At 51.8% G+C, this 187,171-nt stretch carries 161 protein-coding genes, 3 tRNA genes and 1 pseudogene (1 of these 165 only partly in view); 73 read left to right on the top strand and 92 right to left on the bottom strand.

Going from position 1 to position 187,171, the window contains the following annotated elements:
* Positions 1 to 180 precede the first annotated feature (180 nt).
* Positions 181 to 570, top strand: coding sequence for a hypothetical protein (locus EHT87_RS13880; RefSeq protein ID WP_124907203.1), 390 nt, complete (start codon positions 181 to 183; stop codon positions 568 to 570).
* Positions 571 to 747: 177 nt separating this feature from the next.
* Here EHT87_RS13880 and EHT87_RS13875 read toward each other — a convergent pair whose 3' ends face one another.
* From EHT87_RS13875 to EHT87_RS13835, 9 genes are all read right to left on the bottom strand, one after another.
* Positions 748 to 1,341 (bottom strand): toll/interleukin-1 receptor domain-containing protein, encoded by a 594-nt coding sequence (locus EHT87_RS13875; RefSeq protein WP_124907202.1) that lies wholly within the window; start codon positions 1,339 to 1,341, stop codon positions 748 to 750.
* Positions 1,341 to 1,772 carry a hypothetical protein gene (locus tag EHT87_RS13870; RefSeq protein ID WP_124907201.1) on the bottom strand — a complete coding sequence of 144 codons (432 nt, stop codon included), beginning with the start codon at positions 1,770 to 1,772 and terminating at the stop codon, positions 1,341 to 1,343. Before EHT87_RS13870 ends, EHT87_RS13875 begins: the two co-directional genes overlap by 1 nt.
* An 873-nt stretch (positions 1,773 to 2,645) precedes the next feature.
* The gene (locus tag EHT87_RS13865) at positions 2,646 to 3,341 is read right to left on the bottom strand and encodes a hypothetical protein (RefSeq protein WP_124907200.1); all 696 of its coding nucleotides are present in this window, start codon (positions 3,339 to 3,341) and stop codon (positions 2,646 to 2,648) included.
* Positions 3,342 to 4,111: 770 nt separating this feature from the next.
* The gene (locus EHT87_RS13860; protein WP_124907199.1) at positions 4,112 to 4,837 is read right to left on the bottom strand and encodes a tyrosine-type recombinase/integrase; all 726 of its coding nucleotides are present in this window, start codon (positions 4,835 to 4,837) and stop codon (positions 4,112 to 4,114) included.
* A 24-nt stretch (positions 4,838 to 4,861) separates the two neighbouring features.
* Positions 4,862 to 5,383: an Arm DNA-binding domain-containing protein gene (locus EHT87_RS13855; protein WP_124907198.1), complete on the bottom strand. Its 522-nt coding sequence runs from the start codon at positions 5,381 to 5,383 to the stop codon at positions 4,862 to 4,864.
* A 303-nt stretch (positions 5,384 to 5,686) separates the two neighbouring features.
* A tRNA-Asn gene (locus EHT87_RS13850) sits at positions 5,687 to 5,760 on the bottom strand.
* Positions 5,761 to 5,839: 79 nt separating this feature from the next.
* On the bottom strand, positions 5,840 to 6,139 hold the full coding sequence (locus EHT87_RS13845) for a hypothetical protein (RefSeq protein ID WP_124907197.1): 300 nt from the start codon (positions 6,137 to 6,139) through the stop codon (positions 5,840 to 5,842).
* Positions 6,140 to 6,174: 35 nt separating this feature from the next.
* Positions 6,175 to 6,801: a 16S rRNA (guanine(527)-N(7))-methyltransferase RsmG gene (gene rsmG, locus EHT87_RS13840; protein ID WP_185716219.1), complete on the bottom strand. Its 627-nt coding sequence runs from the start codon at positions 6,799 to 6,801 to the stop codon at positions 6,175 to 6,177.
* A 74-nt stretch (positions 6,802 to 6,875) separates the two neighbouring features.
* Positions 6,876 to 8,012, bottom strand: a complete 1,137-nt coding sequence (locus tag EHT87_RS13835) for a glycosyltransferase (protein WP_229321062.1) — start codon at positions 8,010 to 8,012, stop codon at positions 6,876 to 6,878.
* 197 nt (positions 8,013 to 8,209) lie between these two features.
* On the opposite strand from EHT87_RS13835, the gene tgt reads away from it, so the two are divergent.
* The 4 genes from tgt to EHT87_RS13815 all read left to right on the top strand — a co-directional run bounded on the left by tgt (position 8,210) and on the right by EHT87_RS13815 (position 13,451).
* A complete protein-coding gene (gene tgt / locus EHT87_RS13830; RefSeq protein ID WP_124907194.1) occupies positions 8,210 to 9,340 on the top strand; it encodes a tRNA guanosine(34) transglycosylase Tgt in 1,131 nt (376 codons plus the stop codon).
* A 232-nt stretch (positions 9,341 to 9,572) separates the two neighbouring features.
* Positions 9,573 to 11,033: an OmpA family protein gene (locus tag EHT87_RS13825; protein ID WP_185716212.1), complete on the top strand. Its 1,461-nt coding sequence runs from the start codon at positions 9,573 to 9,575 to the stop codon at positions 11,031 to 11,033.
* Between the two features lie 329 nt (positions 11,034 to 11,362).
* Positions 11,363 to 12,667, top strand: coding sequence for a nucleotide sugar dehydrogenase (locus tag EHT87_RS13820; protein ID WP_185716211.1), 1,305 nt, complete (start codon positions 11,363 to 11,365; stop codon positions 12,665 to 12,667).
* Between the two features lie 154 nt (positions 12,668 to 12,821).
* Complete coding sequence (locus EHT87_RS13815) at positions 12,822 to 13,451, top strand: response regulator (RefSeq protein WP_124907193.1); 630 nt, start codon at positions 12,822 to 12,824, stop codon at positions 13,449 to 13,451.
* 71 nt (positions 13,452 to 13,522) lie between these two features.
* Here EHT87_RS13815 and EHT87_RS13810 read toward each other — a convergent pair whose 3' ends face one another.
* Entirely contained in the window at positions 13,523 to 14,020 is a 498-nt protein-coding gene (locus EHT87_RS13810) for a thioredoxin family protein (RefSeq protein ID WP_124907192.1), read from the bottom strand.
* A gap of 222 nt (positions 14,021 to 14,242) precedes the next feature.
* Between EHT87_RS13810 and yihA the strand changes: the two genes are divergently transcribed.
* Complete coding sequence (yihA, locus tag EHT87_RS13805; RefSeq protein ID WP_124907191.1) at positions 14,243 to 14,863, top strand: ribosome biogenesis GTP-binding protein YihA/YsxC; 621 nt, start codon at positions 14,243 to 14,245, stop codon at positions 14,861 to 14,863.
* Between the two features lie 165 nt (positions 14,864 to 15,028).
* Positions 15,029 to 15,511 (top strand): DUF5606 family protein, encoded by a 483-nt coding sequence (locus tag EHT87_RS13800; RefSeq protein WP_124907190.1) that lies wholly within the window; start codon positions 15,029 to 15,031, stop codon positions 15,509 to 15,511.
* Between the two features lie 119 nt (positions 15,512 to 15,630).
* Here EHT87_RS13800 and EHT87_RS13795 read toward each other — a convergent pair whose 3' ends face one another.
* Both EHT87_RS13795 and EHT87_RS13790 read right to left on the bottom strand, forming a co-directional pair.
* Complete coding sequence (locus tag EHT87_RS13795; protein WP_124907189.1) at positions 15,631 to 16,776, bottom strand: TIGR03364 family FAD-dependent oxidoreductase; 1,146 nt, start codon at positions 16,774 to 16,776, stop codon at positions 15,631 to 15,633.
* Between the two features lie 17 nt (positions 16,777 to 16,793).
* Positions 16,794 to 17,549: an HAD family hydrolase gene (locus EHT87_RS13790; RefSeq protein ID WP_124907188.1), complete on the bottom strand. Its 756-nt coding sequence runs from the start codon at positions 17,547 to 17,549 to the stop codon at positions 16,794 to 16,796.
* A 184-nt stretch (positions 17,550 to 17,733) separates the two neighbouring features.
* Here EHT87_RS13790 and EHT87_RS13785 point away from each other — a divergent pair, with 184 nt between their 5' ends.
* Together EHT87_RS13785 and eutC are read left to right on the top strand one after the other, a co-directional pair.
* Positions 17,734 to 19,113, top strand: coding sequence for an ethanolamine ammonia-lyase subunit EutB (locus tag EHT87_RS13785; RefSeq protein WP_124907187.1), 1,380 nt, complete (start codon positions 17,734 to 17,736; stop codon positions 19,111 to 19,113).
* Complete coding sequence (eutC, locus tag EHT87_RS13780) at positions 19,110 to 19,874, top strand: ethanolamine ammonia-lyase subunit EutC (protein WP_124907186.1); 765 nt, start codon at positions 19,110 to 19,112, stop codon at positions 19,872 to 19,874. Before EHT87_RS13785 ends, eutC begins: the two co-directional genes overlap by 4 nt.
* Here the strand turns inward: eutC and EHT87_RS13775 are convergent.
* A complete protein-coding gene (locus EHT87_RS13775) occupies positions 19,871 to 20,488 on the bottom strand; it encodes a DUF4230 domain-containing protein (RefSeq protein WP_124907185.1) in 618 nt (205 codons plus the stop codon). The genes eutC and EHT87_RS13775 overlap by 4 nt on opposite strands.
* Positions 20,489 to 20,657: 169 nt before the next feature.
* Positions 20,658 to 21,971: a glutamyl-tRNA reductase gene (gene hemA, locus EHT87_RS13770; protein WP_124907184.1), complete on the bottom strand. Its 1,314-nt coding sequence runs from the start codon at positions 21,969 to 21,971 to the stop codon at positions 20,658 to 20,660.
* Between the two features lie 324 nt (positions 21,972 to 22,295).
* Between hemA and EHT87_RS13765 the strand changes: the two genes are divergently transcribed.
* The gene (locus EHT87_RS13765) at positions 22,296 to 23,534 is read left to right on the top strand and encodes a sensor histidine kinase (protein ID WP_124907183.1); all 1,239 of its coding nucleotides are present in this window, start codon (positions 22,296 to 22,298) and stop codon (positions 23,532 to 23,534) included.
* 38 nt (positions 23,535 to 23,572) lie between these two features.
* Here the strand turns inward: EHT87_RS13765 and EHT87_RS13760 are convergent, their stop codons facing one another.
* Positions 23,573 to 24,097 carry a hypothetical protein gene (locus EHT87_RS13760; RefSeq protein ID WP_124907182.1) on the bottom strand — a complete coding sequence of 175 codons (525 nt, stop codon included), beginning with the start codon at positions 24,095 to 24,097 and terminating at the stop codon, positions 23,573 to 23,575.
* A gap of 50 nt (positions 24,098 to 24,147) precedes the next feature.
* On the opposite strand from EHT87_RS13760, the gene EHT87_RS13755 reads away from it, so the two are divergent.
* Entirely contained in the window at positions 24,148 to 25,263 is a 1,116-nt protein-coding gene (locus tag EHT87_RS13755) for an acyl transferase (RefSeq protein WP_124907181.1), read from the top strand.
* 58 nt (positions 25,264 to 25,321) lie between these two features.
* On the opposite strand, the gene EHT87_RS13750 is transcribed toward EHT87_RS13755, so the two are convergent.
* Positions 25,322 to 26,473 (bottom strand): sigma-54-dependent transcriptional regulator, encoded by a 1,152-nt coding sequence (locus tag EHT87_RS13750; protein WP_124907180.1) that lies wholly within the window; start codon positions 26,471 to 26,473, stop codon positions 25,322 to 25,324.
* A 386-nt stretch (positions 26,474 to 26,859) separates the two neighbouring features.
* Between EHT87_RS13750 and EHT87_RS13745 the strand changes: the two genes are divergently transcribed.
* Positions 26,860 to 30,039: a SusC/RagA family TonB-linked outer membrane protein gene (locus EHT87_RS13745; RefSeq protein ID WP_124907179.1), complete on the top strand. Its 3,180-nt coding sequence runs from the start codon at positions 26,860 to 26,862 to the stop codon at positions 30,037 to 30,039.
* 102 nt (positions 30,040 to 30,141) lie between these two features.
* Positions 30,142 to 31,674 (top strand): SusD/RagB family nutrient-binding outer membrane lipoprotein, encoded by a 1,533-nt coding sequence (locus tag EHT87_RS13740; protein WP_124907178.1) that lies wholly within the window; start codon positions 30,142 to 30,144, stop codon positions 31,672 to 31,674.
* A 66-nt stretch (positions 31,675 to 31,740) separates the two neighbouring features.
* Here EHT87_RS13740 and EHT87_RS13735 read toward each other — a convergent pair whose 3' ends face one another.
* Positions 31,741 to 32,739, bottom strand: a complete 999-nt coding sequence (locus tag EHT87_RS13735) for a pyruvate dehydrogenase complex E1 component subunit beta (protein ID WP_262707751.1) — start codon at positions 32,737 to 32,739, stop codon at positions 31,741 to 31,743.
* Between the two features lie 59 nt (positions 32,740 to 32,798).
* Positions 32,799 to 34,196, bottom strand: coding sequence for a cytochrome P450 (locus EHT87_RS13730; protein WP_124907176.1), 1,398 nt, complete (start codon positions 34,194 to 34,196; stop codon positions 32,799 to 32,801).
* 207 nt (positions 34,197 to 34,403) lie between these two features.
* On the opposite strand from EHT87_RS13730, the gene purH reads away from it, so the two are divergent.
* The 4 genes from purH (at position 34,404) to EHT87_RS13710 (ending at position 37,589) form a co-directional block, all read left to right on the top strand.
* On the top strand, positions 34,404 to 35,930 hold the full coding sequence (gene purH, locus EHT87_RS13725) for a bifunctional phosphoribosylaminoimidazolecarboxamide formyltransferase/IMP cyclohydrolase (protein WP_124907175.1): 1,527 nt from the start codon (positions 34,404 to 34,406) through the stop codon (positions 35,928 to 35,930).
* Position 35,931: 1 nt separating this feature from the next.
* Positions 35,932 to 36,678: a lysophospholipid acyltransferase family protein gene (locus EHT87_RS13720; protein WP_124907174.1), complete on the top strand. Its 747-nt coding sequence runs from the start codon at positions 35,932 to 35,934 to the stop codon at positions 36,676 to 36,678.
* Positions 36,675 to 36,962, top strand: a complete 288-nt coding sequence (gene gatC / locus EHT87_RS13715) for an Asp-tRNA(Asn)/Glu-tRNA(Gln) amidotransferase subunit GatC (protein ID WP_124907173.1) — start codon at positions 36,675 to 36,677, stop codon at positions 36,960 to 36,962. The genes EHT87_RS13720 and gatC overlap by 4 nt, the downstream gene beginning before the upstream one ends.
* Positions 36,963 to 37,061: 99 nt before the next feature.
* Positions 37,062 to 37,589 (top strand): SRPBCC family protein, encoded by a 528-nt coding sequence (locus EHT87_RS13710; RefSeq protein ID WP_124907172.1) that lies wholly within the window; start codon positions 37,062 to 37,064, stop codon positions 37,587 to 37,589.
* A 49-nt stretch (positions 37,590 to 37,638) separates the two neighbouring features.
* Here EHT87_RS13710 and folK read toward each other — a convergent pair whose 3' ends face one another.
* The 4 genes from folK to EHT87_RS13690 form a co-directional block, all read right to left on the bottom strand.
* Complete coding sequence (gene folK / locus EHT87_RS13705; protein ID WP_124907171.1) at positions 37,639 to 38,127, bottom strand: 2-amino-4-hydroxy-6-hydroxymethyldihydropteridine diphosphokinase; 489 nt, start codon at positions 38,125 to 38,127, stop codon at positions 37,639 to 37,641.
* Between the two features lie 3 nt (positions 38,128 to 38,130).
* Positions 38,131 to 39,177, bottom strand: coding sequence for an AAA family ATPase (locus tag EHT87_RS13700; protein WP_185716210.1), 1,047 nt, complete (start codon positions 39,175 to 39,177; stop codon positions 38,131 to 38,133).
* A 221-nt stretch (positions 39,178 to 39,398) separates the two neighbouring features.
* Entirely contained in the window at positions 39,399 to 40,181 is a 783-nt protein-coding gene (locus tag EHT87_RS13695; protein WP_124907169.1) for a TspO-related membrane protein, read from the bottom strand.
* A gap of 144 nt (positions 40,182 to 40,325) precedes the next feature.
* Positions 40,326 to 42,314: a CHU_0125 family OmpA-like outer membrane integrity protein gene (locus EHT87_RS13690; RefSeq protein WP_185716209.1), complete on the bottom strand. Its 1,989-nt coding sequence runs from the start codon at positions 42,312 to 42,314 to the stop codon at positions 40,326 to 40,328.
* Positions 42,315 to 42,703: 389 nt separating this feature from the next.
* Here EHT87_RS13690 and EHT87_RS13685 point away from each other — a divergent pair, with 389 nt between their 5' ends.
* Positions 42,704 to 44,257, top strand: a complete 1,554-nt coding sequence (locus EHT87_RS13685) for a polysaccharide biosynthesis C-terminal domain-containing protein (protein WP_124907168.1) — start codon at positions 42,704 to 42,706, stop codon at positions 44,255 to 44,257.
* Positions 44,258 to 44,278: 21 nt separating this feature from the next.
* Here the strand turns inward: EHT87_RS13685 and EHT87_RS13680 are convergent, their stop codons facing one another.
* From EHT87_RS13680 to EHT87_RS13670, 3 genes are all read right to left on the bottom strand, one after another.
* Entirely contained in the window at positions 44,279 to 46,471 is a 2,193-nt protein-coding gene (locus EHT87_RS13680; RefSeq protein ID WP_229321058.1) for a sensor histidine kinase, read from the bottom strand.
* 59 nt (positions 46,472 to 46,530) lie between these two features.
* Complete coding sequence (locus EHT87_RS13675; protein ID WP_124907167.1) at positions 46,531 to 47,277, bottom strand: ABC transporter ATP-binding protein; 747 nt, start codon at positions 47,275 to 47,277, stop codon at positions 46,531 to 46,533.
* Positions 47,278 to 47,389: 112 nt separating this feature from the next.
* Complete coding sequence (locus EHT87_RS13670; protein WP_124907166.1) at positions 47,390 to 48,118, bottom strand: MlaE family ABC transporter permease; 729 nt, start codon at positions 48,116 to 48,118, stop codon at positions 47,390 to 47,392.
* Positions 48,119 to 48,265: 147 nt separating this feature from the next.
* Here EHT87_RS13670 and EHT87_RS13665 point away from each other — a divergent pair, with 147 nt between their 5' ends.
* Together EHT87_RS13665 and EHT87_RS13660 are read left to right on the top strand one after the other, a co-directional pair.
* Positions 48,266 to 49,006 (top strand): SDR family oxidoreductase, encoded by a 741-nt coding sequence (locus EHT87_RS13665; RefSeq protein ID WP_124907165.1) that lies wholly within the window; start codon positions 48,266 to 48,268, stop codon positions 49,004 to 49,006.
* A gap of 189 nt (positions 49,007 to 49,195) precedes the next feature.
* A complete protein-coding gene (locus EHT87_RS13660) occupies positions 49,196 to 50,110 on the top strand; it encodes an ROK family protein (RefSeq protein WP_124907164.1) in 915 nt (304 codons plus the stop codon).
* Between the two features lie 85 nt (positions 50,111 to 50,195).
* Here the strand turns inward: EHT87_RS13660 and murB are convergent, their stop codons facing one another.
* Positions 50,196 to 51,221, bottom strand: a complete 1,026-nt coding sequence (gene murB / locus EHT87_RS13655) for a UDP-N-acetylmuramate dehydrogenase (protein ID WP_124907163.1) — start codon at positions 51,219 to 51,221, stop codon at positions 50,196 to 50,198.
* A gap of 144 nt (positions 51,222 to 51,365) precedes the next feature.
* On the opposite strand from murB, the gene EHT87_RS13650 reads away from it, so the two are divergent.
* Together EHT87_RS13650 and gmd are read left to right on the top strand one after the other, a co-directional pair.
* Positions 51,366 to 51,950: an SPOR domain-containing protein gene (locus tag EHT87_RS13650; RefSeq protein ID WP_124907162.1), complete on the top strand. Its 585-nt coding sequence runs from the start codon at positions 51,366 to 51,368 to the stop codon at positions 51,948 to 51,950.
* Between the two features lie 45 nt (positions 51,951 to 51,995).
* Positions 51,996 to 53,108: a GDP-mannose 4,6-dehydratase gene (gmd, locus tag EHT87_RS13645; RefSeq protein WP_124907161.1), complete on the top strand. Its 1,113-nt coding sequence runs from the start codon at positions 51,996 to 51,998 to the stop codon at positions 53,106 to 53,108.
* 97 nt (positions 53,109 to 53,205) lie between these two features.
* On the opposite strand, the gene EHT87_RS13640 is transcribed toward gmd, so the two are convergent.
* The 4 genes from EHT87_RS13640 to EHT87_RS13625 form a co-directional block, all read right to left on the bottom strand.
* Positions 53,206 to 54,738 (bottom strand): Do family serine endopeptidase, encoded by a 1,533-nt coding sequence (locus tag EHT87_RS13640; protein ID WP_124907160.1) that lies wholly within the window; start codon positions 54,736 to 54,738, stop codon positions 53,206 to 53,208.
* Positions 54,739 to 55,241: 503 nt separating this feature from the next.
* A complete protein-coding gene (rnc, locus tag EHT87_RS13635; RefSeq protein ID WP_124907159.1) occupies positions 55,242 to 56,024 on the bottom strand; it encodes a ribonuclease III in 783 nt (260 codons plus the stop codon).
* Positions 56,025 to 56,032: 8 nt separating this feature from the next.
* Positions 56,033 to 57,286, bottom strand: a complete 1,254-nt coding sequence (gene fabF, locus EHT87_RS13630; RefSeq protein WP_124907158.1) for a beta-ketoacyl-ACP synthase II — start codon at positions 57,284 to 57,286, stop codon at positions 56,033 to 56,035.
* Positions 57,287 to 57,310: 24 nt separating this feature from the next.
* Positions 57,311 to 57,547: an acyl carrier protein gene (locus tag EHT87_RS13625; protein ID WP_038121612.1), complete on the bottom strand. Its 237-nt coding sequence runs from the start codon at positions 57,545 to 57,547 to the stop codon at positions 57,311 to 57,313.
* Between the two features lie 401 nt (positions 57,548 to 57,948).
* On the opposite strand from EHT87_RS13625, the gene kdsA reads away from it, so the two are divergent.
* The 3 genes from kdsA (at position 57,949) to EHT87_RS13610 (ending at position 60,884) form a co-directional block, all read left to right on the top strand.
* The gene (kdsA, locus tag EHT87_RS13620) at positions 57,949 to 58,758 is read left to right on the top strand and encodes a 3-deoxy-8-phosphooctulonate synthase (RefSeq protein WP_124907157.1); all 810 of its coding nucleotides are present in this window, start codon (positions 57,949 to 57,951) and stop codon (positions 58,756 to 58,758) included.
* 59 nt (positions 58,759 to 58,817) lie between these two features.
* Entirely contained in the window at positions 58,818 to 59,648 is an 831-nt protein-coding gene (gene kduI, locus EHT87_RS13615) for a 5-dehydro-4-deoxy-D-glucuronate isomerase (protein WP_124907156.1), read from the top strand.
* 216 nt (positions 59,649 to 59,864) lie between these two features.
* Positions 59,865 to 60,884 (top strand): phytanoyl-CoA dioxygenase family protein, encoded by a 1,020-nt coding sequence (locus tag EHT87_RS13610; protein WP_124907155.1) that lies wholly within the window; start codon positions 59,865 to 59,867, stop codon positions 60,882 to 60,884.
* A 91-nt stretch (positions 60,885 to 60,975) separates the two neighbouring features.
* Here EHT87_RS13610 and EHT87_RS13605 read toward each other — a convergent pair whose 3' ends face one another.
* The 3 genes from EHT87_RS13605 to EHT87_RS13595 form a co-directional block, all read right to left on the bottom strand.
* Positions 60,976 to 61,734, bottom strand: coding sequence for a head GIN domain-containing protein (locus EHT87_RS13605; RefSeq protein WP_124907154.1), 759 nt, complete (start codon positions 61,732 to 61,734; stop codon positions 60,976 to 60,978).
* Between the two features lie 70 nt (positions 61,735 to 61,804).
* Positions 61,805 to 64,366 (bottom strand): PspC domain-containing protein, encoded by a 2,562-nt coding sequence (locus tag EHT87_RS13600; protein ID WP_124907153.1) that lies wholly within the window; start codon positions 64,364 to 64,366, stop codon positions 61,805 to 61,807.
* A gap of 39 nt (positions 64,367 to 64,405) precedes the next feature.
* On the bottom strand, positions 64,406 to 64,828 hold the full coding sequence (locus EHT87_RS13595; RefSeq protein ID WP_124907152.1) for a PadR family transcriptional regulator: 423 nt from the start codon (positions 64,826 to 64,828) through the stop codon (positions 64,406 to 64,408).
* A 293-nt stretch (positions 64,829 to 65,121) separates the two neighbouring features.
* Between EHT87_RS13595 and porU2 the strand changes: the two genes are divergently transcribed.
* Entirely contained in the window at positions 65,122 to 68,505 is a 3,384-nt protein-coding gene (gene porU2 / locus EHT87_RS13590; protein WP_124907151.1) for a putative type IX secretion system sortase PorU2, read from the top strand.
* Between the two features lie 5 nt (positions 68,506 to 68,510).
* Here the strand turns inward: porU2 and EHT87_RS13585 are convergent, their stop codons facing one another.
* The 5 genes and pseudogenes from EHT87_RS13585 to EHT87_RS13570 form a co-directional block, all read right to left on the bottom strand.
* On the bottom strand, positions 68,511 to 69,173 hold the full coding sequence (locus EHT87_RS13585; RefSeq protein WP_124907150.1) for a thiamine diphosphokinase: 663 nt from the start codon (positions 69,171 to 69,173) through the stop codon (positions 68,511 to 68,513).
* A 74-nt stretch (positions 69,174 to 69,247) separates the two neighbouring features.
* Entirely contained in the window at positions 69,248 to 69,787 is a 540-nt protein-coding gene (locus EHT87_RS31585) for a nucleoside deaminase (protein ID WP_229321080.1), read from the bottom strand.
* Positions 69,788 to 69,853: 66 nt separating this feature from the next.
* Positions 69,854 to 70,324: pseudogene (locus EHT87_RS31580) on the bottom strand (NTP transferase domain-containing protein); the annotation flags it as partial.
* The gene (moaC, locus tag EHT87_RS13575) at positions 70,302 to 70,772 is read right to left on the bottom strand and encodes a cyclic pyranopterin monophosphate synthase MoaC (protein WP_124907148.1); all 471 of its coding nucleotides are present in this window, start codon (positions 70,770 to 70,772) and stop codon (positions 70,302 to 70,304) included. The gene moaC and the pseudogene EHT87_RS31580, both read right to left, overlap by 23 nt.
* A gap of 35 nt (positions 70,773 to 70,807) precedes the next feature.
* Positions 70,808 to 71,392 (bottom strand): Maf family protein, encoded by a 585-nt coding sequence (locus EHT87_RS13570; protein WP_124907147.1) that lies wholly within the window; start codon positions 71,390 to 71,392, stop codon positions 70,808 to 70,810.
* Between the two features lie 86 nt (positions 71,393 to 71,478).
* Between EHT87_RS13570 and EHT87_RS13565 the strand changes: the two genes are divergently transcribed.
* From EHT87_RS13565 to EHT87_RS13550, 4 genes are all read left to right on the top strand, one after another.
* Positions 71,479 to 72,009 (top strand): GNAT family N-acetyltransferase, encoded by a 531-nt coding sequence (locus EHT87_RS13565; protein ID WP_229321056.1) that lies wholly within the window; start codon positions 71,479 to 71,481, stop codon positions 72,007 to 72,009.
* Position 72,010: 1 nt separating this feature from the next.
* Positions 72,011 to 73,969, top strand: a complete 1,959-nt coding sequence (locus EHT87_RS13560) for a BamA/TamA family outer membrane protein (RefSeq protein WP_229321054.1) — start codon at positions 72,011 to 72,013, stop codon at positions 73,967 to 73,969.
* Between the two features lie 141 nt (positions 73,970 to 74,110).
* Positions 74,111 to 74,572, top strand: coding sequence for a MarR family winged helix-turn-helix transcriptional regulator (locus tag EHT87_RS13555; protein WP_124907146.1), 462 nt, complete (start codon positions 74,111 to 74,113; stop codon positions 74,570 to 74,572).
* A gap of 62 nt (positions 74,573 to 74,634) precedes the next feature.
* Entirely contained in the window at positions 74,635 to 75,300 is a 666-nt protein-coding gene (locus EHT87_RS13550; protein ID WP_124907145.1) for a YceI family protein, read from the top strand.
* 63 nt (positions 75,301 to 75,363) lie between these two features.
* Here the strand turns inward: EHT87_RS13550 and EHT87_RS13545 are convergent, their stop codons facing one another.
* The gene (locus tag EHT87_RS13545; protein WP_124907144.1) at positions 75,364 to 75,837 is read right to left on the bottom strand and encodes a type I restriction enzyme HsdR N-terminal domain-containing protein; all 474 of its coding nucleotides are present in this window, start codon (positions 75,835 to 75,837) and stop codon (positions 75,364 to 75,366) included.
* Positions 75,838 to 75,910: 73 nt separating this feature from the next.
* On the opposite strand from EHT87_RS13545, the gene EHT87_RS13540 reads away from it, so the two are divergent.
* Positions 75,911 to 76,681 (top strand): AMP nucleosidase, encoded by a 771-nt coding sequence (locus tag EHT87_RS13540; protein WP_124907143.1) that lies wholly within the window; start codon positions 75,911 to 75,913, stop codon positions 76,679 to 76,681.
* A gap of 92 nt (positions 76,682 to 76,773) precedes the next feature.
* Here the strand turns inward: EHT87_RS13540 and EHT87_RS13535 are convergent, their stop codons facing one another.
* Positions 76,774 to 78,114 (bottom strand): tetratricopeptide repeat protein, encoded by a 1,341-nt coding sequence (locus EHT87_RS13535; protein WP_124907142.1) that lies wholly within the window; start codon positions 78,112 to 78,114, stop codon positions 76,774 to 76,776.
* Positions 78,115 to 78,516: 402 nt separating this feature from the next.
* Here EHT87_RS13535 and EHT87_RS13530 point away from each other — a divergent pair, with 402 nt between their 5' ends.
* Entirely contained in the window at positions 78,517 to 78,954 is a 438-nt protein-coding gene (locus tag EHT87_RS13530) for an Hsp20/alpha crystallin family protein (RefSeq protein WP_124907141.1), read from the top strand.
* A 69-nt stretch (positions 78,955 to 79,023) separates the two neighbouring features.
* Here the strand turns inward: EHT87_RS13530 and EHT87_RS13525 are convergent, their stop codons facing one another.
* Complete coding sequence (locus tag EHT87_RS13525) at positions 79,024 to 79,686, bottom strand: phosphoribosylanthranilate isomerase (RefSeq protein ID WP_124907140.1); 663 nt, start codon at positions 79,684 to 79,686, stop codon at positions 79,024 to 79,026.
* A gap of 115 nt (positions 79,687 to 79,801) precedes the next feature.
* Here EHT87_RS13525 and EHT87_RS13520 point away from each other — a divergent pair, with 115 nt between their 5' ends.
* Positions 79,802 to 81,046, top strand: coding sequence for an MFS transporter (locus EHT87_RS13520; RefSeq protein WP_124907139.1), 1,245 nt, complete (start codon positions 79,802 to 79,804; stop codon positions 81,044 to 81,046).
* Between the two features lie 94 nt (positions 81,047 to 81,140).
* Positions 81,141 to 82,001 carry an SMP-30/gluconolactonase/LRE family protein gene (locus tag EHT87_RS13515; RefSeq protein WP_124907138.1) on the top strand — a complete coding sequence of 287 codons (861 nt, stop codon included), beginning with the start codon at positions 81,141 to 81,143 and terminating at the stop codon, positions 81,999 to 82,001.
* A 20-nt stretch (positions 82,002 to 82,021) separates the two neighbouring features.
* Here EHT87_RS13515 and argH read toward each other — a convergent pair whose 3' ends face one another.
* The gene (gene argH, locus EHT87_RS13510) at positions 82,022 to 83,392 is read right to left on the bottom strand and encodes an argininosuccinate lyase (protein ID WP_124907137.1); all 1,371 of its coding nucleotides are present in this window, start codon (positions 83,390 to 83,392) and stop codon (positions 82,022 to 82,024) included.
* Positions 83,393 to 83,478: 86 nt separating this feature from the next.
* Here argH and EHT87_RS13505 point away from each other — a divergent pair, with 86 nt between their 5' ends.
* The gene (locus EHT87_RS13505) at positions 83,479 to 83,910 is read left to right on the top strand and encodes a Uma2 family endonuclease (protein ID WP_185716207.1); all 432 of its coding nucleotides are present in this window, start codon (positions 83,479 to 83,481) and stop codon (positions 83,908 to 83,910) included.
* Positions 83,911 to 83,986: 76 nt separating this feature from the next.
* Here EHT87_RS13505 and EHT87_RS13500 read toward each other — a convergent pair whose 3' ends face one another.
* The 8 genes from EHT87_RS13500 to EHT87_RS13465 form a co-directional block, all read right to left on the bottom strand.
* A complete protein-coding gene (locus EHT87_RS13500) occupies positions 83,987 to 85,216 on the bottom strand; it encodes an MFS transporter (RefSeq protein ID WP_124907135.1) in 1,230 nt (409 codons plus the stop codon).
* Between the two features lie 67 nt (positions 85,217 to 85,283).
* A complete protein-coding gene (locus EHT87_RS13495) occupies positions 85,284 to 85,925 on the bottom strand; it encodes a 3-keto-disaccharide hydrolase (protein ID WP_124907134.1) in 642 nt (213 codons plus the stop codon).
* Between the two features lie 119 nt (positions 85,926 to 86,044).
* Positions 86,045 to 86,623: a PD-(D/E)XK nuclease family protein gene (locus EHT87_RS13490; protein WP_124907133.1), complete on the bottom strand. Its 579-nt coding sequence runs from the start codon at positions 86,621 to 86,623 to the stop codon at positions 86,045 to 86,047.
* A gap of 42 nt (positions 86,624 to 86,665) precedes the next feature.
* Complete coding sequence (locus EHT87_RS13485; protein ID WP_124907132.1) at positions 86,666 to 87,109, bottom strand: DMT family transporter; 444 nt, start codon at positions 87,107 to 87,109, stop codon at positions 86,666 to 86,668.
* Positions 87,110 to 87,202: 93 nt separating this feature from the next.
* On the bottom strand, positions 87,203 to 88,180 hold the full coding sequence (locus tag EHT87_RS13480; protein ID WP_124907131.1) for a type I phosphomannose isomerase catalytic subunit: 978 nt from the start codon (positions 88,178 to 88,180) through the stop codon (positions 87,203 to 87,205).
* Positions 88,181 to 88,183: 3 nt separating this feature from the next.
* Entirely contained in the window at positions 88,184 to 89,266 is a 1,083-nt protein-coding gene (locus EHT87_RS13475) for a M20 family metallo-hydrolase (protein WP_124907130.1), read from the bottom strand.
* Positions 89,267 to 89,322: 56 nt separating this feature from the next.
* Entirely contained in the window at positions 89,323 to 90,207 is an 885-nt protein-coding gene (locus EHT87_RS13470; protein ID WP_124907129.1) for a trypsin-like peptidase domain-containing protein, read from the bottom strand.
* 47 nt (positions 90,208 to 90,254) lie between these two features.
* Entirely contained in the window at positions 90,255 to 90,965 is a 711-nt protein-coding gene (locus EHT87_RS13465; protein ID WP_124907128.1) for a LytR/AlgR family response regulator transcription factor, read from the bottom strand.
* A 491-nt stretch (positions 90,966 to 91,456) separates the two neighbouring features.
* Here EHT87_RS13465 and EHT87_RS13460 point away from each other — a divergent pair, with 491 nt between their 5' ends.
* Entirely contained in the window at positions 91,457 to 92,011 is a 555-nt protein-coding gene (locus EHT87_RS13460; protein ID WP_124907127.1) for an RNA polymerase sigma factor, read from the top strand.
* Here the strand turns inward: EHT87_RS13460 and EHT87_RS13455 are convergent.
* Positions 91,952 to 92,266 (bottom strand): RtcB family protein, encoded by a 315-nt coding sequence (locus EHT87_RS13455; protein WP_229321052.1) that lies wholly within the window; start codon positions 92,264 to 92,266, stop codon positions 91,952 to 91,954. The genes EHT87_RS13460 and EHT87_RS13455 overlap by 60 nt on opposite strands.
* Positions 92,267 to 92,300: 34 nt before the next feature.
* Complete coding sequence (locus EHT87_RS13450; RefSeq protein WP_229321050.1) at positions 92,301 to 93,782, bottom strand: gluconokinase; 1,482 nt, start codon at positions 93,780 to 93,782, stop codon at positions 92,301 to 92,303.
* A gap of 134 nt (positions 93,783 to 93,916) precedes the next feature.
* Between EHT87_RS13450 and EHT87_RS13445 the strand changes: the two genes are divergently transcribed.
* Positions 93,917 to 95,488, top strand: coding sequence for an FG-GAP repeat domain-containing protein (locus EHT87_RS13445; RefSeq protein WP_124907125.1), 1,572 nt, complete (start codon positions 93,917 to 93,919; stop codon positions 95,486 to 95,488).
* A 198-nt stretch (positions 95,489 to 95,686) separates the two neighbouring features.
* Positions 95,687 to 96,100, top strand: a complete 414-nt coding sequence (locus EHT87_RS13440; protein WP_124907124.1) for a globin domain-containing protein — start codon at positions 95,687 to 95,689, stop codon at positions 96,098 to 96,100.
* A gap of 263 nt (positions 96,101 to 96,363) precedes the next feature.
* Here the strand turns inward: EHT87_RS13440 and EHT87_RS13435 are convergent.
* From EHT87_RS13435 to EHT87_RS13425, 3 genes are all read right to left on the bottom strand, one after another.
* Positions 96,364 to 96,449: transfer RNA gene (locus EHT87_RS13435), tRNA-Leu, on the bottom strand.
* A 48-nt stretch (positions 96,450 to 96,497) separates the two neighbouring features.
* Positions 96,498 to 96,570: transfer RNA gene (locus tag EHT87_RS13430), tRNA-Gly, on the bottom strand.
* A 118-nt stretch (positions 96,571 to 96,688) separates the two neighbouring features.
* Positions 96,689 to 97,567 carry a UbiA family prenyltransferase gene (locus tag EHT87_RS13425; protein ID WP_124907123.1) on the bottom strand — a complete coding sequence of 293 codons (879 nt, stop codon included), beginning with the start codon at positions 97,565 to 97,567 and terminating at the stop codon, positions 96,689 to 96,691.
* Between the two features lie 124 nt (positions 97,568 to 97,691).
* Between EHT87_RS13425 and EHT87_RS13420 the strand changes: the two genes are divergently transcribed.
* Positions 97,692 to 98,861 (top strand): type III polyketide synthase, encoded by a 1,170-nt coding sequence (locus EHT87_RS13420; protein WP_124907122.1) that lies wholly within the window; start codon positions 97,692 to 97,694, stop codon positions 98,859 to 98,861.
* Here the strand turns inward: EHT87_RS13420 and EHT87_RS13415 are convergent.
* Entirely contained in the window at positions 98,836 to 99,576 is a 741-nt protein-coding gene (locus tag EHT87_RS13415; RefSeq protein WP_124907121.1) for a glycosyltransferase family 2 protein, read from the bottom strand. The two genes, EHT87_RS13420 and EHT87_RS13415, sit on opposite strands and share 26 nt — an antisense overlap.
* 190 nt (positions 99,577 to 99,766) lie before the next feature.
* Between EHT87_RS13415 and EHT87_RS13410 the strand changes: the two genes are divergently transcribed.
* Together EHT87_RS13410 and EHT87_RS13405 are read left to right on the top strand one after the other, a co-directional pair.
* Entirely contained in the window at positions 99,767 to 100,840 is a 1,074-nt protein-coding gene (locus EHT87_RS13410; protein ID WP_124907120.1) for a TerC/Alx family metal homeostasis membrane protein, read from the top strand.
* 77 nt (positions 100,841 to 100,917) lie between these two features.
* Positions 100,918 to 104,967: an AAA domain-containing protein gene (locus EHT87_RS13405; RefSeq protein ID WP_124907119.1), complete on the top strand. Its 4,050-nt coding sequence runs from the start codon at positions 100,918 to 100,920 to the stop codon at positions 104,965 to 104,967.
* Between the two features lie 9 nt (positions 104,968 to 104,976).
* Here EHT87_RS13405 and EHT87_RS13400 read toward each other — a convergent pair whose 3' ends face one another.
* A complete protein-coding gene (locus EHT87_RS13400) occupies positions 104,977 to 105,747 on the bottom strand; it encodes a type 1 glutamine amidotransferase domain-containing protein (RefSeq protein WP_124907118.1) in 771 nt (256 codons plus the stop codon).
* Positions 105,748 to 105,883: 136 nt separating this feature from the next.
* Here EHT87_RS13400 and EHT87_RS13395 point away from each other — a divergent pair, with 136 nt between their 5' ends.
* A complete protein-coding gene (locus EHT87_RS13395) occupies positions 105,884 to 106,252 on the top strand; it encodes a winged helix-turn-helix transcriptional regulator (RefSeq protein ID WP_124907117.1) in 369 nt (122 codons plus the stop codon).
* Positions 106,253 to 106,259: 7 nt separating this feature from the next.
* Here the strand turns inward: EHT87_RS13395 and EHT87_RS13390 are convergent, their stop codons facing one another.
* On the bottom strand, positions 106,260 to 107,645 hold the full coding sequence (locus tag EHT87_RS13390; protein ID WP_310587550.1) for an APC family permease: 1,386 nt from the start codon (positions 107,643 to 107,645) through the stop codon (positions 106,260 to 106,262).
* 67 nt (positions 107,646 to 107,712) lie between these two features.
* On the bottom strand, positions 107,713 to 108,621 hold the full coding sequence (locus tag EHT87_RS13385; protein ID WP_124907116.1) for a LysR family transcriptional regulator: 909 nt from the start codon (positions 108,619 to 108,621) through the stop codon (positions 107,713 to 107,715).
* 95 nt (positions 108,622 to 108,716) lie between these two features.
* On the opposite strand from EHT87_RS13385, the gene EHT87_RS13380 reads away from it, so the two are divergent.
* Both EHT87_RS13380 and EHT87_RS13375 read left to right on the top strand, forming a co-directional pair.
* Positions 108,717 to 109,118, top strand: a complete 402-nt coding sequence (locus EHT87_RS13380; RefSeq protein WP_124907115.1) for a T9SS type A sorting domain-containing protein — start codon at positions 108,717 to 108,719, stop codon at positions 109,116 to 109,118.
* Positions 109,119 to 109,408: 290 nt separating this feature from the next.
* A complete protein-coding gene (locus EHT87_RS13375) occupies positions 109,409 to 110,008 on the top strand; it encodes a hypothetical protein (RefSeq protein WP_124907114.1) in 600 nt (199 codons plus the stop codon).
* A 156-nt stretch (positions 110,009 to 110,164) separates the two neighbouring features.
* On the opposite strand, the gene EHT87_RS13370 is transcribed toward EHT87_RS13375, so the two are convergent.
* The 4 genes from EHT87_RS13370 to EHT87_RS13355 all read right to left on the bottom strand — a co-directional run bounded on the left by EHT87_RS13370 (position 110,165) and on the right by EHT87_RS13355 (position 113,082).
* Positions 110,165 to 110,755 (bottom strand): hypothetical protein, encoded by a 591-nt coding sequence (locus tag EHT87_RS13370; protein WP_124907113.1) that lies wholly within the window; start codon positions 110,753 to 110,755, stop codon positions 110,165 to 110,167.
* 17 nt (positions 110,756 to 110,772) lie between these two features.
* Entirely contained in the window at positions 110,773 to 111,174 is a 402-nt protein-coding gene (locus EHT87_RS13365; RefSeq protein WP_124907112.1) for a hypothetical protein, read from the bottom strand.
* A gap of 213 nt (positions 111,175 to 111,387) precedes the next feature.
* Positions 111,388 to 112,269 carry a hydroxypyruvate isomerase family protein gene (locus tag EHT87_RS13360; RefSeq protein WP_124907111.1) on the bottom strand — a complete coding sequence of 294 codons (882 nt, stop codon included), beginning with the start codon at positions 112,267 to 112,269 and terminating at the stop codon, positions 111,388 to 111,390.
* A 99-nt stretch (positions 112,270 to 112,368) separates the two neighbouring features.
* On the bottom strand, positions 112,369 to 113,082 hold the full coding sequence (locus EHT87_RS13355; protein WP_124907110.1) for a 3-keto-disaccharide hydrolase: 714 nt from the start codon (positions 113,080 to 113,082) through the stop codon (positions 112,369 to 112,371).
* A 174-nt stretch (positions 113,083 to 113,256) separates the two neighbouring features.
* On the opposite strand from EHT87_RS13355, the gene EHT87_RS13350 reads away from it, so the two are divergent.
* Genes EHT87_RS13350 through EHT87_RS13340 form a run of 3 tightly spaced genes read left to right on the top strand, consistent with a single transcriptional unit; the run spans position 113,257 to position 115,558 of the window.
* On the top strand, positions 113,257 to 113,811 hold the full coding sequence (locus EHT87_RS13350; protein ID WP_124907109.1) for a GNAT family N-acetyltransferase: 555 nt from the start codon (positions 113,257 to 113,259) through the stop codon (positions 113,809 to 113,811).
* Positions 113,808 to 114,746: a hypothetical protein gene (locus EHT87_RS13345; protein WP_124907108.1), complete on the top strand. Its 939-nt coding sequence runs from the start codon at positions 113,808 to 113,810 to the stop codon at positions 114,744 to 114,746. Before EHT87_RS13350 ends, EHT87_RS13345 begins: the two co-directional genes overlap by 4 nt.
* Positions 114,743 to 115,558 carry an AraC family transcriptional regulator gene (locus EHT87_RS13340; RefSeq protein WP_124907107.1) on the top strand — a complete coding sequence of 272 codons (816 nt, stop codon included), beginning with the start codon at positions 114,743 to 114,745 and terminating at the stop codon, positions 115,556 to 115,558. The genes EHT87_RS13345 and EHT87_RS13340 overlap by 4 nt, the downstream gene beginning before the upstream one ends.
* Positions 115,559 to 115,608: 50 nt before the next feature.
* Here the strand turns inward: EHT87_RS13340 and EHT87_RS13335 are convergent, their stop codons facing one another.
* The 8 genes from EHT87_RS13335 to EHT87_RS13300 all read right to left on the bottom strand — a co-directional run bounded on the left by EHT87_RS13335 (position 115,609) and on the right by EHT87_RS13300 (position 127,793).
* Positions 115,609 to 116,127, bottom strand: a complete 519-nt coding sequence (locus EHT87_RS13335) for a hypothetical protein (RefSeq protein WP_124907106.1) — start codon at positions 116,125 to 116,127, stop codon at positions 115,609 to 115,611.
* 107 nt (positions 116,128 to 116,234) lie between these two features.
* Positions 116,235 to 117,008 carry an SDR family oxidoreductase gene (locus EHT87_RS13330; protein WP_124907105.1) on the bottom strand — a complete coding sequence of 258 codons (774 nt, stop codon included), beginning with the start codon at positions 117,006 to 117,008 and terminating at the stop codon, positions 116,235 to 116,237.
* Between the two features lie 114 nt (positions 117,009 to 117,122).
* Positions 117,123 to 119,120 (bottom strand): FAD-dependent oxidoreductase, encoded by a 1,998-nt coding sequence (locus EHT87_RS13325; protein WP_124907104.1) that lies wholly within the window; start codon positions 119,118 to 119,120, stop codon positions 117,123 to 117,125.
* Between the two features lie 124 nt (positions 119,121 to 119,244).
* The gene (locus EHT87_RS13320) at positions 119,245 to 121,005 is read right to left on the bottom strand and encodes an FAD-dependent oxidoreductase (protein ID WP_124907103.1); all 1,761 of its coding nucleotides are present in this window, start codon (positions 121,003 to 121,005) and stop codon (positions 119,245 to 119,247) included.
* 30 nt (positions 121,006 to 121,035) lie between these two features.
* Positions 121,036 to 122,694 (bottom strand): RagB/SusD family nutrient uptake outer membrane protein, encoded by a 1,659-nt coding sequence (locus tag EHT87_RS13315; protein WP_185716205.1) that lies wholly within the window; start codon positions 122,692 to 122,694, stop codon positions 121,036 to 121,038.
* Positions 122,695 to 122,734: 40 nt separating this feature from the next.
* A complete protein-coding gene (locus EHT87_RS13310) occupies positions 122,735 to 126,127 on the bottom strand; it encodes a SusC/RagA family TonB-linked outer membrane protein (RefSeq protein ID WP_124907101.1) in 3,393 nt (1,130 codons plus the stop codon).
* Between the two features lie 29 nt (positions 126,128 to 126,156).
* On the bottom strand, positions 126,157 to 127,152 hold the full coding sequence (locus tag EHT87_RS13305; protein WP_124907100.1) for a FecR family protein: 996 nt from the start codon (positions 127,150 to 127,152) through the stop codon (positions 126,157 to 126,159).
* 50 nt (positions 127,153 to 127,202) lie between these two features.
* Positions 127,203 to 127,793 carry an RNA polymerase sigma-70 factor gene (locus EHT87_RS13300; protein WP_229321048.1) on the bottom strand — a complete coding sequence of 197 codons (591 nt, stop codon included), beginning with the start codon at positions 127,791 to 127,793 and terminating at the stop codon, positions 127,203 to 127,205.
* A 149-nt stretch (positions 127,794 to 127,942) separates the two neighbouring features.
* Between EHT87_RS13300 and EHT87_RS13295 the strand changes: the two genes are divergently transcribed.
* Positions 127,943 to 128,272: a hypothetical protein gene (locus EHT87_RS13295; protein ID WP_124907098.1), complete on the top strand. Its 330-nt coding sequence runs from the start codon at positions 127,943 to 127,945 to the stop codon at positions 128,270 to 128,272.
* Positions 128,273 to 128,415: 143 nt separating this feature from the next.
* Entirely contained in the window at positions 128,416 to 128,754 is a 339-nt protein-coding gene (locus EHT87_RS13290; protein WP_124907097.1) for a hypothetical protein, read from the top strand.
* A gap of 97 nt (positions 128,755 to 128,851) precedes the next feature.
* Here EHT87_RS13290 and EHT87_RS13285 read toward each other — a convergent pair whose 3' ends face one another.
* Positions 128,852 to 129,199 carry a hypothetical protein gene (locus EHT87_RS13285; RefSeq protein ID WP_124907096.1) on the bottom strand — a complete coding sequence of 116 codons (348 nt, stop codon included), beginning with the start codon at positions 129,197 to 129,199 and terminating at the stop codon, positions 128,852 to 128,854.
* 162 nt (positions 129,200 to 129,361) lie between these two features.
* Positions 129,362 to 130,360, bottom strand: a complete 999-nt coding sequence (gene fbp, locus EHT87_RS13280; RefSeq protein WP_124907095.1) for a class 1 fructose-bisphosphatase — start codon at positions 130,358 to 130,360, stop codon at positions 129,362 to 129,364.
* 323 nt (positions 130,361 to 130,683) lie between these two features.
* Between fbp and EHT87_RS13275 the strand changes: the two genes are divergently transcribed.
* The 10 genes from EHT87_RS13275 (at position 130,684) to EHT87_RS13230 (ending at position 147,865) form a co-directional block, all read left to right on the top strand.
* Complete coding sequence (locus EHT87_RS13275; protein WP_124907094.1) at positions 130,684 to 131,310, top strand: RNA polymerase sigma factor; 627 nt, start codon at positions 130,684 to 130,686, stop codon at positions 131,308 to 131,310.
* A gap of 87 nt (positions 131,311 to 131,397) precedes the next feature.
* Complete coding sequence (locus EHT87_RS13270) at positions 131,398 to 132,501, top strand: FecR family protein (RefSeq protein ID WP_124907093.1); 1,104 nt, start codon at positions 131,398 to 131,400, stop codon at positions 132,499 to 132,501.
* 126 nt (positions 132,502 to 132,627) lie between these two features.
* Positions 132,628 to 136,134: a SusC/RagA family TonB-linked outer membrane protein gene (locus tag EHT87_RS13265; protein WP_124907092.1), complete on the top strand. Its 3,507-nt coding sequence runs from the start codon at positions 132,628 to 132,630 to the stop codon at positions 136,132 to 136,134.
* Between the two features lie 116 nt (positions 136,135 to 136,250).
* Positions 136,251 to 137,768, top strand: a complete 1,518-nt coding sequence (locus EHT87_RS13260; RefSeq protein ID WP_124907091.1) for a SusD/RagB family nutrient-binding outer membrane lipoprotein — start codon at positions 136,251 to 136,253, stop codon at positions 137,766 to 137,768.
* 28 nt (positions 137,769 to 137,796) lie between these two features.
* Positions 137,797 to 138,585 carry an HpcH/HpaI aldolase family protein gene (locus EHT87_RS13255; RefSeq protein ID WP_124907090.1) on the top strand — a complete coding sequence of 263 codons (789 nt, stop codon included), beginning with the start codon at positions 137,797 to 137,799 and terminating at the stop codon, positions 138,583 to 138,585.
* Positions 138,586 to 138,696: 111 nt separating this feature from the next.
* Positions 138,697 to 140,142 (top strand): GntP family permease, encoded by a 1,446-nt coding sequence (locus EHT87_RS13250; RefSeq protein ID WP_124907089.1) that lies wholly within the window; start codon positions 138,697 to 138,699, stop codon positions 140,140 to 140,142.
* A 114-nt stretch (positions 140,143 to 140,256) separates the two neighbouring features.
* Positions 140,257 to 141,135, top strand: a complete 879-nt coding sequence (locus EHT87_RS13245) for a 2-hydroxy-3-oxopropionate reductase (protein WP_124907088.1) — start codon at positions 140,257 to 140,259, stop codon at positions 141,133 to 141,135.
* A 33-nt stretch (positions 141,136 to 141,168) separates the two neighbouring features.
* Positions 141,169 to 142,287 (top strand): mannonate dehydratase, encoded by a 1,119-nt coding sequence (locus EHT87_RS13240; RefSeq protein ID WP_124907087.1) that lies wholly within the window; start codon positions 141,169 to 141,171, stop codon positions 142,285 to 142,287.
* A 27-nt stretch (positions 142,288 to 142,314) separates the two neighbouring features.
* Positions 142,315 to 143,637, top strand: coding sequence for an enolase C-terminal domain-like protein (locus tag EHT87_RS13235; protein ID WP_124907086.1), 1,323 nt, complete (start codon positions 142,315 to 142,317; stop codon positions 143,635 to 143,637).
* An 88-nt stretch (positions 143,638 to 143,725) separates the two neighbouring features.
* On the top strand, positions 143,726 to 147,865 hold the full coding sequence (locus EHT87_RS13230) for a hybrid sensor histidine kinase/response regulator transcription factor (protein ID WP_124907085.1): 4,140 nt from the start codon (positions 143,726 to 143,728) through the stop codon (positions 147,863 to 147,865).
* Between the two features lie 93 nt (positions 147,866 to 147,958).
* Here EHT87_RS13230 and EHT87_RS13225 read toward each other — a convergent pair whose 3' ends face one another.
* Entirely contained in the window at positions 147,959 to 149,161 is a 1,203-nt protein-coding gene (locus EHT87_RS13225; RefSeq protein ID WP_124907084.1) for a glycoside hydrolase family 88 protein, read from the bottom strand.
* Positions 149,162 to 149,256: 95 nt separating this feature from the next.
* Positions 149,257 to 150,438, bottom strand: coding sequence for an alginate lyase family protein (locus tag EHT87_RS13220; protein ID WP_124907083.1), 1,182 nt, complete (start codon positions 150,436 to 150,438; stop codon positions 149,257 to 149,259).
* Between the two features lie 420 nt (positions 150,439 to 150,858).
* Between EHT87_RS13220 and EHT87_RS13215 the strand changes: the two genes are divergently transcribed.
* The 3 genes from EHT87_RS13215 (at position 150,859) to EHT87_RS13205 (ending at position 156,420) form a co-directional block, all read left to right on the top strand.
* The gene (locus tag EHT87_RS13215) at positions 150,859 to 153,903 is read left to right on the top strand and encodes a SusC/RagA family TonB-linked outer membrane protein (RefSeq protein WP_229321046.1); all 3,045 of its coding nucleotides are present in this window, start codon (positions 150,859 to 150,861) and stop codon (positions 153,901 to 153,903) included.
* 26 nt (positions 153,904 to 153,929) lie between these two features.
* Positions 153,930 to 155,369, top strand: coding sequence for a RagB/SusD family nutrient uptake outer membrane protein (locus tag EHT87_RS13210; RefSeq protein WP_124907081.1), 1,440 nt, complete (start codon positions 153,930 to 153,932; stop codon positions 155,367 to 155,369).
* Positions 155,370 to 155,550: 181 nt separating this feature from the next.
* Positions 155,551 to 156,420: an NmrA family NAD(P)-binding protein gene (locus tag EHT87_RS13205; protein ID WP_124907080.1), complete on the top strand. Its 870-nt coding sequence runs from the start codon at positions 155,551 to 155,553 to the stop codon at positions 156,418 to 156,420.
* A 143-nt stretch (positions 156,421 to 156,563) separates the two neighbouring features.
* Here the strand turns inward: EHT87_RS13205 and EHT87_RS13200 are convergent, their stop codons facing one another.
* The 6 genes from EHT87_RS13200 to EHT87_RS13175 form a co-directional block, all read right to left on the bottom strand.
* Positions 156,564 to 156,761 carry a hypothetical protein gene (locus EHT87_RS13200; RefSeq protein ID WP_124907079.1) on the bottom strand — a complete coding sequence of 66 codons (198 nt, stop codon included), beginning with the start codon at positions 156,759 to 156,761 and terminating at the stop codon, positions 156,564 to 156,566.
* A gap of 68 nt (positions 156,762 to 156,829) precedes the next feature.
* Entirely contained in the window at positions 156,830 to 157,732 is a 903-nt protein-coding gene (locus EHT87_RS13195; RefSeq protein WP_124907078.1) for a magnesium transporter CorA family protein, read from the bottom strand.
* Positions 157,733 to 157,891: 159 nt separating this feature from the next.
* Positions 157,892 to 158,956, bottom strand: coding sequence for an alpha/beta hydrolase (locus EHT87_RS13190; RefSeq protein ID WP_124907077.1), 1,065 nt, complete (start codon positions 158,954 to 158,956; stop codon positions 157,892 to 157,894).
* Positions 158,957 to 159,005: 49 nt separating this feature from the next.
* The gene (locus EHT87_RS13185) at positions 159,006 to 159,902 is read right to left on the bottom strand and encodes a DUF4407 domain-containing protein (RefSeq protein ID WP_124907076.1); all 897 of its coding nucleotides are present in this window, start codon (positions 159,900 to 159,902) and stop codon (positions 159,006 to 159,008) included.
* A 12-nt stretch (positions 159,903 to 159,914) separates the two neighbouring features.
* Complete coding sequence (locus EHT87_RS13180; RefSeq protein WP_124907075.1) at positions 159,915 to 160,436, bottom strand: hypothetical protein; 522 nt, start codon at positions 160,434 to 160,436, stop codon at positions 159,915 to 159,917.
* 99 nt (positions 160,437 to 160,535) lie between these two features.
* Positions 160,536 to 160,886, bottom strand: a complete 351-nt coding sequence (locus EHT87_RS13175) for a hypothetical protein (protein ID WP_124907074.1) — start codon at positions 160,884 to 160,886, stop codon at positions 160,536 to 160,538.
* A 214-nt stretch (positions 160,887 to 161,100) separates the two neighbouring features.
* On the opposite strand from EHT87_RS13175, the gene EHT87_RS13170 reads away from it, so the two are divergent.
* The 6 genes from EHT87_RS13170 to EHT87_RS13145 all read left to right on the top strand — a co-directional run bounded on the left by EHT87_RS13170 (position 161,101) and on the right by EHT87_RS13145 (position 165,212).
* A complete protein-coding gene (locus EHT87_RS13170; RefSeq protein ID WP_124907073.1) occupies positions 161,101 to 162,168 on the top strand; it encodes a hypothetical protein in 1,068 nt (355 codons plus the stop codon).
* A 125-nt stretch (positions 162,169 to 162,293) separates the two neighbouring features.
* Positions 162,294 to 162,620: an ArsR/SmtB family transcription factor gene (locus tag EHT87_RS13165; RefSeq protein WP_124907072.1), complete on the top strand. Its 327-nt coding sequence runs from the start codon at positions 162,294 to 162,296 to the stop codon at positions 162,618 to 162,620.
* A gap of 56 nt (positions 162,621 to 162,676) precedes the next feature.
* Positions 162,677 to 163,213 carry a DUF6428 family protein gene (locus EHT87_RS13160; protein WP_124907071.1) on the top strand — a complete coding sequence of 179 codons (537 nt, stop codon included), beginning with the start codon at positions 162,677 to 162,679 and terminating at the stop codon, positions 163,211 to 163,213.
* 18 nt (positions 163,214 to 163,231) lie between these two features.
* On the top strand, positions 163,232 to 163,648 hold the full coding sequence (locus EHT87_RS13155; RefSeq protein WP_124907070.1) for an arsenate reductase ArsC: 417 nt from the start codon (positions 163,232 to 163,234) through the stop codon (positions 163,646 to 163,648).
* Positions 163,649 to 163,668: 20 nt separating this feature from the next.
* Complete coding sequence (gene arsN2 / locus EHT87_RS13150) at positions 163,669 to 164,118, top strand: arsenic resistance N-acetyltransferase ArsN2 (RefSeq protein WP_124907069.1); 450 nt, start codon at positions 163,669 to 163,671, stop codon at positions 164,116 to 164,118.
* Positions 164,115 to 165,212, top strand: a complete 1,098-nt coding sequence (locus EHT87_RS13145; protein WP_229321044.1) for an ArsO family NAD(P)H-dependent flavin-containing monooxygenase — start codon at positions 164,115 to 164,117, stop codon at positions 165,210 to 165,212. The genes arsN2 and EHT87_RS13145 overlap by 4 nt, the downstream gene beginning before the upstream one ends.
* Positions 165,213 to 165,264: 52 nt before the next feature.
* On the opposite strand, the gene EHT87_RS13140 is transcribed toward EHT87_RS13145, so the two are convergent.
* The 3 genes from EHT87_RS13140 to EHT87_RS13130 all read right to left on the bottom strand — a co-directional run bounded on the left by EHT87_RS13140 (position 165,265) and on the right by EHT87_RS13130 (position 170,843).
* Complete coding sequence (locus EHT87_RS13140) at positions 165,265 to 167,037, bottom strand: ABC transporter ATP-binding protein (protein ID WP_124907068.1); 1,773 nt, start codon at positions 167,035 to 167,037, stop codon at positions 165,265 to 165,267.
* Between the two features lie 238 nt (positions 167,038 to 167,275).
* Entirely contained in the window at positions 167,276 to 169,522 is a 2,247-nt protein-coding gene (locus EHT87_RS13135) for a monovalent cation:proton antiporter family protein (protein ID WP_124907067.1), read from the bottom strand.
* Between the two features lie 433 nt (positions 169,523 to 169,955).
* Entirely contained in the window at positions 169,956 to 170,843 is an 888-nt protein-coding gene (locus EHT87_RS13130; RefSeq protein ID WP_124907066.1) for an NmrA family NAD(P)-binding protein, read from the bottom strand.
* A gap of 275 nt (positions 170,844 to 171,118) precedes the next feature.
* Between EHT87_RS13130 and EHT87_RS13125 the strand changes: the two genes are divergently transcribed.
* The gene (locus EHT87_RS13125) at positions 171,119 to 171,451 is read left to right on the top strand and encodes a hypothetical protein (RefSeq protein WP_124907065.1); all 333 of its coding nucleotides are present in this window, start codon (positions 171,119 to 171,121) and stop codon (positions 171,449 to 171,451) included.
* 92 nt (positions 171,452 to 171,543) lie between these two features.
* Here the strand turns inward: EHT87_RS13125 and EHT87_RS13120 are convergent, their stop codons facing one another.
* From EHT87_RS13120 to EHT87_RS13105, 4 genes are all read right to left on the bottom strand, one after another.
* Positions 171,544 to 173,379, bottom strand: a complete 1,836-nt coding sequence (locus EHT87_RS13120) for a cytochrome c peroxidase (RefSeq protein WP_124907064.1) — start codon at positions 173,377 to 173,379, stop codon at positions 171,544 to 171,546.
* Positions 173,380 to 173,446: 67 nt separating this feature from the next.
* Positions 173,447 to 174,910, bottom strand: a complete 1,464-nt coding sequence (locus tag EHT87_RS13115; protein WP_124907063.1) for an alkaline phosphatase PhoX — start codon at positions 174,908 to 174,910, stop codon at positions 173,447 to 173,449.
* A 124-nt stretch (positions 174,911 to 175,034) separates the two neighbouring features.
* Positions 175,035 to 175,766 carry a LytR/AlgR family response regulator transcription factor gene (locus EHT87_RS13110; protein WP_124907062.1) on the bottom strand — a complete coding sequence of 244 codons (732 nt, stop codon included), beginning with the start codon at positions 175,764 to 175,766 and terminating at the stop codon, positions 175,035 to 175,037.
* On the bottom strand, positions 175,741 to 176,985 hold the full coding sequence (locus EHT87_RS13105) for a sensor histidine kinase (protein ID WP_124907061.1): 1,245 nt from the start codon (positions 176,983 to 176,985) through the stop codon (positions 175,741 to 175,743). Before EHT87_RS13105 ends, EHT87_RS13110 begins: the two co-directional genes overlap by 26 nt.
* Positions 176,986 to 177,209: 224 nt before the next feature.
* On the opposite strand from EHT87_RS13105, the gene EHT87_RS13100 reads away from it, so the two are divergent.
* Positions 177,210 to 178,007 carry a DoxX family protein gene (locus EHT87_RS13100; RefSeq protein WP_124907060.1) on the top strand — a complete coding sequence of 266 codons (798 nt, stop codon included), beginning with the start codon at positions 177,210 to 177,212 and terminating at the stop codon, positions 178,005 to 178,007.
* A 6-nt stretch (positions 178,008 to 178,013) separates the two neighbouring features.
* Here EHT87_RS13100 and EHT87_RS13095 read toward each other — a convergent pair whose 3' ends face one another.
* On the bottom strand, positions 178,014 to 179,417 hold the full coding sequence (locus EHT87_RS13095) for a four-carbon acid sugar kinase family protein (protein ID WP_124907059.1): 1,404 nt from the start codon (positions 179,415 to 179,417) through the stop codon (positions 178,014 to 178,016).
* Between the two features lie 121 nt (positions 179,418 to 179,538).
* On the opposite strand from EHT87_RS13095, the gene denD reads away from it, so the two are divergent.
* Entirely contained in the window at positions 179,539 to 180,486 is a 948-nt protein-coding gene (denD, locus tag EHT87_RS13090; protein WP_124907058.1) for a D-erythronate dehydrogenase, read from the top strand.
* A 3-nt stretch (positions 180,487 to 180,489) separates the two neighbouring features.
* Complete coding sequence (locus EHT87_RS13085; RefSeq protein WP_124907057.1) at positions 180,490 to 181,950, top strand: GntP family permease; 1,461 nt, start codon at positions 180,490 to 180,492, stop codon at positions 181,948 to 181,950.
* 176 nt (positions 181,951 to 182,126) lie between these two features.
* On the opposite strand, the gene EHT87_RS13080 is transcribed toward EHT87_RS13085, so the two are convergent.
* From EHT87_RS13080 to EHT87_RS13070, 3 genes are all read right to left on the bottom strand, one after another.
* Positions 182,127 to 183,671, bottom strand: a complete 1,545-nt coding sequence (locus tag EHT87_RS13080; protein ID WP_124907056.1) for a family 43 glycosylhydrolase — start codon at positions 183,669 to 183,671, stop codon at positions 182,127 to 182,129.
* 13 nt (positions 183,672 to 183,684) lie between these two features.
* Positions 183,685 to 183,864, bottom strand: a complete 180-nt coding sequence (locus tag EHT87_RS13075; RefSeq protein ID WP_124907055.1) for a hypothetical protein — start codon at positions 183,862 to 183,864, stop codon at positions 183,685 to 183,687.
* Between the two features lie 182 nt (positions 183,865 to 184,046).
* Positions 184,047 to 186,548 carry an alkaline phosphatase family protein gene (locus EHT87_RS13070; RefSeq protein WP_124907054.1) on the bottom strand — a complete coding sequence of 834 codons (2,502 nt, stop codon included), beginning with the start codon at positions 186,546 to 186,548 and terminating at the stop codon, positions 184,047 to 184,049.
* 446 nt (positions 186,549 to 186,994) lie between these two features.
* On the opposite strand from EHT87_RS13070, the gene EHT87_RS13065 reads away from it, so the two are divergent.
* On the top strand, positions 186,995 to 187,171 hold the start of the coding sequence (locus EHT87_RS13065; RefSeq protein ID WP_124907053.1) for an FHA domain-containing protein. 834 nt of this gene lie beyond the right edge of the window; only the first 177 of its 1,011 coding nucleotides appear in the window; its start codon is at positions 186,995 to 186,997; the stop codon falls past the right edge of the window.

Here is a 187,171-nt window from a genome sequence, read left to right as displayed (position 1 = left end):
GCCGCCCGTGCGGTAGTTGAACGAACTTTTGCCTGGTTAAACCACTTTCGACGGGTTACCAAAGATTATGAGCAGACCACCAGTAGTGCAGAATCATGGCTTTTGTGGGCTAACTGTGCATTGATGCTGAACCGATTGGCAAAATAACCAAATAATATTTCCCAACATGTTCTTATTAACATGAATGTATTAGACTTAGCTATGTTTAACCCTAATGGAATAGTTGAAATAGATTTAAGAGCTTCTACACCCGAAGCTTTGCATACTGGCTTAAGTAAGCATTTTACGGAATTATTAACAATGCATTCTAATTTACAGAATAAGCTTTATGATTGCGGGGAAGCGATGAAACATGTGAAAGGCCTCTGGCTTAATCAACTAATTAATGGTATGTTGCCTAAGCTCTCACTTAATAATAAATTAGGGCAAGCTGAGATTGTAAAAAATAAATTTACATACGGAATTAAGCGTGTTACATCGTTAAGAGATCCATATGCTAAAAACTTACTTGACAAGTATACTCAGTTTTTATCACGCACAGGTAATTCACACGATTTTGCTGATTATTGAGCTTGTGTATTGAAGTTACTTTGCGAGGGTGACTAATGGAGGATGTAGCTAGGGACAATATATTATATAAATATTTTATGTATTTATACAATATTGCATTATTTATAATATCTCAATCTAAGTAGTAGAATAAATAAAAATAAGATTATACTAAAAGAAGTCGAAAATGACAAAGTTTTAGCTATACGCATGAACAGGGACTAAGAGTTCATGTGTAAGATCTTCCTTTGCACGCTTAGATTCTTTGCTAGAATCAATATATTTGATTTTATATAAGCTTTGAGGAAGTTTTGAATTATCAATAATAAAAGGAATAATTCTTTTGTTCTGGCTTTTACTGACTGATATAATATATTCAAGATTTCCAGATTTGTAAAAATCTTTAGAAATAATTACGACAACATCGTCAACCTCTTTAAGTGCTACTTTTATAGATTCTGAAAAATCAATTCCAACTTCAATCCCTTTTTCTTGATCAAAAACTTTAATTGAACTTTTTAGTAAATCTTCTTCTAAGAGTTGCGCAAAAGTTTTATCATTATATGAATATGCAAGAAAAATTTTTCTTTTAGTTTTTTTAATAAAAACTTGAGCAAATATATACCAAACAATACCTCCAGAAAATGCTCCTAATAAGCCAACAAAAAGCTCTGAAATACTATTTCCTTTATCTGCCATCAAGTATAATATCATAATTGCAGACATTGATAATAGCAATACAGCTGTTGATAAATATAGTTCAATACGTGTATATGTTTTGTTGCTTTTCATCACTCTATGTATCTAACAGTAGCTAATAACAAAATAATTCCAATAATTGTTGGAATCCAAACTCCCCAAGTTCGGTGGATACGATTAGAGGGTGAACTTTCCCAGCCTTTGATTCTCACGATAGTTGATAATGCCCACAGCCCAAGGATATAGAAAATCAACAACCATGGTAACATTTCTAGCCTCTCTCTACATTTGAAAAGGTCAACGGCTGGGTTACTCCGTCTAACATCATTTGCTATCCTTGAGGCATAAGTAGTAAGTAATACTAATGATGTAACGACCAAATCAATTCCAATAGCATAATCTTCCCTTGTGATACCAAATTGCCCATCTCTTCTGGATACAACTTTTACTGCGCCGGTTAGGAAAACAGATAGCATTGGAATAAAAAATTCTTTGAAAAAGCTGCTGGCAATGAAATCATTCATATACTAGGCTAAGCGTTCGGGATTTTAAGGCATTTTGCTGGAGATCCACAAATTTAATAGTATTAATGATTTAGGTATAACCGCTAAGTAAAAATACAAAAAAATAATTTTAATCAGACAAAGGGAGTTATATTTTTCCTGACTGTTTAATGCCTCGGATTCTAATATAAATATAAAGAATGATCTTTGTTTTGTTTTAAACTCCTGTATATTAGATAGTTGGCTTATTTTTTTGTATTTTATTATGGTTGTTTTCCTATTGTTTTGGTTTCATTTTATTGCGCTGTATCATTTGTAGGTTATAATTAATAGACATTGTTCATTTTCGAATCTTTAGCTCGCAGGGTGAAATAAAGGAATCACTTGGTGACAATGGAAAACGAATAGAATAAGAGAATAACCTGTTAAGGTTATTTAAAAAGCATATTTGATGATTGTGGAAAAAAAGCATGAAATAACAATCATTGATTGATAAGTGATTGTTCACTTAAAAAATCTGAATACTTTTCAATATCTGCACTCTTTTTGAATATTTTTTATTCGTTAATTGCTGTAAATCAGATGGTTATATCTAATTAAATCAATATTTACCCGTTTTTTTCTATTCCGACCCCGCCCTTTATCATTTTGGCGATCGCCAAAAATAAAAACTGGCGAATAGCTGCAGGGTGGAGAGTCCCCGTCTTTTTTCAGGGTAGGAGAGATGTGGTCGGTGCATCAGGTTGTCGATTCACCGACTGATCAGTAGAATTCAATTTCGAAGTCTTCATTCGCCCGGGTCAGGCCAGTTTTCAATCGCCGGATGATGTAGTAATCCACCGTATCCGACAAGTGGGTGGCCCGTTCCTGTTCACCATCCCCGCTCTCGGATGATTAGTCTTTTGAGTAATCGGTTTGGATCGGGCTGTTCTCGATACTGATCACGGTGGCTTTGGCCCGCACCCCATCGATGCGCACCTTGAACTGGTCATCGTCCTTTTCATTAAGTACCCGATTGATGTCATTGTGCTTATCCTTATGCAAGGGGTTATAGCTGATGGGTGCCGCTATGACATCCCATCCTGCCTCACTGAGTACACTATCTACCTGCTCATACATGGTCCGGTTGCTGCCTGCACTCTTGTTCTTCCCATTGCGGTCCCCGGTCAGGATGATGCGCTTCTTGGTGTGGCCCGGAAAGCGCTCGGTTATAGAAAAGGCCAGGGCTTCTGCCATCGTCCTTCCTTCCTGGGCCTCCTTAACAAACACGTTGTCCACTAAACGCCCAAATTCATAGTCTTCCTGCCAAATCGTGGCGCTGGTAAAATGGGCGTTAAAATCACAACTGGCCACCAGGTACTGTTTGGGATTATAGAACAGCGCCCCGTCAAGCTGCAACTGGTCGTCTTCGTCGTGGTCTTCCAGCACGTGCTTCTCCCGGTTGAACGAAGGGTAAAAGGTTTTAGGCAGCTTGGAGATCCGGCGTCCCAATACTTCGACCTCAAAAACCATCTTCATTAAAATCCGCTTCAAATCCGCGATGTAATCGACGGGCAAAAACGCCTGATTATCCACGGTCTTGACTTCCATGAAGTAGTAATTTTGCGGCTCCTTTTTCGATAACTCCTCAATTTCGTATATCCACTGGCCATCGGGCGTCCAGGGTGGGGACGAAAAGACGAAAAAGAAAGATGAAAATTTTCCGAGGTTGGCCCGTAACGTGGTCGAATGGCGATTTTCTCTTCGATCGAGTAGCCTTCCTCAGACATTAGGTTGAAAATCTGCTGGGCGGCTTCTTCGGCGGGGGCCTTGGTTGCAATTGGATTGTCCATGAATACTTCGGTTTGGTTGAAATGAAAGCCGAAGTTCAAAGGATCACAGGGGGTAGGAAAGGACGAAAAAGTAGAGCAGATTCACTTAGTACCAGGAATTGTAGGAATGTAGAAGATTGAAAAAGTGGTTTCGAATTTTGGGATGTGGAATCTGATAACGACAGCTAACATCGAGACGGATTTTGCTAAAAACTTCTTGATTGCTATTACAGGTTTCGCTTACTTAGCTTACTATATATTTCACTTAGATGCAAATCTTTAAAAAATAACAATGAGAACAATACTTAATTTATCAGATAATTCAAATTGTAAGCTAATAATTGGATGCCGTACTCAGCAGGAGCATGAGACGTTCCTTAGTACTATAAGAGCACTAAATGGATACTCAAAACTATTTAGTGGCTACCCATATAATTACGCCGTTTGGGTTGTGGTGTTTCCTGATAAACAAAGCGCAGTCAATTCTAAGATTGTTGTTGATAATGCATTTGAATCAAAAATTGCCTGGTCATATTGACCAGGCATTGATTATTTATCTATTGATATAGATTTTGCAAATTCGACCCCAACTCGATCCATTTCCCGATCGACTCGTTTATCCCGAATTTTAGCATAATGACGTTCAGTCGTCGAAATGCTGGTATGTCCTAAGATTTTCTGAACTACTTCAAGTGTATATCCTTCGTTCAAAAAAAGTGAACCGGCCGTTTTGCGAAGAATTTTGACCGTAACCCTGCCATCCTTAAATCCAATTTGACTTTCGAATACCTGCCAGAACCTATTGACTGTGTGATCATCTAATCGTGGAACCTTCCACTTATACTTATTTAATATAATAGTAATCGGTTGTAGATAAGGAATCTGGCATTCGCCAAAAGGAGGCTTACTTCGGTTGATAATAATCTTCTGCTTACCGGTCGATGTGGAAGCCAGATAGGAGTGAGGGTTGTCCAGGAATTTCTCTAGGTCAGGGTAATCCATACCAGTATAACAGACCAGAAGTGAAAGATCACGTGCCAGATCAGCAGTGGTTTCCAGTTTCAAATTCCACAACTTTTTAAGGTGCTTATCCTCCAGAAAATAGACCGTCTTCGGCTTACTGCGCGAAAATCTCAATTTTTCTAAGGGATTGATTTCGAGCAACTCTGATTCAATACCATAATCGAGAGCTGCTTTCAGGAAAGATATGTATTTCGTTGCAGTATCTTTATTCTGAGTCTTTTTGCCCTTTTTGCCTGGTTCTGAATATTTCATTAACCATTTATGGTATTGCCGTCCCTAGGTAACATTCAACTCACTGATTTCGATGTCCTTCCTGCCTATCTCTTTCTGGATGTAATTTTGGAGGTGCTGTTTTCCAAAATACCACTTCTCCATCGTGCGTACAGCCTTGCCTTTTTCCGTGCCATCGAGTTCATCCAGAAAATCCAGATATTTCTGGTAGAGTTCGACAACAAAAGGCAGGGGCGTGTTGCCATGCAGCCATTCGCGTTTTATGCTCTCAGGAGTGGGGATTTTGGCCAGACTGATCTGACGGTTCAAGATTTCTTTGTGTTCGGCCTCAATGGCTTTTAAGCGATCATTAACAACTTGGGCCATTTTTGAGCGCCCATGTGCTTCCTGTTGTTCCTGATTCCAGAGAGCAGGGTCTAGTCGAACACCAGATGAATAATCACATCGCGCCTGAACACCATTAACTGTAAGGCACATGTACACCGTTCTTTTCCCCTTGGGTGACTGGTGGGTGCCATCCTTCTTTTTCTTTGGGGTTCGAATCCGAAAACGAACAGAGATTTGCATTCTTTTTTGTCGTCATGACATGTAACCGATAATAGGATTTAATAAATATAAACCTCTAATTAAATAAGGCTACATGATATTTAATTGTGTATTTAAAAGAATGTTTGCATAAACAAGTGTAACTTATTTCATTTCAATGACATACGGAAAATGGTTGTACCCATAATTATTGAAGTTGTACCCGTAGTTGTACCCAAAAATTAACTGATTGGAGAATAGAGGAGGAAATGCATGCAGAAGTGCTTAAAAAAGCGAAAACCGCCCCTTTTGAAGGCGGTTAATCACACTGAAGTACAGTTGTTGCTCCCGAAGCTGGGCTCGAACCAGCGACCCTCTGATTAACAGTCAGATGCTCTAACCGACTGAGCTATTCGGGAGTGTTTTGTGGGTGCAAAAGTAATGGCTCGGAAGAACTCTTGCAAGCATTTTCTGCAAAAATCCGTGAGAACGCTTTATTTATAATGGATGAGAGCCCAGGGTTGGCACCCGCGCCAGGATTAACTCCTTGATCTGCCGGGCGTCACCCCGGGTGAAATTCTTGATAATAATTTCGGGCCGCGCCCGCGGAATGATGCGGATGGTCGAAAAAAACAGACCATTGTCGATCTCTACGCCGGAAATGTCCCCGTAGAATACAAAATTGTCGGTGCCGCCAATGAGCTTGTTCACACGGAACGTGACTCCCTTGTCGTTAAATTCGACGACGTCGCGGTTGATCGGGTCTTTAAAGCCGCTGGATTTGAAAACTTCTGCCATAGTATGTAGAGTAGGGAAATCCCTGACTAGTAAAGTTATTTTGGAATATAAATCACCTTTTTGGTTTCGAAAAACGGTTCGTCAAAATAAGCGGATAATTCGTAAATCCGGTGCTTCTCCTGAATTTCCGCCAGCTCGTCACTCACATCTCCACCTTTCAGGTACAAAACCCCATTTCGGAGTTTATTGTTACCGGTTTTTAGAATCTTGTAGCGCACCCAGCCCAGAAAAGGGTGCAGACGCGTAACCGCCCGGCTAACCACAAAATCGTACGTTGAGTCCAGGTGCTCGACACGGGCCTGTTCGGCCTTTACATTGGTGAGCCCCAGCGCCGAACTGATCTCGGTAACCACTTTAATTTTTTTGCCAATGCTGTCCACCAGATGAAAATCGGCCAGCGGAAACAGAATCGCCAGCGGAATGCCCGGAAAACCACCGCCCGTGCCGACATCCAGAATTTCGGTACCCGGTACAAACTGAATGACCCTGGCAATGCCGAGCGAATGCAAGACGTGTTTCTCGTACAGCGAGTCGATGTCCTGCCGTGAAATAACGTTGATTTGCGCATTCCAGTGACGATACAATTCGTCCAGAGCCGCAAACTGCTCCAGCTGCCGACTGGTTAAGTCAGGAAAATATTTTTTAATCAGGTCCAAAAGAATGATGAATTATGAATCGTGCACGCCGGCCGATGAAGATGGCAGCGTTAGCCATTCATCGTTCAGCAGGCATCCTTCTATTTCCACTTCATGATACGGTTTTTATTCCGCGGTCGCAGGGTGACAACGCCCATAATACCGTAATAAATTCCCATCGTCAAATCCAAAACCGGCATGGCCATCCAATCGACGGTATGCCCCAGCCGGTAGCTAATACGGCCCACGATTAGCCAGAAGGCCAGTACTCTGAACAAAAATAAACCGGTAGCCGCCACGAAAAGCAGGCCCTCGGATTGATTTAATAAAGCCAGTAGACCAACGTTTATCAATCGTAGCGAAGTAATCAGAACAACTACCGGTCCCACCAGCCAACTCAGCACGTGGGAGAGCGACAAAAGTCCCAGCCAGATTTTATTGCGGGTTTTGTAATGCTCACCTACGGATAAATGCCGTTGTTTCTGGTGCCACCATTCGGCAAACGTCTCTTTGGGTTTTGAATAGGTAAAGGTAGCCGGATGCACACTAATGGCCACGTTTCGGGCCGTCGCCACTTCGTTGATGAATAAATCGTCGTCGCCACCCAAAACGCGAATGTGCGAATAAAATCCTTTGTTATCCAGAAATAATTTCCGCCGGTACATCAGATTTCGCCCGACACCCATATACGGTAGCCCGGCCAGCGCCATCGAAAAATACTGAACGGCCGTAAACAGGGTTTCGTAGCGGATCAGCCGGTTGATCCAGCCGTGTTTTTTCCGGCGTTTGTAAGGGCCAAAACCCAGCACAATAGCTTTTTCGGGCCGATCAAGCCGCCCAACCATGCCCGCCAGCCAAAAATCACCGGCGGGTTGGCAGTCGGCGTCGGTCAGCAGAATAATATCGTGGGCCGCATTCCGGATGCCGGTGGTGAGGGCGTATTTTTTGGGGGTAACATGATCGTGTTCCCGATCGATGCGAATATACCGGACGTGCTCGAAGCGGTCGGCCGATTTTTCCAGAAACTCCCGGGTGCCGTCGCTCGAACGGTCGTCCATCACCAGAATTTCAAAAACCGGGTACACCTGATCGTCGAGCAGGGGCAACAGGGTGCGCAGATTGTCCAGTTCATTCCAGGCACAGACGACGATGCTAACCGGCGGATTGGCTGCCGGCTGCTGAAACGAATCGGCACGACCCGGCGACCAACTTTTGTCCGGATCGGAATAAAAAGCCATTCTCGAAAAAATACCCAGAATATAAAAAAGCTGTATGCCTACGGATAAAAAACACACAGCCAGAACGATAGAGACCACAAAATGACGGGAATAATTGACTGACAGGTGAACGGAAACGCGGTGGCAAATATACATATTTTGATTTTCGCCGTTGGACTTTCCACCTTTGTACGTAAAAGATAGTAAAGCAACCAGCAATGCAATTTACCATACAGTCTGCCGACCCCCACTCCAAGGCACGAACGGGACTCCTTACAACGGACCACGGTTTGATCGAAACGCCCATTTTTATGCCCGTTGGCACGGCCGGGACGGTGAAAGCGGTTCACCAGCGCGAATTAGTAGCGGATGTCAAAGCGGAAATCATTCTGGGAAATACCTACCATCTGTATTTGCGGCCCGGTCTCGACGTTCTGGAGAAAGCGGGCGGGCTGCACCGATTTAATGGGTGGGAAAGGCCCATTCTGACCGACAGCGGAGGTTATCAGGTGTATTCGTTATCAAACACCCGGAAAATAAAAGAAGAGGGCGTTACTTTTAAGTCGCATATCGACGGATCAAAACACATCTTTACTCCGGAGGGTGTTATGGACATCCAGCGTAGTATCGGAGCCGACATCATGATGGCTTTTGATGAATGCACGCCGTATCCCTGCGAATACGGTTACGCGCGGGATTCGATGGAAATGACCCACCGCTGGCTGATCCGTTGCCTCAACCGTTTCGACACGACAGAAAATAAATACGGATACCGGCAAACGCTGTTTCCTATTGTTCAGGGCAGTACGTACAAGGACCTCCGGCAGCAGTCGGCCGAATTTGTGGCGGAGCAACAGCGTGAGGGGAACGCGATTGGAGGGCTTGCCGTGGGCGAACCAGCCGACGAAATGTACGGAATGATCGAGCATGTCAATGCCATTTTGCCGTCTGATAAACCCCGCTACCTGATGGGAGTTGGAACGCCCGAAAATATTCTGGAAGCCATTGCGTTGGGCATCGATATGTTCGATTGTGTCATGCCAACCCGAAACGCCCGGCACGGTTTCGTCTTTACGTCGCAGGGGATTATCAATATTAAAAACGAGAAGTGGAAAGACGATTTTAGTCCGATCGATGAAGAACTGGGCGGGTATGCCGGTACATGTTACTCAAAGGCTTATTTAAGACACTTAATCAAATCGGAAGAAATTTTAGGAGCCCAAATTGCCAGTCTTCAAAACCTTACCTTTTATTTATGGTTAGTGAAACAGGCCCGGCAACAGATTAACTTGGGAAATTTTATGAAATGGAAGAGTAGTATGTCAAAAAAACTGATGCAACGCCTTTGATGGTAGCCAAATCCTGTTTTTCTTGTGTCGGTAAAACTAAAAGGTATGGATTAAACAAAGCTGCCGGTAACTTGTTTGTAAACTACCAGTGTCTTGTTTGTAAACTAAGCGAAAATCTATAGTTTTGCGGCAAAGCGTTGAAAGTTGCATAAAACGACCGGCTAAGTAACCGACAATTGTTGTTTCACCACACTCAATGGTTTATTAACTGTCAAACAATAACCTGATAAGTATGAAAAAAGTATCCCTGTTCGTAAGGGCAATGGGACTGGCTCTTTTGGCAGCGACAGGTGCCAGTGCCCAGTATAACCCGAAAGCCTCGTATGAAGGTCCAGCTAAACTGAACACCTGGTCAGTTTCTGTCATGGGCGGCCCCACTCAATTCTTCGGAGACCTGAGGGAATATGACTTCTACCCGGTCTCAAAGACCGGATTTGACAGCTACAGCGAGCGCAAGTCGGCGTTTTTTGGCGTAGCCGTCGGGAAGCAGTTGTCTCACCTGTTTGGCCTCCAGTTAGACGGGCAATTCGGTAATTTAGTCGGTATGAAACGCCGGTTGTATTACTCTTATTTTCGATCAAACTACATCCAGACCGATTTGACGGGTAGCGTCAACCTGAAAAGTCTGTTGTTTGGTATCAATAAAATGAAGCGCTGGAAGATCGATGCCTACACCGGACTTGGTGTGGTATTCTTCAAATCAACCGCTTATGAATTAGGAACAGGCCGGGTGCGCCGTTGGACAAAAACCAACAATGGCGACGGCATCCTGCGCGAAGCTAAATACGAAAAAGACTGGGCTATTCCCGTCGGCCTGGCGGTCAACTACGAAGTTAGCTCCCGTTTCGACGTAGGTCTAGACTTCCGGTTTACGAATGTCAACACCGACCGGCTCGATGCCACCATCGGTGGAAACAGTTCCAGCTATTTCGACGGCTTCGGAACCCGCGGCCAGTTCGATAATGCGTACGAACGCAAAGGCGAGTCTAACCTGGATAAAATGGGGTATGTTGCCGTAGCGGTTACGTACAAATTAGGTAAAAACGCGATCAAGGTTCAGAAAGTGAACGGTAAATACGATTACGATACGACCAAAGGAACGTATCACCTCCGTTGGACCGATCCCCGTAACCTGATCAAACCGCCGGTCATCCTGACATTGGAACAAATCGATTCCGTTGCGAAAGCCAATCGGCCGAAAGACATCGATCCGAAACTGTTGATGGATACGGATAATGACGGGGTTTCTGATTACTTCGACCGTCAACCCAACACACCAGCTGGAAGCATTGTCTCCGGTGCGGGTGAAGCCATCGACTTCGATAAGTACGTGAGTGCCGCATTGCCGGGTATTGCCTGTGCTGAAATCCTGACGAATGTTGCGTTCGATACCGACAAAAACATCATCAAGCCGCAGTACTACGACATGCTGAACAAAGTAGTTGAGTTGCTGAACAAAACGCAGTGCCGTCTGCAACTGTCGGGTCACGCTGACCGTCGTGCTTCTGACCGCTACAACATCGCACTGTCACGTCGTCGGGTTGAAGCCGTTAAGAACTACCTGGTTAAACAGGGTCTGAATGACGCCAACCGGATCATTATCGACTACTTCGGTTCGTTCAAACCAATCGGTGACAACTCCCGTGCCGGCTTGACGAAAAACCGCCGGGTTGAATTGCGCCTGGTTCCGTAAGGAAATCGTTGACGACCAGAAATAAAAAAAGCCCCGGCAGGTGTAACTTGCCGGGGCTTTTTGCGTCTCAATGATAGTCGTAGAAAAAGCGTAGAAATAAGAAAAAATGATCTTACGCAAGACTGACTAATTTTAGAAAGCACTGAAACTGACTGTAAACTGTCAAGGCGGTTTTAACCGGGAAGAACAATCATGGTATTATTTTAGGCAATGGTTGTATTTGTAATTGGTAGTTTATATTTGCTGACAGAAGGTCTGCTGCGTTGACCCATTCACCGAAAATTCACGCACCGGAACTGACAGTACCATAGGCTTATCAGTTGGTTATAATGCATCAAATTGTGTACAAGGAATTAAAACAAAAACAGGGACAGATTGCCGTTATTGGTCTGGGGTACGTTGGATTGCCGATTGCACTGGAATTTGCCCGGCAGTTTAAGGTGATTGGCTTCGATATTAATTCTGAACGGATCGCGATGATGCGCCGGGGTGAAGATCCGTCGCATGAAATTGCACCGGAAGAGTTTGAAGGCCGGGACATTGCGTTTACCAATGACCCGGAGGTCCTTCGGCAAGCCACTTTTTTTGTGGTGGCGGTTCCGACGCCGGTTGATGATTATAAAGTCCCGGACTTGAAACCCCTTCAGCGGGCTTCCGAAACCGTTGGGAACGTGTTAAAACCGGGTGACTATGTCGTTTATGAATCGACGGTGTATCCCGGTTGCACAGAGGAAGACTGTCTGCCGATTCTGGAACAGCATTCCGGTTTAAAACTGGGAGTCGATTTCAAAATTGGGTATTCACCGGAGCGCATTAATCCCGGTGACAAGGAACGGACCCTGACCACCATTCTGAAAATCGTGTCGGGCAGCGATGCTGAAGCGCTGGATGAGATTGCCGCTGTTTATGAAAGCATAATCCGGGCGGGGGTGTATAAAGCGCCGACCATCAAAGTGGCAGAAGCCGCTAAAGTCATTGAAAATACCCAGCGCGATCTGAATATCTCGTTAATGAACGAACTGTCGATTATTTTCGACAAAATGGATATTGATACCCAGGAGGTTATCAAAGCCGCTGGCACAAAATGGAATTTTTTGAAATTTACACCCGGTTTGGTGGGCGGCCACTGCATCGGGGTCGATCCGTATTATTTGCTTTATAAATCGCGGCAATTGGGCTACGATCCACAGGTGATTCACAGTGGCCGGCGAATCAATGACGGCATGCCGGCGTATATCGCTACGAAACTAGTGCAGATGCTCATCAAGAAAGGCCGGGCTCCGCAGCAGACGAAAGTGCTGGTGATGGGCATTACTTTTAAGGAGAACGTGTCCGATATCCGGAATTCCAAAGTGGCCGACCTGGTGCGTGAGTTAATGAAATACTCGGTTAACGTGCACATTGTCGATTCACACGCATCGCCGAACGAAGTGGCGCATGAATACAACCTGACGTTGATGGACGCGCCCTCGAGCCAGTATGACGCAGTAGTGATGGCCGTCGGGCACGATGAGTACCGGAAACTGGATATTGCCTACTTCCGGTCCATCATGACCGCACAACCGGTTTTGCTCGACTTGAAAGGATTGTACGCCAAGGAAGAAACCCAGGGAATCGAATACTGGCGAATGTGAGAATTCAGTAATCCGGTGTTCGAGTCGGTCGAACACCCGTGTAGTATTGGTACGAATAGTTTCAAAAATTGCTTGTACATAATATAAAAAGAGCAAATGCGGCAGTATTTTCTACTGTCTTTAAGAATAAGTCGAGCCAAAATCAGGAAATAGTATGTATAAGGTTTTACTAGTAGACGATCATTCCATTGTGCGTTCGGGCATCCGGTTGCTGTTGCGGGAACAATACGGAGCCATTCAGATCGATGAAGCCAAAAACGGCAGTACGGCTTTCAGTAAAATTATGGATACCGGCTATAATTTGATGGTTATGGACATCAACATGCCCAATACCGACACCTTTAGTCTGCTTCAGAATATCCGCACCATCGCGCCCGACCTGCCCATCATGATATTTACCATCATGACCGAATATGCGTTCGCCAAGCGGTATTTGCAATTGGGCGTGAAGGGCTACATCAGCAAGCAGGCTGAGGACTTGGAAATCCTGAAGGCAGTCCATTCCATTTTATACGGAAAACTCTACGTTTGTGCTGAGCTACTGGATCAGATGGCGGAGGACACTCACTTCAAGAAAGAGCTTGACCCATTCGGATTATTGTCGAACCGGGAGCTGGAAATTGCCTACCATTTGGTGAAAGGCAAATCCGTCAGTCATATTGCTGATACACTGAACATTCACACTTCTACGGTGGGAACCCACAAGGCCCGGATTTTTGATAAATTAAAGGTAGACAATGTGTTAGTCATGAAAGATCTGGCTGCTTATTACCGGCTAATCTAGCCGATATGGAACGAAAAAGCCGCAAACGGAAGCTCCGCTGCGGCTTTTTCGGCATTTTAATACGCTCTAATTTATAAAGCCGTTCCGTTTTTGAGGCCTTTGCCAATGGCGAGTAGTTTTTCGGGCTCCTGGTAACCCAGTACTTTCTTCACGACTTTGCCGTCGCCGTCAATAAAAAGTAAGGTCGGATAGCCTTCCAGTGGATATTGCAAAGCCAGTTCCGGGCCTTCGCCTTTTTCCATGTCGACTTTCACATTGATAAATTCCTTGTTGAAAAAGTCTCCCACTTCTTTCTTCGTGAACACATTTTTTTGCAGCATTTTGCAGGGGCCGCACCAACTGGTATAAGCATCCAGGAAGACCAGTTTATTCTCGGCTTTGGCCTTGGCCAGATGGGTTTTCCAGCTAGCTTCCGAGAACTGAATCCCCGGTTCCGTACTGGCCGTACTCACCACCGGAGTGGACGTTTCGGCCGGTTTGTCGCCTTCTGATTTCGTACTGGTGGTGTTGCAGGCGTTCAAAACCAACGCCAGAACAACGAACAATGATAGCAAACTTAAATTCTTCATAACCTTATAGGCGGTTCGTTCTGATAAAAGAGTAACGACTTACTGATGCTAATTCGTTTCGTGGCACCGATAAAAGACCGGATTTATCGTACAATTTTAAGCAAAAATATCGATTTGTAAGCGGTTGTGGTCTTTCCATTTTCGATAGTTAATAGTACTCTTCTCAATTCTTTACGAACTTTGCAGGTGGAGAGCGGTTTTCTAAATCGATTTCTGAACACTATGGAAGTAAAACAAGCTGAGTTCGTCATAAGTAATTCCGATCCGACCCGCTGTCCGAAGCCGGATAAACCGGAATACGCGTTCATTGGTCGATCAAACGTCGGAAAATCGTCGCTCATTAATATGCTGACGACCCGGCATAAGCTGGCCAAAACGTCACAAACGCCGGGAAAGACCCAGTTGATCAACCATTTTCTCATCAATACCGACTGGTATCTGGTGGATTTGCCGGGCTACGGTTTTGCGAAAGCACCCCAGCGGGAGCGGGAGAAATGGGAAAAGATGATCGATACGTATCTGTCGGAGCGCCCGAATCTGATTTGCACCTTCATTCTGGTGGATAGCCGAATTGAGCCGCAGCGCATCGATCTGGAGTTTATGGAACGAATGGGGCAGCGCGGGCTGCCATTTGTCATTATCTTCACAAAAGCCGAAAAAGTGAGTTCCAATGCCATTCAGCAAATGGTGAAAAAATACGGGCAAACGCTGCTCAAAACCTGGACCGAATTGCCACCCATGTTTGTCTCGTCGGCGGTGAGCAGCCGGGGCAAAGAGGAGATTCTGGCCTATATCGACCAGCTGAACAAGGATTTTTACCAGGAGATGAAGGCCACTAAATAAGCGTAGCCGGTTCACCAGCGAAAGCGGTTTCGGGCGAATTAAAATCGGCTAAATCCGACCTATTCGTATCATCGGCCCGCGATTAACCCTATCTTTGCCCCTCAGTTTTTAAGAAAAATTGGCAATAACCAAACCAAATCGACCGTTACCAATTAAACAAGCAGCATGGAAGCGCTGAAAGAAATTGCAAATATTGCCGGAAAAAGCGGCTTATACCGAATCATGAAACCCAGCCGGACTGGCGTGATTGTGGAGTCGCTTGATGAGAAAAAAGAAAAATCGATGATCGGGCCAACAGCTCGCGTATCGGTGTTGAAAGACATTTCGATTTATACGGATGACGACGAACAATCAAAGCCCCTGGGCGATGTTTTTCTGGCCATTTATGAAAAATACGAAGACAATTTGCCCATAACGCCAAAATCAGCGTCGAACACCGAACTGGCCGATTTTATTGCTGAAGTGGTGCCGGAATACGACCGCGATCGGGTGCATATGTCCGATGTGAAAAAAATGCTCGGCTGGTATGCCATTCTGCGGAAAAGCCTCCCGGAAGCGTTCGAGAAAAAAACAGAAACCGCTACCAGCGAATCTGCCGGGGAAGAAACGCCATCGGCAACCGCCGAAACGGAGGAGCAAAAAGCCTAAAGAGTTTCATTTTCAGTAATCTAAAAAGCAGGAACTGGCCTTTGGCTTCCTGCTTTTTTTAGTTTTGAGAAGAACGAGATGAGACAATGGTCTGTACGCTCTGGTCTGGCCTCTTTCTTCTAATTAAACAACCGCCGGATGGTTTCTTCGACAAAACCGGCGCTGGAAGTCATGCCTTTCCCGCCAATACCGGTAATGATGTGAATAGTATCCAGATCAGCTTCGAAAATTTCCTGCGTAGTCTGGGCGTAGAAACCGGCCCACGTCCGCTGAATCTGGTCGACCGGAAACTTGACGATGCGGCTGGCTTCCTGAATAATGAGGTGATTCACATAATCTTTCGTATCGAAACCCAAATCATCGGTTTGGGTGGCTGCTGCGTACTCGTGCGAATCACCGATGATAATGGAACCGTCGAGAGCCTGCTTGAAGAGCACGTGAATACCCCATTTCCTGAGCTCGACCAGGTGGTCGGGCGTTTGCAGGCTGGCATACGACGGACATTCGGCAAATGACTCGTAACGCCGGATGGTCAGGCCCGTCAGAATGTTTCCGGGAAGCATAATTTCCGGCATCGGAATTGTCTGCATCATCTGTAATTTACTCACCACCAGGCCACTTTGGGCGAACAGGTCCGGATACAACAACCGGAATTCGCTGCCATTACAGATCAGTACTTTTTGGGCCTGCAATCGCTCGCCGTTGGCCAGCCGAACCGTTGCGCCCCCCGCCGTCGATTCGCACCCGATGACCGCAGCGTTGTTGCGGTACGTTACGTTGGCGTATTTGGTCGTCAGGTAGCTGATTAGCCGGTAAATCATTCGATCGGGTTCCACACTGATTTCATCCGGGAAAACTAGCGCGCCCTGCACGTACTCGGGCCGTAAGGCCGGATAGTTCGCCAGCGTCCGGGCTTTCGACCACAACACGCAGGGGTAATCGTCGGCCCGGCGCAGATCGTATAACTCGTTGGCCAACTGCCATTCATCGGCATCGGAAGCTACGTAAACCGACCCATTCTGCCGAACCGTGATGTCGTATTCCTGTTGAATTTGCCGGTAAAGTTCCAGACTCCGCCGTCCGTATTCATACCATCGTCCACTCAAACCGGACGGGACTACCTGCCCAAAATTCCGGACGGTGGCGCTGACGGGCCGGTTGTCTTTTTCAAGAAGCAGAACCCGTTTTCCGGCGCGGGCCGCATGAAGGGCATGAAACGTTCCCAACGCGCCCGAGCCGACAATGATAAAATCGAAAGAAGCCAAGAGAAGTATAATTACGATTACAGAGTAAAACCGTTTGCCAGGGACTGAAACGCCGATGCCGACAGGATACCCGGCAAATCGCCGAGCGATTCCAGGAACCGGTCGTGCGGGTAGGTTTCGAGCTGACTGCGCGTGTGGGTGCCATTGACAACGCCCAGATTCAAACCAACCTGAGCCGCCTGTCCCGACAACAAATCCGAAGGCGTATCGCCAATGTTTACCACCCGCTTTGGATCGGTAACGTTCAATAACCGCATCGCTTTTTGAATCATGAGTGGTTGCGGCCGGCCGTGTTCTACCTCATCGCTGGCGATCGAAACCTGAATAATGGTTTGGCTAGTGCCCACATACTGCTCGTCCAGACCGGTCAGCCAGCCTAATTTTTCGAGAATAATATCGGTTACTTTACGATAAAAACCGGTCGTCAGGGCAATGGAAATGCCGTTTTTCCGCAGATAAGCGAAGGTTTCCAGGCAGCCCTCGGTTGGAACGACGGGTTGAGTCCGGTAATGATTTTCCAGGATTTCGGTAAAGAGCAGATACGAGTGGTCGACCCTGGTTTTCAATTCCGATGCGGTGGGTTCACCGAGTTGTTCTTTCCACAACGTTTCAAAAACAAACCGCTTGGAAAGGCCCTGCATGGCCAGAATGCGTTCGTCGCTGACGATCAGCTTGGTTTGGGAAGCGGCCTGGGCAAAACAATGTTCCACCTCGTGCTGGTCCCGAACCGTCGTGCCAGCCATATCAAATACCACCAGTTGGAATGATTTCATTTTTGCAAAAAGGGATAAACTACCAATCGCCAAACATACAAAAGACCGGGCTATAAACGGTTATGGGTTTATTAAATTCCTGTAATACTTGGGGTTATCCGTGCTTGTTAGTAGATTCCATTTTTGATCCCTGTGGGCTTTATTCACTGATTTTCGTACCATTCTTTTCGAATTTGTTACCACTATGGCCTATCGTTCTGCTGTTCGAAACCTGACCTACCGCTTCGACGACCTGAAAACGTTGCTGGCAAAAGCTACGCCGTTGCGGTCGGGCGACCAACTGGCGGGCGTTGCGGCCGAAACCGCCGAGGAACGCGTTGCCGCCCAGATGGCGCTGGCGGATGTGCCGCTGACGACGTTCCTGAACGAAGCGGTTATCCCTTACGAAACCGATGAAATAACCCGGTTGATTCAGGATACGCACAATACCGCGGCTTTTGCGCCCATCAGCCACCTGACGGTCGGCGATTTGCGGAATTACCTGCTGTCGGACGAAGTCGATACCCCAACCCTTACCCGGCTACAACCGGGCTTTACGCCGGAAATGGTAGCGGCCGTCAGCAAACTGATGCGGAACCAGGATTTGATCACGGTTTCGGCAAAGTGTGAAGTCGTTACCCGGTTTCGGAATACCATCGGATTGAAAGGCCGGTTTTCGACCCGTTTGCAACCCAATCACCCAACCGACGACTTCCGGGGCGTGGCGGCCAGCATGGTCGATGGGCTATTTTACGGCAGTGGCGATGCGGTTATTGGCATCAATCCGGCTACTGACCATGTTCGGACGGTCGTTCGGCTGCTGGACATGATGGACCAGATCCGGCAGCGGTTCGAGATTCCGACGCAAACGTGTGTCCTGAGTCACATCACTACCACACTTCAGGCCATTGAACAGGGCGCGCCGGTCGATCTGATGTTTCAATCCATCGGCGGTACCGAAGCTGTCAATGCTTCTTTTGGGATCGATATCGCCCTCCTTCGGGAAGGATTTGACGCTACCCGCGCCCTGCAACGGGGCACGGTTGGCCAGAATGTGATGTATTTTGAAACCGGACAGGGGAGTGCTTTGTCGGCCAATGCCCACCACGGCGTCGATCAACAAACCTGCGAGGTTCGGGCCTATGCCGTCGCCCGCCTTTTTGAGCCGTTGTTAGTCAATACGGTAGTCGGTTTTATCGGGCCGGAGTATTTATACAATGGAAAACAGATTATCCGCGCCGGCCTGGAAGACCATTGTTGCGGGAAGTTGCTCGGACTGCCGATGGGTGTTGACATCTGTTATACGAACCACGCCGAAGCCGATCAGGATGACATGGACACGCTGCTGACCTTGCTCGGTGTGGCGGGTGTCAATTTTATCATGGGCATTCCGGGAGCCGACGACGTGATGTTGCATTACCAGAGTACGTCGTTTCACGATGCGCTGTATCTGCGTGATCTGTGCCGACTGCGCCCCGCGCCGGAGTTTGAAGCGTGGCTTCTCCGGATGGAACTGATGAGTGCCGACGGAAAGCTCATGCCGGTTACAACAACGCATCGTTTACTGCAAGCTGCCGGTTTATGACTCCTTTGCCCGACCAACCCGATCCGTGGATTTTCCTGCAAAACCACACCTCCGCCCGCATCGCCCGCGGACGGACGGGCCACAGCCTGCCCACCCGCGCGCTCCTGGATTTTCAGCTCGACCACGCCCGCGCCCGGGATGCGGTTTATTCGGAGCTGGAACGGGATGAGTTGCTGGAGCGATTGCAGGCTGTTCATCAACCGGTTTTGTTACTTCACAGCCGGGCCGAAAACCGCCAGCAGTACCTTCAACGGCCGGATTACGGTCGAAAACTGGCTGAAAAAAGCCGAGAGAGTCTGACCGGTTTCGAAGACCTGACCGGTTTCGATCTCTGCATTGTTATAGCCGATGGCTTGTCGGCAACGGCCATCAATCGGCATGCGGTGACGGTGGTTTCACGGTTGGGCGAAGAAGTTTCGAAACTGGGCTGGTCACTGGCGCCGTTGTGTCTGGTGGAACAGGGCCGCGTGGCCATTGGCGATGAAATCGCGCACGCGCTGAAAGCCGACATGGTGGTGGTGCTGATTGGTGAACGGCCCGGCCTGACGTCGCCCGACAGCCTGGGGGCCTACCTGACGTTCCGCCCGCAACCCGGTTTGACCGACGAATCGCGCAATTGCATTTCCAACATCCGGCCCGAAGGCTTTCCGTACGAAGCCGCCGTACAGAAGTTGCTCTATCTGCTCACCGAAATGAAAGCACGGCGGTTGTCGGGTGTTCAGTTGAAGGACGAATTTGACGATAATCTATTGACGCCCTAGCGGAGTGGTTGCAGGGTGGCCTTCATCCGGGTCGTCAGAAATACTTTTTTGCCGGAAATGCGTTCCAGCATCGGTTTAAGGATTTTGTCGGCGTTCTGGCGGGTTTGCGCCAGAATACCGCTGTTCAGCGCCGATTGCCGGATTTGGATTTCGGCCCGTTGGTAGGCTTCATTGACCAGTTGGGCTTCCTCAAAAAAAGCGTATTCCGTATTAAAAACCCGCGAGCGATCGTGGTTGATTTTATACGAGCAGAGTTCCGGATCGGGCAAGTGAACAATCAGGCTATCGCCCTGGGACGTAATGTCTTCTGCGGTTATTTTGGTCAAATCCAGACAACCGATGGCTTCTCCTTCCACAATCAGTACCGCTTTTGGATTGGGTAACCATTGCCGCACGGACTGATGTTCAACGATGTCTTTAAAGCGGTATTGAACCAACTCCAGTTTTCCCAATTCGGTTACTTCCTGTAAAACAACGGTTTGGATGGTAGTTTCCTTTTTTGTCAACCCACTGAAAACCGACCAGCCGCGTAGTTGCTCCCAGAAAACAATCAGGCCAACAACCAGCAGGACGATGAGAAACAGACGGAGCAGCGAATTGATAAAACGAGTCATGGAAAGAAGGGTTTACGGTTTTCAGTTTACGGTTTACAGTGGCTGACGCATGTGGGCTAACGCGTCAGCCACTGTAAACCGTAAACTGAAAACCGTAAACCGATATTTTATAAACGAAAAATCCCAAACCAATTGCTTAGTTTGGGATTTCAGGCAACTTCATCATAGGTTAGTGAAAATTCTGGGATGAATCAGCCGGTTGCTTTTCCAAATCGAATAAATCCGTTAAGACATCGATCAGCGTATCGGCTTCTCCACGCTTGCAGGCGGCTTTGAGTTGTAATACCGGTGCTTTCATGATTTTTTGCATGATGCTGCGGGTAATCTTATCCACTTTTTCGGATTCTTCAGCCGTCATATTTTTCAAATGACGGGCAATTTCTTCTTTCCGAATCTGTTCCAGTGCATTTTTGAATTTGTTGATCGTGGGCGACACGATCATTTCCCGCGACCAGTCGTTAAAATCGGCAATGGACTGATCGATGATGGATTCAACGTGTGGAATGGACGCCATCCGGCGGCTCAGTGCCTCATCGGCCCGGTTTCGGATGTGGTCGATGTTATAAAGAAGGATGCCCGGAATTTGCTCAATGTTCGTATCGATGCTCCGGGGAACGGATAAATCAATGAAATATTTGAACGTCAGGGAGTTCAAACCTGACAGTAACTCAGGCGTGATGAGCGGTTTTTCAACCAGAACGGATGCGATGATCACATCGGCTTTGGCAATTTCTTCGGTCAGATTGGCAAAGTCGGCAACCCGGAAGGCGTGTTTCTGCGCCAGCGCATCGGCTTTTGAGCGGGTGCGGTTGCAGAGCGTAATCCGGTTTAGTTTTCGGGCGGCTAAATTTTCGCAAATATCAGCGCCAATTTCACCCAAACCAATTACCAGCACTGAAGGCGAAGTCGGGCCCTGTCCGGCGCTGTAAGGGCATCCGTTGGCCCCAACCAGTTCTTCGATCAGTTCAACGGCGGCATAGGAAACGGAAGCGGCTCCGTCGCGGAAACTGGTTTCCTGCGCAACGCGTTTGTTGGTGAAGAAAATGGTGTGCATGAGCCGGTGTAGGAAAGGCCCCGCCATGTCGAGGTCCGCCGACCACTGATACGCTTGCTTGACCTGATTCGGAATCTGCATATCACCCACCACCTGCGAGTGCAAACCGGTACAGACCTCGAACAAATGCCGAACGGCAGCTGCCTGGGTATCAAAGAACTGGAAATAGGGCAGGTACTCATCCGTGGAGGTGATTCCTTTTTCGGTGAGCAGCAAACGGGCAATTTCCCGGTTCAGGTTCTGTGGTGAGGAATAATAAACCTCCGTCCGGTTGCAGGTAGAAATAACGAGCGATTCTGAGGCCCCGAAAAACTCGCGGAGTTTAATCAGAAACTGCCTGGATTCGTCTTCATTTAATGCAATTAGCTCCCGAACAGCCAGGGGGGCGGTTTTATGCGAAAGGCTAATTGATTGAAAGAAATCGTGCATTGCTACTTTTCAAAATATACCCAAAAATACGATACAATTCTCTTACAGAAAACACTGTTCATCGAGATTCAGTTTACTAGCTACTTATTTAGAACCTCTATAAACTATTGCAAAGTTCTCTTCTTTATATCCTATTTGCAATATTATTCGGGTGAGACGGGAAATAAGGACATTGAATTGCAGAAATTAAGCGTTATGACGTAAATCAGCTGCTAAGTTACTATTGTGCCCGGTTCGGGTTTGATGATGATGATCAGCCAATAAAATGATACTTTTCAGTCGATACGCGGAAAACCGGGGTTGGGTTGCTTCAAATCGAAGTTTATGCTGAAGTCTTTGGATATTTATGGTCAGCGGAATACGCTGAAGATTGTCGTTGCCCTGAATTTGCTGCTGGTTGGTACGGCTTCATTGCTGTATACCAATCGGTTAGTCGAGCGGTTGGAAGAGCGGGAGGAGAATTATGTCCGTTTGTATGCAAAGGCACTGATTCATGTCTACGATGAAAAGTCCAATGAAGACATGACTTTCATTACGAATGAGATTATTTTCATAAATGCAAAAAATCAGGTCCCTACCATTTACGTGGACGAGACCAACAAGATTTCCGTTCACAACTTTACTTTCCCGCCGGGAACCTCCGACGAGGAAATAAATAGTAGTCTGGAGGAAGAGTTGGCGGAAATGAAAAAAGAACACCAGGCCATTGTGGTGGAGATGGCTAACAAGCAGCGGGGCTATATTTATTATCACAACTCAACCTTGCTCATGCAACTGCGTTTTTTTCCGTACGTCCAGCTGGCGGTCATGATTGCACTCGGTTTTCTGGCTTATCTGGCTTTCAGTTCGGCGCGACGGGCAGAGCAAAACCGGGTTTGGGTGGGTTTGGCGAAAGAAACCGCTCACCAGTTGGGCACGCCCCTGTCGTCGTTGATGGCGTGGGTAGAATATTTCCGTTCCGACCCGGCAATCGACCAATCCATTGCCGATGAGATTGAGAAGGATGTCAACCGGCTGGAAACCATTGCCTCCCGGTTTTCCAGCATTGGCTCCATTCCGACGCTGAAAAACGAAGACCTGGCCGAAACCGTCCAGCACTTTGTGGCCTATCTGGAAAAACGGATTTCCACAAAAGTTACAATGAAAGTTGAAAGCCTGATTCCGGAAGGCAAGCAGGTGATGATCAATAAGTTGCTCTTTGAATGGGTGATCGAAAATATCTGTAAAAATGCCGTCGATGCCATGAAAGGCGTCGGTAAGCTAACCATCCGGATCCTGCCGCTTCCCCGCAACGAAATCGCCATTGATATCACCGATACGGGCAAGGGCATTGGCAAATCGAATTTACAGCAAGTGTTTAACCCCGGCTATAGCACAAAAAAACGGGGCTGGGGGCTGGGCCTAACCCTGGCGAAACGGATTATTGAAGAGTATCACAACGGAAGGTTGTTTGTTAAAAGCTCTGAAGTGGGCAAAGGAACTACGTTCCGGATTTTGCTGAGAGAAAGTGTGGTGAGTCAGGAACCGGTACCGGAAGGAGAGAAAACAATAAAAAGTGCGTAAAGGCCGCCTTTACGCACTTTTTGTGAAGGTTTTTACAATCAGTTCAAGGGAACGGAGATGGTATCCGTTTCCACAACATTGCTCACTTTGAGACTACGATCACGGATGCGAATGGCAAATTTAACCGGCGTCATCTTGGTGTTGCGCGAACGCAGAAAGCTTTGGGAAAAATCCAGCTTGCCTTCCAGCGGGCTGTTCTTGTCATCCGGTTTCAGGCGCGGAAAGAACAGTTTGTTAAGAATGGCCAGATTGACGAATTCAAATTTGCCATTGACAAACCGGTACGTTTTTAACTCATAATTTCCCCACTCACGGTAGCTTGCCGAATCTTTGGTCCGATCTTCCACCGATAAACCCAGATTGCCGTCGCCATCCTGAAACCGAACCGAAATAACGACCGAATCTTTTGGGATCTGCGAGAAATCGTCGAATGCCGGGTAAGAGGTGACCGTTGGAGAACTGATTTGGGGCGTATTATCAAAATCAGGAGCCTCAATGCACCCAATGACCAGGGCTGAAAATCCGAAAAAAAACAGGCCCTGTCGAATAAATCGCGTAGACATCGTGTTAATAAACTAGTGTTACCAATTTGTATGTATCAGGCTTACTTTACATGAATAAGCCTATTTTTTCAGTCAGTTTGTCACCTTCAAGCACTCGTCAGGAACTCCGGAACCGCATCATCCGCCTACAATCGACCGACCGTTCGGAGTTTGAGCCGGTCGCCCTGGCCGTATTTCGGTACCAGGCCCAGTTCAATCCCATTTACAGTACGTATCTGAAACACCTGAGAATCCAGCCTGAAAAGATACGAACCATCGAGCAAATTCCGTTTCTCCCGATCGCTTTTTTCAAGCACCATTCGATTCTGACGCCAACGGCTGATGACGAAAAACCGCCTGCCGAAGGGCTATTGACTTTCGAGAGTAGCGGTACGACGGGGGCCGTAGCCAGTCGTCATTCTGTTCCGGATCCGGATTTGTACGACACCATCAGCCAGCAAACGTTTGAACAGATCTACGGACCGCTCGATCGCTTCCATATTCTGGCCTTGCTGCCTTCCTATCTTGAACGAAATAACTCTTCGTTAGTGTATATGGTTCAGCGGTTTATTCAGAAATCGAACTCGGATTTATCGGGTTTTTTTCTGCACAATACCGCCGAACTAACCGCCCGGCTCCGCGACCTGGCTGCTAATCCGGACCCAAACCGCAAACTACTGCTTATTGGCGTCACCTTTGCGCTGCTCGACTGGGCGGAATCCGGTATTGACCTGGCTTTTCTGGGCAAAGTGCCGCAACTGATTCTTATGGAAACCGGGGGCATGAAAGGACGGCGGCAGGAGCTGCTCCGTGAAGAAGTACATGAGCTGCTGATGAGCCGGTTAGGCGTTCCGGCTGTTCATTCCGAATACGGGATGACCGAGTTGCTGTCGCAGGCTTATTCGACCGGCGACGGCGTTTTCCGAATGTCACCAACTTTGCGTATTCTGCTCCGTGATGTGAACGATCCATTTTATATCTACCCATTTTCCGGGAACGAGCCCTCGGCTCAGCCAGCGCGTTTGACGGGTGGAATCAATGTCATCGATCTGGCCAATCTGGATTCCTGCAGCTTTATCGAGACGCAGGACTTGGGGCAATACGAAAAAGAAACGCCCGACGGGTTTCGGGTCATCGGGCGTTTCGATAATTCGGATATTCGGGGGTGTAATCTGATGGTCGTTTAATGGCGGTAATCCGATTCTGATACCGGAAAAGAAGCGGAATTGAAATCCCGACCAGCCATCAGGCGTACATTTCTACATCGTTCCGGTTAATTTCGTCGCCACACAGGATCACCAGCCGTTCGACCACGTTGCGGAGTTCACGCACATTACCGGTCCAGGCCAGGGATTGTAGGTAGGTCATCGCATCCGGCGTAATTTCTTTGGGCTGCGCACCGTACTCTTCCGCAATGTCGTGCAGAAATTTATCGGCGAGCAGGGAGATATCTTCACGTCGGTCGGCCAGGGGGGGAACGTGAATGCGAATAACGCTCAACCGATGGAACAAGTCTTCGCGAAACATTCCTTCCTGAATTTCCCGGCGCAGATCCTTGTTGGTTGCCGCAATGACCCGGACATTTATTTTTATTTCCTTGTCACCGCCAACGCGGGTAATTTTGCTTTCCTGCAAAGCCCTTAGCACTTTTGCCTGAGCAGACAGGCTCATATCGCCAATTTCATCCAGAAAAAGGGTTCCGCCATCCGCTTGCTCAAACTTGCCGACGCGTTTGCTGGAAGCACCGGTAAAGGCACCTTTTTCGTGGCCAAACAATTCACTTTCAATCAATTCACTCGGAATTGCCGCGCAATTTACTTCAACCAGTGGCATGGAGGCCCGGCTTCCTTTTTCATGAATTTGCTTGGCAACCATCTCTTTCCCGGACCCATTGGCACCCGTAATCAGAACGCGGGCTTCGGTGGGAGCAACGCGATCGATGGTGTCTTTTACCCGCCGGATGGCGTCGGAATCACCGACGATCTCGTTGAGTTTGTAAATCCGTCTTTTGAGAGTTTTGGTTTCGATCACCAGTTTGGCCTTTTCGATGGCGTTGCGCACCGTCACCAGCAGGCGATTCAAATCGGGAGGTTTAATGATAAAGTCGAAGGCTCCCCGTTTGGTCGCTTCCACGGCGTTTTCGACATTGCCGTAGGCTGAAATCATAATGAATTGGGTTCCTTTCCCAACGTCTGCCGCTTTCAGAAGTAGCTCAAGACCATCCATCTTAGGCATTTTAATGTCGCAAAGCGCTACATCATAGCTATTCTGTTTGATCAATTCCAGCCCTTCTTCTCCATCCTTCGCTTCATCGACTTCATAACCTTCGTATTCCAGAATGTCGCGTAGCGCATCCCGGATGCTTTTTTCATCATCAATGATGATTAATCTCGCCATAAATCAATGTTACTTAAAAAACTAACCTGGTCACTTGTCCGGGAAATAATGCCTACTCCTCTGAACTTTAATGGAAAGTAATAGAAAGAGATTTCAATAAGCAAGGTTATGGGTTTTTTTTTAAGCGAACCGGGCAACATTTCTAAAAACGGATTTTGATCCGGATGTTACGCTGAACGATCCCTGAATTACCGAACATAATATTGAATTATGGGAATAAATAAAATTAAATTTTAAATTTTAAGGTAGAAAATATCTAAAAAATGCCTTGCAATATCCTAAAAGATACTGCAATTTAGGACAAGCGATAATTTGGCTCTTTTTTCAGTGTATTCTTTAAAGTGACCAGTTTATTCTTTTTACCATCTTTATTAAAACGAATTTCTATGCATTACTCTACCTTCCTACGTAGCGTGCTAACGCTATGGTTCGGCACCTTGCTGTTTGCGGGCGTTCAGGCACAAGACCGACGGGTTTCCGGAACCGTGCTTTCCGGTAAAGACCAACAACCCATTGCCGGGGTCTCTGTTTTAATCAAAAATTCAACCCTGGGAACCACCACCGATGCCAGTGGCAAGTTTGCCCTCAATGCGCCCGCCAACGCGACGCTGGTTTTCAGTTCCATCGGTTTTCAGGGGCGGGAAGTAGCGATCGGCAACCAGACCGCCCTGAACGTCACGCTCGAAGAAGGGTCGCAAAGCCTCAATGAAGTAGTGGTAACGGCCCTTGGCATCAAAAAAGAAGCCAAACGCCTGGGTTACGCAACGGCCAGCGTCTCGTCTGAGCAAATTACAACCAACCGTACGGTTAATTTCGTGAACGCTTTGCAGGGGAAAATCGCCGGCGTGAACATTACGAGTCTAGGCACCGGAGCCGCCGGGACGAGCAAGATCCGGATTCGGGGCCAGTCGTCATTTTCCGGACAGAATAACCCCCTCATCGTTGTCAACGGGGTGCCTATCGACAATACCAATTTTGGCCAGAATAACGGAAATACCGGTAGCGATGGCGCCATTGCCAACCGCGGCTCCAATTATTCCGATGGCGGGGATGGTTTGTCATCCATCAATCCGGACGACATCGAAGGCATGACGGTATTGAAAGGCGGAACGGCTGCGGCTCTCTACGGATCGCGGGCGAAAGACGGCGTTATCATGATCACCACCAAAACCAAAGGCAGCGGCCAGGGCATCGGCGTGGTGTATAATACCAACTTCACATCCGATTCGCCCTTAGACTTTACCGACTATCAATACGAATATGGCCAGGGCGAATATGGCGTTCGGCCAACGGCTCCCAATCCGACTTCGGGCGTCTGGAGTTTTGGTGAGAAATTTCAGCCGGGTATGACGCAGGTGCTTTTCGGTGGTGTAACGGTGCCCTACCAGCCCGTTCGCAACCGGATCAAGGGATTCTACCGCACCGGCTCGACCTGGACCAACTCCGTTTCCTTGTCTTCAGGCAGTGACAAGGGCGGTTTTAACCTGTCGGTTTCCAACACGGATAATAAAGGCATTACGCCCAACAACAGCTTTAACCGCAAAACCATTAATCTGGGTTTTAGCTACAACCTCTCGCCCAAACTGACGGTAACCGGAACCATCAATTACTCCAACGAGCTCAATAAAAACCCGCCCCAGATTGCCCAACAGGATAATAGCACCCCGACGGTCATCTACACTCTGGCGAATTCCATGCCGCTCGACGTGCTGGAAGCCAACCAGATCAATCCGGCTACGGGCAACGAATTTCTCTGGTCGCGGTTTCAAAACCGGACCAATCCGTATTTTGTCATGAGTCAGAAGTTCGAAAACATTCGTCGGGATCGTCTGTTTGGCAACTTGACGGCCCGCTACAATTTTACCGACTGGCTGTATGCACAGGTTCGGGTCGGGCAGGATTTCTGGGCGCGCGATCAGGACTACAACTTCCCCACGGGCCAGGCTTCGCTGGCAGCCGCACCGGCGGGATTTGTCAACGGTAATTACGTGCAGGAAGCCCGCCGTTTCCGCGAGCTGAATACGGATTTTTTGATTGGCGCCAACCGCACGTTTGGTAAATTCGGGATTGACATAACCGCGGGTGGTAATCAACTGTACCGCCGGAGCGATCTGAACAGTGTTCTGGTGACGGACTTCATCGTTCGGGGGTTGTACATTCCCCAAAATGGGCGCGTGAAAGATCCGACGTATAGTTTGACCGAACGGAAAGTGAACTCGCTGTATGGGGCCGCCGAATTTTCGTTCAACAATTTTCTGTATCTGAACGTAACGGCACGCAATGACTGGTTCTCGACGCTGGCTCCGGGCAACCGCAGTGTTTTGTATCCGTCCATTACGGGTAGCTTCGTCTTTTCGCAGGCCTTCGATAACCTGCCCGGCTGGTTGAATTTTGGTAAACTTCGGGCCGCTTATGCCGAAGTGGGCAGCGATGGCGACGTGGCACCGTATTCCAATAACCTGTTTTACAGCGTTGCCGCGAACCTGTTTCCGAATCCGGCCGGACTTGGTCAGCCGGTTGGGAACATCACCTCGAATACCGTGCCGAGTGCGACGCTGAAACCCAGCCGGACGGCCGAAACCGAGGTGGGTCTGGAACTGAAACTGTTTAATAACCGGGTGGGGCTGGATGTGGCCGTTTACAACAAAATCACCTCTGACCAGATCGTAGCGGCTCAGTCTTCGGATGCGTCGGGTTATACCAACACGCTGATCAACAGCGGCCAGAGCCGGAATCGGGGCTTCGAAGTTCTGCTCAATTTATCGCCGTTCCGTGCGAAAAATTTCTCCTGGGATATCACTCTGAACGGTTCGTATAACCAGACCAAACTGCTCCGGTTGCTCACCGACGTTCCCGGTGAGCAGATTGTGGTTGGAAACGGAATCTACGTCGGTGACCTCCGTCATGTGGTGGGGCAACCGCTGGCTCAATTGTATACGTTTGGGTATCAGCGGGATGCGCAGGGCCGGATCGTTCACGGTGGTGATGGACTTCCGGTCCGGACGCCCTCGCCGATTTCTTTTGGGTCGGCACTACCCAAATACATGGGCGGTATTACGAACTCGTTTACCTACAGAGGCCTGAATCTGTCTTTCCTGATCGACTTCAAGCTGGGCGGCAAGATGATTTCGGGTACCAACCTCAATGCATTCCGGCACGGTTTGCAAAAAGAAACCCTGGTGGGTCGGGGCGAAGCCGACAACAAGATGGTGGGCGTGGGCGTCAACGAAAAAGGCGAGGCCAATACCGTCCGGGCGTTCGTGCAGGACTACTACTCGGTTGGTCGTTCCAAAAGCCTGGGTGAGCAGGTCATTTATGATGCCGGTTTCTGGAAACTACGCCAGGTCTCGATTGGCTATGATTTTACGAAATTCCTGCCTTCGCGGCTGTTTATCAAGGGAATTCGTTTGAATGCCGTAGCCAATAACGTTCTCATGCTGAAAACGTGGGTGCCCAATATCGATCCTGAACAATTTGGTTTCAGCTCCGACAACCTGGTCGGTCTGGAGTCGACGGGATTGCCCACCACCCGCAGTGTTGGCTTTAATTTAAATGTCAGATTCTAAAATTGTTTATGGTTTTCGGTTTTCAGTTTACGGTGGCTACCGCACGCTTTGAACGCGTCAGCCACCGTAAACTGAAAACCGAAAACCGAAAACCAAAAAATCATGAAAAAATTAGTCATTTATATACCGCTCATTTTGATGTTGCTCACCGTGAGCGGTTGCGAGAAGGGATTCGATGAAATTAACATCAACCCCACCGCTGCCACCGCGCTCAATCCGCTTTTCACGTTCAATAATGCGATGATCAACACCACCTTCCCCGGATCGACGATGGTATTTGAGCATCCCATCGTGCAGCAGATTTTTTCGCCCAACTCCGGGGTTCTGGCGGGTGGGAACTTCAACGTCGACAACCGGGGGCCCACGGGTCCGAACACGGGAATCTGGCAGCGGTATTACCGGGATGTCATCCGGTATCTGGTGGATGTGATTGCCAAAACCAAAGATGACCCCAACCGGACGAATCTCTACCACATGGCCCGCATCTGGAAAGCCTACGCCTTCATGGTACTGACCGATACGTACGGCGATATTCCGTATAAAGAAGCGGGTCTGGGTTTTCTGGGGGCCAACGTGACGCCTAAATACGACACCCAGCAAAGTATTTATGATGACATTATCAAGGAATTGACGGAAGCAACGGCGGCTCTGGATGCCGCCAAGCCCACTGAAGCCGGCGACATCGTTTACGGGGGAAATATTCCAAAATGGAAAAAATTCGGTTATTCCGTGCTGCTGCGGGCTGGAATGCGGCTCACGAAAGTGAATCCGACGCTGGCGCAGGCCACGGCGGTAAAAGCGGTTGCGGGCGGTGTTATCACGACCAATGCCGACAACGGACTCATCCGGAACAATGCCAATTACCAGAACCCGGTGGGAACCATGCTCAATTCGACGGAGGCCGCCAATCTCTACCTCACCCGGTATTTTGTGAACTACCTCACGACCAACGAAGATCCCCGGCTGGCGTCGATTGCCGTCCGGTATGTGGGAGCCAAAAGCGGTGCCGAGCAAACGGCCGCCAAAGCCAACCGCGACCCGGCCGTACAAATCGGTATGCCGATGGGTTTCGACAACGGTACGATTCCGGCGCAGGCTCTGGCCGACAAACTGGCGAGTTTCTACGATTATTCCCAGTTGGATCGTACGCGCCTGGGCAAGCTGGACGCGCCTACTTTTATGGTGACGGCTGCCCAGACCAATTTGTTGCTGGCTGAAGCCGCCCAACGTGGCTGGATTACGGGCAGTGCCGCTGATTTCTATGCGGCCGGAATAACAGCTCACATGCAACAGTTAGGCGATGCGGATGCCAATTCGGCGGTTCCGGCAGCTGCCATTACCACTTATCTGCAGAAACACCCGTATACAGCTGCCAATGGTCTGGAATTGATTAATACCCAATACTGGGTGGCGTCGTTGCTGAACGGCCCGGAGGCATTCGCTAATTTCCGGCGGAGCGGTTTTCCGAAGCTGACGCCCAATCCGTATCCCGGAAAGGAAATCAAGGGGAGCTTCATCAACCGCATCACCTATCCGGATTCCGAACTATCGGTTAATAAAATCAACCAGGCAGAGGCACTTTCCCGGCAAGGACCTGATAATCAGGATAGCCGGGTTTGGTGGGATAAGCAGTAGAAATAGACAGTCAACAAAAAAACCGGAAGGGAACTTCCGGTTTTTTTGTGTCCAGATGGGGTAAAATTATTTCTTATACATTACCGCATCGACCGCATCCAGCGTGCGTTTGACGTTCGGCAGAATCACCTCGATCAGCGTGGGCGCATACGGCAGCGGCAAATCCAGGCTATTCACCCGAATCACCGGCGCATCCAGGTAATCGAACGCGTTGCGCTGAATGTTGTACGTCAGTTCCGACGAAATAGCGGCCAGCGGCCAGGCTTCTTCGACCACCACGCAGCGGTTGGTTTTCTTGACGGAATTGATGATCGTGGCGTAGTCGATCGGACGAACGGAACGCAGGTCGATCACCTCGGCCGAAATGCCTTTTTCGGCCAGTTCGTCCGCAGCTTGCAGCGCCACTTTCATGAATTTTCCGAACGACACGATCGTTACGTCGTTGCCTTCGCGCTTGATGTCGGCTTTGCCAATCGGAATCAGATATTCTTCTTCCGGCACCTGGCCTTTGTCGCCGTACATCAGTTCCGATTCCATGAAAATAACCGGGTCGTTGTCGCGAATTGCCGATTTCAGTAATCCCTTGGCATCATACGGATTGGAAGGAACCACCACTTTCAAACCCGACGTATTGGCAAACCAGTTTTCGAAGTTTTGGGAGTGCTGCGACGATAGCATCCCGGCATTTCCCGTGGGGCCGCGAAACACGATCGGGTTGGAATATTGACCACCCGACATCGACATGATTTTGGCCGAACCGTTGATGATCTGGTCAATGGCAACCAGGGAAAAGTTAAACGTCATGAATTCGATAATGGGCCGCAAACCGTTCATGGCCGCGCCGACCCCAATACCGGCAAAACCCAATTCAGCAATGGGCGTATCGATGACGCGCTCCGGGCCAAACTCGTCGAGCATACCCTGACTCACTTTATAAGCACCATTGTATTCAGCCACTTCTTCGCCCATCAGGAAGACCTTCTCGTCCCGGCGCATTTCTTCTACCATGGCTTCGCGAAGGGCTTCGCGGAATTGTATTTCTCTCATCGTGTGTGAGTTAGTTATTGTCTGCCTGTATTAAACGGTCAAAAATAGGGAAAACGGGCTAAAACTACAATTCGATCTCACGACGCAGCCCATTCCGCCTTCGGACGGACCTGAACCTGCAACCGTAAACCGCCTTTGGGGCGCAGCGTGATGCCCGGTTCCGGCTCAATTATTTTTTGGTCAATCGTCCGAAAATCAAATTCACGAATCAGTAACGTCAGCACGATCTGCATTTCCATCATCGCAAAATTATTCCCGATGCAGAGTCTTGGTCCACCGCCAAACGGCAAATAGGCGTAAGTGGGCCGGAGTTTAACCTGCTCAGGGCTAAAATGTTCCGGATGGAATGCTGCCGGTTTTTCCCAATACCGCGGATCCCGGTGGAGCAGATACGGGCAAATCAACAGACCGTCGGCCCCCGGAACCTCAACCCGGTAGTCGCCAAACTGGTCGGAATGCAGCGGCTGGCGGCCGATAATCCACGCGGGTGGATACAAACGCAGGGTTTCCTGAATCACCTGCGTGGTGTAAGTCAACTCGCGCAGGGTTGCGATGGTCGGCAGATTCGTCGGCCCCAAAACCCGGTTTATTTCTTCCCGGACGTTCTCCGTTATTTCCGGATGCTTCGCCAGCAGATAAAACGCCCACGACAGGGCATTGGCGGTCGTTTCGTGGCCCGCCATGAAAATGGTCGTCACTTCGTCGCGCAACTGCTGGTTGGTCATCTGCTCACCGGTGTCCTCGTCGCGGGTTTCCATGAGCATGCCCAGCAGGTCGTCGTGCCGGGTTTCGGGTGGCTCGCGCCGACGCTGTTCGATGATTTCGTAGATAATCGCTTCCGTTTTCCGGACCGCCCGGCGGTATCGGATCGTGCGGGGCGTGGGCCAGTTTCGGGTAAAGGGAAAGAAATTGAAAATCTCTTTATACGCGGTTTGAATGATGGTGGTAATGGATTCCGAAACGTTTTCGAAGTGGTTTTTTACGTCCGAACTGAACAGCGAACGGGTCACGACGGCCAGCGCCAGTTGCATCATTTCTTCCGAAACCAGCAGCGGTTCGGCCGGATTCCGGTTTTTCCACCGGTCGATCAATTCGGCGGTTTCCCGGTTCATGCCGTCCACCAGCAAAGCCAGTCGCTGTTTATGAAAAGCCGGTTGAGCCAGCCGCCGTTGCCGTCGCCAGAAATCGCCTTCACTATTGAGCAAACCGTTGCCCAGAAACATCTTCAGCACGTCGTAAGCCGCACTTTTGACGTAATTTTTATTATTTTCCTGCAAAACATACTTGGCATCTTCGGGCGTCAGCGTGAGCGTAATGAGCCGACCGACGGCATTGAACTGAACAAGCCGGTCGTGTTGCTGCTGCAAACGCGTCAAAAATGCCAGCGGATCGCGGGCGAAATCGAGCGTACTTCCCAGAAACGGAAGGGAATTCCGTTTCGGAATGGGTTTGGTAGCTTTTTCATCGGTAACCATACCTGATTTTTCTAAAGAATTGTATAAAGTTACAAACTCCTTTCCAATCGAAAGTCTCCGTTCCGAACCTTTCGGTTATCTTTGCGGACATTTAACACTCTGATTACCTCTGATTTTCTTTGATCAACTCTGTGGAATAACTTCGGTAACTGTTTCACAGAGTTGATCAAAGAAAATCAGAGGCAATCAGAGAAACAGTTCTCTTTTATGTCGAAGACGATTCAATCTGCGCTTATTTCAGTTTATTACAAAGACGGGCTGGAGCCGCTGGTCCGGCTGCTGCACCAAAACGGTGTTCTGCTGTATTCAACGGGTGGTACCCAGACATTCATCGAACAACTGGGCATTCCGGTCACCGCCGTGGAAGACATCACCGGGTATCCTTCCATCTTTGGTGGTCGCGTCAAAACCCTGCATCCGGTGGTTTTTGGCGGTATTCTTTATCGCCGGAATCTGGCCGAGGATGTTGCCCAGGCCAGCCGCCACGACATCAACCCAATCGATCTGGTGGTCGTTGATCTCTACCCATTCGAGGAAACCGTTGCATCGGGCGCGTCGGACGAAGACATCATCGAGAAAATCGACATCGGCGGTATTTCGCTGATTCGGGCCGCGGCCAAAAATTATGAAGACGTCGTAATCGTTTCGTCCCGCAGCCAATACGGCGATGTCGTCAATCTGCTGACGGAGAAAGAAGGCGCTACGGATCTGGAAGACCGTCGCCGGTTTGCCAAAGAAGCCTTCGCCATGACGTCCTCGTACGACACGGCGATTCACAACTACTTTGCGGGTTCTGCCGCCGATGGAGCCACTGGCGATGATTTCCGGCAACTTCCGGCGCAGTCGCTCCGGTATGGCGAAAATCCGCACCAGCAGGCGACTTTCTACGGTGATCTGAACGCCATGTTCGATCAGCTGAACGGCAAGGAATTATCGTATAATAACCTGGTCGATGTGGATGCCTGCGTCAGCCTGATCGATGAGTTTACGGATACGACGTTCGCCATCATCAAACACACCAACGCCTGCGGAGTGGCGACGGCCCCGACGGCGAAGGAAGCGTATTTGAACGCGCTGGCCTGCGACCCGGTTTCGGCTTTTGGCGGGGTGATTATTACCAACGCCAAAGTGGATCTGGAAACGGCGGAGGAACTGAATAAATTGTTCATGGAAATCCTGATTGCGCCGGATTTTGATGAAGATGCGCTGAAAGTACTTGGATCGAAGAAAAACCGCATCCTGCTGAAACGCAAACCGGTGGAATTCAGTCCGAAAATGTTCAAGACGCTGCTGAACGGCGTTCTGGAACAGGACAAAGACAGGCAGACCGAAACTGCCAGTCAGTTTAAAACGGTGACGGAAAAGGCACCCACTGAAGAACAACAACGGGCGCTGGAATTTGCTTTGAAGATCTGCAAGCACACCAAATCGAACACAATTGTGCTGGCCAACGACGGACAACTGCTGGCGAGCGGTGTCGGCCAGACCAGCCGCGTCGATGCGCTCCGGCAAGCCATTGAAAAAGCCCGGACGTTCGGGTTTGAGCTGAAAGGGGCGGTAATGGCATCCGATGCATTTTTTCCGTTCTCCGACTGCGTTGAAATCGCCGGTGACGCCGGAATTTCGGCGGTGGTGCAACCCGGCGGTTCGATCCGCGATAAAGACAGTATCGATGCCTGCAACCAGCGGGGCATGGCTATGGTGACCACGGGCGTCCGGCATTTCAAACATTAATATGCTATACACAATCTGGTGCGGGTTCTGGTTTCTGACCCTGTTCATTTTGCTGTTTCCGTTCATGTTCATTTTCCTGCAACGGGAAGAGTGGAAACCGTATGCTCACAAAGTCAACTACGTTTGGGGGCGGTTATTTTTCTGGATCATCGGCATGCCGATCCGGGTCGACTATCGCTATAAGCCCGATCCGAAGCAGACGTACGTGTTTTGCGCCAACCACTTCTCGTACCTGGACATTGCCGTCATGGGCGTTATTATCCGGAATTTCTATGCCTTCATCGGGAAAAGTGAGGTGAAACGCGTGCCGTTATTCGGGTATATGTTCGCCAAACTGCACATCCAGGTGGATCGGAGCCAGGCCAACAGCCGGGCCTATTCACTCTCGAAGGGCATCCGGACGTTGAAAAGCGGGCGGAGTATCATGATTTTTCCGGAAGGGGGAATTAAAGCCAAAGAACCGCCTAAAATGCACCATCCCTTCAAAGATGGTGCATTTACGATGGCCATTCAGCAGCAGGTGCCGATTGTGCCGATTTCCCTGCTGAATAATCACGAAATTTTTCCGGAAAAGAAAAAGCTCCGCATGTACTGGCATCCCATCCGTGCGGTGGTCCATCCGCCCATCGAAACGAAAGGCCTGACCCAAACCGACATTGAACGATTGAAGGAAGAAACGTACCGGATTATTGACGAATCGTTGATGAACCAGCCGGTTCGGGTTTCTCTAATTAAAAATGACCTATGAAAGTCGATCACGAAACCCTGCATAAAATCGCGCACCTGGCCCGGCTCGACGTGCGGCCCGAAGAGGAGCAACCCCTGATTGAGAGTTTGAACGAGGTGCTGACGTGGATGGAGCAACTCAACGAAATCGATACGACCGGCGTTGAGCCGCTGACGCACATTTCGACCGAATTGAACGTGTTGCGTGAAGATGTGGTCGGTCATCAGCTTCCGCGCGATCAGGCACTGGAAAATGCGCCGGACAAGACCGATTCGTATTTTCAGGTTCCCAAAGTGATCGAGTAAAGCTGGAAATTTTTGCAGAGAATTTGGCGGTATTATGGGTTTTCCTGTAGTCTAATTTCTTACATTAGGCAACGAAACTTACCTTCCTCTTCTGCAACTATGAAAATCCTGAAAATTATCGGTATCGGGCTGATTGCACTGATACTGATTGTGTTAGGCCTGGGGCTGGTTATACCAAAAGCCTACACGGTTGCACGCTCCGTCGTCATCGACAAGCCCCGCAGCGAAGTCTTTACCATGGTCAGTACGCTCCGTAATCAGGAGAAATGGTCGCCCTGGATCGACTACGACCCCCAGGTGAAAGTAACGTATACCGGTGCCGATGGAGCCGTCGGTTCGACCTATACCTGGGCGGGAAATGACGATATTGGGAAGGGTGAACAGGAGATTAAGGCCATTACACCCAACGAAATGGTGCACAACGAAGTCCGGTTTCAGGAACCGTTTGCTTCCGTCGGCCAGGTTTATTTTATATTGGCTGATGAAGGAAAAGCCACGAAAGTGACCTGGAAAATGGAAGGGGAACAAGTCTATCCGATGAATGTCATGGCCCCTTTTATGGATGGAATGCTCGGTAAGGAGTTTGCAAAGGGATTGATAAAGTTGAAAACCCTGACTGAAAAGTAGCCCAAAACCGGCGGGCAGCATGGGGTAATTCATCAGGCTGTCCGGTGGATTAACCCCATTTTTCTACCTCACCTTCATCCATACATTCCGCCAGCAATTGGCGGTTGGTTTTTTGAAAAACCGGGTGGACAAACTCCGGTTCAATTTCGGCCAGCGGAACCAGCGTAAACCGTCTTTCGTGGAGAAAAGGGTGCGGTATTGTCAGCGTTTCATTTTTCAGGATCAGGTCATCAACGTACAGCAGATCGATGTCGATGACGCGGCTGCCCCATTTCTCGCGCCGAACCCGCCCCAGGCGGTTTTCGATGGCCTGGGTTTTTTCCAGAATTTCTTCCGCCGGAAAAACGCTCAGCACTTTCAGCACCTGGTTCAAAAAAGCCGGTTGATCGGTGACGCCCCAGGCCGCGGTTTCGTAGAGCGCCGATTGCTTTAAAACCGGACCCAGGTCGGTCTGAATATTTTCAGTGGCCCGTTCTAACGTGGCTGCCCGGTCGCCCAGGTTGGCTCCCAGCAGCAGAAAAACCGTGTAGGTGGTCATGGGTTAAAAGCCAATCGCCCGGTTCGTTTTTTTGGCAAAGTGAACTTCTTCTTCCAGATGGTAGATATCGGCCAGGGTCATGGGCTGCTTCGTGCGGAATTCGAGGGCGCGTTCTTCCAGCAACCGGTTGGCTTTGTCGACGGCCAGTTCCCCAAATTCGTAGCGGGCAATGAGTCGCCCTTTCCGCAACAGCGCCGGATCGAGCCGCTTGATGTCGGTGTTGAACGTACAGATGATCTGAATCGCCAGGCAGTCGGCCAGCAAGCCATCGGTCAGGTTCAGCAGGTTGGAGACGGCGGCATTCCGAACATCGTTTTCCCGGTCCATCAGCACCTGTTCCGCTTCTTCGATGACCAGAATCGAGTTGCGTTGTTCGAGCAAAAACGGTATGAAACCCGGCTGCGTCATCACTTCGACCAGTTGGGGCGGCAACACCAGTACCTGCTTGGTGAGCTGCGTCGTCAGGTGGCGGATGAGGTTGGTTTTACCCGTTCCCGGTTTTCCGTGCAGAATGATCAACCCTTTTTCGCCGTTGGTATTCAGTCGCTGAATCAATTTGTCGTAAACCGGCTGCAAGTCGTCATTGTAGTGCTTTTCCAGATCGAGCGGCAGGAGTTTCAACTGGGTTTCCTCCACAATCAGTTCGTTATACTGCTGCGTAATCAACCCCACCTTGCCGAGCGAATTGTCCGGATCCGGAATCTTGTAGGCATCCAGACCGGTTAAAACCCGGTCGAGAACTTCGCGGCTGCTGTAACTGCCCAGCATCGAATAGGCTTTCATGGCGGGCAAATAATGCAGCCGCAGCAAAACACCTTCGGGATGGGCCCAAAACGAATGTTCTTCCTGCCTGGTAAACAAATCCGTCCGTTCATGCACCTTGACAAATCGCTGTTGCGTCAGAAAGTCGGGTAAGGTTATTTCAAATTGATGGCGGCAGATGAGTTGATTCGGAAAGGTACCAAACTGCTGAACGAAATAATACACATTGGGAAAATCGTCGTCGTCTGGCGAAAATTTATACTGGTCGGCAGTTAGTTTCCATGACATTCTGTAAAATTCGTTGAATGACTGCAAACGTGCAAAAAAACCTGAATAAATCGGATTCCCGGTTATCGCTCGCGTGTCGCGAGTGACTCGTATCATCAGGGCCTCCGGCCCGTCTCGTCCTGGTCTAAATGTTACGCCAAAAGCCGGCTTCGGGCTGGAAGCCCTTTTTCTATTTCTCACTCGCGACACGCGAGCGACAACGGGAATCCCGTCCGGCCGAATCACCTAAACGAAGGGGCCGGATGGGATGGCGACTTGGGGCGTTGAAAATAACTGAAAAGCCACACGATGGCGGCAATACTAGCGCCCGCAGCAGCCACCAGCGATACCGAACCGTTTCCCTGTTGCCCGACGGCAATGGCCGAAAACGCCCAGACAAAAACCAGTAAATACGAAAAAATCCGCATCCGGTTAAAGACGAATAAGCCGATAGCCAGGCCGACAACGATCAATATCTGAGCCCATACCGGACCGCTGATGCCCCAGCCATTCCAGTTTGTCGATTTAAGCCAGACACAGACATTGGCAATGGTGGCAACCGTTACCCAACCGAAATAAAGGCCATAGGGAACCCGGGCGAGCCATTTTTCAACTGCGGGCACTTCCGGTGCCTTTAGACGCAGGCCGACGTTGATGCCGTAAAGAGTGTATAAAATACCGGCAATGAACAGGACGGAAACAAAAAGCCACTCGTTCTGAAAAATGGGCAGCCATAAACTATTGAAAACACCATTCAGCATAACCAGTAAGCCCGTGGCACGAAAGCGCGGATTGGTTCGCTGCGATGGCAGCGCCTGGTAAATGGCAAAGCCAAGCAACCCCAAATAGATAACGCCCCAAATTGAAAAGGCAAAACCGGCCGGGGTAAACGCAGTAAAATACTTATTCGATACCTGGCCGTTGGTCTGTCCGCCGAACGGCAAAGCGTTCGACAGGTAATTCATGATGATGGTTGACAGGATGACAAAGACAACGAGGAATTGCCGGAGTTTATCGTTTTTCATATTAAAAAAGTTTACGGTTTACGGTTTTTGGTTTACGGTGGCTGACGCAAGCTAAGAATGAATGCGTCAGCCACCGTAAACCGTAAACCAAAAACCGTAAACCGTAAACTTAAAATTTATCCCGTTGTTTGAAACCGCTGATTCTTAAAAACTTAGAATTTTGAACTCCGTTCGGCGGTTGCGCTGGTGTTCGTCCTCCGTTTTGGCGTTTTTAACAATCAGTTGCGTTTCGCCGTAGCCTTTGGCAATCAGGCGGTCGGCTTCGATGCCTTTCGAAACGATGTAATCGACGGCGGCTTTGGCCCGGTTTTGCGACAGACGGATGTTGTAGGCGTCGGCAGCCCGAACGTCTGTGTGGGAACTCAACTCAATTTTGAGCGTCGGGTTGTCTTTTAAAATAGTGACCAACTTATCCAGTTCTTCGGCCGCGTCGGGGCGGATGGCGTATTTATCCAGATCGTAATAAATATTTTCCAGCACAAACGTCTTGCCCAGCGACACTTTGTCGAGCAGAATCGGCACTTCGAAGGTAGTGTCGGTTTCGGCTTTTTTCAGGAAGATTGGCGGAATGCTCCGGCCCTGCATCGTAAACTGTTCCCGTTTGGTCAGATAACCGGGCCGTTCGACCAAGATGGTGTAGTCTTTGCCTTCTTTCAACGGGTATTTTCCGAATGTGCCCGGATTGCTCGTCAACGCTTCCGCAATTGGCGTTTCGACGCCATCCTCGATAATGCGCACTTTTGCCGAGTCCAACGGCGCCTGTGGCGACGCATTTTCCGAAACCGTACCTGCAATAAAATACCGGACTCGTTTTGGAGCTTCGGACGGCGTATTGGAGGCTAGTGGCGGTTTTTCCGTTGTCGATTCGGAGTCGTCGAAATAATAAATATCATCGTCGCCTTTCCCGCCTTCGCGGTTCGACGCAAAATAGCCTTTGTCTTTTTCGACCAGGAACAAGCCAAAATCATCCGCCGGGGAATTGACCGGAACGCCCAGATTTTCAACTGAAATGATGCCTTGTGAGCGCGTAGCGACAAAAATATCGAGTTTGCCCAAACCCGGATGCCCGTCAGAAGCAAAATACAGTTTGCCGTCTTCGGCAACATACGGGAACATTTCGTCACCCGGCGTATTGATGTCACGGCCCATATTGACCGGGCGGCTGAAGCGCCCCGACGCGTCCATATTGGTACGGTACAGGTCAATACCGCCTACGGTTCCGGCCCGGTTCGACGCAAAATACAGGGTTTTGCCATCCGCCGAAAAGGCCGGGCTACCGTCCCAGGCCGTCGAGTCGCTGATGGGAAGCCGCAAGGGATCGCTCCACGTGTTGTCTGTTAACCGGCTGATATACAGGTCAACGTCCAGACCGCCTTTGCGTTTTCCGTTATTGCCCCGCGCAAAAATCATGATTTTTCCGTCTTTCGAAAACGCGGGTGTGCCCTCGTTGGCGTCGTCCTTAAAGATGTTGGCGCTGAACTGCTGGGGATTGTTTCCGGTTTCGTCGGGTTTCTGGGCCAGTTTGATTTTATAAATACCGGTCATTGGCAGACCGTTGTTCTTATAGACTTTCTCCTTCCGCGACGACGTAAAAATCAGTTCATCTCCGCGCACTACCGGGCCGTATTCGGAACCCGGCGAATTCAATGCCCCGATGTTTTTGGGCTGAAAAGCGATTTTCTTCTGACTGATCAGGTCGATAGCCCGCAGGGTTTCCGCTTCGCGCCGGGCTTTTTCCAGGTTGACTTTGCTGGACGGTTTGGTGGCAACGTATTGATCGAGTTGGGTTAATGCTTCGGGATAACGGCCCTGCGCCTTGAGCGCGTAAGCGTAATACATTTTGGCGTTAGGTTCCGCGATGCCAGCCTCGATGGCTTTCTGGTAAAAAGGGGCCGCCTGCGGGAAGCGGTTCGACAAACGGTAGGATTCGGCCAGCAGGTAGTTGAGCCGGGCGACATCGCTAACTCCTTTGCCATTGGCGGCTTTCTGTAAATTATCAATAGCCAGGTTGTATTCCCCTTGTTCGAATTGTCGAACGCCTTTTTTATACACCTGCATGGCCGAGTTGCATCCAGCCAGCCCTACGGCCAACCCCAGCGCCACCAGCAGGGAATAGGAGGTACTGATTTTCATATTAGTACTGTAACGATATGCTGTGTTTGTCGCCAAGTTAACGATTTATCGATTGGCTATACATTTTAACGAATAGAAGTTGAAATTATTGGCGGAAAATCGGGGCAGAAAACGGGATCGGCAGAAATGAAAAATCCCGCCGGAGATCAGCAGGAATTTGTTGAATGACGCAATTGAATAGAAAACGCCGAAGCCTGGCAAATAGTTTACGCTATGAAAAATTATGGTGCTATTTTTCAAAATAATGAGCGACTTCATTTTTTCTCGGGAAAACCCGGGAAAAAGCCGGTTTTTTCCGAGAAATTCCGTTTTTAGCCTGAACCGGAAGGGCACGACAAAAACACAAAAGAGTATGGCCGGAACGCCTATCTTTGCGGGAACGAAATCGTATGAGTGCATTTAAAAAATTGGCGAGCGATACCGCCCTGTATGGGGTCAGCACCATTCTGGGACGGATGCTGTATTGGTTGATGGTGTTTTTACACACCCGGGTGTTTCCGCGTCCCGGTGAACTGTCCTCGAATGTCGAACTGTTTTCCTATGTGCCGGTTTTGCTGTTGATTTATACGTTAAGTATGGAGACGGCTTTTTTTCGGTATGCCACCCGTCAGAAAGAAGATAAACAGCGGGTATTTAACGAAACGCTCAGTATTGTTCTGACTGTCAGCATTATAGCAACAATTCTGATTGCCGTTTTATCACCTCAGATCGCCGTTTGGCTGGATTATCCCGGCCAGCAGAAGTTCATTACCTGGGTCGCCATGATTGTGGCAACGGATGCCATCGTATCGATTCCGTTTGCCCGGCTGCGGGTCGAGAACAAAGCCCGGCAGTTTGTAAAAGCCAAACTGATCAGTATTGTCGTCAATATTTTTTTGAATGTTTTTTTTCTGGTGATTTGCCCGCAGATTTACAACGGCGAATATCTGACTTTTCTGCAACCCTTCGTGGATCTGTTCTACGATCCGACCATCGGACCCGGTTACATTTTTCTGGCAAATCTGATCGCTAATCTGGTGTATTTTCCGTTGTTGCTCAAAACGTTTACGGGATTCCGGTTTCAACTCGATAAGCAACAGGTACGGATTTTGCTGGCGTATTCCTTTCCGCTCATGCTGACCACATTGGCCGGCAACGTCAATATGCTGACGGATCGCTGGTTTTTGCGTCCCCTGTTGCCGGACGGTTTTTATCCGGGGCTGACGTCGGAAGATGCCCTCGGCATTTACGGAAACTGCTATAAACTCTCCGTTTTTATGGCGCTGGCGATTCAGTCGTTCAAATTTGCGGCCGATCCGTTCTTTTTCTCCCGTGCCGAAGACAAAAACGCACCCGGTTTGCTGGCTGATGTTAATAAATGGTTCATTATAATCTGCGTCATGATCTGGGTCGGTATCAGCCTGAACCTGGATTGGATTGGCTTGTTTATTGGTAAAACGTATCGGCAGGGGCTGGGCATTGTGCCCATTTTGCTGCTCGCCAATTTGGTGTTAGGCGTTTATTATAACATTTCTTTCTGGTTCAAGCTGAGTGATAAAACTGCCTATGGGACAGTTATTACCGCTCTCGGAGCAGCCGTTACGGTGGCTCTGAACTTGTTACTAATCCCCATTATGGGCTATATGGGGTGCGCTGTAGCCTTCCTGACGTCAAGCGTGGTGATGTGTGTCACCTGTTATGTGCTTGGTGAAAAGCATTATCCTGTACCGTATGACGTTTCGTCCGCACTGATCTACGTGTTTAGTGGCGGCTTATTAATTTATATGACCTCCCAGATTGAGATTTCCAACCTCTGGATCGCCGTGCCCTACCACCTTTTGCTTTTTGGCTTATACATTGGAGCGATGGTGGTGATTGAGCGGAAAACTTTTGCGCCTTTGCTGGCAAAGTGGCGAAACCGGGGGACTTCGAAGAATGAACCTCGAATTGTGAAGAACGACTAGCGAAACATCGATTTTGGCGAATCAGGTAACGGGTAGAACGATGGTAAACTCCGATCCTTTCCCCAGTTCACTTTCCACCGTTAGCCTGCCACCGTGGCCTTTGGTGATGATATCGTAACTCAGCGAAAGGCCCAAACCGGTGCCTTCGCCGGTGGGTTTCGTCGTGAAAAAAGGCTGAAACAGTTTCTCCTTCACTTCCGCAGTCATCCCCAATCCGTTATCAATAATCCGGATTTCGATCGTATTGTTGATGGATTTTGTCTGCACTCTGACCGTGGGCTGGTAGGAAGCCGAAGCCGCTTTCTGCTTTTCGTGAACGGTATAAAAAGCATTATTGAACAGATTCAGGAATACGCGTCCAATTTCCTGCGGCACGAGTTTCACCAATCCGATGGTCGGATCAAAATCCGTTTTTAATTCGCAATTGAACGTATTGTCTTTCGCCCGCAGCCCGTGGTAGGCCAGCCGCAGGTATTCATCACAAAGGGCGTTGAGGTTGGTGGGCTGGCGTTCGCCGGCGGTTGTGCGGGAATGGGCCAGCATATTCCGGACGATCTGGCTGGCGCGACCGCCGTGGTGACTGATTTTCTGGAGATTCTGCTTTAAATCCCCCAGCAATTCCTTCTCTAATTCGGGGTCGCGATCCGGTTTCTGTTGTTCCTCATCAAGCTCGTTTACCAGTTCGGTGCTCACTTCCGAGAAATTGTTGACAAAGTTCAGCGGATTCTGAATTTCATGCGCAATACCGGCCGTCAATTCGCCCAACGAAGCCAGTTTCTCCTTTTGGATGAGTTGATTCTGCGTTGTTTTCAGATTTTCGAGTGAAGTTTGTAATTCGGCAGTACGCTCTTTCACCTGCTGCTCCAGCAACTCGTTCTGGTTGGCAATGATGCGGTTTCGTTCAATTTCGCGCTCTTTTTCGAGCTGCTCTTTCTCAATGGCCTGTTGGGCCACCCGCTCGCGAACCAGATTATACCGGTTGAGAAGGGCTCCGGAAAAGAAAATAATCAGCCAGGCAAAGCAGAACTGTTCTGCATATTCAACCCAGTTCCAGACGGAATTCGGAACGTTGACGTTAAAGAACCGGCCCAACAGTTGCGTCATCAATGTGGCGAGCCAGAACGTGAAAAGAGGAGTCGTAGCCAGCAAAGCAAACCGGGCTTCGGGCGATCCGCGTCGGATCATTTTCAGAATACCGATGCTACACAGAACGTACACGATTCGGATTAATATCTCAATCAGGAGAAGAAGATCATCGATTGGAAAACCGGGAATCGTATACATAAAAAACTGAATCACGTTCGCCAGTGCCGTCAGTCCCAGAAAAAAAGTAATGGCCCGGTTCAATCGGGCCAAAGCCGGTGCAGACTGGATAAAATTCCGGAGCGACTGGATGAAAAAGATGTAAAAAATGATAAAGAAAAAAACGTTCAACATCTTGAACTCATACGGCTGCTCTTCAAAAAAAGCCAGCTGGATACGGAACGCGTTTCGGTCTAACGTGAAGAATAACAGGCAAATACTAAAATAAAGATAAACCTTGTCTCGGATCGTAATAAAAATAAAGAGGTTATAACACACCGCCAGCAGAAGAATCCCGATCATGATTCCATCAAAAAAGAAGTCTTCCCAGCCGTTTTTAACCCGGATCGATTGATAAACGGATTGAATGCGGTTTTCCTCTGATTGCAACTCGGGTGAAATATACACCAGCGGCATTCGCCAGAATGGATTTTCGGAACGCTGGTAGAGCGTGGTTTGCTCGCCGGAACGCAGATGAAAAAAGAGCCGGTTTCGTTCCTTATTTCCGTTTCGGTCCGGAAGCTGGCTTTCCGGAATCAGCTCGCCGGTGCGCTGGTGCTGCCAACGCCCGGTGGAATCCTGGTGATACATTTCCAGGAAACTGGCATTGAAATCACAGAGGTACAGATTCAGGTTGCGCGGCATCGCATTTTTGATCCGCATCCGCTTCCAGTACACGTGAGAACTTCGATTTTGGTTGTAGTAGGAATCAAATCGGAAGGCCGAACTACGCTGTACGTCTTCGAGCGTATACTTACCCGCGCGGTCTTCCAGAACCTGAAAATGGGCGGTGTCGAGACGCAGGAGTGTAGAGTCCGACTTGATCTCATAAACCAGCGGCCAGGTTTGCTGCGCGAAACCAACGGAAAGCGAGGCCAGCATGGATAAAACAAACCCGTAGCAATGAACCATGAACCTTGGATAGACACGGTGTTCTGTCGTCATTGCCCGGTGTTCATTCGTCATTGGTTTCATGCTTTTGTATCCCGCAGAAGTTTATTCGCGTATATGAATTCATTTAATTCGGGCACATTGGACTGCGTAATGGTGGAACTGCTGCCTTCCCACAATTTTTTCCCCTGGTAGAGAAACATGATTTTTTCACCGATTTCCATCATCGAGTTCATGTCGTGGGTAATTACAACGGTCGTAATCTGAAATTCGTCGGTGATTTCCCGGATCAACTCGTCGATTTTGATGGATGTCAGCGGATCAAGGCCGGAGTTGGGTTCGTCGCAAAAGAGGTATTTCGGGTTCATGACGATGGCCCGGGCAATACCGACGCGCTTTTTCATGCCCCCACTGATTTCCGACGGCATCCGGTTGGCAGCCGCTTCGAGTCCTACGCGTTGCAGGCAAAATTTGGCGCGGTCAATTTTTTCCGCCGTACCCAGGTCGGTCAGCATGTCGAGCGGAAAACCCACATTTTCCAGCACGGTTTTCGAGTCGAATAACGCACCACCCTGAAATAAAACGCCCATTTCGCGCCGGATGGCTTTTTGCGTATCATCGTCACCGGTCAGAAAATCGCGTCCGTCGTAAAGTACCTGGCCTTCTTCGGGTTTGACGAGGCCAATCATGCACTTCAACAGAACGCTTTTTCCGGTACCGCTGCCACCAATAATCAAGCTTGTGTCGCCGGGCTTAAATTTGCCCGAAACGCCCGCCAATATCGTCCGGTCACCAAACGTTTTCTGTATGTTTTTTATCTCAATCATGATGCTGGTATTTAGCTATTACACAGAGTTGATCAGAGAAAATCAGAGTTAATCAAAGAAACCTCTGTGTAACTCTGATTTTCTCTGATCAACTCTGTGTAATAGCCTCTTTTCACAACAACAACTGCGCTAGTAAAAAATCCGCAGCCAAAACGGCGATGCAACTGTTGGTTACGGCCGCTGTCGATGCCTGACCCACTTCCAGCGCCCCACCCGATGTATAATAGCCTTTAAATGACGAAATGGTCGAAATCAGAAAGGCGAACACCACCGACTTGATCAGGGCGAAGGTGATGCTGAACGGTTTGAAGTCGGAGCGCAGGCCACTGATATAATCCTCGGGCGTAATGATGTCGGCAGCTGTTCCGGCGATGTAGCCGCCGTAGATCGACAGAAAACCCGCCAGAATAACCAGCATCGGAAACATAATCATGGAGGCCAGGACTTTGGGCAGTACGAGATACGAACTCGAATTGATGCCCATCACTTCCAGCGCGTCGATTTGTTCGGTGATGCGCATCGTTCCCAAACCGCCCGCAATGTTGGAGCCGACTTTGCCTGACAGAACGACACAGGTGATGGTGGGAGCCAGTTCCAGAATCGTGCTGTCGCGCACAATTACGGCAATAATAGACAATGGAACGAGCGGGCTGACCAGGTTATAAGCGGTTTGGACGCAGGTTACGGCCCCAATGAAGGTCGAGACAATCGAAACAATGAAGACGGAGTTGATGCCGATTTGGATGCATTCGTCCAGAACCAGTTTGGAGTAAACCCCGATTTTTTCGCGGTTCCGGAATAAGGAGCCTAAGAAGATAAAATAACGTCCAAGATGATGCATGAGCACAAATAACAACAAAACTACGGTAAAGATAGAACGGTTTTGTGCGTATCTTGCCAAAAAACATTAAAGAGTCGATAGTCATTAACGAACAATCCTTCGTATTTAGTAGGATTGGATGGGGACTAGTGACCATTGGCTGATTCTATGAACCCATTATTGGTAGTTACCGGCGGTACGAAGGGCATTGGCCGGGCCGTGGTTGAACGTTTTGCGGAAGGCGGTTTTGATGTGGTCGTGTGCGCCCGCAATGAAGACGATTTAAGGCAGCTAAAGCACGAAATCGAAGAGTCGGTTGCGGAAGTTCTGGAAGGATTCGACGATGCGGTTGTTCCAACCATTTTTCCGTTCGCGGCCGATCTGGCTCAACGTGAGGCTATTACCCAGCTTATTGATTTCATTCAGTCGCTGGCTCGCCCGGTTAACGCACTGGTCAATAACGTGGGTGTTTTTCTGCCGGGGCAAATTCATAACGAAGCTGAAGGAACGTTTGAGCTGACCATGAACCTTAATGTGGCCAGCATCTATCACCTCACCCGCGGGCTCATTGGCGACATGATGAAAAACCGGAATGGTCACATTTTTATGATGGGATCTACGGCCAGCGTAACGGCTTATCCGAACGGAGGTTCCTATTGCATTTCCAAATTTGCTTTGCTGGGAATGGCCAAAGAACTGCGGGAAGAAATGAAACCGTATGGCGTTAAAGTTACCACGCTGTTGCCCGGTGCCACCTATACGGACAGTTGGGCCGCTTCCGGCTTGCCTGAAGCACGGTTTATGCAAGCCGCCGACGTTGCCGAGGTGATCTGGTCGGCGTATAATTTATCGGCGGGAGCCGTTGTTGAAGAGATTTTGCTGAGACCACAATTGGGAGATATTAAATAAATGGCCTTAAAATAGCCAATAGTGAAGCGCGAATAATGCCTGTTGAAGGGGCTGGTGAAGCTTCGGAAGGGTGTATTCAAGATTCACAATTCATTATTCGCTATTCAATACATTCTTCCTTTGTATCTTGCGCCCTCATCGGCAAACATCCAGGCAAGAAAATACTATTTTAAACATAAAACTCCAGTAATGGAATCAGTTCAATATTTGGGTATCGACGTCGGTGGTACGAATGTCAAAATGGGTATTGTTGACGCACAAAGTGGCAATATTTCCAACTTCTACAGCCATGATACGGCCAGCTGGCGCGAATCAGGGCATTTTGTCGAACGATTTGCCGACGCCATTGCGCTCCAATTGTATGAACACAAGGGCATCAAGAAAGTAGGAATTGGATTGCCCGGTATGATTAACCGGGAACGAACGGTCCCCCTCGAAATTACGGCTATTCCCGAATTAAACGGTGTGCCGATGGTCGAAACGCTCAACAAGCGGTTTCCTGACGTCCAGTTTTTTCTGGAAAACGACGCCAATGCCGCAGCACTTGGTGAATTTTATTTTGCCGATGATACCATCAACGAAAACTACATTTTCATTACGTTGGGAACGGGCGTGGGCGGTGCGGCCATTATCAACAAAAAAGTTTTTGTTGGGGGCGACGGAAATGCCATGGAACCCGGCCATCTGCCGTCGCGCAATAACCGGGTGCTCGAGCGGAACATTGGCAAAAAAGAACTTCTGGATTTAGCCAACGACATGCGGCAGGACTTTAAGGGAACCACCCAACTGCCGGCCGACGGAAGCATTTCCACAACCAGCCTGGTGGCTGCTGCTGCCGTTGGCGACGAACTGGCGCTGCAAATCTGGACGGAAGTGGGAGAGATGCTCGGCGACGGGCTCGTTTCGCTCATCCGGGTGCTGGACATCAAGCAGATCCTGATCGGTGGCGGTTTGTCAGCTTCCTACGACTACATTTTACCCGCCGTTCAAAAACAGCTGGACTTTTGGCTAACGCCCTATTACCAAAACGGGCTGTCGCTCAAACGCGCTTCCCTCGGCAATGATGCGGGCTTGCTGGGCGCGGCATCACTGTGTTTTGAATAAAAATAGATTCAATGGCTAGAGGGTTAAAAATGGCCGAATGATTCTCGTAAATCAGCCATTTTTAGCCCTCTAGCCATTAAATCCATCAAATAATATTCACTTCCGGATTCAGCTTAATTCCAAATTTGTCTTCCACGGATTGCTGCACTTTGTAGGCAACGTTGAGGATTTCGGCACCTGTGGCTCCGCCAAGGTTGACCAGCACGAGCGCCTGTTTGGCATGAACGCCCGCATTTCCGATGTGCTTGCCCTTCCAGCCGCATTGCTCGATGAGCCAGCCCGCCGGAACCTTCATGGTCAGGTCGCCGGTTGGGTAGCCCGGCATGGTGGGATAATCGGCTTTTAGCCGGGCAAAGTCGTCTTTCGAGATTTCCGGGTTTTTAAAAAAACTTCCTGCATTGCCAATTTCGGCGGGATTGGGCAGTTTGCTCCGTCGAATCCGGATCACGGCGTCGCTGATGGCCTTGATCGTCAGCTGATCTTCCGAAATGCCCATGGCCTCCAGCGTCTCCCGAATGGCCCCGTACGCGGTGTGAAAAACCGGTTGTTTGTTCAGACGAAACGTCACACTGCTGATGATGTATTTTCCTTTGGCTTCGTGCTTGAAAATACTTTCGCGGTAACCAAACCGGCATTCGGCATGATTGAAAATCCGGGTTTCGCCCGTCAGGATATCAACCGCTTCCAGATGATCGAAAATCTGCTCGATTTCTACACCGTAAGCACCAATATTCTGCATGGGCGCTGCGCCGGTCGTTCCGGGAATCAGCGACAGATTTTCCATACCGGCATACCCGTTCTGGACGCAAAACAGCACGAGCTGATGCCAGTTGACGCCCGCACCGGCTTTCACGTATACGTGTGCCGCATCTTCCCGGGTCACTTTTATGCCCTGAATGGACATTTTAACGACCAGCCCTTCGAAATCGTGCGTAAACAGCAGGTTGCTTCCTCCACCCAGAATCAGCTTTGGAGCCGCCAAAAACTCGGATACTTGAAAAAGCGTCCTTAGTTGTTCTTCGGTATCAATTTCGACCCAATAACGGGCTTTCGCATCGATTCCGAACGTGTTATAGGATTTCAGTGATACGTGGCTCTGAATATCTAGCATGGGTTAGCGTAATAATGCTACCTCAAAGTAAGTAAAAAGAAGGGAAAACGTTGGTATGTCGGCGGTATCAGTCAACAAGATAGCGTACGCATTGTTGCATAACCAGATAGTTGCTAAATTTGCACACAAGGGATCAAAGCGCACATGTATAAAATTCAGTCGGATAGCACGCTTGTTTTGGTAGTTTTGGTTGGGCTGTCGGGCTGGATAAGTTCGTGTGCCTCATCGAAAAAGACGGCTTCAGGCACTTCATCGGTGGATTATAATTCGTATAGTTACGATTTGTCGGCCACCCGCCCGAAATACAGTACGTCGCCACCCGCAACCGCTAAACCCGCACCCGCCACACCGCCAACACGTCCCGCTTCGGAACCCCGCCGTGTGTTGCCAATGGCCGAACCTTTGCACATCAATAAGAAGCTCGATGCTTTATTGGATACCATTTCGGTCAAAAACCGGTCGATTCGGTACGCACAAGGGTATCGCATTCAGGTTTATGTTGGAAACGAACGGGCTGAAGTGGATCGTGCAAAGCGTTTTAGCTATCAGAATTTTCCAGAATTGAACCCGTATACGACCTATCGCCAACCGACCTATCGGTTAAAAGTCGGCGATTTTATGCGCCGACTCGACGCTGAACGGTATTTGGTGCAATTGCGGCAACAATTTTTATCGGCCACGCTCTTACCCGACCGGATTGAAATCCGGCGCAGTCTTTCCATTAAATAAGTAAAATAGATCTATTTTTTGTGAGCTGTATTTTATCAATAATTTATGAAAAAAGCACTTATTACCGGAATTACCGGCCAGGACGGCGCTTACTTAGCCGAATTACTTCTGTCGAAAGGGTATGAGGTTCATGGCATCAAACGCCGGAGTTCGCTCTTCAACACCCAACGAATTGATAATTTATACGAGGATCCGCACGAAAAAAATGTGCGGTTTAAACTCCATTTTGGCGACCTTTCCGATTCGACTAATATCATTCGCATTATTCAGGAAATCCAGCCGGACGAAATCTATAATCTGGGTGCGATGTCACACGTTCGGGTGAGTTTTGAAGAACCCGAGTATACCGCTCATGTCGATGGTATCGGCACCCTGCGGATTCTGGAAGCCGTTCGTTTGCTGGGTTTGAGTGATAAAACCCGCATCTATCAGGCATCGACTTCCGAATTATACGGTGGTGTGCAAGGCCATGCCCAGTCCGAAACGACCCCATTTTATCCCCGTTCACCCTACGCGGTCGCTAAACTCTACGGTTACTGGATTACGGTCAATTACCGGGAAGCGTACGGCATGTATGCCTGCAACGGTATTTTATTCAACCATGAATCACCCTTGCGCGGGGAGACGTTCGTTACCCGGAAAATTACGCGTGCCGTGGCCCGAATTGCCCTCGGATTGCAGGATAAAGTATTCATGGGTAACCTGGATGCCCAACGCGACTGGGGCCACGCCAAGGATTATGTTGAAGCGATGTGGCTGATGTTGCAGCAGGAAACACCGGAAGACTTCGTGATTGCCACCGGTAAAACGACGCACATCCGTGATTTTATCCGGATGGCATTTGCCGAAGTGGGCATTGAACTGGAGTTCCGGGGCGAGGGCGTAAATGAAACCGCCGTCGTTGCCAAATCGACCAACCCCGACTATCAGCTGGAAGTAGGCCGGGAAGTTGTATGCATTGATGAACGTTATTTCCGGCCGACGGAAGTGGATTTGCTCCTGGGCGACCCCACCAAAGCCATGACTAAACTGGGCTGGAAACCTAAATATGACCTGGCGGCTTTGGTGAAGGAAATGGTTGCCGCCGATATCGAGCTCTTTCAGCGCGACCAGTTGCTGGAGAAAAGCGGTCACCGGGTTATGAATTACTTTGAGTAGATGATGCCGCTAATCGCCCGAAAAACATACACTAAAAAAGCCGCCTGTTCTCAGAACAGGCGGCTTTTTTATGATAAACACGAAAACACACTTAAATTTAAACCGGTACGGCGTAATAATACATCCGTGAACTATTCGGATACATACCAATCAGCATCAGGCCTTCGCCTTCTTTCGTAGTGTTCAGGGCGGTTTGCAGATCTTTGACCGAACGGACCACCTTGCCATTGGCTTTCACAATGATGAAGCCTTCTTCGATGTCGGTTTCGGCCATTTTACCTTCCCGAATCCGTTTCACCCGAACACCGCCATCAACACCCAGGCGTTTGGCATCGGTAGCCGTCAACTCTTCGAAGTCGGCACCCAGTGAACCCAGGCTAGCCGATGAATTCGATGCCGAAATGGTTTCACTTTTCTTGATGATATCGCGGCCACCGTTGCGGTTGCGCAACTCGACGCGGAAATCACGCATGTCACCATTCCGGTTAACCGTCATCGCAATGACGTCACCTGGGCGACGACGGCCGATGATTTCACGCATTTGAGCGTCCGAATCAACATTCTGGCCTTCCATTTTCACGATAACGTCACCTTTCTTCAAACCGGCAGCTGCGGAGGCACCGCCTTCTACAACTTCGCTGATGTAAATACCACGTCCGATTTTAGAACCTAATTCCTGCGCTCTCAGGCTGTTCAGCTCAACCGGCATGATGCCTAGATAACCGCGTTGTACGTTGCCGTATTTAACAAGGTCAGCGGATACTTTTTTCACCAGCGAAACCGGTACGGCAAACCCGTAACCGCTGTAGTATCCCGTTGCCGAAGCAATGGCCGAGTTGATACCGACCAGTTCACCGCGCAGGTTCACCAGCGCACCACCGGAGTTGCCCGGGTTGATGGCCGCATCGGTTTGGATGAAGGCTTCAACCGGAGAATCGGGTTTCGAATCGTTTTTGTCGATATTCTGATCCAGAATACCAATCCGGCGGCTTTTTGCACTAACAATACCGGCCGTTACCGTCGATTCCAGATCAAGCGGATAGCCGACGGCCAACACCCACTCACCCAGCTTCAGCGCATCAGAATCGCCCAGCGTGATGGATGGTAAGTTTTTAGCATTTACCTGAATTACCGCCAGATCGGTCAGTGGATCCGTACCAATTACTTTGGCCTTGAAACTACGCTTGTCCGTCAGAATAACTTCCACTTCGTCGGCACCTTGTACCACGTGGTTGTTCGTGACAATATAGCCGTCCTGGCTGATAATTACGCCCGAACCCGATGCCTGACCACGTTGCCGTTGCGGAGCACCTCCGTTACCACCCCGGCCAAATTCGTCACCGAAAAAGTCGCGGAAAATATCCGGAATCTGTTGTTGACGGACCGTACGGGTAATGGTGGTTTTAATGTGGACTACCGCCGGCGTGGTGGCTTCGGCAGCATAAGTGAAGTCGCCCGGAGCCCCTTGAGGCCCCGTCAGAGCCGCCAGCCGCCCGGTAACACTGGGCGTTGGTGACGATTCGTTAAAAATTACATCCTGCTTATTAAATCCTAAGAAGTTATAAGCGGCCAATGTGACAAAGCTCGACAGCAGCGCGATGATCGCTAAAGATTTCCAGTTGCTTTTCATGACTTGATTCTAAAATGGGTCGTTTACTGTTTTCGTATCAGTTCCCCATGATAACGAAATCTGCTTTTCCAAAAATTCGCTTTTTTAACGCAATTAACAAATTTTAACAGGCGAATGTTAACGGGCACTTCATTCATTAACTGAATTTTAAGCCAGGGAAAATACCGGGTTTCGCTTATCGGGATTTTGATCAGAAATCACGGAATTAGCCTCGTATGGACAACATCCATACCAGACCTACTGTTTAACAAAATTTGTGTCATTTTGGCGGGAAGGTTTGTCCTTTTTTGAATAATATCAAGTCAGTTTGACACAGTTCCTTCAGGAATACCGGGCTAATGGCTTAAAAATGACAGCGATGGCCTTTTAGCCTTCAGGTGAAATTTTGTCACGCAGAGCTTATAGTGCGGTTTTTCGGGTCTGGAATAGCCGTTTTCAGGACTACGTATCAGTACGAATGAACAGCCTGAAAGTAAGGAAACGGATGGACAACAAGCGGGGAATTAATTGGAAACCGGCTTCATTTGCAGTTGCTCGCAGGCTTTTTCGGCGGCCGACTGTTCGGCTTTTTTCTTGCTGTAGCCGCTGCCCTGCGCAAAGGGTTCGTCGTTGACGGTCACCTGCGAAATGAACTCCCGGAAGTGGTTGTTTCCGCGTTCTGAAATAATAATAAATTCTACTTTTTTTCCTTCACGCTGGGCCCATTCGATCAGCCGGCTCTTGTAGTTGGCGTTATTACTGATCAGCGCTTCGAGGTCATAATGGCCCAGCAACTCCTTGAGAATGAATCCACGGGTAAACCGAAAGCCTTTGTCGAGGTAAATAGCGCCCACCAAGGCTTCCAGGGCGTCGCCGTACATGGACGTACGGGAGGGCACGATACCCCGGTTGCGGCTGCCGTCGTATTCGATCAGATTTTCCAGACCAATTTTACGCGCAATGATGTTCAATGTTTCGCGGTTGACGATTCGGGAGCGGATTTCGGTCAGGAAGCCTTCGTCTTTATAGGGGAATTTTTTAAAAAGAAACTCGGCAATCACCATCCCTAAAACCGCATCGCCCAGGTATTCCAGCCGTTCGTTGGATTCTTTGAAACCTTTGATGGCGGTTTCCTTCGATGCCGACGTGTGCCGGAAGGCGAGTTGATACAAACCGATGTTGGAAGGGGCTTCACCAATGATGTGTTCGACGGAGCGCCTGAATTTTTTGCGCTCACTGTTTCCCAGCCGTAACCGGAAGAAACTGAGAATAGGTTCGAAGACAGTGTTGGTAGAAGCGGCTTGCACGCGGCTGTTTATGACTCAAGTTTACGAAATATAACAGAAAAATTATGACCACCAAAACCAAACGTGTTACTCAAGGCGACGTCGATGGTACGTTTCTGCGCTTCGTTGAACGTAAAGTTCATTTTCGGGCTAAATTGTTCGTCGTCGGTAAAGTGATTAATGGTCGGTGGAACGAGGCCATATTTCATCGCCATCAGGCAGGCAATCGCTTCAATTGCGCCGGCTGCACCCAGCAGGTGACCCGTCATGGACTTGGTCGAACTGATGTTCAGGTTGTAAGCATGGTCGCCAAATACCTTCTCAATGGCCGTTGCCTCACTAACATCGCCGAGGGGGGTCGAGGTTCCGTGAACATTGATATAATCAATGGCTTCCGGGCTAATCTGGGCGTCGTCGAGCGCATCTTTCATCACATTTAACGCGCCTAAGCCTTCAGGATGGGGAGCTGTAATGTGGTAGGCATCGGACGACATACCCCCGCCAATCAGTTCAGCGTAGATTTTGGCACCCCGGGCTTTGGCATGTTCGTATTCTTCGAGAATGAGTGCGCCCGCACCCTCACCCAGTACAAAGCCGTCGCGGTCTTTATCAAACGGTCTTGAAGCCGTTTCCGGCGAGTCATTGCGTTCAGACAGGGCACGGAGGGCATTGAATCCGCCGACACCGGCTTCGGTTATGGCGGCTTCCGAACCGCCGGAAATGGCAATGTTCAGACGGCCCAACCGAATGAAGTTGAAGGCGTCGATCATGGCGTTGGTGGCCGACGCACAGGCCGAAACCGTCACGTAGTTGACACCGTGGAACCCGTAGCGAATCGAGAGCATACCCGATGCACTGTCGGCAATCATTTTGGGGATGAAGAACGGGTTGTAGCGGGGAGTACCATCGCCGGTGGCGTAATTTTTGACTTCATCTTCGAAGGTTTTGAGACCTCCAATTCCTGAACCCCAGATCACACCGGCTTTATTCAAATCGAGTTGGGCCAGGTCGAGCCCGGCATCCTTCACCGCTTCGTCGGCCACAACCAGGGCATATTGGGCGAAGGGGTCCATTTTACGAGCATCCTGACGAGGGATAAACTGGCTGATATCCAGATTCTTAACTTCGCAGGCAAATTTTGTCCGAAATTTTTCGGCATTAAATTTAGTAATCGGACCGGCGCCACTTACACCGGCAGATAAGCCGTTCCAGAACTCTTGTACTGTGTTACCAATCGGCGTAAGAGCGCCCAGGCCGGTGATTACTACTCGTTTAAAAGGCATAGAATGAACTACAAAAAGAAAAGCTTATTTCACATTCTCTTCCAGGTAGGTGATGGCCTGGCCAACCGTACCGATATTTTCCGCCTGATCGTCGGGAATAGAGATGTTAAACTCTTTTTCAAATTCCATAATCAGTTCAACTGTGTCGAGCGAATCAGCGCCCAGATCGTTGGTGAAGCTGGCTTCCGGCGTTACCTCCGATTCCTCAACACCCAGTTTTTCAACAATGATTGCTTTTACTTTGTCTGCAATTTCTGACATTTTTGTATGCGTTTGGGGTTCTAAAAACTGTGCAAAGAAAGAGATTAAAAACAGTATTGTCAAATAATTTTTTCTATCGAAAATCGTTTAAAAGTGCTTGGTTTTTTTTGTAAAAAGACAGATTAACAGCTTATTACAAAATAAAATTGTATTTATCAACCAAACCGCCCTATCCATTGCAGATCATTCGATAAGCTGCCAAATTAAGAAGATCACGTCGGGCAGAATAAAACGATCCTGCGTTCAATGAACTCCAATTGGCTAAAATTTCAAGGTAAACAGACGGGATCGCATGGATTACCCGATAAAAGATATAAAAATCATTTAGATACCATTTCTGCCGATTCAAACCGTTCAAAATGGGGTATTTGTGTAATTTTGTCCAAAAATGAACCTGTACTGTGAAGATTCCCAAATTAAGCCATACTGATTCCGGTAATTTTTTCCTGATTGCCGGGCCCTGTGCCATTGAAAGCCGCGAAATGGCCCTGGAAATTGCTGAAAAATTAGTCGCTATTACCGGGCGGCTCAGGATTCCATTCATTTTTAAAGGCTCCTATCGCAAAGCAAACCGTACGAAATTAAACTCCTTTACCGGTATTGGCGACCTGTTGGCGCTGGAGATTCTGAAAGAAGTGGGGGAGACGTTCAGCGTTCCAACCCTGACCGACTTCCATGAGTCGCACGAGGCTGCTATGGCGGCTCGGTATGTGGATGTTCTGCAAATTCCGGCGTTCCTGTGCCGGCAAACCGATATGCTAACCGCTGCCGCCCAAACCGGTAAAGTCGTCAATATCAAAAAAGGACAGTTCATGTTGGGCGACTCGATGGCTTTTGCCGTTGAAAAAGTGAAATCGGTCCATCCTGATGCCGAAATCTTTTTGACCGATCGGGGCAATTCTTTTGGGTATGGCGATCTCATTGTCGATTACCGCAATCTGCCGATGATGCAGGCCCACGGCGTTCCGGTGGTGATGGATTGTACGCACTCGCTGCAACAGCCTAATCAAGCGTCGGGTGTAACGGGAGGAAAACCGGCTCTGATTGCAACCATTGCCAAAGCCGCCATTGCCGTGGGCGCCGACGGCCTGTTTATCGAAACGCATCCCAATCCATCGGTAGCCAAATCCGATGGTGCTAACATGCTGCCGTTGAACGAGTTGGAAGGGCTGTTAGAGAAATTGGTGCGAATTCGGAAAGCGATTTTTTAAGGTCAATCAGTAGAAACGCAGCGCCCGGCTCTCTATCAGCTAACCAGATTTTATCGCTCATGCAAACCCGTTATACAACCAATCCGACCGATTTTAAGCAATACGATACCGACCGGATCCGTCGCGATTTCCTCATCGAAAGCTTGTTTCAACCCGATTCATTTGAGCTGGTTTATTCACACTATGACCGGATGATTGTGGGCGGAATCATGCCTGTTGGGGGGCCACAAATCCTGCCAACGTATGATGAGTTGAAAGCCGAATTCTTTTTGCAACGGCGTGAGCTGGGAATCATCAACCTGGGCGGTAACGGTACGGTAACGGTTGATGGACAGGCGATTGAGTTAGCGAAAAAGGATTGTTTATACGTTGGTTTGGGAGGCCGGGAGGTGGTTTTTAGCAGCACCCGAGCGGATGAACCCGCCCGGTTTGCGCTCATCTCGACGCCCGCACACCGGACGTGTCCGACAGCGAAACTGACATCGGCGGAAGCTTCACCCGCCGAAATGGGCGCGCAGGAAACCGCTAACCAACGAACCATTTATAAGTACATTCATGCCGACGGACTGCAAAGTTGTCAGTTGGTGATGGGGCTGACAACGCTAAAATCCGGCAGCATCTGGAATACCATGCCGCCCCACGTACACGACCGGCGCATGGAAGCGTATATTTATTTCGATATTCCTGAGAATCAGCGCGTTTTTCATTTTATGGGCCATCCTCAGGAAACCCGCCACCTGCTGGTTGCCAGCAACCAGGCCATTCTTTCCCCGCCGTGGTCCATCCACGCGGGTGCCGGAACGTCCAGTTACTCGTTCATCTGGGCCATGGCGGGTGAAAATTATACGTTTACCGATATGGATTTCGTGCCGGTAAACGACATCCGGTAATTAAATTGAGCCCATTCGTTTGGCGCGTTCGGAATTCGAAAGCCGGGCGCGAACCCCGTTTTACTCTTCATTTAATTTAAAGTCGACCCTACAGTACTGGCTGATAATCAGTGTCTGTAGGGAGTTTTTTGGCACAAGTAGACGGATTGCCTGGGTCGGCACTAAGAATGTAAGCAGATAAGAGTAACTTTGAGCGCAATTTCGTCACCTGAAACTATGTCCTTCGTAAACAAAGCCAGGCAGGCTTACAACAAATTGTTTCCTGCCCCTGTCCTAACTGATTTTCCGGCTGAAAATTTGCCGTGGATTGACAAGAAGAATCCGGATATCGAAGGATTCGTCAGACAATTTCCCAAAGCGACCCAGTTGCCCTACGATTTAACCGAAAAACTTCATTTCTGGAAGGAAAACGGGTACGTCATTCTTGAAAAAGTCATTTCTGACGAGCTTATCGATGCGTACCTGGCTGATGTGCAGGAATTGATCGACGATCACAAAAAGTATGACATCAACATTCGCATCGACCGGCCCGAATACAGCAAGCATCCGGTAATGAAAGTCCGGGATGTGCCGCGCGAAATCATTGAAGGACAGTACATTAAAATAATGGACTTCCATAATGCTTCTGTAGCCGGCAAGAAATTGATGCTGCACAAAGCCATTGTATCCTTTCTGGAAGCGATTTTTAACGAAAAGGTGGTGGCTATGCAAAGTCTAACCTTTTTGTATGGTTCGCAGCAGGAAACACACCAGGATTTTCCATATGTGGTGCCACAGGTTCCGAGCCACCTGGCGGCTTCCTGGATCGCGCTGGAAGATGTTAAAGCTGGATCGGGCGAATTACACTATTTTGTCGGTTCGCACAAAATTCCGAAGTTCGACTGGGGCAATGGTATTTTCTTCACGGGTGAATCAAGTAAGAATCCAACGGATTTTGGCCGTTACCTGAGTGCTAAATGCGAAGGTTTCGAACGGAAAACGCTGTTGCTCAAGAAAGGCGACGTGTTGATCTGGCATGCCGCTCTGGCCCACGGTGGAGAACCGATTCTGGACGATAGCCTCACCCGGAAATCGTATGTATGCCACTATTCATCGGCTCAGGGTTATTTCCGCCACCGCCATGACCTCGTCAACGAACCGGTCCGCTATAATTTGAACGGCGCCGATGTTTTTGCCGATCCAAAACTCAAAGAGTACGAAAATTCTTTCAAACGCGGTGAGAGTCTCAATCAATAGACTAATGGCGTGTTGTTCTATAAAAAAATCGCCTTCCGAAGCCGGAAGGCGATTTTTGATTCTACCAATCTCTAGTATAACTTCATGAAGTTCATCGGTCGACACTCTTTATTGAACTGGCACCGGAGGTATTGGAGCGGATCGAGGCTGAGCCGCGGTAGGTCAGGCTACTTGCTCCGCTGGCTTCGGCATCGAGCCGATCGGTGACGTGCATCCGGGCACTGCTGGCTCCCGAAAGATCGATGGAGGCATTGGCAACTTTCAGATCATAGGCCTTCAGTGTGGTTGCCCCCGAAACGTCTCCTTCAACCCGTTTGGCCTGACCAGTCAAGGTAACATTGGATGCGCCGGAAAGGTCAATCATCACCCGTTCGGCGTCTACTTCGATGTTCGAAGTGGACGCGCCCGAAATGTCCACACCCAGTTCTTTGAGGTTGTGGAAGCCCGTTACATCGGAGCGGGATGCGCCCGAAAAGGAAACACTTCTCAGGTTCGGCATGGTCACATTGACCGTAACCCGCTGCCGGTTGCGGCCCCAGCCAAGCTTGTCTTTATACCGTACCTGCAATTTATTGCCGTTCACTTTGGCTTCCAGGTCATCCAGATCATCACTCCGGCCGGAAGCCGTAACCTTGTACCCAATGCCACGGGTTACGTGAATGGTGAAGGCACTGCCGAGGTCGAGCTGGTCGAAATTGCTGACATTGAACGTGCGGGTTTCATCCTGGACGGGCAGGTTGCTCATGATTTCCACTAACTGGCTTCCCGAAGGACTGATGGCGGCTACCGATAAAACGGTGGTTGCCAGGAGCAACAGCGTACTTAAATGGGGGGCAAATGACCTTTTCATACCTAAAAGTTATTTGAAGAATTTAGGTAAGGATGCAGGTCGATCGTAAAACGTTGCACCCTTACTAACCTTATTCCTGATTTTTTGGACCATTTACGCTGCTGGCCCCGGTAGTTTTGGAGTTCAGATCTTTTACCGTACCGAATTCTGCGTTGCTGGCCCCAACCGCATTGACGTCGGCCCGGCCCACGTTCATGGCCGTAGCATCCAGTTTGCAGGCCCCGGAGAGTTGCGCATCCAGACTGTTGGCACGACCGCGCAGGGTGGCTTTCGAAGCGCCGGTCAGATCGATGTCCAACTTGTTGGCTTTCACATCCAGCAGCGTTTTACAGGCTCCGGTCAACTTCAAATCCAGGTTGTCGAGCGTGTCAAAACCGGTAATGATCGATTGGGTTGCCCCCGAGAAGTGAACGGATTTTACATCCGGCATCGTGATGGTAATCCCGATGCGACGGCGATTGCGCCATTGGAACATGCCTTCGTTGCGGAAATCGACGTGCAGTTCGCCATTTTCAACCCGAACCCGCAGCTCATCGATGTCTTCTTCACGTCCGTCGGCAATTACCTTAAAGGTTTCACCCCGTTTCACCCGCACCGCAAAAGCACCACCCAGGTCGATTTTTGAGAAGTTGGTCGCTTCAAACTGGCGGGTATAGTCACCTTTGTTTTGAAAATCATCGCCCAGTTCGTTGCGCAGTACTTCGTCAATGGCGTCGTTGGTATCAAAATCTTCTTCATAGCGGTTTTCATTGAGCTCACGCGGATGAGTCAGGGAAACCAGTCCATCGGTTTTGCTGAATTTCCAGATGCTGCTTTTCATGCGTTCCAGTTCCTGACCACCAAACTCGTTGCGGATGTGACGGGCAAAGGCTTCGGTCATCCGGAATGGACGCTCGTAAGGAATATAGATGGTGAGATCGATATCCTGGGCCCGGAATCGCGCACCAGGTTTGATCTCGTAACTATCGTCAAAACGGATTAGTGAATCTTTGACCGACCAGTTATAGACCACCGTGCGGGCATTCCGCTGGGCTTCCTGGCGGGTTGGTCCCTGGGCTTCCTGGCGTTTTAACAGGCTCCAGGCTGTGCCATCGACCCCTTCCAGCTCAATGGACGTATGAAAATCACCATCATTATCATCGACATCGTTGATGTCCAAAGTCGGAATAGCCGCCGGAATGGGCAACGGAACCGTTTCTTCAACCACACCACTGCGGCTGAATTCATTAGCGATCTGCGGAACCGTAGCGGCCAGGCCAATCAGGCCTAAAAACCAGACACTCAGCAGGGTTAGCGATATGGCCGTGGTGACCAGCGCCCGTTGCGAAATAATCGTAATTCCCAGAATCGCGATGGCCAGACCCGGAAGAAAAACCGCAATGAAAGCCGATAGAATCATCGGGGGCGTAATTTCGCGCTGAATCATGTAAGGAATGTCGCTGTTGCCGAAGTGAATTCCCTTCAGGCCAAAAACCGTACCCAATACCCCCAGCGCGCCGACCATGATCCCAAATCCAATGACCACCAGTAAAACCCCGGCCAAAACCCGTACAATGGATACCGTACCGCGTGCCAGCGGCCCCAGGATACTGGCCAGCCCGTTGAAGATGGTGGCAATCAATCGGAACGGAAACAGAAGAACCTTGGCTAACGTACTTTCTTCGGCGGTTTCGTTGATATCAAGGCTGCGCTTGATATTGCTCTCGATGTTCGAGAGCGTAATGGGCTCCCCCTGCATTTCCATTTTTTCGGTTAATGTATTGGCCGGCGGGGAGATGATCCAAAGTACTATATACGCTAGAAAACCGGTCCCGAACAGAAAAATTGCCAGTACGAAGAGCAGACGAACTACACCGGCATCAATCCCAAAGTAAGCAGCGATACCCGAAGCAACGCCACCCATCACCTTGTCGTCCGGATTCCGGTAAAATTTCTTGACGCTTTTGTCATCTTCCAGCGTCGTTGAGCCGGGGAAGGCCACCCACATGGCGATGTAGAGGATCACGGTAAAGCCCGAAAGGCCACCAAAAAATTCGCCACCTCCACCCAGAATGCCGCTGAACGGGGGCAGAGCCAGAATGAGTGTTACAAAAACGAGCCGCACCCAAACCGGGTCGATGTTGAAATAATTCGCAATACCGGAAGCGACGCCACCGGCAATTTTCCGGCGTAAATCGCGGTACAGCTTGCGCGGGGGCAAACCGCCTGGACGCGGAGGAGGAACGGCGCCCGTTCCGGTGGCGGGGCCGGTTTTCGGTTCGGGGCCTGCTCCGGTGGCGGAGGCCGACTGGTAGGCCGTCTGCGAGCGACTGCTGGCGGCTGTGCTGGCCCCAATGCTGTCTTCTTCCTCGATGGCTTCGAAATCGGCGACGGTTCCCATCGACAGAATCAGTTCGTTGACATCCTCCAGGGTAACGACCTGGCGCGGACTGGCTTGTTTCTCGGCGGCTTTGAGCTTGTTGAGCAGCTTTTCGGCAATCCGGTTTTCGATGTCGGTAATGATTTCCTGGCTATCTTCGTAGGTCGAAAAATAGTGTTGAATCGACGTAAGATACCCCTTTAATTTATCGTAGCCATCTTCCTCAATGTGGAAGATCACTCCGCTTATATTTATACTAATGGTCTTTTTCATGGCAAAAAAAGCGTGTGAAAGAGTCGAAATGTGTTTAGGTCAGATGTCCGTGTTGGGTGCTCCGGGCTTTTTCTCAATGGACGAAGCCGACAATTCTGCGGGGGTCAATCCATTGATGGCCGCCTTGTGTTTTTCGGTTTTACTGACAATCGAGTTAACCGAGTCGGATAATTCCTGCCACGTATCGTTCATCCCTTTCAGAGACGCCTGGCCGGTTTCGGTCAGCAGGTAATATTTCCGCGGGGGGCCAGAGGTTGATTCCACCCATTTATAATCGAGCAACCCGGCATTTTTGAGCCGGGTCAGTAGCGGATAGAGCGTGCCTTCAACGACCATAATGCGGGCGGACGTGAGTTCCTCCAGCATGTCGGAAGCGTATACTTCGCCCCGCGAGATGATGTGCAGGATGCAGAATTCCAGAATTCCCTTCCGCATTTGCACTTGTGCATTTTCAATATTCATATCACTGCATGACGTTTAACTAGTTGACGGTGGTGGGAGCTGGCCGGTTTGTTCATGGTCTAATCGGTTGTTCATCAGTTGTTGTTCACGTAGTAAAAGGCGTCCAACCAGCTCCTGACCTTTCCAATTTTGATGAATCAAAGGTACACAAAGGTACTATGCAATGCAAGGTACTTTAGAAATTAGTATTTGCTGAAATGATGAGCGGAAGAAATGGGAAGATGAATGGCAGATTTGGCGTGATGTCATATTAATTCGTAAGTTTATCCAACCGTACTTTGTCCACTTTTGCCATGCGAGTCACTGCGTTCTGTTTTTTGCTTTTCTTCCTGTCTCAAAAATTGATTGCGCAAGCAATTATAACAGGAAATGAATGGATCGATTATTCCCAAACGTATTACCGTATTCCCATCACCCAGGCCGGTGTTTACCGATTGACAGCAGCCGACTTGCAAAAAGCCGGTATTCCGGTCAATTCCATCAATCCCACCCAGTTGCAGATGTTTCGGCGGGGGATCGAGTTGAGCATTTACGTCGCCGGTGAGTCGGATGCCAAACTGGATGCGGATGATTATGTGGAGTTTATCGGTGAACGCAACGACGGTCGTCAGGATTCGCTGCTCTACCGGCCTTCGGGTGCGCAGCCGCATGCGTATTATAGCATGTATTCGGATACGGCCGCTTATTTTCTGACCTGGCGGCTCGATGGAAAAAAGGGCAAACGGATGGCCGTGGTGGCCGAAACCGACCCGAAGGACCTGCAACCGGAACCGTATCACCTCGCTGAACAACTGACCGTATTGACCAATGAGATTTCCATCAATCAATCGAACGGCGGACCGTCGCCGTTTCCATCGGCCTACGAACTGTTTTTTGAGGAAGGCGAAGGCTATACCGGACCGATGTTGAAAAAAGACAGCCTCATTGGTCGAACTTTTCTGCTCGATGGCTGGATCCGGACCGCACCCGTAAAACCGTCCATGGAACTCTTGCTGAACGGTCGCGACAATACCTCGCACCGGGTCGATGTGTTTACGGGAAAAACCGCCCCCGTCCAAACTCCGCTGGCAACGGCCCGGTTCGAATGGTTCAATACCGCCCGTCTGTCGTTTGAAATACCGCCGGCTGACGTGTCCTCTTCCAATGAGCTGATCCTGTCTACCGAATCGCGGGGTTCGTTTGAAACCGATCGCTATTCGGTGAGCTACTACCGGCTTCGCTACCCGCAATCGTTCAGCCTCAAAAACCGCTCCCAGCATACGATCCATTTAGTGCCAAATCCGAAAGGACGGTCGTATCTGGAACTGACGGACGCACCGGCAAATCCGATGATCTATGACCTGACCGATCCGCAGTATCCGCGCCGTCTGTCGGCCGTTCGCGAGAATACGCTTCTGAAACTGGTGGTGACGGACACCGAAATTCCGCGCCAGTTGCTGATTGTCGCCGGAACGCTGACGCCCTCCCGACTGGAACGCACGGTTTTCCGGAAGATCGATCCCCGCAAACATACTTATCTAATCGTCAGCCACGAATCGTTGATGAAGCCGGTTGGCTCGGTACTGAATCCTGTTAAAGAATACGCGGCTTATCGGGCGTCGGCAGCGGGTGGCCGTCACGATACGCTGGTGGTCACGATGAAACAACTGCTCAACCAGTTTAGCTACGGCGAACGGACGCCACTGGCCATCCGCCGGTTTGCCAATTACATGCTGAGCGGCAAAACCGCATCCGCCGATACGACGAAATACATGCTGCTGATCGGACGCGGCAACGCCTATTATCCCATGCGGACCAGTCCGGATCAATACTACCGCGATCTGGTGCTTACGATCGGTAATGTGCCGGGCTCGGATCTGTTGCTGACGGCCGGACTGGCGGGTTTTCCGGAAAATGTTCCGGCCATTCCAACCGGGCGGATCAATACGCTGAATCCGCAGGAGGTTTTAAATTACCTCGAAAAAGTGAAGGAATTTGAACGCACACCGGCCAACGAGCCCTGGCGAAAAGAGGTGTTGCACCTGAGTGGCGGGCATTCCGTCGCTGAACTGACGACGTTCCGGCGCATTCTGGATCAGGTCAGCCTAACCGCACGCAGGCAGTATGTGGGGGCAAACATTACCGTCAAGGCAAAACAAACCGACGAGCCGGTGGAGCGCGTCGACGTCAGCGGTATGGTCAACTCCGGCGTTTCACTGATGACGTTTTTCGGCCATTCGTCACCCATTGTCACCGATCTGGACTTTGGGTATGCTTCAAAACCGGCTTACGGGTACCGCAACAAGGGGCGGTATCCGCTGATGTTTTTCAACGGATGCGGGGTTGGGAATATCTTTTTTGGGTCTACCGGCAACCTGTCGACCGACTGGTTGCTGACGCCCGATAAAGGAGCCATTGCGATTCTGGCGCACAGCGGTTCGGGCTATTCCGGTCCCCTGGAAACCTACACCCAGCAATTTTACCAGACGTTATTTGCCGACAGTTCTTTTCTCACGAAATCGATCGGCCTGGTTCAGCAGGAAACCACCCGGCGCGTACTGGCGGCTTATAGCGGCACCTACGACATTTCCAATGCCCACCAGATGGTGTTGCAGGGCGACCCGGTTCTGCGCATGTTTCCGATTCAAAAGCCGGATTTCAGTGTCAATTCCTCCGGCGTGTTTCAGCAGGGTTCGCGAAGAGATTCCGTACGGCTGGGCGTGGTCGTGACCAATGCCGGTCGTTTCGATGCCCGCCAGCGCGTGGGTCTGGCGGTTCGGCAGCGGCTGGCCAACGGGCCGCTGCGATCCTACGGCACGACGCTGCACGCGGCCATTGCCTACCGCGATACGCTTTTCTATACGTTTAAACCGGATTCATTGCCAAATGCCGCGACGACAAACCAGTATGAAATAAGGGTTGATCCGGACAACCAGATCGATGAATTGGACGAGAACAACAATGTACTGGTTTTTGGTCTGAAAGCAGAAACGACCGGTTACAGCGTGATGTTGCCGGATTCTGGCCAGCGTTTTCCCGCCGACCGGTTCAATCCGTTGCTGGAGGTAACGTTTGACGGTGTTCAACTAAAAAACGAAGCCCTGGTGGCTGCGAATCCACTGATTCGTGTGGTTTTACAGGACGAAGATCCGTATCGAATCCGGCAGGATACCGTCGGCATTGAGGTGTTTCTGAAAAAACCGTGTGCAAACTGCGATTTCGGGCGGGTAACGCTGTCAGGTCCGGCGGTTAGCTGGAAACCCGCCGGTCCCGACAACCGGTTTGTGCTTGATTATCAACCCCGAAACCTGACGGATGGCCTGTATACCCTGCAGGTTTTTGCGACCGATGTCAGTGGCAACCGGGCTGGGCCGGGGCCGTACGAGATCCAGTTTCGGGTGCAGAATTCCGATAGTTTGTCGGTTGTTCAGGCCACGCCCAACCCGGTTTCGGCGCAGACCCGGTTTCGATTTACGGTTTCGGGAACCGAATCGCCGGGCGAGGGCCAGATTCTGATTCGGAACCTGAACGGACAACTGGTTCGGACGCTTCACCAACCGGTTCGGGTGGGCGAAAATCTCTTTCTGTGGGATGGCAGCGACCAGGGCGGGGTGCAACTGCCCAACGGTTTGTACCTGTTCCGGTTGTTGCTGACCGACGGACGACAGAAAAGCGGCAAAGTGGTGTTGAATCGCTAAGCCACTCAGTCCCAGCATTCCATCAGCAACAAATCCCCGGTCCGGTATTGAATTTTGACAAACCCGTCCTGAGCGGCTTCGTTGCTGCTGCCGGTTCGGTAGCCGAGGGTCAGGGTTTCATCGGCGAGATTATACGTCAGTCCTTCGGTGACAATCCCGCCCACCGTGCCAACGGGAATAAGCGAAATGGGTGTTCCTTTGGCGTACCATTTTTCGAAAGAACCGGTCAGGGGTGTGATTTTCGAGTGATCATCGACCATGACGAGCTTGATCCGGTCTTTGTACCGAATAATATTTGTCATATTCGTGATCGTGTGATCGGCCCGTCGGCCCGTGGCCCACACGATATTGACGGCCGGAAAACCGCGTTCGATCAGGAATTCGATGCCTTTGTCGAGGTCGGTTTTGTTCTGGTCAGGCGTGTGAATAATCTCGATGGGATATTGCCGTTCGCGAATCAACTCAAAATCAGGCTGGTAATCAAAATCGCCGAGCAGGGCGTCGACTTTAATTTCCAGGTCCAGCACGCGCCAGATGGCATTGTCCAGCACCACCACGAACGGATTCCATTCGAGCAGTTGGCCCAGCAGTTCGGGGTCGCAGCTTTCGCCGTTGGCAATGAGCAAAGCCGGTTCCTGTTTATCGCGTACAATGTGGTGAGAAGACATAGGTTGAACGAATGATGAACGATGGATGATGAACGATGACGGGGCGTTCCGCATAGTTAAAAGCGTCAGCCAATCTATCGTTCATCATCCATCATTCGTTTAGTCGAATTTCCCACCCATTCATCAAAAACCGTCTGGGCTTCGTGGCGGAGGAGTTGAGTCATCGGGATGGTGCGATTTTCGCGCGGCTTTTCCAGTTCCCGATAAATAAACTGGTCGTCAAAACCGGCTTTGGCCGCGTCGCTGTGGAAACTGCCGAACACAACGCGCTCGGGCTGAGCCCAGTAAATGGCACCGAGGCACATTGGGCAAGGCTCGCAGGAGGCATATAAGGTGCAACCCGTTAATTGAGCGGTAGTTAAATTCCGGCAGGCGTCGCGGATGGCTACCAGTTCGGCGTGGGCCGTGGGGTCGTTGGTGGCGGTGACCTGGTTGCAGCCGCGACCCACAATCCGGCCGTCTCTCACCACAACCGCCCCAAACGGACCGCCCTGGCCGGTATGGATTCCTTCTTTGGCGAGCCGGATGGCTTCCCGCAGAAAAAGCTCGTCCCGCTGGCCTGGCGTCAACAGGTCCGGCGAGTTCACATTGGTCAATTCGTTCACATCATCCATTTCCAGCAATTCAATATCGTTATTCATCAGAATGGTTCGCGGGTAGGGCGCGCCTTCGGCGATAGCCCGCAGCAGGGCCGGATACGCGGACGGTTCCCAAATACAGACGGACGGGTCCGGGAAACGGTGGTCGCTGTCCCAGAACGCCGTTGCCATGGTATCCGGCCTCCGGTTTACTACCAATTTCCGGATTGATTGTTCGGATAAAAACGGCAAATCGCAGACCACCACCAGCCAGGCGTGGTGTTCGGACTGTTTGCGGAACGCCGTCAGAATACCGGCCAGTGGACCCAAAACCGTCGCATCGTCTTCAATGAGCTTAAACCGGCTGTCGGCCAATTGACTGACCTGCTCCGCATTGACCGACAAAAAAACGTCTTCGCAATGGGTAGCCAGCAACTCGTACAAGTATTCAAACTGCGGTTTTCCGTGGTAGTTGATGGTACTTTTGTCGACGCCCATGCGGGTGCTGCGTCCACCCGCGAGCACCAGTCCCAATAGGGGAGAAACCGGTTCAGCTGGTTTGGTGAAAGTCATTTTTTCCGCCGGTTTTGTCCAGCAACCGGGTTTCTTTGATCACAATATCGTGCGAAAATGCTTTGCACATGTCATAAACCGTCAGGGCCGCTACCGAAGCGCCCACCAGCGCTTCCATTTCGACGCCGGTTTTGGCTTCGAGGGCAGTCGTGCATTCAATGATCACCTCGTTTCCCTGAGCGGTAATGGTCAGTTTGCAACTGTCCAGACCGAGCGGATGGCAAAGCGGAATCAGGTCGGAGGTGCGTTTGGCCGCCATGGTTCCGGCGATGATGGCGGTTTGGAAAACCGGCCCTTTTTTTGTCTGAATATCCTGGCCTTGCAGGTGCTGCATGATCGCGTCGTTCAACACCACAATGCTCCGGGCGCGAGCCACGCGCCGGGTTATGGCTTTGTCGCTAACGTCGACCATCGACGGATTGCCCTGGGAATCGATATGGGAAAACATACGGGAGTTATGAGTTAGGAATTAAGAGTTAAGAGTTAAGAGTTGGCTCTTAATTCATACTTCTTTAGGGTTTGATAAACGCGGTGGACGGGGAGGCCCATGACGGTGTAAAAGGAGCCTTCGATGCGCTGGATGCCAATCATGCCGATGGGCTCCTGAACACCGTAGGCCCCGGCTTTGTCGAAGGGGCGGTATTGCTCGACGTATGCGTTGATTTCGTAATCGTCCAGCGTATTGAAAACCACCGTGACCTGATCGGTAAACGAAACGGTTTCTTCGGCGGAGAGCAGACAAACGCCCGTCATCACCTGATGCGCACGGCCCGAAAGCCGCCGGAGCATGGACACGGCTTCGTCGGCATCGGCGGGTTTGTTCAGAATAGCGGTATCGACCACCACAATCGTGTCGGCGCATAAAACCAGCTGGTCGCCCAGATCAGAGCGAAACCGGTCGGCTTTCTGACGGGCCAGAAACGCCGGAACCTCCGGAATGGGCATATCCGCCGGGAACGTTTCGTCGGTCGGTCGAACATCGACACGGAACGTACACCCCATTTCACGCATCAGTTGTTGTCGGCGGGGCGAATTGGATGCCAGCACCAGGGGGCGGGTCAATTGCATGGATTTTTAAAATATTATTCGTATACTTTAAACTAATAAGGGGGCAAGAGCATCTTTACTACTGCAAACATAACAACTAAACCGTCTTGAAAACATCCTTTCAGATTCGAACCGCCACACCGGATGATGTTATTGAGCTGACCGATGTGGCGATCCGTACGATGCAGGAAGCCTTCGGACCACCACACAATCCGGCGGAGCTGGTTGAAGCGTATATAACGAACACGTTTTCAGTTGAAAACACCCGGCGCGAGTTGATTGATTCTAAAAATACTTTTTTGCTGGTAATCAGCCCGGATCAGGAAGTGGTTGGCTATGCCAAACTGCGCCGGGATCGGCCTCCGCGTCAGCTAAAGGGCCAGCATGCCATCGAAATTCAGCGTCTCTATGTGTCAGCCCGTCAGATTGGACAAGGGTTGGGAAGGCAGCTCATGCAAAATTGCTTGACCAGGGCTCGTCAGGAAGGGTACAAAGCCGTTTGGCTGGGGGTGTGGGAGCGGAACGAACGGGCCATCGCCTTTTATAAACGGATGGGGTTTGAGACGTGTGGCTGGCATTATTTTCAGTTTGGCAACGAACGGCAGCGGGATTATTGGATGAAAATAGAAGTACAGTAGCGTGAAACTAGTTATACGTCGTCGGATCGATACCCATACCGCTTCGCTCATCCGCCTGGGGTGGCTGGCTGGATTGTGGCTACTGATGACGGTTTCGGTGGCGGTGGCGCAGGAAATCAAAATTCCCGTTCCCGATACGAAGCGGGATACGCTCACGCTGACCGATTCGATTTCGAAGGGGATACGGGATGCCAAACAAATTGTGCGCGACAGTGTGTTTTACGTAAATTTGAAAAACCGGATGTTTAAACGGCGCGTTACGCGGGAACTGCACAAGTTGCTGTTTCACGATATGTATAACAGCCGCATCAAAACCGGGGATGTCAACGAAATTGAGGTAAATCCTTTCCTGCCGTACCAGGGCCGGGTTATCAATAAAATCTACATCCGGCGGCTGGGTGTTTTTGGCCCCAGCGTTTACGATACGCTGCGCCGACCGCGAAGCTGGCTGGAGCGGACGGCGAATCAACTTCATGCCGATACGCGGGAAGGCGTTATCCGTCGGTCGTTTTTGCTGTTTGAAGAGGGCGACCGCGTGAGTCCGGACACTTTGCGCGACAACGAGCGGCTGCTGCGGAATTCCAATGTTTTTCACGATGCCCGGATCATTGTCGTGCCGCACGAGGGCAGTCGGGGGTTTGTCGATGTCTACGTCATCACGCAGGATGTCTGGTCGCTGTTGCCGTCGGGGAGCGTCGGCGGTCTGAACCGGTTTGACCTCCGGCTGGAACAACGGAATTTTCGCGGACTGGCGCATACGTTCACCAATCAGGTTTCCTACAATGCCGTCGATCCGTTCCAGAAACTCGAATACCGGGGTCGGTATATTATTCCCTACATCGGGAAAACCTTTTTTACGGGGCAGGCTGACCTGGTCCAGACCCGGGATTTGAAACAGTATGCCGTCCGCTTTTACCGGCCCTTTCTGACGCCGGACACCAAGTGGGCGGGTTCGATTGAGTTGAGTCACAACCGGTTTCCGCGCTACGTGGTCTTTTCGGAAGACACCGCCCGGTTGACCAAACTGAATTACAATTACAACGACATCTGGGCGGGGTATGCCTTTAAACCGTTTTTTAGCTTTCTGGGCGAAGGCGACGACCGGACGCGTCTGGTCGTGGCGGCCCGGTTTACACGGCTGGCCTTTACGACGCGACCGGAAGTGCGGGCCGATACCAATCAGTTGTTTCAGAACACGAATGCCACGCTGTTCAGCATCGGTCTGTCGCGTCGGCGCTACGTACGGGACGTGTTGATCTACGGTTTTGGACGGACGGAAGACGTTCCTTACGGGAGTCTGGCGGCCCTTGTGGCGGGGTATGACAATGCCGAATTGGGCCAGCGGAAATACCTGGGTTTCAAATATTCCAAGGCCCATTACCTGGAATCGTTCGGGTATTTGTACGGTGCGGTGAGCATCGGCAGTTTTTTGCGCAGTAAAACCACGGTCGAGCAGGGTATATTATCGCTGGAGTCGAGCTACTTTACCCCGCTCCGAACCACGAACTGGGGAAACTGGCGGCATTTTGTCAATTTCCGGTATACGATGGGAGCCGAGCGGTTTGCGAATGAATACCTGACGCTGAGTGGGCGCGACCGGCTGGGAATCAACAACGATAATCTGCGGGGAACCAAGCTGTTGCTGACCAATTTCGAAAACATCCTGTTCTCCCGCCTGAACATTGTCGGCTTCCGCGTGGCCTTCGTTACGTTTGTTAATCTGGGGCTGGTTAGTTACCAAACTAAACGGCTGTTTCAGGGACCTCTGTATCAAGGCTACGGGCTTGCCTTCCGGCTGCGGAATGAGAACCTTACGTTCAATAGTTTTCAGATTCGGATTTCCTGGTATCCCAACATTCCTCAGAATTCACAACCCTTCCGCCCGGCCTTTGAAGGCGTTCCTACGGCCCGTTTCCGGGACTTCGATATTTCGGCTCCTGAAATAATTCCTTTTCGCTGAAACTTTTTTTGAATATAATGTTGTTACATTAAATGTATAGACAGTATATTTGTAGCGTTAACTGGAAATGGTAATTAGTGGTTAAATAGTTATTTTGCAACTGACACTGAAAAAGCGGTTTCCCATTTAGCAAAGATGACAATGCCAATCGAGAATGACATAAAACAGACAACATCGTTCAGGTCGCCCTATCATCGGATGACAGTAAACCTGATGTATACGAACGGGTGGATATGCGATGAACAGATGCATTTATTAAAACCATACGGATTAACCATTCAGCAGTATAATGTCCTGCGAATTTTGCGCGGACAGTATCCTAATCCGGTTAAAGTAGCGGATATTACGGAACGCATGCTGGATAAAATGTCCAATGCCTCCCGTTTGGTCGATAAATTGCTGGCAAAAGAATTAGCGCATCGTACCGAATGCCCCAACGACCGCCGGGCTGTCGATGTCGTGATCACTGAAAAAGGGCTGGATTTATTAAAAATAATGGATCAGCACCAAAACCAGTGGGAAAAACGGTTTCACAACCTGACTGAAGACGAAGCCAATGAGCTGAACCGCCTTTTGGACAAACTTCGGGGTTCGTCCGAATAATCAATTCCTTTTTAAATTAATCAATTACAACCAACCAATTTCCCTAAATTAAATTTAATCTCATGTACAAGCAAATTTTAGTAGGATTCGTGGCCCTGAGTGTGGCAATCAGCAATCCCGCAGCAGCCCGCGATGGTGTTTCAGACAATGCCAAAAAAAGTGTAGCCAAAACGACGACTTACAACATCGACACCGATAAAAGTGTGTTGACCTGGAATGGTAAAAAAGTAACGGGCGAGCACGGTGGTCCCGTAAAGGCTGAAAAAGGCTATTTAACCCTCAGCGGCAACCAGTTAAAAGGCGGTGTGGTGTCGATCGACCTCCGGACCATCACCAGCACCGACCTGAAAGACAACAAGGAATACCACGATAAGCTGATCAACCACCTGAAGTCGGATGATTTCTTTTCGGTTGCCAAACATCCGGTTGCTACGTTTAAAATTACGAAAGTGAAAGCCACCGCAGGCAATGTAGCGGATGTAACGGGCGATTTGACGATCAAAGGAATCACCAACCCCATAACGTTCCCCGTAACGTATTCGGTTGCTGGTAATACGTTGACGGCTAGCGGAAAAGCGACCATTAACCGGGCAAAATTCGATATTAAATACGGCTCGAAGTCGTTCTTCGACAACCTGGGCGACAAAGTGATTTATGACGACTTTACGGTTGACATGAACATTGTCGCAACGGCAGATAACGCGGCATCAGGCGTGAAGACAAAATAAGTTTTTAAGATTACCCCCGTAACGAACCGCGTTCCTGATGATCAGGACGCGGTTTTTTTGTACCTACGGCCCGCCCGGCAGTCCGTGGGTACCTCCGTCAAACCGGGGCAGATCGTCCAGAAAATCAACGGTATTGAGCTGGTAATCGACGCAGCAGCAGAAATGCGTCAGGCCGTTGGTGACTACCATGTAGGGTGCCTGGTGAACGTGGTTGTAACGGCCAATCTGATCGAACACCTGCTGGGTTACGGTAACCTGGGGCGCTTTGCATTCGACCAGCAAAAACGGTTTTCCGTTGCGGTCGAACACCAGAAGATCCGTCCGCTTCTGGAGCTGGTTCAACTTTAGTCCGCCTTCACTTCGAATCAACGATTTTGGATAACCATACTGATTCAGAAGCAGATGAACGACGTGCTGGCGCACCCATTCTTCCGGCGTAATGAGCACATACTTCTTCCGCAGCACATCGAAAATATACGGTTTGCCGCCGATCTGCTTCGTATTGTAATCAAAAACCGGTAGGTTTAGCGATTCCATTCTTCAAAAATACGGAATCTGACGGATTAACAGGATGCTGATTCGTCTGTCGACCTATTCTACACTTCAAACGATGAAAACTAAAGATGAAATTGTCCGGAACTGGCTGCCCCGCTATACCGGAACGCCCATTGAGCAGTTCGGCGAATATATTTTACTGACGAATTTTATCAATTACGTCGAGTTATTTGCTCAGAAATTCGACACCGAAATCCACGGGCTGGGCCGGGCCATGCAAACCGCCACGGCCGATAACATCACGATCATCAACTTCGGGATGGGGAGCGCCATGGCGGCAACGGTCATGGATTTGCTGACGGCCGTGAGTCCCAAGGCGGTATTGTTTCTGGGAAAATGTGGCGGTTTGAAAAAGACCCTGGTCGGCGATCTGATTCTGCCCATTGCGGCCATTCGGGGCGACGGCACGAGCAATGATTACCTGCGGCCCGAAATTCCGGCCCTGCCGTCGTTCCGGTTGCAGCGGGCGGTTTCGTCCATGATCAAGAAAAACGAGATGGATTACTGGACCGGAACCGTTTATACGACCAACCGGCGCATCTGGGAACACGACGAAGCATTCAAGAATTACCTGGTCGAAATCCGGGCAATGGCGATCGATATGGAAACGGCCACCATTTTTACCGTCGGTTTTGCCAACTCCATTCCGCACGGTGCTTTGCTGCTGGTGTCCGACAATCCGATGGTTCCGGAGGGCGTCAAAACCGAAGAAAGCGACAAACGCGTGACCGGCATGTTTGTCGAAAAACACCTCCAGATCGGCATCGACTCCCTCCGCGAATTAGCCACATCGGGCGAGTCCGTCAAACACCTGCGGTTTGAGTAAGCGTTAGATAGTGGAATGATGAGTTATGAATGATGAACGATGAATGGGCTTCGCCGATAAACATTCATCGTTCATCATTCATAACTCATCATTCAATTACAATAGTCGCTAATCGCCTTGTACGACGGCGTGTAGCCCAATTCGCCGGATTTGCTGAGGTCGAGGCAACCGCCGTTTTCGTCGCCGAGACTGTGGCGAATAATGCCGCGGACGTAATAAACTTCGGCGTATTTCGGATCGAGTTGGAGCGCACTGTTGCAATCCAGAATGGCTCCTTTCTGGTCACCCTGCTGCGAACGGATGAGTCCGCGGGTGAAATAGGCTTCGGAATACGTCGGGTTTAGTTCGATGGCCTTGTTCAGATCGGCAGTGGCACCCTTGACGTCGTTGGTTTTGCTTTTGCTGATAGCCCGGTTAAAATAAGCTTCCGAGCGCTCGGTCGACAAGGCATCGATGATGTTTTTTTGCTGCACCGCATTCCGCAAACCGTCCAGTATGGGTCGTGAAATCTTGCCGTTATACACCACTTTGGTTTCCACATTGGCATTATCGAGTTCAATGGCCGTACTGAAATCCTGAATCGCTCCGCGCTGATCGCCCAGTTTTCCGCGGCAAAAGCCCCGGCCGTAGAAAGCGCGGTAGTTGGTTCCTGAAAGAGCGATCGCCCGGTCGTAATCGTTCATCGCACTTTTGTAATCTTCCAGCTTACTTTTGGCAAAGCCCCGGTTATAAAAAGATTCCCCGTCTTCCGGAGCCAGTTCAATCGCTTTGTTCAGATCTTCGGCTGCTTTCTGATATTGTTTTAACTGCACCAGCGAGGCTCCCCGGCCCGCATACGCCTGGGCGCGTTTGGGATTCAGTTCGATCACTTTCGAAAAGTCGGCCAGACTGCCCGCATAGTCGTCCAGTTTCTGTTTGGTAATGCCACGGGCGTATAACGTCTGGACATTGTTCGGATCCAGTTCGATGGTTTTCGAAAAATCCTGCAACGCCCCCCGGTATTGTTCCAGACGGCTGCGGCTGACACCCCGGTAATAATACGCCTGCGCATCGTCGGGTGCCAGTTCAATCGCCCGGCTAAAGTCCATCAGGGCCGCGCGGTGGTCGTCCTGCTTGCTCTTGCTGACTCCCCGGCTGAGATACGCCAGGGCATCTTTTCCGTTCAGTTCAATGGCCCGATCGTAATCCAGAATGGCTCCGCGGTGATCTTTCAGATTCGCTTTGGCAAGCCCCCGGTTGTAATAGCTGGGTGCATTTTCGGGATTTGCTCCGATGGCCATGCTAAATGCCTGAAGAGCACCCATGAAATCGCCTGATTTGCTTTTTGTGATACCCGATTCAAAAAAATTAGCTCCCGTCTGTTGCGCTTGTGAGACAGTGATAGTGAGTAGGAGACAGACCAGGAAGGACAGAGGACGGTAAAGTTGGAACATAAGTAAAATTACGGTTGAGAGGAAGGCATTGGAAGGCTAAAAATAAGGTTTGATTGTCGATGCATCAACAATCGGTTACATTAAATTTTAGTGATTACCTAAATGAAAAATCCTGCTAACCGTTTTATGCCCGTATTTCTGCCAGGTACCCACAGACTTGAGTCCGTGATATTCTGGTGTGAATGACCAGTAGTAGGAAAAATGCGGACTCGAGCCCGTGTGGGTACGTGTCTGCTCGAACTGACAAAAAAATCAATTATAACGACAAAATGGCAGTAAACTTGAGCAAAAATTTATAAAAACTGACAAAATGGCTGTAAATAATGCGTTTTTCGAATTGGTACACAAGTTGAATAAGAGGAGATGTAGTTAAGAAATTAAAAAAATAACCAACATAAAGCCATGAGAACCTTAGTTCAATACAACCAGTTACCAACGTTTTTTGACAATCTGGTAAGCCGTGAATTCAACCGTCATTTCAGTACGCCAGCGGTTGCTAAATCCGTCAACTCGGTGGTTCCTGCCGTGAATGTGAAAGAAGACGAAACCGCCTATCACATTGAACTGGCCGCCCCCGGTTTGAAGAAAGAAGATTTTGCGATCAACCTGAACAACAACCAGTTGACCATCTCAGCCAAACTGGAAGAAGCGAAGGAAGAAAAAGCCGAAAATTATACCCGGAAAGAATTCAGCTACAACTCCTTCGAGCGGAGCTTCCGGTTACCGAAAAACGTGAACAACGAGCAAATCCAAGCCGCCTATACCGACGGTATTTTGAAAATCGATCTGCCGAAAGTTGAAAAACCGGTGATCGAACCCAAACAAATTGCAGTAGCGTAAGGTTAGTCGACGCATAGAAAGAAAACCCCGGCCAGTTTGGTCGGGGTTTTTTATGTTCGTATCCACGGACTAAACGGGGGCGCTCGCCGGTCCGTGGATACGTTGAAAAAAGTGCTCCAGTTTCTTTAAATCCAACTTTCCGCCCGTCCGGACTCCGCTGCAAATATCCAGACCGAAGGGTTGCACGGTATCGATAGCTTGCCGGACGTTCTCCGGATTCAGGCCACCGGCCAGAAAAACCGGTACCCGGCTTTGCTCCACAATCCGCCGGCTCAGCGTCCAGTCGTGCCGGCGACCCGTACCGCCCAACTCCTTCACCGCCAGTTTCGGATTGCCCGAATCCAGCAGCAACGCGTCCACTTCGTCGGCCGACGCCAGGGCTTCGTCGATGCTGACCTCGTCCAGCACGTGAATGACCTGCACCAGTTTGATCCCCGGCAAGGCCGCCCGCAGCGTCCGGTAACTGCCCGGCGGCAGGGCATCGACCAACTGAACGGTATTGGTAAAAACCCGGCGGTGGTGTTCGATCACGGCTTCGGCGGTTGGCTCACTCGTCAGTAGAAACGTAGCCACGGGTGGCGGAACGCCCTGCGCAATCGTTCGGATCAGTTCATCACCGATGATGCCCGGTCCGCTGGGCATCCGCCCAACCAGGCCCACCGCCGATGCTCCGGCACCGACGGCCATTCGGGCCTCTTCTACACTGCTGATGCAACAGATTTTGACGTGCATATCTGAAAAGAAAAGTAGTCTGATGGGGTGTTTTTAATGACAAAATAATGAACAAAGAAATCACAGTTCAGCTTTATAATCAGCAAAATCAGTATTGAACCCTTATTTTTGCGGTATGAATACGACGAACGATCCATACGCTGCCCTTCGTTACCCCGAATTTCGCTTTTTTGCCGCCAATAGTTTTCTGATCACAGCCACGCTCCTGATTCAGGAAGTCATTTTAGGGTATGAATTATACAAAATGACGCACGACCCGCTGGCGCTGGGGTTGGTTGGACTGGCCGAAGCGCTGCCGTTCATCGCGATGTCACTTTTTGGCGGTCACCTGGCCGACCGGCGTGAAAAACGGTCTATTCTCCAAATCAGTTTGTCAATCATCATTCTGGGTTCGGTCGTTCTGTACCTGGTTTTCCAGCCATCGGTTGTCGGAAATTTATCGAAAACCACGCAGCTGGTGGTAATTTACAGCGTGTTCGTGCTGATTGGTACCGCCAAAGGATTCTATTCGCCCACCAGTTCGTCTTTAAAACCGTTTCTGGTGCCGCGGGAATTGTACGCCAATTCGTCGACCTGGAGCGGGTCGTTCTGGCAGGCCGGGGCCATTGCCGGGCCGGGCATTGCGGGTTTCCTCTACGTCTGGCTGGGCCTGGACAATTCCCTGCTGGTCGTTATCGGGCTGTTGCTGGTGTGTCTGGTTCTGCTTTCATTCATTAAGAAAAAACCGGTTCCGGTGCGCGAAGGCCCGCAGGACAGCCTGTGGAACAGCCTGCGCGAAGGCATCCGGTTTGTGTTTAAAACCAAGATTATTCTGTATTCCATTTCGCTCGATCTGTTTTCGGTCTTATTCGGTGGCGTGGTGGCTATGTTGCCCATTTTTGCCGAAGATATTCTGAAAGTGGGGGCCGAAGGGCTGGGCATTCTGCGGGCGGCTCCGGCCATCGGTGCCATCGGAACCATGCTGCTGCTGACCCGGTTTCCGCCCACACACAATGCCTGGCGCAACATGCTCATTGCGGTTCTGGGCTTCGGGATTTTCACGCTGGTGTTCGCTTTTTCAACCCATTTCTGGCTGTCGGTATTTGCCCTGTTTGTGACCGGTGCGTTCGATAGCGTCAGCGTGGTGATTCGGAATACAGTTCTGCAAATTTTTCCGCCCGATCACATGCGGGGCCGGGTGGCGTCCGTAAACGGTATTTTTGTCAGTTCTTCCAACGAAATCGGGGCTTTCGAATCCGGTGTGGCCGCCCGGCTGCTGGGCGTGGTACCCTCCGTGGCGCTGGGTGGGGTTGTGACGCTGCTGGTGGTAGCGTATGTGTACTACAATTCCAAAGAGCTATTTGCGGTTCGGTTAAGTTAGCATCACTACAGTAACAAACCACCCGAACGGTTGGAATACCGGCCTGCGTGTCGTTACTTACAGGGTAAAACTGAAATCCATCTGCTATCGAACCATGCGTCTACTAAACCTGATTTTAAGCGGCAGTGTGTTGCTAACCCTTGCCTTGTCGGCATTTGAGCCGCCGAAAAAAGAAAAGAAATTGGTGAAAGTCTGGGAAACCGATTCTACCCTGAGCGTTCCGGAGTCGGTGCTCTACGACTCGAAAGGAAATGTGTTGTACGTGGCCAATATTGCCGGAAAATCCGATTCGCTGGACGGCGACGGTTTTATTTCGAAAGTATCGCTCGACGGGAAAATTGAAAGCATCAAGTGGACAACTGGTCTGAATGCGCCGAAGGGGATGGGAATCTATAAAAACCGCCTTTACGTCACGGATGTCTATCGGCTGGTGGCCATCAATCTGTCGAACGGCCAGGCCGAACAGACATGGGATGCAACGGACAAAAAGGCGTTTCTGAACGATGTGACAATCGATAAAGACGGAACCGTGTATGTATCGGACAGCCGGAACAGCAAGATTTACCGCCTGAAAGACAGCAAGTGGGAAATCTGGATCGATGGTGGAGAACTAAACAATCCGAATGGTTTGCTGGCGGTCGGCACGAAAAAAATGATGATCGGCAGCACTAAAATCGGGGCGTTGCAATCCATCGATGTCGAAACCAAAGCCATTACCAAAGTGGCCGACGGCATGGGCAATACCGACGGGATTGTGGCTGTTGGGAAGGATTTCATTGTTTCCGACTGGAGTGGACGACTGTTCTACATCACCGCCGATGGACAGAAGCAGCAAATGCTCGATTCCCGGCCCGAGAAGATGAATACCGCTGATATTGAGTACGTTTCGAGTAAAAAAATGATCGTTGTCCCGACGTTTTTCAGGAATAAACTGGTGGCCTACCGGGTGGAGTAAGTTTTAATCGGAACGCGGGATCAGGCTCGCGTTCCGATTAAATTTTCCACGGCTTTTTCCACATTTTCCGCATCAAATCCCTGCATGGCCTTTTCCATGTGTTTCACAATCTGATCGTTACCTAAATTCCCGATACTCCCTTCGTGCGTGTGGTGCAGGTCACGCGAAGCCTGGTAGGTGCCTTCTTCCACTTCGGTTTTTACCATCAGATACGCTTCCCGAAACGGAACGCCTTCCAGCACCAGCGCATTGACCCGCTCGACGCTGAACATCAGATCGTATTTCGGATCGTCCATCAGGTTGGGTTTCACCTGGATGTTTTCCAGCATAAAATCCGTGATTTCCAGACAGTCGAGTATCTCTTCAAAAGCCGGCATCAGAATTTCCTTCAGAATCTGCATATCGCGGTGGTAGCCCGACGGCAGGTTGCTCATTACGAGCGTCACCTCCATCGGCAGGGCTTTCAGGCGGTTGGTTTTGGCGCGGAGCAGTTCGGCCACATCGGGATTTTTCTTGTGCGGCATAATGCTCGAACCGGTCGTCAGGGCGTCGGGCAGCGTCAGAAAACCAAAGTTCTGGCTGTTATACAGGCAAATGTCCATCGCCATCCGCGAGAGGGTGGCGGCCACGGCGGCCAAAGCCGTCAGGGCTGTTTGCTCGGTTTTTCCCCGGCTCATTTGCGCGTATACCACGTTGACGTGCATGCCTTCGAAGCCCAGCAACTCGGTCGTCAGTGTCCGGTTGAGCGGAAACGACGAACCGTAGCCCGCCCCCGAACCGAGCGGATTCCGGTTGGCAAAGCGATAGGCGGTTTGTACCAGTAGCATGTCGTCGGCCAAAGCTTCGGCATAAGCGCCAAACCACAGCCCGAACGACGACGGCATGGCGATTTGCAGGTGCGTATACCCCGGCAGCAAATCGGCCTTATGCTGCTCCGAACGGGCAATCAGCCGGTCGAATACCTGGCGAACCGCTTCGGCCACTTTCCAGAGCCGGTCGCGGGTGAACAGTTTCAGGTCCACCAGCACCTGGTCGTTCCGCGAGCGTCCGCTGTGAATTTTCTTTCCAACGTCGCCCAGTTTCCGGGTCAGCATCAGTTCCACCTGCGAGTGAACGTCTTCCACGCCCTCCTCGATCACAAATTCACCCGCTTTAATCTGACCGTATATTTTTTTTAATTCATCGGTCATCATTCCTAATTCATCATTCGAAATCAGGCCGATGGTTTCGAGCATGGTGGCGTGGGCGAGGTTGCCCAGAACGTCGAAAGGAGCGAGGTACAAATCCATTTCGCGGTCGCGCCCGACGGTAAACCGCTCGATTTTTTCGGCCGCCGTGGAATCGGCCGCTTTGGAATTAGGGTCGGTAGTTGCTTTTTGCCAGAGTTTCAAGCGTGTGAGGGAGTATGTGGGAAAGCCGCAAAATTAAACGGTTCTTCCCGGACTATTTAGTAAATTTGTTAAAAAACAGGCGAGTTATGGAAGCGGTAAGCACACAGCCGGAGCAACTACGTCCGGATTACGAAACAGAACGCGGGAAAGCTATGCCCAGTAAGAATCATGCGTTAATTCAAAGCCGCCTACTTGTAGCCTTGTCAATTCGATACGGAAATCAGTACGATTTTTTATCGGAGGTTAGTCTGGCAATGGCTGAGAAATGGATCGTTCCCGATATTGCCATTTATCCGCAACTCACCTTTGACTCCCTGCATGATGAAACCCGGATGGCTCAAATGCCGCTGGGGGTTATCGAAATTATGTCGTCCCAGACGCAGGAAGAATTAGTCGAAAAATCAAATCTCTTTTTGCGGCTGGTATTCAATCCTATTGGTTGGTCAATCCCTTGTTTAAGATTATTCACGTCATTCATAATACAGAAACGTACCGGAATTTTATTGGCGGAACGCTGACGGATGAAAAGCTCGGTTTAGCGCTGGAACTGGAAGAGGTGTTTCGGTAAACGTAGCAGGAATCCGTTCGGATGGTTTATCTACCAGCCAGAGCGGTTTTTCGCACCTGCGAGGCTACCCACCAGAATACACAGGCCGCTGCCAGGCAAAGCCCCATGACCACAATCCAGAGCGTTGGGAAACCGGCCCGGGCCACGAGATGGGACCCAAAAGCCGGGGCCGTGATTTGGGCGACGGCATAAGCCATTGAATACAGAGCCAGGTACTGCCCCCGGTTTTGGCTGGTGGCCCGTTCCACCGTAAACGATTGCATGAACGGCATGGCCAGCATTTCGCCAATCGTGTTGATAAATACCGCTACAATCGCCAGAACGGGCCATATGCCGGTATTCAAAATCAGATAGGACAGTCCAACCAGCAAGGCACCGAAACCAATAATGACGCCTTTCCGGTGGGCATACCGCTTTTCGACGGCGTAGACCAGCGCCATTTCGGTAAACACGATCATCAGGCCGTTCATCGTCATCAGCAAGCCGATCTGGGTTTCTTTCAGGTGCAATACCTGTTTGAAATACAGCGGAATCAGGCTGAACAACTGCCAGAATCCAATTGCAAAGAGGATGGTGGCGCCCACAAAAACCAGAAACAACCGGTCCCGATAGGGCGACCGGCTACCGTCCGCTGGCACGTCGGTCTCCGAATTTACCGATACCGGACGATCCGGAACCGGCAAATACGCCCGCAAAACGACTGCCGCCACGATGCAGGTGAGACCATCGACCCAGAACAGAAGCCGGTAATCGATTCCGGCCAGATACCCGCCCAAACCGCCCCCGAGCGACCAGCCGAGGTTGATCGCCAGCCGGTTCAGTGAATAGGCGCGGGTGCGGTTTTCGGGAACGCTGTAATAGGCCACCGCCGACGAAACCGCCGGACGAAAGGCGTCTCCCAGCATGGTGTAGACGAAAACGACGCCACACATGGTGTATAACTCCTGGGCGAATTGCAGGAAAATCAGGAAAAAGCCCGAAGTCAGCAGGCTTAAAAACTGCACTTGGTAGAAGCCAAACCGGTCGGAGAGCCGACCGCCGAGAAACGTCCCGACCAGCGCCCCCGCCCCATAAACGGCCATTACCGTACCGGCTTCCGTCACACTGTAGTGCAGGTGTTGCGTCAGATACAGGGTCAGGTAGGGGAGCACCATCGTTCCGCTGCGGTTGATGAGCATCACCCCGCCCAACAGCCAAACCGGTGCGGGCAAACCCCGGTACGCATCCCGATACAGACGTAAACTGCGGCCAATCATAGCCGCAAAGGTCACCGGTTAAGGGGGAATAAAAAAGAAGGATTTCGTGTATGGACGCGGTTTGCCGTTATTTCTTGGCCAGTTCCTGCAACCGGATGTTCCGCCAGCGGACTTCCATCGGGCGCTGCACCTTGGTGCCGTGAACCTGCAGGGCGATAAAACCGCTGGTGGCCAGGGTGTCGGTGTAATCGGTGGTCTGAACGCCATTCAGAAAAATCCTGACGGTTTTGCCGACGGCTTCGATGCGGTATTTGTTCCAGTCGAATTTGTTGAACGCTTTCTGACCCGCCGGATTGTTCTTCAGATCGACCAGCCAGCCGCGCCGGGCCTCGTCGTACAAACCGCCACTCCAGGCCCGGGCTGCCGGGTCGATTTCCGCCTGATAGCCGTGAACGCGGCCGTTTTTGAAATCCGGGCGACTTTCGCTGCGAAACTGAATACCGGAATTCATGCCGGTGTCGACTTTCACTTCCAGTTCGAGAATGAAATCGTCGTAATTTTTAGTGGTACACAGGAACGTGTTCTGGGAATTGGGTTTGGAAACGCCAACGATTTCGCCGTTTTCGATGCGATACTCATTCTTGACCTGTTCCCCGCGAATGGTCCAGCCGGTGAGGTCTTTGCCGTTGAAAAGATTGATCCATTTGTCTTTCTGGAACGAGAAGAAAAGGAAGGCGGAAAGGAGGGTAAGAAAAGTTGCTTTTTTCATGAGTTTCAAAAGTTGTTTCGCAGAGTTAAGCGGAGTAAAAAAGAGTTTATCAGAGTTTTCTCCGCTTAACTCCTTTTTCTCCGATAAACTCTGCGAAACAACTTTTTTACTCCTTTTCCTCACTCCGGCGTCACAAAAATCTTCGGATCGGAGATCAGCTGCCGGTGTTCTTCCAGAAACTGCTTGAAAAGCCGGATTTCTTCCAGCTGTTTATCAATTGGATGCGTCAGCGAATAACTTTCGACATACACTTCTTTGAAATCCGTAATGAGGTATTCCATCAGCCGGATGCCGCGTTTTTTGAGCGCGTGGAGGTACAGGTTCTGGTGGTTGAACGTAAAGCGCGGATGTTGGTAGGATGCGGTGGTTTTGATATCGACGGCTTTGTATTTTCCGATCAAATCGACATAGCCGTAAAACAGCACGTCGTCGATCTCGTATTGGCAATAGACCTGGGTTTCGATGATGGGGCGGGGCAAATGCCGGCGGAATTTTTCCAGAATATCCGCATTGAACCGCTCCTCGTCTTCGCCCTTGATCACGGCGTCTTCAAACCGGCTGCCGCGCTCCTGCGCTACCGTCGCCGGGGCCGGAACCCGGTTGATGGTGTCGAGAAGCTGTTGCATGGTAAAATTTCCTCCGGACAGATACCGGGAAAACGTGTTCAATAGCGTGGGGTAGAAGCGGTATTTAATCATGACTACTGAACACGGTTTCGAGCCTGAATTGTTCGCTGCCCTCTAATTCTTAACCACCAGCACAACGCCCAGAACGATCAGCAGCACCCCGACGAGCCGCCAGACGGTCAATCCGTGTTCCTTGAATCCGAGCAACCCGTAATGATCCAGCACAACCGCAGCCAGCAACTGACCGGCAACGCTCAGGCTGAGCAGGTTGCCCGCGCCGATTCGCGGCACGGTAATGATAACCGTGGTCACATAAATGGCGCCCAGCAACCCGCCCGTCCATTTCCACCAGCTGATCTCCCGCAAGGTTTCGAGAGCCGGTATGGGCGTCCGGAAAGCCAGACACATCACTGCCAGGACCACAAAACCGGAGCCAAACGAGATGAGGGCCGCCAGAACCGGGTGGGCAATGGTCTGCCGCAACTGGGAATTCACGCCCGACTGGATGCTCGTTGCCGTACCAACCAGGAAGGCAAAAATGAAATAGAGTAAGTTCATAAGAAAATGATGAATGATGAATGATGGACGATGAATGATCAGGCCGCAGGAAACGAGCGAATTCATCATTCATCGTCCATCATTCATCATTTTTTAGGGAACGTATGACTCCAAGACCGTCATGTCGCCATCCGGCACCAGCGTTACGGAGGTGGTGGAAGCGGGAAGCAGGGCACATTGGCCCATTTTCAGCGGGATGCGGTACCCGTCGCCGGTTTCGACGGTCAGGGAGCCGCCAACGCAGACCAGAATCACGAACGAATCCAGGTGGGTGTAATCGTGCAGGACCTCCTGATCGAAGTGCAGCACGTTGGTGACAAAATAATCGCTGGTAACGGCATTGACGCTCGCATTCGGCTGCGGATCGTACTGCGTTTTGTAGTGATCGTAGTGTTTATAATCGATCGCATCGACGGCCAGTTCGGTATGCAGTTCGCGTTTCTGCCCTTTGTCGTCGGTACGGTCGAAGTCGTAAATGCGGTAGGTAATGTCGGACGTTTGCTGGATTTCGGCCAGTAAAATTCCTTTCCCGATGTAATGAACCCGGCCGGCGGGCAGAAAAAATACATCTCCGGCACTGACCGGTTCGATGTTCAGAATGTCCATCAGCGTGTTGTCCGCAACCGCTTTCACGTATTCGTCTTTGGTTACTTCCCGGTTAAAACCGGAGTTCAGCGTGGCGCCTTCGTCGGCTTCGAGGATGTACCACATCTCGGTTTTACCAAAACTGTTGTGGCGTTTTTTGGCCAGTTCGTCGTTCGGATGCACCTGAATCGAGAGGTCGTCGTTGGCGTCGATGAATTTGACCAGCAGCGGAAATTCGTTGCCAAACCGCTCGTAGACGTGTTTTCCAACCAGCTCGTCCTTGTATTTTTCCAGCAATTCCTTCAAACTAGTCCCTTTCAGCGGACCCTCGGCCACCACGGAGATGTTGCCCTCGACGCCGGATACTTCCCAGGTTTCACCACAGTTGGGCAGCGGTGCAAATTCTTTGCCCAGCACGGTTTTGATCTTTTGACCGCCCCAGATTTTATCTTTAAAAATGGTTTCAAACGTGAGTGGATACAGCATGGTTTACAGGATTTGTTCTAACATTCGGATATATAACTCGATTCCCTGTTCAATTTCCCGCAAATAAATAAATTCGTCGGCGGTGTGCGACCGTTCTGAGTGGCCGGGGCCGCATTTCAGCGACGGACAATCCAGCAGGGCCTGGTCGGAGGTGGTGGGTGAACCGTACGTTTCGCGTTTGAGGGCAATACCCGCCTGCACAATCGGATGATCGATCGGAATGCTCGACGGCTTCAACCGGATCGACCGTGGCTGAACGGTCGAGCGGATGTTTTGACGAATGGTCTCGATGATTTCTTCCAGTGTATATTGTTCCGTAGCGCGGACATCGACCGTGAACGTGCAGGTGTCGGGCACCACATTGTGCTGCGAGCCGGCGTTGATGATGGTAACCGACAATTTTACCGGCCCCAGCGTAGGCGAAATTTTTGGAAACGGATTACTCTTCAGCCATTCAATGTCTTTAATGGCGTAATAAATGGCATTATCGCCCTCGTCGCGGGCCGCATGACCGGATTTGCCCCGGGCCGTGCAGTCCAGCACCAGCAGTCCTTTTTCGGCAATGGCCAGCTGCATTTGCGTGGGTTCGCCGACGATGGCAAAATCGATGGGGGGCAGTTCCGGCAGAATCATTTCCAGGCCTTCGCGACCGGATATTTCCTCTTCGGCGGTGGCCGCCATCACGATGTTGTATGCCAGCTCTTTTTTGTCATAAAAGTGACAAAAAGTAGCGATGAGTGACACCAGACAGCCTCCGGCATCGTTGCTGCCCAAGCCATAGAGTTTGCCTTCGCGTTCAAGGGGTTGAAACGGATCGAAGGTCCACGACGCGTTGGGTTTGACCGTATCATGGTGCGAATTAAGCAGCAGCGTCGGTTTTGCGGGGTCAAAAAAGCGGTTATGCGTCCAGACATTGTTTTTCGTACGCCGGTAGGGAATGCCGCGTTTCCGAAAAAACTGTTCGATCACCAGCGCCGTACCGGCTTCTTCCCGGCTGAGCGAAGGTGTTGCGATGAGTCGCTTTAAAAGGTCGATGGCCGATTCAGTTTGTGTCTCCAACGAATACGCCGTTAGTTGTGAAATCATGTACGTCTCCTTAGTTCAGTTACGGTATAGGCACTAGAATAGAAACCGGATGATCGCTATCCTTCATAAAATTTCAGATTCAGATCCCGCAGAAATTTCTTGATAATATCAACGTGGACGCATTGCCCAACGTTCAGAAACGGGTAATTGGACACCCGGGTTTGGCGGCCGTTGACAATCACATCCCGGTCTTCAATGTCGAAACCCAGGTGGAGGTGGCGCGTCGAACTTTGCATACCATAGATAATACCGCTGGTATCAAAAAGCGGACCACCACTTTGGCCCCGTAAACCGGGCGTACTCATTTCAATGCCAACAACTTCGCCGTTCTCGGCCCGCAACCGCGTTACGATGCCGTCGATGGGAAAGCGCGGGGTGTTGCTCCGGCCTTCGGCGGTCCACTCAATATCGTCATGCTCGGGATTAAAGCGGTAATTGGTAAATTCCGGAAACGGGTAGCCCAACCGGCATAAGCTCCGGCCCTGCTTGATTTTACTGCTGTCCCGCAGGAAAACCGCACAGGCATTGTACTTAATCTGCTGATACCCTTTGAATTGAATAACGGCCAGATCCTGCGTCGGGTGAAAATGATAGGTGATTTCCGAAAACTGATCGACCGAATTAACAAACTGGTTTTTGATCCGGATAATGCTTTCCTGGCGCAGGTTATATTTTTTTTCCAGATCCTCCAGTCGGCGGGTCTGGTTTTTGTCGCGCGGAATCGACCGTCGTTCTCCCTGAAACCGGATGTAATTTTGGTGGATCGTGTCCGAATTGATGAGTTGTTCTGCAACGTGTTTGCAGGTAACGGCGCAGGCCTGCTCATTCACAAAAAACATGGTTGAACAGGCCGGAATCACTTCGCTGCTGCCATACCGCCGGACAATCGATAAAATAGGACGTACAAAAGGGTCGACCCGCTCAATGGCTTCAACAAACATAAATCTCGGTGGTAAAACGGTCGCGCAAGTTAGCAAATCCGTTGATTTTACTTTTCCGATTTTTTATCGAGCAGGTTCAGAAAACCTTCGAACTTGTCCCGGTAAGAAGCCCCAAGTGGAATTTTTGCCGAACCGACAAAAATGGTACGGTAATTATAACTGCTGATTTTGGATAAATTCAGTAAGTACGATTTATGAATCCGGAGAAATCGATGCTTCGGCAGCAGAGTCTCCATTTGGGAAATTATTTCGTTGACAACGATCATTTTCTGATTGATAAACACCTTGCAATAGGTGCCAAACGCCTGTACATACTCAATATCATTGTAGTCGAACCGTTGCATGGCGTGCCCTACCTTTAAAAAAATGAATTGCTCTTCGGTTAAGCTATTTTGACCGACCTGAACCCCCAGCGCGCGATTGACGGCCCGGGTAAACCGGCTAAAGGTGAATGGCTTGAGCAGGTAATCGGCCACATCGAGATCGTAGCTGTCGACGGCAAATTCGATGGCAGAAGTGGTGATAATGACCGGTAGCGTTCTTGGAAAGGAGTGAAGCAAATCGAGCCCCATCTGATCCGGTAGGTTAACATCCAGCAGGATAAGGTCAAACTGCTGCTGTTGCAGGAGAGTGGTTGCCTCTCTAACCGTTCCGCACACCTGCGGTGGCATAAAAAAAGGTAACCGCGCCAGGTATTCCTGCAGTATGGTTACGGCCGAATCACAATCTTCCACAATCAGGCACTGACGATATTTCATAAGATCAAATTTCGTAGGAAAGAGATAAGGTAGTTACTATGCAACGGTAATATAGTAAATAAAAGTAAACCTCTTCCTTGAGCAAACAAGTTGTTGAGAAACTTCTATTCAGCCTGCTATTTGGTACGTTGATGAACCAAAACTTCTGTTTTATGTCTTTTGAGGGATATTTATACTTATAAACGGGGCTTTTATTTACTTATTTACTAGTTGAATTACCCAAAGATAGGTATTTATACTCTATGTGCGTTAGTTTGTAGCGTTAATCTGTACGTTGGTGTTGTTATCGTTGAACAATGGGCTATGTGGCGGGATAATTGTATTTAACAATCATGTAAAATCAGTAACATCGCTGCTGATTTTAGACTGAAGAAACTAGTTCAGTTCTTTTCCGAAGGGCTCCGGCTCGTGGAAAACCGGTATGAAACCGGGAATGCTGGTTTCTGCATAGCCAACATAATTCATTAAAGTCTATCATTTTTCTCTGTCTTATGAAACGTGCCTTAAAAGACGAAGAACTCATTGGTTCGTATTTGAAGACCCGTCGTGCGGATTGTCTGGATGCCTTGTATAAACGCTATGTGCACAAAGTGTACGGTAGCTGCCTGACGTTTACCCGGGATCCCATCAAGGCGGAAGATTATACGCACGACATTTTTCTTCAGGTATTCATCAAGATCGACCAGTTTCAGGGCCGTTCCGCCTTTTCGACCTGGTTGTTTTCCATATCGCAAAACTACTGCCGGCAGAAAAGCCGGGTGGCAAACCGGATGGTGGTGGTGGCCATGGACGAGGTTGATATCGACAATTTTCCCGATTCGGAAGGAAGTGATACGACGCACGCGATGCTGAGTCAGATGGCGGTGGTTATGGAGGGAATGGCACCGGACAAAATGGCCATGCTCCATCTTAAATACGTGGACAATATTGATGTTACCGAAATAGCCCGGCAATTCAATATCAACCATAGCGCGGTCAAGATGCGGTTAAAGCGCACGCGTGAGCAGGTGGTCGATGCGTATCAAAAGCAATTTATGATGGACTGAATAACCGGCTCGTACGCATCCATCCGGACAGTCTTTGGGCTGAAACCGCCCGACGACATCGACCATGTCGCGCTGAAAACGCATGACCTGGTCGATGTCTTTGTAAGCCATCGGCGCTTCGTCGAACCCTTCACCGATCAGAGTAATGCCCTTCTGGTTCAGCACATCCTGAACCTGCGACCAGGTCAGACTATTTTTAGCGGCTGTTCGTGCCATTTTCCGCCCGGCCCGAACAATAAAACCAGGTTGGGGCATCGAACCCGGAATTATGCCCAGCCGGTAACGGCGATTAGGGTAAGGCCTTTTCAAACCGTTCATAGACAAGCCGATACTGCCGGTGTCGGTCGGCGTCCGGTTCAAAAGTCTGGCCAAATCCAACCTGTCGGGTGGCTTCAACCAAGGATGAAACTCGTCCCATAGCCTTCATGGTTAATAAAATTGCGCCAATGGCCCCGCTTTCGTTGCTTTCATTGAGCCGAACCGGTACGCCAAAAATATCGGCCATCATCTGCACCCAAAACGCGGACTGGGCAAAACCGCCGTTGGCGTGAATCACTTTCGTTGGGCCGGTATATCGCGACAAAATGCGCTCGATGCGAAGCAGATTGAACAGAACGCCTTCCAGTGCGGCCCGAGCAAAATGCGCCCGCCCGTGCTGCCAGTCGACGTTCAGATAAGAGCCGCGCACCCCGGCATCCCAAAGTGGCGCGCGCTCGCCCTGCAAATAGGGCAAAAATAAGAGATGATCCGACCCGGCGGCCACCGTAGCAGCTTCGGCCAAAACAGCCTCGGTTTCGGCTTGCATCAGTTTTTCCGATACCCATTGCAGGACATTGGCCCCGTTGTTGGTGGGTCCGCCCACCACGTAATAATTTCTATCGACGGGATCATTCACATTCAGGATGTAGCTGAACAAACGGCCTTTTTCTTCCCGTAAAGGCCGCTGCACCGTCCGGCGGATGGCGCCACTCGTGCCAATGGTAATGGTGGTAATGCCCGCTTCGATGGCCCCGGCGCCCAGATTTGCCAGACAACCATCCGACGCGCCAATGTATAAACCGGCGTTCGCCAAACCGGCGCTGATGGAGCCGGGCAGACTCGGGTTGTTCAATTTGCCAGCGTACGTCGTGGGAACCGGTTCCGACAATTGTTCGATCCGAATACCGGCAAATTCGAGTGCGGGCGGATACCATTCCTTCCGCTGGCTGTCGAACAAACCGGTGGCGGTGGCAATCGAATAGTCAATCTGATAGTTGCCGGTCAGTTTGTGCCAGATGTATTCCTTGATCGAAATCCAGCCCGTGGCCCGGCGCAACAGCCGGAGGTTGTTCTCGCGAAACCAGGCCAGTTTGCAAAGCGGAATCATCGGATGCAGGGGCGTACCGGTTTGCTGATAAATGTCTTTGCCGAGAGTCGCCTGTTCACCACGCAGGGAATCGGCCTGCTTTTCGGCCCGGTTGTCCGACCACAGAATGGCGTTGGTCAGCGGTTTTCCGGTGTCATCGACGGCCATACAGCTGTGCATGGCCGCGCTAAACCCAACGGCTTCGATGCGGCCCTGTTGCTGGTCAACCTCCCGGCAAACTTCGTCCAGCACGCCGATCAAATGGGTCCAGACTTCATCCGGGTCCTGCTCCGCAAAGCCGGGCTGGGGGTTGAGCGTGGCCAGCGGAGCCGACGCGTGGGCGATAATCTGACCGGTTTCCGGTTGGAAAGCGAGTGCTTTAACGTTTGTTGTGCCGATGTCGACGCCAAGGATGCAGTTGATCATATTGAAGGGCGGGCTAGTGCCGTGCAAAGAAATGGGAAAAAGTAATAGCGATTTCGGAAAAGGCCAAACGACCTTGCGGCAATCTTTGATAAACAGCCCGTTTTGTGATAAGTTTGTTGTGTTTTAATTATACGATGTCTTTCCATAGATCAATTTCTTCTTTCGTCCTTTTGTTGTTTGCTGGCTGGATTCTGGCCTGTAATCGCAGCCAGCAATGGACTGCTATACCAGAACCGTCCGGGTTGAGTGGCCAGGAACTCGCCCAAACCTATTGCAAAAGCTGCCACGCCTTTCCGGCTCCGGACTTGCTGGAAAAAGACATCTGGAAACGGAAGGTTTTGCCCCAAATGGCGCTGCGAATGGGTTTTTCGGCCGATTCCCTGTCGCCTTTCCGGCAGTTGAGCGACCCCGACGAAATCCAGCGGGTGTTGCAGTCGGGCGTATTTGCCGGAACTCCGATGGTGCATCCCGACGATTGGGCGAAAATTTCGGCGTATTACCTGAAAAACGCCCCCGAAAAATCACGGCCCCAAGCCCCCAAACCGTCGATTGATTACCAGCTACCGCTTTTCAAAATCCGCAAACCGACCCAGTCGGTCGATAATCTGGTTACGCTACTGAAATACGAACCGGTAAGCCAGCGAATCGCGGTGGGCAGTCGGCGTGGAAAGCTTTACTTTTTGAACAGTGGCTTGCAAAAAGTCGATTCCCTGATCACGTTTTCGCCCCCTTCCAGCCTGCGGGCCCGGACCGACGGAAGCCTCGATGTGTTGACGATGGGGACGATGGATCCCAACGATCTTTTGAACGGCGAACTGCTGCACATCAACCAACAGCCGGCAACGCGAAAGATCGAGCGGGCGGTTTTGTTGAAACGGCTGCAACGACCGGTCGACGCCACCTATGCCGACCTGAACGGCGATGGGAGAGAAGATATTCTGGTTTGTCAATTTGGATTTTATGTAGGCCAGCTCACCTGGTTTGAAAATGCCGGATCGACTTACCTTGAACACGTTCTGGAACCCGTACCGGGCGCGGTGCGAACCGTCGTGACCGATATGAACGGCGACGGCAAGTCTGATATTGTGGTTCTGCTCTCGCAGAGTGACGAGCAGGTGGCGGTTTTCAACAACGAAGGCGGGGGGCGGTTCTGGAAAAAAAACGTGCTGCGGTTTCCGCCGGTATTCGGCTCCAGCTACCTGGATGTTGTTGATTTTGACCACGATGGCGACATGGATTTGTTGTATACCAACGGCGATAATGCCGATTATTCCAACTCACTGAAGCGGTATCACGGTGTCCGCCTGTTCCGGAATGAGGGCAATTTCAAGTTCCGGCAGTTGTGGTTTTATCCGATGCACGGAGCGACCAAAGCCCTGGCCCGCGACTTCGACGGCGATGGCGATCTGGACGTGGCGGCCATTGCTTTCTTTCCGGATGTGACGCGCAAACGACTGGAGAATTTTGTGTATCTGGAAAACCGGGGCAACAACCGGTTTCGTCCCAAGTCGTTTCCCGAGGCTGATCTGGGGGCCTGGCTGACGATGGATGCCGCCGACGTTGATCGGGATGGCGACGAGGATATTCTGCTGGGTTCGTTTGCCTTCCGGGTGACGCCCACGCCGAAGGAATTGCTGAACCGCTGGCGTCAATCGAAAGCCGGGGTTATCCTGCTGGAGAATCAATTGAAAAAGAAACCGCTATAGATCGGTAGGTTGCCGTTTGTTAAAAAGCGCTTTTGAAGCCCGCCATCGTTGGCGACCCGCGGCTGGTACGGATAAAAGCCGCTTTCCTACGGCTGATTGACTAAAATAGATGATTCATGTCAGAAAACTTGGTGATGGGCGCATTTATTCGGTCATTTAACCGGTATAGACTGTAAAGATTCCCCTGGGAATACCCGCATGACGAATCAACAACTTAGTCTCGTTAAACAAACCTGGAAATTGCTGCGCGACGTTGATCCGGTGGTGCTGGGGGATGTTTTCTACGGGCGGTTATTCAAAAAATACCCCATGCTTCGGGCTTTATTCAAAGGCTCGATGGAAAGTCAGTATGAAAAATTCATTTCCATGCTCAGCATCATTGTGGCCCGGCTCGATCGACCGGATACCGTTGCGCAGGAAATCAATCAACTGGCCGAGCGGCACGAAGGCTACGGCGTCAAGCCCGAGCACTATGAAGCGGTGAAAGAAGCCCTGTTGTGGACGCTGGAGAAAGGCCTGGGCATCGACTGGAACGATTCGGTGGAAGAGGCCTGGGAAGCCTGTTACGACTCACTGACCGAAGCGATGATAAAAGATTCGATCCGGAAATAAACGGGTGTTGCACCGCTCGTATACGGTTTTCCTTTTCTGGAATAAAGCAGAGCCGACGGGAGCCATTCGGGAGGCAAGTTATGGATAAAGAGTAAGTTACGTTTTCTGAGTTGCTTAACAGCGCCCGTTTTGCTGGACACTCTATTTCTTGACGCCAGAGGTTGGTAGGAACAGGGTGGAGGGGTGAAATTAAGAACCGGTTGGAACCTGCTTTCAGCTAGCAAAAAAAAATACCTTATAAGTAGCTCATAAGGTATTCCAGGTACCGGGAGCGGGAATCGAACCCGCACGAACATTACTGCTCACAGGATTTTAAGTCCTGCGCGTCTACCTATTCCGCCATCCCGGCTTGATAGAGACCAGATTTTACAAAAAAAGCACCGCGGTGGGTGCTTTGAGCGAAAGACGGGGTTCGAACCCGCGACCTCGACCTTGGCAAGGTCGCGCTCTACCAGCTGAGCTACTTTCGCGTTCTATGCCAGAACGTTGGCGTTTTGTGGATGCAAATATAAGGGCTCTGCGACGTTTGGCAAGCACTTCCCTGAAAAAAATTTAGGATAATCGCCATTACCGCCACTTGTCTTCTGATTATGAATCGGTTAAAATCAGCAGAAGAACAAAGAAAATATTCAAACCCGTGCCCGAAAGCAGCGTCATCGTCATCGCCGACCGGAAATCCGCCTGCCGACTGTCACCAAATACCCGGATTGTCCAGAATACAAAATAGACGACGCCCGGCAACAGACAGACGGGTAGTAACCAAAATACCGGCTCCCCGCCAAAATACCAGTAAAAACCGCCCAACGACAGGGCAAACCAGATGACGGTATTCAGAAAGGTTCCGCGAATGCCCAGCAGACGGCTCATCGTCAGGTCGCCCCGGCGGCCATCTTCCTCGTGCTGATACACCTGCGTAATCGGGTAGATCGCCAGCAGGTTCAGGGTGCAAAGCAGCGCCCCCAGCAGGAGCCGGGGATTTGTCAGTTCCATGATCGGCAAATCGTCGATGGCCTGCAACGTCATCAGGTACGTAAAACCACCCTGGAACAAACCGATTACGAGCCAGCTGGCAATCGGGTATTTTTTTAATCGAATGATCGGGTGACTATACGCTTTGGAAATCAATCCGTAAATGAGTAAATAGCCCACAAATGGCCAGCCGATCCAGACGCCAATCACCAACGCCAGCAGATCCAGCGCCCAGGCGACGGTATACAGGGTTTTGTCGACCGGCGGAGGGGTTTCCAGAATGCCGATACTGCCTTCGTCTTTGTCAAAATAGCTGTTATAGGCGTTGCTGGCCGGATAAAGCAACAGGTGAATAACCGCCCAGATCGCCACAACCCGTCCCCAATCCAGCGTCCCCTGACGAAGCTCGGTCGACTGACTCAGCGCAAACAGAAAGACCGGCAGTAGAAAAAACGAGAACGGCACCCGCAAATGCAGCCAGACAGTTCGGAAAGTCATACGGTGGGGCCGGGCAAGGATGAACGAGATTTCATAGTCGAAAGTCTAACATTAAAGTGAACGTTTGGTTATAGGAAAGATTGAGACGGATTCGGATGACTCCGGTAACAATGAATTGCACTAAATGGATAGCTACATTACCGCCATCGGTACGGCCGTACCGCAATACGGCTTTTCGCAGTTGCAAATCGCGTCGTTCATGGCGGAGGCTCTCCAACTTGACGAGCCAAACCGGCGTAAATTGCAGGCCCTGTATCGCCTGACCCGAATTGACCGGCGGCATTCCGTTTTGCCCGACTACGGTGCTTCGCCGGGTGAATATACATTTTTTCCGAACACCCCGGATTTGGAACCTTTTCCAACGGTCGGAACCCGGATGGAACTGTACCGGAAGGAGGCCCTGCCGCTGGCCGTAGCCGCCATTCAGGATTTGTACCGGGATGGCCGAAAAACGGTTATTCCGACGCATTTGATCACCGTAAGCTGCACGGGCATGTATGCGCCGGGGCTGGACATCGACCTGATTGAAGCCCTGAATCTGCCGACCACCATCCAGCGTACGGCCATCAATTTCATGGGTTGCTACGGAGCTTTCAACGCACTGAAAACCGCCGATGCCTTCGTTCGCGCCGATGCGTCGGCCCGCGTTCTGGTCGTTTGCCTGGAATTATGCACGATCCATTTTCAGAAAAAAACCGACGAAGATCACCTGCTTTCCAACGCCCTTTTCGCCGACGGAGCCGCAGCTGTTTTGATTGAAGCTCAGCCGGGCCGGGAAAAACCGACGCCCTCTTTCCGGATGCGGACGTTCTTTTGTGACTTGTTGCCGGACGGGAAAAATGACATGGGCTGGATCATCAACGACCACGGTTTTGAAATGACGCTGACCTCCGACGTGCCGACGGTGATTCGCCAGGGCATCGGAAAAGCTCTTTCCCGGCTGCTGGAACACAGCGGACTGGCCATCGAAGACATCACCTATTACGCCATACACCCCGGCGGACGCAAAATTCTGGAGGTCATCGAGCAGCAATTGGGCATCGAAGCCACCGAAAACCGCTTTGCTTACGAGGTCCTGCGGAAATTCGGTAACATGTCGTCGGCGACGGTATTGTTCGTGCTGAAAGAAATCCGGAACCACCTGCTCACGGAATCCGGAGCGGGCAACATTCTGAGTTGTGCCTTCGGGCCGGGTCTGACGCTGGAATCGATGATTCTGGAGATTGTTCCGACGGTTTTACCCGTCCACGACTCATCGGCTCCCGAAGCTATTGCAATACCTTCCAACGCATGATTCCCCAGCGGTGCAGCCGGTAGCGCAGCGACACCGCCAGAACGCCCAAACCGTAGATGCTACTGCGCCGAAAATTGATGGACGACGCTTCCTTAAAATATTTCGTCGGGCAGGTCACCTCGGCGATTTCGAAACCTTTGTGAAAAATCTGCGCGATCATTTCATTGTCGAAAATAAAATCATCGGAGTTGTGCGTGAAATCCAGACTGCGGATCACCTCGCCCGAAAACGCCCGGTAGCCGGTATGGTATTCCGACAGTTTCTGGTTCATCAGCACATTCTGCGTTAGCGTCAGAAACCGGTTGGCCACGTACTTGTACAGCGGCATTCCCCCTTTCAAGGCGCCTTTTCCCAAAATCCGGGAACCAAAAACCACCGGGTACAAATCATTCCCGATCAGGCTGACCATGGCCACAATTAATTTCGGAGTATATTGATAATCAGGGTGTAACATCACCACAATGTCCGCCTTCAGTTCCATGGCCTTGCGGTAACAGGATTTTTGATTTCCGCCGTAGCCTTTATTTTTTTCGTGTCGGATAACATGCCGGATACCCAGGCGGTTAGCTTCATCAACCGTATTGTCTGGACTGGCATCATCGACCAGAATGACCTCATCGACAATATCGAACGGTATTTCGCGGTAGGTACGTTCCAGGGTTAAGGCGGCCCGGTAGGCCGGTAATACAACTACGACTTTCTTATCATGATACATATTTGCAAAAATAAGGAATCAACCGAAATCATAACCTGTTACTGAATAGAGCTATATTGCGATTAGTTTTCCAAAACGATTTGTTTGGTTCTACAACTCAACGGTTTCATGGCTAATTCTGTGCCAGTTTTGAGTTCGTTGGCCCTGATGAAGCAATCCTATCACACTTAATACTACGAATGTTCAACTTATGAGTTACGAAACCATATTTTTTGTCTGCTTTGCACTCTTTGTTTTGTTGGTCATGGCCTTCGATTTGGGCGCCTTTACGAAGCAGAAAAGCCATATTGTTAGTTTTAAGGAAGCCGGTACGTGGAGTGCGGTCTGGGTGGCGCTGTCGATCGGGTTTTATTTTTTCATTAAAAACTTCGGCTACCTCGTCCACGGCATTACCGACATGGCGCGGCTGGAAGAAATTCGCAGCCGGTATGCCGACCACCTGAAGCTGATTCCGGGCAATTTTGAACAGAGTCTGGCCATTTTCCAGAACAACATGGCGCTGGAATACATCACCGGTTATCTGGTAGAGTATTCATTATCAGCCGATAATATCTTTGTCTTCATCATGATCTTTGCGTCGTTCGGCGTACGGCAGAAGTTCTACAAAAAAATTCTGGTCTGGGGAATTCTGGGGGCCATCATCCTGCGGTTTATCTTCATTTTCGTCGGCTCCGCTCTGCTGCAGCGTTTCGACTGGATCATTTATATTTTCGGGGCCTTTCTGGTGTATACCGGTGTTAAACTCTTCTTCGAGAAAGACGAAGATCAGCACATGGAACCGAAAAATCACCCGGTGGTGAAGCTGACGGCCAAATACATGAACGTTTATCGCCGGAACGTTATCGACCACTTTTTTGTCCGCCGGAAATCCGACCGCAAGCTGTTCGTAACGCCCCTGTTCATTGTCGTGATCGTTGTCGCGTTCACCGATCTGGTGTTCGCCGTCGACTCGATTCCGGCCATTTTCTCGATCACCAAAGATCCGTACATCGTCTTTTTCTCGAACGTTTTCGCCATTATGGGTTTGCGGTCGATGTTCTTTTTCCTGTCGAGCATCATGAATCAATTCCGCTTCCTGAAAACCGGTCTGGCGGCTTTGCTGACCTTTATCGGGTTGAAAATGATCTTCCACAGCTGGCTGGAAGAGCACGGTTTTGAGACGGTTTACTCGCTCTATGTCATTCTGGCCATTCTCGGCGTTAGTATTCTGGCCTCCTGGCTGATTCCGGAAAAGAAAAAGGAACCCGAAGAAGTACAGGTCTAAGTACCCACGGACTAAGTCCGTGTTCGACCGTTACGATATCTGGAAAAAACACGGACTTTAGTTCGTGGGTACATACTATGTTATCACCGACTGTTCTCAAAGCTTACCTCAAACGCCTGACCAACCTCAGCAGCCGCAACCGTTCGCTGCTGCTGACCAACCTGCCCGTCGAGCAGTTTCTGGACCTGCACGAAATTGATTTTCTGGACCATAAACCGTCTTTCGATCTCGTTCGCCAGCTGATCGCCCGGCGTCCGGCCATTCCGCTTTGCGACGTGCTGGACAGTCGGCTGGAAAAGGTCAACGAGGTCAGTAAAAAGCTCCGCAAGATTGCCCGAACCGACCGGTTTATTGAAGAAGAACGCGGTTCTGAAGATTTGTACGTGGGCTATCCGTTCGTGCGCGGCAAGCTGGCCGACGGCACGGTTATTCACGGCCCGCTGGTGTTTTTTCCGGTTCATCTCCAACAGCAGGGGAACAAATGGATGTTGGTTCGGCGGGCGGATGAGTCCATTACGCTCAACCGCAGTTTTCTGCTGGCGTATGCCTATTACAACCAGTACATTCTGCCCGATGCGGTATTGGAACACACGCTGGATGAATTCGACAAAGACGCAACGGTTTTTCGTACCCAGCTTTATGAATGGTTGAAAACCAGTCCCTTAGAAATTAATTTCAATCAGGAGCTTTTCACCGATCAGCTCCAGTGGTTCAATTCCGTTAAAAAAACCGATCTGGATAAACTCGAACGCAACGGCGAACTGAAGCTTTATCCCGAAGCCGTGCTGGGCATTTTTCCGCAAGCCGGTTCGTATCTGGTGCCGGATTATGAGGTGTTGCTGGGGGCAGAAAACCTGGAGCCGCGGGTTGACGGGACCGATCTGGAGGAAAACGACGAACCGGGCTTCTTTCCTGTTGCGCTTCCCGTTTTGCCTTCTACCTCAGGTTCGTTGCACACCATTCGCGAAGAAAATATCCACACGCCCCTGGCCCTCGATGCTTCGCAGGAGCAAGCCATCCGGCGCATCAAAGCCGGGGAATCGATGGTAGTGCAGGGCCCACCCGGAACCGGGAAGTCGCAGCTGATTGGCAACCTGATGGCCGATTTTGCGGCTCAGGGGAAGCGGGTTTTGCTGGTTTGCCAGAAACGCGCGGCTTTGGATGTGGTTTATGAACGACTACGCCAGGTCGGAATGCAGCCGTTTTCGGCCCTGATTCATGATTTCAAGAACGACCGGAAAGCCCTTTACGATCAGCTGGCCAGTCAGATCGAGCGGGTAGAGGAATACCGCAAACAGAATTATGGCCTGGATGCGATTCTGCTGGAACGTAATTTCGATCAGGAAAGCCGCCGGATCGACCAGACGCTGGCCGAACTACAAGCCTTTAAAGACGCGCTGTTCGACGAATCGGAAGCGGGCATTTCGGTCAAACAATTGTATCTGAGCAGCGATCCAACGGCCGAAACCATTCCGTTAGCCGATCTGTACACGCAATTCCGGCCGGATTCGGTGACCGGTTTTGTGGAAAAAATCCGGGAATACGGCGCTTATCTGGAGCGACTCGGACCCGATCATCCGTGGGCCGACCGGCTTTCGTTCGCTTCGTTTTCGTTCGGTCAGGTACCGACTCTCAAAAAGTTGCTGAGCGAATTACCGGTTTTCGTCCAGACCGTAACCGAACAGGCGCAAACGTTGACCAATCGCGTTTTTTCACTCGCCGACTGGCAAACTGTGCAGGAAGATGAATGGGAGACGACCGCTTTGCTGACCCTCTTGCGAGCCGAGCCGTCGGAACAGCGCTGGCAGTGGATTCGCCGGTTGCAGCGACAGCCGAATCACCCGCTTTTCCAATCCGAACCGGATGATTTAGAGCGGATTGAAGTCGAATTAAGTGATTGTCTGAGTGGGAACGGCATCGAAAAAAGCCTGCCGATCACCGATCTGCCCAACACGGCGCACCGGTTGCAGGAAGCGATTGAGAGCCGATCTTCGTTCGTCGGTCGAACGGTTTGGGGCTGGTTCAGCAAGGACAAAACCGGGTTGCAGCAACTCGCAGCCGCCAACGGGTTGGCGCTTTTGGACGAAACTTTGCCGGTTTTGCTGGAAAAAGTCCAGCGCCGAATTCGTTTCGAAGTGATCCGTCAGCAAATTGAACACAAAGTAAATCAGGAAGTTACGCCGGAAACCGCGTTTCTGACCGTTCGGCTGGCCCGGCAGTCGCTCGAAATCGTCCGCCGACTGAATGCCATTTCGTGGTTAAACCACTTACCGGAATCGCGGTTGGAAACCGTCAGCGTTTTTACACAAACCGCCCGGCAATTGCTGGAAACCGGTCGTTCCGTAACCGCCCAGCGCAGTCATTGGCAGTCGTTTTTGAGCGAATCGCAAATTCAGCGGCTGTGGCAGGAACCGACCCAAACCGGTCTGCTGATCCGGACGCTCGAACGCGACATCGACTTGCTGATTGAAGCCGACCGGTTGAAGGAAAATTTTACGATTGCGGAACGGGAAGTTGTGCTTCGGCTGGGCGAAAAGTTGTCGGTCGCTCTTTTTCTGAACAGTCTGCATCTAGCCTGGATTGAACACCTGGAAAGTCAAAACCCGGTTTTGCGGGGTGTTTCGTCTTTAAAAATCAACCAGTTAGAGGCTATTTTACAGGAGAGTGTCCGGAAAAAGCAGACGCTGAGCCGCCAGATTCTGTTGGTCAAATTGCGCGAAAAAGCGTACCAGAATCTGGCTTTCAACCGCCTGAACAACCTCGTTACCTACCGGGAGCTAAACCACCAGGTTACCAAAAAACGCAGCATCTGGCCGGTTCGCAAACTGATGGAACAGCATTCGGAGGAGGTTTTTCAGTTGGTTCCCTGCTGGATGGCGTCGCCGGAATCGGTTTCGGCCATTTTTCCGATGGAGCCCGGCTTGTTCGATCTGGTGATTTTCGATGAAGCGTCGCAGTGTTTTGCGGAAAACGGTATTCCGGCGATGTACCGCGCCAAACAGGTGGTTATTACCGGCGACAGCAAGCAACTGCAACCCAGCGATTTGTACCGCATCCGGTTTGAAACCGGGTCTACGGAAGAAACGCCCGTTGAACTGGAAGTAGAATCGCTGCTCGATCTGGCGAGTCACTCGCTCCCGCAAACCCAGTTGCGCGGCCACTACCGCAGTCGCTCGATTGATTTAATTGATTTCTCGAACCGGCTTTTTTACAAAAACTCGCTGCATCTACTCCCTGATTTCCACCAGCTTAACCGCCGGGAGCCCGCCATTCGGTATTTGAATGTCAAAGGAGTCTGGGAAAACAATACCAACGAAACCGAAGCCCGCGCCGTGGTCGAACTGATCGATCAGCTGGCCGACGAGTTGCCGGGTCGTTCCATCGGCGTCGTCACGTTCAACTTTCAGCAGCAACAGCTGATTCAGGAACTGCTGGAGGAGCACGTGCTGGCGGTTTTGGACGTAAAACCGGAAAACGGTACGGAAACGGATCAAAAAACCGCATCTGCCACCAGCGAAACAACCTTTGTCAAAAACATCGAAAACGTGCAGGGTGACGAGCGGGATGTGATCATTTTTTCCATTGGCTATGCTCCCGACAGTCGCGGAAAATTATCGGCACAATTTGGTAGTTTGAACGCCAAAGGGGGCGAAAACCGGCTGAATGTGGCCGTAACGCGGGCGCGGGAACGGGTTTACGTGGTCACGAGCATTTATCCGCAGCAGCTTTCCGTTGAAAATACCGCCAACGAAGGGCCGAAAATATTGAAGCAATACCTCGAGTATGCGCTTTCGGTGGCGGAGGGTGCGTATCGCCCACAACCCCGCCGAACCGACCGCATTCCGGGCGCGCGCCTGTTGAAAGATAAACTCAAAGACGCTCAAACCGGCCTGTTTGAAGAATTACCCTTCGCCGACCTGACCCGCAAAGCCGCCGACTACTACGAAGGGCTGGTGTTGACGGACGATGATCTGTACTACGAAAGCAGCCTGAAAGACGCCCATGCCTACACGCCGTTTGCCTTGCAAATGAAAAACTGGCCTTTCCAGCGGGTGTATAGCCGGGAGTTCTGGAGGGGACGTCTGGAAGGACGCATCCCAATTCCCACGGATTCATCAACGGAGTAGGAACGTCCTTTATTCGCCCAGTGCTTCGATGATCACCTTCGCCGTTTCAGCACCCGAGAAATTTTGCTGACCGGTAATCAGATTGCCGTCGCGGATGGCAAAACCGCGCCATAAACCCGCCTGAACGTAATTGGCCCCCAGTTTCTTGAGTTCGTCTTCAATGCGCCAGGGCATCAAATGCTTGCCGCGTTCGAGCAGGCCGTAGTCCCAGACGGCGTTGTCGGCAAAGTCCTCCTCGACGTTGGCGAAGCCGGTAACGGTTTTTCCTTTGACCAAAAATTCGCCGGTGGAAAGCCGGGCGTAGCGCAAAATGGCGGTTCCGTGGCAAAGCGCCGAGGTAATTTTTCCGGTTTCATAGAATTCGACAAACTTCTGTTGCAGATCGGTAGCATTCTCAAACGAGAACATCGGTGCCTGACCACCAGCCACCACAATGGCGTCAAAATCCCCGACGTTGAGGTCGGCAATGGGGCGGGTGGCATCAATCCGTTTTCGTAGTTTTTCAGTATGAATGAAGCCCTGCGAAATCAGATCCGTTGACGAATACCCGCTGGGATCGTTCGGATCGCTCATCGCATCCGGTTCACAGGGGCCGCCGTTGGGGCTAAATAGGTCGATTTCGTAGCCCTTTTCGGTAAATTCGTAATACGGATGAGCCAATTCGCTCCACCAGAAACCAACCGGCCAACCCGTCGTGGTAGACAGAGCGGGATTGGAAATGACAATTGCAATGCGTTTAGGGTGCTTGGGACTGACAACGTTGGGATTTTTCAGGCTCATGATCGGGTGATTTAGTTTGATTTGTGCCGAAGCGTAGTGCAAAGTTTATCCCTCGTACTACTTTTACCAACAAATACACTTTTTAGTGTAATACTCTCCTTTTAGAGAGTGTTTGACTATCAAGCGCTTGTGATCTATGCCTGACTTTAAAGACAACGGCCGAACGTATTACAACCCGGTTGAATACGCTATGCACCAGATTGGCGGCACCTGGAAAATGCCCATATTATGGCGGCTTAACAAGCAAACGATGCGGTACAGTGAACTGAAGAAATACCTGCCGCACATCTCGCACAAGATGCTAACGACACAACTTCGTGAACTGGAGCATAACGGCTTTGTAACCCGCACGGTTTTCCCGGTGGTGCCGCCGAAAGTAGAATACACGTTGACGGATAAGGGCCGTCGTGCCATTCCAGTCATCGCAACCATCCGCCAATACGGTATGGATCTGATGCGCGAAGCGGGCATTGACCCGGATGAAGTTTTTAAGCGGAAGACGTAGAACTCGTTTATTTCGTGGGGGCCACCAAAGGCGTAGCGGGTTGATCGGCAGCTCCGAAGGGCCACTGTTTCCGGATTTTAGCCGTAATCAGAAAGACCACAACGCCGAGAACAATGACGGTTAAACCGGACAACATGAAGGTCCAGCCGGTTGAAATGAAAATGAACGTCCAGATGACGAGGGCCAGTAAAACCGGCAGCGGATAGAGTGGCATTCTGAACGGAAAGGCGCTTGTCTGTTTGCGTTTATGCAACAGCAACAGCCCCACAGCCTGTCCGATAAATTGCACCACGATGCGCATCGCCAGAATGGCCGTGATGACGTCGGACAGGCGAAACAGCAAACTGAAGCCGAAGCCCAGTGCGCCCAGAAACAACAGCGAAACGTACGGAAAATGCCGGGTGGGGTGGAGTTTGGCGAAGATGCGGAAAAACTGGCCGTCGGCCGCAGCCGCGTAGGGGACCCGCGAATAGCCCAGCAAAACCGCAAATAAGGACGAAAACGCGACAATCAGCACCATAAATGTGGCAATGGCTCCCGCTCTTGAACCGTACAGCCGCTCGATTACCGCGCTGATGATGAACTCGCTGTGTTGGGCTTCCTGCCAGGGAATGACGCTGACGACGCTCCAGTTCATGGACAGATACAAAACCGCAATACCGACCACGGAAATCAGCATACTCAGCGGAATGTTGCGCGACGGGTTGCGAATTTCTCCGCCCAGATGGCATACATTGTAGTAGCCGAGGTAGCAATAAATGGTTTTTACCGAAGCAATTCCCAGACCCGCGCCAAACAGTCCGGACAGCGATTCGCCCGACGGCAGAGCCAGCGAAACCGTCTGTTGTCCGCCCGTCAGACCACCCCAGATAATCCAGCCTAAAGTGGCCAGGACACAAGCCCACAGCAAAATGCTAATGCGGCCAATGGACTCGATCTTGCGGTATAAAAGCATCGTAATCAGAATGACCACGCCCCCGGAAACGGCTTTGCGTTCCCAGCCTTCGAGCGGAATCAGGTAGGAAGCATATTGGGCAAATCCGATGGCTCCCGAGGCCACCACCAGCGGGGCCTGGATCATGGTTTGCCAGACATACAGAAACGACAGCATTTTGCCCCAGCGCTTCTCGCCGTAGGCAATTTTGAGAAAGTTATAACTTCCACCAGCCTGCGGATAAGCTGCGCCCAATTCGGACCACACCAGCGCATCGATCAGGGAAATTACCGCGCCCAGGATCCACGCCCACAGAAAATGTGGGCCACCAATGATGTGAATGACCAGCGGCAGGACTACAAAGGGGCCAATGCCGACCATATCGATCATGTTTAAGGCCGTAGCTTGCCACAATCCCAGCCGTCGGGGCAATGGAGTAGAATCAGAAGAAGAAGACACAATCCGGTTGATTAAGAAAGCAATTGTCTGATAAATAAAGATACGCCGGGCAAAAAACCGTTGGGTATCAGGCCACACAGGCGACGGCGTATCCGTCGAGTTCTTTCATATACGACGCCAGTTTTTCGATGAACGCATCGGTATACGGAGCATGCTGTTTGTTTTTCAGCGTAGCCGCATACCAGGTTCGCAGAAGTCGTTTCCGGGTTAGCGAAACCGCGGCCAGTTCCCCGGATTTGAGGTAAGGTTTTACAATCCAGTTGGGCAAAAGGGCCACACCCATACCGGCTTTTACCATCTCCAGAATACCTTCCGTCAACGTCATTTTATAGAGACGCTGGGGGCGGCAATTCTTGAAAATCATCTGAAAATTGGAGCTTTCCTCTTCCGGGATGTTGTACATGACGTAGTTGTGACCGGCAAATTCGTTAATTTCTACCCAATCGCGCCCCGCCCATTCATGGTCAGGTGCCACGATCACCACAAATTCATCCTGGAAAAGGGGCGTATAACTCAGTTTCGGATTGGTGGAATCTTCCAGGATGGCGACGTCGATCTTGTTTTCGAGCAGGTGTTGTTCGGCATAATGGGTTGCTTCGATGTCGATTTTTACGTCCACTTTCGGATAAACGTCCCGGTAGGCCCGCAGAAATCCCGACAGCCAGTGGTACGACGTGTAGCATTCCGTGCAGAGCCGCACTTCGCCGGAATCCTTGTCGGTCAGACACTTGACTTTGGCTTTGGTTTCGGCCACTTCCTGCAGAATTTTCTCGGCGGCCTGTAATACTACCGTTCCGGCATCCGTCAGCAGCATGTGTTTTTTGTCGCGGATGAATAACTGGGTATTGAAAAAAGCTTCAATTTCTTTCAGCTGATGGCTTAAGGCCGACTGGGTCAGATACAGCCGATCGGCGGCTTTGGTGAGGTTACCGCAGCTTGCGACCTCTTTCACCATTTGAAGATGCCGGATTTCCATGATGAATAATTTTCATGATTTCGACAAAAATAATTCGTTTTGCTAATATTCCAAAACTCCGCACCTTTGTCACAGAAACTAAACAACACAGACTCATGAAAACGATTGTACACCAGGTACTAATGACACTTTTTTTAGGCTTAATCGTGCCGGTATCGAACGCGCAGGTAACCGGGATTCGTGATCCAAACGCCGAAAACAATGCCTTTGAGGTGAATATGTTTCTGGGCACCCAGGAGAAGATCAATTTAATGCTGGCCGTTCGGCAACCCCGGAAGGCGACCATTCGGTTGAAAGATGCCAACAACGAAGTTCTTTACCAGGAATCGCTGAGTAAAGTGCCGGCTAACCACTGGCGCAAATTTGATTTTGAAGGCATGAAAACCGGTGTTTACTACCTGGAAATCAGCAACGGTAAGCAAAAAACGGTTCGCCAGATTGAGGTAGGTATGCTGCCCGCGGTGCAGTCGCAGCGGTTTATTACGTATGCGAAGTAAACGGCACACAACTGCTTTTATAAAACCGGCTCCCTCACGGGGGGAGCCGGTTTTATGCTTACATACCACGCAAAGAGATTGGCCGTAACGCGACCAAAAGACTTTGAATCCAAACGTAAGCCAGGCGTCCACGACGATGCATACGTAATGACGCCCGAAGCCAACGGAATGTTTACTGTCATGCCTTTTTCTTTGTATCGGTGACTGGTTTCGTTAGCAGTACGGGTAAATAGTACATATTTCCCTGAATAAATTACCCAACTTTTTTACTCATTGAAGGTTCTAAAGGCATGGCTACTGAAACCAAACCAAATACCGAGCTGTCGTTGACCGATTCGGGTGGGCGAGAACTGCTTCAGAGATCCCTGACCGACTATGTGACCTTTCTACGTCGGCAACCTGCCGTCTGTGGTACGCCCGAACAACAGGAAACCCTGATTAAACATGTAGCGCAAGGACATGAACTTATCAAGATGGTGGCGGCTGAGCGACTCAAAATTACCCGGCAACTCGACAAGGAAAAACATGACTGGATGGAAGTCGAAAAACAAATGACATCGCCCATTCTGGAGGCCATGCAACCCCTCAAGGATGCCGTTGAGCATTACAACAAGGAACTGATGCGGGTGCGTGAACATCAACTGGCGGAAGCCACTGAAGAAGCTGCCCGCAACCATTCCGGAGACACCACCTGGCTGACCCCCGAAGTTACTTCGCTACCAAAAGGAGTACAGTTAAAGTGGAACTTCGAGATTGTCGACCCCAACCAGGTTCCGAATGGGTATTGGGTCATCGATGAAGCGGCCATCAAAGCCGCCATCGCCAGTGGTGTTCGCGACATACCCGGTGTGCACATTTTTGAAGAGGCTATCACCACCTTTCGTAAATAATTTTTGCCGTTGCTCCCGACGGACTTTTTTACCGTTATGGTGAGCGGTTATCGTAGCTCGGCCAATATAATGGGAACGCCGATTAAACAGATGTTCAGCCGATAAAAATCCGTTTTGATCCGTTCAATCGGCTCCATCCGCTTTCCCTTTTGAAAATTAAAAACGATAACTGATTCCTGTGCCAAGCATGGAACTGATCCCGGCCTGGTTCAAATTGGCCAGGCGCAGCCGAACATCGACGCCCCATCTTGGATCGAATAGCCATTCGTATTCAACGGCGACATGCCCACCGGTATTCAGCTCATGACGCTCTTCCCGGTCAATCGCAATACCTTGCAGACCCGTCGGGGCCAACAAGGCGGCTGCTCCCCGGTAAGTATCGTCACGTCGGTACCAGGCCGACAAGCCCGCTCCCAGTCGCAGCGCGTGGCGGGGATGTGGGAGAAAATCAAAGAATACCGTGGCATCTGCTGTAAAGCGCTCCCGGTGATTAGGACCCGGATCAACCTCGTTAAAAGGCTGATTCAGAGTTGTTTTAGTGATATAGCCACCTTCGGCCGCCACCAGGAAGCGGTCATTCCGGAACTGATGGGCGAGCCTGCCCACGTAGCGCAGACCAACGGCATCGGGGGCATCAAGCGAAGTTAGGTCGACACCCAGCCGAATTGAGTTCCGGTTCTGAAGAACCTGGGCCTGGAGTGAAGCCGTCATCAGCAGGCCGACGAGCAAAAAATAACATCGGGTCATGGGCGTAATGGGTCAGGTTAGTGGCGGTACCATTCAACAGTAAGGTTCCCGGTGGTACCGGCAGTCCCGGTGATGACCAGTTCGGTCAATTGATTCGAGTAGTAATCTCCACTGAACCGATTATTGGTATAGGTGCCCGCCAGCAGCGTATCCCGGCGAACGGTATATCGCTTTTGGTCGCCAGCTACCTGGTCGACCGCGAAAAAAACCGGTTGGCTAATCGTGCCGCTGATTCGGAGCGTGAGCGTATTGGGCGTCCCATCATACGGTGGCAATACCGTACGGAGTGGTCCCGAAAAATCGTTGATCAGCAGGCGTTGGTAGGGCCGGTCAACTACCGTAAGATCGCGGCAACCCGTTAGTGTGAAAAGCAGGGCTACCATCACTACCAGGGTGTATTCGTAAGAAACTTTTTTCATGCGTTGAATAGACGACTGATCATTAAGGTGTTTGGGCCAGGGAAAGCTCTTCCTGTTTTACAATGCGTACTAGAAGGCTTTCATCTCCGCATTGGTATAAGCCTACCGGACCTGTTATTAACCCGGCACAACCGTTCAAAGGCGTCTAATAAATTTGATACCAGTCAAAAAAGCCTTTCCTGCATGCAGGAAAGGCTTTTTTGTGCCTGTGGACTACACGTCGCAAATCGCGATGCTTTCCCGCAACGACGTCAGCGGGTCGCGCTTCGGAATGAACTCCTGGGCCACGAAGCCTTTATAACCCGTGTCGACGATGGCCTGCATAATCGCCGGGTAATACAGTTCCTGGCCGTTATCGATCTCGTTGCGCCCCGGATTGCCGCCGGTGTGGTAATGGGCGAAATACTGGTGGTCGCGCCGGATCGTGCGAATGATGTCGCCCTCCATAATCTGCATGTGGTAAATATCATACAGCAGTTTGAAGTTTTCGGAACCGACCATTTTGCACAGTTCAACACCCCAGGCCGACTTATCACACATGTAATCCTTGTGATCGACCCGGCTGTTGAGCAATTCCATCACCATCACCACGCCGTGCTTCTCGGCGCTGCTCATGAGTCGTTTCAGACCCACGGCGCAGTTTTCCATGCCTTTCTGATCGTCCATGCCGTGCCGGTTTCCCGAAAAACAGATGACGTTTTTCAAGCCGGCTTCCTTCAATTTTGGAAAAATAGCTTCATAACTGGCAACCAGTTCGTCGTGCAGTTTAGGATCATTGAAACCGTCGTTGATGCCTTTTCCGGCACCCTGCGCCATCGAGCAGGTCAAACCGTATTTTTTAACGACCGGCCACTCATTCGGTCCCAGCAGATCGATGCCGGTCAGGCCTATTTCCTTAGCGGCTTTGGCAAAATCTTCCAGCGGTATTTTGCCGTAGCACCACTTGCAGGCCGAGTGGTTGATCCGGCCTTTCAACGCCGGCAAAGCATTTTTCTCGGTAACTTCCATGTGAGCAGCGAATGAGTCGATAACTGAAAAGGTCAGGGCGGTTCCGGCCAGCGTTTTGATGGCCGAACGGCGGGAAGGTGTTTTCATAAGGTTTCAATGAGTGATTGAGTGAATGAACGATTGAGTGAATAAGAAACAGGAGTGCTCAATGTGTATTCACTCAATCGCTCATTCACTCAATCACAATTAGAGTTCTCTGATTCGGATGTTCCGATACCACACTTTATTGCCATGATCCTGGAGAGCGATATGGCCTTTGCTGAACTGATTGAAACCCTCCCAGCCTTTGAACTTGCTTTCACTCACCATTTTGTCCCATTCCGGGCCACTGGTGCGGTATTCGACCACTTTCTTGCCGTTCAGATAATGCTCGACTTTCCCGTTGTTAACCACCAGTTTAACCTGGTTCCATTCGCCAGCTACTTTCTGAGCCGAAAAGTCCGAAGGAGGCAGCATATCGTAAAGTGATCCGGACGTACGGTTTCCGTTTTTACCCGCCTTGGCATCTTTATGGCGCTCATTGTCAAGCACCTGCATCTCCGGCCCGGAATTATATGTACTCTTGTATTTCGGATCTTCGTGAACCCGGTAGATGATTCCGCTGTTGCCGCCTTCCGAAATTTTCCATTCCAGTTCCAGTTCGTAATTCTCGTATTCCTTGTCCGTTACGAGATCACCTCCACCTCCGCCGGTCAGCACAATGGCACCATCTTCCACCTTCCATTTATCAGACGCTTCCTTTTTCAGGTAGCTATGCCACCCTGTCAAGGTTTTTCCGTCGAAAAGTTTGACCCATTTCCCTTTTTTGGGGCCAGATGCGTCGCTGGAAGTCCAATTCACCACGTTGAGAACCAAAGCCAGCAAGACCACGCGGGCCAGCATACTGAGCATAATTTTCATAAAATAGTATTTTGAGTATACGATTGGTTTGAAGTAACTCTACAACGGAACAATATTAGAAAACCGGGACCGATGCGGCAACTTTTTTGGTAAAAAGCTTCCATAAAATGCGTTTTTTACAAGATGATAGAATTTTACACCTGAATTCGCCGGATTTACCGGCAACTTGCGACTATGAACACGCGAACCAGAATCAACTGCGGAAACGGCATCACGCTGGCGGAGTTAACGCTCGATGACGCCGGAACCCTCGCCCAACTGGCCAATAACCGGTCGCTCTGGCTGAACCTGCGGGACCGCATGCCGCAACCGTATACGCTGGCCGACGCCGTCTGGTTTATCGAAAGCGCCCTGAAAGGCGATTTAGGGCTGGTTTTTGGTATTTACGAAGAAGAAAAATTCGCCGGGGTGGCTGGAGTGGTCCTGCAAACCGACATCCACCGGCTCTCGGGCGAAATTGGCTACTGGCTCGGCGAACCCTATTGGGGCCGGGGCATTGCCACCGCGGCCATCCGGCAATTGGTTCAGTACACCTTTGCCACGACCGATCTGGTCCGGCTCTTTGCGGGCATTTTTGCGTATAACAAAGCGTCGATGCGGGTTCTGGAAAAGAACGGTTTTGGGCTTGATGCGATTCTGAAAGCCGCGGTCTACAAAGACGGGAAGGTGGTGGAGGAGTATTTGTACAGTCTTGTTAACGACGAAAAAATAGCCGCACTGTCCTCATGACGATCGTTGAAAAAATACTGCAACGGATCAATCGACCGGAATTGCTGCCGATTTTGTCGGAAGAGCTGACCCCGTCGGAGCTGAATTCCCTGTTGCTGGAGGTGTTCAGGCGGCAAACCGGGCGGCTTTCTCCGGCAGAACTGCTGCAACAGTACCAGAAAAACCGCTTTGTAAAACCGGCGGACACGGATTTTATGGCCTTGCATGCCCTGGAAACCAGGCTCTTACAAATCTTTGAAACCTTTCGGTTTAAAGCCGTCGAGTTGTCGCCGGTCGCTCCGCTGGGTTGTTGCTCGGTGGTGGCAACGGCCGACCAGCAGAAAATTCTGTCGGCTTTGCGCGGCACCGAAGTGCTGGCCGACGCCACCAACGCCCTGGCTCTGCACGTCGCCGATTTGAAAAAGAGCGGGCAATGGAAACCGGTTTCTGCTACCGACCAGCTTCGTTTTTCCGCCATTCAGCGGCACGTTCGAACGCCCAAAGTGGCAATTCCGGGTCATACGCAGCATTTCAAGATTGGCTGTCTGGTATCGTCGGGGCGCGATACGGGCAGTTTTGAGTTTGAGCGGGAAAGTATGGCCGAACACCTGGCGGTTATGACCGCCCTTCTGCGCGACGCCCTGCAGGTCGATGCTTTGCGGTTCAAATTCATTCGACGAAGCGGAAACGCGGACGGGCGATTGCTGGAACAGGTGAAAAACCATATTTTGCAGCTCCGGAACGACCTTGTCATTGAAACCGAAACCACTCCCAGCCGCGAAAATCAGTATTATAAAGGCTTGCAGTACAAGATCCTGATCACGGTTCGCGGGCAGGAGTATGAAATTGGTGACGGCGGTTTTGTCGACTGGACGCAGCAATTGTTACAAAATAAAAAAGAGCGGTTTTTGATCACCGGCCTGGGGGTCGAAATGCTGTTCCGATTGATGGCATGAACAGAGGGCGGGTTATTTACGAAGACGAAGCAGAACCGAATTTCCGGCTGGCGTATCCGAGTGCGGCCCTGGCGGCTTTTGTGGCGTATTATTTTGAAGTAAATCAATCGGCCACGTTAGCGAACCCGTTGTATTTAAATGCCTTACCCAACCTGTCCAACCTGCTCTGCATCAGCTTGAATCCGCAAAGCTGGCTGTCCATCAACCAGAAAACCGGCACCGTCAATGCGGTAAAAGGTTCGCGGCTTCTGGGCAACCTGACCGACTTGCATACGTCCATTTATCCCGCCGGTGTGCATGAATTTTACGTCAAATTCAGGCCGGGGATGTTGGGCCAACTGGTTGGTTTCCGGACTGGTGAGGTCGAAAATGCGAATGTGGATTTGGCAGCATTTATCCGATTAACCGAACTGGAAGAGCGGATGCAAGCCGCTGCGGTGTTCTCCGAGCGGGTACGGTTGATGGAGGCCATCCTGGTAAAACCGGTGCTGGAAATACCGATTGATTACCGGCAGAAAGTCGTGCAGATCGCCTTGCAGAAATTTGACCGAAACGCCTTCAACCCGAATCAGCCGTTGCGTGCAATCTGCCGCGAACTGGGCGTTTCGTATCCGTCATTACACCGCTATTTCAACGAAACACTCGGGTATTCACCCAAATATTGCCAGAAAATCATTCGATTTAAAAACGCTCTTCAGCTCTATAAACGACACGGAAGCCGGTATCCATTTGAAGACATCGGGTATACCGATTTCTCCCATTTTGTGAAAGACGCCCGCCAATTGACGCAGCGTCTGCCTTCGGAGTTATAAAAAAAAACGGCCTGCTAAGAAAAGCAGGCCGTTTTCAGAAAGATTCAACTTTACGACTTCTCTTTTTTATCATCATCACCGTTGCCATATCCCATGTGGTGCGGGTCATAGTTTTCGGCGGGTTTATCGTCCTGTTCCAGATAGGTTGCTCCCTTGCGGTTAAACAGCGCTTCGTCCGATGGATTGTCGGGCAGGCCCTCGATACTGCTGGGCAAACCGCTTTCAACGTGACCCGGCGCACTGGCGGCATCCTGCCGGTTTTTTGCAATGACGGTCGGATCAACGTCCCATTCCTGGGTCGAGCCATGCGTGTCCGGGCGGGTTTCTTCCTGGTGGCTTCCCCGGTAGTTATCCTCGCGATCCGCACTAATGTCGTGCGCAATTTCACCCCGCTCGTCCGATGACACCACCATTTCGCCGGTGCCTACCCCTTCACTCGGTTTTCCGTAATCGGAAGTCCCGTGCTGGTAGGGATTTTTGGAGTAATATTGATCATCCCGTGCCTGCGGGTCGAATGTTTCCTGGTTATCGCTCTCGTTCGTATTCATGATGGTGAGGGTTGTTTCCATTCATAACTTCGAAATGAGTGCGAATGTTTACAGGTTTCGGTATACGGTTTACGGTGGCTGACGCATTCACGCTCGCGTCAGCCACCGTAAACCGTATACCGATTAACCTACCGCCCCATCCAGCCGCCATCGACGGTCAGAATGGTTCCCTGCACGTAGTTGGAAGCTTGCGACGCCAGATAAACGACGGCACCCTGCAAGTCGGCGGCCTCGCCCCAGCGTCCGGCGGGAATTCGGGCCAGAATCGCGGGATTACGGTCGGCATCGGCGCGCAAGGCTGCCGTGTTGTCGGTGGCGATGTAGCCCGGCGCAATGGCATTCACATTGATGCCTTTCGACGCCCATTCGTTTGCTAAAGCCTTGGTCAATGAGCCAATACCGCCCTTGCTGGCGGCATAGCCCGGCACGGTCAAACCGCCCTGAAATGTTAATAACGACGCAGTAAAAATGATTTTCCGGTTATAATCCACGTCCCGCGCCAGCATCTCCCGGCCAATTTCCCGGCTGATGATAAATTGGGAATTGAGGTTGATATCGATGATTTCGTCCCAGTATTCATCCGGATGTTCGGCCGCCGGTTTCCGGCGAATATTCCCCGCGTTATTGACCAGAATATCGACCGGCGGACATTCGTCGCGGATGGTTTCCAGAAACATATACAAAGCCGCCCGGTCGGTAAAATCGACGGGAAACGGGTAAAATTTGCGGCCCAGTGCGGTCACCGCCGTTTCCACTTCACTGCCCGGTTCGAGCGTGGCCGAAACACCGATAATGTCGGCTCCGGCCTCCGCCAGCGCCAGTGCCATGGCTTTTCCAATACCGCGTTTGGCGCCGGTTACAAGCGCCGTTTTGCCCTGAAGGGAGAAAAGATCAAGAATCATGAAGAAGTGAATGAAGATAGCTAATCGTGTAAAGATACGATCAGACTTTCCTATACTGTGATGAAGCCGCCAAATTAACGTACCCACGGACCGCCGGGAGGCCCCGTGGGTACGTTAGAACGCCGGAACGAACAAAACCGCATCGGCCACCACCGGGCCGTCAGCCTGCTTCACCGCAATTTCAACGGATGCGGTTTTCCCGGTTGGCAGGTCATATTCACCCAGCGAAACCCACTCGCCGGAAGTCTGTCCAACGACCACAATATCAGCGGGTTTGATGGGAATCGACTTCTGGTTTTTTCCGTCCGAAACCGTAATTCCCAACTCGGAAGCACTTTTGGCCAGGCGCGGAAAATAGGTGTAGATCCGGTATTTTCCGGCTTTCACAATGGTTGGCGTAAACCGTACCGATGCGGCCTCGGTGCCCTGCCCTTCGTGAATCAGGTAGGACGGACCGTAGCCGCCCTTGCTCTTGGTTTCCAGCCGCCACGGCCCCGTGGCGGTCGTCAGGGTTTTATCATCGTTATCCACCAGAATTTCGGGCGTGCTGCCGTCGGCCAGCGGATTAGTTTTTAGCGTCTGCTGCAATTTGGCAATATCTACTTTCTGCACACTGGTTTTGGCATCGATCGCCATCACCGCAGCCAGTGCCGTCGATTGGCCCAGCACCATAAAAACGGGCTCCATCCGGATCGACCCGTAGGCAATGTGCGACGCTGACAGGCAAACCGGCACCAGCAAATTCCGGCATTCGGTTTCCTTCGGAATCAGGGCGCGGTAGGCAATCGGATACGGCCCAAAACCGCCGACCTCGACGTTGCCTTCGTTCTTGGCCATTTTTTTGCCGTCTTTCTCGATTACAATCCGCTGAATGTTGTGCGAATCCATCGTGTAAGCCGCCATGCCAACGCCGTCGGTCACCACTTCTTTTCCCTGGCAATTCGCCTGCGTCATCACGTAGGCTCCCACCATCCGGCGCGCTTCCCGGACGTAGAGTTGCGGGGACCAGTTGCCGGTATCGGTGTATTCATCTTTCGGATAACCCCACTTCAGCATTTGCTCCCGAAGCTCCTGCGGCACCCGCGAATCGTGACCAAAGAAATACAGTAAGCCCTTGGTATACAACTCATGATCGCGGATGATCTGCGCCCGTTTTGCATAACTTCCGTCCGGATAGTCGTAATTCATCCCGATCATATCGGTTGAAAAACCGTTCCGGTTGTTGATGTCGGTTTTTTTGTTGGGCATTCCGCTCCAGATAAAATAGTCGTTGAGCGACCGTTTCTGCGGCTGCGCATTGATCAGCCGAACGAGCAATTCATACCGCGTGGAATCGTACCCCGCCGGGCGCGTAATGGCCACCTGGTTGGCCGGGTCGGACGACAGACAGATGCGGTAATTATACGCCTGAACCTTGGTGTCGCCGGTTCCGTTGGGCTCCAGTTTCGCCGGGCTAATGCCCCAGACCAGACCGGATTCGGGCTGTCCGGGCGTTTTGTAGGGATCGATGCCGTCGGGCAACTGGTGGCCCGTCATCAATTGCACCCCGCTGATCGTTTCGTTGTATTTCGAATTATCTTCCCGACCGACGGTGTAGGAAACGCCCGCTTTGGCCATCAGATCCCCTTCATACGAGCAGTCGATGAACATTTTCGCCCGGATGGTGCGTTTGGCCGCGGGTTTTCCCGAATCCTCCAGCACAATCTCCTGAATGGTTCCATTCGTTTTCTTTACACTCGAAAGCCGGTGCGACAACAGCACATCGACCTTGCCGCGTTTGACGTAGTCGTTGAAAAGATCTTCGGCCACGTGCGGTTCAAAAATCCACTGTTCGAACTTGCCGTAATGCTGGCCGATGCGCCGGTAATAGTCGCGGGAAATACCGGTAATGGCGTACTTATTGCCAATGTCGGTAAGGCCCAAACCGCCGGAGGTCATGCCGCCGAGGTGTTTGCCGGGTTCGATCAGCAGCACGGTTTTACCGAGTTTTTTAGCGGTATAAGCCGCCATGACGCCCCCGGACGTGCCGCCGTAGACGCAGACATCCACCTGCTGCTGGGCCATGGCGGAGGTGAGTAAGAGTAGATTGAGGCAAAGTAATAGGTATCGCATGTTGTTTGGATTATTAGTTCGCGGAGTTAAGCGGAGTTAAAAAGAGTTTAGCAGAGGTTTTTAAAAATACTCTGCTAAACTCTCTTTTCCTCCGCTCAACTCCGCGATACAACTCTTTTTAAACTCATTTTCCCTGCAAAGCTGCCAACTGGTTGGCTTCGAAATTCGGGTCGGATGCTGAAAGTCCCTTCTCATACACCAGAATCGCTTTTTGCTGAAGCAGTGACTTCTGCAAGTCCGGTACCGACAATGCATGCACCGACTGCGATTTCTGCACACACAGAGCCGCAGCGGTTCCGGCGGCTTGCCCGAGGGCCATCCAGCAGGGTTCCATCCGGAGCGTCGAAAAACCGATGTGCGTGGCCGACGCCGGAACCGGAGCCAGCAGGTTTTCCAGGGGCGAATCCGGAACAATCACCCGGAAAGGAACCGTGTAAACCGCTGACGGATAGCTGATAAAGCCGTCCAGATGGATCTTGCCCGCTTCCCGTTTCCGAACGGCGTGCGAGTCGAGGGCGTAGTGGCTGGCCGTAATGCTGTCGGCGTGGAGCGGAGGGCGTCCGCCCGGTTTGACCGGCTGCGCATCCTGCGCTTTGAAGACATATTTGCCCTTCATCCGGCGACCTTCCCGGACGTACAACTGCCGGGGAAAATTCCCGTTGTCGGTGTATTCGTCTTTGGCCCAGCCCCATTCCGCGCATTCTTTCCGAAACCAGTCGGGTAGCGCGGGGTCGTTCTGGGCGAAGTAAAACAAGCCTTCAGTATATTCCCGCAGCCGTTGGGCAAAGCGGTCGCGCCATTCCCAGCCGGAGGTTGGGTAGGGCCAGTTTTCTTCCGGCAAATCGGTGGAAATGAAAGCGTGGTGCTGGTTATTGCCGTCGTTTTTGCCGTTCGGCAATTTCACCATATTCGTCAGCCAGGCAATGCCTTTCGGCATACCGGGAACATCGGGCGACACGCCAGCTTTCGTTTTGCGCTGAATTTCAGCCTTTTGGTCATCAGTCAATTTCGTCATGGCGACGCCCGTATACGTGCCGGTTTTGACATCATTAATCAGCGAGACGTATTCCTCCCGGTTATACCGGGCCGGTTTCTGGATTTTAACCCGGATTTTGGAATCATTCGTGACGCATAACCGGTAATTGTAGGATTGAACGGCGTTGTCGCCCTGAAACGTCGATCCTTCACTTTCCGGACCCGCCCAGTATTTATAAACCCGGCCAGCCCCGACTTCGTTATACTCCGATTTGCCTTCCCGTCCGAGAAAAAACGGGACGCCCGCAGCGGCAATCAGGTCGCCTTCGTAGGTGGCGTCGATGAAAAACCGGCCCTGATAGGTTTCCGTTTTTTTCGTGTTTCGGTTCATCACCCGAATTCCCCGAATGCGGTTTTTCTCAATCGTCAGGTTTTCGGGTTCAAAATCGAATTGGCGCATGGTCAGCACCGTGGCGTTGGGACTGTCTTTCAGGAACGAGTCGAAAATTTTAGCGGCCACCGACGGCTCAAAATGGTAGCCATTGGCGCAGTCGGTCACCTGTTGCGAATCCGCTCCGTATTTTTCGACGTAATAGGCTTTGATGCGCTGCACAAACTCCAGAAACAAACCGCCCGTAGCGCCCCGGGTGGCGATGTCGGTGGCCCCCAGACCGTTGGCCGGCAAACCGCCGATGTAGGCAGTCCGCTCCAGAATCAGCGATTTTTTACCCAGACGGGAAGCTGAAACCGCGGCCATAATTCCGCCGGGTGTGGCTCCAACAATAATCAGATCATAGTCCGTTTCGGCCAGCGGACCAGTTGCCTGGGCGTAAAGTTCGGGTAGTCCGGTCGTGAGCGCAATACCGCTCAGGCCGGAAACTTTCAGAAAATGTCGACGGGTTGTAGGCATTGGATATACCTTCAGGCGGGGTTTAACATGTTAATAACCAGCATTCTGCGTAAGTACTTTGTTGGTGACGGTTTCAATGTACGGAATCGGCCAGAGGTAATCGCGGTTGGGATTAAAAATCCGGACCTCGACCACCCGCATGTCGGCCTTGTTGGGCACATTGCTGTAATCGGGAGTTCCGTTGGCATCGATCACCGGCGCGGCCGCCAGCAATCCTTTCGGAATCCGGCCCAGGAAATTGCCGTTCAGCAGTTTATCGGCGATTTTCCAGCGACGGATGTCAAACAAACGAAAGCCTTCATTCGCCAATTCATACTTCCGCTCCTTGCGAATAATCGAACGAAGTTCCGCCTGCGTTTTGCCCGACTTGATGGCGGGCATGTTGACCCGTTGGCGCACCGCATTGATGGCATCGTATACCGACTGATCAATCTGGTTGGCTTCAATTTTAGCTTCGGCGTAGATCAGTAACACTTCGGCATACCGGATCAGGATAATATTGATTTCCGAATTGCTCCGGTCGTCTTTGTCCGTCAGGTCGGTGTATTTCCGCCAGCAATACCCGGTATAAGTCGCAAAGGCGTGAATGGCATCCTGGTTGTCAACCCGCGCGCCCGTGGTATAATTGATCGTTTTGACGCTGTCCTTGTGGGTTTCAAACTTGAAATTGAAGTAGTTGGAACCCGGAACGGCCACCGTAAAATCCAGACGCGGGTCCCGGTTTTTGAATGGATCTTTCGGATTGTACAACGGCGACTTGTCAATCGATAACCCATCCGTACACTCATACGAATCGATCAGCGTTTGGCCCGGCACCTTGTTGGAAGCTCCCTGGGCGTTGCGCGACAAAAAATTCTGCGGAGTGCTGTGCGTCAGGGTTCCTTTCAGATACTGCAGCGCGAAAATAATTTCGCTGGACGTTTGCCCTTTGTAGGAAAACAACTCGCCAAAATTCGGGTGTAATTTATTGATATTCAAATCCATGACGGCTTTGGCTGCGCTGGCCGCAACCTCCCATTTCTCATTGTACAAGGCCGTCCGGGCTTTGGTCGCTAAAGCCGCTCCTTTGGTGGCGCGACCGGTATTTTTAGCATCGTAGCTGTTGGGCAATGACTTGGCGGCTTCGTCCAGTTCCTTCATCACGAAGGTGGCGCATTCTTCCTTGGTGCTTTTGGGAACCTGCGCATCGGCCAGACCCAACGTCTTGGTTACCAGCGGAACCCCGCCGAATAATTCAATCAGATAGCCGTACATGTAAGCGCGCACAAACCGGGCTTCGGCCTGAAACCGGGCATACAGAACCGGGTCCATTTTGCCATCCAGCTTGTTCATGTTGTCCAGAATAAAATTGCAGCGGCCAATAATTTTATAGGCTTCCGTCCAGACCGATCGGACAAAACCGTTGTTGCTGTCGTGGCTTCCTTTGCCGATTTGCTGCATGGCACTGTTGTTCCGATCCCAGTTGATGTCGGTGCAAACGTCCAGTAAAAGCTGGGTTGGCATCCCGTCGCTGGGGTGAAAATTCATGCCTTTGTAGCAGCCATTGACGGCCAGTTCCAGTTCGCTGGCGTTGGCAAAATACGATTGATCGGCGGGGCCTTCCAGCGGAAACCGCTCCAGATAGTCCTCGCAGGACGTTGTACTGAGGAGCAGGCAGGCCGACAAAAACCAGTAATATATCTTTTTCATTTTTGATTCAGTTGAAAAGTGAAAGGAAAACCGGCGGTTTCTAGAAGCTGACATCGATGCCGACGCTGACCATTTTGACCTGCGGGTAACTGCGACCGGTTCCAACCGGCGATTCGACATCGTAGCCATCCCAGAACTTATCCCAGGTCAGCAGGTTCTGGCCGTTGGCAAAAATCCGGGCGTTGTTGATGCCCGCGCGCTGGGTCAGCGTCGTCGGAAGGGTGTAGCCAATCTGAATGTTTTTCAGACGCAGGTAGGCGGCATTTCGCATCCAGAAACTGGAATTCTTTTCGTTATTGGATTCGCTGAACGCCAGCCGCGGAAAGGTCGCGTTCGGCGTTTCCGGGGTCCAGTGGTCTTTGTGCTGTTCCTGCACCGTCCCGCCCAGAAAGAACGGCATGATGCCTTGTTCGTTCAGATAGCCATCGGCTTTGCCAACGCCCTGAAGAACAATATTCAGGCTAAATCCTTTGTAATAGCCGTTCAGCGTCGTTCCGTAGGTGAAGCGGGGAATCGTGGATCCAAACACGACGTTGTCGTCGTTGTTGATGATTCCGTCGCCGTTCTGGTCTTTGTATTTAATGTCACCGGGCTTGATAACGCCAAATTGCTGGGCGTGAGCGGCCACTTCGTCAGCCGTCTGGAAAAATCCTTCCGACTCCAGGCCGTAAAGGGAATTGAACGCATAACCTTCCCGATTTGCCACCAGGCCGGTCAGGTTCACACCCTTCAAATCGACAACGGTATTTTTGACATCCGAAATATTAAAACCGACGTCATAGCGAAAACTCCGGACGGCTCCTTTGTAATTGATCCCGAGTTCCCACCCTTTGTTGTCAACAACACCAGCGTTCTGCGATGGAGCACCCAGGCCGATAATGGCCGGAATATCCAGCGTCAGCAAAATATCTTTCGTACGTTTTGAAAAATAATCGGCGGTAATGGACAGGTTTGAAAACAGCGTCATATCCAGACCAATATCTGTCATCTCCGTGGTTTCCCAGGAAATATCCGCGTTCGCCAGCGTATTGAGGGCCACCACGTTGACAATCTGCTTGTTCAGTGCGTACGAACCGAATTGCAGTGATGACATAAACGGGTAATTACCAATGAGTTGATTGCCCAGGCGTCCCCACGATCCCCGCAGTTTCAATTCATTGACAACGTTGGTCAGCGGCAGCATGAACGACTCCTGGGAGATCCGCCAGCCAGCCGAAACCGAAGGGAAAAAGCCGTATTTCCGTCCTTTGGCAAACCGGGAAGAACCGTCGTAGCGGGCATTGGCTTCAAGTAAATATTTCTGTTTGTAATCGTAGTTGATCCGTCCGAATGCCGACTGCAAGGCCCATTCCGATGCGCCACCGGTGGTCCGCTGAATGTCCGCTGCTCCCGCGTTCAGGACCTGATAGTCAGGCAATAAAAAACCTTCGCGGTAGGCGGATGTATTGTCATTGCGAAAATCTTCCCGCGAAAAACCGGCTAATACTTTCAACCCGTGATCGCCGTAAGCCTTATCAAAAGTCAGCGTTCCGCGCAACGTGGTATACAGCGATCGGCTGTCCGCTTCGGTCAGCGTACTTTTGGCGGGTGCCAGAAAACTGAGCGCCCCGTTGGGCTTGTAGGCCTGAATCGCCTTGTTGAAGTTCTTATCGATTGAAAGGGCATATTTCGGCGCATAGGCCACTTCCGCCGTCAGATACGACGTTGGTTTATACACCAGTGCGGCATTCAGAAAAGCATAGGGGCTGTTGTTTTTCTTTGTCCCACCATCGCGTGACATCGCAATCGGGTTGTCGCCGTTCCAGCCGTCGCCCCAGGTTCCGTTGGAATTAATCCCGATCTGGTTGGCCGGAATCCGGTTCATCCAGTGGAACACTTCCTCCGCGCCCCGGCCCGGTTCAACGGTTGTAGCCGCGACGAGCTGTAGATCGATCCGGGCGCTGAATTTCTTCGAAAGCTGAATGTCGGCGTTGTTGCGGAGGGTGTAACGTCGGAACGTCGAATTCTCAATAATTCCTTTCTGATCAAAATAACCCACCGAGGTCAGAAAACGGATTTTTTCACTGCCGCCGTTGATGCTCACAAAGTGGCTCTGCTGAAGCCCCGAACCCGTTAGCACTTCTTTTTGCCAGTCCGTGTCGGGGTATAAATCGCGGTTGGAAGCCCCTTCCGTACGGTATTTCTGAATTAAATCGTCGGAATACAAGGGCGAGCGTCCCACGTTCACATACGCTTCGTTGGTAAGCAGCATGTGGTCGATGGCGTTGGCCATTTTGGGCAAATTCGTCGGGGTTTGCCAGCCGATGTAGTTGTTGTAATTTACCGAAATCCGGCCTCCTTTGGCGCGTTTGGTCGTAATCAGAATAACGCCATTGGCCGCCCGCGAGCCATAAATGGATGACGAAGCCGCGTCTTTCAGGACCGAAACCGACTCAATCAGGTTGGGATCGATGCTGTTCATGGAGCCTTCAATGCCATCGATGAGTATCAAAGGGTCCGAGTTACCCAGTGTTCCGACCCCACGAATCCGGATGGAACCGCCATCGGCACCCGGGCGGCCGGAGCGCTGCGTGACCGTGACCCCCGGCATCATGCCCTGCAAAGCGGCCGACGTCTGGCCCACCGGACGACGCACCAGTTCCTCACTCGATACGGACGAAACCGCCCCCGTCAGGTTTACTTTTTTCTGCGTTCCGTAGCCTACCACCACCACTTCCGAGAGCGACTTGGTGTCGTTTTCGAGTTTGACGCTTACGTTGTTGCGGTTTCCAACGGTCACTTCCTGGGGGATGTAGCCGACAAAGCTGAAGACCAGAACCGCCTTTTCGTCGGGAACGCCCAACTGGTAGAATCCTTTGCCGTCGGTGGTCGTTCCGCGCGTTGTCCCTTTCAGCACCACGCTCACCCCCGGTAGCCCACCCCCGGATTCGTCGGTAACCGTGCCGCTGATGATCACATCGGCGATAACGGGCTGGTGAACGGCGATGGCTGATTCGGGTGTGGTTGTGTTGCCCCGCTCGTCAACCGGATTCGAAACGGGCTGGACACCATCCGATTTGGGTTCGGTTTCGCGGTTCGACAGGTCGTTGGTTACTTTCCGTTCTTCGGTAATGACAAACGTATCTTTCCGGAGTTTTTTCACCCGTAAGCCGGTATTCTTTAACAGGTTATGCAGATTTTTCTCGACGGAAACGGACAAATTAACCGGCTCGGCAGGAACGCTTTTCCCAACCATAATCCGGTCTTCGAACACAATTTCGACGCGATAATGCCGCTGCAAATCGAGCAATACCGTCTTTAGTTGAATCTGGGCGGTTCGTCCGGCCGAGCGTGGCACGTTTTGGGCATAGGCCAGCGTCTGGCTAAAACCGGCTATGGGGTAGCCGACCAACAGAACCGCCAGCAAACTCAGGTGGTGTACAGTTTTCTTCATTGGTTTATTGGTAAAAGGACTAGGAACAATCAGTTGTTTTTTAGTAGGAGGCCCGTACCGGTTGGTTCGGTTTTGAGGTCGAGTGATTCCGTCAGGATTTCAAGCAGTTCGCCGGCATTGCGGGCGCTGTAGTTACCGGAAATCGTCCGTTGGGCCAGTGAGTCGTCAACAATTTCCACTTTCAGGCCAAATTTTTCGCGGAGCAGGTAGCAAACTTCCCAGACGGAGGTTTCCTTGAAGGTCAGGCTGTGTTTGCCGCGGGTGGCCGACGTTGCCACCGGAGCCAGCTGGTGCAGGTGCAGATTCCCGTGCCGGGTCAGCGTCAACAGATCGCCCGGTTTCATCAGCAATTGCCGTTTTTCGCTTCCCTGGCTGTAATCGACCCGGATTTTGCCCCGGTCGAGGGCCACATTCGTTGTCTGCTTGCGGGCATACACCGTGAATTCAGTCCCCAATACTTCAATCTGAAACTGGTCGGACGTTTTGACCACAAACCGCTGGTGATCGGGTTGATGGGTCACCGAAAAACGGGCTTCTCCCGTCAGCAGCACCTCCCGAACGGCCGTGTAAAACCCAAATCGGGGCACCTGGAGCGACGAATTGGATTTCAGCGCAACGCCGGTTCCGTCGTCCAGCGTCAGGGTTTTCGTTTCCTCGTAAGCAGTAACGTACGTCTGGTACAGGATTTTGTTTCGCAGCGGAATAAGGAGCGCAACCAACACCGTTGCCGCCACCAGATACGGTCGCCAGCCCCAGCGGCCAAACAGCGGTTTTCGTTCCGCCATTGCCACCTCGTCTGCGTCGTGCAGGTCGGTTTGTTCCAGGCGTTCGGCTATTTTCTCAAAAGCCGCTTCCTGATCGGGCTGGAATTGCAGGGAACGCATTTCCCACTCCAGAAGCCATTCGTGGAAGGTTTCGGTATTGGCCGGATTTTTCAGCCAGGCCTCCATGGTTTGCCGTTCGAGCGGGTTTGCCTGCCCGGCCAGGTAGGTAAACAGGGTATGTTTCGATACCGAATGATTCATAATCGTGGCATTTGAACGAGAGACTTAAAAAAACCGCATTTCCCCTTAGGTCAGCAGAAAAATAGATTGAACAGACACAGCAGCAGCGTCCATTCCCCGCGCAGGGTCTGGCGCAGGTGTTTGAGGGCTTTGGAGATGTGAACTTCGACGGTTCGGGGCGAAATCTGCAATTCGGCGGCAATCTCGTCGTATTTCTTATTCTCGAACCGGCTCAGCAGAAACACCCGCCGGCACTGCGCGGGCAGTTGCCCCATGGCCTCGTTGACGGCCAGAAACAGGTTGTTGAAATGGACTTCCGAATCGGGCTGCGGCTGGTTGCCCATCAGGTGGTTTTCGGTCGTCGAATCAATGGAATCCGTTTTGCCAAACTCTTTGCGCAAATGCGTATAGGCTTCGTTCCGGACGGCTGTGAACAGATAACTGATGTAGGATGAGTGCACCTTTCGGTACGCTTCGGTGCGGTAAAACTGGTAAAAAACCTCACTCACCAGGTCCTCCGCCAGTTGCCGGGAATAGACAAAGCGAACGGCATGGCTGCACAGTGGCGTGTAATATTGTCGGAAGAGCAGCTCAAAGCCTTTTCGCGGTTCCTGTTCAAAGGCTTTCCGCAGAAAAAGTTCGGAACTGTATACGGACGGCACGGGAGTTTCTCCGGTTAAGGATGGCGCGGGCCGGTTTTCTGGAGAGGAATTAGGGTATAACGGGTTAAGGGTAGCCATTGACGCATGATCTCTAAAACGAATTAAAGACTTTATTGCACTATTTTACCCTTAGTGGTTTTTAAAAAAAGTTGCTTTTTTTTGAGCCGCTGGTCAAGAGTTGGAACGTGCAAACGATGCTGGCCGAGATTTGCAATCCGCTTTTTGAGCCATTTGGCCCTGAATCAACCACCAGCGGGCTACCCGGTTTTTTGGTCGAAGTCAACCTCATTCGGTCACTCCCCGCCCGCTCCACGTCAAAGCATCGGAATTCACTGACTAACCATCACCTGGGGCTCCGCAATCGCATTTCAGGAGAGTATGCTTATTTCCTGATGCTAACCGTCTTAGACTGGGTCGAAACGCTTCCAGGTGGTCGGCTGAAAGCGGTTTCGTGGCAGCGACTAGCAGGAACTTTCTAAACGGGCCCCTGCCGGTTAACGATCAGTGGATCTAGTTACGACTAGAATCTTAAAGCCCGGTAACTAAAAGTTCTCCCTCAATTCACCTCCTGAAGCAATATTATGTTACCAATATACGTAGAGTGGTAAAAACCACCTGCACAATGATGACCACACTGAAGCCCAACCGGTATTACGTCGTTCAGAAAGAACCGGTTTTGTTGACAGAAAAACACCTCAAGGAACTTGACCCGAACACGCCCCAACCAATCAAATTAACCAAGCCCTGGCTGATCGCTTTTGGATTCCAGCCGGATAAGTCCGCGAATGCGTGGAATTTTGAAAACGCCCGGTTGGTCGCCGGTATGAACTGCTGGCTCTGCATCAAGTCGCGCCGGTATATTCAGTATGTGCATGAACTCCAGGATTTATTCGAAGAACACTTCCGCGAAACGACTTTGATCCTAAAATCGCACAGTTTTTACATTACCGGCGCGCTTTAGCATCCGGTTTTTCTACTATACAAAACCCCGACATGGGCCGGGGTCTGTAAACTTGTATCCTATTGTGTATGAAGATTTTGGGGAATAAGGAATGGGCTTAATCGTCGTATTCATCCCTTGTCGCAGCTGCCGAATCCCGCACGACCTGATACAGACTGACCAGATCGTCGGTCGAAAGCTCGTCCAGTTCAACGTCGCTGTCATCACTGAAACTGAGCGTTAGCGGATCGCTGTCGTCGTCGTTCAGGGTGAGCGACGTGATCTCCAGATCGGATTCGGTCAGAGTCAGGGGGAGAAACCGCAAATCGAAATCGGAGGCATCGGCTTCTTCTCCCAACCCCGTCACCACCTGCACAATGGCGTCCTTGATGGTGGCCCGGAAATCGTCCAGCCGGGAGGCTAGCTCGTCGGCCGTTGGCAAAGCAGAAAAATCGGAAGTAGCCATAGAATTGTAAGTTGAGGGAGACGTCTCCCGTTCGAATAGTACGGGCCGAAGTTCCCCCAAATCCGCGGATTCAGGCGGGTACGGACGATTATGTTTTCGTGAATTTTTTCGGATCGGGTTAAAAGAAAAGAGACAAAGACCGACCTGACCGGTTACGGGTCACTAAAATAAACTCAGGAGATTTTTAACCATCGCTGGCGCTCCCATGTAAATAGGCGTCCGCTGATGCAAACTGTGCGCCGGAATGTCCAGCACCGAACCCGATTGAGTAACCGCCTTACAACCAGCCCGTTCGGCAATGAACGCCAGCGGATAACATTCATACAGCAGACGGAGTTTACCATCCGGATTTTTAGGCGTTGGCGGATACAGGTAAATACCGCCTTTTAGGAGATTGCGGTGAAAATCAGCTACTAATGAACCCACATAACGGGCGGTGTAGTGTTTCCTGCGGCAATCGGCCAGATACGCTTTGACCGGCTCATCGTATAAATCCGTGTTGCCATCGTTGCACGAATAAATCGTCCCGTCCGGCGGACTTTTAATGTCAGGGTGCGACAGGATAAACTCGCCCAGCGAAGCGTCGTACGTAAAACCGTCGACCGTGTGGCCGGTCGTATACACCAGAATCGTCGACGAACCGTATAAAATATAGCCAGCCGCGACCTGCTCGTGACCACCCTGCAGGAAATCCTCGATCGTGGGTTCGCTGCCGATAGGCGTCACGCGCCGGTAAATGGAAAAAATCGTGCCGATCGACACATTGACATCGATGTTGGACGAACCGTCCAGCGGATCGATGGCCACCACATATTTAGCGTGATTATTCCCGGTCAGAATAATTTCTTCTTCTTCCTCGGAAATGATGGCGCAAACTTCCCCGCCGTTTTTCAGGGCCCGATTGAACCGGATATCCGCAATCACATCCAGTTTCTGCTGGCTTTCGCCCTGCACATTCTGCACGCCCATGCCGCCCGTCAGGTCGATCAGTCCCGCCCGGTTTACTTCCCGGTGGATGATTTTTCCGGCCAGGGCAATGTCGCGCAGCAATTGTGACAACTCGCCCGTCGCATACGCAAAGGCATGCTGGCGGTTCATGATGTAGCGGTCGAGCGTTGTGCCGACCGGCAAAGCCAGGTGATGGGATGATCGTGAATTCATGCTTTTTAGAATGAACCGTCCGGGCGGTTCTGAATGACTGGTGAACGCTGAGCCCCAACGGTCCGTCCGTGCAGGAATGACTAAAGAAAATGAGCCGGATTTTTAATTTCGTCATGCACCGTCATGCATCACCGGGGACCAGTCCTGACCCGGCGGGAATCGGTTTGGTTCTTTTTAGCGGAAACGGCCTACCCGTTTCCTGATTGCGCTGGCCGGTTTATCAGCAATTCTATCGGTATTTTCTAATTTTTTACAAAAATAATCTCAAAATATAGGTTAAGATTTCATTAAAACGGACTCTTGCAGGTATAGCACCGGAAACTATGAGCAGACGGCTACCTTCGGAAGAAGCACAACAACTTTGGCAGGAATACCGGTCGGGCGACATGTATGCTCTCGCTAAAATCATGCAGAGTTACTATGCCGACCTTTTTCACTGGGGAATGCGGCTGCATGCCGACCCCGAATTTGTAAAGGACTGCATTCAGGAGCTGTTTCTCAATCTGTGGAAGCGGCAGGAGTCGGTCAATGCGGTCGAAAATGTCCGGGCCTACCTGCTCGTCGTTCTCAAAACCCGCATCCTGCGCGAGCTTTCCAAAAAACACACGACCCACCAATCCACGCTTTCGGAGGAATACGCTTTTTCGGTCGAATTTTCGGCGGATGTGCGGTTGATCGAAGAAGAAAACGAAGTGTATCAGGTTCGCAAGCTGGAGCGGGTCATCAATCATTTGCCCGAACGCCAGAAAGAACTGATTTACCTGCGGTTTTACCAGAATCTGAGCTTCGAACAAATCGCGGACGTCATGCAGCTGGGTCGCCAGTCGGTCTATAATCTGCTCCAGAAATCGCTGATCAGTCTGCGGAAGAACTGGACCGTGAAATGCATTGGGTTCTTTATTCAGTTTACGGTTTTCTGTTTACGGTATTCGGTCGCTGACGCATGCTAGCGACCGAATCGAACGCGTCAGCCAACCGCAGCGACGGCCCGGCGTAGCGACGCCCGGCGTAAACCAAAACCGAATACCGACACAACTATGAAGAACTACGAAACCTATACCGTGGAGGATTTTATTCAGGACGATGATTTTCAGGACTGGGTGCGGGGGCGCGGCAAACGGGACGGCTTCTGGCGGTCTTTTTTGAAAAATTATCCCGAAAAACAGGACGCCTTCCGTCAGGCCGAGCAGTTTATCCGGGCTGCGAGTGTCGCTCCCGAGCGGTTAACGGAAGCTGAAATCCGGAAAGAAACGGAAGGATTTATCGAAAAAGCTGGTGCGTATATACCAGACCGTCATGCTGTTCCGGAGGGTGATCAAGACGGAAAATGGACTGGTAATGTCGTGCGCTGGGTGCTGGCAGTTGCCGCGGTTTTCGGGATTGTGATGGGGTTTGGCTGGTATTTGCTCGATAAAAAACCGCTTCAGCGGGTTGCTCGTTTGTCTGATATTGCAACGGGCCAGTTGGTGGAAACGAGCAACGATACGCAACAACTGCTGCGGGTCGTGCTCAGCGACAGTTCGGAGGTGTTGCTGAGTCCCCAAAGCCGCCTTCGGTATCCGTCGCAGTTTCCCGGAAACTCCCGCGTCGTGTATTTGCAGGGCGAAGGTAGTTTTTCGGTCAGGCGGCAACGTCAGCCGTTTATGGTGTATACCGGCGAAATGATCACGCAGGTGCTCGGTACGCGCTTCGTCGTGAAAGCCTTCGATCGGGATCAGAACATGACGGTGCAGGTGCTGTCGGGAAAAGTGTCGGTGTACAAGAAAAAACCGGAGCGGGTTCCCGACAGTAAAGAAGTCAACGGGCTGATCCTGAACGCAAACCAGGCGGCTATTTTCGAAAAAAGCGATGGAAATCTGACCAAGACGCTCGTGGCGAAACCGCTGCTGATCGAAAAACGAAGCCAGGAAATTCCATTTGTCTATGATGAAGTTCCGCTGCCGGTGATTTTGCGGGAGCTGGAAAAGAGCTACGGCATTCCGATCCAGTTCGACGAGCAAACCTTCGAAACCAGTAAAATTACCGCCATTCTGTCGAGTGAGTCGCTCTACGAAAAGCTGGATTTGCTCTGCAAGGCATCGTCGGCGAGCTACGAAATCACCGATGGTCAAATCGTCATCAGCCGAAAGGGATACCGATAAATCCTGAAAAATAATTGGCAGTGACAACGCCACTGCCAACCGGTCTATTCACTGAGTGTCGCTCGCCAAAGTAACCGCTCAGGGAAAAGCGTTCCGAAAACAGAACTAGTCAACCTTAACAAAACTATGAAAAAACACCTTGCCGGACAACTCTGGTTGAAGCTTATGCGGTTTTCATTAACACAAAGTTTGGTTATGGTATCGCTGGTGGGCGTGTCGTTCGCTCACCCGAGTAACGCTCAGGAATACCTGAGCCGACGCCTGACGTTACACGCTGATAACCAGGATATAAAGAGGGTGTTGGCGGATATTGAAAAAGCCACGGATGTGCAGTTTGTGTACAGCTCGCAGGTGATCGAGAAACGGCAGAAAATCAGCATTCAGGCCACGAATTCGACGCTGGAAGAAGTGCTGGTCAAGTATTTCAAACCGCTGCCGGTCAACTACGAGCTGGTGGGCCGGAAGGTGGTTCTGTCGGCCAGTACGTCACCCGGCTACGAAACGGGTTTTGTCGATCTCATTGAAAAAGCCGAAACACTGGCTCCCAAACGACTGCTTTCGGGCAAGGTGACCGACGAAAATAGCGTGGGTTTGCCGGGCGTGAGCGTCGTGATCAAAGGCTCCCAGAAGGGCACAACCACCAACGCCAGTGGCGCGTTTCAGCTGGATGTGCCGGACGGCAGTGGCAGCTCGACGATATTGGTCTTTAGTTATGTGGGTTACCAAAGCAAGGAACTGGCGGTTGGAAATCAGACGACCATCCAGGTTTCGCTGGCTCCCGAAAGCAAGGCGCTGAACGAGGTGGTAGTCACCGCGTTGGGTATCAAGAAGCAGACCAAAAGCCTCGGTTATGCAACCGCCACGGTGGGGTCGGACGAGATGACGATCAACCGGACGGCCAACTTCATGAATGCGTTGCAGGGCAAAATGGCGGGCGTCAACATCACATCGCTGGGCTCGGGCCCGGCCGGAACCAGCAAAATCCGGATTCGCGGGCAGTCGTCGTTTGGCGGCAACAACTCGCCGTTGATCGTCGTCAACGGGGTGCCGATCGACAACACCAACTACGGCGCGCGGGGTGATGTGTCTGACCGGGGCAGCAACCGGACGTCCGACAGCGGGGACGGTTTGAGCAGCATCAACCCGGACAATATTGAAACCATGACGGTTTTGAAAGGAGCCGCAGCCTCGGCTTTGTACGGGTCGCGCGCCAAAGACGGCGTCATCATGATCACCACCAAAACCCGCGGAACCGGCAACGGGATTGGCCTGGAATATAACTCCAATTTCACCTCCGATACACCCCTGGATTATACAGATTACCAGTATGAATACGGCCAGGGCGAAAACGGGGTTCGTCCGACAACGCCTTTTCCAACCTCGGGGCAGTGGAGTTTTGGCGAAAAATTTCAACCCGGCATGACCCAGGTTCTGTTCGACAATGTGACCGTTCCGTACGAACCGCAGCGGCACCAGATCACCGATTTTTACCGCAAAGGCCACACCTGGACGAACACGCTAACGCTGTCGTCGGGGAACGAAAATGGCGGTTTTAGCCTGTCGCTTTCCAATCTGGATAATACCACCATTCTGCGCGGCTCGAATTACAACCGTAAAACCGTCAATCTGGGCTTTACGCAAACGCTGGCGAAAAAGCTGACGGTGTCCGGTAATATCAACTACTCCAAAGAGCTTCGGAAGAATCCACCCAACATCGCCGAGCAGGATTATAGTCCGGTAATTATCTTCAGCATGGCCAATTCGATGCCGCTGGATATTCTGGAAAAATACGCGACGGATGCCAACGGCAACGAAACCGTGTGGTCGCGGTTTACGAACCGGACGAATCCGTATTTCGCCCTGAAACGCTTCGAGAACATCAGCACCGACCGGGTTTTTGGAAACCTGACGGCCCGCTACAATTTCACCAGCTGGCTGTTTTTGCAAGCCCGGATCGGGCAGGATTTTTACGCCCGTGAACAGGAATACAACCTGCCCACCGGAACGCAGCGGCAACCCGCAGCCCCCGCCGGTTTTGTCAACGGGCAGTATGTGCAGGATGTCCGTCACGTTCGCGAACTGAACGCCGATTTTCTGCTGAATGCCAACAAAACGTTCGGCGTTTTCGGGGTAAACGTGAACCTGGGCGGCAACCAGATGTACCGGAAAATCAGCCGGCACAACGTTTTTGTGCAGGATTTTTACACGCGCGGGCTCTATACGATTGGCAACGGACGGCAACGCGACGCCATTTACGACTTGTCGGAACGGCAGGTCAATTCACTCTATGCTTCGGCGGAAGTGTCGTTTAAGGACTTTTTGTTCCTGAACGGAACCGTCCGAAACGACTGGTTTTCAACCCTGTCGCCCGCCAACCGGAGCATTGCCTATCCATCCATCACCGCCAGTTTTGTATTTTCACAGGCCTTCGCCAGTTCGTTGCCCACCTGGCTGACCTTCGGGAAAATCCGGGCGGCCTACGCGGAAGTGGGCAGCGATACCGACGTTTCGCCCTACGCCAACAACCTTTTTTACGGCATTAATTCCCAGCAGTTTCCGTCGCCGAGCGGAGCCGCGCAGCCCCTGGCCAGCATCAGCGGAACCACCGTGCCGAACGCCAATTTGCGGCCCATGCGGGTTTCCGAAAAAGAGTTCGGGCTGGAATTGAAGCTGTTCAATAACAACCTGGGGCTGGATTTGACGTATTACGACAAATTGTCGTCGGATCAGATTTTGCGGGCCCAAACCTCCGACGCGGGCGGCTACCAGACCCAGTTGATCAACGTAGGCAAAAGCAGCAACAAAGGGCTGGAAATGCTGGTGACCATCACGCCGGTCAAACGCACTAATTTTAACTGGAATACCACGTTCAATGCCGCTTACAACGTAACGAAAGTGCTTGACCTGGGTTCGAGCGTGAGCGACAACATGATTACCGTCGGAACCGGTGATTTTACGGGCGAACTCCGGCAGGTAGTCGGTTTACCGATGGGCCAGCTTTTCGGGTTCGGTTACCTGCGGGATGCGCAGGGTCGGCAGGTTTTCGACGCCGGGAACGGTCGCCCGCTGCGGACCCCCACGCAGATCAGTTTTGGCAGTGCCCTGCCCAAGTGGGTGGGCGGTATTACCAACAGCTTCAGCTACAAAGGCATCAACCTGTCGTTCCTGATCGACTTCAAGCTGGGCCACAAGATGATTTCCGGCACCAACCACAACGCCTGGCGGCACGGGTTGCACAAAGCGACGCTGGTAGGGAGAGAGCAGAATTACGTGATTGGCGAGGGCGTCAACCCAAACGGCGAAGTCAACAAAACGCAGTCGGGCGTACAGGCTTTTTACGAAACCGTGCGTTCGCAGAACATCGCCGAAGAGTTTGTCTACAACGCCGGTTTGTGGCAGTTGCGGCAGATCACGCTTGGCTACGATTTTACCAAATTCCTGCCGGCGAATGTCAAATTTATCAAAGGACTTCGGCTCAATGCGGTGGCGAACAACGTGGCGGTTATCAAAAAATGGGTGCCGAATATTCACCCCGAGCAGTTTGGTTTTCCGTCTGATAACCTCGTCGGTCTCGAAGCCACCGGTTTGCCGATTACGAGAAGCATTGGCTTTAACCTGAATGTCAAGTTTTAGTAAAAGTTATTTCGCAGAGTTAAGCGGAGTAAATCAGAGTTGAACAGAGAAAAAATAACTCCGCTTAACTCTGTTCTCCTCTGCTCAACTCCGCGAAACGAAACACTCTTCTAAAGATGAAAAAGATACCTATAGCTTTCTTTCTGACTATTCTCTTCAGTTCCTGCGACAAGGGATTTGATGAGATGAACATCAACCCGATTGCCCTGACGGCGGTGGAACCCGCTTTTCAGCTCAATACCGCCATCGTCGCCAGTGCGCCCGGCTACGGCAATCTGAGCTACGAAACCACCATCGTCAAACAGATGATCACACCCTTCAGCGGACAGGGATCGGCGGCTAATTTTAACCAGGACAACCGGGGCGTTTCGTCCGGCAACTGGACGACCTACTACGGCAACATCATTCGGGAACTGACCGATGTGATTGCCCAGACGAAGGACAATCCCGCCCGCTCCAACCTCTACAATATGACGCGAATCTGGAAAGCGTATTCGTTCATGATTTTGACGGACACGTACGGCGACATTCCCTACACGCAGGCCGGAAAGAGCTACCTGGAAGGCATTGTAAAACCGGTTTACGACACGCAGGAGTCGGTTTATACCGATATTCTGACCGAACTCGATGCGGCATCGGCGGGGCTGGATGCGACAAAAGCCAAAGTGGCCAGCGATGTGCTGTACGACGGCGACGTCGTCAAGTGGAAGCGGCTGGGCTATTCGATTCTGCTGCGGGCGGCCATGCGGCTTTCGAAGGTGAACCCGACCAAAGCCGCTGAATACGTGGCCAAAGCGGTGGCCGGCGGGGTGATGCAATCCAATGCCGACAACGCGATTATCCGGCACACCGCCAGTTTTACCAACCCGGTCGGCAGCCAGTTGAACGGCGGGCAATCGGCTTTCTTTTACCTGGATGAAGAGTTTGTGAGCTTCCTGCAAAAGACCAACGACCCGCGTCTGGCGTCCATTGCTGTCCGGTATGTGGGGGCAACCAGCGGGGCGCAGCAGGTCGAATCGCGGGCCAACCGCACACCGGCGGTTCAGATCGGTGCTCCGCAGGGCTACGACAATACCACCATCAGCAAAGCCGTAACGGCCAGTAAATTAGCCAGTTTATGGGATTACAGCCAGCTCGACAAAACCCGCATGGCCGCCCTGACCGCCCCCAGCTTTCTGGTGACCTACGCCCAAACCCAGCTTCTGCTGGCCGAAGCGGCTGTTCGGAAATGGACGACGGGCAATGCCGCCACGTTCTACGCCAACGGGATTCGGGCGCACATGCAGCAACTGGCCGGGTACGGTGCCAGCACCGCCGTGGCCGAAAGCGCCATTTCGACCTATATCGATGCCAATCCGCTGGCCGCTGGCAAGGAACTGGAGCAAATCAACACGCAATATTGGGTGGCGTCGTTTCTGATTGGGCCGGAAGCCTGGGCCAATTTCCGCCGGAGCGGTTTTCCGGTATTGACCCCGAACCCGTATCCCGGCAGCGATCTGAAAACGGAGGGCTTCATTCGCCGGCTCACCTACACGGATGCGGAATTGAATGTGAACAAAACCAATGTGCAGCAGGCCATTAGCCGTCAGGGAGCCAACCTGCTCGATACCCGCATCTGGTGGGACAAGAAGTAAAACCGCTCCTTTTTCGCCTTTCCCCAAAATGAAAAATCTGAAAAAACGACTCAAACAAGGCGATACACTAAACGGGTGTTGGTTGAATCTGGGCAGTTCGCTCACGGCGGAAATTGTCGGCCAGGCCGGTTTCGACTGGGTGCTGATCGACCTCGAACACGGGGCCGGTTCGGAAAAAGACGTCCTGCATCAGTTACAGGCGCTGGAATATACCGCTGCCGGGGCTATTGTTCGGGTCGAAAGTTCTGAAAGTCAGCGGATTCACCGCGTGCTGGACATGGGTGCCGAAGGCATTATGTGCCCGAAAGTGCATAATCCCGAGGAAGCCCGCAAGGTCGTGCACGGCTTGCATTATCCGCCCCACGGCGGTCGGGGTGTTGCCAAAATGGTGCGGGCCACCGGGTTTGCCGTGAACTTTCCGCAGTATTATGCCGAAGCTCAGGAAACCATTCTCGGTGTGGTGCAGATCGAAACCGTCGAAGTGCTGAATCACCTGGACGAAGTGGCGGCTATCGATGGCGTCGATGTGCTCTTCATCGGTCCCGCCGACCTGTCGATGGAACTCGGCATTTTCGGGCAGTTCGATCATCCGCGGTTCAAGGAAGCCCTGCGCGAAACCGTCAACGCGGCTCAGAAAGCCGGAAAAGCCACCGGTATTCTTTTTTTCAATCCCGACGATTACAAACTATACCACGACCTGGGCATCCGCATGATTGCCTGCGGAGCCGACGGAACCTTCGTGGCCGACGGTGCGCGCAACCTGGCGAAAAAGCTGGATGCGTTCCGGGCGACTGAAAAAACTATTTCGCGGAGGTGAGCGGAGAAAAAGGAGTTTAGCAGAGTCTTTTTTACTTCTTTTTACTCTGCTAAACTCCTTTTTCTCCGCTCACCTCCGCGAAACAACCCTCTTAACCCTTAAACCGTACTAATGTCTGATCCTCTTTTAATCCTGGCCGTCGGTGTCTTTATCGTAGTGGGTGGTATTATCGGACTAAAACTCCATCCCTTTCTGGCGCTGTTACTCGGAGCCTTTATTGTCGCCCTGATGACACCCGCTGCGGCCATCGAGCAGTTCGCCCTGGCGAAAGGAACGGCGCCCGCAGCTGCGCTGGCCCTGTCCAAAAAGAGCATCGGCGAGCGGATTGCCACGGAGTTTGGAGCCACCTGCGGCAAAATCGGCATCCTGATCGCCATGGCCGCCATCATCGGCAAATGCATGCTCGAAAGCGGTGCCGCCGAACGCATCATCCGCTCCATGCTGCGGCTGACGGGCATTGGCAAAGCACCCATCGCCTTTTTAGTCAGTAGTTTCTTTCTGGGAATCCCGGTTTTTTTCGATACGGTTATTTTCCTGATGATGCCTTTAGCCAAAGCCATGACCCTGCGGATCGGGAAAAATTACCTCCTGCTGGTTTTGTGTATCATGGCGGGAGCGGCCATGGCGAACTCGCTGGTTCCGCCCGCGCCGGGGCCGTTGTTTCTGGTCGGCGAAATGCACATTCCCATCGGGCTGATGATGATTGCCGGGACCATTGTCGGACTTTTTACGATCACCTCCGGCTATTTTTTTGCGCTCTGGGCCAATCGAAAATGGCCGATTCCGTTGCGCGACTCGCTGGATGCCAAACTGGAAGACATCAAGCTGATTGCCGCCAAGGAAGATAGTCACCTGCCGGGTTTGGGGATTTCGCTGTTGCCGGTTCTGATTCCGCTCGTTTTTATCTGTGCCGATACGGCCTTGACCGCGATGGCAACACCGGGTCAGCCCTTTACGCAGTCGGCTTCCCTGAATAGTTTTCTGAGTCTGGTCAAGTTTTTTGGGGATAAGAACATCGCCATTGTGACCGGTGGTGTGGCCGCCTTGCTGGTTTTGGCCAGTCAGAAGAAAGACCGGAAGGAAGGTCTGACGCCCTTCGTGCAGGCGGCTCTGATGAGCGGGGGCGGTATTATTCTGATCACCGCAGCGGGGGGCGCTTTTGGGGGCATGTTGCAGCAAACCGGCATCAGCACACGGATTGCCGACATGACCAAAGAATACCAGATGGCGCTGATTCCGCTCGCGTTTCTGATTGCCGCCGTGGTCCGAACCGCGCAGGGTTCCGCCACCGTGGCACTGATCACGGCGTCGGGAATCCTCTCGGGTATGGCCACCAATGCCAACCTGGAATTTCATCCGGTATACCTGGGCCTGGCCATCGGCTGCGGTTCCAAACTCGTGCCGTGGATGAACGACGCCGGTTTCTGGATCATTTGCAAACTGAGCAATCTAACCGAGCAGGAAGCCCTGAAAACGATTTCGCCCCTGCTCGTGGTCATGGGGCTAACCGGACTGGTAATCATCATGATCGGCGCGCAGTTGTTCCCGTTAATTTAGCGGTATACGGTTTCAGTTTACGGGATTCGGTTGGCTGACGCACGAATACGGACGTGTCAACCCAACGCGTCAGCTACTGTAAACTGAAAACCGTATACCGAAAACCGTTTACTTATGGAAAAAATAGGATTCATTGGACTCGGAATTATGGGAAAACCTATGGCGTTGAATTTGATCAAAGCCGGGTATTCCGTGTCGATTCTGGAAACAAGTGGGGCGTCCGCAGAGCTGGTTGAAGCGGGAGCACAGACCTTTCCGACCAGCAAGGCAATCGGGCAAAATGCCGACATCGTCATCACCATGCTGCCGGATTCGCCCGATGTCGAACAGGTCGTTTCCGGTCCGGATGGCGTTCTGGAAGGCATTCAGCTGGCCGCTTTGTTCATTGATATGTCGACCATCGCGCCCGCGACCGCCCGAAATATTCACCGTTTGATGCAGGAAAAAGGGGTGGAAGCGTTGGATGCGCCGGTATCCGGTGGTCAGGTGGGCGCGGTTTCGGCTTCGCTGTCGATCATGGTGGGTGGGAGCGAAGCGGCCTTCCAGCGTGCACTACCGGTTTTTCAGGCGATGGGTAAAAACATCGTTCGGATCGGCGAACCGGGCGCGGGGCAAACGACCAAAGCCTGCAACCAGATGATTGTCGGCATCACCATTCAGGCGGTGGCAGAAGCGTTTACGCTGGCGAAAAAGGCCGGGGTCGATCTGGAGAAAATGCGTGAGGTATTGCTGGGCGGTTTTGCCCAGAGCCGCATTCTCGACCTGCACGGCAAACGGATGATCGAGCGAAATTTTGCCCCCGGTTTCAAGATCAAACTGCATAAAAAAGACCTGGGCATTGCGTTGCAATCGGGCGCGGAATTTTCGGTGCCGCTAAAGGCGACGGCTTTGGTGGCCGACCAGATGAAAGCCGCCGTCGATGCCGGAAATGGCGAACTCGACCACAGCGCGATCCTTTTAGAATTGGAAGCTCGTCAGGATTTGCAATCCTGATCATCATAAAGAAAACCTAGATCCCTTACCAACATGAAACGGAAAAGCTTTATCAGAGTCATGGCCGCCAGCTCCGTGGGAGCGGCTGCTTTTGGCACCGAACAGGCCCGGGCCGAAATCAAGGCTGCGCCCAAAAAAGTACTCATGAAAGTCGGCTGCCAGTCGGGCGGAACGACCGTCGAAAACCTGGAGTTCAAGGCCCGTCACGGCGTCTTTAACCTGGATGGTGGGTCGCCCAAAACCATACCGGGCAAAGGCTGGGACCTCGACGATTCGATGAAGAAGCGGGAAGCCTGTGAGAAATACGGCATCAGCCTCGATGCGTATCATTACCCGTTGACGTCTGCCGGAATCGACAAAGTGGACTACCCGAACATCATGCTGGGGAAAAGTCCGGAGCGGGACCGCGAAATCGAAATTCTCCAGCAGATGATTCAGGTGGCCGGAAAAACCGGGATCAAAGTGCTCAATTACAACACCACGATTCTGCCGGTTTTGCGCACCGGGCGGTATACCGATCCCAAACGCGGGAATGCCGACTACAGCGTCTGGAATTATGAGGAAGCGCTCAAGCAGAATCACCCGAAAACCATTGCGGGTGATGTGTCGATCGACCAGATGTTCGAGCGCATTACGTACCTGCTGGACCGGATTCTGCCGGTGGCCAAAGAGTATAAAGTGAAGCTGGCCAACCACATCGCCGATCCACCGACGCCGGTTGGCTACCGGGGCATTACCCGCTGGAACAGCCCGGATGTGTTCAAGGGCATTCAGCGGTTTGCGAAATTGTACGATTCTGAATACCACGGGTTTAACTTTTGCATCGGTTCCATTGCCGAAGGATTGAAGGATCCCAAAAACGAGATTATGCCGATTATTAAGTGGGTGGGCGAGCGAAACCAGATTTTTAACGTTCATTTGCGGAACATCAAAGGCGGCTGGAACAATTTTCAGGAAGTGTATCCGGACAATGGCGACATGAATTTCCTGCACGTCGTTCGGGCCTTGCGCGATGTTGGTTTTTCCGGGATGGTGATGCCCGACCACGTGCCGCACCACCATGATCCGGCCAGCACCCCGCAAGCCTTTTCGTTCGCCTATGGATACATCAAGGGGCTGCTTCAGGCGGTTTCTGATGAAGTGAAGAGTTAGTATTTGAACCGAACCACGCATTTTAGCATGACGTTAGCGACCCATTTTTCGTACAAAGCCGGTCCCCGAATCAGAGAAATTACGATAACGCCGATTGCCATTGTCGATCCGCCTTTGTTGAACGCGGCCGGTTTGCACGCACCGTATGCCCTGCGCACGATCGTCGAGCTGGTGACGGACGACGGCATTTCGGGCATCAGTGAGATTCCGGGCAACAGCGACATCGATGCCGCCCTGGAAGCGTCGAAACCGTTGCTGATCGGACGCGACGTTTTTCAGCTGAATGAAATCCGGCAGGTTCTGGTCGATCATTTCGGGAAGGATACGGCGGCCCAGCGGGGCGATGCGCCCTGGGATCAGCGGAAAATGGTGCATATTTTCAGCGCCATCGAAGTGGCGTGTCTGGACATCATCGGAAAAGTAATGGGTCGCCCGGTGGTCGATATTCTGGGGGGCAAACGGCGCGATCGGGTGCCGTTTGCGGCCTATCTGTTTTATAAATACGAAGGGGCGGGTGGCAAACTGGCGTTCGATACCGATCCGAACGCCGTAGGCTGGGCCGCGGCCCGGCAAGCCAGCGCCCTGAATCCGGCTGAAATTGTGGCGCAGGCCAAAGCCATGTGTGCCGAGTTTGGCTTTCAGTCGATCAAGCTCAAAGGCGGTGTTTTCGAACCCCGGCAGGAGGTCGACGCCATGTTTGCGTTGTACGAAGCGTTTGGGCCGGATGTGCCGCTGCGGATTGACCCGAATGCGCTCTGGAAAGTGGAAACCGCCATTCAGTATGGTCGCGAAATGGAGCCGATTCTGGAATACCTCGAAGACCCGGTTCGCGGACAGGCTGCAATGGCGCAGGTTCGGAAAGCCCTCAAAACGCCACTCGCCACGAACATGTGTACCACCTCGTTCGAAGATATTCCCAACAGCATTGCCATCGGCTCGGAGGATATTATCCTGAGCGATCACCATTTCTGGGGCGGTTTGCGGGCCTCCATGACGCTCTCCGGTATCTGCGAAACGTTCGGCCGTGGTTTGTCCATGCATTCCAACAGCCATCTGGGCATTTCGCTGGCGGCCATGGTTCACCTCGGCGCGGCTTTGCCGCAGGTTCCGTACGCCCTGGATACGCACTATCCGTGGCAATCGGATGAGGTCATTACCGCCGGGCGGTTTCAATTCGAAGAAGGAGCGGTTCTGGTGCCGCAGGAACCCGGCCTGGGCGTTGAACTGGATCGGGACGCGTTGGCCAGACTGCACCAGAATTACCGGGAATGCGGCTTGAAAAAGCGGGACGATGAACCGGAAATGCAGAAAAAGCAACCCGGCTGGAAATTTCAGGCCGTCCGCTGGTAACGTGAGGAGGAAAAAAACGCTGGTGTCTTTGTAAGATAAATACCGTCCGTTAGGCAATTAATCCTATCCTGGAATGGTTTATCCAAAGATGAATACGCACACAAACCGCTCCCTTTTCTGGCTGGGCGTTCTCTATACGTTTCTGCTGGTACCGGCGGCATTTGGCCAGCCGGACGGGCAAACCTTCAGCCACCTCGGCGTTGAAGAAGGCTTGTCGCAAAGCAGCGTGTATGCCATTGCGCAGGACACCAACGGGTTCATGTGGTTTGGAACCCGCGACGGACTAAACCGGTACGATTCCCGCCGGGTGCTGGTCTACAAGAATCAGAGCGGCAACCCGCAAAGCCTGCCTGCCAATACCGTCAACAGCCTTTTGCTGGACCAGGCCGGGCGGCTTTGGGTCGGAACCACAAAAGGATTGGCCCTCTTCCGGCCCGAACGAAATGACTTTCAGCGGTTTTCGTTCGGCAACTCCCGGGATTCCACCATCATCAGCCTCGCGGAAGACCACCGGGGAAACATCTGGGTTGGCACCTTACACGGGTTATACCGGCTACAAACCAACAATCCTAAGCACTTTGAGCCACTCATCGACCTAACGGTGGGGCAGCGGAATCTGAATGATCCGTCTGTTCGGACGGTCTATGAAGATCGTCAGCGGAATCTGTGGGTAGGCACGTCCGGTGGCCTGGCTCGACTCCGGCCCACGCCGTCGGGGGCGTTTCAACTGACCCATTTTTTCCTGGAACCCGCCGATTCGCTCCACCACAATCCCTTTCACGGAATCAACGCCATCGCCGAAGACCGGGCGGGGCGGCTCTGGCTCGGCACCGAACGGCACGGTATTGCTTTGTTTGATCAACGACTGGGCCGGGTAATTTCGTGGAATGCCGCGCCCGGCCTGGATCTTGGCACGCAAACCATCCGAACGATTCAGCCCGATAAAAAAGGCAATTTCTGGGTGGGCACCATGTCGGGACTGCACATCGTGGCGCAGGATGGCAGCCGGTTTCGGACGTTGACCAATCAGCCAACCGATCCAGGGTCATTGAGTGATAATTCCGTGCGATCGATTTTTGGCGACCGCGACGGCTCGGTTTGGGTCGGTTCCTATTACGGGGGCGTCGATCTGTATAGTCCGCTGGCCCGGCAGTTCGGTTCGTTCCGCCCGATCAGCCGCGCGGGCGGAATGCCGTTTAAAATTGCGGGGCCGATGCTGCCCGCCAGCACCGCAAATCAACTCTGGCTGGGCACCGAAGACCGCGGACTTTTTCTGCTCAATGCCGACAAAACCGTCGCCCGCCAGTACGTTCATGACCCCAAAAATGCGCGTTCGCTGTCCAATGACAAGGTCAAATGCCTGCTGGCCGATGGTCCCAACGGTTTGTGGATCGGGACGCTTCAGGGGCTTAATTACCTTGATTTGCGCCGGCAAACCATCACCCGGTATTTTCACGAACCCGACAATCCGCATTCGTTGCCGAACGACCGCATTTACGATCTCAAACGGGACGCGGACGGAACGCTCTGGATCGTTACGAACCTCGGCGGTCTCTGCCGGTTTGACCCCCGGACGCAGTCGTTCGTGTCGGTAAGGCACCGGGCCGATCAGCAAGCGTCACTCAGCTCCAACAACGCCATGAGTTTGCTGATCGACAGTCGGCAAAATCTGTGGGTGGGCACCACCAACGGCTTAAACCGCAAACTGCCGGGCCGCGATGCGTTTGTTCATTATGTTCACCGGGATACCGACCCGACGTCGATCAGCAACAGTCACATTACCTGTTTCTTCGAAGACCGGCAGCACCGGCTCTGGATCGGAACGCGCGACGGTGGGCTGAATTTGCTGTTGCCCGATCAACGTTCCTTCCGGCACTACACGATGGCGCAGGGGTTGCCCAGCAATACGGTTTTTGGGATTCGCGAAGACCGCCAGGGGCGTTTGTGGATCAGTACGGACAATGGTCTGGCGCAACTCGATCCCCGGCGGTCGAAGATTATTTCGTACAACCAGCACGATGGCCTGGTTTGCAAGGAATTTACGTCCAATTCGACGCACCAGGACGCGCGGGGCTATTTCTATTTCGGCGGCTACAACGGCATTGTCTATTTTCACCCGGACAGCATCCGCCGGAACACCACTCCGCCCCGGCTGGCTTTCACGCAGTTGCGGTTGTTCAACGAGCCGGTAACGAGCCTTGGATCGAGCGGAATCGACTACGAACGGGGGCTGACGTTCACGCACGAACAGAACGTTTTTTCGCTGGATTTTGCGGCTTTCAATTACATCAATTCCTTCAAAAACCGGTATGCGTACCGGTTGCAGGGCTTCGATAAAAGCTGGAACTACGTGAGTGAACCCCGGGCCATGTACATGAATCTGGCCCCGGGCGAGTATGTCCTTCAGGTGAAAGGGGCCAACAACGACGGCGTCTGGAGCCGGCAGCCGCTGGAACTGAACATTACGGTCTTGCCGCCCCTCTGGAAAACCGGCTGGGCCTACGTTCTTTACGTGCTGACTTTTCTGGGCTTGTTGCGGCTTTGGTCGCGGTTTAATCGAAACCGGCTGCGACTGGCGCACGAACTGGAGGTGGAACAGGTCGAGAAAAACCGGCAGCAGGAGCTGCATCAGGCCAAGCTGAACTTCTTTACGGAGGTTGCGCACGAAATCCGAACGCCGTTGACACTGGTGATGGGTCCCATCGAAGTGCTGACGGCCCGGAGCACCAACGATCCGTTTCTTCAGAAACAACTTACCATCATGCGGACCAGCACCGACCGGTTGTTGCGGCTGCTCAACCAACTGCTCGATTTCAGAAAACACGAAACCGGTCATAGTCAGTTGCAAAAACGGGAAACCGATCTGGTGGCATTTCTGGAAAAAATCACGAACTCGTTTCTGGAACACGCCCGCTCGCGGCAGGTTACGCTGATCAACGAGTCCGAAGTCTCCGCGCTGCCGGTTTGGATCGACGCCGGAGAAATGGAAAAAGTGATTTACAACCTGTTGCTGAACGCCTTTAAATTTACCCCGGCGGGGGGCACGATTTGCGTCCGGTTGCAACAGGACTTTGGTTCGCCGGCTGCCACCGAAAAGGCCGTAATTTCCGTTGAGGATACCGGAAGCGGTATTCCGGCGCAGGCATTAGATCCCATTTTTGATCCTTTTTTTCAGGTCGACGCCTTCAAAACGCGGGATTCCGGCTTTGGGCTGGGTCTGGCCCTGAGCAAAAGCATTGTCGATCAGCACCAGGGGCAGATTACCGTCGAAAGCCGTGAGCAGACGTTGCAAACGCCGGGCTTTACCCGGTTTACGATTACGCTTCCGGTAAGCGTGCCGGATTCGTCGGAACAAATTCAGCCCGATTTGCCGACGGAACCGGCCGTTCTGGCGCTTCGGCCACTCGCTTTGACGGAGCCCATCGACGTTTCGGCAGCAGCGGAAGACGAACCGGTTTCCGGTAAAAAGCTGATTTTGCTGGTGGAAGATCAGGACGATATCCGGGCCTATATCCGGGATCTGTTTTCGGAAACTGCGCAGGTCATCGAAGCGGCTGATGGCGTAATGGGCTGGGAAAAGGCGTCGCACCTGTTGCCCGATCTGATCATCACCGATGTGGCCATGCCGGGCATGGACGGGTTTGCCCTGACGCACCGCATCAAAACCGATCCGCGAACCAGCCACATTCCGGTGATTGTGCTGACGGCAAAAGGCACGACGGACGCCCAGCTTACTGGTTTGCAAACCGGCGCAGACGACTACGTAACCAAGCCTTTTCATCCGGTGCTGCTGCAGGCCCGGGTCCGCAACCTGTTGCAGCTCAGGGAACAACTGAAAGCGAAATACCACCGGATCGTTACGCTCCAGCCGCAACCGCAGGAGCTGGATCATCCCGACGATAAATTCCTCAATCAGTTGATGACGGTTCTGGATGCCCACCTCAACGATGCCGATTTCAACGTGACCCGTCTGGTGGGCGAAATGGGCATGAGCCGCCCGGTTTTGTTCCGTAAAGTGAAGATGCTGACCGGTTTATCCGTCATCGACCTGTTGCGGACCACGCGGCTGAAAAAAGCCGAGATCCTGCTGAAACAGAAGAAAGCCAGCGTGTCGGAGATCGCCTTTGCCGTCGGTTTCAGTGATCCCAAATACTTCAGTCGGGCCTTCCGCGCCCAGTTTGGCGTGACGCCCACGGAGTATAGCAACCAGGTGGCGGAAGTGGTTTGAGGAAGTACATTGACGGTTCAACGTGTTCCGCTGATGCCGAACAAGAGAACACAATCTTTAAGTCAAGGTGCTTGGGACCTTGCGGAAGAGGTTTCAAAACAGCGGTTTTTTCTCATTCAGTTTCCTGGCCCGCAGCAACGCTTCGAGGTAATAGTAGTCGGCGTAAACTAAGGGCACATCCCGCTCGAACGTCTTCGCGCCCGTGCTGTGCAGCAGCAGAAAACCGTGGTTTTTCCCGACCGGCGATGCGTACTTCTTCGATAAGCTGGCGATAACCTGATCGGCTTTGGCGCGGTAGGGGGCGTTGGTAGTTCCGTACGTACTGAGTTCATACAGCGCCGAAGCCATCACAGTTGCTGCCGAAACATCACGCGGTTCATTCGGAATTCCGGGCGCGTCATAGTCGTAATACGGCACCAGATCGGCGGGCATTTTGGGGTGGTCGAGCATAAACCGGGCGATGGCTTCGGCCTGTTTCAGAAACTGCGGATCTCTGGTTTCGCGGTAGCAAACCGTGTAGCCATACAGGCCCCAGGCTTGTCCCCGCGCCCAGGCCGATTCGTCGCTGAAGCCCTGATGTGTGTTTTTCTTCAAAACTTTCCCGGTTAGTGTGTCATAATCGACCACGTGGTAGGAACTGTGATCGGGCCGGTAATGGTTTTTGAGCGTCGTTCGGGCGTGCGTTACGGCAATTTTGTAGAAGGTCGAGTCGCCGGTCAGTCGGGTGGCCGCAAACAACAGTTCCAGGTTCATCAGGTTGTCGATAATAACCGGACATTGCCACACTTCCTGATGGTGATCCCACGAGCGAATGATGCCCGCTTTCGGTTTAAACCGCTTGCTTAAGGTTTGGGCCGCCTGCAGAATTACTTCCCGATACGCCGGATCGCGCGTCAGCCGGTAGCCATTTCCGTAACTCGAATACAGTTTGAACCCCATGTCGTGCGTGCCGGCATTCCACTTTTCGGCTTCCAGATGAGCCGTATAAGTCCGGGCCTGCTTTTGCCACTCGTCCCGGCCGGTATATTCGTAGAGATACCATAATTCGCCGGGGAAAAAACCGCTCGTCCAGTCGCGGGCGGGAACCAGTTGCAAACCGCCGGACTCGGTTAGGGTTCGGGGTGACACCAGTACCGGTTTTGTGCCGGTCGGCTTTTTATCGGCAGCCGCCACTTCCTGCAACATCAGCCGGGTTTGCTGTTCCGCCTGATGGAAAAGGGTCTTGATCTGGTTATTGGAGACAAAACCGGTCAGAAGGCCCGATAGGACCAGCACTGCAAAAGTTGTTTTTTTCATTTTTTACGTACCCACGGACTAAAGTCCGTGAGATTTCCAACCTACCAAAACTTACCTTAAAATCAGAATCTCACGGACTAAAGTCCGTGGGTACGTTAGAGCCAGATCACCGGATTCCGGATCGGCAGGTTCCGTACCACTTCGTCAACCTGCGGATGATGATCGAGCTTTTTCCAGGTCGTGAGCCAGTTGGTTTGCCCGAAAGCCACCGCGCCAACTACCAGAAAAGGGTGGGCCACCGGCCAGTCGTTCCAATACATCACATCCGGTTTCAGGGGCCAGCTCGCCTTGTTCTGAACAAACGGGTACAAGTATTCGATGCCTTTTCGAATACCGCGCCCGTCGGTGGTTTGATACGCCCAGAGGTTGGTGGTTGGGGTGGATAAAATCTGACAGATCATCGTCATCGCATCGAGGTTGAAGAGCGAATACCCATACGGTTTGGTCCGCCGGAGTTCCTGGGGAAAACTGCCGTCGGTGGCCATCTGGTCGGGCAGCAGAACGGTTTTGTAGCGGTTTCGGCAAACGTCCAGCAGCGAGTCGTTCTTCGTCAACCGGGCAAAAGCCGCCACCTGCATGACCCAGCAGGTTCCGTGGTTGTTTTTCGCATTCATTTCATCCTTGCCGTACGGATGCGTCGTCAGCCAGCGCAGGTAGTCGGCAAACCATTGGCGGATGGCGGCCACCGCACGCCGATCGCTGCTTTTGGCCGTTTCCAGCACCCGCAATCCCTGCGCCACTTCCATCAGGTGAATGGTATCGATGATGCCGATGCCCCGACCCGTTGCGCGACCTTTAATGGCCTGCGCATACAGCAGTGAAGGATTCATGCGCGTAGCCGAATCGACAAACCAGGCGTTGAGGTGCCGGAAAGCCTGCCGGACGTAGGACTCATCGCGGGTAACGACGTAGGCCGATGCCAGCGCGCCCACAATCCGGCTAAAGCGAATCATATCCTGCCGGTGAGCGACAAAGTTGTCGGGGTTGGTCATTCCGTCGCGCTGGACATACGGTCCCTGCGGGTTGGCCGAATCGGGCCACCAGTAATCGCCTTCCGAAAAGAAATCGTGTTTGCCGCCCGCACTCCGGGGCGAGGTTTGCGCCGTTACCGTAACGGGCGGCTGCGCCATCGCCCAGCGGGCTTCCGCCAGAATCGTCGGTTTCAGGGTGGCAATAACGGCGGCTTTCGGCTGTGTAGAAGCCGCCGACTGGCCACAGGCCACCACCGCCAGCCACGGGCAGAAGAAAACAGGAAGCAGGAATAGCCGTGTTTGCATCGTATAAAGTAAGCGTACGGTTTAGCCGGCAGCCGCCGGTTTTTGCCGATGCGAAATTAGAGAAATATCGACAGCAGGTAGAGAAGCAACCAAACCAGCAGGGTGACGGACCCGACTTCGGCGATGGTTACCAGTACTCTGTTTTTTCTCACAGGAATCACTTCTGAATTTGAAAATGCAAGTTTAGCTACGTACAATTTTTTCTTGATATGGTCTACTGGTCAAAAGAGTGGACAAATCGTTCAGGGATGTGAAAAACCGTTCAAAGTGGTGGACAAACCGTTCGATTTAGATTATTCCAGTATTTTTTAGTCTCCTGGCAACTAATATTGCTTTGCAAAATGCGCAAAGATGCTTTTACCTCAGTAAACTATGCAAGTGGAAGTCAATGGTACTACGTGTTCTACGAGATTAAAATCCATGAAAAAAAATGTTAATCAGGCCAGTCGGTGGATTTGGTTCGCCCTGCTGGTATGCCTGCAATTTCCATTTCTGTCAATGGCGCAGCAAACCGCTCCGGTTTCAGGAAAAGTAACCGGAGCGAACGGAGACGCCATACCCGGAGCCAACGTGGTGGTGAAAGGAACAACCACCGGAACCTCCACCGACGTGCAGGGCAATTTTAGTCTGAACGCACCGGCCAACGGTACGCTGGTCATTTCCTCGCTGGGATTTACCTCCCAGGAAATCAACATTGGCGGTCGCAGCCAGGTGACGGTCAGGCTGGCTGAAGACCAAAAAGCACTCGATGAAGTGGTGGTGGTGGGCTACGGAACGCAGCGGAAAAGCGACGTTACCGGTTCGCTGTCGTCCGTAACGGCAAAAGATATTAAGTCGGTGCCGGTCACGGGCGTGGGGCAGGCGTTGCAGGGCCGCGCGGCCGGTGTACAGGTGACGCAGGCATCCAATGCGCCCGGCGGTGGCGTCACGATCCGCATCCGGGGTGGCAATTCCATCAACGCGGGGAACGAACCGCTCTACGTCATCGACGGTTTTCCGGTGTATAACGAAAGCGGAGCCAACCTGAATCCGAACGACATCGAGTCGATGGAAATCCTGAAAGATGCCTCTGCAACGGCCATTTACGGGTCGCGGGGCGCCAACGGGGTGGTTTTGATTACGACCAAACGGGGAAAATCGGGACAAAACCGCATCGAGTTCGAGACGTATTACGGGATTCAGCAGGTGCGGAAAAAGCTGCCGATGCTGAATGCCACCCAATACGCCACGCTCGTCAACGAAGCGCAGACGAACGCGGGCCGGGCCCCGGTTTTTACGGACGCGCAAATTGCCGGTTTTGGCGAAGGAACCAACTGGCAGGACGAAATTTTTCGGGAAGCCCCCATTCAGAACTACCAGCTGACGGCTTCGGGCGGCTCGGAAAAAACGCGGTATGCGGTTTCGGGTAATTACCTGAATCAGCAGGGAATCATCATCAATTCCAAATACGACCGGGCGTCGTTTCGGTTCAATTTCGACCACAAAATCAACGACCGCTTCAACATCGGTACCAGCCTGAACGTGATCAGGAGCCGCAACAATGCCGTGCCGACGGATGCCGATGGCGGTTCCAGCGGAACGGTGGTGTACAGTGCGCTGAACTTTTCGCCCACCCAGCCGGTCTACAACCCGGACGGTACGCTGGTGGTTTTCAATACGCCGGGCCGGATTCAGATCGGGAGCCCAGTGGCGCAGGCGTTGGGAACTTACAACCTGACCGTCGGTACACGCCTGATCGGCAGCGTTTTTGCCGACTATAAAATCCTGCCGGGCCTGACGTTCCGCACGAGCTTCGGGGCGGATGTGAACTACTCCAAACGGAGCCTGTACCTTTCCCGGAACACCGCAACCGGCACGCAACTGGGCGGCCAGGCGTCGATCATCAACACCCAGTCGTCGACCTGGCTGAACGAAAATACCCTGACCTACAGCAAAACGTTTGCTCAGGTTCACAACCTGACGTTTCTGGCGGGCTACACCATGCAGGGCAACCGGTATGAGAGCGTCGAAGCGCGTTCGCAGGGATTTGCCAACGATATTTTGACCTACGAGAACTTAGGGTCGGCGTCAACGGCGCTGGTTCCGGCTTCGTCGGCCAGCAACTGGCAGCTCAATTCGTACATTGGTCGGGCCAACTACGATTATGCCGGCAAATACCTGCTGACGGCCACGGTTCGGGCCGACGGCTCGTCGCGGTTTGGAGCCAGTAACAAATGGGCGGTTTTCCCGTCGGCTTCGGTCGCGTGGCGGTTATCGGAAGAAAGTTTTCTGAAAGGCAACCGCGTCATCAACGACCTGAAACTGCGGGTGAGCTACGGGTTGAGCGGGAACCAGGAAATTCCGCAGTATCAGTCGCTGGCGACCCTGGGAACCCAGAATGCCAATTTTAACAATACCGTCGTTATCGGCATCGGGCCGTCGCGGGTGGCCAACCCGGATCTGCGCTGGGAAACCACCGCTCAGGCCGATGTTGGGATCGATGTGGGTTTGTTGAGCAACCGCATCACCTTGACGGCCGATTATTACAACAAGAAAACAACCGATCTGCTGTTGTCTGTGCCGCTGCCCTACGTGTCGGGCTACGCGTCGGCGCTGCAAAATCTGGGCAGCATCCGCAACCAGGGCGTCGAACTGGGCATCAATTCGACCAACCTGAACGGCGCTTTCAAGTGGACGACGGCGTTCAATATTGCCGCCAACCGCAACAAAGTGCTGAGTCTGGGCGATCAGACCGAGTTTGCCTCGGGCGACGCCAGCGGTCACCTGCAACTCCCGAATTCCGGTCTGGTGCGGGTGGGCGAGCCGATCGGGTTGTTTTATGGCTACCAGACGAACGGTATTTTTCAGAATCAGTCCGAAGTTGATGGCTCGGCGCAGAAAACCGCCAAACCCGGCGACCGGCGCTACATCGACCAGAACGGCGACGGCGCCATCAACGCCAGTGACCGCGTGATTCTGGGCTATGCGCAACCGAAATTATACGGCGGTCTGACCAATACCTTCTCGTATAAAGGCGTCGAACTGAGCGTTTTCATGCAGGGAACGTCGGGCAACAGTATTTTCAACATCAACCGGTTTGAACTCGAATCGCTGACCGGCGTGAGCAATCAGTCGGCCGAAACGCTCAACCGCTGGACGCCGACCAATCCCAGCAACACCATTCCACGCGCCAACGCCGTCGGGAATGCGTACGTGCTGTCGAGTCGCCAGATCGAAGATGGGTCGTATCTGCGGGTGAAAAACATCAACCTGTCATACACCTTACCGGCTTCGGTGGTCAGCAAAATCAAACTGTATAACGTGAAAGTCTACGTCAGTGCCCAGAACTGGATTACGTTCACCAGGTACAGCGGTTTTGATCCGGAAGTAAACCGGTTTGGGCAAAGCACGCTGAGCCAGGGTTCCGATTATGGTAGTTATCCGGGTAATAAAATGATTCTGGCCGGTTTGAATATCGGGCTTTAATCCGTCTTTTAACTTTTTGTAAGACCATGAAAATCAAGTCAATTATAGCTGGTGCCGCATTGATGTTTGGCCTTGGCGCGTGTTCGCTGGAAGAAACGCCACCGTCATCGCTGGCGCCGGTTAATTTTTATACGAATGCAAACGATGCCACGGCGGCCGTCAATGCCGTGTACGACATCGCCAATCAGGTGGGCGACCAGAGCCGCAACTTCATCATCATGGGGGATTTGCCAGCGGATGACATGGACCCCCTGGCCAACAATGCCGACCGGGTGCAGATCTGGAGTTTTCAGACCATTCCGACCAACAGCGTGGTGGCGCAGACCTGGCAGATCATCTACCAGGGCGTTAACCGGGCCAATACCGCCATCGACCGCATTCCCGGTATCAGCATGGACGAAACCCTGAAAAAACGGCTGATCGGTGAAGCTAAATTTCTGAGGGCCTATTATTATTTCTACCTCGTACGCTGGTTTGGCGGGGTGCCGCTGATGCTGACCGAAACCCAGTCGCTGAGCGCTGGCAAAGATGTGGCCCGATCGAGTGCCGATGAAGTTTACGCCCAGATTATCAAGGACCTGACGGAAGCGGAAACGGCTCTGCCCGACAAATTCACCGGTGCCGACCTCGGTCGCGTAACGGCGGGAGCCGCCAAGTCGATGCTGGCAAGGGTTTACCTGACCCGCAAGGACTTTCCGAACGCCCGGGCGAAAGCCAAAGACGTGATCGACAATGCCGGAAAATATGGGTATGGGCTGTTCGACAAATACATCGACGTGTTTGCGATTTCGAATAAAAACGGGAAGGAATCGGTTTTCGAGATTCAGTTTGTGGGTGGAGGCAGCGGACAGGGCAGCGGCATGGTGACGTATTTTGCCCCGGAAAACTCACCGATTACGGGCCGCGGTTTCGGGTCGTTTTTCCCGACCATGGATTTGTACAACAGCTTCAAAACCGGGGATAAACGCCGGGAACTGTTCATTAATTCGTACGTCGACGGGGCCGGAAAAACCGTCAATACGTTCCAGCACTTTAATAAATACGTTGATCCGGCGGCCAAGGCGTTTGGCGATGCCAACAACAACTTCCCGATCATCCGGTATGCCGACGTGCTGATGATGTTTGCCGAAGCCGAAAACGAAATTAGTGGTCCAACAACCGCAGCGTTGGAAGCGATCAACCCGATTCGTCGGCGGGCCTTTGGCTTTCCGCTGACGGCAGCCTCGTCGGCCGATTTTACGGCGGCCTTGACCAAAGACGCCTTCCGGCAGGCCATCTGGGAAGAACGGCGCTGGGAATTCAATGCCGAAGGCCACCGCTGGTTCGATCTGGTGCGGACGGGCCGCCTGGTGAGTGTGTTGAAAGCCAAAGGGAAAACCAACATCACCGAAACCCATACGCTGTTTCCCATTCCGCAACGCGAACGGGATCTGAACCCCAAGCTGACGCAGAATCCAGGGTATTGAGCCCGGAATGCAAAGCGTCAATTAGTTCAATACCGGCTTCATCGTCAGGGACTTGCTAAACCCGGGTCCCTGACGATTTTTTAATTAAACGGCTCGTCAGGGGCGTTGGGGAATTAAACGGCATCCACTTCCAAACAAGCGGTCATTCCCGTAGCTTTACGGCGAATCATTCGCCAAAAACATGGCTACGTCTTTTCTCATCACGGGCGCTTCGGGAAATGTGGGGGCGGCAGTTCTGGAACACCTGGGTGCTGATAAAAACCACCGCATCGTTACGACCACGCACGCGGAAAATAAGGCCAGTGAAACGGAGCGATGGCTGGATTTTGAGCAACCCGATTCGTTCGAAAATGCCTTGAAGTCGATCGATGTCGTGTTCCTGCTGAGGCCCCCGCAGCTGGCCGATGTGAACACGTATTTCGCTCCGTTTATAGCCGCCTGCCAGGGGGCATCCATCCAACAAATCGTTTTTTTGTCAGTACAGGGAGCCGAGGAGGTGTCATTCATTCCTCATGCCAAAATTGAAAAGCTGATTCGGCAAAGCGGTATTGCGTACACCTTCATCCGTCCGTCGTATTTCATGCAAAACCTGACAACGACTCTTCGCAGCGACATTGTGCGGGACCATCGTCTTTTTTTGCCCGCCGGGAAGGCCCCTTTCCTGTGGGTGGACGTAGCGGATATTGGCAGGGCAACTGCCGTGGTGCTCGCCCGCTGGCGTGAGCACCAGAACCGGGCTTATACCATTACCGGCACGGAATTACGGACGTTTGGACAGGTGGCTGCTCAGCGAACGCATCGGGTACGAAGTCCGTTTCGAGAGTCCCAACCCGATTCGGTTTTATTTTACGAAACGAAAGCAGGGAATGGCGTCGGGGATGATCCTGGTGCTGATCATGCTGCATTTTCTACCCCGGTTTCAAAAAGCCCCGAAAATCAGCCCGGACTTCACGAACCTGACCGGGCGGCAACCCAATACCCTCCGCGGTTTCATCGACCAAAACCGGTCAGCCTGGTCCTGAGTCTTACACTTGATGGGAACGCGGATTGAACGGATCAAAACAAATTATTTTTTATCTGTGCAAATCTGCTTTATCCGTTCAATCCGTGTTCCCATCACCGTTTAAAACGGGTAACTCACATTTTTCGGCAACGTTTCCACCGCCAGTTTCATCCATTTTCCGTTGATTTTAATCACCACGATGTTGTGCGTTCTTTCCAGCGGTTCCAGGTGGTGTCGATATCGGATGCAAGCTCCAGTCTTTTAAAAGCAGACTGCGCCGAACCAGGAATTAACCGGAGGTAATCGGTGCCGTTCGTCAGGGTAGGATGTTGAGCGATTGCCGGACGGATGAGGAGAAGAAAACAAACAAGGATACCGGATTTTTTCATACGATACAGAAACCGATGAGAGGTGACGCGTACGGAGTATGAAATCAACTAGAACCGATTGCCAGGTATTAAATCCAGCCTTTTCGTTTAAACCACAGGTAAATTCCGGCGGCTACTGCAACCATGAAAATCAGTACGGCCGGATAGCCCGCTTTCCAGTCCAGCTCGGGCATATACTTAAAGTTCATGCCGTAAATTCCGGCAATGAACGTCAGGGGCAGGAAGAAGGCCGAAAAAATGGTCAGTACCCGCATCACTTCGTTGGTTCGCTGCGACGACAGGGACAGGTAGATATTGAGCAGGTGAGTGACCGAATCCTGCACCTGGTCGTAGATGGTGGTGGCTTTGACGTGCAAATCCTGCGTATCCTGCAACAAAGGGGAGTTGCCTTCAATCCGGCGCAGGCAGGCCAGAATATCCTCCGATAGCGTCAGAATGCGCTTGGCCGACGACGCTTTGCGCTTGAGATAGTATAAGCTCTGGAGCACGTGCGGGGATTTTTTACGCAGGAAAATAGTCGATTCGTGTTCATCCAGATCATTGGCCAGTTTCAGGCCGGGGTCGACGTAGCTGTTCAGAACCCAGCGAACAATGCGAATGGCCAGATCGGCGGTCGATTTACAATGGCCCGTATCGATAAAGCGATGGCGAATATCCTCCAGCACGGGCTGGGATTTGCGGTGCACGGTGATCAGAAAATCGGTGCTGTAAAAAATGGCTATTTTGCTGCTCAGATCCTGAATCGTGTCGGCTTCCTTGTTTTCCTTGGGGTCATAAATTCGGGTGATCAGAAAGCTGACAGTACCGATCACCTCGAATTTGGGCAGGTGATCCGGCTCGAGGCAATCTTTGACAACCGTCTCATACAGACCATATTGCTTGGCCACGTCGTTTAATTCGTCGGGCGTGGGATTGGTAATATCCAGCCAGGTAAACGGGCAGGTTTCGGGCTGAGCTAGTTCCTGATGCATAATGAGCCAGTGTTTACCTACTAACTAGTTTTACCGGCCCAGAGTTATCCAGAAATCCATTTCTTGCGGGTGCCGCAGCGGATTTAGCTCCTGCCAGGCCATCTGCTCACGAGCAGGCAACGATCGGTTGGGAGATACCCGAGGCTAAACCGGAAAACGTCAGGCAGAAACCCCGGTGCGAATGACCGAAATACCGGTTTTGAAAATAGCGCATATGTCCTTGATAACCGAGGAGTTGGAGAGGTAATACCAGTGTTTAACCAGTTCGTCCCGGTCAAACTGAATCAGATCCCTCAGAAAGGGATCGGTATCGTCCGAAGGCGTTAACGTAACATCGATCGCGAACACATCCTCGGGGACGGGCCGGCTGTTTCCGAACCCCACCCGGCCCAGGCGGTTTTTTCGCAGCCGGATAAGTGACGAAGCACCCAGGGCCAGATCGCCCTGGTGGTAGTACACGTGAACCTGTTCACACAGATGGACGAGGTGGTGGAGGGGCTGACCCGGATCAAACGCATCCTCGGGAATATCGGCCGCAACCAGAACCGCTTCCTTGAACATATCCAAGGGCGGCACCGTGTGTTCAAAAAGCCGCTCCAGCATGTAAAAAAGCACCTGATTTCCCATCGAATGGCACAAAAGGTGGATCTGCCGGGTCTGAAACAGACCGCTCAGTGACGCGTGGAGCTGCGTGAAAACGCGGGCAAACGCATAGCCCGACAAACGCGCATCCTGCTGATCGTCGAAGTACTGAAAGATGTCTTTCTGCGAGGGCCACGTAAAGGCGACGATGGTTTCGATGCCCGATTCGTCATGAACATATTCCCGGTGCAGCTTACGGATCGTTTTCAGCGTAATGTCCAGATCACTCCGGAACCCATGAATGAAAAAAAGAACATTGCCGCTACCGGCTTTCAGGGTTTGGTATACTTCCGTAAAAACCGGCCCGGAGTTGGCCAGACTGTTGGCTACTTCCGACCTGCCGCCTTCGGGACCAAGGCCGTCCGCATCCGGCGAAGCTTTCTGGAAAGGCGTAGGATCCGGGCTAAGGATCACTACGCCTTTGTCATGGCTATTTTCCGGATCAAACGTGTAGCGGGCAAAGCGGAAAGAAACCGGTTCCTCGTGGCTAACGGACTCAGACCCCGTTGGATTGATGACTTCGACTCCCTGCTCGCTGTCAATTTGTCGGTTGGTGATCAGAAAATGAGTTACGGCTGCCATGCTGCTGTTTCGGAATACTTCGTGAAGCAATACGGAAAAATAGCGTATTTCAGACCAGATTCAGGGCTTGTTTCTCGCTAATTTTTTCAATCGTGAAGACTTTTCGATCATAGTTGGTTTTCCGGTGCGTCATCTTGACAAGAATGACCAGAAATTCCAAAATGAATAGCAAACCGGTGAATAGCCAGTACACAAGAGCCATACTGCGGTTGGTTTTCACCAGGTCGAAAAGGGCATTGATGCGGAGCAGCAGGGAATGGTCGCTATAATAAAGGAGCGCTTCTTTTTGCTTGTTTTCCAGGTCTTTCTTCAACCCGGTTTGGTACTCGGCCAGTTCGTTTTTGGCCCGATCATACTCCGCTTTGGCCTGGCTGGCCCGGTTTACAATCAGGTTGGTGACCGGGCCATAACCGCGTTTCCCGGTCAAACCTTCGCCACTGGCTTCCTGATGCGCCTTATTGAGAGCCTCCTGCCAGATCTGATACCGCTGCTCGACGACCTGCGTGCGGGCTTCTACTTCCTGTTGACGCTGCCTCTGAAGCGTGTCCAGTTCAGCCTTCACATAGGTCATCTTATTGATATGCAGCTGGTGGTCGATGTCTTTTTTGAACACCACTTCGTCCAGCCCAATCGAACCCAGCAGGGCCACAATCGCTCCCAGAATCAGCCTGAAGGCCACCAACAACCCGTTTCCGTTGGCCATGATAATCGAGCGTTCCAGCAGGAAAATCAATAGGGCCGTAAAAAAAGCCGTTTGCAATCCGCGGGTGGCCGAAAGGTGCATGACCTCCGTTACGACCAGGTAACTCGTGGCAAACCACATCATAACCGGAATCATCAGGCAATTGGCCTGAACCGCCACTTTTTTGCGGCTGGCGGGCGTATCGTTTTTTAGAATCTCGTAATCGTCGCCTGTTATCAGGCAATACATCCGGAGCATACTCATGGTTTCGGGCGTTTAATCGTTGTGGAATAAACCGGTAGAATAAGCCAGGCGTTTCTGGTCCTGGTATTTCTGCAAACCGCGAATAAAACCGTCGTGATAATTGTGAATAGGGCCCATAATCCAGCCTTCATCCAACGCTGAATGTTCTTTTTCCAGTTCGAGTTCGCTGATTTCAGTGGCGAGAAGCGAGACATCATTTTCGAGGATATGCTGCCGCCGATCGTCCAGATTCTTCGACTCGGTAATCAGATTCTCGATAAACGATATCTGGCTTTCCCGTTTTTTAATTTCCAGGTGTAACGTCCGGCGGAATTCGGCCCGCATTACTTTTTTTCGGTTATCAAGAACCGAAGTAGCGTGGTGGTCATAGCCATCCGTAAGACCCACCGTGAAGTAATCTCTCTTCAAAAAGATTTCCAGTTCACTGAGTGTTTTTGCCGCCGGAGCCGGTGCGGTTTCGGTGGGTACGGAAACTGGTTTTTCTCTGCCAAACCAGTTTTTTGCTTCGTTTACTAAATTCGGAAATGCGTTCATGATGTGATTGGAATTTGGGTGATTACGAAGTATATTGGTTGCAAAAAAAAGGCAGCGGGCTCATAAAGCGTGGGGCTATGAACCCGCTGCAGTCGTTACTCAGGCGTGCTTTTCATTGGATGTATACGCCCGGTAAATACCGTATACCGGCGCAAAGAGCCAGCCTGGTAATGCGCCCAGACCGGGTATTAAAATCAGCAAGCCAATGAATAAACCGATGCAGATAAAGAAATCTTTCCAGCTTTGAAAATAGAGCCCAATGCCCAGAGCTCCGAAAAAAAAGCCGAGGATACCGGCAACAATAGGGTTCTTTTTGTCCGGCAGACGGGGCAATTCTTCAACAATTTTTGCCGCGCTGTGGGCTGTGTGAGCTGAGTGACCGAGATTTGACATGATTTGATGAGAGGTTAGAAAGTGAAAGCGTAAACTACTACCTGCAAAGCGAGTCACTCGCCATCGGAAGTCGGGAGGGAGACCATTTGTCTTTTTTAACCCGACTTCGTCGTATTCTGCGATCCTGCTGTTTGGTTGTGTTTTGTTCTGTTTTTTCGGCTTTTGGTTAGATTATGTTTCAAATATGTGGGCTTCGGTTCGTATTTGTTCCCCGTTAATACTACTTTGTTGTAACTTTATATAAGAATTAGTAACCTCTATTTTCTGTCCCATGAAAAGCACGGATATTGAGATAAATCAGGAAGAAATACTTCTGTTGAGAAAGGCAGTACAACTGAAATTTGAAGCCGTCAGCAAGCTCAATAAGCAGAAATACCGCCCTCTGGCCGTGACGTGGTACCGCGATAGCTATGATGGATTAAAAGAATCCATGGCGGATGAACTAAAGAAATTGCCGAAAATACCGGACTCCATTGTAGCAAGTCCCGGAGTGTCTTTTCTGCTTAATTTGTTTAAAACCAAACTGGAGAAAGAAACTTTCAGGATTTATTACCTGAATGCCTGTTATTTATATGCGTTTGGTAAAATCCGGGCCGAATACCGTGCCGATCTGGAAGGAAAGTCTACGGCGGATTCTAAATCCGAAACACCGTGTTCTACGCATGGCCTGAGTGACAGTATTTATAAAATTAAACCGGCGACCTACGACGATATTCGGAAAATATTCAGCATCGCATCAACCGTTTATACTGGCATCGATGTCATACCGTATAAGACCATGCTGGCGTGGTATGAAAAAAATCCATGCTCATTTTATGTCATTGTCAATGAAGACGGTGACGTGGTGGGAAACATCGATATTCTGCCCCTGAAAGAAGGGACGCTACGGCAGTTTCTGGATGGTGATATGATCGAAAGGCAGATCCTTGATGATTCAATCTGGGGAATTGATGAGAAAGAAAATATCGATTATCTGTACGTAGAAAGTGTTGTCAATCTGGCGGGCAAGGTAGCTTTGCTGGAATTGATCCGGAACATCTCCGAAATTTTTATGAATTTCGACTGCGATGTAAAATCCATTAAAAAAGTATACTGCATTTCAGCTTCTCCACAAGGACAGCGATTGATCGAACGATTTGGGTTTAAAGAGTATAAAAATTCAAGCAGTCGGCGCGATAAACACTCGGTATTTGAAACGGATATGATCACTGTTCTCCAAAATGCAACTTCTTTTTTTTCCGATAATAATCAACATACCGATGATTATCAACGATTGAAAAAGCTGCTTGACTCCTACAGCAGCTCGCATCAAAAGGTCGTTTCTGAGCCGGCGGGATAAATCCTTTTACCCCTATTTCTTCTATTTTGGATCTTTTAAACGGCTCTGCGGCAATGCAAGTTCTTAAATTTGCTTGTTATTCATCGTAATATTGCGATTGAGAGATTAATCAATATCTTTGCAACATGGGATTGACAAAGACCGAGGTATTTTCTGACCAGCAAAACCGCCTGGCCGATCTGGCCAAAGCCTTTGCTCACCCGGCGCGGGTTGCCATTCTGCAGTTACTAATTGCCAAAAAGGCTTGTGTGTGCGGGGACCTGGTGGACGAATTGCCGCTGGCGCAACCGACGGTTTCCCAGCATCTGAAAGAACTGAAACGCATTGGCCTCATCAAAGGGGAGATCGATCCGCCCCGCGTGTGCTACTGCATCAACGAAAGCGTTTGGGAAGAAGCCCGGCAAAGCTTTGGTTCTCTGCTGGATTCTTTCGTACCCGCGACCTGCTGTTGAACCGGAGCGGTATTTTTTTGCGCGAATTAATCGTAATATTACAATAGATAAAACGCATGAACAACACAGAATCGATCAACTGGCATACCTTCAAACAGGCGCTGGTTCAAAACCCGGACAAGTACCTGCAATTTGAATACGCCGACGGGCAATTTGTCGAGGATTCCTTCCACATTACCGAGATCAAACAGGCGCCGATTACGTCGGTGGATTGTGGTGGCAAGATGAATGCCTGGACCGAAATTATCGTGCAGCTCTGGGAACCTTCGGCACCGGAAACCGACCGGTCGATGAAAGTGGGTAAAGCCCTTTCGATTATCGACCGGGTCGAAAAATCGTTGCTTCTGAATCCATTGGCGACGGTGAAAATTGAGTTCGGGAATTCTAAATTTGATACCCGTCAGCTCTATCCCGGCGACATGGTAACCGATGGCGATGCCTTTACTGTCAGGCTGACGCCGGATTTTACGCAGTGCAAAGCCCTCACCCGCGGACAAAGTTGTGGAATTCCGGCGGCTAAACCCGTTGAAAACGAAGGGACACTTGTTGCGGACGATGCGATCTGTTGTGCACCCGGAACCGGCTGTTGTTAACGTAAACTGCAAAATCGCATGAAACGAATCCTGGTACTTTGTACGGGCAATTCGGCCCGCTCGCAGTTGGCACAGGGCTATTTACAGCAATTTGCCGGAAACAGAGCGCAGGTTTATAGCGCGGGCGTCGATCCGAAAGGCGTCAACCCGCTGGCCGTTCAGGTGATGGCCGAAGATGGGATTGATATTTCGCACCAGACTTCCAACCATGTTGACGAATACACTGGTATTTCGTTCGAGTATGTGATTACCGTCTGCGACAATGCCCGCGAGCAATGCCCGGTTTTTCCGTCGGGCGCCCGGCGGTTTCACCAGAGCTTTACCGATCCCGGACATGAGCCGGGAATGGATGCGCTAACCTCGTTCCGGCAGGTCCGCGACCAGATCAAAACCTTCAGCCGGCAATTTATCGACCTGCATCTACCGGCTAGCTAGCCCGTTTAATCCTGAAAATCATGGCCTTATACTTCGAAAACGCCCGCCCGGAAGATAAAGAGACGGTCTTCGCTTTGCTGCAAAAAAGTCAGTTGCTAACCGATGATTTACCAACCGATCTGACCGGTTTTGTGATGGCCAAAGAGCAGGACACTTGCGTCGGTGTGGCCGGTCTGGAACCTTACGGCTCCGTGGCCCTGCTCCGCTCGGTAGCGGTTAGTCCGGAATATCAGGGCCGACACGTTGGGACTCAGCTGGTTGGAAGGGTGCTCGAAACCGCCCGGGCGGCTGGCCTGGAGGAAATTTATCTCATCACCACAACGGCCGACCGCTATTTTGTGCGGCACGGTTTTCGGCCCGTCGACCGGCTGGAAGTGCCGGAGGCAATCCGGCAAACGCAACAATTCAGCGATCTGTGCCCGGCTTCGGCGGTTGTTATGAAGCGAACGGTAAACCAAAACGCAGCATGAGTAGCCCGCAGGCCGGATTTACTACTGATTTTACCATGAACGAGTCGCCGGTACGGGATATCATTATTATCGGGGGCGGGCAGTCGGGCCTGGCCACGGCGTACCACCTGCGGCACAGTTTCCCGGATTTTACGCTGCTCGATGAACAGGAATCATCCGGCGGGGCCTGGTTGCACGCCTGGCAGTCGTTGCGGCTTTTTTCGCCGGCGGATGCCAGTTCCTTGCCCGGCTGGCTGATGCCCCGCACGAAGGAGATTTACCCCACCCGGCTGGACGTCATCGATTACCTCACGCAGTACGAAAAACGCTACGATTTCCCGGTTCAGCGGCCGGTGCAGGTGCAATCCGTCGAACGCGACGGTTCTGTGTTTCGGCTGACCACCAGCCGGGGTATTTACCGGACCCGGGCGCTGGTGTGCGCTACCGGCAGCTGGAGCCATCCCTCTATTCCTGATTACGCCGGAAAGGAGATTTTTCAAGGTCAACAACTCCATTCTGCTCACTATTCCTCACCCGACAAGTTTTCGGGAAAACGCGTTCTGGTGGTCGGCGGAGGCAATTCGGCGGCCCAGATTCTGGCGGAAGTGTCGAAAGTGGCGGATACGACCTGGGTTACCTTGACGGAACCGACTTTTTTGCCGGATGAGGTCGATGGGCGGTATTTGTTTCAGGCGGCCACGCAGCGGTTTCAGGCGGGGGATACCCAAACCGGGGGCGGTCTGGCCGACATTGTCATGGTCGAATCCGTGAAGGAAGCCCGCAACCGGGGCGTTTTGCATGCTGTCAGACCTTTTACGGCACTCACCAAAACCGGTGTCATCTGGCCCGATGGAAGATCCGAAGCCATTGACGCCGTGATCTGGTGTACCGGTTTTCGTCCCGCCCTCGGCTTTTTGAAACCACTCGGCGTTCTTACCGCCGATGGCAAGGTCGACGTGCTGGGAACCCGTTCGGTCCGCGAACCGGGTTTATGGCTGGTGGGCTACGGCAGTTGGACCGGTTTTGCTTCGGCCACCCTGATCGGCGTCAACCGGTCCGCCCGCCAAACCGCCCGGGAAATCTCGGCATTTCTTCAGGAAGACAAGGCCCGCTAAACGAAAAAAACCGAAGTTTTGCTTCGGTTCGTTCCTCAAAATCCACGCGTGTTTAAACCGTGGCCATTTCCTTTCGCTCGCCAATTTGTTGCCGCCACATGGCGTAGTACAACCCTTTCTGCAACAGCAAATCGGAATGGCGGCCCTGTTCGGCGACGTGACCTTTTTCCAGCACAAAAATCCGGTCGGCGTGTAGAATCGTGCTCAGGCGGTGGGCAATCAGAATCGTGATATGCTGCCGCGACCCCGAAAGCTGGCGGACGGTTTTGCCGATTTCTTCTTCCGTCAGCGAGTCGAGCGCCGAGGTGGCCTCGTCGAACACCAGCAAGGTCGGACGGCGCAGCAACGCCCGGGCAATGCTCAGCCGCTGTTTTTCACCCCCCGAAACTTTCACGCCCCCTTCGCCAATCACGGTATCGAGTCCCTGCGGAGCGCGATTCAGCAGCGTGTCGGCCGCGGCCTGGTGGAGCGCCGTCAGGCATTCGGCGTCGGTGGCGTCGGGTGCCACAAAGCGCAGGTTTTCGCGAATCGTTCCGGCAAAAAGCTGCGTATCCTGCGTTACAAAGCCGATTTGTTCACGCAATTCGTCCAGATCAACTTCTGAACTCGGGATGTCGTTGTACAGAATTCGACCCGCCAGCGGGGGATACAAACCGACGAGCAACTTCACGAGGGTGGTTTTTCCCGAACCCGACGGTCCGACAAACGCGATGGTTTCACCCAGCTTGACATCGAACGAAATACCGTCGAGGGCCGGGTTGTCGGCTGATAAGTGCTTGAACCGAACGTCTTCGAAGGCCAGCGTTTGAATCTTTTTGATCGGGATCGGATGCGCCGGTTTGACGTCGCGGGGCGTGTCGAGAATCTGCTGGAAATTGGCTAATGAAGCTTCCGTTTCGCGGTAAATATTGATGATGTTGCCCAACTCCTGCAACGGGCCGAAGATGGCGAAGGAATAAATAAAGAGCGAGAAGAATTCGCCCACCGTAATCCGTTGCTGCACCACCAGAAACAGCATGAGCAGCATGATGGCGTTCCGCAGCAAGTTCACAAACGTGCCCTGTACGAACGACAGCGAGCGGACGTAACGGACCTTTTTGAGTTCGAGCCGCAGAATTTTTTCGGTCGTCGCGTTCAGTCGTTCGGTTTCCTGCTGGGCCAGCCCGAGGCTTTTCACCAGTTCGATGTTGCGCAGACTTTCGGTTGTCGAACCGGCCAGCGAGGTGGTTTCGGCCACGATGTTTTTCTGAACGACTTTGATTTTTTTACTCAGCAGCGAACTGACGAAACCGAGCAGCGGAATGGTCAGAAAGTAGGCGGGGGCAATGGGCCAGTACACCGTGCTGGCGTACCACATCACGAACACAATGCCGACCACGGACGTAAACAGCACATTGACAAACGACTGAATGAGTTTTTCGACATCCGTCCGCACCTTCTGGAGTTTGCCCAGCGTCTCGCCCGAACGCTGGTCTTCAAAGACTTGATAGGGGAGGTCGAGCGAGTGGCGCAACCCGTCGGAATACAGCCGGGCGCCCAGTCGCTGGGTGATGACATTGACGTAATAATCCTGAAAATTTTTGGCAATCCGGCTCACCATGGCGACGCCCAGCGCCTGCAAAATCAACAAACCGGCCCCGTCGCTCAGGAAGCTCACAAAGTCCAGCCGCTGGATACCGGAGCCCGGTTTGACAACGTACTGATCGATGATTTTCCGGAAAATGTACGGATCGAGCAGGGAGAAGATCTGGTTGATGGCGGCCAGCAGCAAGGCCAGAATCAGCAGGGGCCAGAAACTGCGCAAATAGCTGTAAAGTAATTTCATAGGATTGAATGGAGTTTGGTATGCGCCGTTCTGATTGGTAACGGTAGTTATTGTACTTCAATGCATTACCCCGGAGGGTTTTCTGTTAATAGGCCGGATCGCTAAAGGCTATAAACCCCGGCGGGGTGACCTGGTTGGATCGTCTGGTACGCCCTGCCGGGGCTAAGATGATCTCTTAGTTGCAACATAGCTATTAACAGGACGCCCCGTCGGGGTTGAATCAAACGATTCACGCAAATTATTTCACACTCCGCAACCGGTTTTCCCGTTGAAACTCCTTGATCAGTTTCGTGTTTCCGGCCAGCCAGATGACATCGCCGGGCAGGAAGCGCGTGGTCGAGTCGGGGTTCAGAATCCGGCTTCCGTTGCGTTCGATGCCCACAATCAGGCCCTGGGTTTTCTCCCGAATGCCGGAATTCCGAATGCTTTGGTCGATGTACGGAAAGGATTCATCGACGGCAATTTTCTGAAGCGATATTTCCTGCGCCGGTGTTGCCTGAGCCTTTTCTTTTTTTGCGGGCTCTATCAAACTTATAAAGTGTTCTAACTGCTTATCGGTTCCAATTACCGCAATTTTATCTCCGGGAAATAAACGTTCATCCCGGCCCGGCACCAGCATGGTCATGCTGCCCCGGGCAATCGAGATGACGTTCACGCCGTATTTTTCGCGCAGGGCCAGTTCGGAGAGGGTGTAGCCGACGCCGGGCGATTCGGCGCTGACTTCAAAATAGGAAAGGTGGGCGTCCCACGGCAGCAGATTGCGCCCCATGCGGTTTTCCTGGTAAATCTGGCGGGCGTTGAGGTTAATCAAAAACCGCTTTTCGATCAGCTCATAAATCAGCGGGAGCCGCTTGCCCACGATCAGCCAGATACCGACCACAATCACCAGCGCAATGAGCACGAGTTTGATGGAAAAAAACTGATCCAGCAGCAACAGAACCAGCCCCAGACCGATGACGCCCCGGGCAATCGCCAGCGTTACCAGCGGGCCGCGATACGCCCGCCGTTCGGTCCAGAGCCGGGTGTAAACCGGCTGGTTGATGCGTTTCAGAACCAGCGCCCAGAGGAAAGGCGTGATCAGGATGAACGACAGAAAACCGGTCAGAACCGTAGCCCAGTTTTCGGCGAGTTCTTCCAGAAGAAGGGGCATCAGCCAGCGGGATGCGAGCAGAATGATGCCCAGAATAACGGCGGTATTGACGATCATGACCTGGAGATGTTCGCGCAGCAATCGGTACCAGTCGCTGACGCTGCCGATGGTTTGCGCTCCGGAACTGTAGCTGGTCAGAAATAACCGGGTTCGCGGACTCAGTTTGCTCTCCACCCACGTACAGAGCGGGCCGGAAGCCTTGATCATGTAGGGCGTTGTGAAAGCGGTCAGGGCCGAAACGGCAACGGCAATGGGATACAGAAAACCGCTGGTGACTTTCAGATTCAGGCCCAGCGTGGCGATAATGAACGAAAACTCACCGATCTGAGCCAGACTCAGGCCGGTTTGAATCGACTGCTTCAGCGGCTGCCCGACCACCAGCGCCCCGAAGGTGACCATGAAGGCTTTTCCCAGAATGACGACCGCCGTGATCAGGGCAATCGGACCGGCATATTCGATCAGCAGGGCCGGGTCGATCAGCATGCCGACCGAGACAAAAAATACCGCCCCAAACAGGTCTTTGATGGACGTCAGCAGGGTTTCGATCCGTTCGGCATAAATGGTTCCGGCCAGAATGGAGCCCATGATGAAAGCCCCCAAAGCCGGAGAAAAACCGACGCTGGTGGCGACAACGACCATGAGCAGACACAGGGCCAGGGAGATGATCAGCAGGGTTTCGTCGGTGATGAATTTGCGGCTGCTGCGCAGAAAAGAGGGAACCAGAAAAATACCGCCTAAAAACCAGATGACCAGAAAGAACCCTAGTTTCATGATAGCCACCAGCATTTCGGCACTGAAAAACTGCTTGCTGACGGCCAGGGTAGAGAGCAGCACGAGCAGCAAAACCGCCACGATGTCTTCGATGACGAGAATGCCGAACACAATACCGGCAAACTGCTGGGTTTTGATGCCCAGTTCGTCGAAGGCCCGAATGATGATGGTGGTGGAGGAAATGCAGACGATACCGCCCAGAAAAATGCTGTCCATCGTCGACCAGCCCAGGCAGACGCCGGTGAGGTAGCCGAGGAGAATCATCGCCGAGATTTCGATCACTCCCGTCATGGACGCCGTGCCGCCAACTTTGACGAGTTTTTTGATATTAAATTCCAGTCCGAGGCTGAACAGCAGCACAATGACGCCGATGTCGGCCCAGATGCGAATGGTGGCCGGGTCGGAAATGGTCGGGAACAGCGAAAACTTCGGCCCAACGAGCACTCCAGCCAGAATATACCCCAGAACGAGGGGTTGTTTAAGCCATTTAAAAAGAAGCGTCGTTATGGCTGCCGTCCCCAAAATGATAGCCAGATCGATGATCAGGTTTGGTAAATGCGCCATATTGAGATAAAATCGGAAACGTATCGACTTCCCGCTGAAACAGGCGCCCGACAAACCAAAAATTTTGGTATTCCTACAATAATACTACCTTTTTAGCTCGAATCGGATGGATACACGGGTTAACCATCGAAAATTTCTTGGTCGTACGACCGTTCCGGAACGCACACGCAGTCGGCTAAACGTCCTCTTTCCGATGCCTGACCCGGCTCTGTCGGTCGATGGAAAACGGGTTGGCCTTTTGGGGTGCGGTACTTTGCCCGACTGGTTTTGACTAACGTGCTGAAGGACTGGGAATGCTCAAACAGGCCATTTCATTTACCGTTAAATGGGCTGTCGATTTTTTATGTTTGAAAAAGGAGCTTTAGACGGCTGCTCGACACAAAAGTAAAAACCGGAAGAGGCCGTTCTGCGGCCTCTTCCGGCACAGGAACGGTTAGGCTTTAGAATAAGTCGCGGCAAATTCTTTTGCAAAATCTTCCAGTTTCACCTTCCCTATATCCGTGGGCTGATGCCGGTCATAATCCTGCCGCATTGCGCCACTGTGAATGCTGGCCCCCAGATCCGCAAAGTCGGCGGCAAACTGTGCCGACATGCCATTCGCTTCCATCCGGCTTCGGACCTGTTCATCGGTAAAAAGGACCCATTTTAAATCCGGCTTGCCAATGGCCTCGCCCAGGCACCGGGCGGTTTCGCTGGCCGTGCGCTCGTCGCTCGCTATGTAGCGAACCGTCTGGCCGCTGGCCGGTCTGGTCAGCTCTTCGGCAACCACAGCGGCAATGTCGGCGGGGTCAACCATGACAAGTCGGTCATCCCCACCGTAGTTGGCACCAATGAAGCCCAGCGTCTTTATCATGTCGACGAAATTGTACAGATTGTAGTAGAAATACGTGGGGCGCAAATGCGTAATGGCTGCCTCCGGCAGTTCATTCAACAGGCCTTCCACATCGTGAGCCCCCAGAATAATCCCGGTGCCTTTGTCCAAGTCTGCGCCGTAGCTGCTCAGATTGACCACCCGCTTTGTACCCGTCTGCCTGATGGCCGACGCATAGTTGCGGCCTATCCGCCGGTAATACGCTCTCAAATCGGGTTCGGTGTACTTGGGCGGAACCATACAATACACGGCATCGGCACCGGCCAACGTAGTCGTCAGAAAATCAACGTCTTCCAGAGAGCCAATGGCCGCAGTAGCCCCCAGGGCTTCAATGTCTTTTTGTTTTTCGGGGTTGCTGCTGATTACCGCAACGGTATGACCGTTTTGCACCAACGCCTTTGCCAGCGGCTTGCTGATGTGTCCTACTGAACCTGTGATTATAATTTTCATCGTTCTGCTTTTTTTACAAAGATCCGCAGCAACGAAGAAGCCTACGTAACCGAATCGATTCTTGTTGTAGTCAAAACCGTTATTTGGGCGTAGAGTAGTTTATTTAAATCAATCCTGTCGCGTTAACCGGAAGTGGTGTAATGGGTTATTGATTGGGCCGGGTTTTATTGATAAATTTAAACTCCGTTTCATAGCACCAACACTAAAATCTACGCAAAATGTACACCGCATCGTTTACCAGGCATTGGTCTCTGTTGTTACTTTTTCTGATCCCTATGGCCGTAGCCAGTTCCTGCAAACAGAATGACGATCCTGCACCGGGTTCCGTGGTTGGCAGTTGGATTGGAAAATACAGCACCAACGCTACTACGGTTCCCAACATTACCTGGGATACCATGATACTCACAAGCAGCGGGGCTTTGCAGGGAAGCGACCGAATGGGAACTTTCAATGTATCAGGCAACGTCATTACGGCAACCTACGTCCGTACGGGCACCACTTTTTCGTTTCGCTGCGATATTAAAGAGGACTTCAACAAGCTGGAAGGTACGTGGGGCAATGGTGCCAGTCAAACGAATGGCGGGTTGATGGTGCTCACCAAGCAATGAGGACTTCCGACTGGGCCCAACGTGTGGGCCAGTATCCCCAATCGCCCGGCTATGATTGGCTGGTCGGGTGAAACCGGGCATCCGACGAGTAATTACGGATTCCCGAACGGTTTTGAATCGCTCAGGGCTTTCAGAAAGGCGACCAGCGCGGCTTTTTCCGATTGATCTAACCGAAGCGGGTCTTCGGGCAGCGTCTGGTTTTCCTGCGTAATGCCGATTCCTTTTCCACCCCCCCGATCATAAAAATCAATGACTTCTTCCAGGGTTCGAAACGCACCGTTGTGCATGTAGGGTGCCGTCAAGGCCACATTGCGCACGGTGGGCGTTTTAAATGAACTCCGGTGAATTTTGCCCCCGGTATGATTGATTTTTCCCGGATCGGAATCCAGCGTGGCTTTTTTCCAGACTACCCGTTGCGGAACGCCCAGGTTCTCACTTTCGCTTTTTTCAAAATGGGGTGGGACCAGCCCGTTGGTCAGCGGTAGAAAGTGGCAGGTGGCGCATTTTGCTTTTCCGGCAAACAGATTGAATCCCCGGATTTCCTGCGCATCCAGGGCACCTTTTTCGCCCCGAACGTACTGGTCGAACCGGCTGTTGAGACTCACCAGCGACCGCTCGTAACTGGCCAGGGCGTTGCGGATGTTGAAAGACGTGATACCATCGGCGTAGGCAGCGGCAAACGGCTTCGCATACGCCGGATTGGCCTTCAGCTTGTCCGCAACTTTTTCAAAAGATCCGTGCATTTCATCCGGGCTGGTAACGACGTCGGTTGCCTGATCTTCCAGAAACGTGACCCGCGAATCGGCAAACAAAGCGCGTTGCAGTCCGACGTTCCAGAGCGTTGGCGTGTTGCGTAAAACCGACTTGCCGCCGTCGAGGGTCCGGTTGCGGGGCATGGCGTCGGTAAAAGCCCGCTCGGGCTGGTGGCAACTGATGCAGGCCCGGCTCCCGTTTCCGGACAAAACCGGGTCGGCAAAGAGCATTTTTCCCAGCGCAATCCGGTGGGGTGTCGCCCGGTAATCCGTGCCGGGGGCATAATGACTGGCGTCAAAGACGTTGGCCGAAAAAAGCGTCCGCGCGTCGGAACGCAGTCCGCGCGATTCTCGAAAGGGCTTGATTTCCAGTGCATTCTGGGCATCCAGAAGAAGCCCGCTGATCGGATTGGCGATTTCGGTAATAAAGGCCAGCCGATCAAATCGATTGAATGCCTCCGGCCCCGAATCGGACTTCAATTGCTTTTGAGCGCGTTGAAAAATCGTTTGCAGCGCATCCGCGACCCGCCCATTCCGGGCCTGTAGCTCCGGCCGGTAAAAGGCCAGATACTGTTCGAGGCTTTCCAGAGCCGCTGCGGTTTCGGGAAGTGAATATTGCGCAACGGGCGAATCAAAACCGGTGATTCCCAGACTGATGATCCGAAACACTTCCAGCCGAAGCGCATCAAAGAGATGGGCGTCGGTGGTCGGATTGTTCCGGGCCACGATGGTCAGCCGTTTGACGTTGGAGGCCAGAATAGCCGTTTGCGCCACGAGTTGTTCGTGTTGTTCCGGATCAGGAGCGGGAAAAAGCAGCGGTTCGATTACCTGAAAACCTTCGGGCTCAATCGTTTTGGCATCCGATTCCTCATATTCCGGCACGGCAGCGCCGTTGATGGCTTTGGCCGTTGCCGGGAAATAATATTCGGTCAGCCACTCCACCCGTTTCCAGCTCAGACGCGCCCGGCGAAAAGCGGTTTGGCGGGTTTCGGCGTTGCCATTCGCAACGGCGGTTTGCAGCAGGCGGGTGGCGGAATCCAGCAAAGCAACATCGCGCAGAAACCGCGCCTGAACCTGCTCAACCGGCGTCAGAACCGGTTGTTTCAGCTGCCGAAAACCAAAATAAGTCGCCAGCAACAACAGGGCTGCCGTACCCAGAAACAGAATCCGTTTCATCGTGGAGTAGATGAAAAAATCCTGCCGGATTGCGCCGGCAGGAAGTGGTTAAAGGAAATGAGGAAGATTAACGCGGAAGACCTTTGACGATCACCAACTGGCTGGCCTGCTTCTCGCTGGTTCGTTTCGAACCGCCATCGACGCCCTTGTATTTATCGTCGGTCCAGGTGTGCGCCTGAACGCCAAAAACAAAGGTGTTGGGAATACCGATGATGTCGGAGATGTCGATGATGCCGCTACTTTCCCAGTCTCCGAATTTTGACGTACCGCCAACGTTATATTTGGCCGCATCGGCCTGATTTCGGCGATGGTCCAGTTCAAATACCGGTTTTAAAGCGCCGGTAGTCAGGTTATACTGGTAGATGTAGGCGTCGTGGGTTTCGTCGCCGTAGCCATTGGGGTCCTCCTGGATGTAGGCGTAGTTTTCCGTCACCAGAATATTGTCCGGGTCCTGAAACTGTTTGGCAATCCCGTTGCGGTCGTCGCCGTCGATCAGGAGTTCGAGCTTTCCTTTGGTCGGATCGGCGGCATCCAGCGTCAGGCGGTAAATGCGTCCGTATTTGGAGCGGGAATAATCGGCGTTGACCCCGGTATTATTTTGTCCTGTTACGGTAAAATAAACCTCACGACCATTTGCGCCACCGCCTTTGCGGTAATCGACATCCTCGACGCGGCCAAATTTGATGGCTTTTACGTCGTCCACTTTCTGATTGATCTGCAACCCCGTCAAGGTAGCCTGGTTGTCGATTTTGACAAATTCCACGTCGTGGAATTCGCCGGTTTTTATGGCCATTTCCTTTTGATTCAGGTCTTTCCGGCGCATGATGTAATAGCTGCCGTTGTCGAGATCACCCACGGTATTGCTGATGTAGACCAGAATCTGACCGCCGTAAATGGCGCTGTCGTCATCACCGATGACAATAACGGTTTTGCCCGGAAAGGCGGTTTTGGGCAGCGGAACGGCATTTTCGGCGCTCTGACGACCCAAGGCCGGTTTTTCTTTCGTGACGCCGGCCGAAGAGGGGTCGCCGTACGGATTCAGGGCGTGAATGCGCGATTCTTCACCACTTTCTCCGCAGGTTAGAAACAACGGACCAAAACCGTGTTCGGCGGGCGTCGCCATCGTGGCCGAACACAGCCGCCACTGGGCACCGTCGGAATTGAGCAGGTATTCCCCTTTGACGGGCTTAAACGTTTGGTCGAAGGTCAGCCGGGATACGGCAAAGTTGTCTTCATTGTTGACCAGCATGGTGTAGGTGTTGTCGTTATTTTTTAACAACCCGGCGCCATCGGCCGACCCGCCGAAAATGTAATTGGGCGACTGGTCCAGTTTGTCGTCGGAGCTAAGCAGGGCAAAAACGTCCAGATTTTCGAAACCTGACAGCTTTTTGACCAGAACAGGCGTAACCGAACGACTTTTCAGATCGGCCTCCGACGGCTGCTGAATGTGGTCCTGGAGCGTACAACCGTAGAGAGCCAGAGCAACCAGGGCCGTAGCTTTGCCGGAAAAGCGGAGTGGAGAAATTTTCATGAATCAGATGCTATGTGAGCTGAATAATCGATCACAAAGAACCCGCTAGACTGTTACTCGACGATTACCGGAACGTAAAGCCTTGGAGAAGTCGGTGTCACCGGAGTTAACATAACCGTAAACTTCAGCAACGTTCACTGGTAGGTCGCAGCAGATCCCGAACCTGCAACTGATCGAAGACCTGCGGTTTGTAATACCGGCCGATGGGCAGCGTCTGGCCGACCACCTGAATCCGGGTTTCGGTCATCGAAACGATTTTAGCTTTCGCCACCATGAATGACCGGTGAATTCGCAGGAACTGTTCGGCGGGCAGCAACTCCTGGTAATACCCCAGCGTTTGACGGGTAACTACCTGCCGGGTCAGCGTCGCAATCTTGACGTAATCCCGCAAACTTTCCAGCCAGACAATATCACAAAGCCCAATCCGGATTAACGTACGGTCTTCTTTGACAAACAGAAACGGCTCGTCAGTCACCACCGGATTCGGGAGCTGAACCGGCATTTTGTGGGTAAATACTTTCCCCACGGCTTTCATGAAGCGCTCAAACGGAACGGGCTTGATCAGGTAATCCAGTACATCCAGTTCGTAGCCGTCCAGCGCGTATTCGCGGTAGGCCGAGGTAATAATGGTTTTCGGCGGATTGGGAAGCGTGCGCAGCAAGTCCAGACCGGAGAGCTGGGGCATCTGAATATCCAGAAACAGCAGATCGACCGGTTTGCTTTGCAGCAGCGTAAAGGCTTCCACCGCCGAACGGCACTGGCCAACCAGTTCCAGGGTCTCGACCTGCCGAACATACGAGGCCAGCACATTCAGGGCAATCGGTTCATCATCAACCAGCAAACAGCGGATCTTCATAGTTTTTCGCCGGTTTAAAATCAGCGCTCGTCAACTCCAGTTTCAGGGTCACTAAATACGTTCCGGTGCCATTGAGGTGCCGAAGCTGATGGCGGTCGGGGTAGATCAATTGCAGTCGTTTGGCAATATTGGGTAAACCAATACCGGTTGCCGGTGTCTGGTTGCTTCCGTCAGGCTTACTATTTTCGACTTTGAAAATCAGGTCGTCCGGCCCTACCGTGAGTTGAATCTGAATCCAGGCGTCATCCAACTGGCGGCTTACCCCGTGTTTAAACGCATTTTCGACGAACGGCAGCAGAATAAGCGGGGCAATATAAACGGATTCGGTGGCGCCCTTGACTTGCCAGGACAGGTGCAGCCGATCGCCGTAGCGAATGCGCTCCAGGGCCAGGTAATTTTGCAGATACTCCATCTCTTTGCACAACGGAACCCGCGTCCGATTGCCTTCGTAAAGCATATACTGCATCAACTGGGCCAGTCGCATCACCACTTCGCCCGCTTTTTGGGAATCCTGACTGGTAAGGCCGTAGAGGTTATTGAGCGTGTTGAACAGAAAGTGGGGGTTGATCTGGTCCTTCAGCGATTTCAATTCAATGCTTTGATTGGCAATGACGAGTTGCTGATTCAACCGCTGCTGGCGGAAACCAAAACGGATCATGTGGAAGCCGATCAGCAGGCCGCTGGTGCAGAGTAAGTAGAAGGCACACAGCAGGATACGGCCTGGGTCCCAAGGGGTTTCCAGTGCCAGCCGGGCAGGCTCGAAAGGGACCAGGTATAAGTAATACGAGCCTTCCCAATAGAGAAAACCGCCCAGCAACAAGGTGGCCAGCGTCAGCAGGCTAAACCGAATGTATTGCTGGGTCAACAAATAGGCCGGAATGAGCCCATACAGCATCGTATACGTAAACAGCAGTTGCGCCGGTAACTGCGCGAGGGCCGACAGCAGGTTTTCCGCGTGCCGGTGTTCAAATTTGTCCAGCGCCAGCACCTGAATAACAAGGTAGCACAGCCAGGCCACCACGTGGATCCTGATTTCCCGATAAACCGATGGCTGAGCGCGGAGCATACGCATACGAACTGGTCCACCAAAAGTATCGAAAAAGTAGCTAATTAACTCGACGGTCCAGGGGCGTTGCGCGGGGTGAGCCGACGAACGCCGGATGGCGTATGACCAGCGTTCGTACCCACCTGACGAAGCGGTTGGTACGTCCCGTTTCATCGTCTGTCAACGGCATCAAGTCGTCGGTCCCGCTTCGTTGGCAAGCTCCGCCGGGGTATCCATATTTACGACTGCCTGACTAACGAAGAATAGGCCCCATGCTTTTTTGTTTGGGCGATTGACCGGTTTTTTCAAACCGAAACCTGTGAGATGAACTTCCGGCGGGTAGAGCCCGCAAAGCGTGTTTTCTAAAGTTAATCGAACCAATGACTCCGTCCAAACCGATGAATTGGAAAGTTACAGCAGGTCGAATCCTGTTCGCCGTCGCTATCGCTTCGCTGGGAATCGAACACCTGGTGCGGGGCAATTTTCCGGCGGCTTTATTCCCGTTTCCGGCCCATTTTCCCGGCCGGTTCGTGGTAGTTATGGCTTTGGGAATAGCTTTTCTGATGGCTGGTCTGAGCATCGGTTTGCTGCGAAAAGCCGCTATTACCGCATTCGGGCTGGGCGTGCTTTTTCTGTTGTTAACGCTTTATCTCCATGTTCCAGCCCTTATTCCCCACCTGTTCAACGGCCAGGTCTGGACCATCATCGCTGAACTGATGGCTTTTAGCGGGGGCGCTTTCTATGCCTCCGGGTTGTTGCCGGAGTCTTTGTCGACCCCTCAGCACTACCGGTTCGATCGGATAACGGCCGGGCAGTTTCTGTTCGCCGTTTCGCTCGTGATTTTTGGTATTCTTCATTTTATCTATGCCCGCTACATCGCAACGCTGATTCCGTCGTGGATAGCCGCTCCTTTATTCTGGGCCTATTTTGTGGGTGTGGCTTTTATTGGAACGGCAATCAGTCTGTCTTTAAACTGGCAGCGGAACCTGTCGAGCCTTTTGCTGGGGACGATGTTTCTGCTGTGGGTACTGGTCTTGCACGCCCCCCGGGTGGTGGGCCATCCCCACGCCGAACCCGAATTGACCAGCCTTTTGGTGGCATTGGCCATGAGCGGCATCGCCTTCATGATGGCGGGCTTCAACGGGCTGAAAACCAGCATTGTTCGTACCGGCGCACGGTCTTCCACGCGACTGTAAACCGGGTTACGGCTCCAACGTCCGGCACACCGTTTCCAGCGACGTCTGATCGCCCACATTGCCCGGAAAAACAACGTAAGTCAGGCCCGGGAATTTACTTTTTGCATCCAGCTGCCAGACCGGAACACCGGGAATAACGGCACCCAGCACGAGAGCCGTTTCGGCCGAAAGCCCCTTTGAGGCCAGGTCGCTGGCCGTAATCCCGCCTTTAGCCAGCAGAAACTTCGGCCGTACGGTGAGCCCTTGCACAAGGCTGACCAGAAAACCGGATACGGCGGCATTGATCGCCAGGCTACTTTCTGAATCAACCCCCACTTCGAGCCGCCGACTGGTGTAAATCACCACATTCGTTCCGGCCGCCAGCCATTGATCGGTTTGCTGGCGGATGGTTTGGGACTGAGTCTCGGTTTCGGCGGCAGCGAGAAGCTCCGCGACGTTCACCTCAATGGACTGGCAGGGGACTTTTTCCAACAGCCAGGTAAGCTGGCTCGTCGTTTTGGGCACATGGGAGCCGACCACCACGAGTGATCCATGGGCCGAAGCCACCTGCGCTTTGTCGGGAGTGAAACGTTGGCCTGATTCCAGCCCCGCCCGGATCGGAACCAGCGTGGCCGAGCTGCGATAGAGGAATTTCTGCCCGGACTCCTCCGCCAGCAGCAGGCCCATAACCACCACTTCGAGATCCCGGTAACTGGCGGCATTGACCACACAAACGGCCCCCGCCGGACAGGCTTTCAGTTTCGCACTCACCGCCGAGGGGCCGCCAAGCCGGATGTCTTCAATCGACAGCGCGTTCACGTCCGAGGCCCGGATGCGGCCCCCGGTTTTTTCTTCCACCCACTGTTTCAGATTCGAATTTTGGTAACCAAACACCACATCGCGGGCAAACGGTGTTTCCGAAACCGGTATGAGTTGCTGGTTTTCAAGTAAATAATGCACATCGCCAATCGTTAACCTACCGCCTTCCAGAAAAGCCGGTATGAAAACAATGACGGCGTCTTTCATGCCCAGTGTCTCCGCAATCGCATCCACTTCGGCCGGAAAATGCCCGCGCAGGGTGGAATCGCTTCGGCTGATCACCACGATCTCCCGCCCGCTGTCGGTGGCCGCCTGGTTAACATTTTTTCCAATTTCCCGGGTAATGTGAACCGCTTCCCGCTCCGGCAGACTTCGCGAATTGGTGAGAATAAACAGAATAGACGGCTTTTTTTTCAACTCTTCCGTAATGAGTGCCACCCGCCACGACGTAAGCACGGTGACGCCAGAACTGGTTTGGGTGCCGGTCGGGTCATCGTCGAGCACCACGATGGTTTTTTCGCTCTGGCTAAATACTTCGCGAATGGAAGCCAGCAGATCTTCCGGGTAATCGGGAGGGAGTTGCTCCATTTTCCGAATCACATTCTCACGCATTTGATACACTTTTAGGAACCCAAATGAACTCCGGTTACAGTAGAAACCGGTCGAAGCAGGACTCTTTACGGGAATAAACAGGCGTTTTGCGTTTAAAACTACTTCATAAATCCTTAAACCCATGCAACTAATTATAACGGGTGGAGCCGGTTTTCTGGGCCAGCGGCTGGCAAAAGCGATCCTGACCAGTTCGCTGGCCTTTGATGAGTTACTGCTGGTCGATGTGGTGATGCCTCCCAATCCGGGACCTGACGACCGGGTGCGCTGCCAGCAGACGGACCTTTCGGAAGAGGGGGCGGCCCAAGCCATCATCACGGCTCAAACCGGGATCGTTTTTCATCTGGCCGCGGTGGTGAGCAGTCACGCCGAAAAAGAATTTGACCTGGGCTGGAAAGTGAACCTCGATGTGAGCCGGCACCTGCTGGAAGCCTGCCGTCATCAGCATCCGGGCATCCGGTTTGTATTTGCCAGTTCCTTCGCCGTCTATGGCGGTAAGCTACCCGCCGTCGTCACGGATACGACCGCCGTGACGCCCCATTCGTCCTACGGTGCCCAGAAAGCCATGGTTGAGTTGCTGGTCAATGACTACAGCCGGAAAGGCCTGGTCGATGGGCGGGTATTGCGTTTGCCAACGATCTGCGTTCGGCCCGGCCGGCCAAACCAGGCAGCTTCCTCGTTTGTGAGCAGTATTATTCGGGAACCCATCAACGGCGAAACGGCGATCTGTCCGGTATCCCCTGAACTTAAAGTCCTGGTATCCAGCCCGGATACCATTATTCAAAATTTGATCAAAGGAGCGACGCTGGAAGCCGCGGCCTTCGGCGAATGGCGCACGGTGAACCTGCCGGGCATTGAAGTAACCGTCCAGGAAATGCTGGATTCGCTGGAACGGGTTACGGACCGAAGAACCCGGGAGCGGGTAGAATTCAGGCCCGATCCCGCCATCAACACCCTGGTAAGCAGTTGGCCCGGAGCCGTTGACACTACCCGGGCCCTGCACCTTGGCTTTACGGTTGACACGCATTTTGACCAGTTTATCACGCAATTTATCGCCCAGAACCCGGCGTAACGCATGTCTATCCTTTCCGTGCCCATCCTGGGTTTGACCGTTGCGGTTTTTGTTCTTATTTTCCTGGTGTTGCGTACCAAAGTACATCCGCTGATTGCGATGATCACAGCCGCCTGCATCGCCGGGCTAACGGGCGGGTTGTCGGTTACGGAAACCCTCGATGCCGTCACCAAAGGCTTCGGAGCCACGCTGGGCACCATCGGTATTAGCATTGGTCTGGGCGTGATGATGGGCCGGATTCTGGAAGTTTCCGGGGCTGCGGAACAGATCGCCTACTCGTTTATCCGGTGGCTGGGTCGTCGCAAAGAAGAATGGGCGCTGGCCATGACCGGGTATCTTATCAGCATTCCCATCTTTGCCGATTCGGCTTTTGTCATCTTGTTTCCCATCGCCAAAGCCCTGGCTCAAAAGGGAAACCGCTCGTTGCTGACGCTGGGGGTTGCGCTGGCCGGTGGACTGGTTGTGACGCACACCATGGTTCCGCCAACACCCGGCCCGCTGGGGGTCGCCGGATTGTTTGGCGTAGACCTTGGGGTAATGATGTTGCTGGGGATGGTACTGGCCATTCCCTGCACGATTGCGTTCGTTGTCTACGCCCGGTGGCTGGGGAAAAAGTATCCCGGTTTTCCTGAAAAAACGCTCCCCGCTGAAAGCCTGAAGCCGATTGACGCTGCCAATGGCAACGAAAAAACCGCCCGCCCCCTGCCGCCCCTGTCGCGGTCTTTGCTCCCCATCGTTGTGCCAATCCTGCTCATCATTAGCAAAGCCGTGCTGACCCTGTTTTCGTTACCTACGGGCAGTGATTCACCGGTTTTAGCACTGGCTGCCCAGGTACTCCTGTTTGCTGGGACGCCTATAATTGCTCTCTGTATCAGTACGTTACTTGCCGTTTACGCCCTGGTGCCTTATCTTGACCGGCACGAAACGTCGGCCCGGTTGGAAGAGGGACTTCAATCCGCAGGCATCATTCTGATGGTAACCGGCGCGGGCGGAGCCCTGGGATTTGTAGTCCGGGAAACCGGTACCGGCACGCAACTGGCGGCCCTGATCGCCAAACTTCCGTTTTCGCCCCTCATGATCCCGTTTCTGGTTGCCACGGTCATTCGTCTGATTCAAGGTTCCGGTACGGTTGCCATGATCACGTCTGCTTCCATTACGGCACCGATTCTGGCTCAGGTTCCCGGAATGAATATGGTATTTGCCGCGCAGGCTGCCGTGATCGGTTCATTCTTCTTTAGTTACTTTAACGATAGTCTGTTTTGGGTCGTCAACCGGATGATGGGCCTTGTGGAGGTGAACCAGCAGATCATGGCCTGGTCGATTCCCACCAGCCTTGCCTGGGCGGTTGGTGGCGTGTTGATTGCCCTGATCAACCTGGCTTTTGGCTCCGGCGGTTCCTGGCTTGATCCGCTGATCCCGCTGGCTGGCCTGGGAATCATCGTTCTGGTGCTGCGCAGCAAATGAAAGGAGCTATTTTCTCAGGAAGAAAATAAGGAATCGAGCCAGCATCCAGGCTTCCTGGAGGGAGATGATAGGAACACGGATGGGGCGGATTGAACGGATCAAAAAACGGATTTTATTTTTAATCTGTGTAAATCCGTTCAATCCGCCCCATCCGTGTTCCTATTCAAAAGCGGGCATTATAAACCGGAGTTCAGCGTAAAGTCGTCGAATTGAGCCGTCTGGCCGGTGGTGCCTTTGGCCGTAAGGCCCACGCGCAACGCCCGGTCCCAGGGCGGCAGATACGAACCGTCGATGGCCCTTTCGCCAACGGGAACAAATGAACTTCCGTCGGTGCTGTACGAAAAGGAAATACCGCTGCCGTTCTGGACTTTTGCCAGCAGCGTTACCCGGGGCACCTTCCCGATTTGTGCCGTTCCCAGCGCCTGCTCTTTGCCTTTTTCAAGTTTCCAGACGCGGACCTGGCCCCCTTGCACGGCTACACCCACGGCATTTTCATCATCACCGATAACGGCCAGGCCCGCCCACGCGCCCGGCTGTTCGGGCGTTACCGTAGTCCGGGCGGTGTAGTTGGGCGAGATCGTCCGGTGGCCGATGTACGCACCAACGTGATCGGGCCGGGCGGTTAGCTGCAGTTGCCCTTGCCGAACCTGCACAACGGGTGGCCGGAACACCGACCAATTCCAGGCGGTTGACAGCGCAGAGCCGTTAAAATCGTCCTTCGTACTACCGGCCACGGAGGTCGCCGGGTTAGCTGTGCGCTCGAAGGCAATCCAGCCATCGTTGGTAAAACGAAACTCCCGCAGCAGCGCCTGGCGACCCACAAACACGCCCCCTTGCTGGCTGTAGGCATGGTATAAAAAATAATGACGACCGTCCTTTTCAATGGGCGTACCGTGTCCCGGGCATTTCCAGCTGGGTTCGGCCGCCAGGACCGGATTCTGCCGGTATTTTTCCCAGGGACCCAGCAGGCTTTTGGCGCGGGCGATGCCGGTACCATACGTGCAGGCCGATCCGCAACAACCGGCTGCGGCATAGATTGCATAAAAATAATCGCCTTGCCGGATCATCGATACGCCCTCCACCAGATTGGCTTCCCAGGGCGCATCGTTGCGGAAAAGCTCGCGTTTTTCACCGACTAAAGCCGTGCGTTCTTCGTTGAGGGCCTGCGCCCAGATGGGCGTCGGCCGGCCGACGCTGTTGCCGTCTTCTTTCCAGACCAGATACAACTTGCCATTCTCGTCGCGCATGGGAAAACCATCGATCGAGCCGTCGGTCTGGCAAACCAGCGGGCCATGATCGCGGTAGGGACCTTCCGGTTTGCTGGCACTGGCGACGCCCACACACAGGTTGCCGTCTTTCTTGTGGGCGGTGTAGTAGATATAAACTTTGCCTTTCTCGGGGGCTATTTCGGGTGCCCAGAAATAAAAATCCGCCCAGTCGGGTTTTTTCTCGAAAACAAAACCCTTGGTTTCCCAATGAATCAGGTCCGTTGACTTCAGCAGTGGAAAAGCCGGAAACCAGTTTGACGAGGTTGCCGTTGCCCAGTAGGCCTTGCCAATTCTGGCTACTGAAGGGTCCGGATAATCGCCCGCCAGCACCAGCGTTGGCGAAGGGATGGGCGTTGACTTCGGGCTTGACCCGCCCGTTGGAGCAGAGCTTTTACAGGTTAGAAAGGCAAAACAGGCAACGCCATAGTGAAGCAGCTTGCGAACGGTAATCATAGGCTTCGGGCCGTTAGTCTACACTGTTAGCGTTCTTTTTTGTGCCTCCGCTGGCGTTGTCGGGCTTTTCGGTGGTCTTCTTCGTGGAACGCTGCTGGCTGCCGTCTTTCCCCGCCTTCCCTTCTTCTTTCTGGTTTTTTGAACTGTTCCCGCCCCCCGATTGGGGTGAGTAATACTTGACAAATCGATTCATACGGTTGCTGGTTTTGTCGTACAACGACTTGATGAAAAACTTTTTTCCGTCAAACCACGCACGACGCCAACTGTTGGCAGAAGTAAGCCAACGGCTACAAACAAATACCGGGGTGGAGAAAACCGGTTCCGTATTCAGTGGAAAAGCGCAACAAACGGGTGGTCTTTTCCGGTAATCAGGGCTTAATCATCATCGCCTTCTTCCTCCTCGTCGTCGTCACCCAGGCCCAGCCGCACAAAGGCACCCCGGCGCGGAGCGGGCATGACGCTCTTTTCACCACGCACGGTTTGCCAGACAATCTCGCTGAAAATCAAATCGTCAATCGCATCCGGTTTCGTCAGATCAAACTGCATCGAGCGTCGGGAGTTTTTATTGACGGCCACGTTTTTCTGGGTAATATCAGTTCCCGCTTCCCGGGCTTTGAAAGGCGTTGCATTGGCTTTTTTGTCGAAACACCGCCACATCGGGGTGGCCGCGGCATCGTACTGACTCATGGGCTTCAACCCCAGAATCAATTCCATGGTGCGAAGCATCCCCGACGTTGAATACATGGTATGATCGACAAAACCGCGTTTCACAAAACCGCCGGCCACAAAAGCAATGGACCGGTGCGCATCGACGTGGTCGGGACCATTCTGGGCGTCGTCTTCCAGAATAAAAACCACCGATTCGTTCCAGATGGGACTCTGCGAAAGATGCTCCACAAACCGGCCGATGGCCAGGTCGTTGTCACCAACGGCGGCATACGGAGTTGGCTTGCCAATGGCGGCACCGGACGTGTGGTCGTTTCCGAAGCGGATGGTACTCAACTGGGGGACTTTTTTAGTCGCTACCAACTGGTCAAACTCCTTTTCCCAGGCTTCTTCGCGCTTGCTGTCCATGTAGCCCAGATCGAACCCTTTGAACTCCGGGCAGAACTTCCCCTGCAACGTTTTGATGTTGGCTTTTTCGTCATCCGCAAACCAGCCGTAGCTTCGGAAACTCACCCCGGCCCGCAGGCAGTGATCCCAGATAAACCCATCCCGCGGGTGGGCAATCTCTTTCTGACCCTCGTAATCGTACGTGCCGCCCCGACCCCCGTAGCTGGTTACCCAATTTTTTTCAACGTAATCATTGGCATAAGCCGCTGACGACCAGTTGTGACCGTCGGCGCTCACCTCCGCATCGACGTAAAAATTGTCCAGCAACACAAATTCTTTCGCCAGGGCGTGGTGATTCGGGGTGAATTTCTGCGGAAAAAGACAAAGGGACGAATCGCCGTTTCCTTCTTTCATATCGCCCAGAATCTGGTCGTAGGTGCGGTTTTCCTTGATGATGTAAAATACATATTTGATGGGCGATTTGTCGCCCACCCGCCGGGGAATCGGGTTGCCCGCTTCGCCTTCTGCCTGCAATTCTTTGGTTTTGGTATACGGCGTATTGGCATACACCAGCCGCGAATAGGCCGCCAGGGCGTGGGGTTCCGGGATGTCGACGATGGAGAGTGTTCCTTTGAACAAGCCGCCGATGTATTGCTGGCGACCGGTATTGGCCTGGGGATTCGGGCCAACCTGCTGCGGCATCCGGGACAAAACCGGGTTCGGACCTTTGGGGTTGGCTTTGGACGAAAAGCCTTTGCCATTGGTTACAAAGAGCTTGGAGCCCATCACTTTGACGGCCGTCGGATACCAGCCGGTGGGAATGAAACCGCTGGAACGGCTGTGGCCTTTGCTGGTGACATCGAAAACCGCCAGGCAATTGTTGTCCGCGTTGGCAATGTACAAAGTGTTCTCGTCATCGCTCAACGCCAGGCCGTTCGGGGTGGTTCCGACGGGGGCGTTGGGAAAAAGCGAGGTGGTGAGTGTTTCAATGACCTGCCTTTTTGCCACATCGATCAGAGCAACCGTATTGTCGTTGCCATTGGCGACAAAAAGATACTTGCCGTCGCGGGTGGAAAGTAAATCGTTCGGGTTTTTGTTGGTTGAAATTTTGGCGGTTATTTTCCGGGTGTTGACGTCCAGCACTACCACGCTGGAACCACCCCAGAGGGAGACAAAAAGCTCGCTTTTGTCGCGGGAAAGCAGACAGGTGTAAGCCGCAGCGCCCAGATTGATCCGGCTGATGGGTTGTCGGGTTTTCGTATCGCAGATGTATAACGCGCTGTCTTCTTTGGTAACGACATACAGCCGGTCTTTGGCGTCATCCACACACAACCCCGTTGGCGAAATTTTAACCGGCCACGGTTTGCCCAACACAATTGGTTCATCCGGCACCAGTTGGTTGTCGGCTAGCGTATACACCAGAATTTTGTTGTCATTTCCGCCCGACGCATACAGCCGGTTTTCATCCTCACTGAAGGCCAGCCCCAGGTACGCTTTGCCCACCCGGGCGGTATCGAGCACCTTTTCGGTTCGGGCGTCAATCAGGGTAATGCTTTGGGTACTCTGGCCATTGTTGGTAACCGCCAGGTATTTTTTGGACGGCGACACCACCAGATTCAGGGGCAAATCGTCCAGATCGAGGCTATTGCCGACCGGCGTGAGTGCCCAGCCGTTGGGTAAATTGACCCGTTTGGCGCTCAATTCCTTAAAGATGTCGATCTCTTCTGCTTGCTGGGCCGTATTGCCTTTCCGCTGGCAACCCAGCGTTAGCGACAGGGCGAAAAGAATCCAAAAACCGCGAAAAAACAGGGAGAAAGATGCCATACCAGAACAGGGTTTACCGGGAAAAGAATGGAATGATTTCGTACGCACTAACACCGGGTCTTTTTGACTGACTTTGCATTCCAACACGGCTTTTATTGAACAAAGGTAGGGTGTATTTGCAAGCGGACTCCGGTTGGTTTATTACCATTCCATTAAGACACGAACGGCCTTTTCTTACTCTTGCCGACGAACAGGGCTCAAAAAAGGATGGGAGCACGGATTGGGCGGATTGAACGGATTCGCACAGATTACAATCCGTTTTGATCCGTTCGGTCCGCCCAATCCGTGTTCCCATCCCATCAACAGCCTTCCCCGTTCCGTTGTGGCGGAAACGTTCTCTTTCCCATAATCGGATATTACCCGGTAAGTACATAACTTACCGTTATCAAAAGAAAACGTTTATCTCCATCGTTTAAGGAGCAGTACTCATCCCCTGTAGTTCACCCATGGCAGATCAACCCTCCGGCTGGCTTCGTAAATTAAGTAATCTACTCGTCCCCGTCAGCCAGACGCAAACTACCCCGATCGCTACGGTTACCAACACGCGGATTCTGGACGAACTGGTGGCGTCGTTCGAAGATTCCATCCGCCGGGAATCCGTCGGCACCAGCATGCTTTTCAAT

The organism is Larkinella knui, from assembly GCF_003858645.1.
Lineage (GTDB): Bacteria > Bacteroidota > Bacteroidia > Cytophagales > Spirosomataceae > Larkinella > Larkinella knui.
The sequence above is the reverse complement of the archived record's forward strand: the minus strand, read 5'-3'. Positions and strand labels throughout refer to the sequence as shown.

What these genes read in the sequence shown, in the direction of transcription:
- EHT87_RS13880 (WP_124907203.1), top strand. Translation starts at nt 181, where the DNA reads ATGAATGTATTAGACTTAGCTATGTTTAACCCTAATGGAATAGTTGAA.
- EHT87_RS13875 (WP_124907202.1), bottom strand. Translation starts at nt 1,341, where the DNA reads ATGAAAAGCAACAAAACATATACACGTATTGAACTATATTTATCAACA.
- EHT87_RS13870 (WP_124907201.1), bottom strand. Translation starts at nt 1,772, where the DNA reads ATGAATGATTTCATTGCCAGCAGCTTTTTCAAAGAATTTTTTATTCCA.
- EHT87_RS13865 (WP_124907200.1), bottom strand. Translation starts at nt 3,341, where the DNA reads ATGGAAGTCAAGACCGTGGATAATCAGGCGTTTTTGCCCGTCGATTAC.
- EHT87_RS13860 (WP_124907199.1), bottom strand. Translation starts at nt 4,837, where the DNA reads ATGAAATATTCAGAACCAGGCAAAAAGGGCAAAAAGACTCAGAATAAA.
- EHT87_RS13855 (WP_124907198.1), bottom strand. Translation starts at nt 5,383, where the DNA reads ATGCAAATCTCTGTTCGTTTTCGGATTCGAACCCCAAAGAAAAAGAAG.
- EHT87_RS13845 (WP_124907197.1), bottom strand. Translation starts at nt 6,139, where the DNA reads ATGGCAGAAGTTTTCAAATCCAGCGGCTTTAAAGACCCGATCAACCGC.
- EHT87_RS13835 (WP_229321062.1), bottom strand. Translation starts at nt 8,012, where the DNA reads ATGGCTTTTTATTCCGATCCGGACAAAAGTTGGTCGCCGGGTCGTGCC.
- tgt (WP_124907194.1), top strand. Translation starts at nt 8,210, where the DNA reads ATGCAATTTACCATACAGTCTGCCGACCCCCACTCCAAGGCACGAACG.
- EHT87_RS13825 (WP_185716212.1), top strand. Translation starts at nt 9,573, where the DNA reads ATGAAAAAAGTATCCCTGTTCGTAAGGGCAATGGGACTGGCTCTTTTG.
- EHT87_RS13820 (WP_185716211.1), top strand. Translation starts at nt 11,363, where the DNA reads ATGCATCAAATTGTGTACAAGGAATTAAAACAAAAACAGGGACAGATT.
- EHT87_RS13815 (WP_124907193.1), top strand. Translation starts at nt 12,822, where the DNA reads ATGTATAAGGTTTTACTAGTAGACGATCATTCCATTGTGCGTTCGGGC.
- EHT87_RS13810 (WP_124907192.1), bottom strand. Translation starts at nt 14,020, where the DNA reads ATGAAGAATTTAAGTTTGCTATCATTGTTCGTTGTTCTGGCGTTGGTT.
- yihA (WP_124907191.1), top strand. Translation starts at nt 14,243, where the DNA reads ATGGAAGTAAAACAAGCTGAGTTCGTCATAAGTAATTCCGATCCGACC.
- EHT87_RS13800 (WP_124907190.1), top strand. Translation starts at nt 15,029, where the DNA reads ATGGAAGCGCTGAAAGAAATTGCAAATATTGCCGGAAAAAGCGGCTTA.
- EHT87_RS13790 (WP_124907188.1), bottom strand. Translation starts at nt 17,549, where the DNA reads ATGAAATCATTCCAACTGGTGGTATTTGATATGGCTGGCACGACGGTT.
- EHT87_RS13785 (WP_124907187.1), top strand. Translation starts at nt 17,734, where the DNA reads ATGGCCTATCGTTCTGCTGTTCGAAACCTGACCTACCGCTTCGACGAC.
- eutC (WP_124907186.1), top strand. Translation starts at nt 19,110, where the DNA reads ATGACTCCTTTGCCCGACCAACCCGATCCGTGGATTTTCCTGCAAAAC.
- EHT87_RS13775 (WP_124907185.1), bottom strand. Translation starts at nt 20,488, where the DNA reads ATGACTCGTTTTATCAATTCGCTGCTCCGTCTGTTTCTCATCGTCCTG.
- hemA (WP_124907184.1), bottom strand. Translation starts at nt 21,971, where the DNA reads ATGCACGATTTCTTTCAATCAATTAGCCTTTCGCATAAAACCGCCCCC.
- EHT87_RS13765 (WP_124907183.1), top strand. Translation starts at nt 22,296, where the DNA reads ATGCTGAAGTCTTTGGATATTTATGGTCAGCGGAATACGCTGAAGATT.
- EHT87_RS13760 (WP_124907182.1), bottom strand. Translation starts at nt 24,097, where the DNA reads ATGTCTACGCGATTTATTCGACAGGGCCTGTTTTTTTTCGGATTTTCA.
- EHT87_RS13755 (WP_124907181.1), top strand. Translation starts at nt 24,148, where the DNA reads ATGAATAAGCCTATTTTTTCAGTCAGTTTGTCACCTTCAAGCACTCGT.
- EHT87_RS13750 (WP_124907180.1), bottom strand. Translation starts at nt 26,473, where the DNA reads ATGGCGAGATTAATCATCATTGATGATGAAAAAAGCATCCGGGATGCG.
- EHT87_RS13745 (WP_124907179.1), top strand. Translation starts at nt 26,860, where the DNA reads ATGCATTACTCTACCTTCCTACGTAGCGTGCTAACGCTATGGTTCGGC.
- EHT87_RS13740 (WP_124907178.1), top strand. Translation starts at nt 30,142, where the DNA reads ATGAAAAAATTAGTCATTTATATACCGCTCATTTTGATGTTGCTCACC.
- EHT87_RS13730 (WP_124907176.1), bottom strand. Translation starts at nt 34,196, where the DNA reads ATGGTTACCGATGAAAAAGCTACCAAACCCATTCCGAAACGGAATTCC.
- purH (WP_124907175.1), top strand. Translation starts at nt 34,404, where the DNA reads ATGTCGAAGACGATTCAATCTGCGCTTATTTCAGTTTATTACAAAGAC.
- EHT87_RS13720 (WP_124907174.1), top strand. Translation starts at nt 35,932, where the DNA reads ATGCTATACACAATCTGGTGCGGGTTCTGGTTTCTGACCCTGTTCATT.
- gatC (WP_124907173.1), top strand. Translation starts at nt 36,675, where the DNA reads ATGAAAGTCGATCACGAAACCCTGCATAAAATCGCGCACCTGGCCCGG.
- EHT87_RS13710 (WP_124907172.1), top strand. Translation starts at nt 37,062, where the DNA reads ATGAAAATCCTGAAAATTATCGGTATCGGGCTGATTGCACTGATACTG.
- folK (WP_124907171.1), bottom strand. Translation starts at nt 38,127, where the DNA reads ATGACCACCTACACGGTTTTTCTGCTGCTGGGAGCCAACCTGGGCGAC.
- EHT87_RS13700 (WP_185716210.1), bottom strand. Translation starts at nt 39,177, where the DNA reads ATGTCATGGAAACTAACTGCCGACCAGTATAAATTTTCGCCAGACGAC.
- EHT87_RS13695 (WP_124907169.1), bottom strand. Translation starts at nt 40,181, where the DNA reads ATGAAAAACGATAAACTCCGGCAATTCCTCGTTGTCTTTGTCATCCTG.
- EHT87_RS13690 (WP_185716209.1), bottom strand. Translation starts at nt 42,314, where the DNA reads ATGAAAATCAGTACCTCCTATTCCCTGCTGGTGGCGCTGGGGTTGGCC.
- EHT87_RS13685 (WP_124907168.1), top strand. Translation starts at nt 42,704, where the DNA reads ATGAGTGCATTTAAAAAATTGGCGAGCGATACCGCCCTGTATGGGGTC.
- EHT87_RS13680 (WP_229321058.1), bottom strand. Translation starts at nt 46,471, where the DNA reads ATGGTTCATTGCTACGGGTTTGTTTTATCCATGCTGGCCTCGCTTTCC.
- EHT87_RS13675 (WP_124907167.1), bottom strand. Translation starts at nt 47,277, where the DNA reads ATGATTGAGATAAAAAACATACAGAAAACGTTTGGTGACCGGACGATA.
- EHT87_RS13670 (WP_124907166.1), bottom strand. Translation starts at nt 48,118, where the DNA reads ATGCATCATCTTGGACGTTATTTTATCTTCTTAGGCTCCTTATTCCGG.
- EHT87_RS13665 (WP_124907165.1), top strand. Translation starts at nt 48,266, where the DNA reads ATGAACCCATTATTGGTAGTTACCGGCGGTACGAAGGGCATTGGCCGG.
- EHT87_RS13660 (WP_124907164.1), top strand. Translation starts at nt 49,196, where the DNA reads ATGGAATCAGTTCAATATTTGGGTATCGACGTCGGTGGTACGAATGTC.
- murB (WP_124907163.1), bottom strand. Translation starts at nt 51,221, where the DNA reads ATGCTAGATATTCAGAGCCACGTATCACTGAAATCCTATAACACGTTC.
- EHT87_RS13650 (WP_124907162.1), top strand. Translation starts at nt 51,366, where the DNA reads ATGTATAAAATTCAGTCGGATAGCACGCTTGTTTTGGTAGTTTTGGTT.
- gmd (WP_124907161.1), top strand. Translation starts at nt 51,996, where the DNA reads ATGAAAAAAGCACTTATTACCGGAATTACCGGCCAGGACGGCGCTTAC.
- EHT87_RS13640 (WP_124907160.1), bottom strand. Translation starts at nt 54,738, where the DNA reads ATGAAAAGCAACTGGAAATCTTTAGCGATCATCGCGCTGCTGTCGAGC.
- fabF (WP_124907158.1), bottom strand. Translation starts at nt 57,286, where the DNA reads ATGCCTTTTAAACGAGTAGTAATCACCGGCCTGGGCGCTCTTACGCCG.
- EHT87_RS13625 (WP_038121612.1), bottom strand. Translation starts at nt 57,547, where the DNA reads ATGTCAGAAATTGCAGACAAAGTAAAAGCAATCATTGTTGAAAAACTG.
- kduI (WP_124907156.1), top strand. Translation starts at nt 58,818, where the DNA reads ATGCAAACCCGTTATACAACCAATCCGACCGATTTTAAGCAATACGAT.
- EHT87_RS13610 (WP_124907155.1), top strand. Translation starts at nt 59,865, where the DNA reads ATGTCCTTCGTAAACAAAGCCAGGCAGGCTTACAACAAATTGTTTCCT.
- EHT87_RS13605 (WP_124907154.1), bottom strand. Translation starts at nt 61,734, where the DNA reads ATGAAAAGGTCATTTGCCCCCCATTTAAGTACGCTGTTGCTCCTGGCA.
- EHT87_RS13600 (WP_124907153.1), bottom strand. Translation starts at nt 64,366, where the DNA reads ATGAAAAAGACCATTAGTATAAATATAAGCGGAGTGATCTTCCACATT.
- EHT87_RS13595 (WP_124907152.1), bottom strand. Translation starts at nt 64,828, where the DNA reads ATGAATATTGAAAATGCACAAGTGCAAATGCGGAAGGGAATTCTGGAA.
- porU2 (WP_124907151.1), top strand. Translation starts at nt 65,122, where the DNA reads ATGCGAGTCACTGCGTTCTGTTTTTTGCTTTTCTTCCTGTCTCAAAAA.
- EHT87_RS13585 (WP_124907150.1), bottom strand. Translation starts at nt 69,173, where the DNA reads ATGTCTTCTCACCACATTGTACGCGATAAACAGGAACCGGCTTTGCTC.
- EHT87_RS31585 (WP_229321080.1), bottom strand. Translation starts at nt 69,787, where the DNA reads ATGGATGATGTGAACGAATTGACCAATGTGAACTCGCCGGACCTGTTG.
- moaC (WP_124907148.1), bottom strand. Translation starts at nt 70,772, where the DNA reads ATGTTTTCCCATATCGATTCCCAGGGCAATCCGTCGATGGTCGACGTT.
- EHT87_RS13570 (WP_124907147.1), bottom strand. Translation starts at nt 71,392, where the DNA reads ATGCAATTGACCCGCCCCCTGGTGCTGGCATCCAATTCGCCCCGCCGA.
- EHT87_RS13555 (WP_124907146.1), top strand. Translation starts at nt 74,111, where the DNA reads ATGCCAATCGAGAATGACATAAAACAGACAACATCGTTCAGGTCGCCC.
- EHT87_RS13550 (WP_124907145.1), top strand. Translation starts at nt 74,635, where the DNA reads ATGTACAAGCAAATTTTAGTAGGATTCGTGGCCCTGAGTGTGGCAATC.
- EHT87_RS13545 (WP_124907144.1), bottom strand. Translation starts at nt 75,837, where the DNA reads ATGGAATCGCTAAACCTACCGGTTTTTGATTACAATACGAAGCAGATC.
- EHT87_RS13540 (WP_124907143.1), top strand. Translation starts at nt 75,911, where the DNA reads ATGAAAACTAAAGATGAAATTGTCCGGAACTGGCTGCCCCGCTATACC.
- EHT87_RS13535 (WP_124907142.1), bottom strand. Translation starts at nt 78,114, where the DNA reads ATGTTCCAACTTTACCGTCCTCTGTCCTTCCTGGTCTGTCTCCTACTC.
- EHT87_RS13530 (WP_124907141.1), top strand. Translation starts at nt 78,517, where the DNA reads ATGAGAACCTTAGTTCAATACAACCAGTTACCAACGTTTTTTGACAAT.
- EHT87_RS13525 (WP_124907140.1), bottom strand. Translation starts at nt 79,686, where the DNA reads ATGCACGTCAAAATCTGTTGCATCAGCAGTGTAGAAGAGGCCCGAATG.
- EHT87_RS13520 (WP_124907139.1), top strand. Translation starts at nt 79,802, where the DNA reads ATGAATACGACGAACGATCCATACGCTGCCCTTCGTTACCCCGAATTT.
- EHT87_RS13515 (WP_124907138.1), top strand. Translation starts at nt 81,141, where the DNA reads ATGCGTCTACTAAACCTGATTTTAAGCGGCAGTGTGTTGCTAACCCTT.
- EHT87_RS13505 (WP_185716207.1), top strand. Translation starts at nt 83,479, where the DNA reads ATGGAAGCGGTAAGCACACAGCCGGAGCAACTACGTCCGGATTACGAA.
- EHT87_RS13500 (WP_124907135.1), bottom strand. Translation starts at nt 85,216, where the DNA reads ATGATTGGCCGCAGTTTACGTCTGTATCGGGATGCGTACCGGGGTTTG.
- EHT87_RS13495 (WP_124907134.1), bottom strand. Translation starts at nt 85,925, where the DNA reads ATGAAAAAAGCAACTTTTCTTACCCTCCTTTCCGCCTTCCTTTTCTTC.
- EHT87_RS13490 (WP_124907133.1), bottom strand. Translation starts at nt 86,623, where the DNA reads ATGATTAAATACCGCTTCTACCCCACGCTATTGAACACGTTTTCCCGG.
- EHT87_RS13485 (WP_124907132.1), bottom strand. Translation starts at nt 87,109, where the DNA reads ATGAACTTACTCTATTTCATTTTTGCCTTCCTGGTTGGTACGGCAACG.
- EHT87_RS13480 (WP_124907131.1), bottom strand. Translation starts at nt 88,180, where the DNA reads ATGCTGTATCCACTCACGTTTGAAACCATTTTTAAAGATAAAATCTGG.
- EHT87_RS13475 (WP_124907130.1), bottom strand. Translation starts at nt 89,266, where the DNA reads ATGATTTCACAACTAACGGCGTATTCGTTGGAGACACAAACTGAATCG.
- EHT87_RS13470 (WP_124907129.1), bottom strand. Translation starts at nt 90,207, where the DNA reads ATGTTTGTTGAAGCCATTGAGCGGGTCGACCCTTTTGTACGTCCTATT.
- EHT87_RS13465 (WP_124907128.1), bottom strand. Translation starts at nt 90,965, where the DNA reads ATGAAATATCGTCAGTGCCTGATTGTGGAAGATTGTGATTCGGCCGTA.
- EHT87_RS13460 (WP_124907127.1), top strand. Translation starts at nt 91,457, where the DNA reads ATGAAACGTGCCTTAAAAGACGAAGAACTCATTGGTTCGTATTTGAAG.
- EHT87_RS13455 (WP_229321052.1), bottom strand. Translation starts at nt 92,266, where the DNA reads ATGCCCCAACCTGGTTTTATTGTTCGGGCCGGGCGGAAAATGGCACGA.
- EHT87_RS13450 (WP_229321050.1), bottom strand. Translation starts at nt 93,782, where the DNA reads ATGATCAACTGCATCCTTGGCGTCGACATCGGCACAACAAACGTTAAA.
- EHT87_RS13445 (WP_124907125.1), top strand. Translation starts at nt 93,917, where the DNA reads ATGTCTTTCCATAGATCAATTTCTTCTTTCGTCCTTTTGTTGTTTGCT.
- EHT87_RS13440 (WP_124907124.1), top strand. Translation starts at nt 95,687, where the DNA reads ATGACGAATCAACAACTTAGTCTCGTTAAACAAACCTGGAAATTGCTG.
- EHT87_RS13425 (WP_124907123.1), bottom strand. Translation starts at nt 97,567, where the DNA reads ATGACTTTCCGAACTGTCTGGCTGCATTTGCGGGTGCCGTTCTCGTTT.
- EHT87_RS13420 (WP_124907122.1), top strand. Translation starts at nt 97,692, where the DNA reads ATGGATAGCTACATTACCGCCATCGGTACGGCCGTACCGCAATACGGC.
- EHT87_RS13415 (WP_124907121.1), bottom strand. Translation starts at nt 99,576, where the DNA reads ATGTATCATGATAAGAAAGTCGTAGTTGTATTACCGGCCTACCGGGCC.
- EHT87_RS13410 (WP_124907120.1), top strand. Translation starts at nt 99,767, where the DNA reads ATGAGTTACGAAACCATATTTTTTGTCTGCTTTGCACTCTTTGTTTTG.
- EHT87_RS13405 (WP_124907119.1), top strand. Translation starts at nt 100,918, where the DNA reads ATGTTATCACCGACTGTTCTCAAAGCTTACCTCAAACGCCTGACCAAC.
- EHT87_RS13400 (WP_124907118.1), bottom strand. Translation starts at nt 105,747, where the DNA reads ATGAGCCTGAAAAATCCCAACGTTGTCAGTCCCAAGCACCCTAAACGC.
- EHT87_RS13395 (WP_124907117.1), top strand. Translation starts at nt 105,884, where the DNA reads ATGCCTGACTTTAAAGACAACGGCCGAACGTATTACAACCCGGTTGAA.
- EHT87_RS13385 (WP_124907116.1), bottom strand. Translation starts at nt 108,621, where the DNA reads ATGGAAATCCGGCATCTTCAAATGGTGAAAGAGGTCGCAAGCTGCGGT.
- EHT87_RS13380 (WP_124907115.1), top strand. Translation starts at nt 108,717, where the DNA reads ATGAAAACGATTGTACACCAGGTACTAATGACACTTTTTTTAGGCTTA.
- EHT87_RS13375 (WP_124907114.1), top strand. Translation starts at nt 109,409, where the DNA reads ATGGCTACTGAAACCAAACCAAATACCGAGCTGTCGTTGACCGATTCG.
- EHT87_RS13370 (WP_124907113.1), bottom strand. Translation starts at nt 110,755, where the DNA reads ATGACCCGATGTTATTTTTTGCTCGTCGGCCTGCTGATGACGGCTTCA.
- EHT87_RS13365 (WP_124907112.1), bottom strand. Translation starts at nt 111,174, where the DNA reads ATGAAAAAAGTTTCTTACGAATACACCCTGGTAGTGATGGTAGCCCTG.
- EHT87_RS13360 (WP_124907111.1), bottom strand. Translation starts at nt 112,269, where the DNA reads ATGAAAACACCTTCCCGCCGTTCGGCCATCAAAACGCTGGCCGGAACC.
- EHT87_RS13355 (WP_124907110.1), bottom strand. Translation starts at nt 113,082, where the DNA reads ATGAAAATTATGCTCAGTATGCTGGCCCGCGTGGTCTTGCTGGCTTTG.
- EHT87_RS13350 (WP_124907109.1), top strand. Translation starts at nt 113,257, where the DNA reads ATGAACACGCGAACCAGAATCAACTGCGGAAACGGCATCACGCTGGCG.
- EHT87_RS13345 (WP_124907108.1), top strand. Translation starts at nt 113,808, where the DNA reads ATGACGATCGTTGAAAAAATACTGCAACGGATCAATCGACCGGAATTG.
- EHT87_RS13340 (WP_124907107.1), top strand. Translation starts at nt 114,743, where the DNA reads ATGAACAGAGGGCGGGTTATTTACGAAGACGAAGCAGAACCGAATTTC.
- EHT87_RS13335 (WP_124907106.1), bottom strand. Translation starts at nt 116,127, where the DNA reads ATGGAAACAACCCTCACCATCATGAATACGAACGAGAGCGATAACCAG.
- EHT87_RS13330 (WP_124907105.1), bottom strand. Translation starts at nt 117,008, where the DNA reads ATGATTCTTGATCTTTTCTCCCTTCAGGGCAAAACGGCGCTTGTAACC.
- EHT87_RS13325 (WP_124907104.1), bottom strand. Translation starts at nt 119,120, where the DNA reads ATGCGATACCTATTACTTTGCCTCAATCTACTCTTACTCACCTCCGCC.
- EHT87_RS13320 (WP_124907103.1), bottom strand. Translation starts at nt 121,005, where the DNA reads ATGCCTACAACCCGTCGACATTTTCTGAAAGTTTCCGGCCTGAGCGGT.
- EHT87_RS13315 (WP_185716205.1), bottom strand. Translation starts at nt 122,694, where the DNA reads ATGAAAAAGATATATTACTGGTTTTTGTCGGCCTGCCTGCTCCTCAGT.
- EHT87_RS13310 (WP_124907101.1), bottom strand. Translation starts at nt 126,127, where the DNA reads ATGAAGAAAACTGTACACCACCTGAGTTTGCTGGCGGTTCTGTTGGTC.
- EHT87_RS13305 (WP_124907100.1), bottom strand. Translation starts at nt 127,152, where the DNA reads ATGAATCATTCGGTATCGAAACATACCCTGTTTACCTACCTGGCCGGG.
- EHT87_RS13290 (WP_124907097.1), top strand. Translation starts at nt 128,416, where the DNA reads ATGATGACCACACTGAAGCCCAACCGGTATTACGTCGTTCAGAAAGAA.
- EHT87_RS13285 (WP_124907096.1), bottom strand. Translation starts at nt 129,199, where the DNA reads ATGGCTACTTCCGATTTTTCTGCTTTGCCAACGGCCGACGAGCTAGCC.
- fbp (WP_124907095.1), bottom strand. Translation starts at nt 130,360, where the DNA reads ATGAATTCACGATCATCCCATCACCTGGCTTTGCCGGTCGGCACAACG.
- EHT87_RS13275 (WP_124907094.1), top strand. Translation starts at nt 130,684, where the DNA reads ATGAGCAGACGGCTACCTTCGGAAGAAGCACAACAACTTTGGCAGGAA.
- EHT87_RS13270 (WP_124907093.1), top strand. Translation starts at nt 131,398, where the DNA reads ATGAAGAACTACGAAACCTATACCGTGGAGGATTTTATTCAGGACGAT.
- EHT87_RS13265 (WP_124907092.1), top strand. Translation starts at nt 132,628, where the DNA reads ATGAAAAAACACCTTGCCGGACAACTCTGGTTGAAGCTTATGCGGTTT.
- EHT87_RS13260 (WP_124907091.1), top strand. Translation starts at nt 136,251, where the DNA reads ATGAAAAAGATACCTATAGCTTTCTTTCTGACTATTCTCTTCAGTTCC.
- EHT87_RS13255 (WP_124907090.1), top strand. Translation starts at nt 137,797, where the DNA reads ATGAAAAATCTGAAAAAACGACTCAAACAAGGCGATACACTAAACGGG.
- EHT87_RS13250 (WP_124907089.1), top strand. Translation starts at nt 138,697, where the DNA reads ATGTCTGATCCTCTTTTAATCCTGGCCGTCGGTGTCTTTATCGTAGTG.
- EHT87_RS13245 (WP_124907088.1), top strand. Translation starts at nt 140,257, where the DNA reads ATGGAAAAAATAGGATTCATTGGACTCGGAATTATGGGAAAACCTATG.
- EHT87_RS13240 (WP_124907087.1), top strand. Translation starts at nt 141,169, where the DNA reads ATGAAACGGAAAAGCTTTATCAGAGTCATGGCCGCCAGCTCCGTGGGA.
- EHT87_RS13235 (WP_124907086.1), top strand. Translation starts at nt 142,315, where the DNA reads ATGACGTTAGCGACCCATTTTTCGTACAAAGCCGGTCCCCGAATCAGA.
- EHT87_RS13230 (WP_124907085.1), top strand. Translation starts at nt 143,726, where the DNA reads ATGAATACGCACACAAACCGCTCCCTTTTCTGGCTGGGCGTTCTCTAT.
- EHT87_RS13225 (WP_124907084.1), bottom strand. Translation starts at nt 149,161, where the DNA reads ATGAAAAAAACAACTTTTGCAGTGCTGGTCCTATCGGGCCTTCTGACC.
- EHT87_RS13220 (WP_124907083.1), bottom strand. Translation starts at nt 150,438, where the DNA reads ATGCAAACACGGCTATTCCTGCTTCCTGTTTTCTTCTGCCCGTGGCTG.
- EHT87_RS13215 (WP_229321046.1), top strand. Translation starts at nt 150,859, where the DNA reads ATGAAAAAAAATGTTAATCAGGCCAGTCGGTGGATTTGGTTCGCCCTG.
- EHT87_RS13210 (WP_124907081.1), top strand. Translation starts at nt 153,930, where the DNA reads ATGAAAATCAAGTCAATTATAGCTGGTGCCGCATTGATGTTTGGCCTT.
- EHT87_RS13205 (WP_124907080.1), top strand. Translation starts at nt 155,551, where the DNA reads ATGGCTACGTCTTTTCTCATCACGGGCGCTTCGGGAAATGTGGGGGCG.
- EHT87_RS13200 (WP_124907079.1), bottom strand. Translation starts at nt 156,761, where the DNA reads ATGAAAAAATCCGGTATCCTTGTTTGTTTTCTTCTCCTCATCCGTCCG.
- EHT87_RS13195 (WP_124907078.1), bottom strand. Translation starts at nt 157,732, where the DNA reads ATGCATCAGGAACTAGCTCAGCCCGAAACCTGCCCGTTTACCTGGCTG.
- EHT87_RS13190 (WP_124907077.1), bottom strand. Translation starts at nt 158,956, where the DNA reads ATGGCAGCCGTAACTCATTTTCTGATCACCAACCGACAAATTGACAGC.
- EHT87_RS13185 (WP_124907076.1), bottom strand. Translation starts at nt 159,902, where the DNA reads ATGAGTATGCTCCGGATGTATTGCCTGATAACAGGCGACGATTACGAG.
- EHT87_RS13180 (WP_124907075.1), bottom strand. Translation starts at nt 160,436, where the DNA reads ATGAACGCATTTCCGAATTTAGTAAACGAAGCAAAAAACTGGTTTGGC.
- EHT87_RS13170 (WP_124907073.1), top strand. Translation starts at nt 161,101, where the DNA reads ATGAAAAGCACGGATATTGAGATAAATCAGGAAGAAATACTTCTGTTG.
- EHT87_RS13165 (WP_124907072.1), top strand. Translation starts at nt 162,294, where the DNA reads ATGGGATTGACAAAGACCGAGGTATTTTCTGACCAGCAAAACCGCCTG.
- EHT87_RS13160 (WP_124907071.1), top strand. Translation starts at nt 162,677, where the DNA reads ATGAACAACACAGAATCGATCAACTGGCATACCTTCAAACAGGCGCTG.
- EHT87_RS13155 (WP_124907070.1), top strand. Translation starts at nt 163,232, where the DNA reads ATGAAACGAATCCTGGTACTTTGTACGGGCAATTCGGCCCGCTCGCAG.
- arsN2 (WP_124907069.1), top strand. Translation starts at nt 163,669, where the DNA reads ATGGCCTTATACTTCGAAAACGCCCGCCCGGAAGATAAAGAGACGGTC.
- EHT87_RS13145 (WP_229321044.1), top strand. Translation starts at nt 164,115, where the DNA reads ATGAGTAGCCCGCAGGCCGGATTTACTACTGATTTTACCATGAACGAG.
- EHT87_RS13140 (WP_124907068.1), bottom strand. Translation starts at nt 167,037, where the DNA reads ATGAAATTACTTTACAGCTATTTGCGCAGTTTCTGGCCCCTGCTGATT.
- EHT87_RS13135 (WP_124907067.1), bottom strand. Translation starts at nt 169,522, where the DNA reads ATGGCGCATTTACCAAACCTGATCATCGATCTGGCTATCATTTTGGGG.
- EHT87_RS13130 (WP_124907066.1), bottom strand. Translation starts at nt 170,843, where the DNA reads ATGAAAATTATAATCACAGGTTCAGTAGGACACATCAGCAAGCCGCTG.
- EHT87_RS13125 (WP_124907065.1), top strand. Translation starts at nt 171,119, where the DNA reads ATGGCCGTAGCCAGTTCCTGCAAACAGAATGACGATCCTGCACCGGGT.
- EHT87_RS13120 (WP_124907064.1), bottom strand. Translation starts at nt 173,379, where the DNA reads ATGAAACGGATTCTGTTTCTGGGTACGGCAGCCCTGTTGTTGCTGGCG.
- EHT87_RS13115 (WP_124907063.1), bottom strand. Translation starts at nt 174,910, where the DNA reads ATGAAAATTTCTCCACTCCGCTTTTCCGGCAAAGCTACGGCCCTGGTT.
- EHT87_RS13110 (WP_124907062.1), bottom strand. Translation starts at nt 175,766, where the DNA reads ATGAAGATCCGCTGTTTGCTGGTTGATGATGAACCGATTGCCCTGAAT.
- EHT87_RS13105 (WP_124907061.1), bottom strand. Translation starts at nt 176,985, where the DNA reads ATGAAACGGGACGTACCAACCGCTTCGTCAGGTGGGTACGAACGCTGG.
- EHT87_RS13100 (WP_124907060.1), top strand. Translation starts at nt 177,210, where the DNA reads ATGAATTGGAAAGTTACAGCAGGTCGAATCCTGTTCGCCGTCGCTATC.
- EHT87_RS13095 (WP_124907059.1), bottom strand. Translation starts at nt 179,417, where the DNA reads ATGCGTGAGAATGTGATTCGGAAAATGGAGCAACTCCCTCCCGATTAC.
- denD (WP_124907058.1), top strand. Translation starts at nt 179,539, where the DNA reads ATGCAACTAATTATAACGGGTGGAGCCGGTTTTCTGGGCCAGCGGCTG.
- EHT87_RS13085 (WP_124907057.1), top strand. Translation starts at nt 180,490, where the DNA reads ATGTCTATCCTTTCCGTGCCCATCCTGGGTTTGACCGTTGCGGTTTTT.
- EHT87_RS13080 (WP_124907056.1), bottom strand. Translation starts at nt 183,671, where the DNA reads ATGATTACCGTTCGCAAGCTGCTTCACTATGGCGTTGCCTGTTTTGCC.
- EHT87_RS13075 (WP_124907055.1), bottom strand. Translation starts at nt 183,864, where the DNA reads ATGAATCGATTTGTCAAGTATTACTCACCCCAATCGGGGGGCGGGAAC.
- EHT87_RS13070 (WP_124907054.1), bottom strand. Translation starts at nt 186,548, where the DNA reads ATGGCATCTTTCTCCCTGTTTTTTCGCGGTTTTTGGATTCTTTTCGCC.